Source organism: Actinoplanes lobatus, from assembly GCF_014205215.1.
Taxonomy (GTDB): Bacteria; Actinomycetota; Actinomycetes; order Mycobacteriales; family Micromonosporaceae; genus Actinoplanes; species Actinoplanes lobatus.
Window position 1 is genome coordinate 1,997,214 of sequence record NZ_JACHNC010000001.1, and the last position, 228,804, is coordinate 2,226,017.

General features: G+C 69.9%; 216 protein-coding genes, 3 tRNA genes and 2 pseudogenes (2 of these 221 running past the window's edge). 107 read left to right on the top strand and 114 right to left on the bottom strand.

Annotated elements, in window-relative coordinates:
• A protein-coding gene (locus tag BJ964_RS09105; protein ID WP_188120269.1) for a Gfo/Idh/MocA family protein crosses the window boundary here: on the bottom strand, positions 1–640 show its 5' portion. 503 nt of this gene lie to the left of the window's left edge; only the first 640 of its 1,143 coding nucleotides appear in the window; it begins with the start codon at positions 638–640; the stop codon falls past the left edge of the window.
• A 263-nt stretch (positions 641–903) separates the two neighbouring features.
• Between BJ964_RS09105 and BJ964_RS09110 the strand changes: the two genes are divergently transcribed.
• Positions 904–2,187, top strand: coding sequence for an Lcl domain-containing protein (locus BJ964_RS09110; RefSeq protein WP_188120270.1), 1,284 nt, complete (start codon positions 904–906; stop codon positions 2,185–2,187).
• Here BJ964_RS09110 and BJ964_RS09115 read toward each other — a convergent pair.
• Positions 2,166–3,278: a threonine aldolase family protein gene (locus BJ964_RS09115; RefSeq protein WP_188120271.1), complete on the bottom strand. Its 1,113-nt coding sequence runs from the start codon at positions 3,276–3,278 to the stop codon at positions 2,166–2,168. The two genes, BJ964_RS09110 and BJ964_RS09115, sit on opposite strands and share 22 nt — an antisense overlap.
• Positions 3,279–3,335: 57 nt before the next feature.
• Here BJ964_RS09115 and BJ964_RS09120 point away from each other — a divergent pair, with 57 nt between their 5' ends.
• A complete protein-coding gene (locus BJ964_RS09120) occupies positions 3,336–6,668 on the top strand; it encodes a DUF4132 domain-containing protein (RefSeq protein WP_188120272.1) in 3,333 nt (1,110 codons plus the stop codon).
• A gap of 103 nt (positions 6,669–6,771) precedes the next feature.
• On the opposite strand, the gene BJ964_RS09125 is transcribed toward BJ964_RS09120, so the two are convergent.
• From BJ964_RS09125 to BJ964_RS09135, 3 genes are all read right to left on the bottom strand, one after another.
• Complete coding sequence (locus tag BJ964_RS09125; RefSeq protein WP_188120273.1) at positions 6,772–7,518, bottom strand: biliverdin-producing heme oxygenase; 747 nt, start codon at positions 7,516–7,518, stop codon at positions 6,772–6,774.
• 88 nt (positions 7,519–7,606) lie between these two features.
• A complete protein-coding gene (locus BJ964_RS09130) occupies positions 7,607–8,662 on the bottom strand; it encodes a WxL protein peptidoglycan domain-containing protein (RefSeq protein ID WP_188120274.1) in 1,056 nt (351 codons plus the stop codon).
• 90 nt (positions 8,663–8,752) lie between these two features.
• Complete coding sequence (locus BJ964_RS09135) at positions 8,753–9,901, bottom strand: HtaA domain-containing protein (protein WP_188120275.1); 1,149 nt, start codon at positions 9,899–9,901, stop codon at positions 8,753–8,755.
• A 106-nt stretch (positions 9,902–10,007) separates the two neighbouring features.
• Between BJ964_RS09135 and BJ964_RS09140 the strand changes: the two genes are divergently transcribed.
• The 4 genes from BJ964_RS09140 to BJ964_RS09155 all read left to right on the top strand — a co-directional run bounded on the left by BJ964_RS09140 (position 10,008) and on the right by BJ964_RS09155 (position 13,675).
• Positions 10,008–10,769: a hypothetical protein gene (locus BJ964_RS09140; RefSeq protein WP_229806967.1), complete on the top strand. Its 762-nt coding sequence runs from the start codon at positions 10,008–10,010 to the stop codon at positions 10,767–10,769.
• Between the two features lie 85 nt (positions 10,770–10,854).
• Positions 10,855–11,865, top strand: a complete 1,011-nt coding sequence (locus BJ964_RS09145; protein ID WP_188120277.1) for a heme/hemin ABC transporter substrate-binding protein — start codon at positions 10,855–10,857, stop codon at positions 11,863–11,865.
• 50 nt (positions 11,866–11,915) lie between these two features.
• Entirely contained in the window at positions 11,916–12,923 is a 1,008-nt protein-coding gene (locus BJ964_RS09150) for a FecCD family ABC transporter permease (RefSeq protein ID WP_229806966.1), read from the top strand.
• Complete coding sequence (locus tag BJ964_RS09155; RefSeq protein ID WP_188120278.1) at positions 12,920–13,675, top strand: heme ABC transporter ATP-binding protein; 756 nt, start codon at positions 12,920–12,922, stop codon at positions 13,673–13,675. The genes BJ964_RS09150 and BJ964_RS09155 overlap by 4 nt, the downstream gene beginning before the upstream one ends.
• Here BJ964_RS09155 and BJ964_RS49065 read toward each other — a convergent pair.
• Both BJ964_RS49065 and BJ964_RS09165 read right to left on the bottom strand, forming a co-directional pair.
• Positions 13,596–15,881, bottom strand: a complete 2,286-nt coding sequence (locus tag BJ964_RS49065; protein WP_188120279.1) for a DEAD/DEAH box helicase family protein — start codon at positions 15,879–15,881, stop codon at positions 13,596–13,598. The genes BJ964_RS09155 and BJ964_RS49065 overlap by 80 nt on opposite strands.
• Positions 15,882–15,884: 3 nt before the next feature.
• Positions 15,885–17,750 (bottom strand): site-specific DNA-methyltransferase, encoded by a 1,866-nt coding sequence (locus tag BJ964_RS09165; protein WP_229806965.1) that lies wholly within the window; start codon positions 17,748–17,750, stop codon positions 15,885–15,887.
• A 166-nt stretch (positions 17,751–17,916) separates the two neighbouring features.
• Here BJ964_RS09165 and BJ964_RS09170 point away from each other — a divergent pair, with 166 nt between their 5' ends.
• Entirely contained in the window at positions 17,917–19,476 is a 1,560-nt protein-coding gene (locus BJ964_RS09170) for a hypothetical protein (RefSeq protein WP_188120280.1), read from the top strand.
• Between the two features lie 19 nt (positions 19,477–19,495).
• Here the strand turns inward: BJ964_RS09170 and BJ964_RS09175 are convergent, their stop codons facing one another.
• Together BJ964_RS09175 and BJ964_RS09180 are read right to left on the bottom strand one after the other, a co-directional pair.
• Positions 19,496–20,044: a hypothetical protein gene (locus tag BJ964_RS09175; protein WP_188120281.1), complete on the bottom strand. Its 549-nt coding sequence runs from the start codon at positions 20,042–20,044 to the stop codon at positions 19,496–19,498.
• A gap of 106 nt (positions 20,045–20,150) precedes the next feature.
• Positions 20,151–21,626 carry a calcium-binding protein gene (locus BJ964_RS09180; protein WP_188120282.1) on the bottom strand — a complete coding sequence of 492 codons (1,476 nt, stop codon included), beginning with the start codon at positions 21,624–21,626 and terminating at the stop codon, positions 20,151–20,153.
• Positions 21,627–21,808: 182 nt separating this feature from the next.
• Here BJ964_RS09180 and BJ964_RS09185 point away from each other — a divergent pair, with 182 nt between their 5' ends.
• The 6 genes from BJ964_RS09185 (at position 21,809) to BJ964_RS09210 (ending at position 25,631) form a co-directional block, all read left to right on the top strand.
• Positions 21,809–22,129: a hypothetical protein gene (locus BJ964_RS09185; protein ID WP_188120283.1), complete on the top strand. Its 321-nt coding sequence runs from the start codon at positions 21,809–21,811 to the stop codon at positions 22,127–22,129.
• A gap of 62 nt (positions 22,130–22,191) precedes the next feature.
• Entirely contained in the window at positions 22,192–22,443 is a 252-nt protein-coding gene (locus BJ964_RS09190) for a hypothetical protein (protein ID WP_183224106.1), read from the top strand.
• Positions 22,444–22,474: 31 nt separating this feature from the next.
• The gene (locus BJ964_RS09195) at positions 22,475–24,106 is read left to right on the top strand and encodes an AAA family ATPase (protein WP_229806983.1); all 1,632 of its coding nucleotides are present in this window, start codon (positions 22,475–22,477) and stop codon (positions 24,104–24,106) included.
• Positions 24,036–24,626 carry an AAA family ATPase gene (locus BJ964_RS09200; RefSeq protein ID WP_262479589.1) on the top strand — a complete coding sequence of 197 codons (591 nt, stop codon included), beginning with the start codon at positions 24,036–24,038 and terminating at the stop codon, positions 24,624–24,626. Before BJ964_RS09195 ends, BJ964_RS09200 begins: the two co-directional genes overlap by 71 nt.
• Entirely contained in the window at positions 24,619–25,287 is a 669-nt protein-coding gene (locus tag BJ964_RS09205; RefSeq protein ID WP_188120285.1) for a hypothetical protein, read from the top strand. Before BJ964_RS09200 ends, BJ964_RS09205 begins: the two co-directional genes overlap by 8 nt.
• The gene (locus tag BJ964_RS09210; RefSeq protein WP_183224100.1) at positions 25,284–25,631 is read left to right on the top strand and encodes a hypothetical protein; all 348 of its coding nucleotides are present in this window, start codon (positions 25,284–25,286) and stop codon (positions 25,629–25,631) included. Before BJ964_RS09205 ends, BJ964_RS09210 begins: the two co-directional genes overlap by 4 nt.
• Positions 25,632–25,693: 62 nt before the next feature.
• Here BJ964_RS09210 and BJ964_RS09215 read toward each other — a convergent pair whose 3' ends face one another.
• Positions 25,694–26,914 (bottom strand): calcium-binding protein, encoded by a 1,221-nt coding sequence (locus BJ964_RS09215; protein ID WP_188120286.1) that lies wholly within the window; start codon positions 26,912–26,914, stop codon positions 25,694–25,696.
• Between the two features lie 164 nt (positions 26,915–27,078).
• On the opposite strand from BJ964_RS09215, the gene BJ964_RS09220 reads away from it, so the two are divergent.
• Complete coding sequence (locus tag BJ964_RS09220; protein WP_188120287.1) at positions 27,079–28,704, top strand: Eco57I restriction-modification methylase domain-containing protein; 1,626 nt, start codon at positions 27,079–27,081, stop codon at positions 28,702–28,704.
• Positions 28,705–28,750: 46 nt separating this feature from the next.
• Here BJ964_RS09220 and BJ964_RS09225 read toward each other — a convergent pair whose 3' ends face one another.
• On the bottom strand, positions 28,751–29,998 hold the full coding sequence (locus BJ964_RS09225) for a glycoside hydrolase family 16 protein (protein ID WP_188120288.1): 1,248 nt from the start codon (positions 29,996–29,998) through the stop codon (positions 28,751–28,753).
• A gap of 279 nt (positions 29,999–30,277) precedes the next feature.
• On the opposite strand from BJ964_RS09225, the gene BJ964_RS09230 reads away from it, so the two are divergent.
• On the top strand, positions 30,278–31,354 hold the full coding sequence (locus BJ964_RS09230) for an LCP family protein (protein ID WP_188120289.1): 1,077 nt from the start codon (positions 30,278–30,280) through the stop codon (positions 31,352–31,354).
• A 71-nt stretch (positions 31,355–31,425) separates the two neighbouring features.
• Positions 31,426–32,496 (top strand): calcium-binding protein, encoded by a 1,071-nt coding sequence (locus BJ964_RS09235; protein WP_188120290.1) that lies wholly within the window; start codon positions 31,426–31,428, stop codon positions 32,494–32,496.
• Positions 32,497–32,541: 45 nt separating this feature from the next.
• Here the strand turns inward: BJ964_RS09235 and BJ964_RS09240 are convergent, their stop codons facing one another.
• Entirely contained in the window at positions 32,542–33,528 is a 987-nt protein-coding gene (locus tag BJ964_RS09240) for a hypothetical protein (RefSeq protein ID WP_188120291.1), read from the bottom strand.
• Positions 33,529–33,686: 158 nt separating this feature from the next.
• Between BJ964_RS09240 and BJ964_RS09245 the strand changes: the two genes are divergently transcribed.
• Together BJ964_RS09245 and BJ964_RS09250 are read left to right on the top strand one after the other, a co-directional pair.
• Positions 33,687–34,955: a chitinase gene (locus BJ964_RS09245; protein WP_188120292.1), complete on the top strand. Its 1,269-nt coding sequence runs from the start codon at positions 33,687–33,689 to the stop codon at positions 34,953–34,955.
• Between the two features lie 41 nt (positions 34,956–34,996).
• Positions 34,997–36,172: a carbohydrate-binding protein gene (locus tag BJ964_RS09250; RefSeq protein WP_229806964.1), complete on the top strand. Its 1,176-nt coding sequence runs from the start codon at positions 34,997–34,999 to the stop codon at positions 36,170–36,172.
• Positions 36,173–36,217: 45 nt separating this feature from the next.
• Here the strand turns inward: BJ964_RS09250 and BJ964_RS09255 are convergent, their stop codons facing one another.
• From BJ964_RS09255 to BJ964_RS09270, 4 genes are all read right to left on the bottom strand, one after another.
• Positions 36,218–40,120, bottom strand: coding sequence for a protein kinase domain-containing protein (locus BJ964_RS09255; protein ID WP_188120294.1), 3,903 nt, complete (start codon positions 40,118–40,120; stop codon positions 36,218–36,220).
• 126 nt (positions 40,121–40,246) lie between these two features.
• Entirely contained in the window at positions 40,247–41,692 is a 1,446-nt protein-coding gene (locus tag BJ964_RS09260) for a hypothetical protein (RefSeq protein WP_188120295.1), read from the bottom strand.
• Between the two features lie 73 nt (positions 41,693–41,765).
• Positions 41,766–42,515: a PP2C family serine/threonine-protein phosphatase gene (locus tag BJ964_RS09265; RefSeq protein ID WP_188120296.1), complete on the bottom strand. Its 750-nt coding sequence runs from the start codon at positions 42,513–42,515 to the stop codon at positions 41,766–41,768.
• Positions 42,515–43,213: a vWA domain-containing protein gene (locus tag BJ964_RS09270; RefSeq protein WP_188120297.1), complete on the bottom strand. Its 699-nt coding sequence runs from the start codon at positions 43,211–43,213 to the stop codon at positions 42,515–42,517. The genes BJ964_RS09265 and BJ964_RS09270 overlap by 1 nt, the downstream gene beginning before the upstream one ends.
• 129 nt (positions 43,214–43,342) lie before the next feature.
• On the opposite strand from BJ964_RS09270, the gene BJ964_RS09275 reads away from it, so the two are divergent.
• Positions 43,343–44,515: a type IV secretory system conjugative DNA transfer family protein gene (locus BJ964_RS09275; RefSeq protein WP_188120298.1), complete on the top strand. Its 1,173-nt coding sequence runs from the start codon at positions 43,343–43,345 to the stop codon at positions 44,513–44,515.
• Here the strand turns inward: BJ964_RS09275 and BJ964_RS09280 are convergent.
• Positions 44,512–45,534, bottom strand: coding sequence for a hypothetical protein (locus tag BJ964_RS09280; protein ID WP_188120299.1), 1,023 nt, complete (start codon positions 45,532–45,534; stop codon positions 44,512–44,514). The genes BJ964_RS09275 and BJ964_RS09280 overlap by 4 nt on opposite strands.
• A gap of 146 nt (positions 45,535–45,680) precedes the next feature.
• Here BJ964_RS09280 and BJ964_RS09285 point away from each other — a divergent pair, with 146 nt between their 5' ends.
• The gene (locus BJ964_RS09285) at positions 45,681–45,827 is read left to right on the top strand and encodes a hypothetical protein (RefSeq protein WP_188120300.1); all 147 of its coding nucleotides are present in this window, start codon (positions 45,681–45,683) and stop codon (positions 45,825–45,827) included.
• A gap of 6 nt (positions 45,828–45,833) precedes the next feature.
• Here the strand turns inward: BJ964_RS09285 and BJ964_RS09290 are convergent, their stop codons facing one another.
• Complete coding sequence (locus tag BJ964_RS09290) at positions 45,834–46,631, bottom strand: calcium-binding protein (protein ID WP_188120301.1); 798 nt, start codon at positions 46,629–46,631, stop codon at positions 45,834–45,836.
• Positions 46,632–46,788: 157 nt separating this feature from the next.
• On the opposite strand from BJ964_RS09290, the gene BJ964_RS09295 reads away from it, so the two are divergent.
• Both BJ964_RS09295 and BJ964_RS09300 read left to right on the top strand, forming a co-directional pair.
• A complete protein-coding gene (locus tag BJ964_RS09295; RefSeq protein ID WP_203832528.1) occupies positions 46,789–47,412 on the top strand; it encodes a calcium-binding protein in 624 nt (207 codons plus the stop codon).
• 63 nt (positions 47,413–47,475) lie between these two features.
• The gene (locus tag BJ964_RS09300; RefSeq protein WP_188120303.1) at positions 47,476–49,113 is read left to right on the top strand and encodes an aspartate:alanine exchanger family transporter; all 1,638 of its coding nucleotides are present in this window, start codon (positions 47,476–47,478) and stop codon (positions 49,111–49,113) included.
• Here BJ964_RS09300 and BJ964_RS09305 read toward each other — a convergent pair.
• On the bottom strand, positions 49,082–50,248 hold the full coding sequence (locus tag BJ964_RS09305; protein ID WP_229806963.1) for a WD40 repeat domain-containing protein: 1,167 nt from the start codon (positions 50,246–50,248) through the stop codon (positions 49,082–49,084). The two genes, BJ964_RS09300 and BJ964_RS09305, sit on opposite strands and share 32 nt — an antisense overlap.
• A gap of 158 nt (positions 50,249–50,406) precedes the next feature.
• Here BJ964_RS09305 and BJ964_RS09310 point away from each other — a divergent pair, with 158 nt between their 5' ends.
• Both BJ964_RS09310 and BJ964_RS09315 read left to right on the top strand, forming a co-directional pair.
• Positions 50,407–52,878, top strand: coding sequence for a hypothetical protein (locus BJ964_RS09310; protein WP_188120304.1), 2,472 nt, complete (start codon positions 50,407–50,409; stop codon positions 52,876–52,878).
• Positions 52,879–53,108: 230 nt separating this feature from the next.
• The gene (locus tag BJ964_RS09315; RefSeq protein ID WP_188120305.1) at positions 53,109–54,755 is read left to right on the top strand and encodes an SdrD B-like domain-containing protein; all 1,647 of its coding nucleotides are present in this window, start codon (positions 53,109–53,111) and stop codon (positions 54,753–54,755) included.
• Between the two features lie 54 nt (positions 54,756–54,809).
• Here BJ964_RS09315 and BJ964_RS09320 read toward each other — a convergent pair whose 3' ends face one another.
• Positions 54,810–55,091, bottom strand: coding sequence for a PLD nuclease N-terminal domain-containing protein (locus tag BJ964_RS09320; protein WP_188120306.1), 282 nt, complete (start codon positions 55,089–55,091; stop codon positions 54,810–54,812).
• 163 nt (positions 55,092–55,254) lie between these two features.
• Here BJ964_RS09320 and BJ964_RS09325 point away from each other — a divergent pair, with 163 nt between their 5' ends.
• From BJ964_RS09325 to BJ964_RS09335, 3 genes are all read left to right on the top strand, one after another.
• A complete protein-coding gene (locus tag BJ964_RS09325; protein WP_229806962.1) occupies positions 55,255–60,114 on the top strand; it encodes a GAF domain-containing sensor histidine kinase in 4,860 nt (1,619 codons plus the stop codon).
• A 172-nt stretch (positions 60,115–60,286) separates the two neighbouring features.
• On the top strand, positions 60,287–61,006 hold the full coding sequence (locus BJ964_RS09330; protein ID WP_188120308.1) for a GAF and ANTAR domain-containing protein: 720 nt from the start codon (positions 60,287–60,289) through the stop codon (positions 61,004–61,006).
• Between the two features lie 24 nt (positions 61,007–61,030).
• Positions 61,031–61,762: a GAF and ANTAR domain-containing protein gene (locus tag BJ964_RS09335; protein ID WP_188120309.1), complete on the top strand. Its 732-nt coding sequence runs from the start codon at positions 61,031–61,033 to the stop codon at positions 61,760–61,762.
• A 33-nt stretch (positions 61,763–61,795) separates the two neighbouring features.
• Here the strand turns inward: BJ964_RS09335 and BJ964_RS09340 are convergent, their stop codons facing one another.
• Entirely contained in the window at positions 61,796–62,239 is a 444-nt protein-coding gene (locus BJ964_RS09340) for a hemerythrin domain-containing protein (protein WP_188120310.1), read from the bottom strand.
• Positions 62,236–63,276 (bottom strand): fatty acid desaturase family protein, encoded by a 1,041-nt coding sequence (locus BJ964_RS09345; protein ID WP_203832527.1) that lies wholly within the window; start codon positions 63,274–63,276, stop codon positions 62,236–62,238. The genes BJ964_RS09340 and BJ964_RS09345 overlap by 4 nt, the downstream gene beginning before the upstream one ends.
• A 285-nt stretch (positions 63,277–63,561) precedes the next feature.
• On the opposite strand from BJ964_RS09345, the gene BJ964_RS09350 reads away from it, so the two are divergent.
• The 6 genes from BJ964_RS09350 (at position 63,562) to BJ964_RS49070 (ending at position 69,742) form a co-directional block, all read left to right on the top strand.
• Positions 63,562–63,921 (top strand): response regulator, encoded by a 360-nt coding sequence (locus tag BJ964_RS09350; protein ID WP_188120312.1) that lies wholly within the window; start codon positions 63,562–63,564, stop codon positions 63,919–63,921.
• Positions 63,918–65,366, top strand: coding sequence for an ATPase domain-containing protein (locus BJ964_RS09355; RefSeq protein WP_188120313.1), 1,449 nt, complete (start codon positions 63,918–63,920; stop codon positions 65,364–65,366). The genes BJ964_RS09350 and BJ964_RS09355 overlap by 4 nt, the downstream gene beginning before the upstream one ends.
• A 211-nt stretch (positions 65,367–65,577) precedes the next feature.
• Complete coding sequence (locus tag BJ964_RS09360) at positions 65,578–66,021, top strand: DUF5994 family protein (protein ID WP_262479325.1); 444 nt, start codon at positions 65,578–65,580, stop codon at positions 66,019–66,021.
• 145 nt (positions 66,022–66,166) lie between these two features.
• Positions 66,167–66,733, top strand: a complete 567-nt coding sequence (locus BJ964_RS09365; RefSeq protein ID WP_188120315.1) for a hemerythrin domain-containing protein — start codon at positions 66,167–66,169, stop codon at positions 66,731–66,733.
• Between the two features lie 173 nt (positions 66,734–66,906).
• On the top strand, positions 66,907–67,278 hold the full coding sequence (locus tag BJ964_RS09370; protein WP_188120316.1) for a hypothetical protein: 372 nt from the start codon (positions 66,907–66,909) through the stop codon (positions 67,276–67,278).
• A 259-nt stretch (positions 67,279–67,537) separates the two neighbouring features.
• Positions 67,538–69,742 (top strand): galactose oxidase-like domain-containing protein, encoded by a 2,205-nt coding sequence (locus tag BJ964_RS49070; RefSeq protein WP_188120317.1) that lies wholly within the window; start codon positions 67,538–67,540, stop codon positions 69,740–69,742.
• Positions 69,743–69,806: 64 nt separating this feature from the next.
• On the opposite strand, the gene BJ964_RS09380 is transcribed toward BJ964_RS49070, so the two are convergent.
• From BJ964_RS09380 to BJ964_RS09400, 5 genes are all read right to left on the bottom strand, one after another.
• A complete protein-coding gene (locus BJ964_RS09380) occupies positions 69,807–70,292 on the bottom strand; it encodes a hypothetical protein (protein WP_188120318.1) in 486 nt (161 codons plus the stop codon).
• Positions 70,293–70,354: 62 nt separating this feature from the next.
• Positions 70,355–70,765: an SSI family serine proteinase inhibitor gene (locus BJ964_RS09385; RefSeq protein ID WP_188120319.1), complete on the bottom strand. Its 411-nt coding sequence runs from the start codon at positions 70,763–70,765 to the stop codon at positions 70,355–70,357.
• Positions 70,766–70,979: 214 nt separating this feature from the next.
• Complete coding sequence (locus BJ964_RS09390) at positions 70,980–71,570, bottom strand: TetR/AcrR family transcriptional regulator (RefSeq protein WP_188120320.1); 591 nt, start codon at positions 71,568–71,570, stop codon at positions 70,980–70,982.
• A 10-nt stretch (positions 71,571–71,580) separates the two neighbouring features.
• Positions 71,581–73,722: a YhgE/Pip domain-containing protein gene (locus BJ964_RS09395; protein ID WP_188120321.1), complete on the bottom strand. Its 2,142-nt coding sequence runs from the start codon at positions 73,720–73,722 to the stop codon at positions 71,581–71,583.
• Complete coding sequence (locus BJ964_RS09400; RefSeq protein ID WP_203832526.1) at positions 73,722–74,504, bottom strand: ATP-binding cassette domain-containing protein; 783 nt, start codon at positions 74,502–74,504, stop codon at positions 73,722–73,724. Before BJ964_RS09400 ends, BJ964_RS09395 begins: the two co-directional genes overlap by 1 nt.
• A 211-nt stretch (positions 74,505–74,715) precedes the next feature.
• Between BJ964_RS09400 and BJ964_RS09405 the strand changes: the two genes are divergently transcribed.
• Entirely contained in the window at positions 74,716–75,219 is a 504-nt protein-coding gene (locus BJ964_RS09405) for a hypothetical protein (protein WP_188120322.1), read from the top strand.
• A 146-nt stretch (positions 75,220–75,365) separates the two neighbouring features.
• On the opposite strand, the gene BJ964_RS09410 is transcribed toward BJ964_RS09405, so the two are convergent.
• On the bottom strand, positions 75,366–75,911 hold the full coding sequence (locus BJ964_RS09410; protein ID WP_188120323.1) for a TetR/AcrR family transcriptional regulator: 546 nt from the start codon (positions 75,909–75,911) through the stop codon (positions 75,366–75,368).
• Entirely contained in the window at positions 75,911–76,753 is an 843-nt protein-coding gene (locus BJ964_RS09415; protein ID WP_188120324.1) for an alpha/beta fold hydrolase, read from the bottom strand. Before BJ964_RS09415 ends, BJ964_RS09410 begins: the two co-directional genes overlap by 1 nt.
• A gap of 267 nt (positions 76,754–77,020) precedes the next feature.
• Between BJ964_RS09415 and BJ964_RS09420 the strand changes: the two genes are divergently transcribed.
• From BJ964_RS09420 to ltrA, 5 genes and pseudogenes are all read left to right on the top strand, one after another.
• The gene (locus BJ964_RS09420) at positions 77,021–78,256 is read left to right on the top strand and encodes a TolB family protein (protein ID WP_188120325.1); all 1,236 of its coding nucleotides are present in this window, start codon (positions 77,021–77,023) and stop codon (positions 78,254–78,256) included.
• A gap of 36 nt (positions 78,257–78,292) precedes the next feature.
• A complete protein-coding gene (locus BJ964_RS09425) occupies positions 78,293–78,499 on the top strand; it encodes a hypothetical protein (protein ID WP_188120326.1) in 207 nt (68 codons plus the stop codon).
• A 143-nt stretch (positions 78,500–78,642) separates the two neighbouring features.
• On the top strand, positions 78,643–79,269 hold the full coding sequence (locus BJ964_RS09430) for a hypothetical protein (RefSeq protein ID WP_188120327.1): 627 nt from the start codon (positions 78,643–78,645) through the stop codon (positions 79,267–79,269).
• Between the two features lie 89 nt (positions 79,270–79,358).
• Positions 79,359–80,036: pseudogene (locus BJ964_RS09435) on the top strand (IS6 family transposase); the annotation flags it as partial.
• A 921-nt stretch (positions 80,037–80,957) separates the two neighbouring features.
• Positions 80,958–82,277 (top strand): group II intron reverse transcriptase/maturase, encoded by a 1,320-nt coding sequence (gene ltrA / locus BJ964_RS09440; RefSeq protein WP_229807486.1) that lies wholly within the window; start codon positions 80,958–80,960, stop codon positions 82,275–82,277.
• A gap of 1,098 nt (positions 82,278–83,375) precedes the next feature.
• Here the strand turns inward: ltrA and BJ964_RS09445 are convergent.
• The 4 genes from BJ964_RS09445 to BJ964_RS09460 are packed head-to-tail and all read right to left on the bottom strand — an operon-like array spanning position 83,376 to position 85,947.
• On the bottom strand, positions 83,376–84,161 hold the full coding sequence (locus tag BJ964_RS09445; protein WP_188120329.1) for a phosphotransferase: 786 nt from the start codon (positions 84,159–84,161) through the stop codon (positions 83,376–83,378).
• 16 nt (positions 84,162–84,177) lie between these two features.
• Positions 84,178–84,654 (bottom strand): glycine-rich domain-containing protein, encoded by a 477-nt coding sequence (locus BJ964_RS09450; protein WP_188120330.1) that lies wholly within the window; start codon positions 84,652–84,654, stop codon positions 84,178–84,180.
• Positions 84,655–84,712: 58 nt separating this feature from the next.
• Positions 84,713–85,663 carry a JmjC domain-containing protein gene (locus BJ964_RS09455; protein ID WP_188120331.1) on the bottom strand — a complete coding sequence of 317 codons (951 nt, stop codon included), beginning with the start codon at positions 85,661–85,663 and terminating at the stop codon, positions 84,713–84,715.
• A 26-nt stretch (positions 85,664–85,689) separates the two neighbouring features.
• Complete coding sequence (locus tag BJ964_RS09460) at positions 85,690–85,947, bottom strand: hypothetical protein (RefSeq protein WP_188120332.1); 258 nt, start codon at positions 85,945–85,947, stop codon at positions 85,690–85,692.
• Positions 85,948–86,773: 826 nt separating this feature from the next.
• Here BJ964_RS09460 and BJ964_RS49505 point away from each other — a divergent pair.
• Complete coding sequence (locus BJ964_RS49505) at positions 86,774–88,009, top strand: helix-turn-helix domain-containing protein (RefSeq protein ID WP_407650838.1); 1,236 nt, start codon at positions 86,774–86,776, stop codon at positions 88,007–88,009.
• Positions 88,006–88,563 (top strand): GNAT family N-acetyltransferase, encoded by a 558-nt coding sequence (locus BJ964_RS09470; protein WP_188120334.1) that lies wholly within the window; start codon positions 88,006–88,008, stop codon positions 88,561–88,563. The genes BJ964_RS49505 and BJ964_RS09470 overlap by 4 nt, the downstream gene beginning before the upstream one ends.
• Before the next feature lie 78 nt (positions 88,564–88,641).
• Here the strand turns inward: BJ964_RS09470 and BJ964_RS09475 are convergent, their stop codons facing one another.
• The 3 genes from BJ964_RS09475 to BJ964_RS09485 are packed head-to-tail and all read right to left on the bottom strand — an operon-like array spanning position 88,642 to position 89,452.
• On the bottom strand, positions 88,642–88,983 hold the full coding sequence (locus BJ964_RS09475) for a hypothetical protein (protein ID WP_188120335.1): 342 nt from the start codon (positions 88,981–88,983) through the stop codon (positions 88,642–88,644).
• Positions 88,947–89,204: a GAS domain-containing protein gene (locus tag BJ964_RS09480; RefSeq protein ID WP_188120336.1), complete on the bottom strand. Its 258-nt coding sequence runs from the start codon at positions 89,202–89,204 to the stop codon at positions 88,947–88,949. The genes BJ964_RS09475 and BJ964_RS09480 overlap by 37 nt, the downstream gene beginning before the upstream one ends.
• On the bottom strand, positions 89,201–89,452 hold the full coding sequence (locus BJ964_RS09485; RefSeq protein WP_188120337.1) for a hypothetical protein: 252 nt from the start codon (positions 89,450–89,452) through the stop codon (positions 89,201–89,203). Before BJ964_RS09485 ends, BJ964_RS09480 begins: the two co-directional genes overlap by 4 nt.
• A 121-nt stretch (positions 89,453–89,573) precedes the next feature.
• Here BJ964_RS09485 and BJ964_RS09490 point away from each other — a divergent pair, with 121 nt between their 5' ends.
• Positions 89,574–90,107, top strand: coding sequence for a hypothetical protein (locus BJ964_RS09490; protein WP_188120338.1), 534 nt, complete (start codon positions 89,574–89,576; stop codon positions 90,105–90,107).
• Positions 90,108–90,214: 107 nt separating this feature from the next.
• Here the strand turns inward: BJ964_RS09490 and BJ964_RS09495 are convergent, their stop codons facing one another.
• From BJ964_RS09495 to BJ964_RS09560, 14 genes are all read right to left on the bottom strand, one after another.
• Positions 90,215–90,556 carry a hypothetical protein gene (locus BJ964_RS09495; protein WP_188120339.1) on the bottom strand — a complete coding sequence of 114 codons (342 nt, stop codon included), beginning with the start codon at positions 90,554–90,556 and terminating at the stop codon, positions 90,215–90,217.
• 31 nt (positions 90,557–90,587) lie between these two features.
• Entirely contained in the window at positions 90,588–90,974 is a 387-nt protein-coding gene (locus tag BJ964_RS09500; protein WP_188120340.1) for a hypothetical protein, read from the bottom strand.
• On the bottom strand, positions 90,971–91,804 hold the full coding sequence (locus BJ964_RS09505) for a peptidoglycan recognition protein family protein (protein ID WP_188120341.1): 834 nt from the start codon (positions 91,802–91,804) through the stop codon (positions 90,971–90,973). Before BJ964_RS09505 ends, BJ964_RS09500 begins: the two co-directional genes overlap by 4 nt.
• 108 nt (positions 91,805–91,912) lie before the next feature.
• Positions 91,913–92,380, bottom strand: coding sequence for a hypothetical protein (locus BJ964_RS09510; protein WP_188120342.1), 468 nt, complete (start codon positions 92,378–92,380; stop codon positions 91,913–91,915).
• A 79-nt stretch (positions 92,381–92,459) separates the two neighbouring features.
• The gene (locus BJ964_RS09515; protein ID WP_188120343.1) at positions 92,460–95,702 is read right to left on the bottom strand and encodes a hypothetical protein; all 3,243 of its coding nucleotides are present in this window, start codon (positions 95,700–95,702) and stop codon (positions 92,460–92,462) included.
• Position 95,703: 1 nt separating this feature from the next.
• Complete coding sequence (locus BJ964_RS09520) at positions 95,704–98,355, bottom strand: hypothetical protein (RefSeq protein WP_188120344.1); 2,652 nt, start codon at positions 98,353–98,355, stop codon at positions 95,704–95,706.
• A gap of 141 nt (positions 98,356–98,496) precedes the next feature.
• Positions 98,497–99,024: a hypothetical protein gene (locus tag BJ964_RS09525; RefSeq protein ID WP_188120345.1), complete on the bottom strand. Its 528-nt coding sequence runs from the start codon at positions 99,022–99,024 to the stop codon at positions 98,497–98,499.
• A gap of 13 nt (positions 99,025–99,037) precedes the next feature.
• Positions 99,038–99,523, bottom strand: coding sequence for a hypothetical protein (locus tag BJ964_RS09530; RefSeq protein ID WP_188120346.1), 486 nt, complete (start codon positions 99,521–99,523; stop codon positions 99,038–99,040).
• 3 nt (positions 99,524–99,526) lie between these two features.
• Positions 99,527–99,784, bottom strand: a complete 258-nt coding sequence (locus BJ964_RS09535) for a hypothetical protein (RefSeq protein ID WP_188120347.1) — start codon at positions 99,782–99,784, stop codon at positions 99,527–99,529.
• Positions 99,784–100,206 carry a hypothetical protein gene (locus BJ964_RS09540; protein WP_188120348.1) on the bottom strand — a complete coding sequence of 141 codons (423 nt, stop codon included), beginning with the start codon at positions 100,204–100,206 and terminating at the stop codon, positions 99,784–99,786. The genes BJ964_RS09535 and BJ964_RS09540 overlap by 1 nt, the downstream gene beginning before the upstream one ends.
• Positions 100,207–100,218: 12 nt before the next feature.
• Positions 100,219–100,974, bottom strand: a complete 756-nt coding sequence (locus BJ964_RS09545) for a hypothetical protein (RefSeq protein ID WP_203832858.1) — start codon at positions 100,972–100,974, stop codon at positions 100,219–100,221.
• A complete protein-coding gene (locus BJ964_RS09550; RefSeq protein ID WP_188120349.1) occupies positions 100,974–101,426 on the bottom strand; it encodes a hypothetical protein in 453 nt (150 codons plus the stop codon). The genes BJ964_RS09545 and BJ964_RS09550 overlap by 1 nt, the downstream gene beginning before the upstream one ends.
• A 12-nt stretch (positions 101,427–101,438) precedes the next feature.
• Entirely contained in the window at positions 101,439–102,035 is a 597-nt protein-coding gene (locus tag BJ964_RS09555) for a phage gp6-like head-tail connector protein (protein ID WP_188120350.1), read from the bottom strand.
• Entirely contained in the window at positions 102,028–102,318 is a 291-nt protein-coding gene (locus tag BJ964_RS09560; RefSeq protein ID WP_188120351.1) for a hypothetical protein, read from the bottom strand. Before BJ964_RS09560 ends, BJ964_RS09555 begins: the two co-directional genes overlap by 8 nt.
• Before the next feature lie 414 nt (positions 102,319–102,732).
• On the opposite strand from BJ964_RS09560, the gene BJ964_RS09565 reads away from it, so the two are divergent.
• Together BJ964_RS09565 and BJ964_RS09570 are read left to right on the top strand one after the other, a co-directional pair.
• Positions 102,733–104,376: an Eco57I restriction-modification methylase domain-containing protein gene (locus BJ964_RS09565; RefSeq protein WP_188120352.1), complete on the top strand. Its 1,644-nt coding sequence runs from the start codon at positions 102,733–102,735 to the stop codon at positions 104,374–104,376.
• Positions 104,369–105,079, top strand: a complete 711-nt coding sequence (locus tag BJ964_RS09570) for a PaeR7I family type II restriction endonuclease (protein ID WP_188120353.1) — start codon at positions 104,369–104,371, stop codon at positions 105,077–105,079. The genes BJ964_RS09565 and BJ964_RS09570 overlap by 8 nt, the downstream gene beginning before the upstream one ends.
• Positions 105,080–105,183: 104 nt before the next feature.
• Here BJ964_RS09570 and BJ964_RS09575 read toward each other — a convergent pair whose 3' ends face one another.
• The 17 genes from BJ964_RS09575 to BJ964_RS09660 form a co-directional block, all read right to left on the bottom strand.
• Complete coding sequence (locus BJ964_RS09575; RefSeq protein WP_188120354.1) at positions 105,184–106,644, bottom strand: phage major capsid protein; 1,461 nt, start codon at positions 106,642–106,644, stop codon at positions 105,184–105,186.
• The gene (locus BJ964_RS09580) at positions 106,610–107,410 is read right to left on the bottom strand and encodes an HK97 family phage prohead protease (protein ID WP_188120355.1); all 801 of its coding nucleotides are present in this window, start codon (positions 107,408–107,410) and stop codon (positions 106,610–106,612) included. Before BJ964_RS09580 ends, BJ964_RS09575 begins: the two co-directional genes overlap by 35 nt.
• A complete protein-coding gene (locus tag BJ964_RS09585) occupies positions 107,410–109,107 on the bottom strand; it encodes a hypothetical protein (protein ID WP_188120356.1) in 1,698 nt (565 codons plus the stop codon). Before BJ964_RS09585 ends, BJ964_RS09580 begins: the two co-directional genes overlap by 1 nt.
• A 3-nt stretch (positions 109,108–109,110) precedes the next feature.
• On the bottom strand, positions 109,111–111,228 hold the full coding sequence (locus BJ964_RS09590; RefSeq protein ID WP_188120357.1) for a phage portal protein: 2,118 nt from the start codon (positions 111,226–111,228) through the stop codon (positions 109,111–109,113).
• Between the two features lie 19 nt (positions 111,229–111,247).
• Positions 111,248–112,930 carry a hypothetical protein gene (locus tag BJ964_RS09595; protein ID WP_188120358.1) on the bottom strand — a complete coding sequence of 561 codons (1,683 nt, stop codon included), beginning with the start codon at positions 112,928–112,930 and terminating at the stop codon, positions 111,248–111,250.
• Complete coding sequence (locus BJ964_RS09600) at positions 112,881–113,309, bottom strand: hypothetical protein (protein ID WP_188120359.1); 429 nt, start codon at positions 113,307–113,309, stop codon at positions 112,881–112,883. The genes BJ964_RS09595 and BJ964_RS09600 overlap by 50 nt, the downstream gene beginning before the upstream one ends.
• Before the next feature lie 55 nt (positions 113,310–113,364).
• Entirely contained in the window at positions 113,365–114,201 is an 837-nt protein-coding gene (locus tag BJ964_RS09605; RefSeq protein ID WP_229807421.1) for a phosphoadenosine phosphosulfate reductase, read from the bottom strand.
• Between the two features lie 17 nt (positions 114,202–114,218).
• On the bottom strand, positions 114,219–114,689 hold the full coding sequence (locus tag BJ964_RS09610) for an XF1762 family protein (RefSeq protein WP_203832857.1): 471 nt from the start codon (positions 114,687–114,689) through the stop codon (positions 114,219–114,221).
• A 498-nt stretch (positions 114,690–115,187) separates the two neighbouring features.
• A complete protein-coding gene (locus BJ964_RS09620; RefSeq protein WP_188120362.1) occupies positions 115,188–115,952 on the bottom strand; it encodes a DNA-methyltransferase in 765 nt (254 codons plus the stop codon).
• A gap of 272 nt (positions 115,953–116,224) precedes the next feature.
• Positions 116,225–116,389: a MerR family transcriptional regulator gene (locus tag BJ964_RS09625; RefSeq protein ID WP_188120363.1), complete on the bottom strand. Its 165-nt coding sequence runs from the start codon at positions 116,387–116,389 to the stop codon at positions 116,225–116,227.
• Complete coding sequence (locus BJ964_RS09630; protein WP_188120364.1) at positions 116,386–117,060, bottom strand: hypothetical protein; 675 nt, start codon at positions 117,058–117,060, stop codon at positions 116,386–116,388. The genes BJ964_RS09625 and BJ964_RS09630 overlap by 4 nt, the downstream gene beginning before the upstream one ends.
• Positions 117,061–117,116: 56 nt before the next feature.
• The gene (locus tag BJ964_RS09635) at positions 117,117–118,082 is read right to left on the bottom strand and encodes an HNH endonuclease (RefSeq protein ID WP_188120365.1); all 966 of its coding nucleotides are present in this window, start codon (positions 118,080–118,082) and stop codon (positions 117,117–117,119) included.
• A 373-nt stretch (positions 118,083–118,455) separates the two neighbouring features.
• The gene (locus BJ964_RS09640; RefSeq protein WP_188120366.1) at positions 118,456–118,677 is read right to left on the bottom strand and encodes a hypothetical protein; all 222 of its coding nucleotides are present in this window, start codon (positions 118,675–118,677) and stop codon (positions 118,456–118,458) included.
• A gap of 83 nt (positions 118,678–118,760) precedes the next feature.
• Positions 118,761–119,048: a hypothetical protein gene (locus BJ964_RS09645; RefSeq protein WP_188120367.1), complete on the bottom strand. Its 288-nt coding sequence runs from the start codon at positions 119,046–119,048 to the stop codon at positions 118,761–118,763.
• A gap of 177 nt (positions 119,049–119,225) precedes the next feature.
• Entirely contained in the window at positions 119,226–119,597 is a 372-nt protein-coding gene (locus BJ964_RS09650) for a LexA family protein (protein ID WP_188120368.1), read from the bottom strand.
• Positions 119,594–119,830, bottom strand: coding sequence for a helix-turn-helix domain-containing protein (locus BJ964_RS09655; RefSeq protein ID WP_203832855.1), 237 nt, complete (start codon positions 119,828–119,830; stop codon positions 119,594–119,596). The genes BJ964_RS09650 and BJ964_RS09655 overlap by 4 nt, the downstream gene beginning before the upstream one ends.
• Positions 119,817–120,086, bottom strand: coding sequence for a helix-turn-helix domain-containing protein (locus BJ964_RS09660; protein WP_188120369.1), 270 nt, complete (start codon positions 120,084–120,086; stop codon positions 119,817–119,819). Before BJ964_RS09660 ends, BJ964_RS09655 begins: the two co-directional genes overlap by 14 nt.
• Before the next feature lie 206 nt (positions 120,087–120,292).
• On the opposite strand from BJ964_RS09660, the gene BJ964_RS09665 reads away from it, so the two are divergent.
• Both BJ964_RS09665 and BJ964_RS09670 read left to right on the top strand, forming a co-directional pair.
• A complete protein-coding gene (locus BJ964_RS09665) occupies positions 120,293–120,751 on the top strand; it encodes a helix-turn-helix domain-containing protein (protein WP_188120370.1) in 459 nt (152 codons plus the stop codon).
• Between the two features lie 120 nt (positions 120,752–120,871).
• The gene (locus tag BJ964_RS09670) at positions 120,872–122,434 is read left to right on the top strand and encodes a tyrosine-type recombinase/integrase (protein WP_188120371.1); all 1,563 of its coding nucleotides are present in this window, start codon (positions 120,872–120,874) and stop codon (positions 122,432–122,434) included.
• 47 nt (positions 122,435–122,481) lie between these two features.
• Here BJ964_RS09670 and BJ964_RS09675 read toward each other — a convergent pair.
• The 3 genes from BJ964_RS09675 to BJ964_RS49510 form a co-directional block, all read right to left on the bottom strand.
• Positions 122,482–122,557 (bottom strand) — tRNA-Arg (locus tag BJ964_RS09675).
• A gap of 40 nt (positions 122,558–122,597) precedes the next feature.
• A tRNA-Ser gene (locus BJ964_RS09680) sits at positions 122,598–122,688 on the bottom strand.
• Between the two features lie 312 nt (positions 122,689–123,000).
• Entirely contained in the window at positions 123,001–123,912 is a 912-nt protein-coding gene (locus BJ964_RS49510; RefSeq protein WP_203832854.1) for a pentapeptide repeat-containing protein, read from the bottom strand.
• Positions 123,913–124,033: 121 nt separating this feature from the next.
• On the opposite strand from BJ964_RS49510, the gene BJ964_RS49515 reads away from it, so the two are divergent.
• Positions 124,034–124,363 carry a hypothetical protein gene (locus BJ964_RS49515; protein WP_188120372.1) on the top strand — a complete coding sequence of 110 codons (330 nt, stop codon included), beginning with the start codon at positions 124,034–124,036 and terminating at the stop codon, positions 124,361–124,363.
• Here the strand turns inward: BJ964_RS49515 and BJ964_RS09695 are convergent.
• Entirely contained in the window at positions 124,312–125,094 is a 783-nt protein-coding gene (locus BJ964_RS09695) for a CPBP family intramembrane glutamic endopeptidase (RefSeq protein ID WP_188120373.1), read from the bottom strand. The genes BJ964_RS49515 and BJ964_RS09695 overlap by 52 nt on opposite strands.
• Positions 125,095–125,212: 118 nt before the next feature.
• On the opposite strand from BJ964_RS09695, the gene BJ964_RS09700 reads away from it, so the two are divergent.
• Positions 125,213–126,322: a globin domain-containing protein gene (locus tag BJ964_RS09700; RefSeq protein ID WP_188120374.1), complete on the top strand. Its 1,110-nt coding sequence runs from the start codon at positions 125,213–125,215 to the stop codon at positions 126,320–126,322.
• Here BJ964_RS09700 and BJ964_RS09705 read toward each other — a convergent pair whose 3' ends face one another.
• Positions 126,323–127,852: a peptide deformylase gene (locus BJ964_RS09705; protein WP_188120375.1), complete on the bottom strand. Its 1,530-nt coding sequence runs from the start codon at positions 127,850–127,852 to the stop codon at positions 126,323–126,325.
• 386 nt (positions 127,853–128,238) lie between these two features.
• Here BJ964_RS09705 and BJ964_RS09710 point away from each other — a divergent pair, with 386 nt between their 5' ends.
• Entirely contained in the window at positions 128,239–128,961 is a 723-nt protein-coding gene (locus BJ964_RS09710; protein ID WP_188126871.1) for an IucA/IucC family C-terminal-domain containing protein, read from the top strand.
• A gap of 89 nt (positions 128,962–129,050) precedes the next feature.
• Here the strand turns inward: BJ964_RS09710 and BJ964_RS09715 are convergent, their stop codons facing one another.
• Together BJ964_RS09715 and BJ964_RS09720 are read right to left on the bottom strand one after the other, a co-directional pair.
• Positions 129,051–130,130: a calcium-binding protein gene (locus BJ964_RS09715; protein ID WP_188120376.1), complete on the bottom strand. Its 1,080-nt coding sequence runs from the start codon at positions 130,128–130,130 to the stop codon at positions 129,051–129,053.
• A gap of 69 nt (positions 130,131–130,199) precedes the next feature.
• A complete protein-coding gene (locus tag BJ964_RS09720; protein WP_229807420.1) occupies positions 130,200–132,110 on the bottom strand; it encodes a glycosyltransferase family protein in 1,911 nt (636 codons plus the stop codon).
• 332 nt (positions 132,111–132,442) lie between these two features.
• Here BJ964_RS09720 and BJ964_RS09725 point away from each other — a divergent pair, with 332 nt between their 5' ends.
• Positions 132,443–133,156, top strand: a complete 714-nt coding sequence (locus BJ964_RS09725) for a class I SAM-dependent methyltransferase (protein ID WP_188120378.1) — start codon at positions 132,443–132,445, stop codon at positions 133,154–133,156.
• Between the two features lie 55 nt (positions 133,157–133,211).
• Here BJ964_RS09725 and BJ964_RS09730 read toward each other — a convergent pair whose 3' ends face one another.
• The 4 genes from BJ964_RS09730 to BJ964_RS09745 all read right to left on the bottom strand — a co-directional run bounded on the left by BJ964_RS09730 (position 133,212) and on the right by BJ964_RS09745 (position 136,794).
• Positions 133,212–133,745: a YbhB/YbcL family Raf kinase inhibitor-like protein gene (locus BJ964_RS09730; protein ID WP_188120379.1), complete on the bottom strand. Its 534-nt coding sequence runs from the start codon at positions 133,743–133,745 to the stop codon at positions 133,212–133,214.
• A 313-nt stretch (positions 133,746–134,058) separates the two neighbouring features.
• On the bottom strand, positions 134,059–134,859 hold the full coding sequence (locus tag BJ964_RS47875; RefSeq protein ID WP_229807419.1) for a C40 family peptidase: 801 nt from the start codon (positions 134,857–134,859) through the stop codon (positions 134,059–134,061).
• 233 nt (positions 134,860–135,092) lie between these two features.
• Positions 135,093–135,680, bottom strand: coding sequence for a DUF4352 domain-containing protein (locus tag BJ964_RS09740; RefSeq protein WP_188120380.1), 588 nt, complete (start codon positions 135,678–135,680; stop codon positions 135,093–135,095).
• Positions 135,681–135,831: 151 nt separating this feature from the next.
• On the bottom strand, positions 135,832–136,794 hold the full coding sequence (locus tag BJ964_RS09745) for an NAD(P)H-quinone oxidoreductase (RefSeq protein WP_188120381.1): 963 nt from the start codon (positions 136,792–136,794) through the stop codon (positions 135,832–135,834).
• Positions 136,795–136,861: 67 nt separating this feature from the next.
• Here BJ964_RS09745 and BJ964_RS09750 point away from each other — a divergent pair.
• A tRNA-Ser gene (locus tag BJ964_RS09750) sits at positions 136,862–136,946 on the top strand.
• A gap of 182 nt (positions 136,947–137,128) precedes the next feature.
• Here the strand turns inward: BJ964_RS09750 and BJ964_RS09755 are convergent.
• The 4 genes from BJ964_RS09755 to soxR all read right to left on the bottom strand — a co-directional run bounded on the left by BJ964_RS09755 (position 137,129) and on the right by soxR (position 139,464).
• Positions 137,129–137,416: a hypothetical protein gene (locus BJ964_RS09755; RefSeq protein WP_188120382.1), complete on the bottom strand. Its 288-nt coding sequence runs from the start codon at positions 137,414–137,416 to the stop codon at positions 137,129–137,131.
• Positions 137,413–137,703 (bottom strand): hypothetical protein, encoded by a 291-nt coding sequence (locus tag BJ964_RS09760; RefSeq protein WP_188120383.1) that lies wholly within the window; start codon positions 137,701–137,703, stop codon positions 137,413–137,415. The genes BJ964_RS09755 and BJ964_RS09760 overlap by 4 nt, the downstream gene beginning before the upstream one ends.
• Positions 137,704–137,725: 22 nt before the next feature.
• Positions 137,726–138,817 (bottom strand): hypothetical protein, encoded by a 1,092-nt coding sequence (locus BJ964_RS09765; RefSeq protein WP_188120384.1) that lies wholly within the window; start codon positions 138,815–138,817, stop codon positions 137,726–137,728.
• Positions 138,818–139,020: 203 nt separating this feature from the next.
• Positions 139,021–139,464, bottom strand: a complete 444-nt coding sequence (gene soxR / locus BJ964_RS09770; RefSeq protein WP_183226451.1) for a redox-sensitive transcriptional activator SoxR — start codon at positions 139,462–139,464, stop codon at positions 139,021–139,023.
• Positions 139,465–139,505: 41 nt separating this feature from the next.
• Between soxR and BJ964_RS09775 the strand changes: the two genes are divergently transcribed.
• Both BJ964_RS09775 and BJ964_RS09780 read left to right on the top strand, forming a co-directional pair.
• Entirely contained in the window at positions 139,506–140,144 is a 639-nt protein-coding gene (locus tag BJ964_RS09775) for a thiamine pyrophosphate-dependent enzyme (protein ID WP_188120385.1), read from the top strand.
• The gene (locus BJ964_RS09780) at positions 140,141–141,010 is read left to right on the top strand and encodes a transketolase family protein (RefSeq protein ID WP_188120386.1); all 870 of its coding nucleotides are present in this window, start codon (positions 140,141–140,143) and stop codon (positions 141,008–141,010) included. Before BJ964_RS09775 ends, BJ964_RS09780 begins: the two co-directional genes overlap by 4 nt.
• Positions 141,011–141,046: 36 nt before the next feature.
• Here BJ964_RS09780 and BJ964_RS09785 read toward each other — a convergent pair whose 3' ends face one another.
• On the bottom strand, positions 141,047–142,375 hold the full coding sequence (locus BJ964_RS09785) for an IS4 family transposase (protein WP_239163895.1): 1,329 nt from the start codon (positions 142,373–142,375) through the stop codon (positions 141,047–141,049).
• Between the two features lie 149 nt (positions 142,376–142,524).
• Complete coding sequence (locus BJ964_RS09790; RefSeq protein ID WP_188120387.1) at positions 142,525–142,941, bottom strand: hypothetical protein; 417 nt, start codon at positions 142,939–142,941, stop codon at positions 142,525–142,527.
• 108 nt (positions 142,942–143,049) lie between these two features.
• Between BJ964_RS09790 and BJ964_RS09795 the strand changes: the two genes are divergently transcribed.
• Complete coding sequence (locus BJ964_RS09795) at positions 143,050–143,457, top strand: PH domain-containing protein (RefSeq protein ID WP_188120388.1); 408 nt, start codon at positions 143,050–143,052, stop codon at positions 143,455–143,457.
• Here BJ964_RS09795 and BJ964_RS09800 read toward each other — a convergent pair.
• A complete protein-coding gene (locus tag BJ964_RS09800) occupies positions 143,450–144,361 on the bottom strand; it encodes a rhomboid family intramembrane serine protease (protein ID WP_188120389.1) in 912 nt (303 codons plus the stop codon). The two genes, BJ964_RS09795 and BJ964_RS09800, sit on opposite strands and share 8 nt — an antisense overlap.
• Before the next feature lie 22 nt (positions 144,362–144,383).
• A complete protein-coding gene (locus tag BJ964_RS09805) occupies positions 144,384–144,908 on the bottom strand; it encodes a peptidylprolyl isomerase (protein ID WP_188120390.1) in 525 nt (174 codons plus the stop codon).
• A gap of 167 nt (positions 144,909–145,075) precedes the next feature.
• Between BJ964_RS09805 and BJ964_RS09810 the strand changes: the two genes are divergently transcribed.
• Complete coding sequence (locus tag BJ964_RS09810) at positions 145,076–145,588, top strand: ESPR-type extended signal peptide-containing protein (RefSeq protein ID WP_188120391.1); 513 nt, start codon at positions 145,076–145,078, stop codon at positions 145,586–145,588.
• 2 nt (positions 145,589–145,590) lie between these two features.
• Here the strand turns inward: BJ964_RS09810 and eccB are convergent, their stop codons facing one another.
• The 3 genes from eccB to BJ964_RS09825 form a co-directional block, all read right to left on the bottom strand.
• Complete coding sequence (gene eccB, locus BJ964_RS09815; protein WP_188120392.1) at positions 145,591–146,922, bottom strand: type VII secretion protein EccB; 1,332 nt, start codon at positions 146,920–146,922, stop codon at positions 145,591–145,593.
• Between the two features lie 48 nt (positions 146,923–146,970).
• Positions 146,971–148,086, bottom strand: a complete 1,116-nt coding sequence (locus BJ964_RS09820) for a magnesium and cobalt transport protein CorA (RefSeq protein WP_188120393.1) — start codon at positions 148,084–148,086, stop codon at positions 146,971–146,973.
• A 79-nt stretch (positions 148,087–148,165) separates the two neighbouring features.
• Positions 148,166–149,260, bottom strand: a complete 1,095-nt coding sequence (locus BJ964_RS09825) for an aminotransferase-like domain-containing protein (RefSeq protein WP_188120394.1) — start codon at positions 149,258–149,260, stop codon at positions 148,166–148,168.
• A 121-nt stretch (positions 149,261–149,381) separates the two neighbouring features.
• Here BJ964_RS09825 and BJ964_RS09830 point away from each other — a divergent pair, with 121 nt between their 5' ends.
• The 3 genes from BJ964_RS09830 to BJ964_RS09840 all read left to right on the top strand — a co-directional run bounded on the left by BJ964_RS09830 (position 149,382) and on the right by BJ964_RS09840 (position 152,102).
• Positions 149,382–150,113, top strand: a complete 732-nt coding sequence (locus BJ964_RS09830; protein WP_188120395.1) for a phosphocholine cytidylyltransferase family protein — start codon at positions 149,382–149,384, stop codon at positions 150,111–150,113.
• Entirely contained in the window at positions 150,101–151,162 is a 1,062-nt protein-coding gene (locus BJ964_RS09835) for an iron-containing alcohol dehydrogenase family protein (RefSeq protein ID WP_188120396.1), read from the top strand. Before BJ964_RS09830 ends, BJ964_RS09835 begins: the two co-directional genes overlap by 13 nt.
• Before the next feature lie 235 nt (positions 151,163–151,397).
• Complete coding sequence (locus BJ964_RS09840) at positions 151,398–152,102, top strand: CDP-alcohol phosphatidyltransferase family protein (protein ID WP_188126873.1); 705 nt, start codon at positions 151,398–151,400, stop codon at positions 152,100–152,102.
• 705 nt (positions 152,103–152,807) lie between these two features.
• On the opposite strand, the gene BJ964_RS09845 is transcribed toward BJ964_RS09840, so the two are convergent.
• Positions 152,808–153,983: a glycosyltransferase family 4 protein gene (locus BJ964_RS09845; RefSeq protein WP_188120397.1), complete on the bottom strand. Its 1,176-nt coding sequence runs from the start codon at positions 153,981–153,983 to the stop codon at positions 152,808–152,810.
• A gap of 24 nt (positions 153,984–154,007) precedes the next feature.
• Here BJ964_RS09845 and BJ964_RS09850 point away from each other — a divergent pair, with 24 nt between their 5' ends.
• From BJ964_RS09850 to BJ964_RS09895, 10 genes are all read left to right on the top strand, one after another.
• A complete protein-coding gene (locus BJ964_RS09850; RefSeq protein ID WP_188120398.1) occupies positions 154,008–154,868 on the top strand; it encodes an Fpg/Nei family DNA glycosylase in 861 nt (286 codons plus the stop codon).
• A 177-nt stretch (positions 154,869–155,045) separates the two neighbouring features.
• The gene (locus BJ964_RS09855) at positions 155,046–156,608 is read left to right on the top strand and encodes a sugar transferase (RefSeq protein ID WP_188120399.1); all 1,563 of its coding nucleotides are present in this window, start codon (positions 155,046–155,048) and stop codon (positions 156,606–156,608) included.
• 276 nt (positions 156,609–156,884) lie between these two features.
• Positions 156,885–158,084, top strand: a complete 1,200-nt coding sequence (locus BJ964_RS09860) for a sensor histidine kinase (RefSeq protein WP_188120400.1) — start codon at positions 156,885–156,887, stop codon at positions 158,082–158,084.
• Between the two features lie 73 nt (positions 158,085–158,157).
• Positions 158,158–158,889, top strand: a complete 732-nt coding sequence (locus tag BJ964_RS09865; RefSeq protein ID WP_188120401.1) for a LytR/AlgR family response regulator transcription factor — start codon at positions 158,158–158,160, stop codon at positions 158,887–158,889.
• 258 nt (positions 158,890–159,147) lie between these two features.
• The gene (locus BJ964_RS09870) at positions 159,148–159,840 is read left to right on the top strand and encodes a response regulator transcription factor (RefSeq protein ID WP_183226469.1); all 693 of its coding nucleotides are present in this window, start codon (positions 159,148–159,150) and stop codon (positions 159,838–159,840) included.
• Positions 159,841–159,851: 11 nt separating this feature from the next.
• The gene (locus BJ964_RS09875; RefSeq protein ID WP_188126874.1) at positions 159,852–160,898 is read left to right on the top strand and encodes a HAMP domain-containing sensor histidine kinase; all 1,047 of its coding nucleotides are present in this window, start codon (positions 159,852–159,854) and stop codon (positions 160,896–160,898) included.
• Positions 160,899–160,934: 36 nt separating this feature from the next.
• Positions 160,935–162,482 carry a DUF4153 domain-containing protein gene (locus tag BJ964_RS09880; RefSeq protein WP_229807306.1) on the top strand — a complete coding sequence of 516 codons (1,548 nt, stop codon included), beginning with the start codon at positions 160,935–160,937 and terminating at the stop codon, positions 162,480–162,482.
• Between the two features lie 31 nt (positions 162,483–162,513).
• A complete protein-coding gene (locus BJ964_RS09885; RefSeq protein WP_188120403.1) occupies positions 162,514–162,900 on the top strand; it encodes a DUF485 domain-containing protein in 387 nt (128 codons plus the stop codon).
• Positions 162,897–164,519: a sodium/solute symporter gene (locus tag BJ964_RS09890; protein WP_188120404.1), complete on the top strand. Its 1,623-nt coding sequence runs from the start codon at positions 162,897–162,899 to the stop codon at positions 164,517–164,519. Before BJ964_RS09885 ends, BJ964_RS09890 begins: the two co-directional genes overlap by 4 nt.
• A 61-nt stretch (positions 164,520–164,580) precedes the next feature.
• Positions 164,581–165,273 (top strand): RlpA-like double-psi beta-barrel domain-containing protein, encoded by a 693-nt coding sequence (locus BJ964_RS09895; protein ID WP_188120405.1) that lies wholly within the window; start codon positions 164,581–164,583, stop codon positions 165,271–165,273.
• A gap of 33 nt (positions 165,274–165,306) precedes the next feature.
• Here BJ964_RS09895 and BJ964_RS09900 read toward each other — a convergent pair whose 3' ends face one another.
• Positions 165,307–165,537, bottom strand: coding sequence for a hypothetical protein (locus BJ964_RS09900; RefSeq protein ID WP_188120406.1), 231 nt, complete (start codon positions 165,535–165,537; stop codon positions 165,307–165,309).
• A gap of 72 nt (positions 165,538–165,609) precedes the next feature.
• Here BJ964_RS09900 and BJ964_RS09905 point away from each other — a divergent pair, with 72 nt between their 5' ends.
• The 9 genes from BJ964_RS09905 (at position 165,610) to BJ964_RS09945 (ending at position 174,184) form a co-directional block, all read left to right on the top strand.
• Positions 165,610–166,134, top strand: coding sequence for a flavin reductase family protein (locus BJ964_RS09905; RefSeq protein ID WP_188120407.1), 525 nt, complete (start codon positions 165,610–165,612; stop codon positions 166,132–166,134).
• A gap of 118 nt (positions 166,135–166,252) precedes the next feature.
• Complete coding sequence (locus BJ964_RS09910; RefSeq protein ID WP_188120408.1) at positions 166,253–166,606, top strand: DUF485 domain-containing protein; 354 nt, start codon at positions 166,253–166,255, stop codon at positions 166,604–166,606.
• Positions 166,606–168,282: a solute symporter family protein gene (locus tag BJ964_RS09915; protein ID WP_188120409.1), complete on the top strand. Its 1,677-nt coding sequence runs from the start codon at positions 166,606–166,608 to the stop codon at positions 168,280–168,282. The genes BJ964_RS09910 and BJ964_RS09915 overlap by 1 nt, the downstream gene beginning before the upstream one ends.
• A 132-nt stretch (positions 168,283–168,414) precedes the next feature.
• A complete protein-coding gene (locus BJ964_RS09920; RefSeq protein ID WP_188120410.1) occupies positions 168,415–169,575 on the top strand; it encodes an LCP family protein in 1,161 nt (386 codons plus the stop codon).
• Positions 169,576–169,686: 111 nt separating this feature from the next.
• The gene (locus BJ964_RS09925; protein WP_188120411.1) at positions 169,687–170,835 is read left to right on the top strand and encodes an LCP family protein; all 1,149 of its coding nucleotides are present in this window, start codon (positions 169,687–169,689) and stop codon (positions 170,833–170,835) included.
• Between the two features lie 43 nt (positions 170,836–170,878).
• A complete protein-coding gene (locus BJ964_RS09930; protein WP_183226480.1) occupies positions 170,879–171,214 on the top strand; it encodes a rhodanese-like domain-containing protein in 336 nt (111 codons plus the stop codon).
• Positions 171,211–171,999, top strand: a complete 789-nt coding sequence (locus tag BJ964_RS09935; protein WP_188120412.1) for a glycerophosphodiester phosphodiesterase — start codon at positions 171,211–171,213, stop codon at positions 171,997–171,999. Before BJ964_RS09930 ends, BJ964_RS09935 begins: the two co-directional genes overlap by 4 nt.
• 84 nt (positions 172,000–172,083) lie before the next feature.
• A complete protein-coding gene (locus BJ964_RS09940) occupies positions 172,084–173,238 on the top strand; it encodes a sensor histidine kinase (protein WP_188120413.1) in 1,155 nt (384 codons plus the stop codon).
• Positions 173,239–173,308: 70 nt separating this feature from the next.
• On the top strand, positions 173,309–174,184 hold the full coding sequence (locus BJ964_RS09945) for a DUF5926 family protein (protein ID WP_188120414.1): 876 nt from the start codon (positions 173,309–173,311) through the stop codon (positions 174,182–174,184).
• A gap of 202 nt (positions 174,185–174,386) precedes the next feature.
• Here BJ964_RS09945 and BJ964_RS09950 read toward each other — a convergent pair whose 3' ends face one another.
• Positions 174,387–175,559 (bottom strand): arginine deiminase, encoded by a 1,173-nt coding sequence (locus tag BJ964_RS09950; protein ID WP_407650797.1) that lies wholly within the window; start codon positions 175,557–175,559, stop codon positions 174,387–174,389.
• Positions 175,560–175,821: 262 nt separating this feature from the next.
• Here BJ964_RS09950 and BJ964_RS09955 point away from each other — a divergent pair, with 262 nt between their 5' ends.
• The 5 genes from BJ964_RS09955 to pheA all read left to right on the top strand — a co-directional run bounded on the left by BJ964_RS09955 (position 175,822) and on the right by pheA (position 179,085).
• Positions 175,822–176,559 (top strand): hypothetical protein, encoded by a 738-nt coding sequence (locus BJ964_RS09955; RefSeq protein ID WP_188120416.1) that lies wholly within the window; start codon positions 175,822–175,824, stop codon positions 176,557–176,559.
• Between the two features lie 74 nt (positions 176,560–176,633).
• A complete protein-coding gene (locus tag BJ964_RS09960; RefSeq protein ID WP_188120417.1) occupies positions 176,634–177,095 on the top strand; it encodes a PAS domain-containing protein in 462 nt (153 codons plus the stop codon).
• Positions 177,096–177,178: 83 nt separating this feature from the next.
• Complete coding sequence (locus BJ964_RS09965) at positions 177,179–177,565, top strand: ACT domain-containing protein (RefSeq protein WP_188120418.1); 387 nt, start codon at positions 177,179–177,181, stop codon at positions 177,563–177,565.
• 24 nt (positions 177,566–177,589) lie between these two features.
• Entirely contained in the window at positions 177,590–178,141 is a 552-nt protein-coding gene (locus BJ964_RS09970) for a hypothetical protein (protein ID WP_188120419.1), read from the top strand.
• Between the two features lie 14 nt (positions 178,142–178,155).
• Positions 178,156–179,085, top strand: a complete 930-nt coding sequence (pheA, locus tag BJ964_RS09975; RefSeq protein ID WP_188120420.1) for a prephenate dehydratase — start codon at positions 178,156–178,158, stop codon at positions 179,083–179,085.
• 9 nt (positions 179,086–179,094) lie between these two features.
• On the opposite strand, the gene BJ964_RS09980 is transcribed toward pheA, so the two are convergent.
• Entirely contained in the window at positions 179,095–179,436 is a 342-nt protein-coding gene (locus tag BJ964_RS09980; protein WP_188126875.1) for a metallopeptidase family protein, read from the bottom strand.
• A gap of 76 nt (positions 179,437–179,512) precedes the next feature.
• Positions 179,513–179,941 carry an OsmC family protein gene (locus tag BJ964_RS09985; protein WP_188120421.1) on the bottom strand — a complete coding sequence of 143 codons (429 nt, stop codon included), beginning with the start codon at positions 179,939–179,941 and terminating at the stop codon, positions 179,513–179,515.
• 66 nt (positions 179,942–180,007) lie between these two features.
• On the opposite strand from BJ964_RS09985, the gene BJ964_RS09990 reads away from it, so the two are divergent.
• From BJ964_RS09990 to BJ964_RS10005, 4 genes are all read left to right on the top strand, one after another.
• The gene (locus BJ964_RS09990) at positions 180,008–180,673 is read left to right on the top strand and encodes a hypothetical protein (protein ID WP_188120422.1); all 666 of its coding nucleotides are present in this window, start codon (positions 180,008–180,010) and stop codon (positions 180,671–180,673) included.
• Positions 180,674–180,728: 55 nt separating this feature from the next.
• Positions 180,729–181,985: a serine--tRNA ligase gene (serS, locus tag BJ964_RS09995; protein WP_188120423.1), complete on the top strand. Its 1,257-nt coding sequence runs from the start codon at positions 180,729–180,731 to the stop codon at positions 181,983–181,985.
• Positions 181,986–182,093: 108 nt separating this feature from the next.
• Positions 182,094–182,903 (top strand): HAD family hydrolase, encoded by an 810-nt coding sequence (locus BJ964_RS10000; RefSeq protein ID WP_188120424.1) that lies wholly within the window; start codon positions 182,094–182,096, stop codon positions 182,901–182,903.
• Positions 182,903–183,700, top strand: a complete 798-nt coding sequence (locus tag BJ964_RS10005) for an HAD family hydrolase (protein WP_188120425.1) — start codon at positions 182,903–182,905, stop codon at positions 183,698–183,700. Before BJ964_RS10000 ends, BJ964_RS10005 begins: the two co-directional genes overlap by 1 nt.
• 400 nt (positions 183,701–184,100) lie before the next feature.
• Here the strand turns inward: BJ964_RS10005 and BJ964_RS10010 are convergent, their stop codons facing one another.
• Together BJ964_RS10010 and ddaH are read right to left on the bottom strand one after the other, a co-directional pair.
• Positions 184,101–184,673, bottom strand: coding sequence for a bacterial proteasome activator family protein (locus BJ964_RS10010; protein WP_188120426.1), 573 nt, complete (start codon positions 184,671–184,673; stop codon positions 184,101–184,103).
• 31 nt (positions 184,674–184,704) lie between these two features.
• The gene (gene ddaH, locus BJ964_RS10015; protein ID WP_188120427.1) at positions 184,705–185,535 is read right to left on the bottom strand and encodes a dimethylargininase; all 831 of its coding nucleotides are present in this window, start codon (positions 185,533–185,535) and stop codon (positions 184,705–184,707) included.
• A 68-nt stretch (positions 185,536–185,603) separates the two neighbouring features.
• Between ddaH and BJ964_RS10020 the strand changes: the two genes are divergently transcribed.
• The gene (locus tag BJ964_RS10020) at positions 185,604–186,056 is read left to right on the top strand and encodes an Lrp/AsnC family transcriptional regulator (RefSeq protein ID WP_183226550.1); all 453 of its coding nucleotides are present in this window, start codon (positions 185,604–185,606) and stop codon (positions 186,054–186,056) included.
• Here the strand turns inward: BJ964_RS10020 and BJ964_RS10025 are convergent.
• Genes BJ964_RS10025 through mobA form a run of 3 tightly spaced genes read right to left on the bottom strand, consistent with a single transcriptional unit; the run spans position 186,051 to position 188,018 of the window.
• Positions 186,051–187,124, bottom strand: a complete 1,074-nt coding sequence (locus BJ964_RS10025; protein ID WP_188120428.1) for a T3SS (YopN, CesT) and YbjN peptide-binding chaperone 1 — start codon at positions 187,122–187,124, stop codon at positions 186,051–186,053. The two genes, BJ964_RS10020 and BJ964_RS10025, sit on opposite strands and share 6 nt — an antisense overlap.
• A 58-nt stretch (positions 187,125–187,182) precedes the next feature.
• Positions 187,183–187,422, bottom strand: a complete 240-nt coding sequence (locus BJ964_RS10030) for a DUF6457 domain-containing protein (protein WP_188120429.1) — start codon at positions 187,420–187,422, stop codon at positions 187,183–187,185.
• Positions 187,419–188,018: a molybdenum cofactor guanylyltransferase gene (mobA, locus tag BJ964_RS10035; RefSeq protein WP_229794809.1), complete on the bottom strand. Its 600-nt coding sequence runs from the start codon at positions 188,016–188,018 to the stop codon at positions 187,419–187,421. Before mobA ends, BJ964_RS10030 begins: the two co-directional genes overlap by 4 nt.
• Before the next feature lie 82 nt (positions 188,019–188,100).
• Here mobA and fdhD point away from each other — a divergent pair, with 82 nt between their 5' ends.
• Both fdhD and BJ964_RS10045 read left to right on the top strand, forming a co-directional pair.
• Entirely contained in the window at positions 188,101–188,928 is an 828-nt protein-coding gene (gene fdhD / locus BJ964_RS10040) for a formate dehydrogenase accessory sulfurtransferase FdhD (RefSeq protein ID WP_188120430.1), read from the top strand.
• A gap of 59 nt (positions 188,929–188,987) precedes the next feature.
• Positions 188,988–190,625 (top strand): alkaline phosphatase D family protein, encoded by a 1,638-nt coding sequence (locus BJ964_RS10045; protein ID WP_188120431.1) that lies wholly within the window; start codon positions 188,988–188,990, stop codon positions 190,623–190,625.
• A 4-nt stretch (positions 190,626–190,629) separates the two neighbouring features.
• Here BJ964_RS10045 and BJ964_RS10050 read toward each other — a convergent pair whose 3' ends face one another.
• Together BJ964_RS10050 and BJ964_RS10055 are read right to left on the bottom strand one after the other, a co-directional pair.
• On the bottom strand, positions 190,630–191,589 hold the full coding sequence (locus BJ964_RS10050) for a DUF4192 domain-containing protein (RefSeq protein ID WP_188120432.1): 960 nt from the start codon (positions 191,587–191,589) through the stop codon (positions 190,630–190,632).
• A 90-nt stretch (positions 191,590–191,679) separates the two neighbouring features.
• Positions 191,680–192,183, bottom strand: a complete 504-nt coding sequence (locus tag BJ964_RS10055; RefSeq protein WP_188120433.1) for a GNAT family N-acetyltransferase — start codon at positions 192,181–192,183, stop codon at positions 191,680–191,682.
• A 56-nt stretch (positions 192,184–192,239) separates the two neighbouring features.
• On the opposite strand from BJ964_RS10055, the gene BJ964_RS10060 reads away from it, so the two are divergent.
• From BJ964_RS10060 to BJ964_RS10085, 6 genes and pseudogenes are all read left to right on the top strand, one after another.
• Positions 192,240–193,109 (top strand): fructosamine kinase family protein, encoded by an 870-nt coding sequence (locus tag BJ964_RS10060; protein WP_188120434.1) that lies wholly within the window; start codon positions 192,240–192,242, stop codon positions 193,107–193,109.
• Between the two features lie 145 nt (positions 193,110–193,254).
• Complete coding sequence (gene moaA / locus BJ964_RS10065) at positions 193,255–194,262, top strand: GTP 3',8-cyclase MoaA (RefSeq protein ID WP_407650798.1); 1,008 nt, start codon at positions 193,255–193,257, stop codon at positions 194,260–194,262.
• Positions 194,213–194,509, top strand: a complete 297-nt coding sequence (locus BJ964_RS10070; protein ID WP_407650839.1) for a MoaD/ThiS family protein — start codon at positions 194,213–194,215, stop codon at positions 194,507–194,509. Before moaA ends, BJ964_RS10070 begins: the two co-directional genes overlap by 50 nt.
• A 478-nt stretch (positions 194,510–194,987) precedes the next feature.
• Entirely contained in the window at positions 194,988–195,548 is a 561-nt protein-coding gene (locus BJ964_RS10075; RefSeq protein ID WP_188120437.1) for a DUF6939 family protein, read from the top strand.
• A gap of 1,030 nt (positions 195,549–196,578) precedes the next feature.
• Positions 196,579–197,466, top strand: a pseudogene (locus tag BJ964_RS10080) (metallophosphoesterase); the annotation flags it as partial.
• A gap of 65 nt (positions 197,467–197,531) precedes the next feature.
• Positions 197,532–200,654, top strand: coding sequence for a UvrD-helicase domain-containing protein (locus BJ964_RS10085; RefSeq protein ID WP_188120438.1), 3,123 nt, complete (start codon positions 197,532–197,534; stop codon positions 200,652–200,654).
• Here the strand turns inward: BJ964_RS10085 and BJ964_RS10090 are convergent.
• Positions 200,641–201,324 (bottom strand): prepilin peptidase, encoded by a 684-nt coding sequence (locus tag BJ964_RS10090; RefSeq protein ID WP_229807305.1) that lies wholly within the window; start codon positions 201,322–201,324, stop codon positions 200,641–200,643. The two genes, BJ964_RS10085 and BJ964_RS10090, sit on opposite strands and share 14 nt — an antisense overlap.
• A gap of 76 nt (positions 201,325–201,400) precedes the next feature.
• On the opposite strand from BJ964_RS10090, the gene BJ964_RS10095 reads away from it, so the two are divergent.
• The 4 genes from BJ964_RS10095 (at position 201,401) to BJ964_RS10110 (ending at position 205,365) form a co-directional block, all read left to right on the top strand.
• Positions 201,401–202,006, top strand: a complete 606-nt coding sequence (locus BJ964_RS10095) for an LppU/SCO3897 family protein (RefSeq protein ID WP_188120439.1) — start codon at positions 201,401–201,403, stop codon at positions 202,004–202,006.
• An 80-nt stretch (positions 202,007–202,086) separates the two neighbouring features.
• Positions 202,087–203,292, top strand: a complete 1,206-nt coding sequence (locus tag BJ964_RS10100) for an ATP-binding protein (RefSeq protein WP_188120440.1) — start codon at positions 202,087–202,089, stop codon at positions 203,290–203,292.
• Between the two features lie 27 nt (positions 203,293–203,319).
• Positions 203,320–203,829, top strand: coding sequence for a DoxX family protein (locus BJ964_RS10105; protein ID WP_188120441.1), 510 nt, complete (start codon positions 203,320–203,322; stop codon positions 203,827–203,829).
• Between the two features lie 219 nt (positions 203,830–204,048).
• Complete coding sequence (locus BJ964_RS10110) at positions 204,049–205,365, top strand: glycosyltransferase family 87 protein (RefSeq protein ID WP_229807304.1); 1,317 nt, start codon at positions 204,049–204,051, stop codon at positions 205,363–205,365.
• Positions 205,366–205,495: 130 nt separating this feature from the next.
• Here BJ964_RS10110 and BJ964_RS10115 read toward each other — a convergent pair whose 3' ends face one another.
• The 4 genes from BJ964_RS10115 to moaC form a co-directional block, all read right to left on the bottom strand.
• A complete protein-coding gene (locus tag BJ964_RS10115) occupies positions 205,496–205,906 on the bottom strand; it encodes a molybdenum cofactor biosynthesis protein MoaE (RefSeq protein ID WP_372450906.1) in 411 nt (136 codons plus the stop codon).
• A gap of 35 nt (positions 205,907–205,941) precedes the next feature.
• Positions 205,942–207,159: a molybdopterin molybdotransferase MoeA gene (locus tag BJ964_RS10120; RefSeq protein ID WP_188120444.1), complete on the bottom strand. Its 1,218-nt coding sequence runs from the start codon at positions 207,157–207,159 to the stop codon at positions 205,942–205,944.
• Between the two features lie 61 nt (positions 207,160–207,220).
• A complete protein-coding gene (locus BJ964_RS10125) occupies positions 207,221–207,718 on the bottom strand; it encodes a MogA/MoaB family molybdenum cofactor biosynthesis protein (protein ID WP_188120445.1) in 498 nt (165 codons plus the stop codon).
• On the bottom strand, positions 207,691–208,182 hold the full coding sequence (gene moaC / locus BJ964_RS10130) for a cyclic pyranopterin monophosphate synthase MoaC (RefSeq protein WP_188120446.1): 492 nt from the start codon (positions 208,180–208,182) through the stop codon (positions 207,691–207,693). Before moaC ends, BJ964_RS10125 begins: the two co-directional genes overlap by 28 nt.
• 373 nt (positions 208,183–208,555) lie before the next feature.
• Between moaC and BJ964_RS10135 the strand changes: the two genes are divergently transcribed.
• From BJ964_RS10135 to BJ964_RS10155, 5 genes are all read left to right on the top strand, one after another.
• Positions 208,556–211,051 (top strand): putative bifunctional diguanylate cyclase/phosphodiesterase, encoded by a 2,496-nt coding sequence (locus BJ964_RS10135; protein WP_188126877.1) that lies wholly within the window; start codon positions 208,556–208,558, stop codon positions 211,049–211,051.
• Positions 211,048–212,244 carry a glycosyltransferase 87 family protein gene (locus BJ964_RS10140; RefSeq protein WP_188120447.1) on the top strand — a complete coding sequence of 399 codons (1,197 nt, stop codon included), beginning with the start codon at positions 211,048–211,050 and terminating at the stop codon, positions 212,242–212,244. Before BJ964_RS10135 ends, BJ964_RS10140 begins: the two co-directional genes overlap by 4 nt.
• A 23-nt stretch (positions 212,245–212,267) precedes the next feature.
• A complete protein-coding gene (locus tag BJ964_RS10145) occupies positions 212,268–212,630 on the top strand; it encodes a TFIIB-type zinc ribbon-containing protein (RefSeq protein ID WP_188120448.1) in 363 nt (120 codons plus the stop codon).
• Positions 212,631–212,901: 271 nt separating this feature from the next.
• Positions 212,902–213,636, top strand: a complete 735-nt coding sequence (locus BJ964_RS10150) for a nucleotidyltransferase domain-containing protein (RefSeq protein WP_188120449.1) — start codon at positions 212,902–212,904, stop codon at positions 213,634–213,636.
• 259 nt (positions 213,637–213,895) lie between these two features.
• Positions 213,896–214,225 (top strand): YbaB/EbfC family nucleoid-associated protein, encoded by a 330-nt coding sequence (locus tag BJ964_RS10155; RefSeq protein ID WP_229807302.1) that lies wholly within the window; start codon positions 213,896–213,898, stop codon positions 214,223–214,225.
• A gap of 117 nt (positions 214,226–214,342) precedes the next feature.
• Here the strand turns inward: BJ964_RS10155 and dnaB are convergent, their stop codons facing one another.
• Positions 214,343–215,785: a replicative DNA helicase gene (gene dnaB, locus BJ964_RS10160; RefSeq protein WP_188120450.1), complete on the bottom strand. Its 1,443-nt coding sequence runs from the start codon at positions 215,783–215,785 to the stop codon at positions 214,343–214,345.
• A 525-nt stretch (positions 215,786–216,310) separates the two neighbouring features.
• On the opposite strand from dnaB, the gene BJ964_RS10165 reads away from it, so the two are divergent.
• Positions 216,311–219,850: a YML083C domain-containing protein gene (locus tag BJ964_RS10165; protein WP_188120451.1), complete on the top strand. Its 3,540-nt coding sequence runs from the start codon at positions 216,311–216,313 to the stop codon at positions 219,848–219,850.
• Positions 219,851–219,939: 89 nt separating this feature from the next.
• Here the strand turns inward: BJ964_RS10165 and rplI are convergent, their stop codons facing one another.
• From rplI to BJ964_RS10190, 5 genes are all read right to left on the bottom strand, one after another.
• Positions 219,940–220,389, bottom strand: a complete 450-nt coding sequence (rplI, locus tag BJ964_RS10170; RefSeq protein ID WP_188120452.1) for a 50S ribosomal protein L9 — start codon at positions 220,387–220,389, stop codon at positions 219,940–219,942.
• A gap of 14 nt (positions 220,390–220,403) precedes the next feature.
• Positions 220,404–220,643 carry a 30S ribosomal protein S18 gene (gene rpsR / locus BJ964_RS10175; RefSeq protein ID WP_007073789.1) on the bottom strand — a complete coding sequence of 80 codons (240 nt, stop codon included), beginning with the start codon at positions 220,641–220,643 and terminating at the stop codon, positions 220,404–220,406.
• Positions 220,644–220,683: 40 nt separating this feature from the next.
• Positions 220,684–221,244 (bottom strand): single-stranded DNA-binding protein, encoded by a 561-nt coding sequence (locus tag BJ964_RS10180; RefSeq protein WP_188120453.1) that lies wholly within the window; start codon positions 221,242–221,244, stop codon positions 220,684–220,686.
• Between the two features lie 64 nt (positions 221,245–221,308).
• Positions 221,309–221,599, bottom strand: a complete 291-nt coding sequence (rpsF, locus tag BJ964_RS10185; protein WP_183226522.1) for a 30S ribosomal protein S6 — start codon at positions 221,597–221,599, stop codon at positions 221,309–221,311.
• A gap of 293 nt (positions 221,600–221,892) precedes the next feature.
• On the bottom strand, positions 221,893–222,909 hold the full coding sequence (locus BJ964_RS10190) for a hypothetical protein (protein WP_188120454.1): 1,017 nt from the start codon (positions 222,907–222,909) through the stop codon (positions 221,893–221,895).
• A 128-nt stretch (positions 222,910–223,037) separates the two neighbouring features.
• On the opposite strand from BJ964_RS10190, the gene BJ964_RS10195 reads away from it, so the two are divergent.
• Together BJ964_RS10195 and BJ964_RS47880 are read left to right on the top strand one after the other, a co-directional pair.
• Entirely contained in the window at positions 223,038–223,814 is a 777-nt protein-coding gene (locus BJ964_RS10195) for a deoxyribonuclease IV (RefSeq protein ID WP_188120455.1), read from the top strand.
• A 21-nt stretch (positions 223,815–223,835) separates the two neighbouring features.
• Positions 223,836–226,271, top strand: a complete 2,436-nt coding sequence (locus tag BJ964_RS47880) for a hypothetical protein (protein WP_229807301.1) — start codon at positions 223,836–223,838, stop codon at positions 226,269–226,271.
• Here BJ964_RS47880 and BJ964_RS10205 read toward each other — a convergent pair.
• Together BJ964_RS10205 and BJ964_RS10210 are read right to left on the bottom strand one after the other, a co-directional pair.
• Positions 226,259–227,773, bottom strand: coding sequence for a glycosyltransferase family 87 protein (locus BJ964_RS10205; RefSeq protein WP_188120456.1), 1,515 nt, complete (start codon positions 227,771–227,773; stop codon positions 226,259–226,261). The genes BJ964_RS47880 and BJ964_RS10205 overlap by 13 nt on opposite strands.
• 131 nt (positions 227,774–227,904) lie before the next feature.
• A protein-coding gene (locus BJ964_RS10210) for a transglycosylase domain-containing protein (protein WP_229807300.1) crosses the window boundary here: on the bottom strand, positions 227,905–228,804 show its final stretch. Its footprint extends 1,548 nt past the window's final position; only the last 900 of its 2,448 coding nucleotides appear in the window; its start codon lies beyond the right edge, outside the window — the gene reads right to left on this strand; its stop codon occupies positions 227,905–227,907.

A 228,804-nucleotide genomic window follows, 5' to 3' on the forward strand; every position in this document is an offset into this window, starting at 1 on the left:
ACAGCTCCTCGAGGACGTAGTTCCAGTGCGGGAACATGTCCATCACGATGCCGCCGCCGTCGGCGAGCCGGTAGTTCCAGGACGGCCGCTGGGCCACCTGCCAGTCGCCCTCGAAGACCCAGTAGCCGAACTCGCCGCGCACCGACAGGATCTGGCCGAAGAAGCCGCCGTCGATCAGGCGCTTGAGCTTGCGCAGGCCGGGCAGGAACAGCTTGTCCTGCACGACGCCGTTCTTGATGCTCGCGGCGGCGGCCAGCTCGGCCAGCTCCAGCGACGCCGCGGAGCTCTCGGCCAGCGGCTTCTCGGTGTAGACGTGCTTGCCGGCGGCGATGGCCTGCCGGATCGCCTTCTCCCGCTGGGCGGTCACCTGGGCGTCGAAGTAGATCTCCACGTCCGGGCGGGCCAGGGCCGCGTCCAGGTCGGTGGTCCACTCGGTGAGGCCGTGCCGGGCGGCGATGGCGGCCAGTTTGTCGGGGTCGCGGCCGACCAGGATCGGCTCGGGCCAGATGTGCCCGCCACCGGCCAGCGGTACGCCACCCTGCTCGCGGATGGCGAGAAGCGAACGAACCAGGTGTTGCCGGTAGCCCATCCGCCCGGTGACCCCGTTGACGATGATGCCGATCGATCTGCGCGCTGCCATGTGGAACCCTCCGCCGGTGATGAGGAAAGCGCTTTCCTGCTGCTGGCAGCGTAGGCGGCGGAAGCCGTTCCGACAAGTCCGAATTGATCACCCGGAATGGTGGCAGGGACCCCTACCGGGCGGTTGCCGCACGAGAAACGGCAGGTGGATGACGGTTCGGCGAATTTCACTCGACGGGATTCACATGCTTTGACACCACACGTGGGGATACCTAATCTCGGCGCGGCATCACTCCGAACCCCCAAACCCGAGGGCGAAGCCGCATGAGTACGAGTGACGACTCCGGCAGCGCCGAGGAGCTACGGCAGGTCGAACGGGCGGTCCGCTGGCTCGACGAGGCGGACCGTGACGTCTTCGCGCTCTGGTGGGAGGAGGCGCGGGGACGGATCGGCCGCGGGCAGGTGGCGGACCGGCTGGAGACCAGCCGGGCGGACGCCGACGTGCGGATTCAGCGGATGCGTACGTCGCTGGAGTGGTGCCGGGTGCTCGTCGCCGCGCTGGAGGCGTCGCCGCAGTGCCGAGGGCTCGCGGTGCCGGTCAGCGCCTGGGACGGGACGCCGGATCTACAGTGGCGGGAGCGGTTCGGGGGGCATATCCGAGAATGCCGGACATGTCGGGGACGACTGCGGGGCGAGAAGTCGATCGAGCGGCTCCTCGCCGGCGCCGTCACGGAGCCCGCGGAGCCCACGGAACCCGTGAAGCCCACGAAGCCCGCGGAACCCGCGAAGCCCGCGGAACCCGACGAGACCCCGGCGCCCGCGGCGCGGAAACCGCGGCGGGGGCGGCGGACACTCGTCGCCGGGTTGGCGGCGATCGTGCTGGTGGGGGCGGGCGCCGCGGCGTACACCCTGCTCCCGAAACGGCCCGGACCGATCGCGGAGGCCGCCGATGTGGCAGCCGGCGCGAGCACCGCGCCGTCCGCGTCCACCGAGTCGACCTCGCTCCCGGTGATCGACGCGCCGGGCTCCTACACGTTCGCGGCGGCGAAGGCGTACTGCGCCACTCTCGGCCGGACCTTGCCGACCCGGATCGAATCGCTGTCGATCGCCGCCCCGGGCCCGTTCTTCTGGACGTCGACCCCGTACGCGACGACCGGGACGGCACGGAAGGCCTGGGCGGTCAGCGGATCGATCAGCCGGGGCGCGGCCCAGTCGGCCCGGCACCACGCCCGCTGCACCCGACCAGCGACACCCACGGTGACCGACCTCCGGATCGCGGCCGGGCAGGTCACCGACCCGGTGACCGGTCTGACCTGGCAGCGGGGCTTCGCACCGGCGGCCATGGCCGCTTCGGCGGCAACGAGCTACTGCGCGAAACTCACGCTGGGTGGCCGGTCCTGGCGCCTTCCGACGGTACGCGAGCTGGCCACCACGGTCGACGAGACCCGGACGGTTCCGGCTGTCGACACCACGACCTTCCCCGGTACGCCGAGGAGCGGCTGGTTCTGGGCCGCCCCCGAATCAGGTAAACGCTGGATGCTGACCTATCTGGACGGTTCCACCGATTCCGGCCGGGCGAGGACCGGTCACGTGCGCTGCGTCTCCTGATTCAAAAGATCAAGCAGGCGTACGCCGATCGCGCCGACATCCGCAGCCGTCCACTCCAGAGCGGGCCCGGCCGCCGTGACCTCGGTCATCGCGTAACCGGGCACGTCCGCGTCCGACCAGCCGCCGGCGAACCAGACGCCCTCCTTCTCGGCCATCGCCAGCACCGCCTCGTTGAGGACCGCCGCCGGGTAGGGCAGCCAGAACCGGAACTGGTGGGTGTGCGGCGGCTCCGGGAACACGCGGGCCCCGGGCAGCGCGGCCAGTGCCCCGGCGATCACCCGGGCGTGTGCCACGTACTCGGGGATCCGGGGCAGCTCACGGTCCAGGCCGGCGAGCGCGGACAGGGCGACCGGCCACTGCTGGAAGAGGTGGCCGCCGTAGCGGTGCCGCCAGGTGCGGGCGTACTCGGTCAGGTCGGCGGTCCCGGCCAGGACGGCGCCGCTGATCCCGCCGAGCGTCTTGTAGAACGACACGTAGACGCTGTCCGCCAGGGCCGCGATCTCCCGGATCGACCGGCCCAGGTAGGGGGCCGACTCCCAGATCCGGGCGCCGTCGAAGTGCACCCGGGCGCCGATGCCGCGGGCCGCCTTCGCCGCCTCCACCAGCTCCGGCCAGGTGGGCAGCACGAAGCCGGCGTCGCGCAGCGGCAGCTCGATGACGACCGTACTGACCGGCTCGGCCAGGCTGATGATCTCGGCGGCGGTCGGGTTTCGCGGCGCGCCGGTCGAGTGGATCCCGCGCAGGCCGGTGAGCTCGGCGTACGCGTGCCGCTCGTGCACCTCCTGGTGGCCGAGCGGATGCAGGGCGGCGGCCAGGACGCCGATCCGTTCGGCGCCGTAGCGCAGCGCCACCTGCTGGGCCATCGTCCCGGTCGGGAAGAGCACGGCGTCCTGCGTGCCGAGCAGCGCGGCCACCCGCTTCTCCAGCACGGTCACCGGGCCGCCGCCGTAGAAGTCGGGCAGGCCGTCCAGGTCGGCGGCGGTCTCCAGGGCGGCGACATGCTCGCGCATGGTCAGCGGTCTGACCCCGGAGAGGATGCGGTCGCAGGCCCGCATGGCGGTCTGGCGCCGCTGGATCAAGGAGTCCGGCATCAGCGGATGATCGCATGCCGCGCGTTTTTGTCGGACCCGGTCGCTACTGTTCGCGCCATGCGGAGCACCTTCGTCTTCCCGTCAGGTTGGTATCGATACCGGTCCGCGCGCCGGGGCAGCGCCGGAGTGGCCGCCTTCGTGCCATCCGCGAAGGCGCGTGCCGCGGTGGACGCCGACACCGCCCACCATCAGGTTCGGCTCCGGCAGTGGCTCGGCGCGCCGACGACGCCGGAGCCGATCCGGGCCGACGCCCTCGCGTGGCTGGCCGGTTCGCCGGAGGCCAGCCCGCTCGGTGCCGCGGCGGTCCCGGCGATCGCCCAGATCAACCGGTGGGACAGCACCGACTGGGCGCATCTCTACGCCGACGTGTGGATCAGCGAGCGTGGGCTGCGTTTCGCCGCCGAGGCCGCGGTCGGCCTGCTGGGCCTGACGGTCAAGGACGCCTTCGTCCCCCGTGGCGCCGCGAACGGCGACAAGACGGGCGTGTGCCCGAAGGCGCCCGGCGACGTGAACCGGACCGGGGTGGCGGACCCGTCGATGCTGATCCTGCTGCGGGTCCGGCAGGCGCTGGCGGCCACCTCCGAAAAGGAGTACGGCGAGGTGAAAGCCGCTCTCGAGCCGTTCCGGCAGGGGCATGTCTATGAGCGGGCGGCGGTCTCCGTCCTCTTCCCCGAGGAGCGCGCCTGGCTCGAGGAGGATGTGGCCGCGGCGGCCGGCGCCCACGACGAATACCTGGCGTCCCTGCTCTTCACCGCGGTGGGCACCCCGGCGGACGTGGCGGCGCTGCTGCCGGTGGCGAGCGACTACACCATGTCGAGCTCGCTGCACATGCTGTCCACACTGGTGGAGGGCGTCGGCCCGGCCGCCGTCCCGGCCCTGTTCCACTGGTTCGACACCGGCTACCACGACGCCGAGACACTTCGGCGGCTCCTGTCGGTGCTCACCGTGCTCCCCGGCGACGAGGTGGCCCGCGGGCTGATCGAGCGCATCGACCGGAAATACGTCTCCCCGGCCCTGCTGGAGCACGCCGACCGTTACCCGGAGCCCGCCCTGCGCCTGCTCGCCGAGGCCGCCGGCAAACGCGAGATCGCCGAGCTGCTCCGCGCCCACCTGCTGAAACACCGGGATCTGGCCGCCGGGGTCACCGCCGGACTGAGCCCCGAGGCGGCCGGCCGGGTCGAGCGGATCCTCGCCGAGGAGGCGGTCGCCGCCCCGCCCGCGCCGCTGTCCGCGGTGCCGCCGGTGCTCGCCGACCCGCCGTGGAAACGCGCCACCAAACCCGTCAAGCCGGTCGTCATCACCGGCCTGACCTGCGATGACCCGACCTCCCTCGACTGGCCGGAGGGGGAACGGGAGCGATGGTCCAAGACCAGGATCCATCGGTACGGCGGAGATCGCGAGTGGGAGAGCTACGCGAGCCAGATCAACACCGCGCGCCTGGGCGCGCGTGAGGCGGCCGTGCTGTTCCTCGACGCGCCGGAGGAGACCGCCCGGCGAGCGATGGCCGACTGGGATCCGAGCAACACCTGGTCCGCCGGGACATACATGCGGCCGGTGGTCGCCCGCCACGGGATCGACGCACTTCCCCTGCTGCTGAGGCTGGCCCGGCTGACGCCGAGCGAGATGGCGTCGATGATGCCGCCGTTCGCCGCGCCGGAGATCGCCGTTCTGGCGGCGAACTGGCTGGCCCGGCTCAAGAGCGTCCGGCCGGATGCGCTGGCGTGGCTGCTGCGGCACCCGTCCACGGCCGCCCGCGCACTCGTCCCGCCAGCCCTCGGCAAGCCCGGCAAGGCCCGGCAGAATGCGGAGAACGCGCTGGTCACCCTGCACACCAACGGTCACTCCGAGGCGGTCCGCGCAGCCGCACGGGGGTACGGTCCGGAGGCCGCGGACGCGATCGAGACCCTGCTCGATTCCGATCCGCTCACCCTCGTCCCCACCAAGGTCCCACCGGCTCCGGCCTGGGCCGATCCCAGCCTGCTCAAGCCGGTGCTGCTGCGCGACGGCTCCGGGGCGCTTCCCGCCGAGCCGGTGACGAACCTGGTCACCGTGCTGGCGATGTCCCGGCTCGGTGAGCCGTACCCGGCTCTGGACCGGATCGTCGAGACGTGCGATCCGGCGAGCCTGGCCACGTTCGCCTGGAGCCTCTTCGAGCGGTGGCAGGCGTCCGGAGGCGTCTCGAAGGAGAACTGGGCACTCGACGCGCTCGGCCTGCTCGGTGACGACGAGACGGTCCGGCGGCTCACCCCGCTGATCCTGGCCTGGCCCGGCGAGGGCGGGCACACCAAGGCGGTCACCGGGTTGCGGGTGCTCGCCACCATCGGCAGCGACGTGGCCCTCATGCACCTGCACCACATCGCCCAGCGCGCCAGGTTCACCGGGCTCAAGACCGCCGCCCGGCAGAAGATGGACGAGGTGGCGGCCGATCTGGGGCTGACCGCCGAGCAACTGGCCGACCGGCTCGTCCCCGACCTGGGTCTGGAGACGGACGGCAGCCTGCGCCTCGACTACGGTCCCCGGCAGTTCGTGGTGGGCTTCGACGAGCAATTGCGGCCGTTCGTGACGGACGCCGACGGCAAGCGGCTCAAGGCTCTGCCCAAGCCCGGGGTGCGCGACGACGCGGAGCTGGCGCCGGCGGCGTACCAACGGTTCTCCGCGCTGAAGAAGGACGTCCGGACGATCGCGGCCGACCAGGTCCGCCGGCTGGAACGAGCCATGGTCACGAACCGGCGGTGGAGCGGGGCCGACTTCCGGCGACTCTTCGCCGAGCACCCGCTCGTCTGGCACATCGTGCGCCGCCTGGTCTGGGTCACGTTCGACGCCGACGGTGTGCCGGCCGGATCGTTCCGGGTCGCCGAAGACCGCTCGTTCACCACGGTGGACGACGAGGAGACCACGCTGGCCGACGACGCCGTGGTCGGGCTGGCGCACCCGCTGCACCTCGGCGACGATGTGGCGGCCTGGGGCGAGGTGTTCGCCGACTACGAGATCCTGCAACCGTTCCCGCAGCTCGGACGGCCGGTCTACGCCCTCGGTGAGGGCGAGCGCACGGGCGCACGGCTGGCCCGGTTCGAGGGCGTCAAGGTGCCGACCACCAGGGTGCTCGGGCTGGAGCGGCGCGGCTGGCGCCGGGAGGCGCCACAGGACGCGGGCATTCAGGGCCACATCGAGTTCGTCATCGCCCCCGGCCTGGAGATGGTCGTCGAACTGGAACCGGGCATCGCGATCGGGGCCCTCGACCTCCTTCCGGACCAGCAGTTGGAGCGGGTTTACCTGCACAACGGCACCGGCAACCGGTGGCGCTCGGAGGGCCACCTCACCCTCGATCGGCTCGATCCGGTGACCGTCTCCGAACTTCTCCACGACCTGGGGGAGCTGACCAAGCCATAGGGCCCCTTTTCATCACGCGCCCGGCCGCGCGGCCGGGCGCGGCTCGGGGCGGCGGGGCGGGGCGGGTGCTTGGCGCCCGCGCGGGCGCCAAGCGTGGGTGGGGTCAGGCGGCGGGGGCCAGGTCTTCCGGATTCTCCGGGTAGTGGGCGCCGAGTTCGACGAAGATGTCGGCGTTGCAGCGGAAGGCGAGCTGGGCCTCGGCCACCATGGCCTCGGCCTGGTCCTCGGTCAGGTCGAGGGCGTCGAGTCGCGCCCGGTAGGCGATCTTGTAGGCGCGCGGGTCGGGGATCTGTTCGAAGCGGTAGAACGAGGTGCCCGCCTCGCCCAGGCCGTAGAGGTTGGCCAGGGTGCGGCCGATCATCTGGCCGCCGCTGAGGTCGCCCAGGTAGCGGACGTAGTGGTGGGCGATGAAGTGGGTGGGTGAGGTGGCCGCCCGCGCACGGAGGCGCTCGGCGTAGCGGCGGGTGGAGTCGAGAACGGTGATGGCCGACTCCCAGTCCGGGCCGTAGAGGTGGGCCAGGTCGGCCTCCAGGGACGGCACCCGGGTCAGCGCCGGATCGGCGAAGCCCGCGACCAGCTCGGCGACCGAACCCGCGGCCGCACGGTCGGAAGCCGGGCCGGATGGCGAAGCGGCGGTCGCGCGGTCGGCGGGGGACGACGGCGCGGCGGTGCGCATGTGGGAGGCGGCGGACTCCAGCTCGCGGTAGATGGTCAGGTACTGCGCGGTCAGGGCGGCGTAACCGGCCATCGGCACCGAACCGGCCATCAGGCGGGAGATGAAGCTGCGGGTCTCGGCCTCACGGTGTTCAACCATGGTGGCGCGGCGGATGCGGGTGGAGAAGTCGGTCATCTCGGCTCGTCCTTCCTGATCATCGAGTTGGTGGCGCGGCCGAGGGGCACGGGGATGCGACACGACGTCGATGTCATCTCGATCATCCTCATTGAGCGGCCGCCGGGTCCAGACCCGTTGGGCGGTTCTTCAGCCGCCTGCGGGACAGCCCGCGGCGGACAAGTCGGAAGGCGAGGTACAAGATACCCACCGCCAGCAGGGCAATCAGGGCCCATGGCCAAGCCCAGACGGACGTGCCCCGGGTGACTTCGGGGAGCTTTCGGTCGAAGCTCGCGGGTTCCAGGGCCACCTCGGCGGTGAGCCGGACCGTGGGCTGGACGCCCAGGATCCGCTCGGTGACGGCTACCGAGCCACCGGGCAGCAGCTCGGGGATCTCCATCGCCTCGGTGCCGGCCAGCCGCCAGCCGAACGGGCCGTTCACCCGCACCGAGCCGGTGCCGCCGAGACGGACGTTGCCGGTGTTGCGGACCAGGTAGCGGACGGTCATCACACCGCCGTCGGCCGGGTTCGTGGAGGCCGTGTACTCGAGCCGTACCGTATCGATCTTCAAGGTCGGCGCGGTGGCGCCCGCGACCGTGAGATAGACGCGGGCCGCGACCCGGCGGTCCACCAGGACCTTTCGGCCCTGGGCGTTGGTGGTCTCCTCGGCGATCGAGGCGATCACCCCGCCGGCGTGGTCGCCGGGGGTGGCGTCGGCCGGGACGGCGATCGCGAACGGCACGTCCAGCCGGGTGTTCGCCGGCACCGTGTACTCGGTAGCGCCCAGGGCGATCCACGAGCCCACGTCGGTGGCCTTCTGTGCGGCCGGGAGCAGCGCGAACGACCCGTCCTCGGTGTTGTAGGCGTCGGTGCCGTAGACCGTGAAGGTCATCGGCCGGGCGGTCAGGTTGGTGATGCCGACGTAGTCGGTGAGGCGCTCGCCGGGCGCCGCGCGCCGGATGATGAAGTCGCGGCCGTCCGGGCCTTTCGCGCTCGACGGCTGCACGGACCACCGCACATCCGAGCCACTCGGCGCGGCCTGGGCCAGGGCCGGCGCGGCGAGAGCCGGGATCGGCGCGGCGAGAGCCGGGATCGGCGCGGCCAGAGCCGGGATCGGCGGCGCTGTCAGAAGAAGAACCGCGGCCAGGACGCCTCGGAGGACCATGCTGCTCCTTACGATGGGGCGGGCCGGCCGGGGATTGTTGCGGAATCCCCGGCCGGTTCCCTCACCCACGAATGCCGGGCGACGCCCGGATCAGGCGAGCGTCAGGGTGAGCACCGCGCTGTACTCACCCGCTGCGCTGGACTCGGGGATACCGAGGTTGAGGGCGGCGCCGCAGGTGGCGCTGCCGAGGCTGCTTCCGGTCTCGGCGGTGCACAGGGTGCGGCTGGCGCCGAGGCCGGCGCCGGGGGCCACCGGGGCGCCGGCGGTCACCGCGTTCTTGGCGCCGTTCGCCGCGACCAGACCGCTGGTGGCGACCTGGGCGCTCGGGGTCCAGCCGAGGTTGGCCGCCGGGATGACGGCCCCGCCGGCCGCGGTGAACTCGGTGACCTGACCGACCAGGTCCCATCCGGCGCTGGTGCCGCGCAGGTCGCTGACGGTGACCGCGTTGAGGTTGCCGGTCGCGGTCTGGCCCGGCGTCGCCGCCGAGAGCGCCACGGCCGAACCCGCCGAGGTCAGGGTCAGGGCGCCGCCGGAGACGGCCGCCGTGACGGTCTGCGCCGCGGAGCCGCCGCCACTGCCCGGGTCGGTGGGATCGGTCGGGTCGGTCGGATCCGTCGGGTCCTCGTCAGAGGCCGACGCCGACCCGGTCACCGGGTCGAGCGCGGTGCCGGCCGGGTAGAACCCGGCGAACGCCGACGCGCCGGACGCGGTCAGCGTGGCGGCGAGCGCGTTGAACGAGACGTCGCCGTCGGTGACCGTGGGGGCCGTGGTCACCAGGGTGGCGATCTCGGCCTGGTCCAGGTGCTGGTCGGTGGCGCCGTTGTCGGCGACCAGGTCGACGTCGGCCTTGAGCGAGCCGGTGCCGTCCCCGTCCACGACCAGGGTCGGGTTGGAGACGGTGATCTCGAACAGATGCGCGGGGTACGAGAAGACGACCGTTCCGCCGTAGCTGACAGTTGCGGTGCCAGCTGCGGCGTCGTAGGTGCCCCCGGTGGCCGGGAAGTCGAACGTGCCGTCCGTGTTCCGGGTCGCCCCGTTGCTCGTGGCGATCGGCGGGGTGCCGTTGCCGGTCGAGACGTACGCCCGGAACGAGGCCTTGAAGCCCCAGTCCAGGCTGCCGCCGGCAACGTCGACCGGGGCGGCGAAGGCCGGCGTGACAGCGGTCAGCGCCGACGCGGCACCCAGGGCGATCGCGCCGGCGAGGAGTGCGGCCCGATGCGGGCCGTTACGTGTGCCCATGTTTTGCCTCCGATGAGCTTCGATTCAGGTTCGGTTAGGGTAGCCTCACCTAACTCACATGATCAATCAAGGGCATGCGAGATCCGAATCCGGGATGGAGGACGCGGTGCGCATCGGGTCGCGGGCGGCGGTCGCCGCCATGGCACTGCTCGTGGTCGCCACGACCAGCTCACCCGCGCTGGCGGCGCGACGGCTCTCGGTCTCCAAGACCAGGGGCCTGGACCGGGCCGGCGAGACGGTCACCGTCACCGGTCGCGGGTACGACGTCACGAAGGGCATCTACGTCGCGTTCTGCCTGGACAACGGCCCCGGGGTGCTGCCGTCGCCGTGCGGGGGCGGGGCCGACACGTCGGGCGGTTCGGGCGCCTCGGTGTGGGTCTCGTCGAATCCACCCTCCTATGCGGAGGGACTGACCATCCCGTACGGCAAGGGCGGCTCGTTCACGGTGTCGCTACGGGTCACCCGGATGATCGGCGACATCGACTGCGCGGTTCGGGGCTGCGCCGTCGTGACCCGAAACGATCACACCCGGACCGCCGACCGGTCGCAGGACGTGCGCATCCCGATCCGGTTCGCGGCGGCGGCCGGTGGAACCACGACGACTCCAGCGCCCACCGGGACCGTGCGGACCACCGCGAAACCGGGCACCAGGCAGTCCGCCCCGGTCGGGCCGCCGACCGGCCGGCTCGCGACCGCCGCACCACCGGCGGCCACGACGGCCGTCGCGTTGCAGGCCGGCGAACCCGCGCTGAACCGTACGAGCAACGCCACACCGCTCGGTCACTGGTGGGCGATCGGTAGCGCGTTCCTGGCCGGCGCCCTGGCGGCCGGCGTGATCGGCCGCATCCGCCGACGCGGGCGGCAGTGACCGTGCCGCCGCGCAGCGCCGACCGGCCGTGCCACAGCGCCGCCTCGATCCAGGTGGGCCCGCGAGAGGAAGGGCAGAACCAGCCATGATCCGTCGTATCGCCGTCGTCGTGGTGAGCGCGACCGTCCTGCTGACCGGTGGCTGCACCACGGTCAGCGAGGTGGGCCCGGAAACCGCGAGCACCTGTGGCATCGCCACCGCGCGACTGGCCGACGAGGACGTCAGCCCGCTCGACCCGCGCCCCACCCCGCAACTGCCGGTCACGGTGAAATCGGCGGACGGGCGCGACGTCACCATCCGGTCGGCCGACCGGATCCTGGCCGTCAACCTGTACGGCTCACTCGCCGAGATCGTCTTCAGCCTGGGCCTCGGTGACCGGGTGATCGGCCGGGACACCTCGACGGCCTTCCCGTCGGCGGCAAAACTTCCGCTGGTCACACCGCAGGGGCACGACCTGTCGGCGGAGGCGGTCCTGGCGCTGGACCCGACCGTGCTGATCGCCGACGACAGCATCGGCCCGGCCACCGTGCTGAAGCAGATCCGGGACGCCGGCATCCCGGTGGTCATCGTCGACGACGAGCAGACCCTGGAGCGGATCCCGGACCACATCCGGGCGGTGGCCGGGGCGCTGGGCGTCGCCGAGGCCGGGGAACGCCTGGTCACCCGGGTACAAGGGGAGATCGACACGGCCCGGGCGTCGGCGCCGAGGAACGGAACGCCGCCGCGGATCGCGTTCCTCTACGTCCGGGGCACGGCCGGGGTCTTCATGATCGGCGGGGACGGGGCCGGTTCGGACGCGATGATCGAGGCGATCGGCGCGGTGGACGCGGGCACCGCCGCGGGGCTGGCGAAGTTCCGGCCGCTGACCAGCGAAGGGCTGATCAACGCGGCGCCGGACGTGATCCTCGTGATGACCGAGGGCCTCAAGTCGGTCGGCGGGGTGGACGGGCTGCTCGAACTGCCGGGGGTGGCGCAGACCCCGGCCGGGATCAACCGCCGGATCATCGACATGGAGGACGGCATCCTGCTGAACTTCGGTGCGCGTACCGGCAAGGCGGTCGAGGCGCTGGCCAAGGCGGTCTACGGCCCGTGCTGAGGAAGGTCGAAAGGCGCGCGCTCAGCCCGTACAAGAGCATGGTTCTGATCGTGGGGTTGGGTTTGGGGCTGGTGACGGTCGGCCTGATCGCGGCGGGGCGCGGGCAGGTGCCGATCTCGCCGGCCGAGGTGGCCGGATCCGTGCTGCACCGGCTCGGTGTGGATCTCGGTCCACTGCCGTCGGCCGTGCAGGGTGAGAACGCGTTGTGGCTGGTCCGCTTTCCGCGGGTGGTGCTCGCCGTGGTGGTCGGCGCGGCTCTCGGGTGCGCCGGCGCGCTCATGCAGGGCGTCTTCGGCAACCCGCTCGCCGAGCCGGGGGTGATCGGCGTCTCGTCCGGCGCGGCCGTCGGCGCGGCCGCGGCCATCGTCAGCGGGATCACGGTGGCCGGTGTCTGGACCACCGCGGCCGCGGCCTTCGCCGGCGGCGTTCTGACCACCTTCATCGTGTACGCGATGTCGCGCGCGAGTGGCCGGACCGAGGTGGTGACGCTGGTTCTGACCGGTGTGGCGGTCAACGCGACGGCCGGCGCCCTGCTCGGTCTGCTGATGTTCGTGACCGACGACGACGGCGTACGGGCGATCGCGTTCTGGCAGCTGGGAAGCCTGGCGCAGGCCACCTGGGGTGCGGTCGCGGTGGCCGCGCCGTGTGCCGCGGCCGGTCTCGCGGTGGCCTGGAGTCAGGCCCGCAAGCTGGACCTGCTGGCCCTCGGCGAACGCCCGGCCCGGCATCTGGGCGTCGGCACCGAACGGTTGCGGATCACCGCGATCGTGGCGACGGCGCTGCTCACCGCGTCGGCGGTGGCGTTCACCGGGATCATCGCGTTCGTCGGGCTGGTGGTGCCGCACCTGATCCGGATGATCGCCGGGCCGGGGCACCGGGTGCTGATCCCGGCGAGCGCGCTGGCCGGCGCGATCGTGGTGGTGACCGGTGATCTGGTCGCCCGGACCGCGATCGACTACCAGGAGTTGCCGCTGGGGGTGCTGACCGCGGTGGTCGGCGGGCCGGCGTTCTTCTGGCTGCTGCGCCGGACCCGGGCCCGGGCCGGAGGCTGGGGATGAGAGCCGTCGCGGTGGAGGTCCGCCTGGGCGACCGGGCCGTCGTGAACGGTGTCGATCTCCACGTCTCGCCCGGGGAGGTCGTCGCGCTGGTCGGGCCGAACGGCGCCGGGAAGTCCACCCTGCTCGCCGCGCTGGCCGGCGACCTTCCGGCGGCCGGGCGTATCGAGATCGCCGGCCGGGAGGTACGCGCCTGGAAACCGGTCGAGCTGGCCCGGCGGCGGGCCGTGCTGCCGCAGAAGGCGACGCTGTCGTTCCCGTTCACGGTCGGTGAGGTGGTGGCGATGGGACGGGCGCCGTGGGCCGGCCGCCCGGAGAGCGCCGACGACCGGGACGCGGTGGACGAGGCGATGCGGCTGACCGGGACGACCGGGTTCGCCGGGCGGCCGTTCCCGGAGCTGTCCGGCGGGGAGCAGGCGCGGGTGGCGCTGGCCCGGGTGCTGGCCCAGCGGGCGCCGGTGCTGCTGTTGGACGAGCCGACCGCGGCGCTCGACATGCGGCATCAGGAGCTGGTGCTGCGTACCGTCCGGGACCGGGCCGCCGGTGGGGCGGCGGTCGTCGTGGTTCTGCACGATCTGGGGCTGGCGGCGGCGTACGCGGATCGGGCCTATGTCCTGGCCGCGGGACGGGTCCGCGGTGCGGGGCCGCCCCGGGAGGTGTTCACCGAGGAGCTGCTCAGCGACGTGTACCAGCACGGGGTCGAGGTGTTCGGTCATCCGCGGACCGGGACGCCGCTCGTGGTGCCGCGACGCTGAACGGGACGCCCAGGGCGGCGAAGAACCGCTTGGCGCACTCGATCCGCGCCGGGTCGGTGTTCCGGTCGTCCGCGATCACCGTGCAGCCGTCGTCGAGGGCCACCAGCCAGCCGGGGTGGTAGTCGCCCAGTGGGGTGGGGATGGCGTAGTCGCCGGGCAGCCGGGCGTAGACGACCACGTCCTCGCGGGTCTCCAGCTCGTGGACCAGGGTGAGGTCGGTGGTGGCGTGGTCGTAGATGTTCTTGAAAAGTCGTGGGCCGGCGTGGGTGAGATCGATCCTGGGCCGGACGTCGGTGAAGATCTCCCGGTGGGCGGGGAGGATGTCGTAGCTGAGCCCTCGCACGGCCAATTCGGCCTTTTCTCTATTTATCAGGGTTTCAGCTTCCTCTGCGAATCGGGCGGGATCGTTGCGGTACAGGCCAAAGGTCTGCGGGTCGACTCCAGCGAGGATGGCTCCGATCGTTCGCCGCGTCAGCGCGGTTCGCCCCGCAAGATCACCTAGCAGGTCCCGTGGCTCTCCCGGAATCGGATATATCCGTATTTGCTGACCGTCTTGCACCTCGATCCGCAGTGGAGAGACACGCAGCGAAGCGTCGAGAGCGGCGACACAACAAGCGATCAGCTCGGCGGAGTCGAAATCGACCCGGTAGACGGCCCGACGACTGATCCGCTCCACCGCCGTCTGGAACTCCGGCCGGCGGAAGTTGGCGTTGCGCGCGAGCCGGGTGAGACGACGGCCGTCGGTCACCGCCCCGAGACCGGACTCCTTCTGCAGTCCGGCCACGAAGGACGCGTAGGACTCGTCGGTCACCACGGTCAGCTCGTTGATCTCGTGCACGACGGCCGGATCGTCCATCCGCTCGCCGTTGCGGTCCACCGCGAGCCGCAGCCCCCGGCCCACCTCCTGCCGCCGGGACACGGTGTTGTCGCTGCTCTTGAGCATGCCCATGACGAAAACGTTGGGGTTGTCCCACCCCTCGCGCAGAGCGGAGTGGGAGAAGATGAACCGGACCGGCTCCTCCGGCGACAGCAGCCGCTCTCGATCCCGCAGAATCAGACTGTATGCATCTATATCGGTAGATGATGGGTCGACCCATCGCCGGGTCCGCCGGTCGATCGCGAAGTAGCCCTGATGGGTCCGCTCCACCGGGATCGACGCCAGGTGGCGCCGGTAGTCGCCGTCCGGCTCGGCCGCGACCAGACCCCGGTACTCCTCGACGAAGATCCGGGCGTACTCCCCCAGCTCGTCGTCGGCCGAGTAGTCCCGGTACCGGCTGACCCGGTCGATGAAGAGCAGGGACAGCACCTTGATCCCGCGCGCCCAGAGCTCCCGCTCCTTGTCCAGGTGGGCCCGGATCACCTCACGGATCTGCACCCGCCGGATCGCGGTGACCGGCGCCGACGACGGCGACTCCAGGCCGATCACGGTGATCCTTTTTACAAGCCTTTCCCGGTACGCCTCCCGCGCGTCCAGCCGGTGCACCAGATCGTGGGTGACCCGGTGGGTGGCCGAGTACCGCAGCACCATCAGCGGGTCGAACCGGCTCAGTGAGGCGAGCGACCGGGCCGAACCGATCCGCTGCGGCTCGTCGATGATCACGACCGGTCGCGCCGCGCTGATCACGTCGATCGGCCGCCGCGACCGGAAGGCGTCCAGCTCCTCGTAGATGCGCCGGTTGTCACGGGCCGCCGAGTTGAACGCCTGGACGTTGATGATCATCACCTGTACGCCGGAGCCGTCCCGGAACCGCTCCAGTTCGTGCAGCTCCGAGGAGTCGTACACGAAATGGCGGGGCCGCGTTCCGTACGCCTGCCGGAAGTGCTCGCCGGTGACCTCGAACGACCGGCGCACCCCCTCGCGGATCGCCACCCCGGGCACCACCACGATGAACTTCGCCCAGCCGTACCGCCGGTTCAGTTCCATGATCGTTTTTATGTAGACGTACGTCTTGCCGGTGCCGGTCTCCATCTCGACATCCAGGTTCGGGGTGCCGTCCGGGGCCGCGTCACTGCGGGCCGCCACCGTGGAGAGGGGCAGCCCGGCCCGCTTCTGCACGGCCCGGATGTTCTCCAGCAGCCGCTCCGGGTCCAGTCGCAGCGGCGCGTTGCGGTTGCCCGGATCCCGTCGCGGCTGCCCGGCGAAGCAGTCCACCACGGCGGCCACCGCCTCGGTCTGGTACGCCTGCACCTTGAACTGGAGCCGCACCGCTCACAGGACCTTCACGTCGGTGGCCGGCGACACCTCGGCGAACACCTGGCCGGCGTTGATCCGGTCGGCGTCCCCGGCGAACGCCGAGTCCCGGAAGACCGCCCACCGCGGCCGCCGCCCGGCGACCGCCCGGACCACCGCCGGGCTGACCGTGGCGGCGAAACAGGCGACCAGCTCACCGGCGGTGAGGATCTCCCGCCCGTCGACCGTCGCCACCGTGATCGGCGTGGCCGGGTCCAGACCCCAGTCCAGTTGCACCTGGAGCAGCAGGTCCTCCCCGGTGCGCCCGGGCCGGATCCGGTCCGTGTGCGCGGCCAGGCCGGCCTGGTCGAGCGTGTCCGGCGGCACCCGCGCGTCGGTGAGACCCGAGGTGTCCCAGCGCAGCACCCGGAACCCTAGGTCCAGCGCCGTCCCGGGGTGCCGGGCGCGGATCTCGGCGGCCACGTTGCGGACCCGGGTCAGGCCGATCTCGAAGATGGACGCCAGCCCGGCCTCGGTGACCGGCAGCGGCTCCGGGATCTGCACGCTGATGAAGCGCCGGTTGCCGCCGTCCGCCAGGTTCTGTTCCAGGACGGCGTGCGCGGTGGTGCCGCTGCCACTGAAGAAGTCGAGCACGATGTCGCCGTCGCCCGGGTCGCCGGCCAACTGGAGGATGCGGCGGACCAGCTCGACCGGCTTGACCGAGTTGAGGACGTTCGCCGTGTTCTCGAACGGGACGTAACGCAGCAGTGCCCGTTTGGCGTCCTGGGTGTGCCCGACCTCGTCGTACGGCCACAGCGTCTGCGGGGTGCGCCCGGCCGCCACCTCGGAGAGGAACCGCTTGACCGCGGGCACGTTGTCGCCGTCCGCGCCCCACCAGATCCGCCCGTCCGCGTCCAGTTCGTCGAACCGCTGCCGGGAGATGCGCCAGTAGCTGCCCCGGGGCGGCCCGTCGATGACCCGACCGGACGGGGTGGTGATCGGGTAGACGCCGGCGTCGTACCGGTTGCGGGCCGACATGTTCTCGGCCTTCCACGGGCCGCGCGGGTCGTCGTCGGGGTTGCGGTAACGCGCCTCCATGGCCTCGGTCCGGGCCAGCGGCCGGGGCTGCCAGCGCTCCCGGTTCCGCGCGAAGACCAGGATGTAGTCGTGGTCCTCGGAGAACCAGCGGGCCGAGTTCTTCGGGGCGTACACCTTCTGCCAGATGATCTGCGCGACGAAGTTCTGTTCGCCGAAGATCTCCGTACCGATCTTCTTGAGGTTGTCGATCTCGTGGTCGTCGATCGAGATGAAGATGACCCCGTCGTCGGCCAGCAGGTTCCGGGCCAGGGCCAGCCGTGGGTACATCATGGTCAGCCAGTTCGAGTGGAACCGCCCGCCCCACTCGGGATTGGCGACCAGCGGCACGCCACCCGCGCCGACCTGACCGGATCCGGTCAGGTAGCCGGCCCGGGTCTGTGAGAAGTCGTCGTCGTAGATGAAGTCGTTGCCGGTGTTGTAGGGCGGATCGATGTAGATCAGCTTGATCCGCCCGAGGTACGGCTCCTGCAACAACCGCAGCACGTCGAGGTTGTCGCCCTCGATGAACAGATTGCCGGTGGTGTCGAAATCCACCGACTCGGAGCGGACGGGACGCAATGTCCCCGATGCCGGTTCACGCGCCTCGCGCTGCGCCCGCTGTTTGCCCGGCCAGTCCAGCCGGTAACGCTCCCGCTCGCCCTCGACCACGTGGTTCCCGAGTCGCCGCCGCAGCTGGTCGAAGTCGATGGCCCGGGCGGCCCGGCCGTCCGCGCCCATCACCTCGGTGACGACCATGGGAAACAGCTCGGCGAGCCGGTCGGCGTCGCGCGCCGCCGGGTCCACGCTGTCCCGCCTCAGGCTGTCCACAGGACCCGGAGCCTACTCGCCCAAGCGGTAAAAACCGGACCTTACACTGCCATTTTTGGGTACGTGGGGGACAAAGCCCATCAGGAGGGCGTTTCCCCGGGACATCGATACGGTTCCGTTCTATGCGATGATCTCTGAACTCTCCTTCCATTCACGGGGTTGATGGATGTTCACTCTCCTTTCTCGATCTCTGATCACGACGGCCGTCTCGGCGGCCGTTCTCGTCAGCACGACAGGTTCCGCGATCGCGGCCACGAACACGCTGACCGTCACCGCCGTCAACCGCTCCGGCGCCAAGGTGAGCATCGCGGCCAACGTGATCAACGTCAGCACTAACGTGTCGTACACGATCCGCACCGGCAAGGCGAGGAAGCTGCCGAAGGGCAGCTACGCCGTGCTGGCCGCGATCCCGACCGGCTACACCACCACCCTCGGGGGCAAGCCGGTGAAGGTGTCCGGCTCGACCAAGCTGACCCTCGACGCCCGCTACGGCAAGCCGGTCAACCTCGGGATCAGCCCCGCGGTCACGGGCCTGGAGAAGCGGACGCAGGCCCGGCTCTGCGTCGACTCCTTCATCAGCACGTCGGTCGAGGGGTACGGCTCCGACGACAGCCCGGTGTACGTCATCCCCACCGCCTCGAAGAAGATCCAGTTCGCCGCCATGGGGACCTGGACCAACGCGCTGGGCAGCGGGGACAGTTACGCGGTCGTGCACCGCAGCAACGGTGTCCCGAGCACCCCGTCCCGCGCCTTCAAGCGGGCATCGCTCGGCACGGTCACGGTCGACTCCCGGCGCGGCACCGGCATCGCCAACTACAACGGCTTCGCCGTGCAGCCGCAGGACGGTTGCGCCACCGACCTGTACTCGAACCTGTTCACCACCGAGGACCCGACCTACTCGAAGGTCCACCTGACCCCGGGCAACTGGCATCTGCGCAGCGACAGCCAGGCGACCACCAGCACCGGCGAGGGCTGGAACGTCGACAGCCTGTTCGCGTCGCGCAAGGTGGCCGCCGGCAAGCCGGCGTTCGTCCGCTTCAACGGGGCGGCCACGGGTCCGGGCTACGAGCTGCCGACGGTGATCCGGGGCCGGATGAACTACTCGCTCGACGACATGTTCACGGATCCGGGCTTCCGCTGGTCCGGCGACCCGGCCAAGGTCGTCGCCACCCTCAAGACCGGCGGCAAGACGGTGAAGACCCGGAAGGTGGGCACCTACGGCGTCTACGGGCCGCAGCTCGAGTACTGGGTCAAGAAGGCGGGCTGGTACACCCTCAGCGTCAACGCCACCCGGTACTACCCGGGCATCACCCTGCCGAGCGGGATGCTCTCCACCGCCTCGGGCGTCGTCTTCCGGTTCCCGGCGAAGCCGGACACCAGCGTGCTGCCCCCGCTCTTCACCGTGCAGCACGTCCCGGCCGGCCTGAACAACTGGAACCGCGCCAAGGCCGGCAGCACCACGAACGTCGCGATCAGGCTCAACCGGGCCGGCCACGACACCGACGCCAAGCGGGGCGCGAACCCGAAGCTCAAGTCGCTGAGCACGAAGATCTCCACCGACGGCGGGCGGACCTGGCGTTCCGTTCCGGTTCGGAAGATCAACGGCGTCTGGCACGCGATCGTCCCGAACCCGGCGTCCGGCGCGGTCTCGCTGCGCACCCGGGCCACCTACACCAACGGTGGTTACACCGAGGCGACCGTCTTCCGGGCGTACGCGATCGGTTGATGGTTTCGGCGGCCCGGTCTCACCGGCCGGGCCGCCGCACCACGATCCGGATCAGCGCTCCGATGGCATAGCCGAGGAGCAGCACCCCGATGCCGGAGGCGGTCACCCGCGCCGGCGTCACATCCGACGCCAGCCCGGCGATCAGGCCGGCCAGCGCGGCCAGGCAGACCGCGACACCGAGCACCCGCAGCGCGGGATCCCGCAGCACCGGCGCGAGCGGCAGGAAGTGCAGCCCGACGACCGCACCGATCAGGACCGGGATGTACTCGGACTGATGGATGACGGCGAGCAGCACGGCGCCGAAACCGGCCGCCGCCAGCTCGCCCGCGAAGATCACCAGATACCGGCGGTCGGTGGTCGCATTCCGTTCCACCGGGCCCTGCCGGTGGGCCCGCAGCACCACCAGCGCGCCGATGCCCGCCACCAGGATCGAGGTCAGGCTGCCCACCACGAGGTAGGTGCCCAGGGGCGGCCGGCTGTCCGGCACGCTGAACCAGATCATCCCGAAAACGCCCAGGTAGAGCGCGGTCAGTCCGGCCTGTCGCCGCTCGGCCAGCGATGCCGTCACAGTGGTTTCCCTCCACGAACGGGACAGCCACCGGTCGGCGGCCCATGGCATCTTACGAACGGGAACGTGATCCGGTTCGCGCGTGCGTCGATATGGCGGACGGCGGTCAGAACTCGCAGCTGACCAGGGTGTCGCCGGGGGACTCCCGGCAGCCGTCGCCGCGGGTGCCGTGCGGGCCGCCGTCGAGCAGGTCCACCGTGCCGGTGGTGTCGCCCTGTTCGTGCAGGTCGTCGTCGCCGTCACCGCCGTAGAGGCGATCGAGGCCCGCCTCGCCCTGGAGGAAGTCGTTCCCGGCATAGCCGGTGACGATGTCGTTGCCCGCGCCGCCGGTGATGTAGTTGTCCGCGGCATTGCCGGTGAGCCGGTCGTTGCCCGCGCCGCCGTAGATGTTCTCCACATCGGCGCCCACGCTGTCGTGCTCGCCGGCCAGACCGTCATCGCCGGTCGCGCCGTCGAGGTCGACGCTCACGGCTGCGGTGTAGCTGTGGTAGCTGACAGTGTCGATACCGTCACCGCCGGCCAGGAAGTCGGAAGCTGCCGTGGCGGAATCGATGTCGCCATACATGTCGTCGTTGCCTGCACCACCGTAAAGCCGGTCTCGACCCTGGTCACCACCCATCTGATCATCGCCACCGAGCCCGATCAGCACGTCGTCGCCGGCCAGACCGCCCAGGAGGTTGCGGCTTCCGTTGCCGGTCAGGCGGTCGGATGCCTTGCCGCCGACCAGAGACTCGACGTCGGCGCCGATGGAGTCGCGCTCACCGGCCTGACCGTCGTCACCCGTAGCGCCGTCGAGGTCGGCGGTCACCGGCTTGACCCGTTCGGTGTAGGCGACGTGATCCAGACCGGATCCACCGGACAACAGGTCGCTGTCCGTGGTGTAACCCCAGTTCTGGTCCAGGACATCGTCACCGCCCTCGCCGTAGGACCGGTCGTTGCCCGGCCCATCGAAGAGATAGTCGCTGTCAGCCCCGCCATACAGCACATCGTTGCCGGAATATCCACGAATATCGTCGTGCCCGTCGCCGCCGTAGAGACGGTCCGCGCCGTCGTGCCCGACCACGACGTCGTCCCCGGGACCGCCGCTGACGACGTCGTTGCCGACGTTGCCATTCATCGTGTCGGCACCACCCTGACCCCAGATGCGGTCGGCTCCGCTTCCGCCGAAAAGACGGTCGCCCCGTGGTCCGCCGGTAAGACGGTCGGCACCGCTGCCCCCGTCAGCGCTCAGGCCGACATCGCTGCGGTTGTCCACCGAGTCGTTGCGGTCGTAGGTGTAGACCTGCACTCGCGCCGGACCCTGCGCGATGGTGCACCGCACCCGCGTCCTGTCGCCTTGGACCGCTTTACAGCCCTTGCCGACAGCAAGGGTCACGACATCGTCGATCATCACGGTGTTGCCGCTGCGGCTGATCACGACCCGGTTCTGGTCACCGCCGGCCGCCTTGTACTGAACCTTGGTGGTCTCGACGACCTGGACGATGCCTGTGGACGCAGCCTGGGCCGGCGATGCGAGCATCCCGGCGGCGACGGTCAGCATGGCAGACAGGCCGGCACGAACCGACCATGAGGATTCCAGCACGTCGCCTCCCGTATGAACACGCGCGGCCCGTGATCGTAGGACGGATAGGTCCCGTCCTCAATCCGTGACCTTGAAGCCGGCCTCATCCGAACGTCGATGATTCGCCACCCGTCCGGGTACGAATTCATGGTGATCTCAATGTGCGACGTGAATAGCCGGGAACCTGTCCGCCAGACAGGGGCATGGCCCAGTACTTCGATTTAGTCATCCGTTGCCCGGCGTGCATCGCCGACGGGCGGGACGGCGGATTGCCCGGTTACTGGTATCACCATCAGTGCGGCGGTGGACTCCAGATCGGCGACGACGCCAACTATCAATGCAAGAGCTGCTTTCAGCGCCACCATGTGCGCAATTGGCGGTATGCCTGCGAGCAGCACGAATCGGATTTCCGGGCGACCACCTCGGCCCATCTGGCCAACGCCGTGTCGACGGCCGGCCAGCTCACCAGCGTCGCCGGCCGCCGCTGGCTGATGACCTTCCTGGAAAACCTCGGCGACTGGTGATCACTTATCACCGCCTCTACTTCCGGTGCCCGGCATGCGTCGGCAGCGGTATGCGAAGCACCGTGGCCAGTTACTGGTACCACGACTGCGGCGGGCCGTTGGAGCTCGGCAGCAATGCGGCGATCCGCTGTACGAGCTGCTGGGAGGAGAGCCATGTATCGAATTGGCGCTATTCGTGCAGCAACCACAGCGGTGACTACCGCGCCACCAATTCCGCGCTGTTCGCCAGCTCGATGAGCATGTCCGCCGCCCTCGTACAGGCCGGTGGCCGCCGCTGGCTGATGAGCGTGCTGACCAACCTCGCGGACTGGTGAGGGCGATACAGAAAGGGGCAGTGCATTGCGAGTGGCCGAACCCGGCGTCGTCCTGACCGCCGTGCCGGAGGAGCCGCGGCATCGCGGCATGCATCTGGCCGTCGTGGCGGCCGACGTCGCCCCGCGACTCGGCGTCTCCGGCGGGCACGACGACCGCGCACCCCGGTACGTCCGGCTGGTGAACCCGGCCACCGGAGCGGCCGGATACGCCCGCCTGCACACCGGCGAGCACCTCGCGCCGGGCATCGTGGCGGTGCAGGGATACATCCTGGACAACGCCGGAATCACCGCCGGCGAGAACGTCCGGGTGGAGCGGTGGGATCCGGAGCGGGACGCCCGGCCCGCGACCGAGGTGACGCTGACCCGGGTGGCCGGTCTCCCGGCCGGCCGGGTGCAGGCCGGCGGGGTACGGGTACGCCTCACCGACTCCGGGCTCACCTTCGTGCCCGGCCACCGGTTCTCGCTGCCGGCCGGCGGGGCGGACCTGACCTTCGAGGTGGTCGCCGCCGACCCGCCGGACGTACCGGTCCGGTGCACCCCGGAGACCGTGCTGACCCTCCAGGACGCCACCGGCCCGGACACCGCCGACCGCACCACCGGCCGCCCGGAGGCCGCGGAGGACGTCTTCGCGGACATCGGTGGCCTGGACGCGGCGATCCGGCGGATCACCGAGCTGGTCATCTGGCCGGCCGAGCAGCCGGAGCTGTTCACCCGGCTCGGTATCGGCGCGGCCCGCGGCATCATCCTGCACGGCCCGCCGGGCACCGGTAAGACCCTGCTCGCCCGGGCCGTGGCCAAGCGGATGGGTGCGCACTTCTTCCTGATCAACGGCCCGGAGGTGATGTCCAAGTTCTACGGTGAGGCCGAACGCCGGCTGCGCGAGGTGTTCGCCGAGGCGGCCGAGAAACAGCCGAGCGTGGTCTTCATCGACGAGCTGGACTCGATCGCGCCGTCTCGGGACCGGGTCTCCGGCGACCTGGAGGTACGCCTGGTCAGCCAGCTGCTCACGCTGCTGGACGGGTTGCACGGCCGCGGCCAGGTGGTGGTCATCGGCGCCACCAACCGGCCGGCGGCGATCGATCCGGCACTGCGCCGGCCGGGCCGCTTCGACCACGAGGTGGAGATCGCCGCACCGGATCAGGCCGGGCGCCGCGACATCCTGCGGGTGCACAGCCGTGGCACCCCGCTGGCCGCCGGTGTGAACCTCGACGACCTGGCCGAACGGACCGTCGGGTTCGTCGGCGCCGACCTGGCCAGCCTGGTGCAGGAGGCGGCGTTCGCGGCGGCCCGGCGCCTGATGGGTGGCGGTCTGGATCCGGCGTCGCTGAGCCGCGCCGAGGTGGGCCCGGACGACTTCGCCGAAGGGCTGCGGACCGTGGCAGCCGTCGGCGTTCCGGCAACTGCGCCCGGCGCTCAGCGGACCCGACTGGGACGATCTGACCGGCCTGGAGGCCGCGAAACAGGCCCTGCTCCAGCTCGTCGACTGGCCGCTCACCCGGCGGGAACGGCTGGCCGGGCTCGGCGTGGCCCGGCCCGGCGCGCTGCTGCTCACCGGACCGCCGCTCGGCGGCAAGACCGGCCTGGTCGGGGCGCTGGCCCGGCGGATGTCGGCGACGCTCCTGCGCCTGCCGGCGATCGAGCTGCTCAGCCCGTGGGCGGGTGAGGCCGAGCGGATGATCCGCGACATCTTCGTGAAGGCCCGGCAGACGTCGCCGAGCATCGTGCTCATCGACGATCTCGACCGGCTCACCGCCGGCGATCCCGACCTGGTCCGTCGCCTGCTCGCGCAGGTGGACAACGAGATGACCCAACTGACGTACGCCACCGCGGCCTCGGTGATCGTGACCGCCCGTACCGGGGGCCTGCCTCCGGCGGTCCGGCACGACCCGCTCTTCTCCGACGTCGTCGAGCTGGGCCTGCCGTCGTCCACGGAGATCCGTACGGTCGTGCAGCGCCGCCTCGCCCCGTACCTGGACGGGGAGGTGACCGCCGACGAGCTGGCCGCCGAACTCCGCGACCGTTCGATCGGCGAGGCGCTGCGGGTCTGCGACGACGCGCTGACCGGCGCGCTGTGGGACGAGCCGGATCACCCGGTCGTCCGGAAACAACACCTCATCACGGCTCTCGACCGTGCCACACACACCCGTACCACCAGTCCGGAGGAGGACGAGCTCAGTGTCTGACATCCCCAACGGAGGTCGCCGTCAGGTCGCGCCACGGCAGACCATGGAATCGCCGAAGCAGGTGACCCTCCAGTTCCTCGACGACACCTGGGAGCGGCTGCTCAACTCGCTGGAGCGGCTCGAGCAGGTGAGCGAGGGCTACCGCAATCTGACCGCCACCCGGCTCGACCAGCACCCGGACCGGGACCGGATCACCGAGTCGGAGCTGGACGTCCGCTGGGAGGTCCACCTCCAGATCAAGAGCCTCGAACGGATCATCAAGCCGGTCATCGAGGACGCGGAGTGGATGATCGCCGACTTCCTGCGCTGGTTCGGCGGCCGGGCCCGGCGGCCACTCGCGGTCACCGACGAGTACGCGGTACCGGTCCTGCACTGCGTCATGGACCACCCGTACGAGCTGCCGGATCTCGACGAGGTGGTGCCCACCGAGAGGGACATCCTGGACGCCGCCGAGGCGCTCGGCCGTGGCCTGCACGAGTCCGACAAGATCGAGGAACGGTTCCTCGCCGACTCCGGGCTGGAGGCCACCCGGCACCTCCACACCCGCGCCCACAGCCGCAGCAGCGGCCTGGTCCGGCTCAGCGAACTCAACCGGAAGCTGGCCGTGCACCTGGCCTATCTGATCGACCACCCCCAGCCCGCGAAGGAGGAACCCAGATGAGCCAGTACGACACCCAGGTTCCGGAAGCCGAGTGGTTCAGCCTGGTGATGCGCTGCCCGGCCTGCCTGTCCGAGCAGAAGGAACCCGGCCCGGCGGCGCAGTGGTTCCACGCCTCCGACGACGGGTTCGTGCAGGTGGGCAGCAGCGCCCAGTACCGCTGCACGAGCTGCCGGTGCGTCGAGCACGTGAAGAGCTGGCGGTACGCGTGCGAGGCGCACCAGACCGACTTCCGCCCCACCTCGTCGGCGCACCTGGCGAACGCGCTGTCCACCGCCGGGCAGATCACCAGCGTGGCCGGCCGGCAGTGGATGCAACGGTTCCTGGAGAACCTGGGCGAGTGGTGAGAACGGCGAAGGAGCCGGGGCGGGCCCGCCACCGGCTCCTTCGTGTTCGTCCAGGGTGCGATTTAGGCCGGCGGGGCGGCGAGCAGGGTCTCGCAGCCGACCTGGACGTTGTCGGTGACGTTGGGGATGTAGCAGGTGTCGCCGGGCGTCTCGGTCACGTTCTCGCCGGCGAGGATGACCTCGCGCCCGGTGCTGGACCCGGCGGGCTCGGCGTAGAGCCGGTCGTCGCCGCCCTCGCCGCTGAGGTAGTCGCCGCCCAGCCCGCCGTAGACGGTGTCGTCGCCGTCCCCGGCGTAGACGGAGTCGGCGCCCGAGCCGGTGTGGATGACGTTCGCCTTGGCGTCGCCGTAGATGAAGTCGGCGCCCGAGTGACCGACCAGGTTCTCGATCCCGAAGAGCATCTCGTACTCGGTCTGGCCGCCGATCGAGTTGTGTACGCGGCCGTTGCCCCGGTTCGGGGTGTACGCCATGTTGATGCTCAGTTCCATGCTCGCGCTCAGGTACGCGTAGCTCGCAACGTCGGTGCCCACACCGCCGTCGACCACGTCGTCGCCGGTACCTCCCTGGAGGTTGTCGGCACCGCCCTCGCCGTTCACCGTGTCCTTGTCGGAACCGCCGTTGAGCACGTCGTCGCCGTCTCCGCCGAACAGCTTGTCGTCGCCCGCGCCGCCGCTCAGGCTGTCGTTGCCGGCCTCACCCCGCAGGGTGTCGGTGCCGTGGTCGTCGATCAGCGTGTCGTTCCCCGCGCCGCCGGCCTGCGTGTCGTCACCCCGGCCGCCGACCAGGATGTCGTTGCCGTTCTGCCCGGCGATCGAGTCACGGCTTTCCAGGCCGTAGATGCGGTCGTTGCCATCGCCACCGAAGAGGGTGTCCGCCCCGGTGCCGCCGGTGATCGTGTCGTCGCCCGCGCCACCGTTGACGGTCACCGGGACGCCGCCACCGACCCGGGTGACGAAGGTGTCGTTCCCGTTCTGCAGGTAGACCTTGAGCGACTTGACGTTCTTCGTGGCGGTGCACTTGACCTTGGTCTTGTCACCCTTGACCGCTTTACATCCGGCGCCCGCCTTGACGGCGACCCGGTCGTCGATCGTGATCGTCCGACCCGAGCCGCTGACCACCACGGCATTGGTGGCGCTGGTCGCGGCGACGAAGGTGACCGTGGTGCCGGACACCTTCGCCACGCCCGTGGCGGCGGCGAAGGCGGACTGGCCGGTGAAGGCGACCGCCGAAGCGGAGGCGACCAGCACCGCAGCCGCCCGGGGCAGCCAGATCTTGCGTCTCATGTCGAACTCCCCGTGGAAATGGCGACGTCGCGTCGGGACGATACCGTTTCGTCAATTGGTATGCCATCCCCTTGATCGCCGGATGCCCGCCTCCATCGAGGCCGCTCCGGTCACGCCTAGACTGGGCCGGCGCCCGAAGACCGATCGGCCAGGGGAGATCCACGGTGAAGCTGGCCAGTGAGGTCTCCGCCGACAAGCTGCGGGGCGGCTTCTACTCGCCGGCCGGGCTGGTCCGGGTGTGCCTGGAGCGGGTCTCCACACTGGCGACCGGCACCGGTTCCCTTCGGGTGCTGGAGCCCAGCGCCGGCGACGGGGCGTTCCTGCGCGGCATCGTGGCGCATCCGCTTCGCGAGCGGGTCGGCGACGTGGTGGCCGTGGAGATCCTGGAGCCCGAGGCGGCCGCCTGCCGGGACGGCGGCGCGGCTCTCGGCGAGAGCCTGCACGTGCATCACGGCAGCTTTCTGGACGACCACGTCCAGCCGGCGCCGTCCTTCGATGTGGTGGTGGGCAATCCGCCGTTCGTCCGCTTCCAGTTCGTCGACGCCGACGAGCGGCGCAAGGCGGAGGCGATCGCCACGCGGCTCGGCGTGGCCCTCAAGGGCGTCTCCAACCTGTGGATCCCGATCCTGCTGAAGGCCGTGTCCTGCCTGCGTACGGGCGGGGTGTTCGCCTTCATCCTGCCCGCCGAGTTCCTCACCGGGATCTCCGCCTCGACGGTCCGGGACTGGCTGCTGGCCCACACCACCGAGCTGCGGATCGACCTGTTCCCGCCGAACTCATTTCCGGCGGTGCTCCAGGAGGTCGTGGTGCTCAGCGGACGGCGGCTCGACGTCTCCGCCGGGACGGCGAACCTCACCGTCTTCGACCACAGCGGGGATCGGCCGGCCTGGAGCCATCAGGTCCGTCCGGGCACACCCACGTGGACGAACTTCCTGCTGACCCCGGCCCAGGCGGACGCGTACACCGGCGCCTCCCGGTTGGCGGGCTGCATCGGCCTCGGTGGCGCGGTGCGGTTCAGGGTGGCCACGGTGACCGGCGCGAACGACTTCTTCTCGGTGGACGAGGCGACCGTGGAGCGGTACGAGCTGGAACCCTGGGCCCGGCCGCTGCTGCCCCGCATCCGTAACGCGCCCGGCCTGGTCTTCACCCAGAGAGATCACGACCGGATCCTCAGCGAGGGCGGCAAGGGCCGGCTCCTGGACTTCGCCGCCACCGCACCGGACCCGTCGGAGGTGTCCGGCCCCACCGGCTACCTCGGCCTGGGTGAGCGGGATCTGCTGCACGAGCGGTACAAATGCCGGATCCGTACCCCGTGGTACCGGGTTCCCGTGGTCGCGCCCGGGGAGCTGCTGCTCTCCAAGCGGTCGCACCTGTTCCCGCGGGTCGTCCTCAACACCGTGTCAGCGGTCACCACCGACACGATCTATCAGGGCCGGCTCACCGCGGCGTACGCGCGGCGGGGCCGGGCCGTGGCGGCGTCGTTCCACAACTCGCTGACCATCCTGAGCGCCGAGATCGAGGGCCGTAGCTTCGGCGGCGGGGTGCTGGAGCTGGTGCCCAGCGAGGTGGCCCGGCTGCGGATCTTCGTGGCCGACGAGCTCGCCGAGGACCTGGGCCGGCTGGACGCCATCTCCCGGTCCACCGATCCGGACAAGGACAGCCTGCTGGTCGAGGAGACGGACCGGCGGCTGGCGAAGGCGGTGGACGGCCTGGACGACTCGGTTCTCGCCACCCTCGCGGACGCCCGTCGCACGCTTCTCCAGCGCCGTCTGGACCGGAACCGGTCCTGATCCTTCCGGTGGGAGACCGGGTCACCGATCTCCCACCGGGGACGGATCAGGCCCTGGCCCACTTCTGGTTGGCGGTGCCGCCGCAGTCCCAGAGCTGGAGCGGGGCGCCGTTGGCGTTGTTCCATCCGGTGATGTCGACGCACCGGTTCGCCGAGATGTTCACCAGGTCACCGGCGGCCGACAGGGTGAACCGCTGGACCGGGTTCCCGTTGCAGGTGACCAGCTGGATCGGGGTGCCGTTGGCCAGCGCGCCGCCGGCCGGGTCCATGCACTTGCCCATGGCGCGCAGGGTGCCGTCGCTCGCGAAGGTCCACTGCTGGGCGGCGGAGCCGTTGCAGTCGTACATCTGGAGCCGAGCGCCGTCGACCGCGTTGGCGCCGGGGATGTCGATGCAGCGGCCGTTGAAGTTGCTCTTCAGCGCGTTGCCGGTGGCCGGCGGCGGCGTGGTCGACTCGTTCCAGGCCGAGACGCGCACGTAGTCGACCAGCATGGTCTGCGGGAACGAGGTGCTCGCGTCCGGGCTGCCCGGCCAGTTACCGCCGACCGCGACGTTCAGGATCATGAAGAACGGGTGGTCGAAGACCCACTGGTTGCCGCCGAGCGAGGCCGGGGTGACGCGGAAGTACTCGGCGCCGTCCAGGTACCAGACGATCAGGTTCGGAGACCATTCGACCGCGTACGAGTGGAAGGCGTCGCCGAGCGGGGCGCCCAGGGTGCGGCTGCCCCCGATGGAGGCGCCGCCGGAGTAGCCGGGCCCGTGGACGGTGCCGTAGAGCTTGTTCGGCTCCTTGCCGACGTTCTCCATGATGTCGATCTCGCCGGACTGCGGCCAGCCGACGCTGCCCAGGTTGTCGCCGAGCATCCAGAACGCGGGCCAGATGCCCTGGCCCTTCGGGACCTTGATGCTGGCCTCGAACCGGCCGTACTTCTGCGTGAATTTTCCGGACGTGAGGATCCGGCCCGACGTGTACTGACAGGTGCCGTACCAGCACTGGTAGTTGGCGGGGTTCTCCTTACGCGCAGTGATCGCCAGGTGACCCTGGCCGTCCTGGCGGACGTTGCCGGTGGAGTTGGTGTAGTACTGCAGCTCGCTGTTGCCGAAGCCGCCACCGCCGACGTCGAAGTTCCACTTCGATCCGTCGATCGCCGCGCCGGACGCGCCGTTGAACTCGTCTGACCAGGTCACCGGGCCGATGGCGGCGTCCGCCGTGTCTCCGCGGGACGTGATGGTCAGGGTTCCGGCGAGGGTGAGCGCGACGGTCGCCGCGCTGAGGAGGGCTCGTAACTTCCGCATGGGGATCCTCCGGGGGAGAGGGAACCTGAACTTTATTTGTAACAATCTTTAAAGTTCGATCGCTGTCAGTCAATGCCGACGGGTTCCGGAACCACCGGATAACAGGAAACGCACAGCGACCTTCGGTGAACCATCGACAGGCCCGTGCCGTGGAATCTCTCAGATAAGGTGTCACCCGCCGCATCGCCCACATCGAGGTTGGAGACAGGGTTGCCAAAGTCCGCGAAGCGCCGCACACCCCTGTGGGCGCGGCTGTGTGCCAGTGCCGGCTGCGCACTCATGGTCGTCAGCGGAGGGACCATGGTCACCGGCCAGGCCCTGGTCTCCAAGTACACCGGCGGGATCACCAACAACGACCTGCTCGACAACGGTGCGGCGCAGGCGGCGCCGGCCAACAAGGAGATCAAGGGCCCGCTGACGATCCTGCTGGTCGGCATCGACCCGCGGAAGCCCTCGACGCCGCCGCTGTCCGACTCGATCCTGATCGCGCACATCCCCGCGGACATGAGCACGGCCTACCTGTTCTCCATGCCCCGCGACCTGTACGTGGACATCCCTGCCGACTCGAAGTCCGGCGTCCGCGCGCACAGCGGGAAGATCAACTCGGCGATGGCGCTGGGCAGCCAGGTGAACGGCAAGATCGACGTCGTCAACGGCTTCCAGCTGCTCTCCAAGACGGTCCGCAACTACACCGGCATCGACAAGTTCGACGCCGCGGCGATCATCAACTTCGGCGGCTTCAAGAAGATGATCGAGGCGCTCGGCGGCGTCTCCATGGTCATCGACATGGACGTGAAGTCGGAGCACCTGACGCCCGAGGGCAAGCAGCGGCCGCGTAAGTCGAGCTGCCCGGTCACCAGCGACTGCCCGCACCCGTACACGGGCCCGCAGGCGTCCTACAAGAAGAGCACCAAGCCGGTCCGGCTCCAGCCGTGGCAGGCGCTCGACTACGTGCGGCAGCGCTACCCCAACGCCGGCGTCCCGATGAGCGACTACGACCGGCAGCGCCACCAGCAGCAGTTCATCAAGGCCATGGCCAAGGAGGCGATGAGCAAGGACGTCATCACCGACGTCGGCAAGCTCACCAAGATCCTGGACGCGGCCGGTGAGTCGCTCACCTTCGCCGGCGGCGGCAGCGACCCGCTCGAGTGGGCGATCGCGCTCAAGGGCCTCAACGTCGACGACATGGCCACCGTCAAGCTCCCCGGTGGCGGCAAGTTCGAGTCCGACGGCGACTACCTGGGTGAGGAGTTCCGGCCGGCGACCACGGCCGACGACTTCTTCAAGGCCGTCCGGGAGGACCGGGTCGCCTCGTTCCTGCTGGACCACCCCGGCCTGGTGAACAAGGACAGCTGACCCGCGGCGGCCCGTTGCATCGATGTGTTTCCCTGTGTGATCCCGGTCTCGCTATCACGAGGTGAACTCACATGCGACGATCCACCAGATTTGGAGCCGTCCTCTTCACATCCCTGCTCGGCGGCCTGATCGTGGCCGTGCCCGCGGAGGCCGCCGCCGCCGGTAACGCCCGGGTCTCCGGGACCCGGGTGTTCTACACCGCCGCGAAAGGCGCGCAGAACCGGGTCGTGGTGACCCGGTCCGGCAACCGGATCACGATCGACGACCGGGTGGCGGTCAAGGCCGGCCCAGGCTGCAAGGCCGTCAAGGGTGACCGGACCAGGGTCGTCTGCCGCATCAGGACCGCATCGACCCGGATCCGGATCTCCACCGGCGATCGGGCCGACACGATCGTCAACCGGACCGGTCTCGGCATGACCGCCGACGGCGGGACCGGCGGCGACACGATCAGCGGCGGGCCGGGCGAGGACATCCTCCGCGGCGGTTCCGGCAGCGACCGGCTGTACGGGTACGGCGCCAGCGACGTCCTCTACGGCGGCACCGGCGCCGACCGGCTGAACGGCGGCGCCGGCCAGGACTTCCTCCGCGGCCAGTCCGGCGACGACGTCCTCCTCGGGTCGAGCGGCGACGACTTCCTCACCGGCGAGCTCGGCGCCGACCGCCTCGACGGCGGCAGCGGCAACGACTCGCTCCTCGGCGACGAACCGGGTCTGGGCCGGGTGTCCGCCGATGTGCTGCGCGGCGGGCCGGGCCGCGACTCGGTCGTCTACGCGAACTACCGCAACGGCGTCACCGTCGACCTCGACGGCTCGGCCCGCGACGACGGCCAGGCCGGCGAGCACGACACGGTCGGCGCCGACGTGGAGGACATCTACAGCGGCGACGGCAACGACCGGCTGACCGGCAACGCCTCCGCCAACCGCTTCGACGGCGGCTTCGGCGACGACGTGCTCCGCGGCGGCGCGGGCGACGACGTGCTGATCGGCCTGGACGGCCGGGACAGCATCTACGGCGAGGCCGGCGACGACGAGATCGGCGACTTCGACATGGACGGCGACCTGCTGGACGGCGGCACCAACGCCACCCTCGGCGACCGGTGCGTGGTCTCCGGCCCGGACACCACGGTCGACTGCGAGCGCTGACGACCCGGGGAGGCGGCTACGGCCGCTTCCCCGGTCCAGCGTCGGTCAGCGCTCGCAGTTGACCGAGGTGTCGTCGTCGCCGGGCGCCACGCAGGTGTCGCCGGCCGCGCCGTTGTCGCCGCCGTCCAGGAGGTCCACGTCGTCGTCGTGTCCGGCGTCCAGGTGGTCGTCGCCGCCGAGGCCGTGGATCTGGTCGGCGCCGCCGAAGCCGATCAGCGTGTCGGCGGCGCCGGTGCCGTAGAGGCGGTCGTCGCCGTCGCCGCCGTACAGCGTTTCGGCGCTGAGGATGGTGTCGCCCTCACCGTTGCGGCCGTCGTCCCCGCGTACGCCGTCGGAGTCGGCGCTGATCCCCTTGGTTCGGTAGGTGTAGTAGACCGAGTCGGTGCCGTTGCCGGCGGAGAGCCAGTCCGCGTCCGAGGCGGTGGTGTCGCGGCCCTGGATGTGCAGGTCGTTGCCGTCGCCGCCGTACTCCCGGTCGTTGCCGGTGCCGCCGTCCAGCCCGTCGTCGCCGGCGCCGGCCACGAGCAGGTCGTGGCCGCTGCCGCCGTAGAGCTGGTCGGCACCGCCCTGGCCGTAGAGGCGGTCGGCGCCGGTTCCGCCCTGGAGCAGGTCCGTCCCGGAGCCGCCGATCAGCGTGTCCGTCCCGGAGCCGCCGAGGGCGAACAGCGGCACGTTGCCGCGGTTGGTGACCCGGTCGTCGCCGGAGCCGAGGAACACGGTCACGCCTTGGGTCTCCTTCGGCGTACACCGGACCTTGGTCTTGTCGCCCTTGACCGCCTTGCAGCCCTTGCCGGCCCGGACGGTGACCCGGTCGTCGATGGTGACCGTGCGGCCGGATCGGGTGACCACGACGGCGTTCCGCCGGCCCGGTCCGGCTTCGAAAACGATCTGCCCGGGGTCGCCCGGCTCGGCGTACTGCACGTACACCCTGCCGGTGGTCGCGGCCTGCGCCGGCGCGGCGAACACGCCGACCGCCGCCGTGGTGCCCATCAGAGCCGCTCCGAGCCTGCTCAGCCATATCGTCCCGGGCATCCGCGCTCCCTCTTCAAGATCGGTGCACGGATGGTAGATCACCGTCGCAACCTTCGACGGATCGAGATTTAAGGATGTTTAAGGTCGACACACTCTTTACTTTTACTGTTAACAGTCCTAAAGATTGGAGAATCCCCAGATCACTCGAAAGGACGCCGATGAAGCGCTCCCGATCGGTAATCCTCGCAACGGTCACGGCGCTGGTCGCCGGCGGCGCGGCGACCTGGTTCTCGGGCGAGGCCTCGGCCGCCGCCGCCTGCGCGCCCACGTGGAGTCCGACCGCCGTGTACGTCAACGGCAACGTGGTCTCGCAGAACAGCCACAACTACACGGCCAAGTGGTGGACGCAGAACGAGTCGCCGGCCGTCCGCAGTGGTCAGTGGGACGTCTGGGCGGACAACGGCGTCTGTGGAGGCGGCACCACGCCGCCCACGACGACGCCGCCGACCACCACCCCGCCCACCACGACGCCGCCCACCACCACCCCGCCGACGACCACTCCCCCCACCACGACCCCGCCCAACGGCTCGCTGCCGAAGCACTTCCTCACCGGCTACTGGCAGAACTTCGACAACGGCGCCGCGCCGCTCAAGCTCGCCGACGTCCCGGCCACGTACGACCTGATCGCGGTCGCCTTCGCGGACGCCACCGCCACCCAGGGCGCGGTCACCTTCAACCTCGACCCGGGCCTGGCCGGCGCGGTCGGCGGCTACACCACCGCCCAGTTCAAGGCGGACATCGCCACCCTGCACTCGCGGGGCAAGAAGGTGGTCATCTCGGTCGGCGGCGAGAAGGGCACGGTCGCCGTCAACAGCACGGCCGCGGCCACCGCGTTCGCCGACTCGGTCTACTCGCTGATCCAGACGTACGGGTTCGACGGCGTCGACATCGACCTGGAGAACGGGCTCGACCCGACCTACATGGCGAGCGCGCTGCGCAGCCTGCGGGCCAAGGCCGGCGCGAACCTGATCATCACGATGGCGCCGCAGACCATCGACATGCAGAACCCGCAGTCGTCGTACTTCAAGCTGGCGCTCGACATCAAGGACATCCTGACCGTCGTCTTCACCCAGTACTACAACTCCGGTGCGATGCTCGGCTGCGACAACAACGCCGCGTACGGCCAGGGCACGGTCAACTTCCTGACCGCGCTGGCCTGCATCCCGCTGCAGAACGGGCTGCGCCCGGACCAGATCGCCCTCGGCCTGCCGGCCAGCACCCGGGCCGCCGGTGGCGGCTACGTCGCCCCGTCGGTCGTCACCAACGCCCTGGACTGCCTGGCCAAGGCCACCAACTGCGGCACCTTCCGGCCGCCGGCCACCTACCCGGGCATCCGCGGTGCGATGACCTGGTCGATCAACTGGGACGTCACCAACGGCAACGCCTGGGCCAACACCATCGACCCGCACCTCGCCACTCTCCCCTGAAACTGGACTCCCCCATGAAACTCAGCAGGAAAATCGCCCTCGTGACATCGGTCGGGGCGGTCGGCGCGGCCGCCGCGATCCTCCCGATGGCCACCTCGAACGCGGCCGTCGCCTGCGCCTCGGCGTGGAGCGCCTCCACGGTCTACGTGAAGGACAACGTGGCCTCGCAGAACGGCCACAACTACACCGCCAAGTGGTGGACCCAGAACGAGTCGCCGGCCACCAACAGCAGCGAGTGGGCGGTCTGGATCGACAACGGCGTCTGCGGGGGCACCACCAACCCGACCACGCCGCCGACGACCAACCCCACCACCAACCCCACGACACCCCCGGCGACCGGTACGAAGATGGCCGCCGCCCCGTACATCTACCCGGGCTGGGGTAACCCGCCGGCCCCGTCCACGGTCGTCAACGCCACCGGGATCAAGGCGTTCACCATGGCGTTCGTCCTGGCCAGCAACGGCTGCAACCCGGCGTGGGACGGCTCGAGCGGACTCACCGGCGGCGCGCACGCCAGCACCATCGCGGCGATCCGGGCGGCCGGCGCCGACGTGGTCCCGTCGATCGGCGGCTGGAGCGGCAACAAGCTCGGCCCGAACTGCTCCACCCCGGAGGCGCTGGCCGGCGCGTACCAGAAGGTGATCGACGCCTTCCAGCTCAAGGCGATCGACGTCGACATCGAGAACACCGACGAGTTCGAGAACTACGTGGTGGCCGACCGGATCGTGGACGCGCTGAGGATCGTCAAGCAGAAGAACCCGGGCGTGAAGACGATCCTCACCTTCGGCACCTCGACGACCGGCCCGAACGCGCACGGCGTACGGCTGATCCAGCAGGCCAAGGCGAAGGGCGCGAACATCGACGTCTTCACCCAGATGCCGTTCGACTTCAGCGGGCACTCCGACATGTACGCCGCGACCGTCGGCGCCACCGAGGGCCTGAAGAACGTGCTCAAGTCGACGTTCGGGTACACCGACGCGCAGGCCTACTCGCACATGGGCATCTCCGGCATGAACGGTCTCTCCGACCAGCAGGAGGTCACCACGGTGGAGACCTGGACCCGGATCCGTGACTACGCCACGAGCAAGGGCCTGGCCCGCTTCGCGTTCTGGGCGGTCAACCGGGACCGCGGCTGCGCCGGCGGCGGCGTGGTCAGCGACTGCTCCGGCATCGCCCAGGCGGACTGGGCGTTCACCAGGGTGAGCGCCGGATTCTGAGGTAGCGACGGCTGAGGGCCGGCATCCGTCACCGGGTGCCGGCCCTCAGTCCTTGGCGAGCCGCTCGCGCAGCAACTCGTGGCGGAACTGGTAGGCCGACCCGGCCGCCCGCAGCACCTGCCGACCGGCGTGGGCGTCGTCGAGGAAGCGCATGAGCCGCCACGGCAGCTGGTCGCCGGCGGCCAGCCAGGCGCTCTTCACCGCGAACACGCCGAACCGGGTGGACGACGCGGCCACCACCAGGCCGGCCGTGAGCCCGTAGGTGGCCAGCGTGCTGAATCCGCCGGCCAGCGCCACCGGGAGCGACTGCCCGCCCGCGATGGTCCGGAACCCGACCGTCATGCCGATCGCCACCGCGATCACCGCGGTCATCCGCAGGAAGACGCCGCGGTCCTGCCGGAACAGCCGGTTCGGCGACGCCGCCAGACGGTTGTTCGGGTCGTCGCCGCGGATACCGAACGCGTACGCCCCCGCGACGCCCCCGGTGAGACCGATGACGATCAGCCAGATCGCCGGGAAGCCGTTCTCCGCGGCGGCGAACGCGCCCATCACGCCGACCAGGGCGCCACCGGCGATCCGGCGCAGCGGGGCGTTCATCCGCAGCGACGGCAGCCGGCGCTGGGAGATGTCGGTAGCGACGCGCGAACCCAGCCCGGTCACCAGGGCCGGCAGCAGGGCGTAGGCGAAACCCGCCAGCAGGCCCACGATCGTCAGCCCGGCGATTCCGGCCTCGAGCGGGTCGATCCGGCCGGGCCCCGAGCGGACATCGTCCCGGAGCAGGAAGAACAGCACGGTCAGGGTCATCGCCACACCGGCGGCGACACCCTGCACGGGACCGGCAGAGACCACGTGGAGACCGCCGGTGATCACTCCGGCCAGCCCGGCGGCGAGCGCCGGCGGAACGATCCGCCGCAGTCTCGAGACGCGCCGGTCCGGGCGGGCGGGCCGGTCACGCAGGGCCAGCCAGATCAGTACGGCTACCGCCGCCCCTTCACCGATCGACCGTACGACCGGCGCCGCGATGTCGGAGCGCTGGGTGTAGCCGAGGATGTTCAACCCCGCGGTCAGGACGCCCAGCAGCGTGGCGGCGGCGATCCGGGGCACCGGGCCGTACCGGCGGGGCACGGTGTTGCGCCGCACCCAGTGGGCCACCCACCAGACGGCCAGGCCGGCGGCGAGCCCGTCCGACGGGGCGATCAGCCACGGCTGGTCCACGCCGGGCCGGGCGCCGTCCGCCCACGCGGTGACCGCGGTGACGGCCAGCGCGGTGATCAGGCCGTACCGCACCGGTCGCGCGGCCGTCCCGGCTCGCGTGATCTTGAGGCCCAGCCACGTGATCAGGCCCGCGGTGAGACCGGTGGCCAGCCACCCGTTGACGTCCTCGTCCCAGCGCGTGGCGAAGCCGTCGACCGTGCCGGCCGCGAAGCCCACCACCAGGGAGTCGGTGAGAGTGACGAACTCGCCCAGCCCCCGGATGGCCGCCGTGGCCGCCGCCGTGGCCACGCCGACCAGCACCGCCGGCATCAGGTCACCGCCACGGCCGGGCGCCCGTAGCGGCAGCGGCCGCCAGGAGAAGCCGGCCGCCAGCCCGGTCATGATCGCGAGGTCGTAGGAGCCGCTCAGGGTGCCGGTGATGTACCCGCCCAGCGCCGCCAGCACCGCGGCCCCGTAACTGCCGGTGATCAGGAACAGCGCGCCGTAGCAGACCAGCGCGGCCGCCGTGATCCGGATCGCTTCGGTGAGCCCGGGGACCGTGCTGCCGAAGACCCAGGTGTGCATCAGTCCGGCGGAGAGCGCGGTCCAGAGCACCACCGCCACGAGGGTGACCGAGTGGAGCAGTGCCCGGGACGTGGGCGCCGACATCACCCGCAGGTCCCACCAGCGCAGCTCGCCCGTGTCGGCGACCATCCGGGCCAGGTAGCCGAGCCAGCGGCCCGCCTCCGGTGCGGGGTATGCGGACCGTTCCTCGGCGTACCGGGCCGGGACGAACCCGCGGAGCAGATGGTCGGTGATCTCCTCGGCGCCGTGCAGGCCGAGCAGGCCGGCCGGGTCGGGCCGGGGTTCGCCGGTGTCCCCGGCGTTGTAGATCGAGTCGACGAGCATGACCATCAGCGGGGTACGCAGCACCGCGCCGAGGTCCGGCCGCTCCGGCAGGGCGGCGACGACCGGCGCCCACCGTCGCTCGTCCGGTTCGTCCCGTCCGAGGTAGTCGCACACGTCGCGGAGGTCCTGCGAGCCGAGCGTGATCGTGGTGCCGTCCGGGAACAGCTCGTCCACCACCCGGTTCCCGTCCCGGCAGCCGACCAGGACCCGGGCCGGGCCGTCGAGGCTGTTGAGCTGCTCGACGACCGTGCCCGGCGGCGCCTTCTCCAGCACCTCGTCCAGGCCGTCCAGGATGAGGGCGAGATGCTGGTCGTCGAGCAGTTTCTCGGCCCGCGACTTGGGCACCGGGCCCTTCGCGGGACGGTCCAGGAAACGGTGGTTGACGTGCAGCCAGTCGATCAGCCACGTACGCAGGCCGGTCAGGGCCGGATCCCAGGACGCCAGCGGAACCAGCAGGGGCAGCGGCTCGCCCCTGGTCCAGCCGGTCAGCAGGTTACGGAACACGCCCACCAGCAGCTCGGACTTCCCGGAACCGGCGGCGCCGAGCACCACCGTCCGGGCACCGTCGGCGCCCTTCTGCCAGAGCCGGGTCAGCCGTGCCGCGGCGTCCGTCTCGCCGGGCGCGCCGTCGTCCGCCGCGGCGCCGCCGACCCGCCACTCGATCGGCAGCCGGCGGCCGGAGCCGACCCGGTTCCACACCGGATCGGTACGCCACCGCTCGCGCAGCGCCTCGTGCAGGATCGCGACCGCCTCGCCCGCGTCGCCCTCCCGGACGGCGGCCCGGGGCCGGGTCCGTGGCACCACCGGTCGCACCGGCGCGCTGCCGCGTCCCGCGCTCTCGTCGTCGAGCACCCGGAGCAGGTCGGCGGCGCTCGGCCGGTCGGCCGGGTCCGGGGCGAGCGCGGCCAGCACGAGCGCCGCCCAGCCGCCGGCGTCGGCGAGCGGGCCGGCCAGCTCGTAGGCGGCCTCACCGCGGCTCATCCGGTCGCGTTCGAACTTCTCCAGCCCCAGGTGGCCCAGGCTCTTCGACCACGGGTGACGCCGCCCGGCCGCGGTCGCGACGAACAGACCCCAACTGAAGACGTCGTACGCGGGCTGACGGTCGGGTCGCTCGGTCAGCGGCGCGTCGAGCACCTCGGGCGCGTGCCAGTCCTCGGTACGCCCGGCGGCGTGCCGGGTGAGACCGGTGCTCATCGTCTGCTCGATGCCCTGATCCACCCAGCGCGGCGCCCAGGACACCCCGAAGTCGGTGATCACCGGCCCGTTCCCGGTCAGCAGCACGTTGCCCGGCGACAGGTCCCGGTGGACGATCCCGGCCCGGTGCAGATGTACGAGGCCGGCCGCGTACCCCCGGGCCAGGCTCAGCCACGCGTCGTGGGTGAGCGCACCGGCGGCGATCAGGTCACCGAGCCGGTGGTGCGGGGTCAGTGGCAGGGCCATCCACGGGTCGCGGGCCTCGTACGGGTCGCCGGGGCGGGGCCGCAGGTCGTACGACTCCGGTCGCACCAGATGGTGCGGGCCGCTGTCGAGCAGCGGCATCACGTTGGGGTGGGCCGGGATCGACTGCATGATCCGCGCTTCCCGGGTCAGCCGGCGGGCGGCGACCTGGCCGCGCCCGAGCGTGCCGTCCGGCCGGGACGTCTTGATCGCCACGGGTACGCCGGTGACCGCGTCCGGCGCGTACCAGATGTAGGCCTGACCACCGTCGCCGAACGTGCCGCGCAGCGTGTAGCGGCCGTCCTCACCGAGGTGCCGCAGCCGGGTCCGGCCGTCGGCGGCCAGCGGCCACATCCAGTCCTCGGCCGGTGGATCAGGCTCGGAGATGGGCTCCGGCTCCCCGAGCATCCGCTCCCCTTTCCGGCTCGGTCACGTCCTGAGCTTGCCTTCCGCTCGCTGTCGCGTCATCCGGTTCGCGGAGGATTGTGCCCCCGGATGGACGCCGCTAACGTGACCGGTCATCACGGCGGTGGGTCAACCCGAGGTGCTGACGAGCATTTTCAGGACGGCGACGGCGATCCCGCCCATCCAGGCGATCCGTCCGAGGATCGGCGACTGGCCGGCCGACTTGGCCCGGCTCGCCGCGATCAGGCCGAGGATCAGCGCCAGCGGCGTGCAGAACGTGATCGAGATGATGCCGCCGATCCCGAGCGCCAAGACCGACTTTTCGGCGTACGAGGTCCGCTGCCACACCGGCCGGGACGGAGCCGGAGGACGGAACGGCGGTGGAGCCGGAGGAGAGAACGGCGGCGGAGTGACGGGCCGGTAGCGGGTGACCCCGGGCCGGGCGCCGGAGCTGTGGCTCGGGCGCGCCGGATCCATCGGTTTCTGCGTGCTGGTGGACCGGGTGGCAGCGGCCCGGCTCGCCTTGACCCGGTCCAGCTCGCACCACGGGCAGGTCAGCAACTCCTTCGGATGGGCGTGCCCGGGGTCGGCGGCACAGTCCCGGAGGCCGCCGTTCAGCCGGTCGAGCGCGACCTGCCACTCCTCCGCGGTCGGCCGCCGTGCCGGGTCGCGGGCGCCCTCGATGAACGCCCGCCGGAACAGCGCCCGGATGTCGGCCGGGAGCAGCTTCTCCGGCGGCGTCCCGACCGGCGGCGTGAGCTGCGGATCACCGGCCAGGAAGTAGAGCCCGCGCTTGGCCAGGCCCCGGCGGGACGGCTTGTCCCCGGCGCCCGCCCACCGGCCGGAGAACGGATGGCGGCCTTCCATCAAGAGCATGAAGACGTGTACGGCCAGAGCGAACGTGTCACTGTGGACGGTCCGCGGGCGGCTGTAGTCACCGTCCTCCGGCGGCGTGTAGTCCTCCTTGCCGACCCGGCACAGGTAGGGCGTACCGGTGCCGGAGGGGACCTGCATCGAGTCGCAGTCGATCAGCGTGACCAGCGCACGGTCACTGACCAGGATGTTGCTCTCGTTGAAGTCACCGATCACGTACCCGGCCGTGTGCAGGGCGTGCGTGGCGCCGGCCAGGTTGGCCGCCACCCGGGTCAGCCGCCGCCAGTTGCCGAACGCGGGCACCCACGCCGGGGTGTCCGGGAGCGGGTCGCTGCGGTCGCCGGGGTTGACGACCTGGTGCAGTGGAACGCTGTGCGCCAGGTCGAGCAGCGGCATCACGAAGCCCTGGAAGGCGCCGGATCCGGTGGACACCACGGCGGTCGGCCACGCCAGGGTGGTGTGCCCGGTGCCGGCCGTGGGGTCGACCGGCGGCCGGGCGACCATCCGGGCCAGCTTGTTCGACAGTTCCGGGCCGCGCTTGGCCAGCACGTCGTCCTTGTAGATCTTCAACGCCGACCGGGCCGGGCTGTGCAGTGCGTAGACCCAGCCCTCGCCACCCTCGTCGAGGTGCTTGGCCACACGCGGCGAGCCACCGGTGCTCAGGCGGTACCGCCCGAGCACCTCGACCATAGGCATGCTCATCGTTCCACCTCCGCTTCGCTCCGGTGGCACGACGAGAACTCCACTGAGCCTGATGATTCGCTCGCAAGCTCGCTCATTGCCGTACCCCGATGATCAGGCTCTTGTCGTCTCCGGTCTTGTCGTCGGCGCGTTCGAGGAACGCGGTGAGGTCGGCGTCGCCGGCGCCGTCGCGGACCGCCTGGAAGACGTCGTCGAAGAACGGCTGGTACGGGTCTCCGGTGGCGCCGCGCTCGGTGATCAGCAGCCGCAGCCCGTCGCTGGAGAGTGCGAAAGCGTCGACGTCGGCCACCGGCATGGTCCGCACCGGCGGCCGGGCGATCGTCGAGCCGGTGGTCAGGAAGGTCGCCTCGTTCGCGAACTCACCGCGCATCGGTGGCGCGGCGATGCTCAGTTCCTTGTCGGCGTCGCGGACCACGGCGACGCCGTCGCCGATCTGGGCCGCCTGCATCAGGTCGCCGTGGACCACGACGAGCGCGAGGGTGCAGGCCAGGTCACGGGGCTCCAGCCGGTTCCCGGCGGCGACCGCCCGCATCCGGTACCGGGTGGCCCGGAAGATCGTCGGCAGCAGCCGTTCCGGCGGCACCGGCCGGGCGCTATGGCAGAGCCGTTCCGCCACCTCGACGGCGGTCCGGACCGCGGTCTCCGCGCCCAGGTCGGAGGCCGCCGCACTGCCCGCGCCGTCGGCCAGCGCGGCGACCAGCCAGCCGTCGCCGCCGGCCCACCGGATCCGGTCCTGGCAGGGCAGGTCGTTGGCGAGGTGCGCGGTTCCGGTGGCCAGTCCACCGGCCAGCGCCCAGCCCGGGGTGTCTGTGTGCGACTCCATCAGACCGTCGCCCAACCGGACGGTGAGGGCAACGCGACCTGCGCCGACGACGTGGCCAGGCTCTGGTCGCCGGCCACCTGCGTGTCGCTCATCGACACCTGCGACATGCTGGCCGACAGCCACTTGAAGAAGTCGCTGAACGACGTGACGCTCCGCAACGAGACCGCCGGGCGCTCGGTGCTGAGCGAGGACAGGAAGTTCAGGTCGGCATCGCCGCCGACGCCGATCGGGAAGACCGTGACGGCACGCCGCTGCTGCTCGCTGCGCAGTTCGTCGACGGCCGCCTGCAACTCCGCGGGGTAGTCGGTCGGCGCCCCGTCGGACATGACGATCATCCAGGGCCGGTAGTACTCGACGCCGGCGTTCTTGTACGCCTGCTTCTGCTGGTTGATCTCGGAGAGCCCGAGCTGGATCGCCGACGCGACCGGGGTGCCGCCGGACGCCGTGAGATGCGGCGCCACGAAGTGCTGGGCCTCCTCGAACGGGGCGGCGACCTGCGACGTGCCGCCGAACGTGACCACCAGGATCTCGGTCCGCTTGCGGGCGAGCCGGTCCTCCTTGATGTCGGTGGCGAAGAGCCGCAGGCCCTCGTTCAGCTCGTTGATCCGGTCACCGCTCATCGACGCGGACACGTCGAGCAGCAGCACGCAGGCCACGCGCGGTTCCGGGTTCTCCTCGTTGATGCGGGGTTCGAACATGACCTACCTCCAGGAAGAGTTCAGAGACCGAGGTCCATCGAGATTCACGCCGAGGAGCTTTCACCGGTACGGCGAAGGCCGCGCGCAAGCTTGCGCGCGGGTGCCGGCGGCCCCGCCCAGAATCTGATCATGTCGATAGCCAGTCCGCTCCCGTTCGCCGTCGGGCGCGGCCCCCGGGTCCCGTCCGCCGGCCTGGAGCTGGGTCTGTCCCTACAGGGGCAGGCGATCCACGCTCCGCCGATGCTGCCCGTGACGGTGATCGGCCCGACCGGGTCGGGGAAGACCACCCGCGTCGCCGCGCCGATCCTCGCGGACTGGCCGGGTCCGGCCGTCGTGCTCAGCGTCAAGGCCGATCTGATCGGCGCCGCCTATCCGGCGCGCCGCCGCCGCGGCCCGGTGTGGCTGCTCGATCCCGAGGACGCGCTGCGGGCCGGCGACGAGGCGGCCCGCTTCGACCTGACCGCTTGGATCGCCTCGCTCGCCGATGCGCAGGACGTGGCGGCCGTGCTGCTCGCCAGCGGAGGCGCCGACGACGTACGCGAGGGGCGGTTCTGGTCCGAACTCGCGCAGAACTGGACCGCGCCGATCCTGTTCGCGGGCGCCCGGTCCGGTCTCGACATCGGGCAGATCGCCGACCTCGCGATGCGGGACCGGTCCGCGCACGCCGAGCGTCTGGTCGCCGAGTCCGGTGATCCGATCGCGATAAGGATGCTGCGCAGCGTCCTGGACCTGGAAATACGGGCCCGCACCAGCGTGATGGCCACGGTGTGCCAGGCGCTGCGGGTGTTCAACCGGCCCGGGGTGGTACGCGCGGCGACCGGCTCCGACTTCACCCTCGACCAGGTGCTGGACGGGACGGCGACCCTGGCGATGACCCTTCCGGCCTTCCGGATGCGGCAGGTCGCGCCACTGTTCGCCGCGGTGCTCACCATGCTCTGGTCCCGGTTGCAGACCCGGGCCGTGAACGAGCCCCTGCTTCTGCTCATCGACGAGGCCGCAAACGTTCCGGGGGTCGCCGATCAGATGCTGGAGTGGGTCACCACCGGCCGTGGCCTGGGCGTACAGGTGGTGACGCTGTGGCACGACCTGGCCCAGCTGACCGCCCGGTACGGCGTGGAGCGCTCGACCGTGGTGAACAACAGCGGCTCGCTGCTGTTCCTGGGCGCCGGCCGCGACCCGGACGGCCGTGAGTTCCTCGACCGCTTCGCCGGGGCGGCGCTGCACGACCGGCTGGCGACGACCGGCAACGTGGTGTTCCGCGAGGGCCGCTGTGAGCCGCTGCGCCTGCGCGCCCCGGTCTAGCCCAGGTCCCGGCCGATGCCGAGCCCGCGTTCCCGGGTGAGGTACTCCTCGAGCTGGTAGCGCCGGAATCCCCACAGGCCCTTGACCATGGGGATCAGCTCGGTCAGCCCGCCGGTGGAGCCGCCCGGCCGGGAGTTGGCGGAACGGTCCGGGTCGAGGTGGTTGGCGACCAGGTTCGTGTACCACTTCGGCGCGAACTCCGGCGACGTGCCGACCGCCTCGAGGATCAGCCGGTGGATCTCGTGGGTCGGCCGGCGTTCCGCGACGTTCGTCAGTTCCCGTTCGATGTACGCCTGCACGCCGATCCCGCTCTTGGCGAGGAAGGCCTGCAGGCTCTCGCTGGAGCGCAGCCGGTCCCGTACGTCCTCGCGGTCCAGAAAGGACTTGAGCAGCGGGAGGTTCTCCCGCGCGGCCAGCTGGACGCGCAGCGCCGCGTCGTCGAGCTCCCGCTGTTCACGCTCGTTGAGCGGGGCCCGCGGGTTGGACGTGAAGCCCGGGTCGTTGGCGGGCGCGGTGCGGATCGGCGCCTCGATCCAGACGACGAAGTCGGTGCTCTTGTTGAGGATGGTCAGCATGGTGCTCGCCGCCTGGATCGCGACCATCGGGGTGGCGAGGATCTCGGCGGGGAAGCCGCCGGGATCGGCCGGCACCGCGGGGTAGAGGCTGACCGGCTGCGGCAGCCGGGGCGAGCGCAGCTCCAGGATGTTGTTGCCGGACAGGTTCTCGACCAGCACCCGCGCGCCGTCGGCCGGTGCGGTGAACCAGATCCGGCCGACCACCTTGCTGACCGCGGAGGGCAGGTCCGGCGTCGCCCGGCCGACCTGGAGCCAGTCGCGGCCGTCTTCGGGCCGCTGCGCGCCGAACCAGAGCTGTCCGCCCGGCCGGAGCTGGGCGACCCGGCACCGGTTCCGGTGCCGCTTGTCGACCGCGAGCCGGTTGACGTGGTTCGGGTTCCGGCACACCTCCGGCAGCGGTGAGTCACCGGCATCGCACGGGGTGTGAATCTCTGCGATTGACATCGAGCCCATGGTCGGCGATCGCCGGACCGCGCGACAACACCGCTCACGGTCTCCGCGGCGCACCTTTCGGACCGAATTCGCGTCGTCTGACCGGCCAGCGCCCTGATCGAGGATCAGAACCGGAGCCGGCGTACGGCCGTGCCGAGGTGTCGTGGGTCCACCGCTCCCCACCCCCACCTCGGCCGGCCACCGTGAACAGCGGCGTCCGCAGCGCCGTCGCGGCCGCCGCTTTCGCCCTGATGCTGCTCGTCTTCGCGCTCTGCTTCGCGGGCGTGAAGGCTATCGCCGGCTGACGCCGGTCACTTCTCGCAGTTGACCCGGCTGTCCAGGCGGGTGCCGCGGCAGGTGTCCCCGTTGGAGCCGTTGACGCCGCCGTCGAGCGTGTCGGCGACCTGCTTGCGGCTGTCCTTGCCGTACAGCCTGTCGTCGCCGGCTCCGCCGGACAGCGCGTCCTTGCCGTTGCCGCCGATCAGCCGGTCGTTGCCGTCCCCGCCGCTCAGGTAGTCGACACCGTTCTCACCGCGGAGGATGTCGTTGCCCTCGCTGCCGTAGAGGCTGTCGCGGCCGGAGCCGCCGAACAGCCGGTCGTCGCCGGAGCGGCCGGCGAGGGTGTCGTTGCCGGCCCCTCCCCAGATGCTGTCGTTGCCGCCCCCGCCGTCGATGTTGTCGTTGCCGGACTGTCCGAAGAACCGGTCCCGGTTCGTGCCGCCGATGATGCGGTCGTTACCGGCTCCGGCGTAGACGGTCGTCGCCACGTCCGAGTCGTTGACGATCTCGTCGTTCAGGTCGTAGGCCCAGACGGTGACCCGCTTCGGCGTCTCCGCCGTCGTGCAGTACACGATCCTCTTGTCACTTGCGTCCGCCTCGCAGCCCTTGCCGGCCTTGATCGGGGCGAATTCGTCCCAGATTTCGATCTGGTTCCCGGTGCGGAGCACCACCACCCGGCTCTGGTGGCCGGACGCCGCCTTGAACTGAACCTGGGACGCGGACGTCACCGAGGCCACACCGACGGAGGCGGCCTGCGCGGGCGCGGCGAAAGCGGTGGCCGAGAGGGCGGCGATCAGGCCGGCCGTCGCGATGCGCGGAATAGAAGTCATGGCTACCTTTCCAAGATCAATCAATGTCTCGGAACGGTACGGTAGCGACCACTCGCAACCACCGTTATCGATCCGTGATCAAAGTCCGCGAACCACCCCGGCCGGCCCCGCATCGCACCAGATGACCGAGCGACAGCGAGCACAACGGGGGAATCCGATGAACATCTTCAACCGCAAGGCCCTGGCCCTCATCGGCGCGACGGCGACGGCCGTGGCCACCAGCGCCCTCTTCGCCTCCGCGGCGCAGGCCGCCACCGTCGGCAAGGCCGAGGTGGTGGGCGTGCACAAGAGCATCGTCAGGTTCACCGCCGCCGCCGGCCAGGCGAACTCGCTGACCATCACCATCTCCGGCCGGACCGTCACCCTCGACGACAAGGTCGCGATCAAGGCCGGCAAGGGCTGCAAGGCGGTCAAGGGCGACAAGACCAAGGTCAAGTGCACCACTTCCCGTACGCCCACCGAGCTCAGCATCCTGCTCGGCGACAGGAGCGACCGGGTCCACAACCGCACCGGCGTGTTCATGGCGGCCGACGGCGGCACCGGCAACGACGTCCTGAGCGGCGGCTCGGACAGCGACCGGCTGATCGGCGGTGCCGGCAACGACAAGCTGAGCGGCAACGGCGGCAACGACGCGATCGACGGCGAGGCGGGCAACGACCACCTCTTCGGCGGCGCCGGCAAGGACTGGATCTACGGCGGCGCGGGCGACGACACCCTCACCGGTGGCGCCGGCCGGGACGAGCTCGTCGGTGGCCCCGGGGTCGACCGGGTCACCCAGTAAGGCCGTTCGCCGTACCCCGTGATCTGGATTTTGTAGTGTGATCACGGGGTATGGAGGGTGATCTTGTCCCCGATCGAGATTCTGGCGGCCAACGAGGTCCTGCTCTGCGCGATCGTCCTCGGCCTCGGACATCTCGTCGGCAATCTCCGGATCCGCGGTGTCGCCCTCGGCGTCGCCGCGGTCTTCTTCGTCGGCCTCGGCATCGGCGCGCTGGACGAGCGGCTGCGCCTGCCGGACTTCGCCGACGAGTTCGGCCTGGCCCTGTTCGTCTACCTGATCGGGCTCGCCGGCGGCCCGACCTTCTTCGCGGCGCTGCGCCGGCGCGGTCTGCGCGACAACGCCTTCGTCGCCGCGGTCCTCACCGTCGCGGCGCTGACCGCGGTCGGCGCCGCGGCCGCCTTCCACCTGAGTCCCGCCACCGCGGCCGGCGTCTTCGCGGGCGCGCTGGTCAACGTGCCGGCGCTGGGCAGCGCGCAGGAGGCGCTACGCGCCATCGACCCGGCCGAGGGGGGACGGCTCGCCAACGACGCGGCGGTCGGCATGAGCCTCACCTACGGGTACGGCGTGATCGCCATGATCGGCGCCCTGATCACCTACATGATCTTCGTCCGGGTCGACTTCGGGCGTGAGGCCGCCGAGAACACCCGCCTCGCGCCCGCCCCGAAGAAGCTGGTCGAACGCACCCTGCTCGTCACCCGGGGCGCCGGCACCGGCATCCGCGACCTCACCGACCGGCTCGCCGAGGACGGTGAGGCCCTACTGGTACGGCTGCGGCGCGGCGACCGGATGCACCTGGCCGCGACCGTACCCGCCCTGTGTGAGGGCGACCTGCTGTCGGTCGTCGGCACGCGCGACGCCACCCGGGACCTCGTCGCCCGGCTCGGCGAGAACGTCAAACCGGCGCTGTCGCTGGATCGCGGCACCCTCGACTTCCGCCGGATCACCGTCTCCGACCCGGACCTGGCCGGCATGACCGTCGCCGAACTCGACCTGCCGCGCCGCCACCACGCGATGATCACCCGGGTACGGCGGGGCGACCACGACCTCATCGCGACGCCCACCACCCGGCTGCAACTCGGCGACCGGGTCCGGGTGGTCGCCGACCGGGACCGCATGCCGGAGGTGACGGCGCTGCTGGGCGACTCCGACCAGTCGCTGACCAGGGTCGACTTCACCGGCCTCACCCTCGGCCTCGCGCTGGGCCTGCTGCTGGGCACCATCGCGGTACCGCTCACCGGCAACGCCACCCTGCGCCTGGGCCTGGCCGGCGGCCCGCTCATCGCCGGCCTGGTCCTGGGCCGTGCCGGGCGGACCGGCCCGATCACCTGGCACCAGCCCCGCTCCACGATCCTGGTGCTGCGCCAGTTGGGCGTGGCGCTGTTCTTCGCGGGAGTCGGCCTGAAATCCGGCGGCGTGCTCGTGCGCGGCTTCTCCGACGGCGATGCCTGGAAGATCATCGCCGCCGGAGCCCTGGTCGCGGCCGGCACCGCCGTCGTCTGCATCGTCGGCGGCCGGCTGCTGCGCATGCCTCTCTCCTGGCTGATGGGCGTCATGGCCGGCATCGACACCAACCCCGCCGTGCTCACCTTCGCCGAGGACCGGACGAGGAACGAACTGCCGGCCCTCGCCTACGCCATGGTGTTCCCGATCGCGATGGTCCTGAAGGTTCTCATCGCTCAGCTGATGATCGTGCTGCTCTGAGCGGCGACCCGCTCATGGGGACCCGCCAGAGCCGAACCTTGTCGTCCGCGCCGGCACTGATCAGACGTCTGCCGTTCGGGGTGATCCGCACCGACCAGACCGCCCCTTTGTGCCCGGCCAGCGGCACGCCCACGGGCTTCCCGGTGCGGGACTCCCACACCCGTACGGTCCCGTCGTCGCCCCCGGTGGCCAGCAACCTGCCGTTCGGGCCGAACCGCATGGCCCGCACCGGCCCGGTGTGGCCGGCGAGCGGCGCGGTGGCCGGCCGGTGGGTGACCGTGTTCCACAGCTGCACGGTGTTGTCGCCGCCGGAGGAGGTGGCCAGGAGCTTCCGTACGCGGCTGAACGTGAGCGCGTAGACGGGCCCGGTCGCGCTGACGATCGGCTTGCCCGCCGGCTCGCCGGTGGCCGGGTTCCACAGCCGCACGACGTTGCCGCCACCGGAGGCGGCGAAGAGCCGGCCGTCGGGGCTGAAGCTCATCGCGTACAGCGGGCCCGGCTTGATGGTCAGCACCTCGCTGACGGGCTTGCCGGTGCCGGTCTCCCACAGCCGCACGACATCGCCGGCACCGGAGGTCGCGAGCCGGTCGCCGTCCTCGCTGAACACGACCGAACGCACACCGCCGGCGTGGGCGTCGATGGTCCGTACCGTCTCCCCGGCCGGATTCCACAGCCGCACCGTGCCGTCGTCACCGGCGGTGGCCATCAGCCGGGCGGGCTTGCTGAACGCCACCGAGCGCACCGGCCCGACGTGGCCGGTCAGCGGCGGCCCGGCCGGCTGCCCGGTGGCGGCGTCCCACAGCGAGACGCCGTCGTCACCGGCGATCGCCAGCCGCTTGCCCTCGAAGCTGTACGCCAGGGAGTGGATCGGTCCGGTATGGCCGGTGATCGGCGCGCTGACCGGGCGCCCGGTCAGCGCGCTCCACTGCCGCACCGTCCCGTGACTCACGGTCGCGAACGCCCGCCCGCCGGGGCGCATGGCGATCTCCCCGTCCTCACCGGGCACGACGACGCGCGCTTTGCTGGACGCGACGGGCTCGGCCTCCACCGCGTGCGCGGGCCGCGGGCCGGCCGCCACGGCGGTGAGCGCGAGCAGCCCGGCCAGAGCCACCGCCAAATTACTCTTGGTAGTCACATCTGCACGATAACGACATGCCTTGTGACTGATCATCCGTTTTACCCGATTCATCCACCCGAGTGCGATCGCGCTTGTGCACCGATCGACGGATCGATACCGTAACGGCGCGTCGGCCTTGATCGTTTCCGGCGCCTCTCACGGGGAGGACCTCAACCATGGCTCGACGGCCCCGTTCCGGGCTGCGTTCGTTCGGCGTCGGCACCGCGGTACTGCTCGGCGGCTCGCTGCTCGTCGCGCCCGTCGCCGCGCACGCGGACACTCCCCGGACCGCCACACCCGCGGCCGCCACCGACGAGATCACCCTGGTCCCGGAGACCGGCGGCCGTACGGCGATCCAGGTCACACCGGCCTCCGGTGAGCCGACGGCGCCGGTCGGATTCGTGTCGACCGGCGGAACCGTGCGGGCCGAGCGGCTCGACGGAAGCTCCGGCCCCGAAGTCACGGCGAAGACCGGCGCGCCGGCCGCCAGGACGTCGGTCGCGGCCGGCACGACGTACCGCACCACCATCCGGATCGACTCGCAGAGCAACGCCGCCCCGTCCAAGTCGATCCACCTGTGGAACATCGACACCTGGACGTACGCCGCCGTCGACAACCCCAACGGCACCCTGTACGCCACCGCGGACCTGCCGCCCGGCAACTACCTGGTCGCCGCGATGTACGGCTGGTCCGGCTCGAACACCTACCTGCTCTCCAGGTCGTTCACGGTGAAGGACAGGACGCAGACCGTCGCCCTGGCCGAGTCGGCGACCCGGGAGGTGGCCCTCAAAGCCGACGACCCGACCGCACAGAACAGCGCGAACGCGGTCTGGCTGTCGATGCCCAACGGGGACCTGGTCGGTTTCTCCGGCGGGTACGCCGCGCGGACGTTCGTGAGCACGGCCGCCGTCACCGGCGTCGTCCTGCGAGCGCACCAGCTCCTCACGAAGAGCGGGTCCACCACACTCCGGCCCAGCCCGTACCGGTACGACCTGACGCAGAGCTGGGCACACCCGTTCCCGGCGTCCCTGGTCAGCACGGTGAAGACCGCGTCGCTGGCGAAGACCACGACCACCCTCCGGGCGCAGGGCGTCAACACGACGGGCTGGTACGCGACGGTGCCGAATGTCGGCGAGTGGACTGGCGCCTACCTGTCGACCCCGGTGCGGCTGCCGGCCACCTTCACCGAGTACGTGACTCCCGGAATCGAAGTCGACGGGATCGCCAGATACGGCACCGGCTACATCCTGAGCCTCGGCAGCCGCACCCTCCCGGCCGGCGCCTCCGCCGACACCACGGTCGGCTCCGCACCGGTCGCGCCCGCACGCCGGCCATGGAGGGACGACTCCCGGCGCACCCCGGATCAGATCCATGTCAACGAGAACATGATCCACACGGACACCGACGGGAACACCGGCCTCGATCAGGCCGCGAAGGTCTCGACCACGCTCCGCGCCGGTGACCGGGTGCTGGCGACGGCGGACACCCCCGGCATGGTGGTGGACGTCCCGGCGGGGGAGCAGGCGTACCACCTGGAGCAGACCGCCACCCGCCGGGTGGGCTGGTCCCAGCTCTCGACCAGCATCCACAGCGACTGGACCTTCGCTTCCGCGGGCACCTCCACCGGCCTGCTGCCGCTCATCGATCTCGCGTTCTCGGCATCCGGCCTCGACCAGCGCAACCGGGCCGGCACGGCGCCGGTGAACCTGACCGTGGTCCCGTCGACCCGGCGGACCGCGGCGGCGACCACGATCGAGACGATCGAGTGGTCGGCCGATGACGGCGCTACCTGGGCTGACCTGCCGTTCACCGCATCCGGGGCGGGCGTCACGGCGTCTCTCGCGGTGCCGTCCACGGCCGCGTTCGTGTCGCTGCGGGTGACCGCCCGCAACGCCGACGGCGGCGCGCTGACCCGGACCGTGCTGCGCTCCTTCGCCGGCCCGGCCACCGCGGGCGACCAGGCCACCGGCGACGTGACCATCTCCAACGTCAAGGTCAACGGCGGCCGGCCCCTGAACCTCGGCACCTCCGGCACCGCGTGGGTCACCACGACGTTCACCGCCTCCGCGCCGTCCGGCATCGACCGCGCCGGGCTGGCCCTCTGGCACGGCGCCTACAACGCGCCGGACGGCCGGGAGACCGCCACCGCCACCTGTACACCGGTGAGCGCCACCACCGCGAACTGCAGCGCCTCGGTCTACCTCTGGGACGTGCGTTACCTGATCTCCGGCAACGCGCTGGCCGGCGCCTGGCAGGCCGCGGTGTGGGCGACCGCGAAGGACGGTTCCGGGTACGCCGAACGACAGCGCGCCGGGAGCCTGGTGATGAAGCGGGTCACCCGGCTCACCACGAACGCCACTCCGGAGCCGGTGAAGAAGGGCAAGAAGATCACGGTCAGCGGCGTGCTCACCCGCGCCGACTGGAGCACCGGCGCCTACGGACCGTACGCGTACCGCACCGTCCTGCTGCAGCGCTTCAAGCGCGGCGGTACGGCGTGGACGAACGTCAAGTACGTCCGGACCGACGCCTACGGCCGGCTCAGTACGACCGTGAAGGCGACGGCGGACTCCTCCTACCGGTACGTCTACTTCACCGACGCCACCTCGACGGCGGTCGTCAGCGTCTCCGACTACGTCGACGTGCGCTGACCGGAAGCGGGCAAACAGAATGGCCGTGACCCGCATATTCGCGGGTCACGGCCATTTCCGGCTGGGCTATCGGGTCACCGGGTCAGCTTCTGCTTCGTTATGCGCCGGGTCGCTCCCGGATCGTCGTAACGATTAAGTGTCGCCATGCATTAAGATCCGGAACAGATCGGGAGCCGCCGATGAATGGCGGCTCCGGCGAAACGGGGGAAGACGTGTCATTCCTGCGACCCTTGACCGTTCCCACCGCGCTGCTGGCCGGCGTGGCGGGCGCGTTCATGGCCACCGGCCCCGCATCGGCGGACGCCGACGCCGCCAACGTGGTCCTCGAGGTTCTCGCGAAACGCAACATCCTGCCCACGAACGGCTGGTCCAGCGTGGACGTCCAGATCCGCAACGACGGGACGCTCCCCGCCGCCGGCGTGACCGTGGCCCTCACGCTGCCGACCGGCCTGCGCCCGGGCGGAGCGGAGAGCACCAGCGACTGGGAGTGCGACTGGGCCACCCCGGTCATGACGTGCACCCACATCGGCGACCTCGAACCCGGCGAGTCGAAGCGGGTGATGGCCCGCAGCGTCGGCGTCGAAGGCGTCCAGGCCGGGACCGCGCTCCCGGTCAGCGCCACCGCGACGACGACCACGGCGGAGAGCTCGACCGCCGACAACACGGCGACCAGGATCATTCGCATCGTCGCCACCGGAGTGGTCCGCGGCCGGGTCTTCAACGACCTCAACGCCGACGGCGTCCGGCAGGAGAGCGAGCCGACCGTGACCGACGTGGGCCTGTCGATCCGCTCACAGGACGACGAGGACAGCTACGGGTTCTCGAACTCCTTCAACGGGATCTACCAGTACGACGTACCGACCAAGCGCTACCGGATCGACACCACCCTGATCCGGAACAACTGGCGGTTCACCACGCCGAACGTCGGCAGCGACGCCACCGACTCCGACCTGCGGATGACCTCCGAGGGGCAGTACTCCCAGACCGGCGAGAGCCCGGTGTTCACGGTGACCGCCGCGACCCCGACCGTCGTCGACCTGGGCGTGATCGCGGCCTACCGCCCGACCGGGGTCACCCCCGCATCCGCCCTCCAGGGCACGGCACCCGTGGTGCGGCTGACCGGCGACGCGTTCAGCGAGAGCCTGACGGTCAAGCTCACCCGCGCCGGCTCCGACCCGATCACCGGCACCGTCTCGAACGTCGCCGCCGACCGTAGGTCGATGGACGTGACGTTCCCGCTGGGCCAGGCCGCGACCGGGGCGTGGACGCTCACCATCGACCGGCAGTACGGCCCGCACGCCGAACTCGCGAACGCCTTCCGCATCACCCTGCCGCCATTGCGGGCCACCACGGCACCGTCGATCACCGGGACGGTCGCGGTGGGCTCGACGGTGAAGGCCACGACCGGCGCCTGGAGCCCCGCCGCCACGTCCTACACCTATCAGTGGTCGGCGAACGGCGCCGCGATCAAGGGCGCGACCGGCGCGTCGCTGACGATTCCGGCGTCCGTGGCCGGCAAGCGGCTGACCGTCAAGGTCACCGCGATCCGGGCCGGCAACGACAACGGGACCGCGGTCTCGGCGGCGACGGCGGCGGTCGCGAAGGGCAAGGCCGCCAAGGCGACCAGGAAGCCCAAGATCTCCGGTACGGCGAAAGTCGGCCGGAAGCTGACCGCCGGTGTCGGCTCGTGGTCGCCGAAGGTGGACTCGTACCGATACGAGTGGCGGGTGAACGGCAAGCTGATCAAGGGCGCTTCCGCCCGTACGCTGAGGTTGAAGTCCGCCTGGTGCAACAAGAAGATCACCGTGACGGTGATCGCGGTGAAGGCGGGCTACGCCGACGGCCGTGCCACCAGCACCGCGGTGAGGGTCCGATAGCAACTCGGCCGGTGATCAACGATCACCGGCCGGCCCGTCTTCAAAGGTGTTTCCTCAGCGCCGGCGCAACTGCTCGGTGAGCTGGCGGAGGAACGCGGGGTCGTCGTCCGGGCCGATCGGGCGGCGAGCGGTCGCGGCGCGGGCCGGTGCCGCCGCGGCCCGACCGCCGAGGAACCACACGACCGCGCCGCTGACCGGGATGAGCACGATGATCGCGGCCCACGCGGCACGCGGGAACGACCGGACCCGCGACCGGTCGGTGAGCAGGCAGTCGATCAGGGCCAGCACGCTGAGCGCGACGACGGCGAGCAGAAGGAACGTGAGCAGTCGGGTCATGCCCATTACGGTGGCGGCCGTAGGCGGCAGCGCCGGTCCCACCACGGTGCCGATCGGTTGCCGCGCATCCGAGGTGCCCATGGCCGTCCGATGATTACCATCGGAACACGGGGGTCCACGAGATCGGCTGGCTATGGAAGCGGAAAAAGATCACGTTGACGGTGTGATTATCCGTTACCAGGGTGAGGAACTGCTCTACCTGAGTGACCGGACGCAGGTCACCCGCCGTATTCCACCCGACGGGCCCGGCGTGATCTACAAACACGCCGCCGGTGCAGGGGCGGCCCACCGGATCGAGCACGAACGCGCCGTCCTGGAGAAGCTCGCCGGCCTGCCCGGTGTCCCCCGCCTGGCCGCACACCAGCCGCGCCGGACCCTGGTCATGCAGGACGACGGCGGCGGCCCGCCACCGGCCGGGCCGATGCCGCTGCCCGACCTGGTCCGCACCGCACACGCCCTCGCCACCACGCTCACCGCGGTCCACCGCGCCGGCGTCCTGCACCGCGACATCACCCCGGCCAACGTGGTGCTGCGGTCCCACGCGCCGCCGCTGCTGATCGACTTCGATCTCGCGATCACCGGCACATCGGAGGCGGGCGAGGGCCCGGTCGGCACCCTGGGTTTCCTGCCACCGGAGCAGACCGGCCGCAGCGGTCTGGGCATCGACCGCCGCGCCGACCTCTACGGCCTCGGCGCCACCCTCTACGCCCTGGCCACCGGCGTTGCCCCGGTCACCGGCCGCGATCCGCTGGAGTTGATGCACGCCACCCTGGTCGGGACGCCGGCCGTGCCGGGCCTGCCGCCGCGGCTGGGCGACATCATCATGCGGCTGCTGGAGAAGGACCCGGACCGGCGCTACCAGAGCGCCGAGGGCCTCGCCCACGATCTGACCCGCTGGACGGCCGACCCGGACGGCAACTGGGAGCTGGGCGAACGCGACTTCCCGCCGTTCCTGCCGGCGCCGCCCACCCTGGTCGGCCGGGACCAGCAGGTCGGCACGCTCGCCACGGCCCTGGACCGGGCGCTGGCCGGCGACGGCCGGGCCGTGCTGGTCAGCGGCCCGCCCGGGATCAGCAAGAGCGCCCTGATCCGGACGCTGCGCCCGCTGGTCGCCGCGCACGACGGCTGGTTCCTCGCCGGCAAGTACGAGCAGTTCGGCGCCGTTGTCGGCAACAGCGGTCTGAGCCAGCTGGTCGGCGGCCTGGCCCGGCTCCTGCTCGCCCTGCCGGAGGCGGAGCTGGAGGGCCATCGGGAGCGGCTGGTCGCCGCGTTGGGTGAGGCCGGCCAGGTGCTGTCCGACGCCGCGCCCGAGGTGGACGTCCTGCTCGGCGGGCGGGTGGCGGCCGAGCCGGCGGAACTGGTGACTCCGCCGGCCTGGGCCAGCGACAGCCTGATCACGCTGCTGCGCACGGTCGCGGTCCATCGCCCGCTGGTCGTGGTCGTCGACGATCTGCAGTGGGCCGGGCGGGCGGCGCTACGGGTGCTGGACGGGCTGGTGGCCGTCGGTCCGATCCCCGGAGTGCTGGTCGTGTGCGCCTACCGGGACGAGGAGGTCGCCGCCGGCCATCCGCTCACCGGCCTTCTCACGCGCTGGGAGCGTGACGATCTCGTCGCGCCGCCGCTGCGGCTGGCCGGGCTGGACCGGGCCGGGCTGGCCGAGCTCACCGGGGCGGTGTTGCGGGTGGATCCCGCGGCCACGGCGGCGCTCGCCGGTCTGATCGGCACGGCGAGCGCCGGAAACCCGTACGCCACCGTTGAACTGATCAACGGGCTCCGCACGGAGGGCCTGCTGAGGCCGGCGGGGTCCGGCTGGGACTGGGACCCGGATCCGGTACGCGACTTCGTCACCCGCCACCACCTGCCACAACTGCTCACCACCCGGCTGGGGCAGCAGTCACCGGCGACCCGGCGCGTGCTGGTCGCGCTGACCTGTCTCGGCTCCGACGTATCCCCGGAGTTGCTCGCCACCGCCACCGCGACTCCGCCGGACACGCTGCCGGCCCATCTGGCTCCCGCCGTCACCGACGGCTTGATCAGCGTGGGCAGCACCGTCAGGTTCTGCCACGACCTGGTCCTGCGGGCGGCCCGCGATCTGCTCCCGGCCGCCGAGCTGGATCGGGAGCGGCTGGCGATGGCCCGTCGCCTGGCCGCCCACGACGGGTACGAGCAGCAGGCCGCCGAGCAGTACCTCGCGGTTCCCGGCCTGATCGGCGACGACGGTGAGCGCCGGACCGCGGCCGCCCTGCTGCACCGGGCCGGCCGCCGGGCCGCGCGTACCACCAACTACCCGGCCGCCGACGAGCTGCTGGCCGCGGCCGACCGGGTGCTGGCCGACGTCGACGCCGCCGCCGCCGACCGGGACGCGATCGCGGTGGACCGGCATGCCGCCCTCTACTGCCTGGGCCGGCGCGCCGACGCCGACCGGATCTACCACGATCTCGCCGCCCGTTCCTCGAACCCGCTCACCCTGGCCGCGGCCACCGCCGTACAGATCAACAGCCTGACCGTGCGTGGCGAATGCCGCGCGGCGATCGCTCTCGGGCTCGACGCCCTGCGGCGGCTCGGCATCACCCCGCCGGCCGACCTGGTCGCCGACAACCAGCGCACGCTGCTCGAACTCCGGGACTGGGTCGCCGCCCATGGGCCGGCCTACCCGGCCCGGGAGTCCGCCGATCCGTGGATCATCGCGGTGGCCCGGATCCTGCGGCGGATGACCGGGCCCGCCTACCTGATCGACCGGGACTGGCACGCCTGGCTGGTGCTGCAGATACACACGCTGTGGCAGCGCAACGGGGTGTGCGAGCCACTGGCCGCCACTCTGGGCCTGGTGATCCGGGTGACGGCCTGGATGCTCGACGACTACCGCACCGGATACCTGCTGACCGGGTACGCGTTGCGGGCTGCCCGCGAGCACGGTTACCGCACGGCGGCCGCGGGGGCCGCCTACATGCATCTGCTACTGGCCGCGCCCTGGTTCGAGCCGCTGGAGGAGGTCGTCGAGGGCTGCTGGCAGGTCCGTGACGATCTCCTCGCGATCGGCGACGTACAGCTCGCCGGGCTGCACTGGGCGCTGTCGCTGATCCTGCAACTGGAGACCGAGGACTCCCTGGAGACCTGCGCCGAGGACACCGAGGCGGCGCTGGCCTTCGCGGAGCGGACCGGCAACCGGCACACCCGGCTGTTCGCACGTGGGCACCGGCAGCTGATCCGGACGCTGCGCGGGCAGGGCTCCTTCGCCGCCGACGACTTCGACGAGGCGGCCCACCTCGACGACATCGACGAGAACCTCCCGGCTCTGGCCGGCTATCACCTGAATCGGGCGCTGGCGGCGCTGCTCGGCGACGACGCCGTGGCCCTGGAGAAGCACTCGGCCGAGGCGATGAGGCACTGCGACGCGTTTCGCGGGTTCTACGGCAGCGCCCTCGCCCGGGTGATCCGCTGCCTCAGCGATCCCTCGCCCGCGACGACGGACGCCCGGAACTGGCTGGCCCGCCGGGCCGCCGACGCGCCCCGCAACTTCCGGCCGCTGCTGCTGCTCGTGGACGCCGAGATCGCCCGGGCCGCGGGGGACGCCGCCGCGGCCCTCCGGCTGTTCGACACGGGTCTGCACGAGGTGACCGGCCGCCCGTGGCATCACGCCCTGCTCGCCGAACGGGCCGCCCGCCTGCACCTGGAACAGGGTCTGACACACACCGGACGCCGTCTGCTGGCCGAGGCGCGCGACGCGTACCGGGCGTGGGGCGCGGCGGCGCCGGTCGCACGGCTGGAGACCGCACACCCGTTCCTGCGGAACACCGCGAGCGGCGGTTCGGACAGCGTGGCCGCCGACCATCTGGACCTGATGGCGATCCTGCGCGCATCGCGGGCGCTCAGCTCGCAGACCACCCTCGCCGGACTGACCGAGCAGGTCACCGATGTGCTGTGCGCCATGACCGGGGCCACCGACGTGTGCCTGTCGCTGCGGAGCCGCATCGTCTCCGCCGGCTGCCACACGGATCTGCCGTCGGCCGCCGTCCGCTACGTCCAGCGCACCCGCCAGCCGCTGCTGGTCGCCGACGCGACCCACGACGACCGGTTCTCCCACGACCCCTACCTGGCCGGCCTGGAGGCATGCAGCCTGCTCGTCATCCCGGTGCCCTGCCACAGCGCCGAGGACGCCGTCCTGGTCCTGGTCAACCGCAGGCAACGCGGCGTCTTCTCCACCAGCCGCCTGCAGACCGTCGAACTGATCGCCGGGCAACTGGCCGTCTCCCTCGACAACGCCCTGCTCTACGACTCCCTGGAGAACGAGGTCCGGGCCCGTACCGCGGAACTCGCCGACCGCAACCGCGACCTGGAAGCCGCCGGCCAGCTCAAATCCGACCTGATCGGCATGCTCGGCCACGAGATCAACAACCCGCTCGGCACGATCTTCGGCTACCTGGACCTCATCCTGACCGACGACCCCCTACCGCCGTCAGCCGAGGAACTGGTCGTCAAGGTCCAGCGCACCACCCGGCGGCTGGCCGGCATCGTCGACGAAGTACTGGCCCTGGTCAGCATCGACGCCGGCCGGCTCATCGCGACCCCACGCCCGGTCCGGGTCGCCGACCACATCGAGGCCGCACTCGCCACCACCGCCGCGGTCACCGTCTCCTGCCCACCCGACCTGACCGCCGCCGTACAACCCGGCCACCTCGACCAGATCCTCACCAACCTGATCAGCAACGCCGCCAAGTACGGCGGCGGCGTCGAGACGATCGACGCACGCGCCTCCGACGGCGGTTCCGTCACCATCGACGTCACCGACCGCGGCCCCGGCGTGCCACCGGAATTCCGCGACCACCTCTTCAACCGTTTCGCCCGCGCCGAATCCACCGCCGGCAAGGCCCCCGGCACCGGCCTGGGCCTCTACATCGTCCGCGAACTCGCCCGCGCCAACGGCGGAGACGTACGCTACCGCCCCGCGCCCGAAGGAGGATCGATCTTCGTGGTCTCACTTCCCCAGGCGGCTCACCGAACCGGCGTCACGGCACGAGGCTGAGGCGTCCGGCCCCCGGAGTTGTTGGGGCCGGCCGGCCGGCAGTGCGCGAGTAGGGTGGAGCCACATCGGCGGCTCCTGCCGCTCTTGCCCTTGGTGCGCATGCCGGGAAGGGGACGGTTGTGCCGGCCTTGCCGCATGAATCGGACCGGTCTTCTCCTGAGTGCCCGTCGCCATGACCCCGTCTCAGGACGAGGATGACGGCCGTGCGCTGGTCCGGCGGTTCATCGACCGGCAGCCGGCGGACCTGGATCTGCTGCGGCGGATCTGCCGGGCCGTCGTCGAGGCATTGCCGGCCAGCGGGTCGGGGATCAGCGTGATGACCGCCGACGGGACTCTCGGGGTGTGCGCGGCGTCGGATCCGGCGAGCGAGCGCGTCGAGGAGTTGCAGTTCGTCCTCGGTGAGGGGCCGTGCGTCGATGCGTTCGGAGCTCGCCGGCCGGTGCTCATGGCGGACCTGTCCGATGTCCCGGCCCGCCGGTGGCCGCTCTACGTTCCCGCCGTCCGGGACGAGGGTGTGCGCGCCGTTTTCGCGTTTCCTCTCCAGGTCGGTGCGGCACGTCTGGGTGTCCTGGATGTCTACCGCGACCGGGTGGGACCGTTGAGCGGTACGGAACTCCAGATGTCCTTCACCTTCGCGGCAGTGGTCGTGGAGGCGTTGCTGAACGTGCAACAGGACGGGGTCTTGCGGGACGACGGCGGCGCAGGCCTGGAGGTGGGGCATCGCGCCGAACTGTTCCAGGCGCAAGGGATGGTCATGATGCAGCTGGGTGTGTCCATCGGTGAGGCTCTGGTGCGGATGCGGGCGTACGCCTATGCCGAGAACCGCCGGCTGGAGGATGTCGCCCGCGATGTCGTGGAACGTCGGCTGCGATGGGACGAGGACAAGCAATGAGCGCCGGCTATCGGGAGGCAGAACATGAGCACCGTCTCGGCTGAGCGACTGGCCACCATCTTCGTGGAGGCCGCCGACACCCTGGTCGACGAGTTCGACCTGCTCGACTTCATGCACATGCTCGTCGACCGGGCCAGGGTCCTGGTCGACGCCGCCGCGGCCGGCCTGATGCTGGCCGACGAGCGGGGACGGCTGGAGTTCATGGCCGGCTCCGACGAGAACGTACGCCTGGTCGAGCTCTTTCAGTTGCAGAACGATCAGGGGCCGTGCCTGGAGGCGTTCCGGACCGGCCGGTCGGTGATCAACGTCGATCTCGCCTCCGCGGTGGATCGCTGGCCCCGATTCGCGCCCCGGGCGGCGGAGGCCGGTTTCCGGTCCGTGCACGCGTTTCCTCTCCGCTTGCGCACGCAGGTGATCGGCGCCTTGAACATCTTCGGCAGTTCGGCCGGCGGGGATTTCGATCCCACCGATGTCCCGGTCATGCAGGCCCTGGCCGACGTGGCGACGATCGGCCTGATGCAGGAGCGTGCGATCCGCCGTAGTGAGGCGCTGACCGAGCAGTTGCAGGGGGCGTTGAACAGCCGGATCATCATCGAGCAGGCCAAGGGCGCCCTCGCCCAGATTCTCGGTGTCAGCGTCGACGAGGCGTTCCGCCGGATCCGGGCCTATGCCCGCAACCACAATCGGCGGCTCACCGAGGTGTGCGAACTGATCGTCACCGACCTGGCCCGGTTGCCCGGCCTGACGCAGCCCTGATCTCGTCCTCGAAACGGGGCCGCTTCCCGGCTGTCAGGCCGCGGCCATGGCCTGAACGTCGTTGAGTTCGCCGGTCATCCCGTACAGCCGCTGGACCGGCACATAGCACCGCAGGATCGGGAACTCGTCCAGTTCCTCGCGAGTGAGGTGATCCAGGATGACCCGGTGCAGGGCGGCGAATCCCCGGTCGAATCCGGGGTCGTCGGCACCGAGATCGTCGAGCGTGTCCAGCGACAGCAGGAGGGCGGTCTCCTCCGTCATGCGCATCGTGCCGATCCTGTCGGCGGCGCCGCTCACGTTCCGAACCGCTGGATGAACGACCTTCCGTTCGCCGAGTTCGTGCAGGTGCACGGCATGGGAGAGCGCGGCGAACCGGCAACCTCTTTCCCGGTCACCGCTGCGCTCGACCGCGGCGCACAGCCGGCGGATTTCGTCGTGCTCCCCCAGCAGGGCGTCAATTACATCGAAGAATGTCATCGCGGGCTCCGCTCTGATCGCGCCGCGCGCAGTGGCCCACCCACGGCGTGCAGGTACCGCAGCGCCTGGCGGTACGACTGGAACAGGCCGGTCTCCTCATAGGGGATCCCGATCTGGGCGCAGTACGCCTTGACGAGCGGCTGGGCCCGGCGCAGGTTGGGTGTCGGCATGGCCGGGAACAGGTGGTGCTCGATCTGGTAGTTCAGGCCGCCCAGCGCCGCGTCGGTCAGCCGGCCACCGTTGACGTTGCGCGAGGTCAACACCTGCCTGCGCAGGAAGTCCTCGTCACCGGTCGGGTGCGGCATCCCCTTGTGGTTCGGCGCGAACGTCATGCCCAGGTACACCCCGAACACCGCGTGATGCACGGCGAAGAACGCGAGGGCCTGCAGCGGGGACAGCACCAGCAGCAGGGCGGTGACATAGACGATCCCGTGTACGGCCAGCAGGCCGGCCTCCAGACCGCGGCGCCGCATGCCGGGGCGCCGCAGCGCCTTGATGCTGGAGATCCGCAGATCGAGGCTGAGCAGCGTGAGCAGCGGGAAGAACAGACCGGCCTGGTGACGGGCGATGAACCCCTTGAGCCCACGGCGGCCCCAGGCCGACTCGGTCGCCCAGATCAGGACCTCCGGCTGCACGTCGGGATCGAGCTCGTCGTGGTTCGGATTGTTGTGGTGACGGGTGTGCTTCTCGGTCCACCAGCCGTAACTCATTCCGACGACCAGGTTGCCGGCGATCCGGCCGACGACGTCGCTGGGCCTGCGGGTACGGAACACCTGCCTGTGTGCCACGTCGTGAGCCAGCAGTCCCGCCTGGGCGAACACGACACCGAGCAGCGCCGCGACCAGCAGCGTCCACCACGACGAGCCGACCAGGAGGAAGGCGGCACCGGCGCCACCGAGCATGACGGTCACGACGATCATCCGTACGGCGTAGTAGGCGGGACGCCGTACGAGCAGCCCGGCATCGGTGATCTGGCGGTTCAATGCGGCGAAGTCGCTGCCGGCCGATCTGGGGCGCTGGGTGACGGATGCGATCATGTGCGACGACTCCTTAGTGGCACCGCCCGCCATGCGAACACGTGAGGGCGTGGACCGTTGAAGAGGCCGCGGAGTCTGGACGGCCGCTCGCCACCGATGGAACGGTGACGGCAATCTTCCACTACCCCGGCGGTGGGCCCGATAAACCGGCCGCCAAAGGATTTCCGGCGACGAGAACGCCCTCGCGATAACCGGCGCGATATCCGTTTGGGGCGCGTATGAACCGGTTACGCTGACTGAGGTCGAGGCCGGAGGCTCTGCCTCGGAGGTGAACGGGTGGCTTCGGTGGGCAGGATCCTGGTGGTCGATGACGAACCCGATCTACGGTTCATACTTCATCGCATCCTCGCCCGGGCGGGTCACGAGATCGCTGAGGCCGGAGACGGCGCCGCTGCCCTCACCTCGGTGCACGAGTCGCCGCCGGATCTGGTGGTGACCGACATGATGATGCCGGTAATGGGCGGTGTCGAATTCATCCGCCGGCTGCGCGCCGACCCGGCGACCGCGACGATCCCGGTCCTGGCCGTCAGCGGCGACTGGCAGCTGGCCGTCGACGCCGACGCCGTACTGGCCAAGCCGTACGAACGCACCGAACTGCTCACCGTGGCCGAGAATCTGCTCCGGAAAGGACGTGACCGGCGGTGACACGGCTGTCGACCGGACTTGCGGACCTCGACCTGATCATGGGCGGCGGCCTGGAGCAGGGGTCGGCGACGGTGATCGCCGGGCCGCCCGGGTCGGGCAAGACGATCCTGGCGCAACAGATCTGCTTCGCCAACGCCACCACCGAGCACAAGGCCGTCTATTACACGACCCTGTCCGAGCCGCACTCCAAACTCGTCGAGCACCTGCGCGTCTTCCCGTTCTTCCGCCCGAAGGCGCTGGGCTCCCGGGTCGAGTACGTGCACCTAGGGGACATGCTGCGCAGCACCGCCGCCGACGACCTCGAACCGCTGATCGACGAGGTGGTCCGCAGAGCCCTCGACGACGAGCCGGCACTGGTCGTGATCGACAGCACCAAGGTGCTCCGGGACTTCGTCAGCGACCACGCCCTCCGGACCGCGCTGTACGACCTCACCAGCCGGGTCGCCCACAGCAGGACCGTGCTCCTGCTGCTGGGGGAATACACCCCCGAGGAGATGTGCACCGGGCCCGAGTTCACCCTCTGCGACGCGATCGTGCACCTGTCTTACCAGGCGCGGGAACCGATCGACCGGCGTGCCCTGCGGGTGGTCAAGATGCGCGCCACCAACCACCTCGGCGGCGCCCACACCGTACAGATCACCCCTGCCGGTTTCCGGGTCTATCCCCGGATCGAGGCGTTGCTGCCCGGCGACGTGCCGTCCAAGGACGTCCGGATCCCGTCCGGGATCGACGGGCTGGACGCGTTGATGGGCAGCGGAATACCGCAGGCCGACGCGACTCTCGTGCTCGGGCCCTCCGGCGTGGGCAAGACCATCGGCTGTCTCAACTTCCTCGCCGAAGGCCTGGCCCGCGGCGAACGGTGCGCCTACATCACCTTCCAGGACACCGTCGACCAACTGGTCGACATGGCCGGCACGTTCGGCCGGGACTTCGAGACGCCCCGCATCGACGGCAGATTGGTGATCTCCCACGTGCCGGTGGGGGATCTCGACCTGGACGTCCTGGCGTCGGTGGTCCGGCACCGCCTCACCGACGGCGCCACGACCCGAATCGTGATCGACAGCCTGTCCGAGATGGCCGTCGCGGCACGCGAAGCCGTACGCTTCCCCGCCTATCTGCGCAGCCTGCTCGGCATCGTCCGCACCGCCGGCGCGTCCCTCTGGGTGACCAGTGAGACCCGCACGTTCGGGCCCATGGAAGAGCCGTTCGCCGGGCTGATGTTCCTGTTCCAGAACGTGATCCAGATCCGCTACATCGAGCACCGTGCCGCGATCGGCCGGGTCCTCAACGTCCTGAAGATGCGCAACAGTCACCACGACAACAGGTTGCACGCCTGCGACATCACCGAGCGCGGCGTCGCCGTCGGTGACGCCGTCGACCACGTCACCGGAATACTCGGCTGGAGCCCGCTCCGCCACAGTCCCGGCAGCGATCCGGCTCGATAGGCCGCGCGCCGACCGACGGTGAGCTCCCAGCCAGCGCGCGTACAGTGAGAAGTGACCGATGGCCTCGCTGTCGGGCGCCGGCCCCGGTCGGCGTGCGTGGCCCCGGCAACAGCCGGATGCCGCGCCATTCACCGGCCTCGGTGGACCTCGTCTCGCCCGCGTCGTCGGGCCGGACCCGCGCCTGCGTTGGTCCCGGACGACGGGAACACCCATGAGAACCTCGGTTCGACCGCCTGGATCACCGGCCCCTGCGGAAGCACCCCACGCTCGGCTCACCCCGCGGCCCCCGGTTCCGCTGATCGACGGAATGTGGTGGCCGAGTTCGCCCGACCTCGCCACCGAGCTACGGCTTCTGCTACCGGCCCTCGACCACGTCCGTGGCCCGGTGACACGGCTGCTGCTGGCCGTCGGCGACTGGACGACCACACCGCACCGGATCGTCATGGGCGACCGTACGGTCACCGTCGGCTACACGACCTGCCGACCCACGACGGTGATCACGGTGATCTGCGCCGACGGCGGCTCCTTCACCGCGTGCATGGCACCGCAGGGTCCGGCACCCCGATCTCCGAGCCCTCCGGAAACCGGATGGGACGAGGCGGTCTGGGAGACCGAGGACGGCCCCGGCCCGCACGGCTACGCGATCGCGGGGTGAGCGCTGGGCCACCCAGAACCTCCGAAAGGTGACGTTCGGATCGGTTCCGGTCAACCGGCGGACCGCTGTCCCCTACCCGCAGGGATACGCGAGCCCACGCTGGGTACCCGGCATGGATCTCGTCAACGAAACGTGGAGGTTCGCCATGACGGCGACGCAGCAGGACCAGGACGTGATCGACCTGCTCCTCACCCAGCACAACGAGATCAGGGCCTTGTTCGCCGAGGTGAAGAGCACGACCGGTGAGCCCCGTAAGAGTGCCTTCCATCAACTCGTACGCCTGCTCGCCGTGCACGAGAGCGCGGAGGAACTGGTGGTGCACCCGGCTTCCCGGCACGACATCAGCAAGGCCACGATCGACGGCTTCCTCCGGGAGGAGGGCGACATGAAGCGGGAGCTGAACAACCTGTACGCGATCGGCACCGACGGTCCCGGCTTCGACGAGATGTTCGCCGCGTTCGAGCAGGCCGTGATCGCCCACAATACGCACGAGGAGCAGCGGGAGTTCCCGATGCTGCGGCGCAAGGCGGACCCGGCGAAGCTGCGCCGCATGGCGGGTGCCGTGCGCGCCGCCGAGGCCGTCTCGCCCACCCGCCCACACGCCGGCGTAGGCGAGAGCGGCACGACGATGATGCTGGCCGGGCCGCCGATGGCGCTCTTCGACCGGATGCGCGACGCCGTCCGGGACTGGCACCGGGCGAACGAGGCGTGAGAACACCGTCTGATTGTTGACTTGTGCAGTTGCAAAACTCTTCAAGTCGATCTGAGCACAAACCAAATATCGCCGGACGGTGCCAGTCGGTGCCGGACAGCATGTGCGTTCTGTTTCCGCTTGTCGCGCCCATCCTCGACGCATCACCACACACGAACTCCGAGGAGTCGGACATGGCGGAAATGGACGTGGCGCTCAAGGACACGATGCAGATCGACGGAGCTCTGGGAGCAGCCCTCGTCGATCACACCAGCGGCATGGCGCTGGGCACCGTCGGCGGCGGTAGGGATCTCGACCTGACGGTCGCCGCTGCCGGCAACACCGACGTGGTGCGCGCGAAGCTACGCGCGATGGAGATGCTCAACCTCACGGAGACGGTCGAGGACATCCTCATCACGCTGGACACGCAGTATCACCTGATCCGGCCCCTGACCAGCCGATCCGGCAAGGGCCTGTTCCTCTACCTGGTCCTGCACAAGGACCGTGCGAACCTGGCCATGGCCCGCCACCAACTGCGCCGGATCGAACGCGCCCTCGACCTCTGATCAGAAGAAGATCATCAAGGCTTCCACGCCATGCTGATCGACCGACGCGAGTCATGCCCGCCGTCGACCGCACCTGCACCAAGTGACACCGGGGCCCGGTGGGCGAGAGCCCACCGGGCCCCCTCCTGTTGCCTCGCACATCGATGATCGTACGATCGACCGGCATCGTATCGACGTCCGATGCAGGGAACTCGCGACGGGAGCGGGAATGGTTCGTGGAGTGTCGGGTCTCGGTCGACGGCTGATGGCGGGAGCCACGGTGACGGCCGCGGTCGCCGGAGGAATGGCGCTGTCGGCGGGCACCGCGCAGTCGGTCGAGCAGGACCACACGGCTCACCAGGCGCTCGCCGCCATGGCCGGGGCAACCCAGGTGACCGTCGGATCCGGCCGGATCGCCCTGAACCAGCCCGCCGACCCCTACCTCGGCAAGATCCTCCCGGGGTCGAACGCCCACGTCACCGGCATGTACTCGTCGCAGGTCGCCTGGCCGCTGGTCGGCATCCACATGGCGCTGCTGCCCAACGGTCACGTGGTCGGCTACGGGACCCCGCCGGGCGAGGCGAGGCAGGGCGGCTTCTCCTACGACGACTGGAACCCGGCCACCGGGGTCGGCGCCGACGCGCACCGGCAGACAGCGTCCATGCATTCGTACGACGCCTTCTGCAACTCGCTGGAGCGGCTGCCCGACGGCCGGCTGCTGATGGTGGGCGGCAACTCCACGACCGCGACCATGATCTACAACCCGGCCACCGGCGGGCAGACGATGGGCGCCCAGCTCAACCGCCAGCGGTGGTACGCCACGGTGCTGCGCCTGCCCGACGACCGGATGCTGACCCTCGGCGGCGGCAACTCCTACAACGTCGACGCCTTCCAGAAACCGAACGACAACACGACCGTCGCCACCACCCCCGAGATCAGCAACGGGACCGGGGCGTGGACCAGGCTGACCGGCGCGGACAACACGGTGGCGTTCGGCGCGCGGGACAACCGCTGGTGGTACCCGCGAGCGTACGTCGCGCCGGACGGCAAGGTCTTCGGCGTCTCGTACAACCAGATGTGGAAACTCGACCCGTCCGGTACGGGCAAGGTCACCTCGCTGGGCACGCTGCCCGTGGCGATCGGCGTCTCCGGCTCCTCGGTGATGTACGCGCCCGGCAAGCTGCTGTTCGCCGGCGGCGGCCAGTACAACAACGGCAGCAACCAGGTCGCCACCAACCGGGCCACCGTCGTCGACATCAACGGCGCGACCCCGAGGACCGCCGAGACCAGCGCGATGCGGCTCGCCCGTAACTGGCTCAACCTGACGGTCCTGCCCAACGGCGAGGTGCTCTCCAACGGTGGCACCCGGGTCGGCACACAGTCAGGCGCGGCGAACTCCACCTACGACTCGGAGATCTGGAACCCGGTCACCGGTAGGTGGCGGGACGCCGCCAAGGCGCAGCGGATCCGCAGCTACCACTCCACCGCGGTGCTGATGCCGAGCGGTTCGGTGCTGACCGCGGGTGGCGGGGTGCCCGGCCCGGAGGACAACTTCAACGCCGAGATCTACTACCCGCCGTACCTGTTCACCAAGGGCACCGACGGACGGGTGCGCTGGGCGAACCGGCCGCAGATCACCGGCATCAGCGGCTCGCTGGCCTACGGCGGCAAGGTGTCGCTCGGCCTCTCCGACAGCCGCAAGCTGTCGTCGCTGTCGCTGATCCGGGCCACCAGCGTCACCCACTCCTACAACACCGACCAGCGTCGCGTGCCCCTGTCGTTCCGTCAGCTCGGCAACACCGTGACCGCGACGATGCCGGCCAACGCGAACCTGCTGCCGCCCGGCGCGTACCTGCTGTCCGGTGTGGACAGCAACGGTGTGCCGACTCCGGCGCAGTTGGTCACGGTCAAGAGGTCCGGCGCGGGCACGGTCACCGTCTACGAGAAGGACCGCACTGCCGCCGACTCCGCCGGCCCGAGCGTGAAGGTGCGCTTCCCGGTCACCGATGGTTACATCAAGGCGGGCCAGAGTCTCCGTGTCGACGCCAGTGACGCCAACCGGATCACCAGCACCGAGCTGCTGATCAACGGCAAGCGCCAGCCCTCGCTGCGCTGGGACCCGACGGCCGGGAACGGTACGGCGACGATGACCGTCCGTGTCTACGACTCCCTGAACAACGTCACGGTCGTCTCCAGGAAAGTGGTCGTCGACAACACCGGACCGACGCTGCGGATCACCAGCGCGCCGTCGAACAACAGCAAGCTGCGCGCCGAGGTGACCATCACGGCCACCGCCGCGGACAAGTCCGGCATCAACCGGGTCGAGCTGCTGATCGACGGCAAGGTGGTCGCCATCGACAAGAAGGCCGCTTACCGGCTGGTCCTGGACCCGAAGAAGTACGGCAAGACGTTCATCATGCGTCTCCGGGCGTACGACCGCGCCGGAAACGTGATCTACAGCGCGAAGCGCACCTACCGCCGCTGACCGATAGATCTTCGGACGGCCCGGACCCGCCAACATGCGGGACCGGGCCGTTTCATCGTTCAGATCAGCGGTACGCCCGGGGCTGGTCCACGGACGTCTTCCATGGCGCCTGTTCGTCGCCCTGTCCGCCCGCGAGCAGGGTTGACTGGATGACGTCGAGGAGGACCTGCGGGGTGCCGACGGTGTTCTCGACCGTCGTCACCGTCTTGACCGTGTTGTCGCTGTAGCGCACCACGACCGTGTAGGTGAACCGGTCACAGCAGGGGTCGGCCGGCAGGTACGCCGACCGAAGGACGCGGAACCGGCGGCTCGCCGTCGTGGTCAGCACCTCGGCCGCGTAGCGATTCGTGGTGGCGCGGTCGACGGTGAAGTATTCGACCCGGCCCGTCAGGCCGCCCGAGCGTCTCATCAGAACCGACTCCGTCCGCGGCTCGTCGGAGGCGGCGACCGCCGGTGACGGCACGGTGGTGTCGGCTACGGTCAACAGCGCCACCAGGACGAGGACGGCTGGAATGCGGCGCCGGAGCAGGCGAGCGATCAAATAGTTCATCTGGTTCTCCATCTTTTCATGTCATCGTCACAAGAATACGAATAATGACTCGACGGAGTCGTTCAGATGTCGAATACGCTGCCGGTGGCGCGCAACAGAAGGCAATTGTTACTGAAGACCTCGCGGTACGACGTCATTCTTCCGGCCCAGAGCCCGACAGCGGTGGCAACCACCGGACGATATTCCCGCGTGCAGATTCCGTCGGCGTCCGGCAGAGCGTGAAAATCGCCGTCGACGGCGCGCAGTTCCTGGCACGCCGCCGCGGCCGACCGGTGGCTTCCGCCATCGACGTCGCAGTACAGCAGTGCGGTCCGGCTGAGCTGTTCGGGCTCGTCAACGAACTGGACGCTGACCAGGAGGGCGGTGCTCGGCCGGTTGTCGTGCGCTGTCGCCGGCGCCGGCACCGCGACAGCCGCAGCGGTCACCGCACACAATGACGCGATCGTGACGCCGAATCGACGCAACAATTTCATTTTTCCTCCTCGTGGAAGGGGTCGACGCGATCTCAATGCGTTCTCGTGGAACCGCACTCTCGGATCGCTTGCAGTGGTCACCGCAAAGCTAATTGCGGCACCCGGGCGAGTCAACCACCGAGGAATTGATCCAAGACTATTTTCCTCCTCCCCGGAGGGGTGCTGCGGCGCACCGGACTACCAAATGGTGCGCCGCCACCACCGAAATCTACGCCTACGCCACCCGGCGCACGATCGCCAGCAGCGATTCCTCGACATCTTCGATCGCCCGGTCGGGCTGGAACATCAGCCAGTCGACGGCCACCACGAGCCCCACCCCGAAGAGGGCCGCCGACGCCACCCGCACGTCCAGCTCGGCCGGGAGATCACCGGAGTCGACGCCCTCCTGCACGGTCCGCGCGATCACCCCGATCGCCTGCTCGCGCAGGAGGATCAGGGTCTGCTGCCACTCCCGGTTGGTACGCCACATCTCGGAGAGCAGCAGCTGAGCGAACGCCTGATACCGCCGGATGTACTCCAGCTGGGCCCGGATCAGCGCACGCAGCGCCTCCCTCGGCGGCAACCCCTCCACCGCCAGCCGGAACTGCTCGGTGAGCAGGCCCACCCCGTGCCGCAGCAGCTCCTCGAAGAGATCCGTCTTCGACTTGAAGTTGTAGTAGACGGTCCCCTTCGCCACCTTCGCCCGTAGCGCGATGTCGTCCACGGTGGTAGCCGAAAAGCCCTGCTCGGCGATGAGTTCGACAGCGGCCTCGTACAGCCGCTGCCGGGTGTCCTCGCGTCGCCGGGTCCGCCCGTCCGTCTCCACGAGTAGAACCCTAGAGGACCAGTTCCTGGTGCAGGTCCGCAGTGCGCATCCGGCGTTTGCGGGCGGCCAGCAGCACGGTCAGCAGCAGCGCGGCGACACCGAAGGCGGCCAGGACCAGCGCGTCGTGTGTCACGATCGTGGCAGTGCCTCCGTCGATGGCATGCCGGATCGCCTCGACCACGTACGTCATCGGCAGCAGCGGATGGACGGCCTGGAAGAAGCCCGGTGACGTCTGTACCGGATAGGTCCCCCCGGACGAGGTGAGCTGCAACATCAGCAGCGCCAGCGCCATGACCCGGCCGGCCGGTCCCAGTGCCGCGCCGATCAGCTGCATGATCCCGGCGAAGACCGCGGCCGTGCCGAACATCAGTGCCAGGGTCGCTCCGGCGTGCACCGGCGTGAGCCCGAGCACGAGGTGCACCACGGCGTAGAGCAGGCCGGCCTGGACGGCGCCCATCACCACGCCGGGGAGCAGTCCCGCGAGGGCCACCCGCAGCGGTGGTGCGCCGGACATCAGGTAGCGCCGGTTCAGCGGCCGCAACAGCATGTAGTTGATCATTGCTCCGACCCAGAGTGCCAGGGCCAGGAAGTACGGCGCGAATCCGACCCCGTAGGTGCCGGCCGGATGCCGCACGTCACGGTCCAGCGAGACCGGGTCGGCGAGCACGTCGGCCCGGTGGGCGGTGTCGTCGTAGCCGGGAATCTCGGCGGCGCCGTCGGCCAGCCCGTCAGCCAGCCGACCCGCCCCGCTGCGCAGATCACCGAGACCGGTGGCCAGTTCGTGACCGCCCTTGGACAGTTTCGTCAGGCCACCGTCCAACTGCCGGGCCCCGCTCGCCAGCCGGAAGATGCCGCCGCGCAGCTCGGTCGCACCCTTCGCGGCCTCGGCGTTGCCGGCGCTGACCTTCCCCGCACCGGCCGCCAGTTCGTCCATGCCGTCGGCGAGCCGGTTCACCTGGGCCCGGGCCTTCGTGATGTCGGCCGCCAGATGCGGAGCGTTCTTCGCCAGGTCGCGCGCCATGTCGGCCACCTCCCGGAGGCGGCGCCGCAACTCGCCCGAACCCACCGCGTCGATCTTGCGTTGCACCTGCTCGGCGTCGCTCACCAACCGGTCGGCGAGGGCTTGCGCGTCGGCCAGCCCGGGTGTCTCACTCGGCAAACCGTCGAGGTAATCACGCAGCTCGCGGGCTCGGGTGACGGCCCGGTCCGAGGCTTCCTCGATGTCCCCGACGTGGTTCGCGAGCTTGTCGGCGCCCTGGGCCACCAGCTTCGCCCCGGCTTCGATCTCCTTCGCGTTCTCCTTCAGGAACGGGCCGTACCTGTCGGCCGCCGAGTCGACCTTGTCGGCCAGATCCCGGGTGCCGCGCGCCGCCTCGGCGGTGCCGGACGCCACCTGTGCCGAGCCGGTCTTCAACTGTTGCAGACCGTCGGCCAGACCGTCCACGCCGGAGCCGGCCTCGCGCAGCCCGGAAGCCAGCCGCCCCGCGCCGTCGTCCGCCGAGTCCAGGCGGTTCGCCAGCTCTCCCGCACCGGATGTGGCCTTCCGGGCGCCGTCACGCAGATCGGCGGCGCCGTTCGCGGCCTTGCCGGTCTCCTCCTTCAGATCGGTGAATCCGATCAGCATCCGGTCGAAGTACCCGGCCGACGCGCTCGCCGACGCGGCCGCCCGGACCTCGTCGAAAGCGGTGCGGGCGAAGACCCCGGAGAGGTAGTTGGTGGCGTCGTCGCTGACCGCTCTCAGCTGGGCGTTCCGCGGTTCTCTGTCCGACTCCGGTGCGGCCGCCAGAGAGGCGGAGAAGTCCGCGGGTATGCGGAGTCCGATCTGGTATCTGCCGTCTCGCAGGCCCTCCTCGGCGTCCTGCGCGTTCACCACGTGCCAGTCGAAGATCTGCCGTTCCACCAGCTCGTCGGCGAGATCCTTCCCGGCGTGCACGGTTTCCCCCTCGGAGGTGCGCGCCGGCTGATCCTCCACCACCAGCGCCGCCGGAATGTGGTTCAGCCGACCGTAGGGGTCCCAGAACGCGAACAGGTACAACGCCCCGTACAGCAACGGAACCACCGCGAGAACCGCCAGCGCCGCGGCCGTCAGCCGTCCGCGCAGAAATCTCCGCAGCTCCATCGCGGCCAGCGACAGCGTCGGAAAACCCCGCATCACACCTCTTCCTCGACATCCTCGGACGCGGTCCCGGCGGACGGTCGCCGCACATCCTCCGGGCGCTCCGGTGGTTCCTCTTCCAAATCCCTCCGGGGTACGGGTGACCCGGCCCCCGCGGCCCCCACGGACTCCGCCTCCACCAGCCGCACCTCGGCGAAGGCCCCGGCGGTCGAGGTGACCAGCGGGCGGCCCGGGGTGCCGGTGCGGGGATCGTCGAGGAGCACCACATGGTTCACGAGGGCCGCGTCGATCTCCCGGGCCGTGACCAGCACCGCGGCCCCGCCGGCGGCGATCTCGGCGAGCAGCCTCCAGAGAGCGTCCTGCTCCGCGCGGTCGAGCCCGGCGTCGACGCCGTCGAGTGCGATCATCGCCGGGTCGGTCAGCATGGCCAGGGCCAGCCCGAGAAGGTGCCGCTGGTAGGGCGACAGATCCCGCCCCCGCAGGCCCGGATCGAGGCCGTACAGCGGGACCGTGGCGGCCGCGCGTCGAGGGCGGCCGAGCAGTGCCAGTCGCTCTTTGACATGGTCCCGGACCGTGAAGACGGGTTCGGGCTCCTCCACGCCGGGCACGTGAGCGAGCGCCGCCGTACCCCCGATCTCGATTCTTCCGGTGGTGAGCCGGAGCCGTCGCGCCAGTGCGAGCAGGGTGCTGGTTCGGCCGCTGCCCGGTGGACCGATCACCGCGACGGTCTCGCCGGCGTCGACCCGCAGGTCGAGATCGCGGACGAGCCAGCGGCGATGGTGCCGCACCCCCGCCCTGCTCGCGGTGAGCACCGACATGGCGACTCCTTTTTTAGACTGACCAGTCAGTCTAAAAACATACTTACCGCAGGCCCTCCGGGAGCACCGACGTGGTCGATGTCACGGATGGGACGGACAGGCTCGAATCGCAGCGCTCGAAACGCGCGCCGATTCATCGCGCCGCAACGGTATCGTTCTATGCTGTCGTGTCCGTGCGGCATCGAGACCGCCGGATCCCTGGGGAGGGTCCATGGCACGTCCCAACCGGCTCACGACCATCGGGCTGGCGCTGCTCACCACCTCGGTCGCCGTCGGCCTGACCGCCGCGCCGGCCCAGGCCGCCACCACGGGCGTCGTCTCCGTGTACAAGACCACGAAGGTGCGATACAAGGCCGCGACCGGCAAGCAGAACAAGATCGTGATCACCCGCGCGGGGAACACCATCACCGTCGACGACGTGGTCACCCTCAAGCCCGGCGCCGGCTGCAAGAAGGTCGAAGGCGACACCACACGGGTACGTTGCACCACCGCAGCGGCGCCCACCCGGATCACGGTGTACAGCTACGACCGCAACGACTCGATCGTGAACGACACCGACGTACCGATGTCGGCGGACAGCGGCACCGGCAGCGACCGTCTCTACGGCGGCTCCCGCGGCGACCACCTGTACAGCGCCGACGGCGCGGACCGGCTGGAACGGTCGCCAACATCCGATCACCCACGGATCGCCCGCGATCGCCATCACCCTGCGTAAAGTCATCGCCAATGACGCCCGTCAGAGCGAAGTACACAGGCCGGACGGCCGGGACGCCCCGCGAGCGATTCGGCCGGATCCGACACAGGATCACCGTCGAATCACTACGGCCGTCATTACCCAGCACGGGTCGAAGCATCTGACCCTTAGAGGCGGTCGAGAAACTCGGCCACCGCCCGGCGTACCCGGGGGTCCGCGACCCCGGCGGGTAGCTCCAGCAGCGCCGCCTCGGCCACTAGGGCGATGAAAAGACGAGCACAGGTACGCGGCTCGCGCCAGCCCATTGCCACGAAATGTGGTTCGGTCAGCCCCGCGACCAACTCGTTGCGCGCCCCGATCTCCGCCTGGATCAGCGGTTCGATCCGTGCCTCCAGCAGCAGCGCCTTGACCGCGCGCTCGGTCAGGCAGCCGTCGAGGTAGGCGAGCGCGCCCGACAACAGTGCGGCGCGACCTGGAGGCTGGTCCCCGACAGCGTCCCGCATGCCGCCGAGGCTGCGCTCGTGAAACAGTTGGTGCAGGGCCAGCAGGTATTCGGCCCGCCCGGCAAAGTGCACATAGAACGTACCTTTGGCGACGCCGGCTTCGGCGGTGATGGCGTTGATACTCCATCCCTGCAGGCCCTTTCCGGCCAAGCGCAGCCCGGCCGCCAGCAGCGCCGCCCGTTTGCCCCCGGGATCGCGTACCCGGGCCATCAGAGTCCCCACCCGCCGCCGGGCGCCTGCTCCGTTGACTTGGCTCGGCGCGGGGGACGATCCGCCGGGACGACCGCGCCGTGTTCGGCGCGGTCGAGGAACGGCTGCACCTCGGCGAGAAACGTCGCCGGATCCTCGGCGAACGGCACATGCCCGGTGTCGAACGTGACAGTACGGGCCTGCGGCAGACTACGGGCGACCTCGGCTCGGGCCCGGGCGCCGAAGATCGGGTCGTACCGTCCCCACGCGACCAGCGTGGGCGCGGTGATCTGGTTGGCCACCGCCCGGAGGTCGAAGTCGGGATCGCGGAAGTTGCGCCAGATCGCCGCGTCGACCACCGCGCGCACGTCGCCACGGCGATAGGTCGCCCGCTCGATGATCTGTCGGGTCAGCGGTGTACGCCGGTGCAGGTAAGCGGACGCGAAGTGGCGGTTGATCAGCCGGGTCACACCGGGCCGTCCCCGGAGCCCGATGAACAGCCGGTCGGCCACACCGAAGACGGGGAATCCGCCGGGGCTGACGAGCACGAGCGACCGGACCCGGTGCGGTGCGTCGATGGCCAGGCGGGCCGCCGCGTAGCCGCCGATCGAGTTGCCGATGAGGTGCGCCGCGGGCAGGTTCAGCCGCTCCACGAGGGCGGCCAGCTCGGCCGCGAACCCGCTCGCGCTGGCGCTGCTCGGCGGCTCCGGCGCGGGTGTGCGCCCGGAACCAGGCCAGTCCACCGCGATCACCCGGTGGCGGCCGCTCAATGCCGGGATGACGTCGGCGTAGTCGCGACTGTCGTGCCCGTTGGCGGACAGCAGCACGACCGGGGTGCCGGAGCCTTGATCACTGAAGTGCATCTATGCAATAGTGACTGACCGGTCGGTCATTAGCAAGGACACGGGCCGTCCCGCAGCGGTGTTGAGGTCCTCGGCGTCGCACAGACATTGACCGATCATCGCGTGCAGCCTGGTGATACCCGCGACACCCTCGAGTGCTCGTCTGCCGGCGGCTACCCACCCACCGGGAGTTTGCCGGATGGCCCACTCCCAGAACCCATTAGGATCAATGTGCGCAATTCGCTCGCCACACATAGGCGCCTGCTCGCCTTAGGCCTCGGTAGCGTCATGGCCGCTACGGTGACCTCCGCGGCCCACGCCGCCGAGCCGTCGCCGGACACTTCACCGAGTGCCGTTTCGATAACGTCCGATGGGCATACCGGAAACAAGGGTTCAGGCCACGCGTCGGCCAGCGACGACGGCCGATATGTCGCGTTCAACTCCCCGTCGACTGATCTCGTGCCCGGTGACGTGAACGACAATACGGATATCTTCCTGCGCGACCGCCAGACCGGCACGACCACCCTGGTGTCGGTCGCGGCGGATGGCACCCAGGGAAATGCCGGCTCCTACGGTCCCACCATCAGCGGTGACGGCCGGTATGTCGCCTACTACACCGAATCGTCGAACCTCGTCCCCGGCGACGACAACGGCAGCGCCTCCGACGTCCTCGTGTACGACAGGCAGACCGGCACCACCACGCTGGTTTCGGCGGGCCCGGACCACACCAGCGGCAACAGCTCCTCCGACCAGCCGGTGATCAGCGCGGACGGCCGCCACATCGCGTTCTTCTCCACCGCGTCCGACCTCGGTCCCCAGGTCGGCAACCGCCCGAGCATCCAGGTTTACCTGTACGACCTGGAGGATCAGCACATTTCCCTGGTCTCACAGGACGCTGCCGGAAACGTGGCCAACAGGCCGACCACGGACCTGGACATCAGCTCGGACGGCCGGTACGTCACCTACACCTCCTGGGCAACGAACCTGGCGGGCGGCCGCCCCGACGATTTCGGCCGGGACCTCTACCTGTACGACCGGGATTCCGCCAGCAGCAACCGTCTGGTCACCTCTGCCTACAGCTCGTCAATCAGCGCTGAAGGCCGCTACATCGCATTCGAGTCCGTCGGCACCGGCATCCTCCCGGCGCCCCTCAATAACCTTGGTGTCTTCCTGCTCGACCGGACGACCGGGACCAGGACGCTCGTCTCGGCTGCCCACGACGGCACCGAGCCGAACAAGCCTGCATTGGGTGCGGTGATCAGCGCCGACGGCCGGTATGTCAGCTACTACACGTCGGCCAAAAACATGGTCGCCGACGGTAGCGGATGGCTGACCGGCGTCTACCTGTACGACGGGCAGAACCGAACCACCACGCGAATCTCGGGCGGCACCGACACCAGCCAGGCCCTCTGGCCTACCTTCAGCCGGGACGGAAGCCACCTCGCCTTTGCCTCCAGCGACCCGAATCTCGTTCCCAACGACGCCAACAACACACTGGATATTTTCATCAGCCGTCTCGGCTGAACGTCGAACGCCGGACCGGCAACGGAGTCGCTGTGGGTGAGCAGGTCGTCGACGACGGAGCTCACCGTCAAGGCTGCGTTCGGTGGCGACTGGGACGGAATCGGAGTGAAAGCCTCGGCCGAGGCCCAGCAGAAGAACAACAGCACGCACAAGAAGACCTACATCCCGAGCGCGACTGGCGCGAAGATCTGCGGGCAGAACGGCAACCCGACTGCGACCGAAAAGGTACTCGAGGTCTCGTAGCCTGGTCGGACGTCCACGGCGCCGTTGGTTGCAGGAGATCATCCTTGCAGCCAACGGCGCTGTTGCGGGCGCAGGGAAGTTGACTTCACGGGAATCGCGGCGACCCTACCGCATCGGCTCAGAGATACACGCGGGAACGAAAGTTGGCATTGAAAATCAAACGCGCGCTGGCGGTGGCCCTCCTTGCGGCCGTCGCCGTTGCGGTTGCCATTGTGGTGGGGAACCGTCAGAAGCCTCATCCCGTCAAGGTCGCATACGCCACGCCCGGTAACGAATTGGACACGGCAAAAATGCTGCCGTACGGGTGGTCGGGATCAAAATCGGTAGGAACGCGATTCACCGACGGGCTCAACTATCTGCAGATCTCGCCGGATATCGAGGGCCCTATCGAGATCGTCTCCGTTACGCCACTACTGGACAACGAAGCAACCATACGTGTCGTCGGAGTGCTGGCCCGGGTCGTGCCGGACATGCTCCCCGCGGGTCACCAGTCAGGCTGGTTCCAGCAGGACCAGGGGTTCCCGCCGGCGAGCCCTGACAACTCCGGCGGCCGGGACCCCCGTGGCCTGGTGGTTCAGAACCCCGGACATCGTGACGATCTGACCGTTGAATTCCAGATCGGGTTCGAGGTCGTCGGCGATGGAAAGTCCAGCAAAAACGGTGTCGAAGTCGTCTACCGGCACGAGGGGGAGACGAAGCGTTTCGTCATTCCAAGCTACTTGTCGATTTGCGCGCCCATCTCGGTGAAGTGCTCACCGGAGGACAAATAGTCCGGCACCGGTATTACAGCGGCTCTGTTGCGTTGAGCGATCGGGTGTCCGTGGTGGGGCCTCGCCAAGCATTCAGGCACAGTTGATCGGTGAGGCCGTCAGCCCGGTCGCGTTCGTGGTCTGCGCCGTCGTCGGCGTTCTCCGGATTCCGGTTTCCGCCGGAGGTGATCGTGGTGGCGGTGCGCTGGTACCTGCGCTACAACCTGTCCTACCGCGACGTCGAGGAACTGCTCGCCGAGCGCGGTGTCGAGGTCGATCACGTCACGATGTATCGATGGGTGCAGCGGTTCACGCCGTTGCTGGCTGACGCGGCCCGGTTCACCCGCCGCGCTCCGGGCGACCGCTGGTTCGTGGATGAAACATATGTCAAGGCCAACGGTGTCTGGCGGTACGTGTACCGGGCTGTCGACCAGCATGGCCAGGTCATCGACGTGCTGGTGTCAGCCCGCCGGGACGCTGCCGCGGCTCGCCGGTTCTTCACTCGCGCCCTGAAGGCGTTGAAGGTGGTGCCGGTCGAGGTGGTGACCGACGCCGCCGCCGTCTACCCGGCCGTGCTCGCCGACCTGGTCCCAGCAGCGTGGCATCACGTCGAGCAGTATGCGAACAACCCGGTCGAAGCCGATCACAGCCAGCTCAAACACCGGCTCCGGCCGATGCGCGGCTTACGGACCGACCGGACCGCCCAGACCGTGATCGCCGGACATGCCTTCGTGCAGAACCTGCGCCGCGGACACTACGAGATCGCCACCGAAACCTCACCCCGGCTACACCAATCCACTATGGATCGACAGCGGTCCGACACGCGATCGCCATGCGATCACCACGGTCCCACCAGGTGGGATTCTGGGCGGCGAAAACGGGAAGAAGAAACGCCGTGGCCTGCGTTTCCGCAGGTCACGGCGTTGTTCGCCTGGTGCGCCCGAAGGGACTCGAACCCCTAACCTTCTGATCCGGTGCGCCGTGAGGCGCTGTTGTTCGAGTGGAGGTGAAAGGCCGCCACCGTCTTCCTGTCGCAGCAGGTGGGCGTAGCTGAGGGCAGCCTGGTCCGGGTGGTGCCGGATCGGGTGGAAGCGGCCCTGACAAAGCCGGGGCGTGCCAGCACTGCCAGATGGTGCGGGTCCGGCGAGCGAGACGAAGAGGAGTACGCGAGGAACCGGCGATATTACGTCCCTTAATGGGTTACCGGCTCAAAACCTGGTGGATCAGGGCCGGATGACGGTGGTTCTCCGAGCGCGTCATGCGGGCTGGGGAGCTTCCGGGCTGGATTGGATTGCTGGTCCGGGAGGCGGTGGGGAAGGTCTGCGGCGTACCCATCGCGAGGGCCGTCAGGGGCAAAGTCGGGCTCCTCCTTCGACGAACGAGCAGCAGTGAACATGGGAACCACCCGGCCGCGATTCCCGAGCCGTCCGCGTCCAGCGGGCCGGTCCGGGATAGGCGCACCGACCGTCGAACGGGTCGGGTGGGGCGGAGCCGCCGTAGTACTCCGAGCTGGGGAAAGCCCGGCGCATGGGGAAGGGCGGCAGCGGTTACGCGAAGGGATGGATGCTGTAATGCCGCAAGACGCGCCGCCGAACGGCGACGCCCGACCGGACGTGAGTCCGGTTGATCGGGTAGCGGAGATACAGGCCAAACTTCATCGTTGGGCGGCGGCCGATACCGGCCGCCGGTTTGATGACCTGTTCAACCTCGTGCACGACCCGGCGACGCTGATCATGGCGTTCCACCGGGTCGCTGGTAACCGGGGAGCCCGCACTCCCGGCGTCGACGGCCTGACCGTCGACCACGTCGAGCAGTACGTGGGCGTCCCCGGGTTCCTGACCGACCTGCGTGCCCAGTTGAAGGCGGGCACCTTCCGGCCGCTGCCGGTTCGGGAACGCAAGATCCCGAAGCCTGGCGGGTCGGGCAAGGTCCGCAAGCTCGGTATTCCGACCGTGGCGGACCGGGTCGTGCAGGCGGCGTTGAAGCTGGTGCTGGAACCGATCTTCGAGGCCGGTTTCGAGCCGGTCTCCTACGGGTTCCGGCCCAAGCGGCGAGCCCAGGACGCGATCGCCGACATCCACCAATTCGGCACCAACGGGTACCGGTGGGTGCTCGACGCGGACATCGAAGCGTGCTTCGACTCCATCGACCACACCGCGTTGATGGACCGCGTCCGAGCCAGGGTGAAAGACAAACGCGTGCTGACGCTGGTGAAGGCGTTCCTCAAAGCCGGGATCCTCACCGAACTCGGTGACCGGCGGAACACCCACACCGGCACGCCGCAGGGCGGCATCCTGTCTCCGCTGCTGGCCAACATCGCTTTGTCCGTGCTCGACGAGCATTTGACGGCGCCGTGGAAGCCGGGCGGGACAATGTCGACCAGCGGACGCCGTAACTACCGGCGCAGCCGGGGGTTACCGACGTGGCGGCTGGTCCGTTACGCCGACGACTTCGTGGTCCTGGTCCACGGAACCCAGGACCACACGGCCGCGTTGCGCGAGGACGTCGCCGCAGTGCTCGCTCCGATGGGTCTGCGCCTGTCGCCGGCCAAGACGCGGATCGTGCACCTGAGCGACGGGTTCGACTTCCTCGGCTTTCACATCCAGTGGCAGCGCAAGCGAGGCTCGAACCGCTGGCATGTGTATACGTTCATCGCCGCCCGGCCGATCCGGTCGCTGAAGGCGAAGATCCGAGCACTGACCCGCAGGACATCACAACAGGACCTGAGATCCGTGCTGACCAGGCTCAACCAGGTCACGCACGGCTGGGCCAACTACTTCCGGCACGCCGTCGCCAAGCACACCTTCCACACCCTGGACCGGTTCGCCTGGCAACGGCTGATCACGATGCTCATGCACCGACACCGCTGGAACTGGAAGGCCGTCCGCAAGCAGTTCACCACGCCGACCGGCAGGTGGCTGCCCATCACCGCGGACGGGACCGCGCACCAGCCGATCGCGGCCACCCCGGTGACCCGCTACCGGCAACGCACGATCCCCAACCCTTGGCCCACACCCGACAACGCCTGACGACAGCAACCGTGGAGAGCCCGTTGCGCGGAGACGCGCACGGCGGGTTCGGCGAGCGGCCTGGAGAAACGGACCAGCGGCAACGCGGCACCGCGCTCCAGGCCGACTCAACTAGGTGATCTTCGATATAGATACCCAAGGCCACCGAAGATCTCCGATGCCCCCTGACCTGCGGATGTGCCCCCACAGACCCCTCCGTGACCTTGGGTATCCCTACCGGTTTCAGCTACCGTTTCCGCTACCACGCACAGGCCCAGCGGCGGCCAAATTCTCGGCCCTACCGCCCCCCATCCTCACGCAGCCTTGCCCCGCTGTCCGTCCATGTAGCCACGGAGATAGACAACGGCCTCATTGCCGGCGAGGTGAAAGAGCGGTGGCACGCCGTCCGTGTCACACGTTGCAGCGTCACGCATGCCGGCTGCCTTGCTCGCAGCACCTCGCTCAGCGCGAGCCTTATGCGCCGACCACAGCAACGCCAGCCCGGCAGCCGCCCCAGCGGCGACAGCCGCGCTGAGGATTATGCGAGACACCAAGATTTCGCTACGCGCGCTCACGAACTTCCTCCCCGTGCGACCGACGCACCACGTCACATGTTGATCATGATACGTGACCGCGTGCTGATCTTGCTGCACTTTAAGCTCGATATTAGAACACATGTTCGAGCAAGAAGCTCGCTAGGTCATCGGAGATTCACGGAGAGTCACAGTTCAATGAACGTTCGAGAGACCCGGCTCGGCAGGAACCACGGGGGGCCAAATCCCCGCCGAGCCGGGTGGTCAGGCAACGTCGGCACCTAGTTCCTCAGCCGCTTAGCGGCAACAGGCGACTCCAAGACCGGACGTCTCAGTCATAGTCGCTCCGTGACAACTCGGGCCTTCCACTCGCCCCGGCGGTGTCGCTCCAGTTGCAGCAGGAACCCAACCGCCTGTGCCTCGTTCTGGTGTGTCCCGATCGTGCGCTCAGGTGGCGCGTCGGGTAGCCATGACTGCCACCATCCGTTCTGATGGCCGGGGATCCGGGCGACGTAACCGATGAACGACTCGCGCTCGCCCGGGACGGGTGTCCGGTGCATCATCGTTGCCCTTCGCGATGCCATCGTTAGGCGTTCTCTGACGTACGGCGGCAGGTCGACCACTGGCCGGTCCAGTCCGCTAGGTCGCGCATCCACCCTGCGGCGCTCTGTCGCGACTTGAGCGCCCACTTTTCGGCATTCTTCGTCGCGAAGTCGTCAAGGACCGAGGGGTTTACCGTGCCCCATGCCGACTGCCGGGCCAGCCACTTCTCAGCCTGTTCCGCCGTGTGGCCACTACCGATCAGCCACGGGACGAGCATGGCCAGTTCGACCCACGGCGCGGCCTTGGTCGCCATCGCCCAGTCGACGATCCGCAGGCCGCGCGGCGTGACGATAAGGTTGGCCGGGCCAAGATCGGTGTGAATGAGAGTGTCGCCGTCCATCGCCGGGTGCTCGAACCCGAGCCGCCCTTTCGGACCGAACAGCCCCACATCCGGCGCACGCGTGTTGCCCAGCGTCGCAAGCGCTTCGTCGAGAAGATCCAGGTCGGGACTTTCCGGAGACAGGTCAGCGTGTGGGCCACTGCAATGCTCGAACCCTACGACCAGCCAGCCGGCCTCCTCGAAGTGCCACTTGACCGCGGGCGAGTGAGACCCGCTGACGGCCTCACTCACCCGCAGCTCGAAGCGCAGTGACCGGACGCCGAAGTCGATGTGGGCAGCCTTGACGAACACCTGCCCGTTCGCCCCGGTGACGGTGACGGCTATTTCCGCGTGATCACCGGTCACGGCCGGGACGGCGTGGGATCCGCCGACCCGGTCGGCTACCTCCTTCGTTACAGCTTCGGGCAACGCGGTCCAGTCAATGCGCATCGATCAGTTAGCCCTTTCAGATGCCCGGATTCGGCGGGCAGCAGGACTTCGCCTCGCCGTCCCAGAACTCGGGGTCGATGTAGTAGCCGGTCGCCTGGAGAGCCCGGCGGGTGTACTCCATGGAGGAGCCGTCCGCCATGCCTTCGGTCAGGATCGGCACGTGGTGCACGAAGCCTCCCGCGATCTGCTCGCAGGCGGCGGCGTACGGCTCGGTGTGTTGCAGCGACGCATGCCAGGCCGCGTCAACCGGCTCGGTCGGGACGACGCGGTAGGACCGGCCGCCGGGCAGCAGCCGGCCGAAGTCGGGGTCGTGCTGCGAGTCGGCGTGCGCCTTGAGCATGAGCAGCATCTGTCCGACGGCCCGCCGGGCGTAGGTCTTGGTGACCTCCTGCACGGCGGCGAAGTGTAGGGCGAGCTTGTCGAAGGTCACCGGGTCGACGAGGGCTTGCGGGTCCTTGTCGGCCTGGACCGGCAGTTCGGTCGTGAGGGTCACGACTCCTCCTTGGGGGTGTATGGATCGCCGACGCCTAATGCGCCGGTGAAATCCCGGATCAACGGGTCGATTGGTGCTGGTTGATCTGACTCGGCGCGTGGGAGATGTAGTCCACGTTCGGTTCGGTGCGTGCGGCCTGGAGCAGCTCGACGGCAAGGGCGCTGACGTCGGCGCCGGCCAGCCAGTCTGTGAGCAGGTCTCGCGCCTCGGCGATTTGTTCGGCGAAGGCGACGGGGTCGACGACGCTGCTGGGCGGGATCACACGCCGTAGCGGGGTCGAGGTGAGCGCGGCCTGGGCCAGCTTTCCGGCGATCCAGTAGCCGGTGCGCTCGCGGGCCACGAAGGTCACGTGGACGCTTTCCTCGGTCTGGTTACGCGCGTGCGGGTTGTGCATCCAGCCGCGCGGGAGCACCAAAATCTGACCAGGACCGAGCTCGAACTCGAAATCGGGTCGCATCGACTTCATGCGATCGAGGACGTCGCTGCCCGGCGAGGTGTTGGACGCGAAGTGCTCGCGGTGCGGTTCCTCGACCCCGGGCTCCCAGATCTGCCAGGTCTTGTACCCGGTGAGTTGGTAGACGGAACCCATGTTCTGGTCCCAGTGGTGATGCAGACCTTGCCCGCCCGCCGGGGTGACGAAGCCGGTGGCGTACGTGCCGTATCCGGTCTCGTTCTGGATCGCCGCGCAGATTGCGTGCACCTCGGGACACCAGCGGTGGAGGTTGCGCAGTTGGATGGTGTAGCCCCGGCCGCGCCACTTCGCGACCTTGCCGGGGTCGAGGTAGCCGTCCGTCGTGTAGGCCCGGGAATGCAGCGCTGTCCCGTCCTTGATCACGATGAGCTGCTCAGCGGGTGCGGTACCGGTGTCGAGATAACTGTTGATGAGTTCCGCGTTGACGATGCTGGGAAGGCGGCTGCCGTCGGGCGGTGTGTGAAGCGCCGGCTTCGCCGGCCAGGCGGCCATCATGTCGCTGACCGTGGCCTCGTCGAACAGCATCGATAGGGACATTCCATCCTCCGGGGGTGTGGGAGTCGTTAGTTCCGGGGCGGGATGCTCTGCTTCCGATTGGCAGTCCTGGCATTCGCCGCTGTGACGCTGTCGAGCACGAGATCTTCGACCGCGACCTCCATGTCGTCAGGATCTAGCTCCAGGACAGCGCGGCCCTCGTGCAGGTTGATCCAGCCGATCTTGACCAATGTGCTGCCGACTCTGACCACGACCGGTACGTCGAAGGCGTCGAGCAGCAGGCCGAGCAGCCCGAGCCCGCTCTTCGACGGCGATTCCTTGGTCATGCCGCAAGCCCCGGCGCGTCAATCCAACCGAGGAACCGCTCGTAGAGGTCGGGCGGCGTTCTGCGTCCCGCGGCCCAGTCGTCGACCGCCTCGATCATGTAGGACCCGAGCAAGACCACCAGTCCGCGAGGGAACCTCTGATACTGCTCGGCGAGCTCAACCTTCGCGACTGCGCAGGGCCACGGCCAGCCGCAAACCTTGCAGTTCCAAGTAGGGCGCTCGCCCTGATGATCCGTACGCGGAACGAGCATCACGCGCCTCCTCGCGCACGTCGCTCTTGCGCCGGAGTGAGCGAGCCAGCCCGGCCGACCTGGTACAGCGGTCTGGTGTTCCCATTCCAAGCCGGAGTAGCCAACGGAGGTTCGCTAGCCGATGTCTGAACTCGGTGCTCCTCGCGCTGCCGGGCCGCAGCCATCCATTCCTCGATGCACGGCCACGGCAGGCCACATACGCAGCGCTGCCGACGCAAGGGCCACCACCACCTGCGCTTCCTCTTGCGATGCTGCATTGCGCCTCCTACGGTTGCCAGCCGGTAGGGTCGCGCCGGGGAGTTGAGCGCAGCGGCGAGAGTGTGACCGACGGCGTTGCGGACAGTTTCAACGTGGCGTGCGGTGGTGAGGCATCGCTTGATGCCTCACCTGTCACGCCTTGGCGACGGCAGTACGACGGGCGACGATCTTGTGACGCCCTGTTGTCAGTCTTGAGGGGACTCGGCTGGCGTTCCAGGTGTTGCCAGTTGGCAACTCTTGCCTTGACAACACCTGGCGTGTGATCCGGATGATGGGCTGTGGCCGAAAGCGAATCGTTCAAGGACGCGTTGCGCCGAATGCGAGGGGCGCGTGGCCTCTCGCTTCGAGAGTTGTCTCGCATCGCACCGCTTGACCCGGGCCACTTGAGCAAGATCGAGAATGGGCATCGCACTCCGACTGCCGACGTCGCCAAGGCCCTCGATCGAGCCCTCCAGGCCAGGGGCGAACTGGTAACACTTGCTCACCTCGAAAGGTCAGCACGTGCACGGCAAGCGGTACCGTTTGATCCCATGAGACGCCGAAGTCTTCTCGCGTTGGGGGTAACGGCAACCGCCATCGCTAGCGCTGGGCCTGCAAACAAACCTCACGGGCCAAAGATCGGTATCGCGGACGCCAGGGAGCTCCAAGACACCGCCGCATGGCTATATGGCCTTGACTATCAGCATGGCGGAGCGACCCTTTGGCGCGCAGCTAAGGCCGCAGCACAAGACGGCCATGACATGCTGGAAAATGGCATATATGGCGAGGTTGTTGAACGGCAGATCATTAAGGGAACAAGCCGGCTTCAAATGTGTGCGGGATGGCTAGCGTTCGACGCTGGGAGGCACGATTTAGCTCGATCATGCTACACGGAGGCACTTGCCCTAGCTCGCCAAGTCGGCGACGCAGAGGTTGAGATTCACGCTCTTTCAAATCTAGCCTTTCAGGCCAACGTACTTGGCCGCCCACGCGAGGCAATGCGTTTCGTTGAGGGCGCGATACGCGCCGAGTCGGCGCCACATGACCAAGCTCGCCTTCCGGCAATTCCCCACCTCCGGCGCTCGGTTGCTTTGTCCCTTAGCAATGACAGAACCGGGCACGAAAAGGCAATGGGGGCAGCAAGAAAGATCCTTGATAGGGACCACGACAAGCCTGCCGAGGAGTGGTGTTCCTTTCTCAGCCCGGCGGAGCTTGACGGCGTCGAAGGGACCTGTCTAGTTGAGCTGGGACAACCGAAGCGAGCCGGAATTCTACTAGAATGTGCCATTCGAGCGCTGGATCAGAACTATGCCCGCAATAGGGCCTTGTATCGCGCGAGATTGGCACGCGCGCGTCTTGACTCCAAACTTGTTGACGGGGCAGTAGAGGCGGCGGACGCCGCCCTAGACGATCTCGATAACCAGGTTGCAAGCTGGCGGGTTGAAAGCGAGCTAGCTGCCGTTGCGACGCGGTTGGCAAGGTTTCCGCACGATGGCCCAGCCAAAGATTTCTTGGATCGATACCACTCCAGGAGTCAAGAGTTCGATCCAGTTCGACGAGAAAGGCGGCCATGAGCTCATCCGCAGAAATAGCCATATCAACCCTGCAATCTCCGGATTTGGAGAAGCATCGGGACCCCTTAATCGACGTCTACGAAGAGGTCTATCGCGAGAAACTTGAAGACCCGTTCTTTTCTACATCGAGGTACTGGGAGAGACTTCAAGGCTACGCATCCCGACAGGGTTTCGCCGTCTCAATTGGCGAGGTTGACAACGCCCCCATCGGCTATGCACTCGGTTACACGCTCCCCGCCGGAAGCGGATGGTGGCGAGGGCTCAAATCTGACGTCAGCGAAGACGACCTTCGTGAGGACGGACACCGAACGTTTGCGTTGACAGAAATAATGGTACGAGAGTCTTGGCGACGTCGCGGCTTCGCGCGTCGACTACACGACGACCTGTTAACGAGCCGACAAGAGGAGCGGGCAACCCTTTTGGTCCTCCCGGACAACACCCCCGCAACAACGGCATATGCGTCCTGGGGATGGCATAAGCTAAGCGAGCTGAAGCCTTTTGACGACTCGCCAACCTACGACGCGATGATCATTTCACTGCCGATCGCGCGCTAAGCATCGACGACCGCGGCGGGATAAATGCAAAAAGGCGGCCGGCCCTGTAGAGGGCCGGCCGCCTTTGCGTAGTTGTGGTTACAGCTTATAAACGGGCTGCCCGGTGGGCACCCCGAGCGAGAGCAGGAATCGGCCGACCGCCCGAGCGAACCGGGCGGGGCCGCCGTCGCCGGTGACCTGTTCGAGTGCGCGGCCGGTCTCGTACACGAGGTAGCCGAGCGTGAGGCCGAGCGCGAGGGTGATTTCGGTGGCGGTGGGTCGATAGCTGGTCGCCGATTCGACGGCGTTGAGGACCGGCGCGCCGTGGATGAGGGCGAGCGCGGCGAGGTGGCCGACGGCCATGGGCCAGAGGGTACGCAGTCGGGCGGCGAGCCGGTCGGTGATCACGCCGGACGGCTGCGGGAAGGCGGGTAGGGACACGGGCGGTTCTCCTCGTTGTGTGGGGCTGGCCGGTCAGTCCGGTGGGCGGTGAGTTGCTGGCCGGCTTGGGTGAGTTGGTTGGTGCGTTCGTCGAGCTGGGCGCGGACGCGAGCGAGTTCGGTGAGCGCGGTGTCTCGTTCGGCGATGACTCGGGCGAGTTCGGCGGTGCGGTTGCGTAGTGCTTCGTCGAGCGCCGCGACCTTGGTTTCGAGTGCGCTCACTTGGCCGTCAGCCGGGACACTTCGGCTTCCAGCCGTTCGACGATGCGTGAGTAGATCCGTTCGGTGATTTCGTCGGCTTGGGCCTCGTTGAGCTCCGCCCCGGCCTTACGTTGGCGGCGCCCGACCAGCACGCCGGCGAGCGCGAGCGCGGCCGGCCGACGGTGCTGATCAGGTCGCCGCTCCGACCTGTACGGGTTGACGGTGAGGGCGATGTTTCGCGGCGGCGAGTGCGCCGTCGTCGACGCCACCGATCCATCCGCTGTCAGTCCACGCCTGCCGTGTGTTCATGCCGTTCGACGTCCCACCTAATGGGGCGCCCGAAGCTGCAGAAATGCAGTACGACTTGACGCGCTAATGAAGGGCCTGGCTATGTCTTACGCTCCACCGCAAGACCCCACCCACCAATACCCTGCACCCCCGCCGCAACCTTACGGATACGTTCCTGCGAAAGCCCCATCAGCGGTTCTCGTCTTCGTTATCACATTCTTTTTCGGCATCTTTGGCCTGATTCCGGCAATCCTGAGGCACAACCGTGCCCGGCAAATTGGTGCGCCGGTAACCAGCTACTGGCTTGCGTTCGGCATTACATTCGGCTGCCAAATATTGTTGGTGATGATGATGAGCGTGGCCGGCGCGTCCTCGCAGGGTGGGGGAGGTGGATCTTCCGCATCCGTCGCCCCCGAAAAGATCACTCTGAGCGAGTTCGAAAGCATTTCCCCTGGGATGACCGAAGACGAGGTTGAGCAGATCGTCGGGTCGCCGGGCGCGCTGCGGAGCAATTCAGAGGGCTTCCTTGGAAGTGATTACGTGACCCGCACTTACGATGGTGGATTCATGGCAAGCGCTACCGTTGAATTCAAGAACGGAGAGGTAGTACGGACCCATCAACTGGGATTGCAGTAGAAGCATCTTGCCTAAAGTTCCGACGTTGCTTGCTGGGTCTCATTTCGCCTCGCAAGCACAGAGAAGCGGCCGACACCTTCCGGGGTCGGCCGCTTTCGGGATTGGGTTCAGCGCTGGTATGCGGGCCGTCCGGTAGGTACGCCGAGCGAGAGCAGAAATCGGCCGGCTACCCGAGCGAACCGGGCGGGGCCGCCGTCGCCGGTGACCTGTTCGAGCGCGCGGCCGGTCTCGTACACGAGGTAGCCGAGCGTCAGGCCGAGCGCGAGGGTGATCTCGGTGGCGGTGGGTCGGTAGCCGGTCGCCGATTCGACGGCGTTGAGGACCGGCGCGCCGTGGATGAGGGCGAGCGCGGCGAGGTGGCCGACGACCATGGGCCAGAGGGTACGCAGTCGGGCGGCGAGCCGGTCGGTGATCACGCCGGACGGCTGCGGGAAGGCGGGTAGGGACACGGGTGGTTCTCCTTGTCAGGGGGTTGGCCGGTCATGTCCGGCTCGCGGCGAGTTGCTGGCGGGCTTGGGTGAGTTGGTCGGTGCGCTCGTCGAGCTGGGCGCGTACGCGGGCGAGCTCGGCGACTGCGGCGTCGCGTTCGCCGCGGACTGCCAGCAGTTCGGCGGTGCGGTTGCGTAGCGCCTCATCGAGCGCGGCGACCTTGGTTTCGAGGCTGCCGACCTGGGCAGTCAGCCGGGCGACTTCCGCCTCAAGCCGCTCGACGATGCGGCCGTAGATGCGTTCGGTGATCTCGTCGGCCTGCGCTTCGCTGAGTTCCGCGCCGGCGCGGCGTTGTCGACGCCCGACCAGCACGCCGGCCAGTGCGCCGGCGAGCGCGAGCGCGGCCGGTCCGACGGTGCTGATCAGGTCGCCGCTCATTTGACGTCGAGCAGCACGGACCAGGTGACGGGGCCGATGACCCGGTCGACGGTGATTCGTGCCTTGCGCTGGGCGGTGGCGACGGCGGCCGCGGTGTTGTCGCCGTAGTCGCCGTCTTCGGTGAGCTTGTAGCCCATGACGTTAAGCAGGGCCTGAGCGCGTTTGACGTCGGCACCGGCGGATCCATGGCGGAGGGTGGGCAGAGCGTTCACGATCTTCTCCGTGGTGGTGGGTGCCGGCTTTGTCGGCGTGGTGGGGGTGGTCGGGTGGCCGAGCTTGGCAAGTGCGTCGTTGACGGCCTTGAACAGGCGGTCCCACGGGAAGTGAGGGCCGGGGTCGGTGTGCGTGGTGTGGCCCCATGCCCGGCGTGCGTCGTCGTGGGCGTAGAACGCTTTGACCGTGGGGTTGCGGCGCATCTCGGCGACGCTGGCCCGCCTCACCTGGAAGCTGGAAAGGTCCGGGTCGTTGCGGATGATCCACGCCAGCGCCGCGCCGAGCCGATCCCATGCGACGTTGGCGAGCCACCAGGAGCGCGGCTTGCCGTTGGCGCCGACGATCTCGACCGCGTAGGCGTTCTCGTTGCCTTCACGTGATCCGACGTGGCCCGCCTTAGCGGTGAGTTCGAGTGACTGGGTGACGCTGTCGGCATCGGCGTACAGGTGGGCGCTGACGCCGTCGGTGCGTCGGTGGGCGTAGTTCGCTTCGGCGGTGTCGGAGGCGTTGTTGCTGGTGTTGTGGATGCAGATGGCGTACTTGCGGCCGTCGGAGTCGTGGTAGTCGTTGCGGCCTTCGATGAACGGCACGCCGGGGATGCGTTTCGGGTTGGCCATGGGTGCGGTACTTCCATCCTCAAGGAATTCCTACCGAAAGATAGGAATAGATGGGCGTAAGGAACCTCCCCACCCGGGCGTCCGGGTGGGGTGGCGGTGGAGCGAGGGTTAGGCGAGCCGGTATGCCTTGATCAGTGAGCCGGCGCTGACGTACGTGACGTTGGCGGTGTCCGCGGCGGCCTGTCCCCAGACGAGCGCAATGTTGCCGGCGGTCGCGCCGATCGTGATCTGGGCGGTCTCGATGATCTGCTGTAGCAGGGTGTTGTTGTTGCGGGGCAGGCCGTACGTGATGGCGGTGCCCAAGGCATGCACACCGAATCGGGACGTTGATATGTCGGCGTCGGTCTGCGCTGCGGTGGTGCTGCCCGGGCCGAGACACCGACGGAGACCGGTGGCACCGGTCGGGGCTCCCCAACTAGTGCGGACTTTGGCGGTGTTGGTGCCGGCCACCAAGAGGTGCATCTCGATCCACCACTTGCTGTTGGCCGGTACCGGGAGCACGAGATCGGGGTCGGCGCTCATGGTGGTGGTGCCGCGGCCGGCCGCGTCGGTCTTCTCGATGAACACCGGGAGCATGGCTTGCAACATGGCCTCGGTGACTTCCTCGCCGGCCGGGGTCGGCGGGTACGCGTAGGTGGTCAGTGCGGCCTCTCTTTCACAGCGCCACGCGGGCCGCGCGCCACAGCCGGACCGGGCTGCCGGCCGGCAACGGTCTCGTCACGTCGTTGAGGCCACGCGCGCCGGTCATGCGGTACGGCGAGGTGGTCGCGATGGCGGCCGGATCGAACAGCATGGGGTGACTGACGTAGATCTTGTTGCTCGCCGGTGGGGTGCCGCCGAGCCGGACTTGCAGCCGGGCTCGGGTGGTGGTGGCCGGGGTCGCGCTGAACGTCTTTTGCACGTAGGTCCAGGTGGCGGCGGGCAGGGTGAACGGGTCGCCGTCGTAGCCGTGGCCGGTGACGTAGGTTGCGCCGGCGAAGTATTCGACGATGAGCCGCAGGTCGGTCACGTCTTCGGTGGCGTAGACCCACATACCAGCGGCGTACGTCGTGCCCACGGTGGTCGCGTCGGCCACCGTCGGCCCGTACGCCCGGGCGTAGGCCACCCCGCCGGCCGGTGTGATCATCAGCGATGCCGGGCCGCGTTTGGCGACGACCGTGGACCGTGCCGCCGCGCCGCCGCCGGGCTCGACGGTCCAGTCTTCGGCGTCGGTGGTGAACTGGTGGGCGATGCGGACGTTGCCGGGGCCGAGCGCCCGTACCCGCTCGCCGGCGATCACCAGGTCGAACGGGTACGACGCCGGCCGGGTGGTCCACTGCCCGGGGGTGGCGAGCCGCAGGTCGGTGCCGGCCGCGTCGAGCGCGGTGGCGAGCGTGGTGGTGGTCGAGTCGACGCGGCCAGCGCCGATGGTGCCGACCTGCCACGGTCCGGCCGGCGAACAGGTCAGGGTTGCCGTGAACGCGAATGGCCCGATGTCGAAGGTGTACCCGTCGACGATCAGGTCGACTGCCGGGCCGATCACCTCCATGGGTGGGTTGTCCAGCGTGATCCGCGTGCCGGGCCGTAGGCACAGCACCGGAAAGATCAGCTCTGGCCGGGCCGCGAGGTTGATGACGATGCGGGGCCAGCGGAGTTCATCGGTGGTCAGTAGCCGCAACCGCCAGTTGGCGTGTGCCGTGAGCCGGTTGTCCGTGGGCAGGCTGACCGTGAATGCCTCGTCGTAGCGGCCTTCCGCGGCAATATGGTCCAGGTCGACGGCACGGGCGCTTGATCCGCCGACGCGGTTGACCGTGATGTCGTTGCGGACCTGTTGGTCGTCGTCGGTGGGTTCGGGTTCCTCGCCGACGTCGCCGTCGCCGTCGAACATGCGGAAGTCGAGTTCCATGCCGGGGGCTGCGTTGTATCGCGCGCCGCGGGTGACGTACGCGAGGCCGGCGCCGAGTTCGTAGAGCCGTCCGAGATCCGTGCGTTCGGCCTCTTGCAGCAGCTCGACGAACGTGGCCTCTTTCTGCTGGCCGAGCGCTTCACTATCCCCGGGAACGATCGTGACCGGCATGCCCTCTTCGCTGCACAGCCGCCGGATCCGGGCGCCGGCAAGTTCGCCAAGGTAGCCCCACGCCGAGCGGAGGAAGTCGTACGCGACGAACTCGACGTCGCGGGTGACGGAGTAGAACAGGTGGCCGATGTTGCCGTTGAGCCATCCGGTCGCCCCGGTCACTCGGATCGTCGACACGGTGCCCGGGGTGCCGGTGTACGGGTCGGAGCCCTCGACCAGACCGGCGCCGTAGAACGTGGTCACGTTCGGGCTGACCAGCGGATACGCGTAGATGTCGACGTTGACGGTGGTGCCGGTCGGCCGGGTGAGCTTGATCTGTAGGGCGTTCCAGCGTCGGGGGTCGACGCCGGTGGCGTTGAATGTGATGCCGCCCTTGTAGATGATCGCGCCGTCGTCGTCGAGCCCGCGGATCGAGATGCCGCCGCCGGTCTCCATGACCACGGTCCAGACTTTCGCCGTGCCACCAGCCACGAGCAGGCGCAGCAACTCGAACTCTGACGGTGGCAGTGCGGCGAGGCGGAAGAAGCACACGAACGTCCAGCCGTCTGGCGCGTTGTGCGGCGGGATCTTGGTGGTGATCAGTGAGCCGGTCGCCATGGTGGCGACGGTGGTGGCGCCGGGCAGGGTGTCGTCTTGGCCCATGGTGACGCCGTAGAGGGTGGCCGGTTCGGCGCCGGAGACTTCCGACGCCGCGAGGGTGGTGGCGTCGTCGCCGTCCTGCAACGGGATGTACTGGGTGGGCGCATTGGCCAGCATTTGCCGCACCAGCGGGGACCTGAGCGGCGCCTTGCCCTGGGCGATGCGGCGTAGTACGCCGGCCGCGGTGATCGGCACGGTGGCGTTGCGGCCGGAGCGGTCCCAGCGCGGCGGCCACGCGGGGACCGTGCCGACGAACAGGTTGGACTCGACGGCGAGGTTGCGCACGTAGAACACCCGGTCGGGGTTGGTGTTGCCCGGGTTGATGGACGCGCGGAAGCCGACCTCACCGGGGATCAGCGTGGCGGTGCCGTCGGCGTGGTGGTAGAGCACGTGCCACGTGGCCGGTTCGGGGTCGCCGACCTTCCACACCTTGCCGTAGATCCGATCGCCCTCGATCAGGGCACGGATGCGGTAGTAGGCGGCCGGGTCGTGTGGGATGCCGGCGAACGTGGTGGGGAGCAGGTTGACGCCGTTGTTGCGGGCGAAGTAGATGACGAGCGAGACGGTGCCGGCTGTGGTGAAGTCCGCAGCGACCAGGTACCACGTCGTGCCGCCTTTGGGGTGCGGGCCGAATCGCAGCAGCGGGCCAGCGTACGCGTTCGCGCCGACGGCGAGCGCCGGATACCGCACGTCAACGGTGACGTCGGCATCGAGCAGCTTGGCGCCGCCCATGCTTACCCGCCGGTTGTAGACGGCGCCGGTGGGGACTTCGATGCGGCCACCCGCGGCCGGGGTGACCGACAGACCGGTCACCCCGTTGTGGATGTCGCCACCGACCGCGGTGTATCCAACCCATGCCGGCCCGTCGCTGGCGGTGCCCCACCCTGCCGCGACGGTCCGGTTGAACGTGTCGGCCAGCGGCGCGAGCGCTATCCGGATCGGGGTGTTGCGGCGCAGCTTGGGGTAATGCCGGCCGAGCGGGTTGCGGGTGGTGTAGTGCCCGCCGGTGTTGTCGATCGTGACACTGGCTTTGCCGGGATCGGCCGCAGCCGCCTCGTCGTCGGCGCCCATCTCGACCGTGATCCCGGAGGACACCCGCACGTCGCCGGTGATCGGTTGCCACACCCAGCCGGCCGGCACGGCGGGGTCGCCGCCAGGCGCGAGGTAGACGCGCACGGGGAGTTGCTGCGCGGGGAAGTCCACGTCACCCCCTCGCGTTGGCGATTAACTGGTCGACGCGGACCCACGAGCGGATGAGCCGGCGGAACTCGCGTTCGCCGCCGCGGATGTCGACGATCACGCGCACGGTCTGTCCGCCTCCGCCGCCGTGGCCGGATCCGCGGAGCGGTTCGACCGTGGCGCCGGCGGGCAGCCACACGGTTTCGGGGCCGCGTTCACCGACGTGGGCCAGCCCGGCGCCGACCGCGCGGCCGCCGGTGGCCAGGTACGGGATGTTGGGGGTGTTGAGGGTGACGGATGGGATGTTCATGCCGAGCACGGAGCCGCCGCCGAGCGTGAGCGAGAAGTTGTTCCAGAGCCCGATCACGTAGTTGAGCGCGTTGCGGAAACCGGAGCGCAGCGCGCCCCACATGCCCGACAAGCTGCTCGACACCCGGCCCGGCAGGTTACGCACGAACCCGACGAAGGAATCCCAGCGGCCGCGCGCCCACGTGATCCCGCGCCCGATCGGGTCGGCGATCATGTGGTAGAACCGCGGGAAGTTGACGCGTACCCAGCTCCAGCCGGCCCGCGCGGCGGACCACACGGCGTTGAACGCGCCGGTGACGATCCGCCGGAACGTGGTCGATCGGGTCCACAGCAGATAGAGGCCGGCCGCTACCGCAACGATCGCGATGACGATCAGCCCGAGGGGGTTGGCGGACATCGCGATGTTGAGCAGCCACTGACCGGCCGTCGCCGCGCGGGTGGCGATCGTGGTGGCCACCAGCGCGGCGCGCTGGGCGACCAGCGCGGCCGTCCCGCGAATGCGGGCCACCACGCCGATGTTGCCGGCCGCCGTGTTGGCACCGGTCGCCGCGGTGTTCGCCCCGGTCGATGCGGTGGCCGACGTCATCGCCGCTGTGTTGGCCCGGAGCGCACTGGACAGCCGCCAATGCACCGCAACCTCAGCGATCCTGAGCGGGATGCCGACCGCCGCGGCCGTGTTCGCGGCGACCTGACTTGCCTTGTAGACCAGGAAGCCGCCGGCGACGTACGGCAGCAGCTCGGCGAGCGCGCCGGTGTGGCCGGCCAGAAACCCCAACGCGACCCGGGTGACGTTCAGGGTGTCGGCGAGGGATCCGCCGGCGCCGTCGGCCGTGGTCGCGGAGGTGGCGAAGTTGCTGACGCCGGACGCGAGGATCGGGAACAGGCTGACGACGCTCGACAGGATCACGCGGAGCCCGGCGAAGAACGCGGAGATCTTCGCCTGTCCCTGGGTGGAGTTGAGGAACGCCCGGAGCCTGCCGGTCATCGCCGTGAGGGTGGCCAGCAGCGTCCGGCCGGAGTCGGCTCCGCCGCCGCGCAGCAGCGCGGCAACGATGCCGATCGTGTTCCCGGCGATCGTGCCGAGCTGTCGGATAGCGGTGGTGCCGTTGCGGAACCATCCGGCCATGCGCTCGGAGTCGCGGGCCGCGGTGCTCCAGCGGTTGAACCGGTTCGCCAGCTGTAGCACCCATCCGGCGATCTCGGGCAGGTAGGCCGAGCCGACTACGCCCCAGGTGCGGAACGCGGAGATGATTGGCGCGACCGCCCGGGCCAGGATGCCGGCCGCCCGGTTGGTATTGCCGAGCGTCGCATTGACGTCGGCAACGAACCGGCGGGAGCCGACTAGCTTCGCGGACTCCCGGCCGGCCAGATTGAAGCTGCCGGCAAGCTCGACTAGGCGGGTGCGGGCGACCGGCAGATAGGCCCCGGACAGCATGCGCAGATCCGCGGCGGCACCCTGCCAAAACCGGTTCTGCACGGAGCGGGTTACGCCGTCCCACGCCGGTTTGAGCTGCAAGAGCGTCAGCACGACCGCGCGCGCCGCGGGGGCGAGCTTGGCCAGGGCCGCGGCTTGGGCGTTGACGCCGCCGCCTCCGCCGCCGGCGCCCTGGCGTGCCCGGTTGAGCGCTTCCTGAGCTGCTTTGACCTGTTCGAGGGCGGCGCGTTCGCGGTCCTTGGCCTGCTTGACCTCGTCGCTTCCCTCGACTCCGTCGCGGGTGGCCTTGGCCTGCTCGTTCTTGAGTTCCTGGGTTCGCTTCTTGGCCTGATCGAGCGCGAACTCTTGTTGCCGGACGGCGAGTTCGGCATCGCGGTACGCGTCGGCCGCGTCCGGGCCGGTCATCATCGACGCCTCTTCGAGCCGCTTACGGGCATCGGCGAGCGCGTTGGTGGCCGATTCCTCGTCGAGTTGGGCGCCCTCGACCTGGTCGCGGTAGGACGCGATGCGGTCGGCCGCTTCCTTGCGCGCGGTGTTGAGTGCTTCCTGGGCGGTCTTGGCGTCGCGCTGGGCCTGGGCGAGGCGGCGCTCGGCGCCGGCGACGTCGCCGAGTACTCGGCCGGCGCCGCCGCCGGCCGCGCCGGTGCTCTTGAGCGCGGCAGCCATGCCGGAAAAGCCCATGCCGAGCGTGAGCACGCTGGCGACGCCGGCCGCGCCGATCGACGGCAGCAGACCGAGCAGGCTGATCGCTGGCGCCACCGCGGACGCCAGTCCGACGGCGTGCGCGGCCGCAGATGCGAACGCGGCGCCTAGCGCCAGTTGGGCGGCCGCGGCGAGTAGCGACGCCGCGCGCACGCGGCGGCTGACGTTCTCGACGACGCCGGACGCCCGGTCCTTGCCGATGATGTTGAACAGCAGGGAGGTATCCGCCACGATCACCCCCGCGTGTTCAGTTGTCGGCCGCCGCTTGCTGGTCGGCTTTGGCGCGTAGGTCGTCGATGTAGGCGACGGCCTGCAACACCTGCTCGTAGGTCAGCTCGGAAAGCCGGTACGGCGGGATATGCAGGGTTTCGGCTATCGCGATCCAGTACCGGGCGACCAGGTCAGCGAAGGGGCTTTTCCCGGGCCGGCCGCGCCGGCGACCGGCTGCTCGTCGCCCCCGGTGATCTCGTCGTCGTCGCGCACCGGGCCGACGTCAACGACGTCGTCGGGGTGCTCGGCGCGCCACTCGGCGACCTGCATGTCGATCGCGGCGAGCGCCAGGTCGACGTCGTCAGGGTCGACGGCACCGGCCTGCGCGAGCTTGAGCACCTGGGCGCGCTGCTCGGCGAGCTCGCCGAGATCCATGGACAGGATGAGCTCCCCGTCGGCGACCTCGACCTCGTCGAACTTCAAGTACGGGTGCCGGCGCCGCAGGAACGTCCACAGCAGCGCCCGGCGGGCGAGCATGTTGCCCTTGAGTAGCCGTTCCCGGTAGTCGGTGCCGTAGTCCATGCCGGTACGCCGCTCGATGGCCTCGATCTCCGGCGACCGCAGCGTCTGCAACCGGAACTCGAAGACCTCCGGCGTCTCCTGCCCGGCGGGGTGGTAAGTGAGCAGCAACGCGGGACCTCTTTCAGTGGATGCGGGAAGCGATGCGGTCGGCCATGTCATCCATGGCCTCGTGACAGGCTGCGGCGTAGCGCGGCCGGCCGGCCTGGAGGGTGTTCTCGAAGTACGGCTGTCCGCGCTGGGTGACCTCCCCGCGGCCGTACACCGGGCGGCGAAAGGTGCGCTGATTGAAGCGTTTCGCCGCGTTGTGGAAGCCGCGCGGCATGGTGTTCTTGCCGATGGCGATCCGTACACCGGTGGTCTTGCCGGCGAGCAGCACGTCGACGCGTACGGCCTGGGCGATGGCGCGGCGGATGCTGCCGCCACGGCGGGGGCCGCCGCGCGAGGGGATGGCCATCACCCGGGCACGGACCGCGGCCGCGCCGGGGTCGGCCGCCTGTTTGAGGTTGCGGGCCAACTGCCGGCGAAACCGCGCGGATCCTTCGGTTTCTAGCGCCCGGGCGAGCCGGGCGAGCGCGTCGGGCAGGTCGGTCGTGTAGCCGGCCGGCATCGGCTACCCGCCGGGGGCCGCGGGTGGGGTCCAGCCGAGCGACGTGAGAACCGCGGCCGTGGCCGCGTCGACAACAACCTCGGCGTCGCCGAGCTCCAGGTTGGCGCGCCGGGTGACCACGAACCGCAGCTCCAGCCGCGGGGGCCGGCCCGGCGCAGCGCGCAGGTCGACGCCGGACAGGATGCCGGCCGGCACCGGGACGCCATCGAGCGACACGGCGGCATCGGATCCGGTGCCGACGATCGCGACCTCAGCGCGCATCAGGACGTCGCCCGAGCGATCGCGCCGGACGTGGCCCACGAGATATCGAACTTGTTGACGCCACCGACGTCCGCGGCGATCGCGGAGTAGCCCTTCGGAAAGACGAAGCCTGTCCATCGCGGGTTGGATGGCCCGACGGCGCCGGCGTCGGGCTGCACGGCGAACGGGATCGGGACGCGCCCGATAACCCAATTCCACATCTTTTCGTCCAGGTCACCGCCGGTGTAGTCGTTGAAAAATCCGGCGTTGACCTTGCCGTCGAGTAAACCGCCCGTGCGCCGCTTCCACACTCCGCCGAATACGGTGACGTCGAGTTCGTCGGACTCGATCGGCATTTCGAGCTTGGATGCCTTGGACGCGAGCCCGGTAGTTCCGCCGAGCTCGATCAAGCAGTTGGTCAGGACCAGGATGCCGGTAGGCACGCGGGGGCCTCCTTACGCGGGCGCGACGCCAAGCGCGCCGCAAAAAAGGAATGAGGGGGAAGTGCCGGCGACCGTCCAGCGCACGCGAAAATGCGTGTCGGTGAACGGGCCGGCGACGCGCGCCACCTGGGCGCCGATGCCCGTGGCCGGCGCGAACGCGAGGCGCTGCACGGGCGCGGTGAAACCGGCGACGCTGTCGGACTCGACGACAACCGACAGGGTTGGCGTCGCGGTGCCGGCCACGCTGACCACTTGCAGCGCGGCATACAGGTATTGGCCGGCCGGGACGGCGCCGGTGAACGGCACGTCGACGCCGGCGCCGTTGGCGCTGCGCGCGGTGGTGTGTGGATGGGCGACGGTGCCGCGGATCAGCGGCCACGATCCGGAGATCGCGCCGTCGAACGGGGCTGGTTTGCCGTAGTCGCCGAACACCTGATATTTCGCGGTGAGCGCTTGGGTGAACCAGCAGATATCGCCGGGGGCACCCTTGCCGCGCACGAACGACCAGGCGTTGACGGTGCCGAGCTGCGACCACAGCGCGTTGTCGACCTTGCTGGGGTCGCCCGCGGTCCAAAATCCCGAGAACGCGGCCTTGGAGTCGAGCACCGTGCCGCGCCGGGCGCGCCACCCGGCATCGGCAGGGTTGTCCGGCTCGAACACGGTGGCGTCGAACTCTTCGGCCTCAATGGACAGCTCGACCTTGTTGGACCGGCCGGAGAAGTTGACGCCGTTGCCGAATATCCTGGCGTCGATGAGCACGTCGGGCATCAGCCGCTCCGCCCCCAAACGCGCACCTCGAACCGGGCGCCGTAGTAGGTGACGCCGGCGACGTCGTACATGCCGTAACCGGTACGGCGCTCGACGACCAGCGCGTCAACGACACCGCCGAGCGTCCGGTCGGCTTCCAACGCGGCCTTGATCGAACTCGGGCCGTGCGAACGCAGCAACAGCCGCAACAGTTCGTGTGCGGCTTCCGCGGCACCGGAGCGGGCGACGTAGACACGGCAGGTGATCAGACCGGTCTCGATCGCACTGCCGGTGTCGTCGCTGAAACTCTGGTCGCCGTCGATGGCGATCTCGCCGACCTCAAAGCTCGGCGGGTCGACATGTTCCGGCGCCCATCCGTGCGCTAGCAGGTGCCGCGGTGTGCCGTCCGGGCCGGGGTAGGTGCAGCCGGCCGCGGCCGCGGCCAGACCGGCAGCGATAGCGGAGTAGTCCACGCGCGCCCCCTTTCAGCCGGCCGATTCGAGGCGGAACGGCTCAAGCAGGGCGCGCACGTCGGGATCGCTCGCGGCGACCCGAACCGGTCCCCACTCGCCCACACCCGCGGTCCCGTCCGGGCTGTCTTTGCGTAGGTAGAGCCGGGTCGCGAGGAGCTTGGTTGCCTCGCGGATGTCAGCCGGCACGGCCGGCCATCCCCACTCGGCGGTAATCCGCACGCGGTCAAAACCCCATGCCGCGGGGCCGGCCAGCAGTAACCGGGCCGGCCGGTCGAAGATCAGCGCGTCGCCCGGTTCGACGTCGTACGCGGTGACCGGTTTCCACTCGCCGCCGCGGCCGGTACGGATCTCCACCAGGGTCGGCGGGGCCGCCAGGTCCGGCACGAGCAGTTCGTCGCCGTCGTCGCACTCGACCACCCGGCCACGCACCCGCAACGACAACGCGGTCAGCGCGCTCCGGTAGAAGATCCGGTTACCACAATAGGTCTCCACCGCACGGGAAGCGGATTCGAGCGCGTTGACGAGCAACGCTTCACGGCCGGTGTCCGGGCCGGCGGACATACCGAGCTTGAGCAGTTGAAGCGGGTAATACAGCACCGGGTCAGCCATCGGCCTGCCCCGCCGTCCGGGCGCGGCGGCGCTGCCGCATCGGTTCCGCCGGTACTTCGCCGGCCGGTGCTTCGTCGGCCGGCGGGTCGTCGGCCGGCGGGTCGTCGCCGACGGGTTCGACCGGTACGGCGGCCGGCCGTGTGGTGAACAGATCCGGCCAGCCGGACACGATCGGGTCGTCGGCCGGGTACTCGGCGCCACGCTCGACGCGCGATTCCCGGCCATCGGGCAAACCGACGAACGCGGTCACGTGGGCACGGACAGTGGGCACGGAATCGGGCATGCGTGGTCCTTCCGATCGGGCGCAGGAGGGGTGACCCCCGTCGGTGGGTCGCACATCGCTATGGCCGCATTGCGGCCTATGACCTGGCACCGTGGCGCAGGAGTCGGGAACGTGCGATGGGCGGCTAGGCCCCGCCGTGTCTTCGGCAATGAAGGCATCGACCAGCGCGACGAGCTAACCCACGAGCGTGACGGCGTCATGTGCCGGCACGCGTGGATGGGAGCAGAAATGGGCGTCTGGTCATGGGCCGACATCTGCGGCCCTCGGGGTTGACCGGTCCTGTCTTGTAGCGCTAGATCTGGGCGGTTCTGGACTCAGCTCGATGTCCGGGTGACATGGACGGGTGGCGCTTTGGACCGAATTTTGGGCTGCGTCACCGTTGGGAGACCAGGAGCAGTCATCTAAGGTCGGTCCGTGACTCTTGCAGCTCCCCACATCCGAAACTACGGCGAAGTCTTCACACGCCGGTGGGTGGTCGAAGCTCTACTTGATCTTACCGGGTTCACTACAGATCATGATCTCGGTTCTATGCGTCTGGTAGAGCCGTCGTGTGGCTCCGGCGCGTTCCTCGGCCCCGCCATTGAGCGCCTCATCGTGAGCGCCAAGGTAAATGGACGCGATCTCACGGACCTTGGTGGGGCCATCCGTGCTTATGATCTCCAACTTGAGCACGTGGACGCCAGCCGAGCGCTTTGCCGAAGTTTGCTGCTGACAGCCGGTACCTCCCCGTCTGCGGCGGAGGCGTTGGCTCGGGAGTGGGTAACGCATGACGACTTCCTGCTTGCCGACATCAGCGGAAATGATGCTGACGTTGTCATCGGAAATCCGCCGTATATTCGCTACGATGATCTCTCGGACGATCTTGCCGCTCTGTATCGCAGCAGATGGCCCACAATGCGTGGTCGAGGCGACATCTATGTGGGGTTCATCGAGCGGTCACTACGGCTACTAAAGCCTGGAGGCACGGTCGGCTTCATCTGTGCCGATCGCTGGATGCGCAACCAGTACGGTGCCGGCTTGCGAGAGTTCGTGGCGAGCCACTACGCAGTCGAGAACGTCTGGACGATGCATGACGTTGACGCGTTCGAGGCCCAGGTGTCGGCATACCCGGCAATCACGGTGCTTGGCAACCATGCGCAGTCATCCGTCTTCGTCGCTGACACGACTGCCGATTTCGGGGCCGCCACCGCATCTGCTCTTGTGAAAGCCGCCCGGGATGAGGCGGTTAAGGAGTTCTCCGATTTCGGAGTGAAAGCCCATCGGCTCCCGCACTGGTTCGATGGCGGCGAGCTGTGGCCCACCGGCTCCCCTGCCCGTCTGGCGCTTATTGAGCACCTCAACGACACTTTCGGCCCGCTTCATGATCCGACCGCAGGAACCAAGGTCTCCATCGGTGTCGCGACAGGCGCGGACAAGGTGTTCATCACTCGGGATCCCTCGGTTGTTGAACCAGAGCGCGTTCTCCCTTTAGCGATGCGCCGTGATCTTATGTCTGGCACGTTCGATTGGCAGGGCAACTATCTAATTAATCCGTGGGCGGAGGATGGATCCCTTGTGCCCCTTGCCGACTACCCTCGGATGGCAGCCCACTTTTCCAGTCACCCTAGCCTGCGTGAGAGATTTGTAGCGAAGAAGGATCGATTGTCCTGGTACCGCACAATCGACAAAGTGCAAGCAGGCCTCACCGGCAGACCCAAACTTCTTCTCCAGGACATGAAGACAACGATCCATCCAGTACTCGAACAGGGTGGCCACTACCCACACCACAACTTGTACTACGTTGTCTCTGATGCCTGGGACTTGGAAGTCCTCGGCGGCATTCTCTTGTCTCGAATCTCTCAAGCTTTCATCGAGGCCTACTGCGTGAAAATGCGCGGCGGCACTCTCCGCTTTCAAGCCCAGTACCTCAAGCGTATTAGAGTGCCTCACCCGGACAGCATCGACGTTGACACCGCAGATTCTCTACGTGCCGCGTTCCGGGACCGGGACGTCGACGCGGCGACCCATGCGGCAGCAGCCGCGTACGCCATCGATCTCAAGGAGTACGATCTTGCCTGACCGCGCGCCCGAAGATCCGACAGAGGCCGCCGTATCCCTATTTTGGACCAAACGTGCAAACCAGATTGCCAACCTGGCAGATGGTGGAGTGGCAGGTGGTGCGGCCCGCGCCGGTGGGCACATGGACAGTATTCGCGTCCTTGTAGCGGACATCTTCGTCGAGCACGGAATGTCAGAGCGGTCTATCCACTTCGAGCCCTACCTACCGGGCTACTACCGGGCGCGCAAGCGGTGGGACATGGCTGTTTACTACAAGGATTCTCTTGTTGCGGCGCTCGAATTCAAGAGCCAGGTCGGAAGTGTCGGCAAGAACATCAATAACCGGTTCGAGGAAGCCCTCGGTACCGGCACTGACACGTGGGCGGCACAGAAGAACTTTGCGGCTTATGGTGATGTGCCACCGTGGCTGGGTTACGTGTTCGTGCTCCGCGAGGACGCGGAGACCGAGCGCCCCAATCGTCCGATTGACGCACTCTTTCCCGCAGACCAAGCCTTCAGAGGGATGTCGTATAACCAGCGGTATCAAGAGATGCTGAAACGCTTCATTGGAGACAATATCTACCAGGCTGGCTGGTTCATCACCACGAGCGTCGATGACGCGGGCCGGGTATCGTACGCAGAACCGCTGGCCACTGCCTCGGGTAAAGCGTTCCGTGCGGCTGTTAAAGGCCGAGTCGAATACATCCGTAGCGTTTTGGACTGACGCTTGACAGGCTGGCCCATGAAGCGTATTTAACCTGGTCCGCACCAGTAAGCTGTCCGGCGAACGGCCCGCCGTACGCGGACCGTTTGCCGTCGACGGCCCGGTTAGCCGAGCGCCGCCACCGCGGGCGCCGTCGCGAGCTGCAACAGGCGGAACGCGTCCGGGTCGACGACGTCGGCGCCGACGCGCCAGAACGCCGCCCATCCGGCCTTGCCGTTGGCGCGGCCGTTGGCGCCCTTGAGCATCGGGTCGTACTGCACGCTCATGCCGATGCGGTCGACGATGTAGAACATCTCGAAGTTGCCGGCGAGCAGCACGTTTGCGCCGGCGGCGATGGTGCCGGTCATGCTGGACGCCTCGTAGTTGTCGGCGCCGAGCAACTGGCTCGGCCGGCCGACGCCCATGTTGGCCCAGAACGCCGAACCGCCAGACGTGTCGAGCTGCTTGATCTTGTTGTAGATCCGCTTGTTGGCGAGCCACACGGCCTTGTCGGCGTCGCGGGGCCGTAGCGCGTCGCTGACGGCGTACACGTCGGCCTGAGCGAGCGCGCCGTTGGCCGCGGCCGGGACGAGGCATCCGGCGACGCTGGCCACCTTGGCGACCACACCGCGCGGCCGGGTCGCGCCGACGTTGCCGGTGGCGAACGCCTGCCCCTCGTGGATCTGCTTGGCGTCGGCCAGCAGCCGGCCGAGCTCGGAGGCGAAACCCGTGTCGGCGAGCATTTCGTAGGTGCCTTCAACCCACGCGTCGGCCCGCTTCGGGGTGATCGTCGGCTGACCGAAGGTCGGTGACCCGTCGGTCATCTCCTGCCCCTCGGCGGTCCACGCGGTGCTCACGCCGGCGGAGGTGACGCCGTTCCAATCGTCGGTGGCGATGGTCTTGACGGTGGAGATCCGGCGCAGCGGATCGACGATGCCCGCGTTGCTGAGCACGATGCTCGGATCGAGGGTGAAGGGCACGAGGTAGCCGCCGGACGCCGGGGCGAGCGTCATGGTGGCGCGCAGCACCTCGTCGGGGAAACCGGTCTCCATGTAGGCGCGGAACGCTTCGGCGTAGTCATCGCCGCCGGTGCACAGGATGTGCCGGGCGATCAGCGCAGCCTGCCGGCTACGGTCGCCCGGGTCGACGGTGACGAGGCGTTCGGCCTTCTCGCGGCCCTCGGTGGACAGGTGCCGCGGCGCCCGGTCGATGACGTATTGCGCGCGCTCGATGACGTCGCCGTCGTCGAACCGGCCGGACCGGACCAGGTCGAGCCCGGCGAAGATGGATTCGGTGGACCGGCGGATGTGCGGGGCGCCGCGCCGGCGGGTGTCCGGGCGCCGGGCGCCGTCGCCGTCCTCCCGGTTGCTGATTTCTGCGGCGCGGCTGATGATGCGCTCGCGGTCGACTGCGGCCTTCTCGCTCGCGGCGAGCTCGGCCTCGAGGCGGTCGAACTCTTCGGGGATGCCGGTGGTGGCACGGGTGACGTCGTCGTCGGTGGGCTCGGCGAGCTCGCCGAGCGCGGTCAGTTCCTCGCCGAGTGCCTTGATGTCAGTACGGATGAGCTCCGGCTTGCGGTGCTTCACGTGCGGGTGCTCCCGTTCGGGCGGCCAGGGCGATACGTGCCCGGCGGATGGCGTACCGACCAGCGCGCCCATCGGGCGAGGCTTCGGCGCCGAGTCCCGGGGTGGGAGTGGCGGTGTCCACGGCCGGGGCCAGCTCGGGCGTGGCCGTGGAGAGCGCGCGGATCAGCTCCGCGCGGGCGTCGGGGTCCAGGGCGGCGAGCTCGTCGGCGAGCTCGGTAACCGAGCGGACGGCGATGATGCCGGCGCCCTCATAGACCGGGCGCGGCGTTGGCCCGTACTCGGAGAGCCCGAGTTCGTGGCGCACGACGGTGGGCAGTGGTTCGCCCGGCGTGGGCCGGGGGATCCGGCCGTTGGGGTTCGACCGGAACACGCGGCCACGGAACGACTGTCCGCGGATCTCTTCGTTCTTGATCGATTCGAGTACCTGATCGGCGACCGGACCGCGGTTGTACCGGCTGACGGTGCGCAGCCCGCGGCCGTCGACGCGGACGTCGACGGCCCGGGCGATCGGCACGCTCAGCAGCGCGTCGGCCCGGCCGGTGGTCGGGTTGACGCCGTGGTTGTAGATCACGCTGATGCGATCGAGTCCATGGGAGAGCGTGCGGTTGAACGCCGTCCGGTCGATCTGCTCGAAGTAGTGGCCGTGTTGGTCGCGGACTTCGGTCGGGACGTCGAAAACGGCGGCGTACGCCTCCACCGTGCGCCCGTCGCCGCCGCGCTGGATCTCGATGCCTTCCAGGGCGAACGTGCGGTCATAGGTCTGCATCACACCTCCTCGAACCAGCGGTCGCGGGCGTCGGCGAGGTTCCGCTCGTGGTGGGTGATGCTGGCGAGGTTGTTGCCGATGAGGGCCTCGAAGCGCAGCGCCATCCGGATCAATGCCGCGCGTACGCCCGGGCGGAGTCCGCCGCGGGCGAGGCGCTGCCGGATCTGCTCAAGTTGGGCGCGGTTGTTGGCCAATGCGGTGCGCAACTGGGCCACCTCTTCGGCCTCCCGAATCACGCTCTGCCCGGCATAGGCACGTAGTCGGGCCTGGTGGTCGCTGCCGCGTTCGGCCTTCTTGAGCGCGGTCGCCGATGGGATGCCGAGTTCCTTGCGCATCGCCTTGCCCGCGTCCCTGGCAGTGACGTCGCCGTCGGGCAGGGCGCCGAGCCGGTCGCGGATCTCGGCGACCACCTGCTCGCCTTCCTCTTGATCGGCGCGCTGTTCGGCCTCCCGGGCGGCAGTTTCAGCGTTGGCCGCGCTGGTGGTGGCCATGCCGGCGGCGCGTACCCGCTCCCGGGCCTGGTCACGCTGCTCGTACAAGCGCAGCGTTTCCAGGCGCAGCGCTTCGCGTTGGGCGGGGGTTGCCTCGTCCAGGTCGCGGGAGCCGAATCGGTAGTCGATCCGGTCGCCAAGCCACCGGTCGAGGGCTTCGGCTACCTCCTGCTCGATCCGGGCGGTGCGGTGCGCCTCAGCGGCGGCCCGGACCGCCGGCGGCGTGTCGCGCGGGATCGGCTCGGTGAGCCGATCGAACACCGTCCGCACGCTGCTTTCATCCGGGACCGCCGGTAGGGCGTTGACGAACCGGTCGTCGCCGACGTCGTCCTCGAGGACACGCCGTCGCCAGTGGGAGTCGTCGTTGCGGGCCTGCTCGACCGCCGCACCGAGCCCCGCCTCAGCCGTCTTCGCGTCGGCTTCGGCCGCTTCGTGTTTCTGCCGGTGCCGGATGCCGTCTTCCTGGGTGGCCGGCAGGGTGCGCGGGGCGGATGACAGCCAACTTCGCCGTTCGGCGTCCTGCCATGCGACCAGCGCCCCGAACACGGCCGGGTCGGACGCGGCGAGCTTCGGCATCCGGGTGTGGCGCGCGTTGTGGGGTGCGGTTGCCTTGCGTTCGGCGTTGTCGGCGACTGCGGCCGCGTGTTCGTCGAGATACCGCGCCAGGGCGCCCGGGGCGTCCGGGTCGAACCGGAACTCCGCCGCAGCCTGCCGGAGCTGCCTGTCGTCGTGGTGGTGCCCGGAGTACAGGTTGCGGCCTTTGATCACCTCGTCGGCGGGTATGCCGGCGAACTGGGCTAGGTCGTGCCCCGACGGTTCGGCGCGTACCTGGGTACGGCGCCGGCCGGCATGCTCGGCGGCATGTGTCGCGTGTTCGACCACCCGGCGAAACCCTGAACTCTTGTCGCCCGGGGTGTTGTACCGGTTGCCGTGGGTCTTCTGGTTGTGCCGGCCCGGCAGGTGTCGGCCGATCGTTGCGGCCTGCTCGCCGGGCTCGTCGACCGGGTGCTCGTCGGCGCCGTCGTAGTCGACGACGCCGGCCGCTGGCGGCCGCGCGTGCAAGTAGGCGCGCACCCATGCCCGGGCGCACGCCCGTTCACGGGGAGTGTTCTGTGCGGCGTATGGGCACGCGGTCGCCGTTTCGCCGGCGGCACCGGCCGCCCGGCCAGCTTCGGCCGCGGCCTCGATGTCGGTCGTCAACGCCACCGGTCACACTCCGAAATCTCGGCCGTTGCCGGACAGCCGTGCCGATTCGGCCGCGCGCTTGCTGCCGATGCCGTAGGTGGTGAACGCGAATTCGGTGAAGGTCACGCGGCCGTTGTCGGCCCACCAGCGCATCAGTTCCTCGCTGGCCCACTTGCGGGCGCGCTGAGGTGGGCCGGAAAACAGGCTGATCGGATCGATGCCGGCGACGAATCCGGCTTTGGTGACCATGATTCCGCGGGTTTCTGCTTCGGCCTTGAGGTAGCGCAGATAGATCCACTCGTCATAGAGCCGGCGCACGGCTTGGCGTCGGGTCTCGCCGGCGAAACGCTCGGCGTCGAGCAGGCTCATGCGCTCTTTGTGGCGCAGCTTCTCGGCGTCCAGGCCGTACTCACGTGCGTACGCGTCGAGGTAGTCGTCGCCGGCGTCGACGGCGGCGCTGATCCGGTCGTTGCGGGCGTTCTCTTCGGCCTCACGGCGCTCGTATTCGTCGACGATGGGTTGCCAGGCTCGATCGTCGGGGTTTTCCTCGCGGCCAAAGTCGTCGACCAGTTGGTCGAGCCGGCGGGTGCTCGGCTTGGTCAGCGGGAACAGGTTTTCGCCGACGTCGGAGCTCATGACCTTGCGGAACCGGCCGCGGTGATCGCGCGGGTGCAAGTTCGGTTCCCAGCCGCGCAGCAGTTCGATGAATTCGAGCTCGAAATCGAGTTCGTCGACCGGCCACGCCCGGCGCATGTCGCCGGCCGGGTCGTCGTCGGCGTCCTGCTCGTCGGTGTCGGCCGGGCCGGGCGCATCGGCGGGGGCCGCCGGCCGTTCGGCATCATCGGGTGCCGGGGCGGATCCGGCCGGGGCCGGTTCCTGTTCGCCGGGTGGGCGCAGTTGTACGGAGTACAGCCCGGAGTGATCCAGCAGGGACAGGTCACCGCTGGCGACGTACGCCACCGCGGACTCTGCGGTGAAACCAGCGGTCAGCAGCGTCGACAGGGTTGCGGCGTTGGTCTGCGCGGTCTGCGCGGCCTCCTGCTCCGACTCCTGCAACGCAGCGATGTCGGAGACGTCGAACCACAGTTCGGCGCCGTCCGGCACGTCAACGAGCACCGCCAGGGCGGCGAACGCGCTACGCCACAACGGGCGCATGGTTTGATCCGCGAACCGCCGGAGCGCCTGCCGGTACATCGACCAGGCGGCCGAGTCCAAGCCCTCTTTGAGCCCGGCCACAATTGCGGGGACCTGACCGGCCACGGCGACCCTGTTCTCGCCGGCCGATTGCAGTTCATCGAACTGCACGTCTCTGAGCTGCGCGCCGACCACTTGCAGGTCGGCTCCCTCGTCGAGAATCAGCGTCCGGCCGGCCTTGCCAGGACCGGCGTGCCGGGCCGCGATACGGTCACCGATCCGCTCGGCCTGCTCGCGGGTGAGCTTGCCGGTGTACTTGATGACCATGTTCGGGGTCGCAGCGTTCTTGAAGAACGTCTCGCGGTGCGCGGTCATTGCCTTGTCAGCGTTGATCTCCCCGACCACGGGGGTGAGCCACGACATGCCCCGCCAGAATGCGAGCGGGTCGGGGATCGGCGCCCAGTGCGCGACCTCGTCAACGGCGTAGAAGTCGATGTCCCTATCGGGATCGCCGACCGGGTCGTAAACGAAGCCAAGCACCCGCCGGATTTGGTGGCCGTCGTCGGTCTCGTCGACCTCGGACACGATGGTCACCCAGTCCGGGCGCAGCCGTTCGAGCTGGTCGCCGGCATCGCGTATGTAGGCGTTGCCGGCGAGGGTGGCGTCTTGCTCCATCCGGCCCAACAGATCAGCGAGAGTGCCGTTGGGCCACGGCTTTTCGAGGCGTTCCAGCGCCGGCGTGCGCGAGAGTTTGCGGTCGGCGCGGGACCGGAACGCGACGCGAGCCTCAGTGAACAGCGACATCCTCGCCAGAGCCACGCCGAACACCACGGCGTTGCCCGCGTACGCCTTCTCCGCGAGATCGACGTAACTGGACACGATCCGCTCGGCGTTCGGTTCGCCGTAGGTCTGGAACATGCCGGCCCATGCCTGCCGGCCAGCGCGCCGATCGGCGCCGGCGGTGCGGCGCGCGGCGTACGCCTTGCGGAGCCGATCGAGCAACGCCACCGATTCGCCTCCCGTCGGATCACACGAGGTAGACCTCGGGGTCGTAGTCCGTGGCGAGCTGGTCGATCACCGCGTAGTAGGCGCCGCGGGCGTTGGTGCCGGCCACAAGCGGACTGATGTCGGAGGTGGCGAGCTTGCGGCCCCACGCGACCGCATCACCCAGCGGCCGGAACTTCGCGCCGTTGACCGCGTCGTTGAGCGGCGGGTCGTTGCGGTGCCGCAGCCGCAGCGCCCGGGCGTCGTCGACGAGTTGCCCGCACCACTGCCCGACTTCGCGGGCCGTGGGCACGTAGATGTCGCCGCGGGTGTGCGGCACCTCGGCCCGATGAGCGAAACCATCGGCGAGGCGCTGCCGTTCCCGCTCGGCGGCGGTGATGATGCCGACCTCTTTGAGCCGGTCGAGCAACGCGCCGGCGGCGCCGGCCGCATCGAGCCCGATGGCGACCGGGTCGAGCTGGGCCTTGAGCTCGACCAAACGGGCAACAACCCAATCGACGCCGGCCGCATACGAGATCACTTGCAGGTGGCCGAGTCCGTCGTCGCGCACGCCATAGAGCAGGATCGCGGCGCGGTCGCGCATCGGCGTCACGTCCAGGCCGAGCGCTACGGCGCTGCCCGGCTTGCGGCGGCTGGTCGGGTCGCACATGGCCACCCAGATCCGCGGCTCGATCGGCGGCGGGTCCTTCTTCGCGATCTTCGCGGGCCAGATGCCGAGTCGTTCGCGGGCGAATCCGACGTCGGTCATGGCTCGGCGTTCGCGCTGCGTGAACCGGGTCGAGATCCGGTATCCGTACGCCGGATTCGCGGCCCGCCAGTTCGTTTCGTCGTCGAGATCGACCTCGGGGCGGGTGCAGTCGACCGGGCACCCGTCGGCGTGCGCGAGATGGTCGAGATCGCCAGCGAGCCCGAAATCGACGTAAAGCAGTTCAGCGCCCGGCGCCGGCAGCGGCGCGTCCGGGGTGTCCGGGTCGGGCTCAGGCTCGCCTCGTTCGCGCAGCCCGAACATCACCGTGCCGCTTTCGTAGCTCAGCGGTGGCGAGCTCGCGTAAAGGATCTGCGGGTTCTCGCGGGCCGACATCGTCGGCATCAGCGCTTCGATCATCTCCGGCGTGAGGGCGAACGCCTCATCCAAGATGATCAGGTCACCGGAGAAACCGCGGCCGGAGCCTTTCGACCGGGCGATGAAGCGGAGTCGCTGGCCGGTGTCGAGCCGTTCGAGCCCTTCCTCACCGTTGGTGTTGTTGACCTTGACGCGGATGACGGTCGGGTTGCCCTGGTCGTCGGGCGGGCCGTCGACCTCGTAGAGCGTTTCGGAGATCTTGCGGCCGAGCTTGCCCAGACAGGCCACGATGCGCCGGAACGCTTCCATGGCGGTCTTGTATTCGTGGGCGCTGTGCAGGATCAGCTTCTCGCTGAGCAGGAACAGCCCGGCCAGCTCGCGCGCCTCGATGATGGCACCCTTGCCGTTCTGCCTTGAGATCCAGACCGCGACCTCGAAAGCTGCCCAGCGGCCGGCGGCATCGGTGCCGAGCATGTCGCGCACGATGTCGGCCTGCCAGGGATCCAGGGGGATCCCGGCGGCCGCAGCCAGATCGATCGCGTCCTGACCATGCCGGCTCGCGACGTACGGCGGAACCAGCAGGACGCGCGGCTTAGCCGGCGGCGGTGCGGCCGCGGGCGCGGCCAAGGATGCTCGCGACACCGGTAGGCACCTCCGCCGGGCCGGGCGCCGGCGGCGCGGGTCTGCCGACACCCGCCGCGGATCCGGCGGTGCGTAGCCGCAACTCGGCGGCGATGCTGGTCAGCCGGCCGGCCTGCTGGCGGGCCTCGCCGAGCGCCTGGTCGACCACGATGGCCACCTCGCCGCGGCCCTCGATCTCCTCCGCGAGGCGCACCCATTCGGTCCCGGTACCGGCGAGGAACTGGTCGAGCCGTTCGAGCCGGTCAACGATGCGACACGCTTCGGTCAACAGCGCCAGCTCGATCGGGCCGAGCCGGCCCGGGCCGGCCGTGACTTCCAGCCACAGCGACAGGCCACGGAACTCAAGCCGGTCCGGCGGCCGGGGAACAGGTGCCGTCACGAAGCATCACCACCCATCGACATAGACCGGGGAAAGCACGGGATGGCGTCGGGATTCACGTGAAACATGCGCCGTTGTCGCAGACCGCATCGTCCAGTTCGGACACGTCGAAGATCGGCAGCATGGCTTGGGCCGCGGGGATCGCGTCGGCCAACGGCCGCGCGTACCGGGTCAGATACACGTGATCACGGCCGAGCATGTCGCGCCGCTCGTTGAGCAGCGTTTCCAGGTCGCACGCCCGGGCGAACAGTTCGGGGCGATCGCGTCGCATCTCCGCCCACGTTGACGGCCGATGAAACGGGCAGAACCAACACGCACTTTTGGCAGGTATAGGCAGGCCGGCCGCGGTGATGATCCGCTCGCAGTCCTGCCGGCGCAGCAGCAGCCCGGTTTCCTCGCCCACGCCGATCAGCGGATAGACCGGCGTCTCGTACGGTGCGGCCCGGCGCTTGTTGACGCGCTCGATCTCGTCCAGGGAGATCCCGATCCCGACCACCGCGCGGCGGTCCGGGCGGGCGCCGTGCGCTTTGAGCCACCGACCCACAAGCTTGATCTTGAAATCGGCGGTGCACGACCTGGTGCCCGGCTTGCCGTTGGCCATCCGTACCGGGATCGGCAGGCTGCGCGAGCCTTCCCGGGTGAGCCGGCCGTACAGGGTTTCAACGGTGCCGTCGCGCCGGTCGCGTCGGACCTCGACCAGGTCGATCCCGTGCGCGGCGGCGAACGGCTTGGCGTAGCGGGCGACGTAGTCGAGCGTGAGCGGATCTTCGGAATCGTCGCCGACGTTCGCGAAGATGAACGCTGGGAAGTCGATGCGGCCGCGGGCGGAGAGCACCAGGGCGGCCGTCGACTGGACACCCCCGCCGTACGAGAACGCGCGCAACGGTGGCACGGTGCACCCCCGCAACGTCAGGGGTGCACCGTCACGGGTACACCGATCCGCCACCGCACGCGGGCTATCCCGTCGGTGTCTCGGGTTGGGCGGCGCCGGCCGGGAGCGTCCCAACCGGGTCGCGCAGGTAGTTCGGCGTCGATGCGCCAGCCGGCCGCGCGCAGGCTCGCGCCGCTCTCGCCAAGCTGGGTGTAGGTGACGCCGGCGAGGTAGCCGAGCGCGCGAGCTGCGCGCCAGCACGCGCCGTAGAGCATCGAGCAGGCGTGCTGGGTGCCGTCGGTGGCGACGCGGATGACCTCGATCGTCTTGCCGTCATCGAGGATCCGCGACACCGGCCGGCCGGCCATCGCTACGCCGGCCAGGCGTTCGCCGGCGAGCACGCCGACGGCGAACCGGTAGCCCTGGGGCCGGGTGTGGTGCCTGTGGTGCTGGTCGACGTACTCGCATGCCACCTTGAAGGTCACCGGAACCAGGCGCAACGCGGCCACGGGGCGCACCTCCCCGGGGCAGTGTCGCGGTGCCGGCGGCGCGTTTTCCCAGGTCACGCGGGGGGATAAACGGGAGACCCTTGGGCATGGGGTCATCCGGCCGCATGGCCGAATTCCCGACCCCCACCCCTGGTCACAGCGTTGATACATCGACGTGCAGCTCGATCACGTGTGGTTTGAGGGCAGCGTGATCACGGGCCTGGGCATGCCGGACGCGGGCGCCCTTGCTGCCGTTGCAGCGCCGGTGCGCGAGCCGCGCGTTGGCTCGATCTAGGAGGTCTCCGCCGAGCTGCCTCTCGCGGACGTGGTCGACCGTGCGGCTCATCGGATGTCGCCGGTCAAGACTCTGATCGACCCACCCGCCGCACAGGTAGCAGTGCGATTCTTCGGCGTACACCCGCGCGCAGAGGCGTCGGTATGGGCGCCCCTTGAGGCCGGTAGGCATCGGTCTCCCGATGTGGAAGGCATCCCTGCCGTTGGCGTTGCCGCAGACGAAAGCTAGGCGGCGGGCTGCTCGTGCTCGGCGGCGGCGAGTTGGTCGGCGGTGATGGCGGCGAAGTAGGGGTCGATTTCGATGCCCACGAACCGGCGACCTTCGGCGAGCGCGGCGACGCCGGTGGAGCCGGAGCCGGCGAACGGGTCGAGCACGGTCCCGCCGGGCGGGGCGATCCGGACGAGGTCTCGTAGCAGCTCGATCGGCTTCTGCGTGATGTGGACCCGGGAGCGGGGAGTGTTGATCACGTAGTGCCCGTTCAGGGTGTACGGCAGTGCGTTCAGCGGGCGGGGTCCGTGGGTGCCCCAGACGAGGTACTCGTTGTTGTTGGCGAAGCGGCCTTGGACGCGGCGGCCGTTGGGTTTGCACCAGGCGACGACGCCGCGCCACACCAGGCCGGCGGCTTGCACGGCGTCGGTGACGGTGGGCAGTTGCCGCCAGTCGGTGAACACGGCGACGACGCCGCCAGGCTGGGTGATCCGCATGGCCTGGGTGAGCCACAGGGTTGACCAGTAGGCGTAGCCGCGCTGGTCGCGGGTGTCGCCGACGAACGCGGGCAGCGCGGTGCCGGTGATGCTGTCGCTTTGGACGTATTTGGTGTGCACGCTGGCGGTGCGGTCGCCGCGGACCATGCCCCCGGAGGAGTAGGGCGGATCGGCGATAACGGCGTCGACGCTGCCGGTTTCCATCTCGCAGAGCACGCCGAGCGCGTCGCCGCAGTAGAGCCGGGCGTGTTCGCTGGAGTAGTGGGGCGTGACGTTCACACCCATGAGGCCGCACCTCCGATCTGAGTAAGGGCGCGGGCCGCACGTCGTCCACGAGGTCGCCACTGTCGGCGCTCTGTGATGTGTGTGGTGCCCGGTGCGACCGGGACGACGGCGACCACGCGCTCGGCGTGCCGCAGCCCGGAAGAGCCGTAGACACGGAAGAACCCCGCGGCCGGGATCAACGATGGCGGTCGTTGAAAGGGGCTCTCGCGGGGTTCTGCACGGGGAGGTGAATAGATTTCACCAACTTGACGTTTACGATCTCCCCAAGGCCCCTACCTGGTCAAGATCCTCGCCGTGTGCTCTACGTCACTCGGGTTGTAGTACCGGCGTCCGTTGTAGACGAAGCGCCGCCACGCGTGCTTGTGGGCGAGCCGGTAGACGGCCGGCACGTCCCGGCGCAGCATCGCGGCGGCCTCGTCGGCAGCGAGCCACCTCACGCCGCACCCTGCACAGGCGTCGTCTCGGCGCGGCGCATCTCCCGGCGTAGGCGTGGCCACTCCGTCATCGGCCATTCGTGGCCGGTGTCGGTGTCGCACAGCGCCGACGAGGGCAGCACGGCGGAGCGGTCGCGCACGATCGCGGCCACCGTGCCGGTGCACCCGGCGAACGGGCACGCGCCGACCTCGACGCGCCGCACCGGGTTCGGGTAGGCGCCGCGGAACGCGATCCGGCGGACGTCGGCGATCTCGTCGGCGGCGTCGCCGGCGGCCGGGTACGCGGCGAGCCAGTCGACGTGTCGGCGCAGCCACCGGGACAGCACGGCCGGGTCGTCGGCGCGCCGGGGCGGGCGCACGCCGCGGACCTCGATCACCAGGGCTATCCATGCGACCAGGACGGGCCGGATCTCGGCGCGGGCGTACGCGGCCGTGTTGTTGATCGGCATGGGGCGTTCTCGGCTGCCGGACACGACCGGCCCGCCGGCGCCGCTGCCGGGCATGAGCGCGGTTTCGAGGTCGGTGCAGATGTCCGGTAGCCGGTCGAGGTCGGCGGCGAGCCGGTCGCGGCAGGGCCAGCACAGCAGCAGACCGGGCGCGGCCGGGCGGGGTTGCAGGGCGTTGGTATCGGGATCGCGCCAGCAGAGCGGAGACTCGCACAGCAGGATGGACACGCGGGAACCTCCTCGGTGAGCAGCGTGTCGAGCTGGGTGGATGGCCGGCGGATTGGTCATCGGGTACGTCCTCGGCGGGATCGCTTGGTTCGCCCGGGTGCGGTAGTAGGTGGTGAAGGCATGGGCGCCCGTCCCGCCCCGTCCCGTCCCGGCGATCCGGATTCCGGAGATCGGTGATTCGCCGGATTGGCCAATCCTTGTTGATCTTGATGTTGTTGCTGGTGGGGCGTGGTTCCGCCGGCCGCGGAGTCGCGCGAGTTGGTGCGTTCGATGGTGCTGGTTTGCGCCGTGCGGGCATCGCGTGGTTCCGCTGGGTGCGAAGTCGCGGCGGGCGTGGTCCGGCCGGGTGCCGGGTCGCTCGCGGTGGTGGTGGCGGTGTCCCGTTGGGTGCGGGGTCGCCGGGTGGTGCTGGTGTCGTTGTCCGGCTGGGTGCCGGGTCGGGTGCGACTACGGCGCACCTTGTGACCGTGATCGCGCAGGAACGCGGCCGTTTTGGTGCCGTAGTACGGCGTTGCGGGACTCGGCCGCGGCGGGCACCAGGTGTCCGCGTCGGCATGATTCGACCGGCGGGCGTTGCAGGAGTGGCAGCAGACCCTTAGATCGTCGGGGCCGCCGGCGGCTTGCCCCGGGTTGCGGTGGTCGTAGGTGGCGCCGCGGCCGCCTTTCTGGTCACCCCACACGACGATCACGCCGCAGTACCGGCACTCGTCGCCGTCACGCAGGCGCACGGCGACAGTGAGGTTGGCGTTGCCATTGTCTCGCTTACGCTGCCGCTCCCACTCCAATTCGTCTTTGAGGCGGATGTGCACGAGGTTCGTCGGGTCGTCGACCAGGCGCCACGCCTCGCCCCCGCCGTCGAGCTCGACCGGGGTGAGGTAGCCGGCACGCTGCATGAGCACCACCCAATGCCGCCAGTTGTCGCCGGCGGTGGACGCAAGCACGCCCGGGGTGATCACATAGTCGGTGAGGTAGCCGGCCGACTGCACGGCGCACCGTTGGAAGATCCCGGCGAGCAGATTCACCACGTCAGCTTGTGTCCACTGTGGCGGTTGCCAGCCCTCGAAAGCCATCGGCGCCAGCACGGCGGGGTGGTGCGCGCTGGTGTCGGAGAAACGAGCCCACGGCATCAGCGGCCACCGACCAACGACAGGTGACCACGGCGCACGCCGGCGCGGCGGCCGGCCGCGGGTGCGGCGATTTCGCGAGTAGCTTCCCGCTCGGCACACACCTTGTGACACAGCGTGCCGGCGCAGTCGACCAGGGTGGTTGGCCGTCCGCACACGCGGCACGGTCCCGGCCGGGGTGCCGATCGGTGGGTCGACCAGTCCATGACCACCTCGCCGCGGTAAATCGCCGGCGGCGCGTGATCGCACGAGGTACGGACACGGCGGCGGCTCATCGGCGACCCCCGCGCAACGGCGCGAATCGTTCCCGTACCAGGTCGTCAAGGCCGGGCCGGTCGGCGTCGGGCACGCTGGCGGCGAGCAGCATGACGAGGTGCACGAGTTCGGCGCGGTCCAGGCGCGCGAGGTCGTCGAGCACGGTGTCGGGGTTGCCCTGGTGGATAGCGCTGACAAGTCGGTGACCATAGGCGGCCAGCCGGTCAGCCGTGATCATGGTGAATGCCCCCGTCCGGCAATCGATGGAGCCGCAGCCCGCCGCCGGCCGTCGAGCACAGGCCCGACGACCGACGGCGATCACTACAGCCGTGCGCGCGAGCGGTCAGCCGGCGGCAACGCGCGGTCGAGCAGCACGAGGGCGGCGAGCTGCGACACCACGGCCGCGCCGGTGATCGCCGCGCGCAGGTGCTCGGACGGCACCCCGCGCAGCGCTTCACGGGCGCAATCGACGTGCCCTTGCGTCGCCTCGGTCAGGGCAAACTCGATGGCGGCATGAGGTGCGGCGTCAGGGCCGATGATCGTAGCCAGCACCGCGGCCAGCCCGCGCACCGTCTGGTCGTTGCCCGCTCGGTCGGTGGTGTGGGACATGAGCGCTCCTGTCATTGAGGCCGTCGGGACGGTTGCCGGGCGTCGTTGCCGCGGCCGGGTGGGAGGGGTCGACGTGGGCGAGTAGGTCGTTGATGCGGTCGTCGGCTTCCGCCAGTGAGATAGCGGCGCCGATCAGGCTGAGCGCGGCGAGCACCGCGGTGGCGATGAGTAGGTCGCTCATGTCGCCCCCGCGACGACAGGCGCCGGAACGAGCGTGCGGACCAAACCAGGACGGCGGATAAGTCGGCCGGCGGCGACCAGGCCGTCAACGTGGTAGGCCACCGTGGACACCGCCAAGGCGGTCGCCGCAGCGAGCTCACGCACGGTCGGCGGATAGCCATGGCGGTCGTGATGGCCGACGACAGCCGTAAACACACGCTCGCGGCTCGGCGCCGGTGCCGGCGGCGAGGCATCGGGGGCCGCCCGCACGCCGTTGGGCGGGTAACCGTATGCCCGGCGCCCGGCGGGCCGGTCGCTGCAACGTGCCATAAGCAGCGGCGCCGGCTGCCGTCGGACAGTCGAAGCCGCGTCGGTGGCGTCGACACTCATGCCGTCTCCACCGGGCCGGGCGCGTCCCCGGCACGGTTCGGCTCGATGTCGCTGGTCAGCCCATCGACGTACGCACCGAGGTCGGTCAGCCGCACGCGGCGGCAGCGACCGACTTTCACGCTTGGCAGGACGCCAGCGGCGATCAGCTTCTTCGTGTAACTCCGGCTGAGCTTCAACTGAGCTGCGGTCTCCGCCACCGTCAGCATCAAATCGGGCAACTCACGGACGCTCATCGGGCACCTCACGAACGAGCTGGCTGAGTTCGACGTCGAGGCGTCGCGCCACGCTGCGCAACGCATCGAGCGACGGGGTGACGGTGCCGGTGCGCCACCGGTAGAGGCTCGCCCGTGAGATGCCGGCGACGGCGCAGCGCTCCTGGTCGGTGCGAGCGCCGAGCGCCCGCGTCCGGGAACGGAAGAGATCTTCGTTGAGGACAACATGGGACGTCTCGTATCCGGCACTCCTGAGAACCGCTCGCGTTGCAGCCATGCCGCCTACCGTAAAGTCTCGTAGATGCAACATCAAGTGAGCTTCTCGGCTGTTGTTAGCGCGAACTAGCCGCTACTGTCTCATGTATGAGACTCCTGCTACGCGCAGCACTCAATCCAGAGACCGAGGAGAGCCCCTTGATCGAGCGCGCAAAGGTTTCACAGGTGAGACACACGGCCTCCGTGAGCAGCGGCTATGGTGTCGCCATGCGCGACGATGTGACCCCCGAAGGCGCTGCCTTCGCCGAGCTGCTCCGTAGTGCGCGCAAAGACGCCGGACTTCTTCAGGACGATGTGATCCAGCGCTCAGGTGTCAGCCGATCCACCTACCTGCGCTGGGAAGCCGGCGACGGCGTACGCCCGGACCTGAGGTATGTGCGCAAGGTGTGCCAGGTGCTCGGCATCAACCCGCGCCGCGCTGCTATCGCGCTCGGCCTCGTCACGCCCGCAGACCTGGACCTCGCGCCCGACGAGTCCGAGTACGACCCGATGGTGGTCGAGATCAACCGGGTACTCGCCGACGCATCCGTCCCCGATGCCGCACGCGCCGCGCTACGGCACACGCTCGATGCCGCTATGAACCTCTGGCGCACAGCAGTCGCCATGCCCGAACCCCACGAGCCACGCGGCGCCGATCTCGCCCGCCGACGCACCCCCCGGGCGTAATCCTCCCGGCCTCACGGCCGTCACATTCTTCCGGCGCGACGAGATAACGCGCCGCCCCTCCACCATGCTTGGAGTTTCGACGTGGGTCGTCCACGCAAGCTAAGCGCAATTGATCCCGCTATGACCGTGTTCTGTAACGCCGAAGGATGGCAAGGAACCGTCGTCGTCGGCACCCGACCCGACGGCACGCCAGACCGCCGAAAGCGGCGAGGCAAGGACGAGAACGAGGTTCGCCAGAAGCTCAAGAAGCTTCTTGAGGAGATGGCCGCGGGCGAAGTCGTCAAGGCCGGGGAGCCGCCAAAGCTCGCGGCGTTGATGGCCGATTGGCTCAACAACCCCGCCGCTGAATGGCGCTACAACACCAAGACCGGATCGTATGCGTGGGCGGTCAACAACTGGCTGACGCCGGGGCTCGGCGCGTGGCGATGCGACTTGCTGACTGCCGAAGCCATCGAATCGTTCCTACGCTCGATCTACCGCGACCCTGACGACACTGCAAGCGAAGGACTCGCACCGGCGAGCGTCCATACCGTCTTCCGGGTCCTGCGGGCCATCCTCAACGACGCCGTCCGGCGCAAGATCATTCCCCGCAACCCGATGGACTTCATGACCTGGCGGCCGAAACTCATCGAGGAGGAGGTGACGCCCCTGTTCGTGGAGGAGGTTCGGGCCATCCTCCGCGCGTGCGAGTACCGGCGTAACGGGACTCGATGGTCGATCGGGCTGCCGCTCGGCCTACGGCAGGGCGAAGCGCTCGGCTTGCCGTGGTGGCAGGCACCCAAGTCCACCCGAGACAAGCCGATGGGGCTGGACCTCGATGGCGGGTGGCTCGTCGTGCGCCGGCAGTCCGAGCGCCGCAAGTGGGAGCACGGTTGCGTCGATCCGATCGACTGCGCCCGACCGCATTGCCGCACGGTCCCGTGCCCGCCACGCTGGCAGCACGGATGCGGCAAGGATCCGAACGACTGCACCAAGCAGCGCGTAGACCGGTGCCCGAAGCGCGCGCCCCGCCCCGGCTGTGCCACCCACCGCGACCCCAAGACTTGTACCAAGCTGTGCCCGAAGGATTGCACCAATCACGCTTCGGTCTGCCCGAAGCGCAAGAATGGCGGCATCGTCTTCACGGACACCAAGAGCGAGGCGGGCCGCCGTCGAATGGCACTGGCGACACCAATGATCAAACTCGGAGTACAGCACCAGCGTCACCAGACTCAGGAGCGCACAGCGGCCGGCGAGATGTGGACCGACCACAACTTGGTGTGGTGCCAGCCCAACGGGCGCCCGATCGACGCGCGGGCCGACTGGGAGGACTGGAAAGACGTGCTGCGTGAGGCCGGCGTCCGTGACGCTCGCGTCCATGACGGGCGCCACACCGCGGCGACGATGCTGCTCTTGCAAGGAGTCGACGAACAGACCGTGATGGCCGTCATGGGCTGGTCTGACCGGCGGATGCTGCGCCGCTATCAGCACGTCATCGACGAGCTTCGCCAGGAGGCATCGAAGCGGGTCGGCGCCCTGCTGTGGGGTGCCGAGGAGAAGCCGAAGAAGGCCAAGAAGAAGGGGAAGAAGAAGCCTCAGCAGGAAACATCGCCCAGTGTCGATGCAGCCAAAAAGGTTTCAGCTACCGTTTCGACTACCGGCGAGGGCCTAGCCAAGATCATCCAGTTCCCGCGATCCGCGTAGCCGAAAGCAAAACGGCCTCCCACCTGCGGTGGGAGGCCGTTTTTCGTTGGTGCGCCCGAAGGGACTCGAACCCCTAACCTTCTGATCCGTAGTCAGATGCTCTATCCATTGAGCTACGGGCGCTCTCTCAGTGCTCAGTCAGCCTACAACACCGACTTTTGCGCGGAGACTCCGGGATTCGAACCCGGGAGGGGCTTTAAAACCCCAACCGCATTAGCAGTGCGGCGCCATAGACCAGACTAGGCGAAGTCTCCCCGGTGACCCGGGGGCCACCGAGGCTTGACAATACCGGACCCGCTCAGCGCCGCACAAAGAGGTTGCCATCTGGCACGCCAAGGATCTTCGCGAGCGGCTACGAACAGGCGAAACGTCGCGGATGAGGCTAGGCTTCGTGCGATGGAGGAGAACACGCGCCGGGAGGCTCCGCGGGCTCGGGGTCCGCGAAGCCCGTTCAGCACGCCCGAGCAGAGTCCCTCCGGCGAGGAGCCGACCGCGGGCCCCAGTCGCCGTGGAGCGCCGCCGGCGGTCACCTTCCAGCCCCCACCATCCGGCTCAGGTGCCGAAGGTCACTCTTCCGAGGGCGGGGCCCCCCGTAAGACGACCCCCACTGCGGTGCCTCCCCAGCCGGACCGCGCCACCGATTCGTCCGCGGCAGCCGAGCCCACACCAGAGACCTCGCAGCCTGCGGCTCCCGGTCCGGCCACAGCCCGCACACCCGCGAAACGAGCTCCGGTGAAGAAGGCAGCACCGCCGCGAAAGGCCGCTCCCATCGAAGAGCCCGCGGAGGCTGAGAAGCCGAGGAAGGCGGAAAAGGCAGCCCCGGCGCGAAGGGTGAGCCCAGCGGCGAAGAGCACCGCGCCCGCATCTGAGCAGGTCCCGCCCCACGGGGACAGCCCGGCCGGGAAGGACGCGCCTCTGGCGCAGGCGGTCGCGCCCGCAAGGAAGACGCCGGTCAAGGAAGCGCCGGTCAAGGAAGCGCCGGTCAAGGAAGCGCCGGTCAAGGAGACACCCGCAAGGAAGGCGCCGGTCAAGAAGGCGGCCGCCAAGCGAGCCGCGGCCAAGGCGGTCCCGCCCGTCGAGTTGACCGTTCGGACGCCGGCCAAGCGCCCGGCGTCCCGGCCGGCACAGCCCACCCTGCCGCCTCGAGAGGCGGAAACCGCAGCGCAGGATGCGGTCCCCGCCACAGAGTCGCCCGACCTGCTCGTCACCGAAACGGCGCCGGCCGAGCCGACCGCGGCCGAAGCGACGCCACCCGTGCGCGGAGCAGACGGATCGGCTTCTCCTGAGCCGGAAGCCGGCAGGCCGATCGCCAACGAACCGGCCGCGGTCAAGCCCGCCGGAAGGGAACAGGACAAGCCGACATCAGCCGGGGTAGGTGGGAGCACCGCTGAGGCGGGGCTGGGATCGCTCACCGAGGAGTTGCTGGCCGACCCGGCCCGCAGCCCGGAGATTCTCGCCCACACGGCGGTCCAGCACATCGGGCCCCGGGCCCGGGCGTGGGCGGCACAGACGCGCGCGTCCTATCCGACGGCCACGACGGAGGCGATCGCCCGCCTGGCCGTTCAGCGGTTCACCCGCTCGGCGGGGATTCGGGGCGGCTTGGGTGCCCTGGCCGGCCCGTACGCCCCGGTTGCTCTTGTCGCGACGACCGTGATCACGCACGCGGAGCTGGTGTTGCACCTGGCCGCGGTCTACGGCCTGGATCCGGCGGATCCGCGCCGCGCCGGCGATCTGCTGGCGCTGGCGGCCCCGGGGAAGGGCCCGATCGTGCTCTGGGCCGCGCTGAAGTTGGTCCGCCTGCCGGGTGTGAGCCTGCTCACCGCCGTGCTGGGCGCCCGCGCCACGACGGAGATGGTGGCGGTGCGGGCGCGCCGGTTCTATGCGGAGTACTCGAGCCAGGACAGCCAGGAGTCGGGCAGCAGTTCGTAGCCGACGAACGCGGTGATGTCGAGGAGGCTGTGCGCCACGATGAGCGGCATCACGCGTTTGGTCCGCAGGTAGAACAGCGCGAAGATCACGCCCATCACGGCGTTGCCGAGGAAGGCGCCGAAGCCCTGGTAGAGGTGGTAGGAGCCGCGCAGTACGGCGGACGCGGCGATGATCCAGGCCGGTGACAGGGAGAGCGCCCGGAGCCGGGTGATCAGGTATCCGACGACGATGACCTCTTCGAGGACGGCGTTCTGCATGGCGGCGAGGACCAGTACGGGCACCGACCACCAGTACGGCTGGAGCCCGGACGGCACGATCTGCGCGTTGATGCCGAGTTGCAGGGCCCCGTACACGAGGAGGAGGCCGGGCAGCCCGATGCCGGCGGCGAGTCCGGCGCCCCAGCCGAGGTCGTAGGCGGGCCGCCGGTAGTCGATGCCGAGTTCCCGGGCCGCCGCGCCGAAGGAGCGGGCGAGCAGGAACAGCGCCAGGGCGACCGGCACCAGCGCGAAGAAGATGCCGAGCAGCTGGTAAGTCAGGTCCAGGTAGGGCCGCGGCGACACCGAGGCGTTGAGTGTGGCGGTCTGCTGGGCGAGCGGCCGGTCGGCGGTGAGTTTCGCGGTCAGTGACACCACGGAGTAGACGGCCGACTGCCCGAGCGACAGCAGCAACACGATGGCGATCTCGGTCCCGTAGCGCGGACGGGTGGTCAGCTGCTGTTCTTCCACGGTCACCCGCCAACTCTAGGCCAGGCACAAATTGGCCCAATTCGGCAAGCGACGCGCCGTGGAGGGTGGTGAGTCGCACTTCTCGTGCGTCGTGTTCCCGACTGCGCTGACCACCCTGAATGGCATGGGAGACCTCGCAAGCTTGCTCAAGGAGAGCTGGAGCCTGGTCGAGGAACATCAGGACAAGGTCGCCGGCTATTTCTACGCGCGCATCTTCCTGAAGTACCCGGACCTGCGCGATCTGTTCCCGGTGCAGATGGATGTGCAGCGGTCCCGTCTGCTCGGGGCGATCGTGACCGCCGTCCAGACGCTGGAGGATCCGGAGCGGTTCGACGAGTACCTGCGGGCGCTGGGCCGGGACCACCGCAAGTTCCACGTGGAACCGGAGCACTACGAGGTGGTGGGCGGCGCCTTGATCGAGTCGATGCGGGCGTTCGCCGGCGAGGAGTGGAGCATCGAGTACGACCAGGCCTGGGCCGACGCGTACGCGGTGATCGCCTCGAAGATGCTGGCCGGCGCCGATGCCGACCCGAACCCGCCGTACTGGTACGGCGAGGTGGTGGCGCACGAGCGCCGGTCCCGCGACATCGCGGTGTTCACGGTGCTGCCGTTGCAGACGCTGGAGTACCGGGCCGGCCAGTACCTGAGCCTCGAGTGCCCGCGCTACCAGCCGCGGCTGTGGCGCGTCTACTCACCCGCGAACGCCCCGCGCCGGGACAACACCCTGGATTTCCACGTCCGCGCGGTGGGCGCCGGCTGGGTGTCAAGCGCGCTGGTCCGGCGGATGCAGGTGGGCGACATGGTGAAGCTGGCCGCGCCGATGGGCTCGATGACCCTGGACCGCAGGTCGACCCGGGACGCCGTCTTCGTGGCCGGCGGCACCGGGCTCGCCCCGATCAAGTCGCTGCTCGAGGAGCTCACCCGGTACAACCGGACCCGCTGGGTGCACGTCTTCTTCGGCGCGCAGACCCGGGAGGACCTGTACGACCTGGCCGACCTGAACCGGCTGGCCGCCCGCTACCCGTGGCTGTCGGTGGTGACCGCGTGCAGCGACGACCCGACCTTCCCCGGCGAGCAGGGCTACATCTCGGACGTGGTGGCGAAGTACGGCCCGTGGAAGGAGCACGACTTCTTCGTCTCCGGGTCAGGGCGGATGGTGAAGGCCACCTTGAAGCGCCTCGCCGAGCTCCAGGTGCCCTCTGTCCGGATAAAGTACGACAGTTTTACCGACTGACTAGTAATCCCAGGGCCGGCCGGTCTGCTGGTACTGGGCGACCGGCACGAGCTTGGCATCGGCCTTCATCCGGTCCACGTAGAGCCGGCCCTCCAGGTGGTCGATCTCGTGGCTGATCAGCCGGGCCAGGGCCCGCTCGAACGTGGTGACCACCCGGGTCCCGTCGAACCGGGCGTGCTCCACGTCGATCCGCAGCGGGCGCGGCACCAGGCCCCGGTAGTCGAAGAACGACAGGCAGCCTTCGTACTGCTCGTCGGTCTCGCCGGACTCGCCGACGACCCGGGGGTTGAGCAGGACGACCGGTTCGGTGTCGCGCTCCGGCGGCCGGACGACGGCGGCCGCCACCGGAACCCCGATCTGGGGCGCGGCGAGACCCACGCCCTTGCTGAACTCGTGCAGATCCTCAAGCCGCCCGAGCGAGGTCAGCAGCCGGGTGACCGCGGTCCGGGCGGCCGCCCCCTCACGGGGCAGCTGGAAGTGGCGGGCCCGCTGCCGGAGCAGGTCGGATCCGCGCTGGATGATGCCGATGCCACGCATCCGGTGCGAGGCCCGGGGCAGGGTCGGCTCGGGCGGGCCGGTCTCCTCGTAGAGCGGTGCGTCGGCGCCACGGAACCGCCATTCCAGTCGGTACCGGGCGTTGAGCAGGGGCGCGTCGGTTGACCACTCGAAAATGGCGCGACCTCCCTCGGTGCGGCGTTCCAACGGGGTGCGGACGGGCACCTCGGCGGCGAGGGACGCCTCCACACCCCAGACCTGGGGTTCGAAGCTCTCCGGGAAGTTCAGCCGGACGGTCAGAAACCGGGTCGGCAGGCGGACGGCGCGCTGGAACCACTGGCCCCACTTCTCCTCGCCGACCGTGTACGCGTACTCGATGGTGGTCCGTTCGCCGGGATAGAGCGGGAACTGGCCGCGCGAGTTCGCGAACATGAGCCAGATCTCCTTGGACGCGTCCCGGTCCAGCTTGACCCGCCACAGCATGGGCTCGGCGGCCTCACCCTCACCGGCGAACGCCCGCACGTCCATCTCGTCGAAGGTGAGCGGGTTCTCCCGGTGGTGGCGGTTGGAGCCGGCCGGGTCGTGCGGGTAGCGGTCCACGGAAATCTTCGCGAGGTACCGGGTGACCGGTTCGACGCCGGCGTTGTAGAGGGAGCGCCGCACCCGGCAGCGGTAGGCGCCGTCGGTGTAGACCAGGTCGGCGATCTCGCGTTCGACGATCAGCCCGGTGCCCGGTGGCAGCCACTGGACCGGCACGGGCGGGTCGCGGTGCAGGCCGGCGTTGCGGGCGTTGCGCAGTTCGTCGTACTCCTGGAAACGCTGCCAGATGACGCCGCCGGCGCCGAGGACGGCCTCGGCCCGGCGGGCGAAGTCCTCGGTGGGCTTGTGGCGGCGGCCCTCGACGTGGCTGACGTAGGAGGGATCGAAGCCCATGCGCGCGGCCAGCTGCTTCTTGGTCATCCCGCGCTCGACCCGCCACTGCGCAAGGGCTGAGACGAACTTGTCTGCGGCCCTTTCGATGGGCGAGGTGGTCATCACGGATGTCCCCTTCGCGACGGCACGTTCAGTGTCGCCGGGACCGCGTGTCTGCAAGGAGCTAGTAGCGTTTTGCCGACAGATACCTTGACGAATCCGGCAACGCCGCCACGCTACGTAAAGTAATCATGGCGGAGGGTATTCGTCCGAATGATCCCTTGGGTCAGTGTGGTTAGGCTACCCTTAACCAGGTACCGTGGGTCCTTCGCGAGCCCCGCCGCTCCACAAGAGCCCGGCTCGCCCTTCTGCAAGATCATCCGCGAGGAGAGTGCGGTGCCTCAGCGACGAGTGCCGCGGGCCGGCGGCCGCCCGTGACCAGCCCCACGCTGGAACTCCGGCAGATCCGGCCACCACTGCTGGCACCGGTCAACGCGACGCTGCGCGCCATGTTCGGCACCAGCACCGAGGTCCCCGGCCTGGCGCCCGACCTGGTGGTCCGCGACCTGGCCGGCTGGACGCCGACCGCGCGCCTGGCCGACGTACACCTGGACACCCTGCTCGACGCGGCCCGCCGTCGCTGGAACGCGCAGGCCCACGCCGCCGCCGCGCTCGCCTGGAAGGCCTACACCTACTGGCTCGCCCTCCCGGCCGTCCTCGGCTGGGCCTCGGCGCGGCGGGTGCCGCTGCTCACCTCCACCGACGCGGTCATGCACTTCGACGACCCACGCCCGCTGGTCACGCTCGGCATGCGACCGGACATCCCGGTCGCGGTCCTGCCGCACGACCCGCTGGCCCTCTCCGGCCTGCCGCAGGTCAAGGTCGTCGCCGACGAGGACGCACTGCTCGCCGAATTCCGCCGCGCCCTCTTCGAACAGCACCTGGAACCGCTGCTCGACGCCATCCACGGCCGGGTCCGCCTGGGCCGGCGCCCGCTGCTCGGCTCGCTCGCCTCCGGCATCGCCTACGGCGTCCTGCGTTCCGCCGACGCCGTCCCCGGCTCCTCCGCCGCGACCATCGACCGGTTGCTCGGCGCGCTCGGCATCCGCGACCTGATCGACCTCGAACCCGACCCGAACGGCCGGCTCGACGTCCGCCGCAAGACCTGCTGCCTGGCCTTCACCCTGCCTCAGCCCAAGGTCTGCCCGGGCTGCTGCATCAAAACCCCTTAGCGGTACGGGCTACGCGCACCCGCCGCGGGAAGACGGCGACCACCGTCGGACACCGGCCTTTGCCGCCCGCGCCGGGCGCAGATCGGTGGTCACCCTTCGCAGGCGACCTTGACGTCCTTGCCATCGGCCAGGCACTCATCGCCGTCCGCGCCACCGTCCAGCCGGTCCGCCGCCGCCATCCCGTGCTCGTAGCCGTCAAGGTGGTCGCTCCCGGCGCCGCCGTAAAGGTTGTCCCGTCCGGCGTTACCGACCAGGAAGTCCGCACCACCGTTGCCGACGATGACGTCGTCGCCCTCCGCGCCGTAGAGAGTGTCGGACCGCTCGGTGCCGTAGAGACGGTCGTCGCCGTAACCGCCGTAGATTTCCTCGATGTCGGCGCCGATCGTGTCGTGTTCGCCGCGCACTCCGTCATCGCCTCGGACACCATCGGCGTCGGCCGTCACCGGGCGGTCATGCGCGCCGAAGGTGACCGCGTCGCGGCCGCTACCGCCGAGATAGGTGTCCGCGTCGGCTGCTCCCGCCACCAGCGGCGGGCCGGCTTCGAACAGATCGTTCCCGGGCCCGCCGTACTCCCGGTCGTTCCCGTCACCGCTGATGAAGGAATCGCGACCGTCCCCGCCGGAGATCACGTCGTCACCGTAGGACCCGATGAGCGTGTCACCGCCGTCCCCGCCCCAGATCCGGTCGTCACCCACATAGCCGTCGAGCTTGTCGTCGCCACCGTTCCCGGAGATCCGGTCCGCACCGGTGTCGCCGTTGATGATGTCCCGGCGCGGTCCCCCGATCAGGGTGTCCCGGCCACTGCCACCGTTGATGCTCGTCGGCAGCCCGGACCGGATCTCCACCGAGTCGTTCCGGTCGTAGGCCATGATCCACACCCGTGCCTCGGACGACGCCCGGCAGCGGACCTTGGTCTTGTCGCCCCCGACCCGTTCACAGCCCTTTCCCGGCGTGATCGCCACCCGGTCGTCGATCGTGACCGTGGCGCCCGACCCGGTCACGACGACCTCGTTCTCCTGACCCCACCGGGCGTGATAGGTGACCCGGTAGCCATGCGTGACCTTGACGGTTCCATGGGCGGCCGCCTGCGCGGGTGTGGCGATCAGACCGGCCGGGACGGCGGTCAGAAACGCGAGGCCGAAGCCGGCCAGCCGGGTATGACGAGGCACGCGGTCCCTCCAGGGCCTTCGACGATGCCAAGATCATAGAACGGCATCGTATCGACGCGAGCCTCCGCGTCAGAAGGGCTCGCCGCCGGTAAGGACGGTGTCCGGGTCGTCGACCAGCTCGCGGACGTCCCAGACCCAGGCGCCGCCGATCCAGGTGGGACGGAAGCCCAGCAGGTCGGACATGGTGCGCAGGAGTTCGATGTCGCGGCTCTGCGGGGTCAGCACGACCACGCCGGCCCTCCAGAACCGGAGGTCGGCGAGGGTCATCTCGCGCCGCTCGTCGGTGATCTCCGGGATCGGGTTGCCCTGCTTGATCGAGGCGACCAGGCCGCTGGTCGGGCGCCACGGCGGCGAGAACATCGCGGTCCGGTCGCTCGGGTCCTGCGGGTTCTGGTTCGGCAGCAGCGCGTACGCTCCGGCGATCCGCAGGTCCTGGCCGGTGGTGGCGGTCCAGCGCAGCGGGTCCGGGTAACTGCTGTCCGGCAGCGGCAGGGTGACCATGGTGTGCCGGTCATCGACGTAGTCGCGCCAGGCGCCGGTGGTGACGAACCCGGGCACCGGGTCCATCTGAACCGTGGCCATCGGCCGGGGGATCAGCGGCACCAGCGCCATCGCCACCGCGGTGATCATCGCGACCCGGATCGGCCCGCGTGAGGCCGGCTGGCTGCGCATCATGTCGGCGGCCCGCTGGACGCCGAGGGCCAGCACGATGCCGACGATCGGCGCGATCGCCATCGCCCAGCGGGTCGGCACCGCGGAGTCCAGCACCGGGATGCGGTGCAGTAGCGCCCAGATGCCGGGGATGCCGGTGTCCACCCCGTTGAGCACGATGCGCGGGCCGAGCGACATGGCCGCGAAGAGGATCGCGAGCCCGCCGAGGGTGAGCACCGCCCGGGAGCGGCGCATCCAGACGAGCAGGCCGAGGAAGAGGACGATCAGGCCCCAGCCGAAGAAGGCGTTCTCCTCCGCGGCGTTCTGCGTCAGGCGCGACGCGATGGCCGTTTCGCCGGCCATCGAGTGCCGGGAGTAGGCGGCGAACGAGGCCAGGTCGGCCCCGAAGTTCCGGACGAACTCGGCCAGGCCCTGGTAGCTCTGCGGGCCGAAGAACTGGACGCTGAGCGGGTAGGCGAGCACCGCGAGGGTGACCGCGGCGGTGACCCCGAGCGCCCGCACGAACGGCAGGAACTCGCCGCGGTGGCGCCGCCGCCGGACCACCGCCATGACCGCGCAGAACAGGCCGAGGCCGACCGCGGTCATGAAGAGGACCTCGAGGTTGATGAACGCCTGCCAGATCAGCAGGCCGGCCAGGATCAGCCCGTTGCGCAGCGAGCGGCCGCGAACCCGGAGCTCCAGCGTCCGCCAGATGATCAGTGGGACGAGGAACTGGGAGACGATGTTCGGGTGGCCGCCGGCGTGCGACACCATGCTCGGCGCGAAGGTGCAGAAGAGCGCGCCCACCCAGGCGGCCAGCCGGGAGGTGACGAACCGGCGGGAGAGCACGAGATACCACGACGCGCCGGTAAATGCCAATGCGCCGGTGAGAAATACGTTGAACGCCACATGCGGACCGAACAGAAGAGTGATCGGCGTCAGTGGCAACGAAACGGCCAACACCGAGGTGTTGGCCATCATGTTCACCCCGTCGGGGTAATTCATGCGGTCGGAGAAGAACGGATAGACGCCATCCGTGAGCACCCGGGCACCGTGCGCCAGCATCCACTCGAAGAAAGCTTGATCCTGCGGATCATCACGCAGTTCATGATCAAGATTGAGCCACAACGGCAGGGTCAGCATGACCGCGAAGACCACGAAAGTGCCGACGGCCACGACGTCACGCCACGTGAGCAGGCGACGCCACCGCAGGCGTATGACCTGCTCATCCACGGCTTCCCGGGCGGCGGGCAGGGTCGCGGGAGCGACCACCGTGCCACTTGAACCGAGGGCTATCAGCTCCGCGTCCAGGTCGTCGTCGGCGGCCACTCGGCCTCGCGACAGAACGTTCTCGGCGGTCGACTGGCCTGTCGAGTCAAAACCCGTAATCGTCATAGCATCGGCGAGCCTAACCGAGGTTTCCAAGAAGCCAGCGGTGTGCGCCCCAGGCGTGATAGAGCCGATATGTACGCGTGTTTTCCGCGTGTCCTTCCTGTGGACTTCCGGTGGGGTAACCCATCCGAGTACCCAGCTCGCCTATGTCTCAATCAGGCCAAAAAATCAGTGGTGACCAGCACTCAACTTTCGGTTAGGCGCTTCAGATGGTTAACTTCGCTGGTCCCGCTGTCAGCTCAGATCGGCAAGATGAGGGAACCTCACCTATGGCAGACATCACTGGAGACCAGCGGATCCAGTCCGAAGTGCTCGAAGGCCTCGCCATGGCCGTGAACCACCGCCGGTGGTTCGTCGAGCTCGCGCTCCCGCACCTGGGGAACAACCCCATCGAGATCGGCAGCGGCCTCGGTGACTACGCGATCGAGTGGGCGGAACACCTGCCGAAGTTCACCGCGACCGAGGCAGACCCCGACCGGCTCGTCCTGCTCAAAGAGCGGATGGCGGAGTACCCCAACATCGACGTGAAGCAGATGCTGCTTCCGGCACAGGACGCCGCCGCCGAGTACAGCGCGGCCGTCTCGTACAACGTGCTGGAGCACATCGAGGATCACGTCGGCGCGCTGAGCAGCATGAAGGACCTGGTCCGCCCCGGCGGCCACGTGATCATCATCGTGCCGGCCTTCATGTTCGCGATGAGCCAGGTGGACATCGCCACCGGGCACATCCGCCGCTACACCAAGAAGACGCTGGGCGCCGCCTTCGTCGAGGCCGGTCTGGAGATCGAGAAGATCCACTACGCGAATGCGCTGGGTCTGCTCGGCTACTACACCGCGACCAGCATCTTCAAGCTGGCCCCCAAGGAGGGGCCGATGGTCAAGATCTACGACAGCCTGGTGCTGCCGGTGACCAAGGCTGCCGAGAAGGTCGTCCGCCCGCCGTTCGGGCAGTCGGTCTTCTGCGTGGGTCGCGTCCCCCGCTGACCGGGCAGACAACTGAGGCCGCCGGCGCTGTCGGCGGCCTCATCCGTACGGTGGCTCAGCCGCGCACCTGATAGTTGGGGCGGACCGTGGCCCGGGCCAGGGTGTGGAAGGCCAGGTTGAAGCCGACGTAGGCCGGGGACGCGTCCGGCGTCACCTCGAGCCGGTCGACGTCGATCGCGTGCACCGCGAACACGTACCGGTGCGGGCGGTCGCCTGGCGGCGGCGCCGAGCCGCCGTAGTCGCGGGAGCCGTAGTCGTTGCGCACGCAGAAGGCGCCGTCCGGCAGCGGGTCCACGCCGCGGTCCAGGGACGTGACCGTGACCGGCAGGTTTACCAGCACCCAGTGCCAGAACCCGCTCCCGGTCGGCGCGTCCGGGTCGAAGCAGGTGACCACGAAGCCACGTGTCTCCTCCGGGAAACCGGACCAGGCCAGCTGGGGCGACAGGTTCTTCCCGCCCACGCTGGTGTGCACGTAGAGCTCGTCGAGGGGCTGCCCGTCCGTCATGTCCGTGCTGGTCACCGTGAAGGACGGGACCGATGGCAGGAGATCGTACGGGTCGGGCGCCAGGGCGCGGTCGTCAAGACTCATTGGTTGGCCTCCGGCGGCGTGGTGAGTAACTGATCAGGTTTTCCCACGATGGGCAGAGACTAACCGTTCGACGTGTCGGGCGCCTTTCGTCCGCATTGCCGCACGCCGTCACACGAACGGGTAAACGCACAGGTGGTGCGCATGCCTTGAGCCCTCGCAGGTCATGCTTCTGTCAGACATCCGACCGGGTGTGTGCGGCCGAGATCCCCGCGCCCGGTTGCGATCGGCTGCCGTGAGGCATCGGTGGCCACAGCGAGTCGGCACCCGTCAGACCGGCGGGTGCTGACTGCTGTACGGGCACGAACCGCCGCAGTCAGCCCAGTCGCGCGACACTGAGCCCCCGGTAGAGCTTGCGGTACACCACCCCGGTACGGCGGTTCCCCGCGTCGATCATCATCCCGTCGCCCATGTAGATACCCACGTGTCCATGGCCGACCACCAGGTCGCCGGGGCGGGCCACCGAGCGGGAGACGGACCGGGCACGGCGCGCCTGGGCGCCGGACGAGTGCGGCAGACGGTAACCGGCCCGGGCGTACGCGCGTTTGGTGAACCCGGAGCAGTCGAAGCCGCCCGGCCCTTCACCGCCGCGGACGTAGCGCTTGCCGACCTGGGACTTGGCGTACGCGACCACCGCCCGCAGGCTCCCCCGGTTCTCGGCTGTCTGCGGCCGCCGCTCGGTGGCGACGCGGACGGCCTTGGGGACCGACCGCGGCGTCCGGGCCCGGACGCCGCGCGCTTCCCGGGCCACCGGGCGCTCGACCGTGCGGGCCACCAGCCGGATCACGGTGGGCGGGCGGCGCGCCCCCGGTGCGGGGCCCACGGCCCGCCGCGGAGCCGTTCGCGAGGCGCGCTGGGCGTTCGCCCGGCGGTGCAGGAGGCCGGCATGCACGGGCCCGGGTACGGTGCTCGCGTCCAACCGGATCTCGCGTGGAGCGACGGCCACGAACTGCTCGATGCCGGACTGTCGGGCGTGGAGTTCGTCGCGCAGTGGGCGGTCCGCGAGTTCCGGTGTGGCCGGCGAGCCGCTGGGTGCGGTGACCGTCTCCGGGCCGGGGTCGACGGAGTCTAGGGCCGGTGCGATGACGGCCAGCGCGAGCGCGCCGACTGTCAGCACCCGGCGGGTGGACGTACCGTGCAGTGTTGCCTCCGAAATCGGCCCAGGGCACTCACGCGAATCCCATCCGCACGTGACCGATGCCGCTGGTCACGTTTGTGCCGCCGTCGAAGGTGGGCAATGGGAACCCGGACAACCATGCGTATTCCGTGGACCATGCCAACACAACATCGAATCGCCCGGGGCGTGATTCACATAATTGATCCTCCATCACGAACCGGTGGGCGCTGTGGTCAGCTCGGATCCGGCAGTGCCACCCGTACGCCCGGAGTGGACCGCCCGCCGCCGAGGATCGCCGCACTGAGCCGGGCGTCCGCCGGCACGTCGAAGGGCAGGACACCGGCCACGGTCTGGCCCGGACCGATCCGGTCGAGCAGTGCCGGACTGCGATCGTTGAGAAACACCGCGGCCTGTTCCGCGACGGCGTAGGCTTCGCCGTTGGCGTCCTGAACGCGCTGCGCGCCACTGTCGAACAGCTCCGGTTCCCGGCCGTTGTTCGTCACGATGACGTCGAGCAGGCAGAACTGACCGGTGGCCCGCTGTTCCAGGTCGCTCGGGCCGACCGAGGGCACGCCGCACCGCAGTCCGGTGGGCGCGACCGTGAACTGAGCGGTCGGGGGTTCACCCGCGAGGACGCCGGTGACCGTCGCCGCCGGGCTGGTCGCCACCGCCCACGCCCCGAAGGCGACCAGCACGGCCGAGACGCCGATGCCGCCGGTGACCCAGGCGCGGCTACCCCACCGGTGGGGGCCGGCGTCCCAGTCGTCCTCGATCGACGGCAGATCCCGGGCCGGAGCGGAACGATGCGGTGCGTACGTCACGTGTCCCCCAGTGGTTCGGATACGGGCGCGGCCGGGGACCGGCCGCGCTGTCCGTCCATGCTGGGATCGCCGGAGCGCGACACGCTGGCGACTCGCCGCATATCCTGTCTAATCGGTCATACAGCTCCGCGATCGGTCACTCGTACGGGTGTCATCGCTGCAACAGAATCTTCCCGAAGTGGTCGCCGGACTCCATCAGCTCATGCGCCCGCGCTGCCTCGGCCAGCGGAAACGTGCTGTTGATGATCGGCTTCACCAGCCCGGCGGCGACCAGCGGCCACACCTGGTCCCGGACACCGGCCACGATCCTCGCCTTGTCCGCCGCCGGACGTGCCCGCAACGACGTCGACGACACCCGGCCCCGCTTCGCCATCAACTGCCCGAGATCGAGCTCGGCACTCCGGCCGCCCTGCATCCCGATAACCGTGATCCGGCCCTCCGGCGCGAGCACCTCCACGTTGCGGGCCAGGTACTTCGCGCCGATGATGTCCAGCACCACGTCCGCGCCCCGGCCACCGGTGTGGTCCAGCACCGCCCGTACAAAATCCTGGTTCTGATAGTCGACGGTCAGCGCCGCACCCAGCGCACGCAACCGCTCATGCTTCTCCGCCCGGGCCGTCACCAGCACCGACGCGCCCAGCGCCACACCCAACTGCACCGCGAAGGTGCCGATCCCGCTGCCACCGCCGTGCACCAGCAGCGTCTCACCGGGGCGGAGCCTGTCCCGATCCACCACGTTGGACCAGACCGTGCAGGCCACCTCGGGCAGCGCCGCCGCCTCGACCAGCGACAACCCGGCCGGAACCGGCAGCAGCTGCCCCACCGGGACGGCCACCCGCTCGGCGTAGCCACCACCGGCCAGCAGCGCGCACACCCGCTCGCCCACGTGGTGCCCGGTCACGCCCGGCCCGAGCGCACTGATCACCCCCGAACACTCCAGCCCCGGAAACTCCGGCGCGCCCGGTGGCGGCGGATAGAACCCCTGCCGTTGCAGCACATCGGCCCGGTTCACCGCGGACGCCGTCACATCGACGACGACCTCCCCCGCACCGGCCTCCGGATCCGGCACCTCAGCCCAGCTCAGACCCTTGTCCTCGATCACGATCGCGTGCATGGGGCCGACTCTGCCCCACCGGTACGACAAGAACCAGAGGCGGGTGGCAGACTGGAGCGGCATTACGGGAGGGCTCGCCTAGTGGCCGATGGCGCCGGTCTTGAAAACCGGTAAGGGGTAACTCTTCGTGGGTTCGAATCCCACGCCCTCCGCTCCGTCACCGATCTCAGTCGTCGCGACAGATCCGCGACAACGAGCCGGTGTCCGCTCATCCATGCCCCCTGGCCGCAAAGTGTGACCCCGCGCACACCGGCACGGCGGGAGCATCGGCCTCACCGACCCCACGCAGCCAGGCTCGCTGTACTGGATCTCGCGTTAAGCCGGCTGATACGGCCTACGCAACGGCAGAACGTGCCCACCCGACCCCGAAGCCCAGGACGAGGAAGAGCAGCAGCGTGAGCGCGCGACGCCATGGGAAGCCGTCATCCCAGTTCGTGGCACCGATGGAGATGCCGAGTCCGACGCAGCTGGCGAACAGGAGACACATGAAGGCTGTGATCGTGCGAACGAGCGGGCTGTCACCGGACCAGTAGGCCAATGCACCCAGCACGGTCAACCCCAAGGCGAGACCGGAGAACACGATGAAGACGGAGGCAATCTGCCAGCGGACGAATCGACTCACTCGTTGTCTCCCTCGGCTGCATCACGCGCCTCACTCAGACGAGTCGCCGCATCCTCCAACGCCTTGAGTTGTTCGGGCGCCATACGACTCAACTCCGCCTGCCCAGCCTCTGCCGCGGCAGCCAACCCCTCGCCATACCAGGGGTTCCTAAGTAGATCGCGGAGCGGAACGCCACTCTCCAGAAGTTCACGGGCCAGCTCACCCACAGGGTCGTCCCTTCCGCGCTCCGTGGCAAGGTGCTTCAGCAGGGCCTTCGCGATGGGATCGTCCGTGAACTCGTTGCTCATTTGAACCTCTCCCGCTTCCGATCTAGTTACCGGGGTGCCGGTAAGGTTCGAGTTTTGCCATGTTCGTTATGTGGGCGGATGCCTCCACAGCGTCGATCGCGGCAGCGATTGCCTTGATGATCGCTTCACCGTCACCGTAGACTTTCGCGATCTTGTCGTAGACCTGCCAGGCATAAACGGCATAACTCAGCGCCACCGAGAACCCGACCACAGCTCCGGCAAACGTGTAGAAGGTGGCAGTTCCGGCAGCAAGCCCGACACTGATCATCAGGAGAATGTCCAGAAGTTTCATCATGAGACCCGCAACCACGTCGTATATGTTTTTGACGGCGTCAGCAGCTTGGTTGTACAGGTCACCCAGTCTGTTGCCTGTCTCCTGAAGAGATCGCGCTCCAGTTGCCAACCGGAGTTCGTAGTCCTGGAATCCCTCAGCCGCATTCCCTCGCCAGACCGACGGCACGGCAACCGCTCCAGCAGCGAGGTTGTCACCGATGGCGCCAGCGGCCTCGCCGGCCTTACGCATGGCCACGCCCGCCTCGATGTAGCTCGGCCAATCTCCACTGAACTTCTCTGTCCAGTACTCGAACGGATCATGGTTGAACACCCAGATCGCCGCTTGCCGAAGCCAGGCGAACGGGCTGATCAGGTCGGCAAGTGGATTGATGGACCAGAATTCGGCATTGGCGTCTTTCGGAGCCACCAGGTGATCCGCGGGGTTGCCGACGTCGGAAAAAGATTCGTGACTCGCGGGTAACTGCAAGCGCTCTTGAGTGATGGAGTTCGCCAGCACGTTGGGATCAGCGGCACCAGGGTATGAGCCGTCAAGAGCGGCAGCGGCTTCCAGGTCCGTCTGCGAATACTCAACCTGAGCCATATTCACTTGAGTGGCAGCACTTCTGGACAGCTCTTGAATTCGAGAAAGGGCCGTCGTCATCTGTTCGTAGGCTTTCTCATGCGGCCTGGCGAACAACATCAACCAGCCTTGCGCGTTGATTCCGAAGTCGCAATGCTGCTTAACGTACGACAAGGCATCATCGGCACTGTCCCCGGCCCGCTGAAGCTGGTTGTAGATCGAGTTCACGCCCGCCACGTCGACGAAGAGTTCGCCCGCCATCTCGCCCCCCGACACCTCACCGCAAGGCCACTCACCATAGACATGCCTCAACATCGAGTACAGGCACCAGGACCTCTGGGTTCAGACTCGTCATCGGATTTCGGTGTCACCCACTGGACGTGCTCACATCTGCCATGGATCTGGTAGCCGTACGATCACGGGGTTTCCGGCGGACGGCCTCGAGTCGCGGCTGAAGGCCGGGGTCACTCGGTCGGCGGATTGAGGATCATCTGGGGGCCGGCTCCGCTGACCGCGAGACGGTCGCTCGGGTTGACCAGCTTGCAGCGTTGCAGCGACAGGCAGCCGCAGCCGATGCAGCCGCTGAGCTGGTCGCGGAGGCGTTCCAGTACGCCGATCCGCTCCTGGAGGCGGTAACGCCAGCGGGCCGAGAGCCGGGACCAGTCGGCCTTCGTGGGGGTGCGGTTCTCCGGCAGGGAGGCGAGCGCCTCGCGGATCTCGTCGAGCGAGACCCCGACCTGCTGGGCGATCTTGATGAAGGCGACCCGGCGCAGTTCGGCCCGGTCGTACCGTCGCTGGTTGCCGCTGGTGCGGGAGGCGTGGATCAGGCCCTCCCGTTCGTAGAAGCGCAACGCGGAGGGCGCCACACCGCTGCGGGCGGAGAGTTCCCCGATGGTGAGGTGCTCCATCCCCACTCCCTTGAGTTGAAGTGAACTTCAAGTTGCAGTCTATGCACATGAAGCTGCTCAGCCGAGTGACCGCCGACGTCAAACACACTCCCAGCGCGCACTCCACGCTGGACGTCCTGTGGGTTCTCTACGATCGTGTGTTACGCATCACCCCGGAAACGGTCGACGCACCGGACCGGGCCCGCTTCCTGCTCTCCAAGGGGCACGGGCCGGCCGCCTACTACGCGGTGCTGGCCGCCAAGGGGTTCATCCCCGAGGAGTGGCTCGACGACATGGGCGGGTGGGACAGCCCGCTCGGTCACCACCCGGACCGGATGCTGATCCCGGGCGTCGAGATCGGCACCGGCTCGCTGGGCCACGGGCTCGGCCTCGCCGTCGGCACCGCGCTCGGGCTGCGGGCGCAGGGATTCCTGGACACCCGGACGTTCGTGCTGCTCGGCGACGCGGAACTGGACGAGGGATCGAATCACGAGGCGATCGCGTACGCGGCCGCGATCCGCCTGCCGATCACCGCGATCGTCATCGACAACCGGTCCGCGACCCACGGGTGGCCGGGTGGGATCCCGGTCCGGTTCCCGAACTGGGGCGTGTCCGTGGTGAACGGGCGGGATCACGACGAGATCGAGCGGGCCCTGCGGGTCGTCTCCGACCGGCCGCACCTGGTGGTGGCCTCGGTATGAGGGAGACGTTCATCGACACGACCACCGCGATCCTGGACGAGGACCCGCGTACCGCCCTGGTGGTCGCGGACATCTCGGCGGCGTCGTTCACCACGGCGCTGCGCCGGCACCCGGACCGGGTCTTCAACGTCGGCATCCGGGAGCAGCTGATGGCCGGGGTGGGCGGCGGGCTCGCGCTCACCGGGATGCGACCCTACCTGCACTCGTACGCGCCGTTCCTGATCGACCGGGCGTACGAGCAGATCAAGCTCGACCTAGGGCACCAGGAGACGGGTGCGGTACTGGTCAGCATCGGCGCCTCGTACGACGCCGCGGCCGAGGGCTATACCCACCAGTCGCCGGGTGACGTGGCGCTGCTGGACACCCTCGACGGCTGGACCGTGCACGTGCCTGGGCACCGCGACGAGGTGGCCGCGCTGCTGCGGGCGGCGGCCCGGCACGACGACCGCGTCTACGTGCGCCTCTCCACGCAGGAGAACGGCCGCGCCTACCCGGACGCCGGCGGCCTGCGGGTGCTGCGCCGGGGCGGGCCGCTGGTGGTGGCGGTCGGGCCGATGCTGGACCCGGTGCTGGAGGCGACCCTCGGGATGGACGTGACGGTGGCGTACACGAACACGCCCCGGCCGCTGGACACCGACGGGCTGCGGACGCTCGTCGAGGGTGAGGTCGTGGTGGTCGAGCCGTACCTGGCCGGCACCTCGGCACACCTGGTCGGCCAGGCGCTGAACGGGCTGCCGCACCGGGCGCTGCACCTGGGCGTGGGCCGGGCCGAGATCCGCCGTTACGGCGGCCGGCAGGACCACGCCCGCGCGCACGGCCTGGATCCGGCCGGGCTGCGCCGCTCGATCAGCGCGTTCCTGCTCTAGACCCAACGCCGTTCAGTTAGGCCAGCGTCGGGTTCGTCAAGGTCCGTCGGTGATGATGTTGATGGCGATGGTGGCTTGGTAGGTGCGCCGGTCGATGTTCGGGCCGCGGGCCTGGTATTTGGAGTTCGATCGTTTGATCATGCGGGCTTTCACCCGGATCCGGCGGTCGGGCAGTAGGTGGTCCAGGACTGCCTGGCCGATCGCGCCGACGAGGTCGACGACGGTGTCGGTGATGATGCCCGCGGCTTGGATGACCTGGTTGCGGGCGGTGATCAAAGCGGTGGTGAAGCTGGCCCGGTCCGGGTCGAGGCCGGGCCGGGTGTCAGTGGCATCGACCATGGCGGTGCGTAGGAGCTGGTAGACGATCAGCAGCGCGTGGATCTCCTGGTCGATGCCGTCCGGGGTACGGGCGCGTAGGACCCGGCCACCGAGAATGCTGGACTTCAGCTCCAGGTAGGCGGTCTCGATCTCCCACCGCTGGTGATACAGCGTGATCAGTTCCCCGGCTGGGTGTCGGCGGGCGTCCAGCAGGGTGGTGATCAGCCGGTAGTCACCGGTGCTCGTGCCGGTGCTGGTCTTGACCGCGATCCGGGCGTCGATGACCCGCACCCGCACGGTGCCGATCGTGGACAGCCAGGAGCCGTCCCGGTGCCGGGTGATGACCGGCAGGCGGCGGCCACTCTTGCAGCGGATCAGCAACTCGGCCTTCGTGGCGGCGAGGGTCTTGACCAGATCGGCGGCAGCGTAGTTGCGGTCGGCCAGCAGCAGCATCCCCGCTTTCAGGCTGCGGGCCAGTACGCGGGCCTGATCGAGTTCGCTGGTGCCGAGCGGGTCGAAAACGGCGTCGATCACCGAGCGGGTGCCGCAGGCCAGCAGAGCGCTCAGCCGTAGCGTCGGGTAGCCGGCCCCGCCGTGGTTACCGCGCTGTTTGCGGTAGCGGACGCCGACCGCGGCGGCATCGGCGACCGACAGCGTCGTCCCGTCGACCGCGGTCAGCAGCAGGCCTTGCCAGCGGACCGCTGGGGTGGCCGACGTCGCGGCCGGGCCGCGCAGCAGATCGAACAATGCTCGCAACGGCGCGGATCCGAGACGCTGCCGGGCCTGCCGCAAAGCACTGGAAGAAGGCTCGGCCAGGCTCAACCCGGCCAGCCCCGCGGTCAACTGTTGCCACACCTGCAGGTAGCCGTATTCGGCGAACAGCACCCCGGCCAGCAGCAGATACACCACCACCCGGCCCGGCAGCAGCCGTACCCGCTGCTGCACCCGCCCGGTGGCGGCAAGAACGTCATCGACCATCTCGAACGGAATCAGCCGGGTCAGCTCGCCCAGATGCCCCGGCGCGAACACCCCTGCAGCTACCGTCACGGTGCGGGTTATGGCAATCTGATCGAGCAAGCGGAGTCCTGGGGTGGGTTGTCTTGGAGTGACAAACCTCTATACCGGAACTCCGCTTCCTACTTTCTGATCAACACCCTTGACGCCAGCCCGGACCGCCTAACTGAACGGCGTTGGCTCTAGACCAGGGCGGGCTTGTTGACGAACGTGTCGCGGAGCAGCTGCTCGACGCGCCACACCGTGCCGGAGTCGCCCAGCCGCATCCGGAGCCGCTCCCGGACCCCGTCCATCGCGGTGAAGGCCAGCTCGATGCCCGGCTTGGACAGGTCGAGCCGCCAGGTCACGTTGCTCACCTGGCGCAGGTGGGCGTTCAGGTGCAGGCGGGTCCGGTGCAGCGGCCGGGTGTCCTGGGTGACGACCATCCGGCGCCGGGTCAGCAGCAGGAACCAGTCGCCGGAGAGCGGCGCTCCGGGGCGGACGCACCGGGCCACCAGGATGGCGGGGTCGTCCGGGTCCACACAGTTCCGGAAGATCGGCAGGTGGTGGTGGGCGCCCGGAAGGGCCGCGGCGTGAAACGTACTGGCGAACACGTCCATGCAGTTGTTAACGGAGGATGAATGAACGAGGAGTCGGCCGGTGCCACTGAATATCGAATTACAGCGGTAGCTCCGATTTAATGCTGATCATTCTGGGATAGTGGTGCGATGCAATGGCGCGTCAAACCGGCCCTCCCGGCCGCAAAATTGATCACCGCGGTCGCCGTGCTCGCGCTCGCCGCCGGATTCGCCGAAGGTGACCCGGCGCGCTGGGCGGTCGCCGCGGTCACCGCCGCGATCCTGGTCCTCTGGGCGGTCCGCGACCTGGTGGTTCGGGTCCGCCTCGCGGCGGACGACGAGGGCATCACGGTGGTCACCGGAGTCGCCCGCCGCCGGCGAGTGCCCTGGGCCAAGATCGAGAGGGTACGGGTGGATCGCGCCCACCGCCGCATGCTCCGCGGCGTCCTCCTGGAGATCGACGCCGGCGACGCCATCTACATGCTCGGTGCGAACGAGCTGGGCGCCGATCCGGACGACGTGGCCGCCCAGCTGGCCGACCTGCGCCCGGTCAGCTGAGCAGCGACGCGGTCCGGGCGACCGCGGCGGCCACGATCAGCGCGAGGATGACCGCGCAGCCGGCGGCCTGCTTGATGGACCGGTGCGGTTGGTGGGAGTAGGCCAGCACGAAGGCCGTCGCGCCGCCCGCCACCAGGCCGCCGAGGTGCCCGGCGATCGAGATGTTCGGGATGAAGAAGGTGTAGATCAGATTCATGACCAGCAGCGACGTGAACGCGCTGTTGTCCTTCACCAGCCGGCGATTGATCACGATGGCACCGATGACCAGGCCGAACGTGGCCGTGGAGGCGCCGGCGGACGCCTGGTTGGCGGGCTGGAAGACGTAGGCCGCCACGTTGCCGCCGAACCCGGCCAGCAGGTAGAGCGCGGCGAACCGCATCGGGCCGAGCTGGGCCTCCAGATAGCGGCCGACCTGGGCCACCAGCATCATGTTGAGCAGCAGGTGCACCACGCCGTAGTGCAGGAACATGGCGGTGACCAGGCGGTACCACTCGCCCTCGGCGACACCGTGGATCTCGCCGCCGTAGATGGCGTGGCCGAGCACCGCACCGAAGTCGGTGAGCCGGGTGCTGCTGCCGAGCAGGCTGCCGAAGCCGCCGCCACCGCCACCGAGGATGGCCTTTGGGCCACCGACGACCGCCGAGGCGATCATGACGAGCGAGTTGACCGCGATGATGGCGGTCGTGACATAGCCGAGCTGGCCGGCGCGACTGCCCCCGAAGGCGGTACGCGCCGGCCGCTGGCTGCGGCGACCCTCCTTGACGCACTCGGGGCAATGATGGCCCACGACCGCGTCGTTCATGCAACTGGTGCAGATCGGACGGTCACAACGACTGCAACTGAGCAGGGTCTCCCGGGACGGATGGCGATAGCACACCGGTGCCGTCGACGGAGCCTCACTCATGTGCCAAAGGTACCTTGAGCGCTCAGTCGCGCGTGATCTCCACCCGCTGGATGACGACGTCCTCACGGGGACGGTCGCCGGGGCCGGTCGGAGTGTTCGCGATCGAATCGACGACCTTGGCCGACTGCTCGTCGGCCACCTGGCCGAAGATCGTGTGCCGGCGGTTCAGGTGCGGCGTCGGCGCGACCGTGATGAAGAACTGCGACCCGTTGGTGCCCGGTCCCGCGTTCGCCATGGCGAGCAGGTACGGCCGGTCGAAGAAGAGCTCCGGGTGGAACTCGTCGCCGAACTGGAAGCCGGGGCCGCCACGGCCGGTGCCGGTCGGGTCACCCATCTGGACCATGAACCCGGCGATGACCCGGTGCGAGATGGTGCCGTCGTAGTACGGCCCACTGCCCGGCTGATTGGTGCGCGGGTCCTTGTATTCCTTGGTGCCCTCGGCCAGCTCCACGAAGTTGCGGACGGTCGCCGGGGCGTGATCCGGGAAGAGCTGAACCCGGATCGCGCCGTGATTGGTGTGAAGGGTGGCGTAAAGGTTCTCGGCCACGGGTACTCCCGTCTGCGGTGATGGGCTTATCTCGTGCAATTCGGATCCTCCCCCATGTCGTGGATCCGGTCGCGCGGGGGTACCCGAGAAGGCAACATGGCTGGAGAGACCACAGGAGGTGGGCACTGGTGTTCGCAACGATTCGCCGTCGGAGCCGGAGGGCTCGGATGCGCAACGAGCTCGGGCAGAGTGTGGATCACTTCAAGCGCGCGGCCACGATCGCGGCACACGAGACCAGCGCGACCGTCGCACCCACGATCAATGCCGCTCGGGAGCGGGTCCAGCCGGCTGCCACAGCCGCGCGGGACGCCGCCGCACAGAGCTGGGACAGCGCGCTCGCCGCGCTGGTCGCCGCGTCGGAGAACGTCCGGCACGCCGGCAAGACCGTCAGCCGCAAGGAGAAGAAGAAGGCCCGCAAACTACAGAGAAAGGCCGACAAGGCGTTCGGGCACAAGCCGAGCCGGGCCGGCCAGCTCGCCGGGTACGCGTTGCTCGGCACCGCGATCGGGATCAGCGCCGCGTACCTCGTCCGCCGTCGCCGTGAGGCTCAGTGGGCCGAGTACGAGCCCGGCCCGCATTCCGGTGGGGCCGACGACGCCGCTTTCGAGCCGATGGAGCCGACCGTCTACACGACGTCCAACGGCACCGTGTCGGATCAGACCAAGCAGACCCCTCGGTAACGCTACGACTTGGCGGCCCGGACCGGATCCAACGCCGGTCCGGCCGGCAGGTAGGCGATGAACTGGGCCGGAACGCGTACCGGGCTCGCGCTCGAGTATCCGAGCCGGCCCAGCAGCTCGCGGCTCGCCAGCGGATAGAACCGGCCCGCGTCGGTGACCAGGCTGACCGTGCCGCTGCCGGCCGGGGCGTCCGGTGATCCGGCCGCCTCGACCAGCGCCCCTTTGCCTCGGGCGATGTGCACGAGGTCGACCCGGGCGCCGGTGCCGGGCGCGCTGCCGGCCGGGTAGGTGCTGTTCACCCGCAGGGTGTCACCGGTGGCGGCGATGCACGCGCTCTTCGGGGCCTCGGCCAGCGTCGGCACTCCTGCCGGCAGGCCGTCGGCGAACCGGCTCGTCCCGGTAGGCGAATCGGGCAGCTCCAGGAACTCGGCGCCCACCGTGACCGGCGCCGACAGGTTGTAGACGGCGGCCAGCAGCCGCGCCTGCATCACGGTCAGCGGCGCGATGCCGTCCGACAGCACCAGCGCGAAGGTCTTGCCGTCCGCGGTGAGCACCTGTCCCACCTTGCGGCCTTCGATCGCCACCGAGTTCCGCCTGAAGTTCGGGATGACCGGGGCGTCCAGGTCGGGACCGGCCGGGACGGCGTCGACCCAGGCCGCGGAGACCTGCCAGGGGCGGGTGCCGTACCACCCGAGGGCCCGTTGGACCGCGTCCACCCGGGCGGCCGGGATCAGGAACCGCTTACCGCCGTGCACCAGATGCGTACGCCCGGCGGTGTCCCGGACCAGCAGCCCGGCCGTCGGAGCGGTGCCACCCGCCGGGGCCGTGCCGATCAGCAGGGTGCTGCGCGGCCGCCCGCCGGACGTGTCGGTGCAGACCGACCAGGTGCCGGTGAGCAGGTCCTCCGAGGCGGGCAGGGCGTCCGGCGCGTTCGGGATGCCGAGCGGCGCGCCGAGCGGCACCTTCGCCAGCTCGTCCGCCGGGACGGTCTTCAGCTGCGGCGGGTTGCCGGTTGCCAGCAGCAGGCCGGAGGTGTAGTTGAGCACCGGGTGCAACCTGCCGTCGGCGGGCAGGTAGACGTACCTCGCTCCGGTCTTCTTCTCGACCAGCACCGAGGTGGCGTCGGTGGCCTTCGCCATGGTGTGGCCGTTGAACAGCCCGTACGCCGCGAAACCGCCCACCGCGAGCGCCGCGGCCAGCAACCCGATCAGGGCCGTGACACCGGCCCTGCGCAGCGGCGAACGATGCGGGTCCGGGTCATGCGACACCAGCGCCGCCACCACACGCTGCACCGAGTACTGATACGAGTGCAGCTCATCCTGACGCGACGGCACCCCGACACTCTAGGGGTTCCGGTCGATTCTCGTGGGGCCCGCGTGGGATCAGAGCCAACCGTTGCGCCGCAGCGCCCGGTAGAGCAGCACGGTGACACCGGACAGCAGGGCGATCAGGGCCGGGTAGCCGTACCGCCAGTCGGTCTCCGGCATGTAGTCGAAGTTCATGCCGTAGACCCCGGCGAACGCGGTCCAGACCGTGGCGATCGCGGCCCACGAGGCGATCTTGCGCATGTCGTTGTTCTGGTCGACGGTCACCTGGGCGAGCCGGGCCTGGAGGATCGAGTTGAGCAGGTCGTCGTAGGAGGAGACCTGCTCGACCGTACGGGTCAGGTGGTCCTGGACGTCCCGGAAGTAGCGCCGGATCTCCTTGGGGACCACGCCCTGGCTCGACGTGATCGAGGCGAGCGGCCGTTGCAGCGGCACCACCGCCCGGCGGAACTCCACGAGCTCCCGCTTCAGCTGGTAGACCTGCTGGATCGGGGCGCTGCGCTCGCGGGAGAAGACACCCTCCTCGATGATGTCCAGGTCGGCCTCGACCTCGTCGGCCACCTCGAGGTAGTGGTCGACGACCCGGTCGGTCACCGCGTAGGCCACCGCCCACGGGCCCTGCTCCAGCAGCACCGCCCGCTGGCTCTCCAGGTCGGCCCGGACCGGCGCCATCTCGGACGCGTCCCCGTGCCGGACCGTGATCACGAACTGCTCGCCGATGAAGATCATCATCTGGCCGGTCTCGACCACCTGGGAGCTTTCGGTCAGCTCGGTGTGCGGCACGTACCGGGCGGTGCGCAGCACCAGGAAGTGCACGTCACCGAACTGCTCCAGCTTGGGCCGCTGCTCCGCCTTGACCGCGTCCTCCACGGCCAGCTCGTGCAGGCCGTAGGTGTGAGCGATGGCGGCCATCTCCGCCTCGGACGGCTCGTGCAGGCCCAGCCAGACGAAGGCGCCCTCCCGCCGGCGGGCCTCGGCCAGCGCCTGAACGGGCGTGAACTCACCGGGCATCCGGCGGCCGTCCACGTACACCCCGCAGTCCACCACCGAGGTCGGCTCGCCGGTGTCCACGTCGCCGGGCTCGGTGTGCTCACCGTTGTTCAGCAGCCCGCGCATCCGGGCTGCCCAGGCCGCGCCCAGAGGCCGGCCGCGGGTCCGACTGCGTTCCGTCATGCCAACCTCCCCCGGGACGACAAACCAACCGAGGGTACCCACGCCGGGTGGACGGCAGCCCACCCGGCGTGCGGGTCCGTCAGCCGCGTACCTCTTCGATCGCCTCCGCGATCCGGCGCACACCCTCGTCGATCTGGTCGACGGTGACCGCGGAGTACGCCAGCCGCAGCGAGCTCTTACCGCCCTCGAGCAGGAAGTCGCTGCCCTTCACGACCGCGACGCCCTTCTTCATGGCGGCCGGGAACAGCTTGTCCACGTCGACGTCCGACGGCAGATCGACCCAGAGGAAGTAACCACCGTCCGGCTCGGTGAAGGTGGCGCCGGGGATGTGCTTGCGGATCGACTCGGCCAGCACCCGGGCCCGTTCGCCCAGCGCCGCGCTGACCGTCCGGACCGACTTCTCGATGTCGCCGGAGACACAGAACTGGTGCACGATCGCCTCGGACACCATGCCCGGGGAGATGTAGAGGTTGGTGGCCTTCTTCGCGATCGCGTCGATCAGTGCGGCCGGGCCGACCAGGTAGCCGACGCGGACGCCGGGGCAGACCGTCTTGGTGAAGCTGGAGGCGTGTACGACCAGGCTGTTCGAGTCCAGCGACAGCATCGAGGGCAGCGGCTCGCCACGGAACCGGATGTCCACGTACGGGTCGTCCTCGAAGATGATGAACTCGTACTGCTCGGCCAGGGCGAGCAGACCGCGCCGCTTCTCGTCGGAGAGCGTGACACCGGCCGGGTTCTGGTAGTTCGGGATGATGTGCGCCAGCTTCGGCCGCACCCCGGACTCGAGCAGCGCGCGCAGCTCCTCGACGTCGATGCCGTCCGGCTGGACCGTCACCTGGTGCACCTTGGCGCCCAGGTTCTGGAGGTTGAGCAGCGTCCGGTCGTACGTCGGCTTCTCCACCACGACGTCGTCGCCCGGCTTCACCAGATGGCCGAAGAGGAACGCGTCCGCCTGGAGCGAGCCGTTCGTGACGATGACCTGGTCCGGCGAGACGTTGTGCTTGTCGGCGATCCACTTCCGCAGCGGGAGGTAGCCGACGGAGGTGCCGTACGCGGTCACACCGGCCGGGTCGGCGTCGAAGGCGCGCGCGGCCGCGGCCTTCAGGCCCTCCACGTCGACGATGTCCAGCGACGGGGCGCCACGGGCGAAGGAGATCAGCTGCTCAGCGGTCATGCCCATCAGCTTAGAAGCCGGGTCTATACCATTTCCCCAGCGCCCCTTGCGAGTCCTACGGATGGGACACCTGCCGCTATCCTCGCTGGGCACCCCTCACATCGCTGGAAGGAACCACCCCATGATCGGTCTGGTACTCGCCGCCGGGGCCGGGCGCAGACTTCGCCCGTACACCGACACCCTCCCGAAGGCGCTGGTCCCCGTCGACGGGGAGACCACGATCATGGACATCTCGCTGCGGAACCTCGCGGCCGCCGGCCTCAAGGACGTGACCATCGTCGTCGGCTACTGCGCCGGCGCGGTGGAGGAGCGCGTCGAGGGCTTCGAGCAGAAGTACGGCGTGAAGATCTCCCTGGTGCACAACGACAAGGCCGAGGAGTGGAACAACGCCTACTCCCTGTGGCTCGCCCGGGACCACTTCGCCCAGGGCGCGCTCATGGTGAACGGCGACACCGTCCACCCGGTCAGCGTGGAGCACACCCTGCTGGCCGCGCGCGGCTCGAGCATCCTCCTCGCCGTTGACACTGTGAAGAAGCTGGCTGACGAGGAGATGAAGACCGTCTTCAATGAAGATGGCCAGCTGACCAAAATCACGAAGCTGATGGACCCGGCCGAGGCGTACGGGGAGTACATCGGCGCCAACATCATCGAGCCGGCCGCGGCCGGCAAGCTGGCCGACGCGCTGAAGGCGACCTTCGAGCGCGACCCCAACCAGTTCTACGAGGACGGCTTCCAGCTGTACGCCGACCGCGGCGGCGAGGTCCGGGCCGCGCAGATCGGCGACGTGCCCTGGGTCGAGGTGGACAACCACGAGGACCTGGCGAAGGCCCGGGACATCGCATGCCGCTACTAGCCCGTAGCGTCCAGACCCCGCTGCACATCGAGGTGCGGCGGGGCGCGGTCGCCGACCTCGGCAAGATCCTCGCCGACGGCCGGATCTCCTCCGGTGGCGAGGTCGCCGTGGTGGTCGGGCCGGGACTGGGCGAGAAGGTCGTCGACCTGCTCCGCCCGTCGCTCACCTCGGCCGAGATCTTCGTGACCGGCGGCGGCACCCTCGACGCGGCACTGGAACTCTCCGGCAAGCTGCGCTCCGGCCACTTCGACGCGGTCGTCGGCATCGGCGGCGGCAAGACCGTCGACACCGCCAAGTACGCGGCGAGCCGCTGGGGCCTGCCGATGGTCTCGGTCGCGACCAGCCTCGCCAACGACGGCATCGCCTCGCCGGTGGCCAGCCTGATCAACGACGGCATCAAGGGGTCGTACGGGGTGCACATCCCGTTCGGCGTCATCGTCGACCTCGACTTCGTCGAGAACGGGCCGGAACTGGTCAACCGGGCCGGCATCGGCGACGTGATCAGCAACATCAGCGCGCTCGCCGACTGGGAGCTCGCCCGCCAGGTCCGCGGCGAACCCGTCGACGGCCTGGCCGCCTCCCTCGCCCGGATGGGCGCCGAGGCGGTGCTGACCATGCCCGGCGACATGTCCGACGACGCGTTCGTCACGGTCCTGGCCGAAGCGCTGATCTCCAGCGGCCTGGCGATGGCGGTGTGCGGCAGCAGCCGGCCGTCCAGCGGCGGCTGCCACGAGATCATGCACGCCATCGACTCGCTCTTCCCGTCCACCGCCTCGCACGGTGAACTCGCCGGGCTCGGTGCGCTGTTCTGCACCTTCCTGCGCGGCGACGAGCGGCGGTTCAAGCAGATGTCCGACTGCCTGCTGCGGCACCAGCTTCCGCGTACGCCGTCCGACGTCGGGCTCGACGCCGAACAGTTCGTCCAGGCCATCGACTTCGCACCGCGAACCCGGCCGGACCGCTACACCATCCTGGAACACCTCGCCATGACGCCGGAGCAGACCCGGCAGAAGCTGGCCGAATACAACGATGCCCTCGCGACCCTCTGAATCCGGCCACGGCGCCGGTCACCCTCCCGTCGGGGGTGGCCGGCCGCCGACGGCCCGTTCCGCTCCGGTCAATCCCACCCGGATCGACAACCCGGCGCCGTCGCCCGCCGCCGGCTCTCCCGGCCCTTCCGGCAAACCCTTCACCGGTACGCCGAACGCCGGGCCTTCCGGACCCTCGGGCAAACCCTTCACCGGTACGCCGAACGCGGGCTCTCCCGGGCCTTCGGGCAAACCCATCACCGGTACGCCCACCGCCGCCGACTACTACGCGGTCAACCGTGGCGGTGGCCTCTTCAGCGAGGCGATCAGCCAGCGGATCGGCGCGCGAATGGCGGTCAGCGCACACAAACGCCGCCTCACGCCGACCGTGCTGACCATCTTCAACCTGGGAATCGGCTGCCTGACGTCGTTCATCGTCATCGCGGCCGCCGGCCCGGTCGCCGACGGCCGCGTCTGGGCCGCGCCGATCGGCCTGCTCGCGCTGATCGGCTGGCAGATGGCGTACGCGTTCGACTGCTCCGACGGCCAACTGGCCCGGGTCACCGGCCAGAGCAGCCCCGCCGGTGGCCGGCTGGACGTGCTCTGCGACGTGGCCGTCCAGGCGTCGCTGGTGGCTGCGCTGTCCGCCACTGCCGCCGCCCAGGAACCGGACACCCCGGCGTGGCTGCTCGCCGCCTTCGCCGCCACCTGGATGGTCAACCTGGTCACCTCGGTCATGCAGACCGGCAGCCAGGCCGCCAGCATGGTGACAAGCAGATCCCTGCCGGTCCGCGTGGCCAAGCTGGTCCGCGACTACGGCGCCGTGATCGCCCTGGCCGGCGTGGTACTCACCGTGGCCCCTCAGTTCGCGGTGTGGTTCGTGGCCCTCTTCACCCTGATCAACGCCGGCTTCCTGGCCGCAAGCATCGCCTTCGCCGGCCGAGAGTCCCTAAAAGCCTGACCCACCCCACTCCCACCCCGCCGCCCGCCGCCGCACTCACACGCCCACCACCCCCGCCGCCCGCCGCCCGCACGCCCGCCCCCCGCCCGGATCTTGGACGATTTCCCACCGAGCTGGGTGGCCGAACGTCCAAGATCGCGCGGCGCAGACCAGCAAGCACGGCGCAGGCATCCAGCCGACGGGGCACCAGGCGGGATCTTGGACGATTTCCCACCGAGCTGGGTGAGCGAGCGTCCAAGATCGCGCGGCGCGGACCAGCAAGCACGGCGCAGGCACCCGCAGACGCGGCACTAGCCTGGATCTTGGACGATTTCCCACCGAGCTGGGTGGCCGAACGTCCAAGATCGCGCGGCGCGGGCCGGCACGCACGGGGCGAAGGCATCCAGCCAGCGGGGCACAGGCGGAATCTTGGACGATTTCCCACCGGATCGGGTGAGCGAACGTCCAAGATCGCGCGGCGCGGGCCACCGAGCACGACGCGGGCCAGCGAGCACGGCGCGGGTCAGCGAGCACGACGCGGGCCAGCGAGCACGACGCGGGCGCCCGCAGACGCGGCACAAGCCGGGATCTTGGACGATTTCCCACCGGGCTGGGTGGGTGATCGTCCAAGGTCGCTTGGGTGCGTTAGTGGGCAGCTGGACTGCTTGGGTCGGCGGGACGGGGTGGAGTCGGCCGGGCGCGGCGGGTGGCGTACCGGGGATGGGGCTATTTGTGGGCGTGGCGGGACATGTCCTCGTAGATGGAGATCAGGCGGGGTGTGAGGACGTCGGGGTGGAAGTGCTGCTGGTAGCGGGCACGGGCGGCGACCGCCGCGGCAGGCGCACCGGCACGGGCCAGCGGGAGGGCGGCGGCCAGGGCGGCGGGGTCGGGCTCGGCCAGCCAGCCGGCGGCGTCGGGGCCGGTACCGACCATGTAGGGGATGCCGCCCACCGCCGTGCCGAGGACCGCGCGGCCGGTGGACATCGCCTCCAGGATCACGGTGGGCAGGACGTCTTCCCAGGTGGGGACGGCGATCACCACGGCTGAGTCGCGGCGGGCCGCGGTCATCCCGGCCCGGTCCAGCGGACCCAGGTAGGTGACGTCGGACCGATCCCGATCGGCCTGCTCGGCGAGCGGCCGGAGTTCGCCGTCGCCGGCGATGCGCAGGGTGCCGAGGCTGCCGTCGGGGTGCCGGCGCCAGGCGTCGAGGAGCAGGCCGAGGCCCTTTTCGGGGGAGAGCCGGGCGCCGTAGAGGAACCCTTCGCCCAACGGTGCGGGGGCGCCGGGGTCGGGCAGGCCGTTCGGCTTGATCACGATGCGGTCGTCCGGGATGCCGTAGTCGGCCAGGTGCGCGGCGATCTTGTCGGTGAGGGCGATGTAGCGGTCCACCGAGCGCCAGGTCGGCCGGTGCACGGCCAGCGTGGTCGCCATGATCGCGCTTTGCGCCGCCGAGCCCCGGTAGCAGCGGTTCTTGATCGCCGGCCAGCCGAGCATCTTGCCGCGGCAGTCCTGGCAGTTGTGCCCGTCCCGGAAGTACAGCCCGGACGAGCAGACCTGCCGGTAGTTGTGCACGGTCTGGACCACCGGGACGCCGTGCGCGTGGGCGGTCCGGATCACCCACGGCGAGAGCAGCGGGTACGGGTTGTGCAGGTGCAGCGCGTCCGGCTTCTCCGCGGCCAGCAGAGCGGCCAGGTCGTGCTGGGCCTCGGCTCCGTAGACCGGCGAGATCGGGAGCAACGCCTTCCCCGCCAATGACAGCGAGCCGATCGAGTCGGAACTGCGCTGGAACGGCACCACGTCGACCCCGGCCTCCCGGAGCTGGCCGATCTCCGTGTCGACGATGACGTTCTCGCCGGAGGGGATCGCCTCGCGGTACCGGTTGTGCGCTACCACCACCTTCATGCCGGCAAACGCTACCGTGAGGGAATGCCCGAACTCCCCGAGGTCGAGGCGCTCGCGGCATATCTGCGCGAGCGGGCGGTCGGCCGCGCCGTGCAGCGCTTCGAGGTGGCCTCGTTCAGCGCCCTGAAGACCTACGATCCGGCGCCCACCGCACTCGCCGGCATGCCGCTGGCCACGGCCGGCCGGCACGGCAAGTTCCTCGACGTGGGCCTCGGTGACGACCTGCACCTGATCGTCCATCTGGCCCGGGCCGGCTGGCTGCACTACCGGGACTCGTTCAAGTCGCCGGCCCCGCTCAAGCCGGGCAGCGGGCCGATCGCGGTCCGGGTGCGGCTGGACGACGGCTCCGGGTTCGACCTGACCGAGGCCGGCACCCAGAAGTCGCTGGCCGTCTACCTGGTGCGGGACCCTGCCGAGGTGCCCGGTGTGGCCCGGCTCGGCCCGGACGCGCTGGCCGTCTCCCGGGACGAGTTCGCCGAGCGGATCCGCGGCCGCAACGGGCAGGTCAAGGGTGTCCTGGTCGATCAGGAGGTGCTCGCCGGGATCGGGAACGCCTACTCCGACGAGATCCTGCACGCGGCCAAGTTGTCCCCTTTCGCGCTTACCGGAAAGCTGACCGACGAGCAGATCGACGCGCTCTACGCGGCGATGCGGGAGATCGAGACCGACGCCGTCGAGCGGTCGGTGGGGCAGAAGGCCGCCGAGCTCAAGGGCGAGAAGCGGGCCGGGATGCGGGTCCACGCGCGGACCGGCCTGCCCTGCCCGGTCTGCGGGGACACGGTGCGGGAGGTGTCCTTCGCCGACAAGAGCCTGCAATACTGCGCGACCTGCCAGACCGGCGGAAAACCGCTGGCCGATCGACGGCTCTCCAAACTGGTGCGGTGATCCTGCCACGAAATCATCACTGTGCGTACATGTAAGGATTGCGGCCGCAACGTCACCTTCTCTCCGGCCGATCCATCGGTATAGTGGCCCGGTCCATGGCAACCGTTGTGACGCGAACGGGTAGCGGCGGACCCGCCGACGATCCCAAGGTCGTGGCGGTGCGTAATCTTTTTCCGGATGCGGGAGGACGTAGGCGAAGTGACTACTAGCCTGCATCGCCCATCTACCGACAACAGCAGCCGGAGCAAACCCGTGCGGTACGAAAGCTTCGAGTGGCAGGAACAGCCACCGAGCAACGGGGTGCCCCGCAACGTATGGAGCCGCACGAGCCGCCGACTGTCCCGTTGGCACCGGCCCTACACGCTGGTTCTGATCGTGCTCGACCTGCTCTCGGTCGTCGGCGCCAGCTACATCGCCAGCTTCCTCGAGAAGTCGCGGGCCGGCTTCTCGACCTCCGAGTCGTTCATCCTCTACGCCTACATCGTGCTGCCGCTCGGCTGGCTGCTGGTGCTCTGGACCAACGGCACCTACGACCGCCGTTACCTGGGCCTGGGCAGCGAGGAGTTCAAGCGCGTCGTCCGCGCGTCGGTCACTGTCGTGGCCTGCGTGTCGCTGCTGGCGTTCGCCACCAAGGCCGACCTGTCCCGCGGGACCGTCGCCACCGTGTCGCTGAGCGCCCTGCTTCTGATCCTCTTCTGCCGGGTGACGGCCCGGCAGTTCCTGCACTTCGCCCGGCGCAGCACCGGGCACGGCGCGCACCGGATGGTGCTGGTCGGCACGCTGCCCGAGGCGCTCGAGGTCTACACCGCGGTGACCCGCAGCCCGGCCGCCGGCCTCATCCCGGTCGCCATCCACCTCACCGACGGCTTCGCGGCCGCCCGCGGCATCGAGACGCCGGTCCCGGTCTACGCCGGACGGGACGTGCTGTCCCTGGTCCGCGAGGTCGGCGCCGACACGATCGCGGTCTGCGGTTCGGCCAGCGCCGAGCCCGGCGAGCTGCGCCGCCTGGCCTGGCAGCTGGAGGGCACCGGCGTCGACCTGGTGGTCGCGCCGCAGCTCACCGACATCGCCGGGCCGCGTGTGCACATCCGCCCGATCGAGGGCCTGCCGCTGCTGCACGTCGAGGAGCCGACACTCTCCGGCCCCGGCTGGCTGGTCAAGAACCTGATGGACCGGGTCGCGGCGGGTCTCGGCCTGCTGGCGATCAGCCCGATCCTGGGCTTCATCGCGCTCGGCATCCGCCTCTCCGACCCCGGGCCGGTCTTCTTCAGGCAGACCCGGGTCGGCCACGACGGCCGCACCTTCCGGGTGTGGAAGTTCCGGACCATGTACGTGGACGCCGAAGAGCGCAAGGCCACGCTGGACGAACTCAACGAGTCCGACGGCATGCTCTTCAAGATGAAGCAGGACCCCCGTATCTTCGCCTTCGGTGCGAAGCTGCGGGCCACCTCGATGGACGAGCTGCCCCAGCTGATCAACGTGCTCAAGGGTGAGATGTCCCTGGTCGGGCCGCGCCCGCTGCCCGCGGACGACGGCGACTACCTCGGCGACGTCCGCCGGCGCCTGCTGGTCCGCCCCGGCATGACCGGCCTGTGGCAGGTGAGCGGCCGCTCCGACCTGTCCTGGGACGAGGCGGTCCGGCTGGACCTCTACTACGTGGACAACTGGTCCCTCACCTACGACCTGAGCATCCTGTGGCGCACCATCTGGGTGGTCCTGAAGCGCAAGGGCGCCTATTAGTCCGGGCGCTTCGTCCTGGTCACGGTCGTTCGCCCACCCGGGGTCAGCGGGACCAGTGGGCCGTGCGGCGTCAAGCCGCCCGGCCCGGGTCGTGCGGCGTCAAGCCGCCCGACCAGGCTGGCCGCTGACGCGTCCATGACGCGAGCCGCGCCGTGCGGCGTGCGTGAGTGGTGGCGCTCCAAAACCCCGTGTCCGTCATGGAGGCCATGGTGCCACCGGGGTACGACACTTTTTCGGGGATGGCGCGGCGGGCGTCCAAGCGTCAGGATCTGTCCCGTGGCGGGTCAGATCGGAAGCGCGGTGGCGGTCGTCGCCGTGCTGGCCGCGCTCGCCGCCGCGGTGGTCGCCGTCCTGCGCCTGCGGGCCCGGCGGGGTATCGCCACCGCCATGCAGCGGGCCACCTACGACGTGCTGCACACCGCCTCTCTCGCCGCCGAACCACTGCGTGCCGGGCTTTCGACAGCATCCGCGGGGAAGGCGATCCGGCATCTGCGGGTGCTGGTCGGGGCGGTCGGGCTGGCGATCATCGACGGGGCGGACTGCCTGGCCTTCGACGGGCGGGGTGGACACCACACCGAACAGTTCACGGCGGCGGCCCGGCGGGCCACGAGATCGCAGCGCTCCGTCGTACTCAATGGGTCTGATCTGGTTTGTGACCGGGTGGATTGTGTGGTTCGCGGTGCTGTGGTGGCGCCTCTGACCGGGCCCTCCGGTCAGGCGGACGCCGCGCTGGTCGCGGTGGCCGACGAGCCGCCGGCGCCGGGTCTGGTGCAGGCGACGCTGGAGACCGCCAGGTGGGCCGGGTCGCAGGTCGCGCTGGCCGAGCTCGACTCGTCGCGGGAGCGGCTGGCGAGAGCCGAGGTGCGTGCGCTGCGCGCCCAGATCAGCCCGCATTTCATCTACAACGCGCTGACCGCGATCGCCTCGTTCGTGCGCACCGACCCGGAGCGGGCCCGGGAGCTGATCCTGGAGTTCGCCGAGTTCACGCGCTACTCGTTCCGGGCGCACGGTGAGTTCACGACGCTCGCCGAGGAGCTGCGCAGCATCGACCGCTATCTGACCATCGAGCGGGCCCGGTTCGGTGACCGGCTCCAGGTGCGGTTGCAGATCGCGCCCGAGGTGCTGCCGGTCGGTCTGCCGTTCCTGTGCCTGCAACCGCTGGTGGAGAACGCGGTCCGGCACGGTCTGTCCCGAAAGCCCGGCGTCGGTATGGTGAGCATCGAGGCGCGCGACGCGGGCGCCGAGTGCCACATCACGGTCGAGGACGACGGGGTCGGCATGGATCCGGCGGTCTTCGGGCGGGACGGTTCGGAGAGCGAGGACGGGCAGCACGTCGGCCTGGTCAATGTGGACGAGCGGCTGCGTTCGGTGTTCGGTGACCACAACGGCCTGATCGTGGAGACGGCCCCCGGAGCGGGTACGAAGGTGAGCATGCGGGTGCCGAAGTTCCATCCACAGGTCCGGACATCGACATGAGCGAGCTTGCGAGCGAATCATCAGGCTCAGTCTTGAACTCATGGCGGCGCCGGAGCGCAGCGGAGGTGACGGCATGAGCCTTGTGGTGCTGGCCGTCGACGACGAGCCCCCGGCGCTGGACGAGCTGGCGTACCTGCTGAACGCGGACGGCCGGGTGGCTCACGTGCACCGGGCCGGCGACGCCACCGAGGCGCTGCGGGTGCTGCGCGACACCGAGGTGGACGCGGTCTTCCTGGACATCCGGATGCCCGGCCTGGACGGCATGGAGCTGGCCCGGATCCTGCGGCGGTTCGCCCAGCCCCCGGCCATCGTGTTCGTGACGGCGTACGACGACGGCGCGGTGGACGCCTTCGACCTGGGTGTCACCGACTACGTGCGCAAACCGGTCCGGGCCGAGCGGCTCGGCGAGTCGCTGCGCCGGGTGGCCGGCCTGCGATCGGTGCCGCCGCCTCCACCGGACGAGCCGGCCATCCCGGTCGAGCTGGCCGGCACCACCCGGATGCTGCCGCGCTCGTCGGTGCGCTGGGTGGAGGCGCAGGGCGACTATGCCCGCCTGCACACCGGGGACGCCTCGCATCTGGTCCGGGTTTCGCTCGCCACTCTGGCCGAGCGCTGGGCGAACGCCGGTTTCGTCCGTATCCACCGCTCCTATCTGGTGCAGCTGCGCCTGGTCACCGAGCTGCGGTTGACCGGTTCCGGCTATGTGGTGGCGGTGAACGGGGTGGAGTTGCCGGTCAGCCGACGGCACACCCGGGAGCTGAAGGACCGGTTGATCCGCGCTGCGAAGCACGACTGGACCCGTTAATCCACACGGTTATCCACAGCCCCACAGCTTTCTCCACAGAGTTATCCACAGGCACCCGCGGTATCTCACCAATTCCTGCCAATCACTGTCCGGCCCTGGCCGCACCGGTGTTCCCGGCACAAAGATCCATCTCCACAGGTTGTTCACAACTCCACCGCCTGGTCTGCCCAGGTGGTCAATAAGCTGCTGGTCACCGGCCGGTGGGCCACGGGGGCGCACCGACCGGGACCAGGGCTATTGGGATGGGGTGGTGGCGGCGTGGAGACGGTCGAGCGACGGGTTCTCGTCGTGGAGGACGAGCGGGCGATCGCCGATGCCGTGGCCGCACGGCTGCGTGCCGAGGGCTTCCTGGTGCAGGTCGTGGGCGACGGGCCGAGTGCGGTCGCGGCGGCCCGGCAGACCCCGCCGGACGTGATCGTCCTGGACGTCATGCTGCCCGGCTTCGACGGCCTGGAGGTGTGCCGCCGGATCCAGGCGGAACGCCCGGTCCCGGTGCTGATGCTGACCGCCCGCGGCGACGAGACGGATCTGCTCGTCGGGCTCGCGGTCGGCGCCGACGACTACATGGCCAAGCCGTTCTCGATGCGTGAGCTGGCGGCCCGGGTGCACGCCCTGCTGCGGCGGGCCGAGAAGGCACAGGTCGCCGCTCGTCCACAGCCCCCGACACTGCGGTTCGGCGACGTGGAGATCAACCAGGCGGAACGGCGGGTGCTGCGGGGCGGGGCCGAGGTGCATCTGACCCCGACCGAATTCGATCTGCTGGTGCATCTGGCCGGGCGGCCCCGTACGGTCCTGCCCCGGGAACGGCTCCTTGCCGAGGTGTGGGGCTGGGCGGACACTTCGGGTACGCGTACGGTCGACAGCCACATCAAGGGCCTCCGCCGGAAACTGGGCGCCGATCTGATCCGCACCGTGCACGGGGTGGGGTACGCCCTGGAGGTGGACAAGTGATCACCCGCCTGATGGTGTTCGTCCACAACCTGGTGGCACCGGTCTTCGCGTACCTTCCCCGGCCGCTCGACCCGGTCCGGTCGATCAAGGCGAAGCTCTCCCTGGCCCTGGGGTTCGCCGGCGGCATCGGCCTGCTGGTGTTCCTGTGGAGCATCGACTTCTACCGGGTCGACGTGCTGTGGATCGCCATCGCGGCGGCGCTCGGCCTGGTCACCCTCCAGGTGATGGCGCACGGCGCGACGGTGCCGCTGCGCGAGATGACGGTGGCGGCCCGGGAGATGGCGCGCGGCGACTACACGCACCGGATCGAGACCCGGTCTCAGGACGAGGTGGGCGAACTGGCCACCGCGTTCAACCAGATGGCCGCCGACCTGGCCGCCGCGGACCGGCAGCGGCGTGAGCTGATCGCGAACGTCTCGCACGAGTTGCGTACGCCGATAACCGCGCTGCGGGGCCTGCTGGAGAACATCGTCGACGGGGTGGCCGAGGCCGAGCCGGAGACGATGAAGACCGCCCTGGCCCAGACCGAGCGGCTCAGTCGCCTGGTCGCCGATCTGCTGGACCTGTCCAGGCTGGACGCCGGGGTGGTGCCGATGGACCGCGATCTGATCGACGTGCCGGCCTTCCTCGGGGAGGTGGTCCGGGAGGCGACGGTGAACGCCGAGGGCACCGGCCACGACGTGCGCTTCGAGGTGTCCGCGCCCCGCCTGCTGATGCACGGCGACCGGGAGCGGCTGCACCAGGTCTTCGCGAACCTGCTGGACAACGCGGCCCGGCACAGCCCGCGCGGTGGGCTCGTGACGGTCCGCGCCGAGCGCCACGGCGATCACGTGGTGCTCGCCGTCACCGATCAGGGTGACGGCATCCCGCCCGCGGAGCGTGAGCGGGTCTTCGAACGCTTCACCCGGGGCGAGCGGGCCACCGGCGGCGGCACCGGGCTCGGCCTGGCGATCGCCCGCTGGGTGGTGCAGCTGCACCGCGGCACGATCGCCGTCGTCGAGCCCGACGACCGGCACGGCTGCCACATCCAGATACGACTTCCGCTGCAAGCGCTCTGAGGGGTGGAACACATGTCCACGGCCACGAACCAACCAATGACCGGACAATTGGGGCAACTCAACGGCCCGTGGCCGTCCTACACCCTGTTCGGCCGGCGCTGGGCCGGCCCCGGGCGCCCGGCCTCGACCGCCACCGTCGTGGCGATCCTCGCCGCCTCCGCCGTGGCCGCGCTCAGCGTCCCGCTGGACCGGGCCGGCCTCGGCTGGTTCATCGCCGCCCTGGCCGGCACCGCGGCCCTGGTCGTGGCCCGGATCATCCGGGTTCCCGAGGCGATCCCGGCCGCGGTCCGGCGCGACATCGGCCACGGCTCGTGGGACCGCTGGTTCTGGGGTACGGCCACCGTGGCCCTGCTGGCGACCGGCACCTTCCGGGCGGCCGGCTGGCTGTTCACGCTCTGCCTGCTGACGGCGACGCTGACCGGCGCACTGGCGATCACCCACGGGCGGTCGCTGCGGTCGGTGGCGATGACCTACCTGCTGGCGCCGGTGGCCGCCACCCGCGGCGGCCTGTGGCTCCTGCGCGGTGCGACCCGGATGCGCGGCCAGGGCTCGGCGGGCGTCCCGATCCGCGTGCTGGCCACCACCGCGGTCTCGATCGCCCTGCTCGCCGTCTTCGGCGGGCTCTTCATCTCGGCCGACGCCGCGTTCGCCAGGGTCTTCGAGGCGGCGATCCCGGAGATCCGCCCGATCACGATCTTCCGGTGGGCGTTCGTGGGCGGCGTCACGGCGGTCCTGCTGACCGCCGCCGCCTTCCTGCGCGCCGCCCCGCCGGCGACCGGCGACCTGGACCGCACCGAGGGCCGCAAAGTGAACCGTCTGGAGTGGGCGGTGCCGCTCAGCCTCCTGGTACTGCTGTTCGCGGCGTTCGTGACGATCCAGCTGACCGTGCTGTTCGGCGGCAACCAGCACGTGGTGGAGACCGACGGCCTCACCTACGCCGAGTACGCCCGCAGCGGCTTCTGGCAGCTCTGCGTGGTGACCGCCCTGACCCTCGTGGTGTTGGCCGGGGCGGCCCGATGGGCGCCGCGCACCGAGCGGACCGACCGGATCCTGCTGCGTGCGGTGCTCGGCGCCCTGGCCGCGCTCACCCTGGTCATCGTGGCCTCGGCGCTGCACCGGATGAACGTCTACACCGACACGTACGGGCTGACCCGGCTGCGCCTGCTGGTGGCCTGCTGCGAGGCGTGGTTCGGACTGGTCCTGGTGATGGTGCTGGTGGCCGGGATCCGGATCCGGGCGCCGTGGCTGCCCCGGGTCGCGATCGCCGCCGGTGTGCTCGCCCTGCTCGGCCTGTCGGTGGCCAACCCGGACGGCCTGATCGCCGAGAACCACGTGCAACGGTACGAGGAGACGCAGCGGATCGACCTGCCCTACCTGTCCGACCTGTCCCCGGACGCGGTACCGGCCCTCGCCGGGCTGGACAGCGAGGCGTACCGGTCCTGCCTGCTGATGGTGATCGGCGAGCGCACCCCCGAGGACGACTGGCGCGGCTGGAACCTGGCCCGGGAGACGGCCCGCGAGGTGATCGCCGAACACCCCGAGGACAGCCCCGCCTGGTGCTGGGACCAGGTGAACCGGTATTGACAATCAGCGCGGGACGGACAGACTGCCGAACATGGCCGTCGATCCGCCCCCGCACCCCCGTACCCGGGTGGTGCTGGCTGACGCCGCGCTCCGGCGCGGCGCGGCCGACCGGGCCGGCACCGACCTGACCGAGCAGACCCCGATCGGGGAGGCACTGGTCAAGGGCCTGATGCGGGCCCAGTTGGCGCTCGCGCTGCGGCTCGCCCTAGTGGTCGCGGCCGGCCTCGGGACACTGCCGCTGCTGTTCGCCGTGGCCCCGGCGGTGGGCGGTTTCAAGGTCTTCGGCGTACACCTGCCGTGGGTTCTGCTCGGGCTGCTGTCGTTCCCGTTCCTGGTCGGGGTGGGCGCCGCCTACGTCCGCTGGGCGGAGCGCAACGAGCAGGACTTCGCGGCGCTGATCCGCAGGCCGGAGCGGTGAACCCGTACCTGGCGCCCGGCCTGGTCCTGGTCCTGCTGCTGACCGTGGCGATCGGCGCGTACGGCCTGCGCTTCGCCCGGACCACCTCGGACTTCCTGGTCGCGTCCCGGTCGGTGAGCCCGTCCTGGAACGCGGCCGCGATCAGCGGTGAGTACCTGTCCGCCGCGTCCTTCCTCGGTGTCGCCGGCCTGGTCCTGCGCTACGGCGTCGACGTCCTCTGGTACCCGGTCGGGTTCGCCGCCGGCTACCTGGCCCTGCTGCTGTTCGTGGCGGCGCCGCTGCGCCGCTCCGGTGCGTTCACCCTGCCCGACTTCTGCCAGGTCCGGCTCCGGTCGCGGCCGTTGCGGCGGCTGGCGACCGCCTTCGTGCTGTTCATCGGCTGCCTCTACCTGCTGCCGCAGTTGCAGGGAGCGGGGTTGACGTTCAGCACGCTGACCGGCGGCTCCTACGCCTGGGGCGCGCTGGTGGTCAGCGTGGTGGTGACCGCGAACGTGGCGTTCGGCGGGATGCGCGCGATCACCTTCGTGCAGGCGTTCCAGTACTGGCTGAAGTTGACCGCGCTGGCCGTACCGATGATCTTCTTGATCCTGCAGTGGCAGTCGGACGGCCGCCCGCAGGTGACCCCGCCGGCCGGCGCCGTCTTCCCGGTCGCCACCACCGTCGTGGTGGAGCAGGACGCGGTCCTGAACGGTGTCCGCCCGGTCGAGGCGGGCGAGACGCTGCACTTCGCGGCGGGTGACCCGGTGCCGACGGTGAGCACTGTGGACGCCGAGTTCGGGGATCAGTGGCTCCTGCCCGGCAAGACCGGCCTCTTCGCGACCTATTCCCTGATCCTGGCCACCTTCCTCGGCACCATGGGCCTACCGCATGTGCTGGTGCGGTTCTACACGAATCCGGACGGCGCCTCGGCCCGCCGCACCACGCTCGTGGTGCTCGCCATGGTCGGCCTGTTCTACCTGCTCCCCACCCTGTACGGGGTGCTCGGCCGGATCTACACCCCGCACCTGCTGATGACCGGCAACACCGACGCCGTGGTGCTGCTGCTGCCCGAGGCGGCGCTCGGCGGCGGCCACCTGGGCCGGCTGCTCGGCGCGCTGGTCACCGCGGGCGCGCTGGCCGCCTTCCTGTCCACCTCGTCCGGGCTGCTCACCAGCGTCGCCGGGGTGATCTTCACGGACGTGCTCAGGTCCGGCCGCAGCGGCTCGATCCGCGACTTCCGGCTGGCCACCGTGCTGGCCGCGCTGGTCCCCACCACCCTGGCCCTGTACGTGTCCGACATGGACGTCTCCCGCGTCGTCGGCCTGGCCTTCGCGGTGGCCGCCTCCAGCTTCTGCCCGCTGCTGGTGCTCGGCATCTGGTGGCGGGGGCTGACCGACGCCGGTGCGATCGCCGGCCTGGTCACCGGCGGCGGCGCGGCCATGGCGGCGGTGCTGGTGACGGTGCTCGGCCCGCCGCTGCCGAGTTCCTTCGCCGAGTTCGTGGGCCAGCCCGCGGCCTGGACCGTGCCGCTGGCGTTCCTGGTCATGGTCGGGGTGTCGCTGCTGACCGGCCGCCGCGTGCCGCCGGACGTGGGCGCCACGATGCTGCGGCTGCACGCCCCCGAGTCGCTGCGAACTTGATTTAAGGATCTTTAAGGTAGAACGCCCGGCCCGACGGTGAACCACGTTCGTAGATCCGGTCATGAGACGTACCTACCGGCGGCCCGGTCAAGACAAGCGCAAGCGCAACATCGTGATCGGCGCGGCGGTGGCCGTCCTGGTCGGCGGCGGCCTGGCGGTCGGCACCGGGCTGAGCAGCGCCTCTACCTTCTGCGACGGCCTGGACGAGCGGATCCGGGAGACTCAGCAGTTCATGGCTCAGCAGCGGGCCAACCCGAACTCGCAGACCGAGGCGATCCTGGCGAACCGGCAGGCGGTCATCGACCTGATCAACGTGCAGAAGGCACAGGGCGGCTGCGGCGGCGCCCAGGCTCAGGCCCCGGCCGCGAAGCCGACCACCACCGCTCCGGCCGCGAAGCCGACGACCGCCGCCCCCGCCGCGAAGCCGACGACCGCCGCCCCGGCCGCGAAGCCGACCACGGCCGCGCCGGCTGCGAAGCCGACCACCGCTGCCCCGGCCGGGAACGGCCAGGTCGTCTGCCCCGGCTCGACCGTGACCCTCTCCGGCGAGGGCGGCGCGGCCGCCGCGTCCAGCGGCACCCACCCGGTCGGCACCGTCCTGCGGGTCCGGAACCTGGACAACAACAAGAGCATCACGGTGACCGTGACGAGCGTTTCCGGCAGCTGCGTGCTGCTCAACAACGCCGCCTTCGAAGAGGTCCGGGAGCCCGGAAAGTTCCTGATCAGGCGGGCCGTCATCGAGCGGGTGGGCTGACCCGCCCGGCCGTCCCCGGCACCGGCCGGAACGCTACGCGCGTTCCGGCCGCAGGCCGTCCCGGCGGACGAAGATCCGGCGGCGCTGCAACGCGTTGCCGGCCGGGCCGAGCACGTAGCCGTCTATCCACATCCACCCGTCGTAGGTGACCTTCGGGTCGACCCGGATGATCCGAAGGTTCAGTGCCCGGTCTCCGGAGAACTGCACGCTCGCCTCGGGACCGACGTGGACGATGTCACCCGGGCGCAGCACCACCTGAGTCATAGCTAGAAAATAGTTGTTGATCAATAAATGCGGTTAGCGGCGTGCGCAATCTGTAAACGGGAGAATGATCGGATGAATCCCGACGCGCCGGGTGGCCGCATCCACTCCACCGATCCGTTCGCCGTGCCGGAGGCGGACAAGTCGCGGGTACGGCGACTGCGAGGCCGGTTCGCGTCGACCGTGACGCTGTGGACGGCACCCGGACCGGCCGGGCTGACCGTCTCGTCCGCGGTGGTCGCCGACGGGGATCCCGGCCGGATGCTCGGGCTGATCGACGAGGAGAGCGAGTTCTGGGCGGCGGCCTCCGCGGCCGGCCGGTTCGCGGTGACGCCGCTCGAGCCGGGCGACCGGCAGCTGGCCGACCGGTTCGCCGGCCTCTTCCCCGCTCCGGGCGGCCCGTTCGCGACCGGGGAGTGGCGGCAGACCGAGTTCGGGCCGGTCCCCGCACACGCCGCCACGTGGGCCGGCTGCCGCCTCACGGAGAGCCGTCCGTGCGGGTGGGCGCTGCTACTCGACGGGGTGATCGAACGCGTCGAGACCGGAAGCGCGGGATCACCTCTGATCCACTATCGGGGCAGGTACACCGAACTGGCCTGATTGCCGCTCAGCGCAGTCAGGCCGCCACTCAGCGCAGACCTCGACCGGCGACCGGTGACACGGCTCACTCCTTCGTACGGTGCCGGAAAGTCCGCCCCCACGAAGGTGGTGAAAACCCGTGCCGGCATCCGCCGAGAGATATCTCGAAGTGCAGAACTCCGAGGAGTTCGCTCAACTGCGTCACCGCTTGCGCAGCTTCATCTTCCCGACGACGGTCGCGTTCATCGTCTGGTACGCGCTGTATGTACTGCTCTCCGCGTACGCGCGGGACTTCATGGCCATCAAGCTGGTCGGCAACATCAACGTCGCGCTGGTCTTCGGTGTCCTCCAGTTCGTCTCCACGTTCGTGATCGCCTGGTACTACTCGCGGTACGCGGCGCAGAAGCTGGACCCGCTGGCCGACAAGATCCTGCACGACATCGACGAGAAGCCCACGGCCGCCGCCACCGCCGCCGAGGGGAGCCAGGACTGATGGACGCTCCACAGCTCCTGGCCGCCGAGGCCGCGTCCAGCTCCCGGTCACTGACCATCACGCTGTTCCTGATCTTCGTGGCGATCACCCTGGGGATCACCGTCTGGGCCAGCCGGCAGACCAAGACCGCCACCGACTTCTACGCCGGTGGCCGTCAGTTCTCCGGGTTCCAGAACGGCATGGCCATCGGTGGCGACTACATGTCGGCGGCGTCCTTCCTCGGCATCGCCGGCATCATCGCCCTGTACGGCTACGACGGCTTCCTCTACTCGATCGGCTTCCTGGTCGCGTGGCTGGTGGCGCTGCTGCTGGTCGCCGAGTTCCTGCGCAACTCGGGCCGCTACACGATGGCCGATGTGCTGGCCTTCCGGATGCGCCAGCGCCCGGTCCGTACCGCGGCCAGCGTCTCCACCATCGTGGTGTCGGTCTTCTACCTGATCGCCCAGATGGTCGGCGCCGGCGCGCTGGTCTCGCTGCTGCTCGGCATCAAGCCGGGCGCCACCTTCCTGGGCATGGACGCCGACACCGCCAAGGTCGCCACGATCATCCTGGTCGGCGCCCTAATGATCATCTACGTGACGGTCGGCGGCATGAAGGGCACCACCTACGTCCAGATCGTCAAGGCGTTCATGCTGATGAGCGGCGCCCTGGTCATGGTGATCATGGTGCTGGCGCACTACAAGTTCAACCTGTCGGCGCTGCTCGGCGACGCGGCCGCGCAATCCGGCAAGGGTGACGCCTTCCTCGAACCCGGACTCCGGTACGGCGTGGAGACGGCCGGCGACGCGGCGAAGACCTTCTACAGCAAGATGGACCTGCTGTCGCTGGGCCTCGCGCTGGTGCTCGGCACGGCCGGTCTGCCGCACATCCTGACCCGCTTCTACACCGTTCCGACCAGCCGGATCGCGCGCAAGAGCGTGCTCTGGGCGATCGGCATCATCGGCACGTTCTACCTGTTCACCCTGGCCCTCGGGTTCGGCGCGGCGGCCCTGGTGGGTGGCAAGAACATCACCGCCCAGGACAAGGCGGGCAACACCGCCGCCCCGCAGCTCGCCCAGCAACTCGGCATCGACTATCTGGGCGGCAACACCGGCGGCGCGATCATGCTGGCCGTCATCGCGGCCGTCGCCTTCGCCACCATCCTGGCCGTGGTCGCCGGCCTCACCCTGGCCTCGTCGTCGAGCCTTGCGCACGACTTCTACGCCAGCGTGATCAAGCGGGGCACCGCGTCGGAGCGGCAGGAGGTCAGCGTCGCCCGGATCGCCGCCCTGATCATCGGCGCCGTCGCGATCGCCCTGTCGATCTTCGCGCAGAGCCTGAACGTGGCGTTCCTCGTGGCGCTGGCGTTCGCGGTGGCGGCGTCGGCGAACCTGCCGGCGATCCTCTACAGCCTGTTCTGGCGGAAGTTCAACACGGCGGGCGCGCTCTGGTCCATCTACGGTGGCCTCACCACCGCGGTGCTCCTGGTGTTCTTCTCGCCGGTCGTCTCCGGCTCGCCCACCGCGATGTTCCCGGAACACGACTGGCACTGGTTCCCGCTGTCCAACCCCGGCATCATCTCCATCCCGCTCGGCTTCTTCTTCGGCTGGCTCGGCACGGTCATCAGCAAGGAGACCGACCCGGAGAAGTACGCGGAGCTGGAGGTCCGGTCCCTGACCGGGCACGGCGCGCACTGATCTTCATTCCAGTGCACGGGCCGGCGTAGTCGCCAACGCCGGCCCGTGACCGTGTCGTCACTCTCCTCCCACCTTCGTGCCGAAGCGTCTCGGAGTCACAGATCACCGGCTCTTACTCCGTAACCTGGAGTCATGTCAGCCACCACCTCCCCCAGCGGCAACTCTTCCGGACGCGCGTCCGTGCCCGGCCGGCCCGACTCCCGGGACTGGCCTCCGCGAGGTGGATCCGGACCCGCCGCACCGGGTGGCCCGCGCGGCCCGGGCGGTCCCGGCCGGGGCCGCTCCTACCGCGGCCGCCGCCCGCGGCCCCGCTGGGGCCGGATCGCTCTGGTGGTGGGCGCGGTGATCGCGGTGTTCGCCCTGATCGCCGGCGTCACGGCGTGGGGCTACGTCTCCGGCCTGGACGACGACCTGAAGCGGACCAACGCCTTCTCCGACATCACCACGGACCGGCCGTCCAAGACGGTCGAGGGCGCCTTCAACATCCTGCTGGTCGGCAGCGACTCCCGGGACCCGGACGCCAAGCAGGACCAGGCGAACCAGTGGCGCGCCGACACGCTGATCCTCATGCACGTGCCGGCCGACCACAAATCCGCGCAGCTCATCTCGATCCCGCGGGACCTGTGGGTGGTCATCCCGAGCGGCAACAACGCGCCGTGCAGTTCCGGCAGCCGGGCCAAGATCAACGCAGCGTTCGCGTTCGGTGGCCTGCCCCGCGCGGTCCGCACGGTCGAGTGCATGACCGACGTGCGCATCGACCACGTGATGGCGATCGACTTCGGCGGCTTCAAGGAGGTCACCGACGCGCTCGGCGGCGTCGACCTGTACGTGGAGCAGGACACCAAGTCGATCCACAAGCCGTTCCGCCAGTTCAAGAAGGGCATGATGCACATGAACGGTGCGCAGGCCCTGGACTGGATCCGGCAGCGCAAGCAGTTCGCCCGCGGCGACTTCGCCCGCATGCAGCACCAGCAGGAGTTCCTGAAGGCGATCATGGACAAGGCGGCGAGCAGCGGCACGCTGAGCAACCCGGCGAAGCTGAACGCGTTCCTGAACTCGGCGACGGCCGCCGTCACGGTCGACGAGAACTTCTCGCTCAAGGACATGGTGCTCCAGTTCCGCAGCCTGCGCGGGGAGAACCTGACGTTCCTGACCAGCCCGAACAATGGCGGTCAGACGATCAACGGCCAGTCCGTGGTGGTCTCCGACCGGGAGAAGGCGCTCGCCCTTTACCAGGCGGTCGTCGACGACAAGATGGACGAGTGGCTCGCGGCCAACCCGGTGAAGAAGTAAGCGCGAACTGTCAGACGGCTATGACTTCATTCTGAAACCGGAAGGACCTTCAACCGACGCCGATTCTGTCCGTAAGGTAATGCAGCCCCCGATCTCCCCCAGGAGTGCTGCATGACCGTCGCCGCAGACCGGCCCACCGAGGTTCCGGCGGCGCCGCCCGCGGCCCGCCGGAAACGCCGTTCGCCGCTCTGGGCGCGGCTCACCACGACGTTCGGCGTGGTGCTGCTGGTGGCGAGCGGCGGCGGTCTGGTCGGCGGCAGGATGGTGGTCAAGCAGACCACCTCGACGATCGTGGTCGACGACCTCACCGGTGACGCGGCGAAGACCACCGAGGAGGGCGGCGGGTCGACCATCGAGGGCCCGATCGACATGCTCCTGATGGGCGTCGACGCCCGGGAGCGGTGGGCCGCCGATGCCCTGCACTCCGACACGATCATCATTCTGCACATCCCGGCCACCCACGATCAGGCTTACCTCATCTCGGTCCCCCGGGACACCGAGGTCGAGGTCCCCGCGTTCGCGAAGAGCAAGTACGAGGGCGGGACGGTCAAGGCCACCGAGGCGTTCTACTGGGGCGCGCAGAACGGCGCCGGGATGGCCGGCGGCTCACAGCTGCTGGCCAAGACGCTGAAGAACATGACCGGGATCAGCTTCGACGGCGCCTCGATCATCAACTTCGGCGGTTTCAAGAGCGTGATCGACGAGCTCGGCGGCGTGGAGATGTGCGTCGACCAGCAGGTCTCCTCGAAACACATGGTCCTCGTCGACGGCAAGCCGATGTATCTGGCCGAGGCCAGGGAGGCCGGTAAGTCCGGCAAGCCGGTCGTGCACAAGGTGGGCTGCCGGGAGATGGAGGGCTGGGAGGCGCTCGACTACGCCCGCCAGCGGTACGGGCTGAAGAACGGCGACTACGACCGGCAGCGGCACCAGCAGCAGCTGATCAAGGCGATCGCCAAGAAGGCCTCGGAGGGCGGGGTCCTGAGCAACCCGCTGAAGATCAATTCGCTGGTCAAGGCGGCCGGCAAGGCGTTCACCCTGGACACCGGCCAGATCGAGCTCACCGAATTCGTCCTCGGGCTGAAGAACGTCGCGGCCAACGACCTCGTGCTGCTACGCACCAACAACGGCACGTTCTCCGGCAACAACAGCGGGCGTGAGGTCTTCAACGAGACCAGCCTGAAGATGTTCCAGGCCGTCAAGAACGACACCCTCGCCGAGTTCGTGCTCGACCACCCCGACGTCATCGCCAACGAGAAGTAGCCCCTCAAGCGGACTGATGGCTGCCCCAACTAGGCTGTCACCCGTGTTCGGACCTCAGGTTCCCAGCGTCACCGCTGATCAAGTCGCTCCCGGCGCCTACCTGCTCGATGTTCGCGAGCCGGACGAGTGGACGGCCGGCCACGCGCCCGGCGCACACCACCTGCCGATGATGGAGGTGCCCGCCCGGATGGCCGAGGTGCCGTCCGACGGCGAGGTCGTCGTGGTCTGCCGGGCCGGTGGACGCTCCGGGCAGGTCGTGGCCTACCTGATGAACAACGGCTGGGACAACGTGCGAAACCTCGACGGCGGCATGCAGGCGTGGGCCGCCGTCGGCAAAGACGTGGTGAGCGAGGACGGGCAACCGGCCCGCGTGCTGTGACCGGGTACCGTCCCCTCGTCTTCGCGCATCGAGGGGGCGCCGACGCACTGCCGGAGCACACGCTCGGGGCCTACCTGCGCGCCCTGGACGAGGGCGCCGACGGCCTGGAGTGCGACGTCCGCCTCACCCGGGACGGTCACCTGGTCTGCGTGCACGACAGCCGGCTGGACCGGACCAGCAACGGCCGGGGCCGGGTCAGCTCGAAGACCCTGGCCGAGCTGGACGCGCTGAACTTCGGCTCCTGGCATCCCGGCTACCCGGCCGACGCCGAGCTGCCCGACCTGTCCCGGCTGCTGACCCTCGAGCGGTTGCTCGACGCGGTCCACTCCAGCGGGCGGCGGGTCCGGCTTCTGATCGAGACCAAACACCCTTCCCGGTACGGCGCGGAGGTCGAACGCCGACTGGTGCGGATGCTGCGGCACCACGGTCTGGCCGAGCCGAAGCCGGACGCCGACGTACAGGTGACGGTGATGTCGTTCGCGGCGCTCGCGTTGCGCCGCATCCGCGCCCAGGCGCCCACCCTGCCCACCGTCTATCTGCTGGAACTGGTGCCGCCGGGGGTCGGGCGCGGCCGTCTGCCGTTCGGCGCGCAGACCGCCGGGCCCGGTGTCGACCTGGTCCGGGCGCGGCCCACCCTGCTGCCGGCGATCAAGGCGGCGGGACATCAGGCGTACGTCTGGACGGTCAACGAGCCGGCCGATCTCGAACTGGTCCTGGAGCACCGCGTGGATGGCGTGATCACCGACCGTCCCCGGTTCGTGCTGGAACACCTCGCCGGGATGTGACGTGCGCCACCAGATGCCACTCAACCGCAGGGTTCGCTTAGGTTCATCTGCCCAAAAGCCGCCGAGCGAGGCAAACTCGCAGGCATGCCGGACCGTCCCGACTACACGGCGCTGACCCGGGGTCAGCTCGCGGCCCTCGCCCGCGTCGAGTCCGGCGACGCCGGGCTGTCCGTGTTGCAGCAGCTGGTCCGGCTCGCCGGGGAGACGCTGGGCGCCCGCGGCACCGCCTTCGCCGAGTCCGCCGACGACCACGGCCGGATCATCGCGGCCACCGGGGCGTGGGCCGCCGTCGTGGGCCGCCGGGTGACGCATCCGGGCGAGCCGGGGCTCGACAACGAGCTCCTGCACCTGATCGAGGGCGGCGACCCGCGGTCGATGCTCGGCGCCCGCTGCCCGGGCCGGGAGATCCCGGTCGGCTCCCTGCACGTCTACGTCGACGGCGAGCCCGGCCCCGAACACCGGGACGTGCTGGAGCTGCTGGCCAGCCTGATCGGCCGCCTCTACCGGAAGGGCTCCGGCCTGCCGGCGCACGGCCCGCCGGCCCCCGAGGAGGTGCGCCGGGACGCGGACCGCGACCTCTGGGTCGCGGTCACCAGCCACGAGCTGCGCACCCCGGTCACCGTGATCAAGGGGTACGCGGACACGCTCACCAACCACTGGGAGACCCTTGGCGAACCGGGGCAGCGTGAGGCGGTCCGGGTGATCGGGGCGCGCGCCGGCGAGCTGGCCCGGCTCGTGGACCGGCTGCTCTCCGCCGCCAGTGAGGAGGACGGATCGGTGGGCGCCTCCCCGGCCGGCCCGTTCGACCTGGTGGAGGCGCTACGTGAGGCGGCCGGCGAGTTGCCCGCCGACCTGCGGCAGCGGCTGTTGCTGGGGCATCTGCCGACGAATCTGCCGAAGGCGTACGGGAACCGCGACTCGATCGCGACCATCCTCACCGAGCTGGCCACCAACGCCGAGAAGTACTCGGATCCGGACGCCACGGTCGAGGTGTGCGCCGGAGCCGACGACGACACGCTGCGGTTCCGGGTCGCCGACCAGGGCGCCGGGATAGCGCCGGAGCACGTGGAGCACGCCTTCGACCGGTACTGGCAGGCCGACCCGGGGCCGCACCGCCCGGGCGCGGGGCTCGGCCTCTACCTGGTCCGGCGGCTGGTGGAGCGGCAGAACGGCTGGGTCTCGCTGCGCCCGAGGGAGGGCGGCGGCACCGTGGCCGAGGTACGCCTGCCCCGGGCGTGACACTTTTCAGCGACACACCGGGGTGGCCCACGTCACCGGTTCGCGGGAGGGGCGCTTACGCTGGTTCCCCGTGAGCAAGCGTCGCAAGTCCAGCGAAACCGCACCGAAAACGAAGGTGCGCGACATCTTCGTCGCCCGGCCCTTCGAGGGCCTGGCCGACGAGCCGGAATGGGTCGCCCTGCGTGAGCTGGTCCCGGCCGCCTCCGCACCGCTGACCCTCAAACCGGAGATCGTCAAGGAGTACGGCGACCGCTCGGTGATCCTCTCCACCGTGCTGCCGATGGCGTGGCCGGCCATGTCCCGCCGGGACGGCAAGGTCCTGATCGGTCTGCAGCGGCACGTCCAGTCCGGAGACGTCTCCCGCGACCTGGCGGTCGCCATCCTGAACGCGCTGGCCACCGAGCCGGGCAACACGGTCTCCGTGCCGGCCCTGCCCGGTGAGGGCCTGCGCCTGCAGGATCTGCTCGTCGACGGGTCGCTCGAGATCACCATGCAGGACGGTTTCGAGTACTGGCTGGACGTCGACCAGATGCAGGACGCCACCGTGAAGGCGTCGCTGGAGCGGGCCAACGCCTCGATCTACCCGACCGTGCGGATGACCGCGGCCAAGGCCGCCTACTGGTGCCGGGTGGCGCCGGACAAGAGCCACATCCGCTGGGTGCTGAGCGAGCCGGAGGACCGGGCGCTGGACACGCTGTCCCGGCTGTCCGCCGCCGGGGAGCTGCTGCTCGGCGAGGACACCAAGTTCGCCGGCATGTTCCGGGCGCACGGCCTGCTGGTTCCGGTCTGGGACATCCCGGGCGAGCCGGAGGGCACCGACTTCGAGGCGGCGCTGGCCGACTTCGCCAAGCGGTACGCCGACACCCTCGCCGTCGACGGCCCGCTGGACGCCGCCGCCCGCCGCGCCAAGCAAGGCCTGATCGGCCGCCAGCTGACCCTCCGCTGAGAGATGGGCGCGCCCATCCACGGGTTTGGGGGCGCAACCACTTACGCACGTCGCCCGGTGTGGCTCGCGTCATGGACGCGTCAGCGGCCAGTGAGCCGCGCCGGGCCCTCGGCGGGAGCGACGGTCTGTACCCACCGCCCCGCTGCGACGCCGGGACCTTGATCTTGAATTTGATCTTGAAGAATTCGGCTGATTTTGATCTTTAGAGCGGATCCCTTTCGATGGGGCAGCTCATGCATCGGGGGCCGCCTCGGCCGGAGCCGAGTTCGCTGCCGCTGATCCGGACCACCTCGATGCCGGCGCGTTCGAGCTGGGCGTTGGTTTCGACGTTGCGTTCGTAGGCGACGCAGAGCCGCGGCGCGATGGCCAGGGTGTTGTTGCCGTCGTCCCACTGTTCGCGTTCGGCGGTGACCGGGTCGAGGCCGGTATCGATCACCCGCAGGCGGTCGATGCCCATCGCCTCGGCGGCGGCCTCCAGGAACGGTCGGGGCCCACTGACCTTCAGCTCGGTGACGGTCCAGGCTTCCAGGGTGTACGCGATGTTGGGGTACATCACGACGGCGTCGACGTCCACCATGGTGCAGACGGTGTCCAGATGCATGGTGGCGCGTTCCTGGGCGATCGGGACGGCCAGCACGGTGTGCGCGAGGCCGGCCGCGATGACCCGCTGGGCGAGGCGTTCGGCGCCGGCCGGGGTGGTCCGCTCGCCGACGCCGATGGCCAGCACCTGCGGGGCCAGCACCAGCACGTCGCCGCCCTCCACGTGCTCCAGCGAGGGGTCGAAGAGCAGCTCCGTCCCGGCGAACCGCGGATGGTGCCGGTAGATGGCGTGGGTGAGGGTGGTCTCGCGGCGGCGGGCCGGCATGGCCAGGCTGGTGACCGCCACCCGGTCACGCACCCAGACCGAGGAGTCACGGGTGAACAGCAGGTTGGGCAGCGGATCGATGACGAAGTCGAGCCGGTCCATCATCTCGTAGACCAGACCGCCCCCACCGGACTTGATCTCCTCGTGCGCGAGCCCGGCGATCAGCACCTCGGCCAGCCGGGCGGGTTCCAGATCGGCTAGGTAGTCGGCCACCGTGGCGCGCAGCGCGTCGCCGAGGCGGCGGTCGGAGAGCACGCCGGCGGTCAGTTCGGCGCGGGCCTCCGGCAGGGTCAGCGTCTCGGCGATCAGGTCACCCAGATGGAGGACCTCGACGCCGCGGCTTCGAAGTGCCTCCGCGAAGGCGTCGTGCTCCTCCTGGGCACGGCTCACCCATGGGATCCCGTCGAAGAGCAACGAGTCGTTGTTGCGCGGGGTCAGTCTCGCCAGTTCCGATCCCGGCCGGTGCAGCAGTACGGTACGGAGGCGACTGACTTCACTGTCGACGTACACATGGCCGACGTTAGCCCGTACCGAGCGCGATCGGGCCGTGACGTTCTGACTAGATCTTGGGACAGTCATGCATCGAGCCGGGCGGAGCGATAGCTTGAGAAGGTGCGACGATGCACCATGCGAAAGAAGACGTTGTCGTGAATATGTCATTCATCCACACTCATTCTCTTTCTTTCCCGCCCTGTGACCCTGTTCTGTAGGGGAACGAGCACGTACGGTAGTTGGAAAAGAGAGCCCAACTGACCTTTTGCCGGAGGTCGCAGTGACTGTCTTCCCCGCCCGCCCCGCGCTGCCCATGTCGTCCCAAACCCTCGCCACCGTCGACCGGACCCATCCGTCCCTGCTTGAGGACACGCAGCGGATGACCACGCCGGCCGAGTGGGCCCGCCGTCGCCGCGCCGAACGTGGCGCCCGCCGCATCGAGGCCGCCGGAGCACGCGCTCTCACCCGCCTCGACCGCCTCGGGCCGAACTGGCACATCGTCGACTGGCCGCGGACCGACCTGACCAACGCGTACTACGAACCGAACCCGGCCGACGAGCGTGCCGGATTCCTCGCCATCGGACCCGGCGGTGTCTACGCCGTCACGGTGGCCGACCACGGCCGCTCCCGCGTGCTGATCGCCGGTGACGTGGTCCAGATCAACGGAAAGCGCCCGGAGTACGTGGCCGAGGCCCGTCGTGACGGGCGCCGCGCCGCCAAGGCGATCTCCGCCGTCGTGGGTCTCAACGTCCCGGTGACGCCCGTGCTGACGTTCGTCGGCTCCGGGGTGATCAGCGTCCACGGTCTGCCGAAGGACTGTCTGGTCTCCACCGACAAGGAGCTCGACCGCCTCCTGATCGCCGGAGGCGGAAAGATCTCCCCGGCCACCGCGGCCAAGCTGACCGCCGTCGCCCAGCACCCGGGCACCTGGTCGAACGCGCCGTGGCGCCCGAACCATGACTACTCTTCGTACGGCAGCGGCCAGACGACCGCTGACAAGCGGCTGAGCCGCCGGTAACGTTCCCTGCGACGCCGTCGCTGACCGACGTTTCCGCGCCGGTCAGCGACGTCCACAGGAACGAGGAGGAGCCGGTGGCGCATGTTGAGCTCTCCCTCTCGGGAGCGTTCGTACCCCAGGCCCGCACACCGTCCGAGGCCGAGTTCGTCACCAGCGTCGAGCGCTGGTCGATGACGGTCGCGGTGGCCGCCGAGCCCTGCCTGGTGATCGACGTCAACGGCTCGATACTCGCGGTGTCGCCGTCCTGCAGCGAGCTGCTCGGCCTGGGCAAGCCAGCCGACGCGATCGGTCAGCGCCTCAACGCCGCGCTGCACCTCATCGACTTCACGGCCGGCGGTGGCCGCCTGGAGGAGCCCGAGACGGAGAACATCCCGCCGCTGCTGGCGCTGCGCAGTGAGCGGCTGGCCCGGGGCCTCATGCGGGTGGTGCCGGCCGACGGCGTGCCCGCGCTGACCGTCGACGCCGTCTCCACGCCGCTCCAGGCGGGCGACCGGATCGGTGGGACACTGACCTTCCTGTCCCCGGTACGGTACTGACGTCCCTTTTGTCCGCGCCGGTGTGGTGTTCAACGCAGTTGGCGGGCATTGGACGTTACAGATCCGCAACGTAGTCTGCGAACATGCTCGATCTAGACCTGTTACCGGGTGAATACGCGGTGTGTCGGCTTCCGGCCGGCTCGACCCTGCCCGCCTCGCTGACCGCAGGTCCGGACGACAAGAGCGTCATCTCGGTGACCTGGGGCGTCGACGAACTCTCGGTGATCTGCCCCAACGACCGGGTGCCCGCGAACGCGGTCGCCGACACGGCCTGGCGGTGCCTGCGCGTCGCCGACCTCAACCTGGCCATGACCGGGGTGCTCGCGTCGCTGGTCGGGCCGCTGGCCGAGGCCCGGGTCAACATCGTGACCTTCTCGACGTACGACACGGACTATCTGCTGGTCCCGACCGTACGGCTGACCGAAGCGATCAACACGCTCGCCGCGGCGGGCCATCGGATCGCCAGCTGACCTCTCGGCTCATACCATGAGCGCGTGTCCCCCCGCACAGGTCACCTTCCCCTGGTGGTGGGAGCGCTGCTGCTGAGCGCCTCCTGTGGTGCTCCGCCCGAGGCGCTGCCCACCAGCCCTCCCCTGCCCCGGTCCAGCGCCGGCATGCCCGCCGGCGGGGCGGTGCCGTCCGTCCCGCTCACCCTGCCGCCGATGACCACGCCGCCGACCCCGGGCTACACCACGATGCCGCCGCGGACGGTGCCGACGACCGTCACGCCCAGCCCGAGCCCGACGCCGTCGCACGCGCCCCGGTGCACCGGCGAACCGACCGCCGCCCAGATCGTCACGCTGCTCAAGGACAATCCGGCGGTGCCCGACCGGGAGCTGACCGTCGTCGAGGGGCCGTACTGCGCCGGAAAGTGGAGCTTCACCACGGTGAGCCTGGGCGGCGCCGAGTCCGCTGAGCCGCTGTCGGTCGTCACCACCGGCAAGGGGGCGGCACTCACGTTCGTCACCGCGGGCACCGACGTGTGCAATCCACGGGTCAAGGCGGAGGCCCCGGCCGGGATCCGGGTGCTCGCCTGTGGTGAGTGATTAGACTTCCGGGAATGCCTGTCCGTTTCGCATACCTCGGCCCGGAGGGCACCTTCACCGAGGCCGCGCTGCGCACCATCCCCGCCGCCGAGCAGGGGGAGCGCACCCCGGCCCGCAGTGTTCCCGAGGCGCTCGAGGCGGTGCGCAGCGGCACGGCGGACGCGGCACTCGTCCCGCTGGAGAATTCGGTCGGCGGGGCGGTCCCGGTCACCCTGGACGAGCTGATCACCGGCAGCCCGCTGATGATCACGCGGGAGGTGCTGCTGCCGGTCGAGTTCGTGCTCGGAGCGCGGACGGCGGCGCCGCTCGCCGCGATCCGGTCGATCGCCGCGCACCCGCAGGCGTCCGCCCAGTGCCGGCGCTGGCTCCAGGCGAACGTGCCGGACGCGGTCGTCGTCGACGTGCTGTCCAACGCGGCGGCCGCGATCAGCGCGGCCACCGGGGAGTACGACGCGGCCATCTGCGCCCCGATCGGGGTGGGCCGCAACGGGCTCACGGTGCTGGCCGAGAAGATCGCCGACCGGGCCGAGGCGGTCACCCGGTTCGCGCTGCTCACCCGGCCCGGCCCGCCGGCCGCCCCGACCGGGGACGACGTCACCTCGCTGGCCGTGTCGATCCGCCACGATCAGGTGGGGGCGTTGCTCGCGGTGCTGACCGAGCTGGCGGTGCGGGGCATCAACCTGTCCCGGATCGAGTCGCGGCCGACCGGGGAGCAGCTCGGGACGTACGTGTTCTTCCTCGACTGCACCGGGCACGTGGCCGAGCCGCGTCTCGGCGAGGCGCTCCAGGGGCTGCGCCGGATCTGCGCCGAGGTCCGTTTTCTCGGCAGTTACCCGAAGCACCGCCTCCAGCCCGAGGCGCCGGTGGCGGCGCCGCCCGGCCTCTCCGATGACGACTTCGCCGACTCGGCGGCCTGGCTGGAACGGCTGCGCTCCGGAGGCTGACCCGGCCGGTCAGGCCCACCCGAGCTCGTGAAGCCGCTGGTCGTCGATGCCGAAGTGGTGGGCGATCTCGTGCACCACGGTGATCGCGACCTCGTCCACCACGTCCTCCTCGGTGTCGCACACCTTGAGGGTGGGCAGCCGGAAGATGGTGATCCGGTCGGGCAGCGCACCGGCGTAGTCCCAGCCGCGTTCGGTGAGGGCGATCCCCTCGTACACCCCGAGCAGATCGTCACCGCCGCCCGGCGGAAGGTCCTCCACCAGGAAGACCACGTTGTTCATCAACGACATCAACTCGACGGGGACCTCATCGAGGGCCTCGCCCACCAGCTCCTCGAAGCGTTCTGGACTCATGTCGACCGGCACGAGCCCATTGTGCCCGGGTTTCCGGATTTCCGGCGCGACCGGTGCCCGGCCGCGCCGGAGTGCCTCAGGACAGCTTCGCGACCAGGCTGATCTCCGCGCCCGGGCTGAGCAGGCGCGAGATCGGGCAGTTCTCCTTGGCGCCCGCTGCCAGCTCCTGGAACTTGGCGTCGTCGATCCCGGGGACGTCGCCGACGGTCTCCAGGTCGATGCGGGAGACGCCGAACCCGGCGTCGGTCTTGTCCAGGTGGACCTTCGCGACGGTCTCCACCGAGGTGGGCGTGAAGCCCGCGTCGGCGAGGCCCTTCGAGAAGGCCATCGAGAAGCAGCCGGCGTGCGCGGCCGCGATCAACTCCTCGGGGTTGGTCCCCTCACCCTCCTCGAAGCGCGACTTGAAGGAGTAGGCGCCCTGGAGGCCGCCCTTGCCGGTCTTGACAGTGCCGGAACCCTCGGTGAGGTTCCCTTCCCAGCGGGCAGAAGCAGAACGAATAGGCATGTCCCCGACGCTATCCGATATCCCGCTCGTTGGTTCGCAGACCGGGCTGGGGTCATGATGGATCCCATGTCGCAGGATTCTCCGCCAGAATCGGTCATCTCGTTCGGCGCCTCCGAGCGGCGAAGCTTCCTTCGTGACCTCGGTAGGGACCATCGGCTGCCGGTCCTGACCGCGGCGCTCGCCGCGGCGGCGGCGTTCGGGTCGCTGATCTCCGAGTGGCAGACCACAGACCTGGAAGGGCTGGCGTACGGCGACGGGTCCCTGCCCGGTCAGCGTGCCGTGCAGACCGAACTGGTCGACATGGGCGCGGCCGGCGGCGGCTACCTGATCGGGCTGTTCCTGCTGGCGATCACGGTCGTACTGGTCCTTTTCGGTCCGGGCGAGGGTCGCCGCTACGCCCGGCTCGCCGGCCTGACCACCGGGGGCCTGCTGCTCGCCCTGCTGGTGACGCTGGTTCCGGTGATCGCGGACACCAGCCTCGTCATCCCGAAGTACTTCCTCGTCGACCTGGCCGACGAGAACCTGACGATCGCGCCCGGCCGCGGCCTGTGGTGCGCGTTCGCCGCCGTGATCCTGGCGATGGTCGCCCTGCGCCTGCCCGAGCCCCGCCGGCGCGAGACCGCCGAACCGGCCCCGGTGGAGACCTATCAGGACGACCTCGACCTGAGCATCGCCCCGACCGCACCGTTCGCGTCGATGCCCGGTGAGCTGGATCAGCCACACCGATCGTGACATCCGGGGATATCCGGGTGATGATCGGACCCGGACGCCGGTACGCTCGACAACCGTGATTGACCTGCGTCTGCTTCGTGACGACCCCGAACTGATCCGCGCCAGCCAGCGGCTGCGCGGTGAGTCCACCGAGCTCGTGGACGACCTGCTGCGTGCCGACGAGGAGCGCCGGGCCGCCACCCAGCGGTTCGAGACGGTCCGGGCGGAGCAGAAGTCCATCGGCAAAGAGGTCGCCAAGGCTTCCGGGGACGAGCGGGCCGCGCTGCTCGCGCGTACCAAGGATTTGGCCGTTGAGGTGAAGGCGGCGGAGGCCGCCGCCGGCGAGGCCGACCAGGCGCTGCGCCGGGCCCACCTCGCGGTGCCGAACGTGACCGTGGGCGCCCCGCCCGGCGGCGAGGACGACTTCGTCGTGCTGCGCGAGGTCGGCGACAAGCCGCAGATCGCCGAGCCGCGGGACCACCTGGAGATCGGGGAGGCGCTGCGGGCCATCGACACCGAGCGCGGCGCCAAGGTGTCCGGGTCGCGGTTCTACTTCCTCACCGGGGTGGGCGCCCTGCTCCAGCTCGGGATGCTCCAGCTGGCCATCCAGCAGGCGGTCGAGCACGGTTTCACGCCGTCGATCACGCCCACCCTGGTGCGGCCGGAGTCGATGGAGGGCACCGGCTTCCTGGGCGCGCACGCCAGCGAGATCTACCGGCTCGAGGCCGACGACCTCTACCTGGTCGGCACCTCGGAGGTGGCGCTCGCGGCCTACCACTCGAACGAGATCATCGACCTGAACAGCGGGCCGTCGCGGTTCGCCGGCTGGTCGACGTGCTACCGGCGGGAGGCCGGCTCGCACGGCAAGGACGTGCGCGGCATCCTGCGGGTCCACCAGTTCGACAAGGTGGAGATGTTCTCCTTCTGCCGTCCCGAGGAGGCGGAGGCCGAGCACCTGCGGCTGCTCGCCATGGAGGAGGAGATGCTGGCCAAGGTCGAGATCCCGTACCGGGTGATCGACGTGGCCGCCGGTGACCTCGGGTCGAGCGCGGTCCGCAAGTTCGACTGCGAGGCGTGGGTGCCGTCGCAGGGGCGGTACCGCGAGGTCACCTCGACGTCGAACTGCACCACCTTCCAGGCGCGGCGGCTCAACGTGCGCTACCGGGACGCGGACGGCAAGCCGCAGATCGCCGCCACGCTGAACGGGACACTCGCCACCACCCGCTGGCTCATCCCGATCCTGGAGAACCACCAGCAGCCGGACGGTTCGGTACGGGTCCCGAAGGCGTTGCAGCCCTTCCTCGGCCGTGAGGTCCTGGAACCTGCCAGGTAACAGTCTTGTCACCGGTCGGCTACCAGATGTCATAGCAGCTGGTAGCCGATCAGGTGTACCGTTCTCCTTCCGCCCTCCGCGGGGGTCAGCCGACCCTCGGAGGTTTCGATGAAGCCTGGGCTCCCCAAGCTGATCGCCACGGATCTGGACGGCACCCTGGTCCGCAGTGACAACACCGTCTCGGCGTACACGCACGAGGTCCTCGACCGGGTCCGCGCCGCCGGCATCCGGATCGTCGCCGCCACCGGCCGCGGCCCCCGCCTCACCTCGCTCACCCGCAACGACATCCGGGTCGCCGACTTCCTGGTGCTCGCCCAGGGCGGCTGGGTGCTCGACCTGGAGGACTCCCGCTACCTGCGGCAGGCCCGCCTACCCGGCCCGGCGCTCGGCCGGGTGCTCGGCGCGCTGGAGTCGGTGGCCGGGCCGCTGTCGGTGATGTTCGAGGCACTGGAGCACGACGAGTCCCCGCTCTGGGGCGACTACGACCCGACCTGGCGCTTCCCGGTGACCGTGGAGGACCGGCCACGCGCCGAGTGCCTCGACGCCGAGGTGATCAAGGCATTCGCCCGGTCGTTCGAGCTGGGCGTCGACGAGTTGCTCGCGATGGCCCACCGGGTGGTGCCGCCGGCCCTGGCGACGGTCACCCAGGCCGGCCTCGACTACGTGGAGATCTGCCCGCCCTCGGTGGACAAGGGCACCGGCCTGTCGGTGGTCGCCGAGTCGATCGGCGTCGACCCGTCGGACGTGCTGGTCTTCGGCGACATGCCCAACGACCTGCCGATGTTCGCCTGGGCCGGCTGGGGACGGGTGGCGGTCGCCAATGCACACCCGTCGTTGCTCGCGGTGGCCGACGATGTGACCCTCACCAATGACGAGGACGGCGTGGCGCACTATCTGGACCGGCTATTGTCCAGGTGATGGCAGACTTCCGGCTCGTCGCCACCGACATCGACGGCACCCTGATCACCAGCGACCGCAGCCTGTCCCCCGGCACCCGGGAGGTGCTGGAGCGCATCCCGGTCCCGGTGGTCCTGGTCACCGGCCGCCCGTTGCGCTGGCTCAACCAGCTCAACGACCAGTTGTCGGCACCGCTGCCCGCGGTCTGCGCGAACGGCGCGGTCATCTACGACCCGGACACCGACGAGGTGCTGCGTGCCGATCCGCTGCCCGGCGACCTGCTGATCGACGTCGTGAAGCGCCTGCGCGACACGGTTCCGGACGTGTCCCTGGCCGTCGAGATCGAGGACGGCCGCGCCTTCCTGCACGAGGACACGTGGACCATCCGCTGGGAGCACGACGACCGGGTCCGGGTGATCGCCTCCCCGGAGGAGCTGACCGCGGCCCCCGCCGTGAAGCTGCTGGCCCGCTCCGCCACCGCCGACCCCGACGACTTCCTGGAGCTGGTCAGCCGCACCCTGGGCGACCGGGCCGAGGCGACCCGGTCGTCGTCGTCGGCGCTCGTCGAGATCTCCGCGGCCGGCGTCACCAAGGCCGCCGGGCTGGCCTGGCTCTGTGAGAGGCACGGCGTCACCGCTGACCAGGTCGTCGCCTTCGGCGACATGCCCAACGACATTCCGCTGCTGAGCTGGGCGGGCCGGGGCGTCGCGGTGGGCAACGCGCATCCCGCGCTGCGCGCGATCGCCGACGACGTCACCGGCACCAACGACGAGGACGGCGTCGCGCGCTACCTGCAAAAACTCTTCAAGCTTTGCTAGCTTGGCTCCGCTTCGCTCCGCGGCAAAACGCTGGGCTAGCTTTGCTCCGCTTCGCTCCGCGGCAAAACGCCTTGTAACCGGTGTCGAGGCAGGTGATCTCCCGCCGCCAGCAAACCCCGCTGGCGTCGGGAGATCACTTGCCTCGACACCGGCGGCGTTTTGCGGGAGTGGTGAGTGCACCGCCGTCCTGCTCAGCGTGATTGCTCTGTGGCTGGCGCGTTCTGCCGCTCCCGCGGGCGGGAGCCGCGCGGCGAGGGTGCGTGGGCAGTGGCTTGCGAGAGGAACCCAGCGCTCACGCCCGGAACGCGCGGCATGGTCTGGAGTCGCACGGGGGCCGCGTCGAACCGGCGGGACGATCCGAATTCGGCGGAACGGGCGGCCCCGTACGATAAAAGGGGTTTTAGAGGTATTGGCCGGTGCGGCCGTGCACGTTCTCCCCCTGGCCGGGAGCGCCGGCGCCCGGGATGAGGTTGCCCATCGGCAGGGCCGGGCGGCCCGGGACGCCACCGCGCATCTGCTCGAGTTGCAGGCGGGCGGCCATCTGCTGGGCGACGAGAGCCGCCTGGATGCCGTGGAAGAGGCCCTCCAGCCAGCCGACCAGCTGGGCCTGGGCAATGCGCAGCTCGGCCTCGCTGGGCGGGGTCTCGCCCTCGAACGGCAGGGACAGACGCTCCAGCTCCTCGCGCAGCTCGGGGGCGAGACCGTCCTCGAGCTCGGTGATCGACCGCTGGTGGATCTCCCGCAGCCGGCCGCGACTCGCCTCGTCGAGCGGAGCCGCCCGCACCTCCTCGAGCAGCTGCTTGATCATGCTGCCGATTCGCATGACCTTGGCGGGCTGCTCGATGAGGTTGCCGGGCTCCTCGGGCGTGAGCGAGCCGTCGGGCTCGACCGTACCCATCGGGCGGCCGTCCGGGCCCACGACGATGACGGAGCCGTCTTCCTTGTGCTCGGTGGTACGGGTGTCGTCGGTCATGCGCCCATCTTCGCTCACCGGTTCGAGATCGTCAGGGGCGCAGTTCGGCTACCGCGCACTTGATGCTGCCGCCGCCCCGTTTGAGCTCGGAGAGATCCACGTGAACGGGGAGGTAACCGGCCTCGCGGACCTTGTGGCCCATCGCGACGGCCTCGGTGTTGAGGATCACGTGCCGGCCGTCGCTGACCAGGTTGAGGCCGAACGCCTCGGCGTCGGCGCGGTCGGCGATGACGGCGTCCGGGAAGAGCTGGCGCAGCACTTGCTGGGACGCCTCGGAGAAGGCGCCGGGGTAGTAGGTGACGTGCCGGTCGTCGAGGGCGGCGAGCGCGGTGTCCAGGTGGTAGAAGGCCGGGTCGACCAGCTTGAGCGAGATCACCGGGCGGCCCAGGACCTCCTGCGCCTCGGCGTGCGCGGCCGGGTCGGTGCGGAAGCCGTAGCCGGCCAGGACGATGCCGCCGTAGGCCGCGGGCAGGTACGCGAAGTCGCCCTCGCCCTCGTTGACGTGCTCCGGGGCGATGAAGTTCCAGCCCTCGTTAGCCAGGTAGAACGCCTGGTGGGCGGCGGCCTCGGCGGAGCGCTGCGGGTGCAGGAAGCGGGCGCCGTAGACGGTCCCGTCGACGGAGAAGGCGCCGTTGGCGGAGTAGACCATGTCCGGCAGGCCGGGCTCCGGGTCGAGCACGTGCACGACGTGGCCCAGGCCGGAGAGGGTGGTACGGAGCTGGTCCCACTGCTTGACGGCAAGACGGGCGTCGACCGTGACGGTGGTGTCCATCCAGGGGTTGATGGCGTACTCGACCGTGAAATGCTCGGGGGGACACATGAGGTATGTCCTGTTTCGCGGCAAGCGCTCCGTGTAGCTCATGAGGTTAAAGGGTAGGTAGGCTAAGTTGCAGCAAACAGCCATGAATCTTGCTTCTCGGAGGCGAATCGTTGCAGATGGACGCCGTCGACCAGCGAATCATTGCGCTCCTCGTCGCGGACGCCCGCTCTTCGTACGCTGAGATCGGTGCAAGGGTGTCATTGTCGGCACCCGCGGTGAAAAGACGCGTCGATCGACTGCGCGCTGACGGGGTCATCAAGGGATTCACGGCCGTCATCGAACCCGCCGCCGTGGGCTGGACCACCGAGGCGTTCGTCGAGCTGTTCTGCACCGGGCGCACCACACCGGCGCAGATCACCGTGGCCACCCGCAGGCATCCCGAGGTGGTCGGCGCCTACACCGTCTCCGGACAGGCGGACGCGCTGGTGCACCTGCGGGCCGCCGACATCGGGCACCTCGAACAGGCGCTGGAGCGACTCCGGGCCGAGCCGTTCGTGACCTCGACCCGGAGCATGGTGGTGCTGTCGCGGCTGGTGGAGACGCCGACCGCGGTGCCGCTATAGGTACATGCCGGGGCGGTGCTCGTCGTCGGACTTGCCCGCCGACGGCTTGTCACCCTCGCCGAAGAACCGCTTGCCACCGAACTCGCCGTGCAGCCGGTCGTCCAGCTCGTCGGCCAGACCGGTCATCACCTGCACCGCCAGCATGAGGTGGACCGCCTGGAAGTTGCGGCCGAACACCGGGATCGACGCCCACACGGTGTCCTGCGCGCAGTAGAGACGGCCGATCGGCATGCGGTTGGTGAGCTCGGACAGCTTCACGTAGAGCTGCTCGGTCGGCTCGACCTCGGTGAGGATCGGGGAGAAGACGTCGACCAGGGGCGGATTGTCGCGAACCCGGACGAATACCATCGCCGAGCCGGCCCGGATGCCGATGTCGCCGTCGGCGTCGACCTGGAGCTGGTCGACGGTGGTCTTGGACATGGTGGCCACGACCGTACGGACCCGCTCCTCCAGCGGCACCACGTCGTCGGTCACCCCGGCCAGGGCGGCGTCGAGAGCCTCGTCGTCGTCCAGGCTCAGCCCGGCCTCGATGCTGGGCTCGTGACGGGCGGTGCCGAGCGGGCTGGACTCGATCGGCTCGTCGTCCTCGTCGTGCACCAGGTAGACCAGGAAGGCCGGGTGCGGGGCGCCGTGCACGTCCCGCAGGGTGCGGGTGACGATGGTGGCGACCTGGGCGGCCCTGTCCTGCGACGAGCGCAGCCCGAACGAGTCGCCCGAGCCCGGCAGCACGCCCGGCGGCGACCAGCCGAGCGCGACCAGGTCGGCGACGGCGGCGCGATCCATCCGGAACTCCTGCGGCAGCGCCGCGTTGCCGACCGCGAGCGCCTCGACGACGCCCTCCGGCAGCACCCGGATGCTGACCGAGTAGACGGCCGTGCCGGTGCCCGAGGCGGTGGGGTCGAGCGTCAGGTCGATGTGCGCGCCCGGCTCCAGGGTCGGCAGCAGTCCGGCCAGCGCGGCGGCGAACTCCCGCCACGCCTGGGTGACCTTCGCCTTCAGGTCGGCCGTGGTCGGCTCGTCGAGTAAACCGCCTTCGTACGCCTCGCTCGCGGCGCCTTCTGCCGTCATGATCGCACCTCCGTTCCCGTCACCCTATCGAGCGATGCGGGTCCAGGGTGGACCGCCTCTAGTTGCCGGGAACGGCCCGGCGCAGCGCCAGCGCGCTGATCCGCTGAGCGGCGTCGGCCGGGTCGGCGCCCGCGGCCACGGCGAGCCCGAGAAGGTACGCGGAGACCGGCGCCCCGGGCCGCAGGACGTTGTGCGCGACATCGCGGGCCACGTCGAGGACCGCCTTGGTCGGCACGTCCACGTCACCGAGCCCCAACTCGGCGGCGACCTCGGCCACCCACTCGTCAAGCTCGCTCATTGCGCCCATTCCTCCGCGGTGCGTAGATCGTCGTCGGTGTCGCAATCGAACCACGGGGGCGGGCCGGGCCGGCGCCAGGACACCTCGGCGACCCGGGAGTGATCGAGCAGCGCCCGGACCGGGGCGCCGTGCAGACCGCCGCGGGCCTCGGCCACCCGGTCGAGGGCGGCACGCAACCCGGCAGTACGCCAGACCCCGCACAGCAGTTGCAGGTGCCCGTCGGTGTCCCGGTAGACCGCGCCCTCCATCGGCGCCGACTCCAGGGTCAGCCGCAGCACGTCGACCGCCTCACCGGTCAGCAGGGGCAGGTCGGCGGCGAGCAGGGCGGTGTAGGTGACCTGCGACGGCACCAGGGCGAGCCCCGCCGCGGCCGCCGCGACCGGCCCACCACCGGGCGGTTCCTCCCGGGTGACGTGCACCGGAACCGGGAAGTCCGGCGCTATCCGGCCGACCACGACACGCGGGTCGGCGTCGTGCACCGCCGCCAGCACCCGGGTGAGCATCGACTGGCCGGCGACCGCGAGGGCCGGTTTGTCGGCACCGCCCATCCGCCGTGCCGCACCACCGGCCAAGACCACTGCCGCGAATCCCCCCACGTGAGTACCGTATCCCGACCACGTGCCGGACGTGACCACGCGCTCGGTTCGACGCCTTCCGGGGACCCCGTAAGCTCCCGCTATGGCCAGGAGCACGACCCGCCGCACGGTGGTCACCATCGATGTCAGCGTGTCGCCGGCCGCCCGCAGCCGCCAGGATCACCTGACGGCCGAGGAGCCGCTGGAGATCCGGGTTGGCAAGAAGCCGCTCGCGGTGACCATGCGCACCCCCGGCCACGACATCGACCTGGCGATGGGCTTCCTGCTCAGCGAGGGTGTGATCAGCCGGGCCGGGGATGTGACGACGGCCCAGCTGTGCGCCGGCACGGACACGCCGAACACCTACAACGTGGTGGACGTCGTGCTCGATCCGAGCGTGCCGCCGCCGGTCACCGACCCGAGCCGCAACTTCTACACGACCAGTTCCTGCGGGGTCTGCGGCAAGGCCAGCATCGACGCGGTACGCGTACGGTCGCACTTCGACGTGGCCGCCGACCCGATGCGGGTTCCGGCCGGGCTGCTCGCCGGCCTGCCGGAGAAGCTGCGCGCCGCCCAGCGCACCTTCGACCGCACCGGCGGTCTGCACGCCGCCGGCCTCTTCACCGCGGAGGGGGAGTTGGTGGTGCTGCGTGAGGACGTGGGACGGCACAACGCGGTGGACAAGGTGCTCGGGTGGGCGCTGCGGGAGGGCCGGCTGCCGTTGACCGGGCATGTGCTGCTGGTGTCCGGGCGGGCCAGTTTCGAGCTCACCCAGAAGGCGTGGATGGCCGGGCTGCCGATGCTGGCCGCGGTGTCGGCGCCGAGCACCCTCGCCGCGGAACTGGCCGAGGAAGCCGGAATGACACTTGTCGGTTTCCTTCGCGAACCGCGGATGAACGTCTACTCGGGCGCACATCGCGTCACCTCCTGACCATTCCCCGGCAACGCCGCTCTGCATAGAGATTCATCTATGAGACCGACGCTGCGGGCATGCCGATCTCGCGCCGTACCCTGCTGACCTCGGCGGCCGGTGCCGCCACCGTGATTCCGCTGTCCGCCGCGACCACCCCCGGCCGCGGCCCGCTGCCGGCCGACCCGTTCACCCTCGGCGTCGCCTCCGGTGACCCGTCCCCGGACGGCTTCGTGCTCTGGACCCGGCTCGCCGTCACCCCACTCGCCGCGGACGGCCTCGGCGGCATGCCCTCCCGTGCCGTGCCGGTGACCTGGGAACTCGCCGCCGACGAGCGCTTCCGCCGGGTGATCCGCCGGGGCGTGACCGCCGCCCGCCCGGACCGGGCGCACAGCGTGCACGTCGAACTGGACGGGCTGGCGCCGGGCCGCGAGTTCTTCTACCGCTTCCATGCCGAGCGTTACACCTCGCCGACCGGGCGGACCCGGACCGCACCCGCCCGCTGGTCCCGGCCCAGCGCCCTGGCCATGGCGTTCGCCTCCTGCTCCCAGTACGAGCACGGCTACTTCACCGCCTACCGCCGGCTGGCCGAGGACGAGCCGGAACTGATCCTGCACCTCGGCGACTACCAGTACGAGTACGCGCCGGACACCTACAACATCCCCGGCGGCAACCCGCGCGACCACGAGGGCCCGGAGACCGTCACGCTGGCCAACTACCGGCAGCGGCACGCCCAGTACAAGACCGACCCGGACCTCCAGGCAGCGCACGCCGTCGCCCCGTGGGCGGTGGTCTGGGACGACCACGAGACCGAGAACAACTGGGCCGACGAGGTGCCCGAGCAGCCCGACCCGAACTTCCTGGCCCGGCGGGCCGCGGCGTTCCAGGCCTACTGGGAGAACATGCCGCTGCGGCGGTCGTCGATCCCGAACGGCATCGATATGCTGCTCCACCGACGGCTGCACTGGGGCCGGCTCGCCACCTTCCACATGCTCGACACCCGGCAGTACCGCGACGACCAGGGGTGCGGCGACGGCTACAAGGACTGCGCGGCCGCCGCCGACCCGGCCCGCTCGATCACCGGCGCCGAACAGGAGGCCTGGCTGCTCGACGGCTTCCGCCGGTCCACCGCCCGCTGGGACGTCCTCGGCCAGCAGGTCTTCTTCGGACAGCGGGACAACAACTCCGGCCCCCAGAAGGTGCTGAGCATGGACTCCTGGGACGGCTACCAGGGCTCGCGGGACCGGATCACCCGCGGCTGGGTGGACGCCAGGGTCCGCAACCCGGTGGTGCTCACCGGTGACGTGCACGCGCACTGGGCCGACGAGCTCAAGCTGGACTGGAACGACCCCACCTCGAAGACCGTCGGCACCGAGCTGGTCTGCTCGTCGATCACCTCCGGCGGGAACGGGGCCGACGTGGCGAGCGGCAACCACACCTGGGCCGCCTGGAACCCGCACCTGCGCTTCTACAACAACCAGCGCGGTTACGTCCGGGCGCGGATCACCGGGGAGACGCTGATCGCCGACTTCGTGGTCCTGCCCTACGTCACCGAGGCGGGCGCGCCGGCGCACACCCGGGCCTCCTTCGTCATCGAGGACCGGGTGCCCGGCCTGCACAAGGTCGCCGACAACCCGACCCCGTCGCCCGGCCTGCGCACGACGGCGCCGGAGGACCAGGGCGCGGAGACCGTCCGCCAGGAGACCGAACGGCCCTGACCGGTCAGCCCGCACGACGGTTCACCAGGGCCGGGGGCACTCCGCAGATCAGCACCTCGAACAGCATCCGGGCGAGCTGGTGACCGGGCTCCGCGCTGAGGGCCCGGTCCACCGCCACCCGGGCCAGCGCGCCCCGGCCCAGCCGCCAGGCGGCGAACCCGAGCAGGCAGGCCGGAGCCGCCACGAACGCCTTCTCGACCCGCCGCACCACGTCGGTCCAGAGCCGGACCCGCCACTCCTCCGGACCGGTCCGGTCGAGCGCATAGTCCTCCACACCCCGGTCCACCAGCAACGACCCGAGCCAGGCGACCTCGTCGTCGGTCAGGGCGGCACCGGACCGGTACCGCTTCTCGGCCTCCCGGATCGCCAGGCGGCCGGCCCGCCGGATCCGCCGGACGTCGTCGAGCAACTCGGGAAAGCGGCTCCGGGCCCGTTCGGTGGCCGCCGCCATGGCCCTGCGGGCCGGGCCGCGCACCGCCGCGACCTGGGCCACCAGGTGCTCCCGGCTGGGCAGGGCGACCCGGCCGAGGTAGGTGGCCGAGGCCGCGATCACGCTGTCCGGCGGCGGGCAGGGCAGACCCTGCGGCGGGCAGCAGCCCGGGTCCTCGCACAGATACGACCACCAGCGGCCGTCGTCGACCCGGAGCACGTCGTCGATCCGCACACCGGCGGCCCGCAGCGCCTCGGCGACGGACAGGACGACCGGGGTGACCCGCCGGGGCGGCCCGTAGCCGACGATCACCATCGCGTCGGGACGCTGCCGGGCCACCGCTCCGGCCACCTCCCGGGCGGTCTCCGCGCACCGGTCCGGCGGCGGCAGGTCGAGACACGCGCCGAAATCGAGCTCACGGCCGCGCAGGCCGACCAGGGCGAGGTCGTCGCGCGGGTGGTAGCCGAGCAGGAACGGCAGTGCCGCGAGGAGATCGGAGGGGGTACGGAGGACGAGGGAGCAGTCGCCTGTCATGCCCGGCAGCGTGCTCGCATTCGGCGGCCGGTGGGATGCCCTGTGGACGACACGCCGGCCCGTCCACAGGCGGCGATCGCAAAGGCGCAGCTAGGAGCGGAACGGCAACTCGTGCAGTTGCAGACCCTCCTGGTGCCAGGAGTGGGTGTGCCGGTCCAGGTCCATGGTCAGCTCGATCGACGAGACCACGTCGTAGCCGGCCGCGTGCAGACTGCGGATCGCCTCCACGTTGCGGGACTCCGGCGAGATGGTCAGCGCGGTCATCTCGCGGCGCTTGGCCTCGCTCGCGACGTGTTGCAGCAGGCGGCGGCCCACGCCCTTGTGCCGGTGGGTGATCGTCACGACGACCGGGTCGACCTCACCGGCCCGGCCCCGCATGATCAGCCCGACCATGCCGATCACCCCGTCGTCGGCGTGGTCGGCCACCCACAGCCCGGAGAGGTCGAGCCTGGTCAGGTACTCCTCGAAACCGGCGCCGCCGTCGTCCTGGTGTTCCCCGTACATCTCGTTGTGCTGTCTGGTGAGCTCGGTCCACAGGCGCCTGCCAGTGGAGTGGTCACTCGGGCGGTACGAGCGCACGACGACAGGGGTCATGACGTCATCTTGCCTCCGAATGGAGACTTACGTCACCAGAAGCGCAAGATAGCCGAGTGGACCTGGCGTATCTGCGCGCGCACCCTGAGCACCTCCCGACATTTCTGACCCACCAGCGAATCCGTGAGACACCGGTGGCCCGAGGCGTCTCCCGGCTCACCCTCGACGACGGAACATCCCTGTTCGCGAAGTCGTGGCCGTCCGGTCCGGCGCCCGACGGCATGTTCGCGGCGGAGGCGGCCGGACTGGCCTGGCTGCGCTCCTCGGAGACGGTTCCGGTACCGGAGGTCCTGGTCGCCCTACCGGATCTGCTCGCCACCGAATGGGTCCAGCCCGGCGAGCCCACCCGGCAGGCGGCGGAGACGTTCGGCCGCTCACTCGCCCACCTGCATCGCAGCGGCGCCGACACCTTCGGCGCTGCCTGGCCGGGCTGGATCGGCCCGCTACCGCTGGACAACACTCCCGGCACCGGCACGTGGGCCTCCTGGTTCGCCACCCGGCGCCTGCTTCCCTACCTCAAGATCTCGGCCGATCGCGGCGCAATCTCCGAGACCGACGTCACCCTCATCGAGCAGATCATCAAAACCCTCGAGGGGTACGCGGTGAGCGAACCGCCCGCACGAATCCACGGCGACCTGTGGCCGGGCAACCTGCTGTGGGCCGCCGACGGCCGTGCCTGGCTCGTCGACCCGGCGGCGCACGGCGGCCACCGGGAGACCGATCTGGCGACACTCTCCCTGTTCGGCGGGGTGCCGTACCTGGACGTCATCCTGGCCGCCTACCGGGAGCAGTGGCCACTGGCGGAGGGCTGGCAGGCCCGGGTACCGCTGCATCAACTGCACCTGCTGCTGGTGCACACCGCGGCGTTCGGCGGTGGGTACCGGGACGCGGTGCGGGCCGCCGCCACGGCCGTCCTGTCCTTTTGATCGTTGATCTATGGGGCGAAAGGCCCGGAACGGAGAGACGGGTTGCCCATAGGGCGATATGGCTAGCGGCGGGATGCGTGATGAGCGGCTAAATTCGACACGTGCGCATCTCCAGGAGATCAGCCGAGCCGGCCCGGTGGCGACCGTGACCGGGCTCGTCGACCGGTTCGGCCGCATCGCGACCGATCTGCGCGTCTCGCTGACCGACCGGTGCAACCTGCGCTGCACGTATTGCATGCCGGCGGAGGGCCTCGCCTGGATGCCGCAGCAGCAGCAACTCTCCGACGACGAGGTGAAGCGGCTCGTCCGGATCGCGGTCGAGCGGCTCGGCGTCACCGAGGTGCGGTTCACCGGCGGCGAGCCGCTGATCCGGCGCGGCCTGGTGGACATCGTGGCGGAGACGGCGCGGCTCGATCCGCGCCCCAAACTGTCGGTCACGACGAACGGGATCGGCCTGGACCGGATCGCCGTCGGGCTGCGTGATGCCGGCCTCGATCGGGTGAACGTCTCGCTGGACACCCTCGACCCGGTCCGGTTCAACACGCTCACCCTGCGCGACCGGCACGCCGACGTGCTGGCGGGCCTGCGGGCGGCGGCCGATGCCGGGCTCACCCCCGTGAAGATCAATACCGTGCTGATGCGCGGGGTCAACGAGGACGAGGCGCCGGCGCTGCTGCGGTTCGCCCTCAGCCACGGCTATCAGTTGCGCTTCATCGAGCAGATGCCGCTCGACGCCCAGCATCAGTGGGACCGGCACGAGATGGTCACCGCCGAGGAGATCCTCGCCGCGCTCGAGCCCTTCGATCTCCAGCCTGACAATGTTTCACGTGGAACGGCGCCGGCCGAGACCTGGCTGGTCCCCGGCTATGTCGACGCCGCCGGGGAACCGGCCCGGGTCGGCGTGATCGCCAGCGTGACCCGCCCGTTCTGTGGCGACTGCGACCGTACCCGCCTCACCGCCGACGGCCAGGTCCGCAACTGCCTCTTCGCCACCGAGGAGAGCGATCTGCGCGGCCTTCTGCGGGGCGGGGCCTCCGACGAGGAGATCGGTACGGCCTGGCAGACCGCCATGTGGGGCAAACGCGCCGGACACGGCATCGACGATCCGTCCTTCCTCCAGCCCGCCCGTCCCATGTCCGCAATCGGAGGCTGAACCGGTGCTCACGGTCCGCTACTTCGCCGGGGCACGCGCGGCCGCCGGCGGCACCTCCAGTGAGACGGTTGAGGCCGCGGACCTGGACGAACTGATCCAGGTCCTGGTCGAGCAGCATGGTGAGCGGTTGGCTCTGGTACTGAAGGCGGCCAGCTTCCTGGTGGATGGGCTCACCTGCCACGATCGGGCGGCGGCGCTGCCGGAGAGCGTTACGGTCGACATCCTGCCGCCTTTCGCGGGCGGCTGACACGCCCTCTGGCCACCACTCGCGGACAGGTGACACGCTCCCCGCCACCACTCACGGACGGCTGACGCACCTTCCGCCACCACTCGCGGATAAGTGACACGCTCCCCGCCACCACTCACGGGCGGCTGACGCACCTTCCGCCACCACTCACGGGCGGCTGACGCACCTTCCGCCACCACTCGCGGGCAGCTGACGCGGCTTCTCGCCGCGCTCTCGCGCTCCCGGTTAGCCCGAGGGGCGATCTTGGACGCTTTGCCACCGCCTTCGGTGGCCAGTCGTCCAAGATCGCCGCGCCACTGGGGTTCAAGTAGCTGTGCACCTCCGGCTGGCTCTGCGGTGCCGAGACAGCACCGACGACCAGCCGAACAAGATCAGCCGCTATCCGGACAGTCCCGCGTCACTCTCCTGCTGCGCTGGTCGGCGGGTTTTGTCGTACCCCTGGGGCAGCATGTGCGGTGGGACCGACGGGGAGGCTGGGATGCGGGTTGATGTCGCGAGCAGACGACGGAAGCCGGAATCGGTGCGGGCTGCATTTCCCGGGGCGACCGTCATCGACGTGACCTCGCGGGGGCCGGAGCCGTGGGTGCGGCTGAGCCCGTTCTACCCACACGGCGGCATTCCGATTCCACTCACGCCAGGGGCGGTCGGCGCCTCGGTCGAGGGGATCTGGCAGGCGCTGAAGGTGTTCGAGAGCGCCGATGTCGATCCGGGGAAGCTGGCCGTCACCTCGATGACCAGGATCAAACGGACCGTGCGCCGCTACGGGCCGGTTCGTGGTCATCGTGCCGGGCTGACCGGTCAGGAGTTGCTGGACTATCCGACCGCCCGTCAGCGGATCTACCTGCCGGCCTATCGGTGGGTGCTCGAGCACCGGGTCCCGGATCTCGTCGACCGGCTGCGCGGTCTGGCAGCGGGCGGCATCGTCCTGCTCGACTACACGACCAACGGCGACCCGGCCGACACCAGCAGCCCGCTGTCGCATGCCGCCCTGCTGGCCCGCTATCTGACCGGCCGATGGCCGGGCCCGGAGCCGGCATGAGGGTGATGCGCTTGTATCGGCCAGCCACCTCCCGCGCCGTCGCGCTGTTTGACGGGTGGGACGGTCCGGCCCGGCATGCGGCTGCTGAGACGCCGCTGAGAACGTCGATCGTTCACGGCTCCAGGGGCTCGGGCTGGTCGGGGAAACTGGGTCGGGCAAGCTGGAGGGCACGGCCGCGGGTGGGGCCGGCTGGGGAGGGTTCGAGTTGGTGCTGTTCATCGCGATGGTCCTGGTGATCGTCGGTCTGATCCACTTCTACCTGTGGAAGAGGCTGGTCCGTGATCCACTGCGGCCCGGTCCGGCCCGCCGCGCCGGGACGGCTCTGGCGGTCCTGCTCTTCGTGCTGTTCCCGGTGACGATGGGCGGGGTGCGGGCCGGCCACCTCACGTGGCTGGCCTGGCCCGGCTATCTGTGGATCGCCGTGATGTTCTACCTGCTGATCACGCTGCTCGTGCTGGAGATCCCCCGGCTGCTGGCGCTGCGGTTGTGGGCGCGTACCCCCGGAGAAGGCAGCGACCGTGCGTCGCACGCTCCCGGGACCGCCGCCGCTCCGGGCAGCCCGGCAGCCGAACCCCTTCCCACCGCCGAGCCGGCACTGAACGGCTCGGCAAACGGGCACGCCAGCGCGCCGACAGCGAGCGAGCGCCGCGGTGAGCCGGCGCTGAGCAGCGCGGCGAGCGGGCACGGCAGCGAGTCGCTCGGTGGCGGTGAGGCGGCACTGAGCGGCAGTGGGGCGGTGACGCTGGCCGCGGGTGGAGCCGCGGCCGTCGACACGGTCGACGAGGCCGGCGCCGCCGGTGAGAGCGGCGGCGCAAGCCGGCAGACAGCAGACGACGACGCGGCGGGACACGGGGACGCGGGCCGGGAGCCGGCAGACGGCGACGCGGCGGGACACGGGGACGCGGGCCGGGAGCCGACAGACGACGACGCGGCGGGACACGGGGGCGCAAGCCGGCAGACAGCAGACGGCGGTCCGGCGGGACACGGGGGCGCAAGCCGGCAGACAGCAGACGGCGGTCCGGCAGGGCACGGGGGCGCGGGCCGGGAGCCGGCAGACGGCGACGCGGCGGGACACGGAGGTGGGGGTCAGGGGCCGGGAATGGACCGGCGGCTGCTCCTGGCCCGGGGGACGGCGATCTTCGCCGGGCTCACCGCGGCGAGCATCACCGGCTACGGCGTGAAGACCGCGACCGGGGCGCCGCAGATCGACCGCGTCCAGCTGCGGATCGCCAAGCTGCCACGGTCGATGGACGGAACACGGCTGGCCGTGGTCTCCGACATCCACATCGGGCCGCTCACGGGGGTGGAGCACGCACGGCGCATCACCCGGGTGATCAACTCGGTGAACGCGGACCTGGTGTGCGTGGTCGGCGACCTGGTCGACGGCAGTGTGGCCGAGCTGGGCCGGTTCGCGGCGCCGCTGGGTGGGATCGAGTCGCGGCACGGGGCGTTCTTCGTGACCGGGAACCACGAGTACTACTCGGGTGCCGAGGAGTGGGTCGAGGAGGTGGCCCGGCTCGGGATCCGGCCGCTGCGCAACGAGCGGGTCGAGATCAACGGACTGGATCTGGCCGGTGTGAACGATCTCACCGGTGAGGAGCAGGGCGACGGCCCGGACTTCGCCCGCGCGCTGGGCGACCGGGACACCACCCGGCCGGTGGTGCTGATGGCCCACCAGCCGGTGGCCGCCAAGGAGGCGGCGCCCTACGGGGTGGATCTCCAGGTCTCCGGGCACACGCACGGCGGCCAGATGGCCCCGTTCAACATGCTCGTGAAATTGCAGCAGCCGGTAGTCTCCGGCTTCGGGAAGGTGGACGGCGTGCCGGTGTATGTGACCAACGGCGCGGGTTTCTGGGGTCCTCCGGTGCGGGTGGGCGCGCCCCCGCAGGTCACGGTCATCGAATTGCGTGTGGCGTAACCCATCAAGATCGGTAAGTGTGTTTGAGCGTGGCGAAGCTTGGCGGAACCGACGGCCGTGACAGGATGCGGAACGTGGCGGTCAGCACGGATACATATGTCGCGGACCTGCACATTCACTCCCGCTATTCGCGGGCGTGCAGCCGTGATCTGACCCTGCCCAACCTGGCCTGGTGGGCCCGGCGCAAGGGCATCACCCTGCTCGGCACCGGCGACTTCACCCACCCGGCCTGGTTCGAGCACCTGCGGGAGAGCCTCGAACCGGCCGAGCCGGGCCTGTTCCGGCTGGCCGATGAGAAGCCGGTGACGAAGCGGCTGCCGGGTTCGCTGCGCGGCACCGACCCGGCCCGGTTCATGCTGAGCGTCGAGATCTCCACGATCTACAAGCAGGACGACAAGACCCGCAAGGTCCACCACCTGCTCTACGCTCCCGACTTCGAGTCGGTCGCGAAGATCAACACGGCGCTGGCCCGGATCGGCAACCTGACCGCGGACGGCCGCCCGATCCTGGGCCTGGACTCGCGGAATCTTCTGGAGATCACCCTGGAGGCCGGCGGCTATCTGGTTCCGGCGCACATCTGGACACCGTGGTTCTCCGCCCTGGGGTCGAAGTCGGGTTTCGACGCGATCGCCGACTGCTACGCCGACCTGGCCGACCACGTCACCGCGGTGGAGACCGGCCTCTCCTCGGACCCGGAGATGAACTGGCGGGTCTCCAGCCTGGACCGCTACCGCCTGGTCTCGAACTCGGACGCGCACTCGCCGGCCGCCCTGGCCCGTGAGGCGACCCTGTTCACCGGCACCCCCGACTACTTCGCGGTGCGGGACGGCGTCGGCCAGGCCGGGACGCTCGAGTTCTTCCCGGAGGAGGGGAAGTACCACGCCGACGGCCACCGGGCCTGCGGGGTGAACTGGGAGCCGGAGCGGACCCGGCAGGCCGGCGGCCGCTGCCCGGAGTGCGGGCGCCAGCTGACCGTCGGCGTGCTGAGCCGGATCGAGGACCTGGCCGACCGTCCGCTGGGCTTCCAGAAGGACGACCACGTCGAGCACCTGATCCAGCTGCACGAGATCCTCGGCGAGATCCACGGTGTCGGCCCGAAGTCGAAGACGGTGGAGTCCCAGCTCAACCATCTGGTCGCCACACTCGGCGCGGAGCTGGACATCCTGCGAAAGGTACCGGTGGACGAGATCGGCAAGGCGGGCGGCGACGAGCTGCGCGAGGCGATCACCCGGCTCCGGAGCGGCGATGTGCGGCGGGTGCCCGGCTATGACGGCGAGTACGGCGTGATCACCCTCTTCGACTCCGGTGAGCTGCGTAACCGCAACAGCGCCCCGCAGGTGGAGACACTGTTCGACTTCCCGGTGGAGACGCCGAAGCCGAAGCCGGAGCCGATGGCGGCGAAGCCGAAGGCCAAGCCGCTCAAGGAGAAGCCGGCCCCGCCACCGCTGGCCCCGCCGCCCAGCCCGCACGAGCCGTTCGAGCCGATGCTGGCCGGGATGGAGGAGGTCGGCACCGGTCTGCTGGACCGGCTGGACGCGATGCAGCGGGTGGCCGCGTCGGCGCCGGGCGGTCCGCTGCTGATCGTGGCCGGCCCGGGCACCGGCAAGACCCGGACACTGACGCACCGCATCGCGTACCTCTGTGCCGAACTGGGTGTCTTCCCGGAACGCTGCCTGGCCATCACGTTCACCCGGCGGGCCGCGGCGGAGCTGAGGGAGCGTCTCGAGGCGCTGCTCGGCGACGTGGCCGAGGACATCACGGTGGGCACTTTCCACTCGCTGGGCCTGACGGTGCTGAAGGAGAACGCGAAGGCGGCCGGGCTGGGCTCGGGCTGGCGCATCGCCGACGACCAGGAGCAGGCGCGGGCCCGGGAGCAGGCCGGCGAGGACGACGCGGCGTACCGGAAGCTGCTGCGCCAGCAGGACCTGGTCGACCTGGACGATCTGATCAGCGTGCCGGTGGCGCTGCTGCGGGAGGACCAGGCGCTGGTCGAGAAGTACCGCAGGCGCTGGCAGTGGATCTTCGTGGACGAGTACCAGGACGTCGACGAGCTCCAGTACGAGCTGCTGCGCCTGCTCAGCCCGCCGAACGGCAACCTGTGCGCGATCGGCGACCCGGACCAGGCGATCTACTCGTTCCGGGGTGCCGACGTGCAGTACTTCCTGCGGTTCAACTCCGACTTCGTGGACGCCCGCCTGGTCCGGTTGACCCGCAACTACCGGTCGTCGGCGCCGATTCTGGCCGCCGCGGTGCAGGCCATCGCCCCGACGACTCTGGTTCGTGGCCGCCGGCTGGACCCGGCGCGGCTCGACCCGGAGGCCGCGCTGGTGGGCCGCTATGCCGCCCGCAGTGTCGCGGACGAGGCCGACTTCGTCGTCCGTACGATCGATGAGCTTGTCGGTGGTCTCTCGCACCGCTCGCTGGACTCGGGCCGGGTGGACTCCCGTGCCGCCACAGCCGGGAATCTGTCGTTCTCCGACATGGCGGTGCTGTACCGCACCGACGCCCAGTCCGGCCCGATCATGGAGGCCCTGTCCCGGGCCGGCATCCCGGTGCAGAAGCGGTCGCACAACCGGCTGCGGGACCGGGCCGGGGTCGCCGAGATCTCCCGGGAGCTGCGGCACGCCGGTAGTGGGGGCGGTTCGCTCGCGACCCGGGTGAGGCTGGCCGGTCAGGTGCTGGCGCAGCGGTTCGCCGCCCCGACGCTGGACGGTGGACAGCTGGCGCCGGAGGACATCTGGACCGCCACCGAGCTGCTGATGCCGCTGGCCCACCGGGTGGGTGAGGATCTGCCGCTGTTCCTGCAGCAGCTGGCGACGGGCGCCGAGGTGGACGCGCTGGATCCGCGGGCGGAGGCGGTGAACCTGCTGACTCTGCACGCCGCGAAGGGCCTTGAGTTCCCGGTGGTCTTCCTGGTCGGTTGTGAGGACGGTCTGTTGCCGCTGCGCTGGCCCGGTTCTGCCCCGTCGGAGGAGGAGACGGCCGAGGAGCGCCGACTGTTCTTCGTGGGCCTGACCCGCGCCCAGGACCGGCTGTATGTGAGCCATTCGGCGAAACGGTCGCGGCACGGCAGCGAGCGGGAGCAGAGCCCCACTCCGTTCCTCGATGTGATCGATTCCGGGCTTTTCGAGAAGCTGGGTGAGGCAACCCCGGCTCGCCCGAAGGATCGTCAGCTCAGACTGCTGTAAGCCCGGCGAGCGCTCCGGCGAGCAGGGCCGGCCCGAACGGGATCGGCCGTGCTCGCCGCCGCACCAGCAACCAGGTGGCGACCGCGCCGTTGAGCAGGTGGGCGGTGCCGAGACCGACGGCCACCGCCGGCCAGCCCGCGAACCCGAGCAGGAACGCCAGTGCCGCGCCCAGTTTCACGTCGCCGAGGCCGAGTCCGCGCCCGGGCAGCATCGCGATCGCCAGGTACCCGGCGCCGGCCAGCGCGCCGGCGGCCAGGGCCGGGCCGATCCGGCCGGGCGCCAGCAGGGCGAGCGGTGTCCCCGCGCCGAGGGCGAGTGTGCCGACCAGTTTGTCGGGCAGGCGCAGGCAGCCCAGGTCGATCGCCGCGAGAAGCACTCCGGGGATCGCGGCGAGCAGGTGGACCGGCAGTTGGGGTACCGGTCCGAGCAGGACCGCCAGCAGGCCGCCGACCAGTGACAGCGTCCCGGCCGGGACGATTCCGCCGCGGCAGCAGGCCGGTCCGGCGTGGATCCAGCCGGCCGCTCCTGGTGGGAACGGCCGGTCACAGCGGGCACACGCCGGCCGTGCCGGTTCTCCGAAGGGGACGGTCAGCCGGTACGCGACACGGGGCAGGAACGCCCCCGCCGCCGCCCCGAACAGCATCGACAAGATCACCAAGTGTGATGACACGAACGTGAAAGGTAGCCGATTGTCCGCCGCACGCTACGGTGGCAGGCAGCGTAGACCGCTTCTGGAGGGACCCCCGATGTCGCAGAACGGGCCGTACCCTGGTCAGCCATGGCTGGGTGGGAGCCCCGAGGAGCCGTACTCGGAACCCGCCGACCCGTGGGGCGCGAACGAGCAGCCGTGGAGCCAGCCGCCGATTCCACAACAGCAGCCGCCGCAGCCGGGCTGGAAACCGCCGGCCGAGTGGAAGCCGCCACCGGCGCGGCGCGGTTTCGCGATGGGCGCGCTGGTCGCCGTGCTCACTGTCCTCATCGGTGGCGGGGTGGCCACCGGCGCCTGGTTCTGGCTGGGCCGCGACAAGGAGACGAAGACGCCGGTGGCGGCGACCACGACGGCGCCGGCCGGGCACGGGGCACGACCGCAGACCAGTGAGGACGCCCGGTTCGTGGCGAAGGGTCAGTGCGTCCGCAACGAGGGCACCGACAACGAGCCTGAGCTGCGTGTGGTGGTCTGCACGGCGAACACCTACCTGGTGCTGAAGCGGATCGACGGCAAGACCACCGGTGAGAAGGACGCGGTCGGCAAATGCTCCAAGGTGACCGGTTACACGAAGTGGTACTACTACGACACCGAATACGACGACGTGGACTTCGTGCTCTGCCTCAAGGAGTATTCCACGGTCTAGGGAATCCGCTAGAAAACCCTAGATGGTGATATCGAGGCGACTCTAGCGTTCGCGCTAGACGGCCCGATACGGTGCTACGCGTGGATCCGGTGCGAAATCCGTACGCTCCCGGCGCCGGTCAGCGCCCACCCGAGCTGGCGGGCCGCGGTCGCGAGCTGGACGCCTTCGACGTCGTTCTGGAGCGGGTGGCCCGCGGCCGTCCCGAGCGCAGCCTGGTCCTGACCGGCCTGCGCGGCGTGGGCAAGACGGTGCTGCTCAACACGCTGCGTTCGGCCGCGATCGGCCGCCTCTGGGGCACCGGCAAGATCGAGGCCCGGCCGGACCAGTCGTTGCGCCGCCCGGTCTCCGGCGCGCTGCACATGGCGATCCGCGAGCTGGCCCCGCACCACCGCGACCCGGACCGGGTGGACGAGGTGCTCGGCGTACTCAAGGCGTTCGCGCTGCGGGCCAACGAGACCAACGCGAAGATCCGGGACCGCTGGGCGCCCGGCATCGACGTGCCGCCGGCGCGCGGCCGCGCCGACTCCGGCGACATCGAGATCGACCTGGTCGAGCTGTTCACCGACGCCGCCTCGCTGGCCACCGACGTCGGCACCGGGATCGCCCTGTTCATCGACGAGATGCAGGACCTCAGCGCCACCGATGTGTCGGCGCTCTGCGCGGCCTGCCACGAGTTGTCCCAGCTGGGCGCGCCGCTGATCGTGGTGGGCGCCGGGCTGCCGCACCTGCCGGCCGTGCTGTCCGCCGCCAAGTCGTACTCCGAGCGGCTGTTCCGGTATGCACGGATCGACCGGCTGGACCGGGACGCCGCCGATCTGGCGCTCGGCGTGCCGGCCGAGCGGGAGGGCGTGGACTACGACCAGGAGGCGCTGGACCTGCTCTACGAGAAGTCCGGCGGGTATCCGTACTTCGTCCAGGCGTACGGGAAGGCCACCTGGGATCACGCGCCGCAGTCGCCGATCACCGCCGACGACGTCCGGGTGGCCGCGCCCGAGGCCGAGGGCGAGCTGGCGGTCGGCTTCTTCGGCTCCCGGTTCGAGCGGGCCACCCCGGCCGAGCGGGAGTACATGCGGGCCATGGCGGCGCTCTCCGACGACCCCGGCAACGACATGGACGCCGCGGTGCCGACGTCGGACATCGCCACCTCGCTGGGCCGTAAGCCGGCCAGCCTCTCGCCGGCCCGCGACGCACTGATCAAAAAAGGACTCATCTACTCCGGCGAGCGCGGGACGGTGGCGTTCACCGTCCCGCACTTCGGCCGCTACCTCAGAACACAGCCGGTGTAGTCGGCCGGTTACGGGTATAACCGGGGCATGAGGCCCGTACGCACCGCAGCCCGAGCCATGCTGGCATCGATCTTCGTGTTCGACGGCATCCGTGCCCTGGCCCGCCCCGAGGAGCGGGCTGAAGCGGTCCGCCCGTTCACCGACCGGGTGACGCCGCTGCTGGAGCGCACGGACCCGCGCCTGCCCACCGATCCGGTCACCCTGGTGCGGGCCAAGGCGGCCGCCGACGTGCTGGCCGGTCTCGCCCTGGCCACCGGGCGGTTCACCCGGCTCTCCGCCGCCGTGCTGGCGGTCGGCCTGATCCCGCACACCGCGACCGACAAGGGTGACCGCGATCACCTGCTGCGCAATCTCGGTCTGCTCGGCGGGCTGCTGCTCGCCGCCGCCGACACCGAGGGCCGGCCGAGTCTGCGCTACCGCACCACGCACGCGGTGGATCGCAGCCAGCGGTCGGTGCGCCGAGCCGTGCGCACCGCGAAACGGGAGGCGAGGATCGCCGCGACGGCCGCCGCCACGGCGCGCAGATTGCCCGGATAACAACCTTATCGCGGCGTTTGCGTTAAAGCGGACAAGGGACCGCGCGGTCGGTCTGCGCCTTCTAAGCTCGCTTCCGCTCGGCTACGACGTGCCGCCGATCCCGACCGCTTCGCCCTTCGTGCGAGCGGCGGGTCGACCGGCAGGCCATGCCGTGCCCGGTAACGAGACGGGGGTCGCGCCATGCCGGCGAAGCGAAGAGGGGCGCACAACGCTGCGCGCATGCGGTTCGGGCTGGTCGTTCTCGGCGGCCTGCTCACCCTGGCGGTCATCACTCTCTACCTTCAGCGGTACGCGCTGAGCACCCTCGCCGTGGAACACACCGCCATCCGGGGGTGGCTCGACGGCGCGGACCTGTACGCCTACCGCGCCCCCGGCAACCAGGCCGGCGCCGCGCTGCCACCCGCACTGGCCATGCTGCTCGCACCCCTGACCCTGCTGCCGCTGCGTGCCGCCGGCTGGCTGCTGGCCGTGGCCGGGGTGGCGGCTCTCCTGCTGACCACGCTGGTCGTCGCCGGCCCGGTGGCCCGTCGCCACGGTCGCCGCCGCACCCCGTTCGTCCTGGCCGCGGCCGCGTGCGCGCTGCTCTCCGAACCGGTCCGGGCCACCATCGGCCTGGGCCGCCCGGAGTTGCTGATCCTCGCCCTGCTGGCCGCCGACCTGATCGCCCTGCGCCGTGCCGAGCGTGCCCGGCACCGCATCCTGGCCGACCTGCCGGGCCCGCGCCGCCGCACCGCCCTGGACCGCGGACCGCACTGGTTCCCGGACAGGTTCCGTCGTCGTCTGCGCCGGATCTGGATCACCGGCTCGTGGGCGGGCGTGGGCAGCGGTCTGGCCGCCGCGCTCTGCGCCGTACCGTTGCTCTTCATCGTCTTCCTGCTGCTCACCAAGCAGCGCCGGGCCGCCGTGACGGCCCTGTTCACGGCCGCGGTGGTCACCCTGGCCACGCTGGCGGTGGCTCCCGACGAGACCCTTTCCTGGTACGGGACGGTCATGTGGGAACTGGACCGCCCCGCCCCGGTCAGCGCCCCGGACAATCAGTCACTGGCCGGTGTGATGGCCCGTCTCTACGGTTTCCCGGCGCCACCGGTGCTGGTCTGGTTCGCCTTCGGGATGCTGCTGCTCGCCGTGGGCCTCATCCGGGCCCGCTCGGCCCACACCGACGGCGACGAGGTGGCGGCCTTCACCCTGGTCGGCCTGACCGGCGCCATCACCGGCCCGGTGTCCACCTCGGCCGAGACGCTCTGGCTGCTCCCGGCCGTTCTGGTGCTCGCCGACACCGGCATGCGCCGCCGCCTGGGTGGCCGGCTGCCCCGTTCCACCCGTCTCACCGGCGGCGCGTTCCTGGCCGGGGCCCTGCTCGTCTACCTGGCCCTGCTGGCGCCACCGTCCTGGTCGCTGCCCTGGAACATCCCGGCCTTCGCCCTGATCCTGCTGGTCAACACCCTCCCGTGGCGGCATGGCACCCCGTCCCTGCCCACCCCGCGCCCGGGCCGCGCCTCCCGCCCCGCGGCGATCCCTCTCCCACGCGGCGGCTGATCCACGGAGCCTGGCCCGCGATCTCAGCCCGGCGGGCGCGGCACGGGCTTGAATGGCACCCGGCTCGCGGTGCGCTACGGGACTGCCATTGTTCGTCGAGGGCTGGCACTCTCGTACGAAATCGTGGGTTTTAAGGGCAGTTGACCCATTCTTCGGTGCCGTCGTGGAAGACCTGGCGTTTCCAGATCGGCAGGCGGGCCTTGGCCTCGTCGACCAGGCGGGCGCACGCGGCGAAAGCGGCCGCGCGATGCGCGGTGCTGACCGAGGCGACCAGGGCGACGTCGCCGATCTGGAGGGTTCCGATGCGGTGTGAGACGGCCACCGCGTAGACCGCCGGGTCAGCGGCGATCTCTGACGCCACCTCGCGGAGGATGGCGGCGGCGGTGGGGTGACCCTCGTACTCCAGGAGGGTGACGCCGCGACCGTGGTCATGATCGCGGACCACGCCCTGGAACGAGACCACCGCACCGGCCCGGGGGTCGGCGACGTCGGCCTCGTGAGCGGCCAGATCGAGCGGTGCGTCGATCACCTCGGCCCGGATGACGCCGGCGCCGGTCTCGGTGGGGTTCTCGGTGGTCACGGGCGCTCCCCGGGCGTCAGCGGAAGGGGCAGGAATCCGATGGTGTCGCCGGCGGCGGCCTGGGTGCCGGGGCGGACGACGGCGAAGCCGTGGGAGTTGGCGAGGCCGCGCAGCATGGCCGAGCCGACGTGGCCGACCGGGGTGGCGGTCCGGCCGGTGGTGTCGAGCGCGGCGAGGGCCAGGTGGGTGAAGTCGCCGCGGCCGGCGATCCTCGTGCCCGCGGTGACCTGCGGCAGTGGGGGCAGATCGCGGCCGCGCAGGCCGGCCAGCAGCGGCGCGACCAGGGTGACCAGGGCGATGATCGCGGATTGCGGGTTTCCGGGGAGGCCGGCGAGGAAGCGCGGGCGTCCGTCCGGGCCGGGCACCCGGGCCAGGAGCATCGGGAAGCCGGGGCGCACCGCGACGGTGTTGACGATGTACTCGGCGCCCAGCTCGGCGAGGGCGGGGTGCAGGTGGTCGACCGGGCCGTGCATGGTGCCGCCGGTGGTGCAGACCAGGTCGGCGGTGTCGAGGGCGGACCGGATGGCGTCGAGGTGTGCGTCGAGCGTGTCCTTGACCGGGCCGGTGACCGTGCCCACTCCTGCGCCGTAACGGCGCAGCCAGGACGGCACCTGCGGGCCGAGCGAGTCGCGGACCCGGCCGTTGCCGGGCGGGCCCGCGGTGAGCAGTTCGTCGCCGAAGACCAGGAGTGCGGCGCGCGGGACCGGGCGGACCTGGAGGGTCTCGTAGCCGCAGGTGGCGGCGACACCGATGACCGCCGGGTCGATCGCCGTGCCGGCGGGTAGCAACTCCTCGCCGCGGTGCGCCTCCTCGCCGGGCAGGCGCCAGTCGGGGACGGCCCTCGGTTCGCCGGTGACCCGGCCGTCCGGGCCGGTTGCCGAGTCCTCGATCCGGACCAGGGCGGTGGCGCCCTCCGGCACCATGGCGCCGGTGGCGATCTCGACGCAGTCGCCGTCCGTGGTGAGCGGGGGCGGGGTGCCGCCGGCCAGGACCCGGCCGACCGGGCGCCAGGGCGCCGGACCGCGGACCGCCCAACCGTCGATGCTCGAGGTGGGGAAGGCCGGCAGGTCGGTGAGGGCGCGCAGCGGCTCGGCCAGGGTCCGGCCGTCGGCCTCGCCCAGCGGAATCTCCTCGGCGCCGCCCGCCGCGGCCTGCCCCGCCGCGAAGGCGAGGGCTCGGGCCAGTTCCCAGTCCACAGGGGTCGACTCGGTCACCGGCGAAGCCTATCGCTCAGTGGTCGCCGCCCCGGAGTTGGTCCGGATCTGGTTCGAAGCGTCAGTGGTCGCCGCCCCGGATCTGGTCCACGGTGTGCGCGAGCAGCGGCCCGAGCACGGCCAGCCCGTCCTTGGCGCCGCCGGTCGAGCCGGGGAGATTCACGATCAGGGTGCGGCCGGCCACCCCGGCGAGCCCGCGGGAGAGAGCGGCGGCGGGGACCCGGTCGCGGCTGTGGGCGCGGATCGCCTCGGCGATGCCGGGGATCTCGAAGTCGAGCAGCCCGCGGGTGGCCTCCGGCGTGCGGTCGGTTGGTGTTACGCCGGTTCCGCCGCTGGTCAGGACCACGTCGACGCCGTCGGCGACGGCGGTGCGAAGCGCTTCGGCGACCGGGTCACCGTCCGGTACGACAACCGGCTCGCCCACCTCGCAGCCGAGCTCGCGCAGCCCGGTGACGAGCCGGGGGCCGCTGGTGTCGGCGTAGACCCCGGCCGCGGCCCGGTTGGAGGCGACGATCACGCGGGCCCGGATGGTCACGGCCGGTCCTCCGGGCGGATCCACTCGCCGGTCTTGCCGCCCTCTTTGCGCAGCACCCGGACCGATTCGATGCTGGCCGCCGGGTCCACCGCCTTGATCATGTCGATGAGCGCGAGGCCGGCCGTGGCGACGGCGGTGAGCGCTTCCATCTCGACGCCGGTCCGGTCGGCGGTCTTGGTGATCGCGGTGATCTCGACCGTGGTGGCGGTGGGCTCCAGTTCGACCTTCACGCCGTGCAACCCGATCGGGTGGCAGAGCGGAATCAGGTCGGGTGTCCGCTTCGCGCCCATGATCCCGGCCAGCCGGGCCACCGCGAGCGCGTCGCCCTTGGGCAGGCCGTCACGGCGCAGCAGGTCGATGACCTCAGCGGTGGTACGGACCCGGCCGGCCGCGACGGCACGGCGGTCGCTCACGGTTTTGCCGGAAACGTCGACCATCCGGGCGGCGCCGGTCTCGTCAACGTGGGTGAGTTGGCTTTCCTGGGGCATACCGGAAGCCTAGTTCGTTTGCCCTTCACATCTTGTCCACACTGCTCAGGGGGCATCTAGGTGGTAACGAAATAGAATTCGTCACGGCTGGACGATGCGATTCTCATCGCAATGAGTTTCCATTCAGAAACTGTCCGTGATGGCGTGGCAGGCTATTGCCGCATACTGCGCATACCGACACGATCTGCTGGAAATCAGCGTTACACGCGCCTAACTTATCCCCTGTCAGGACGACAGCGGACAAAGTGGAGGAAACGCCATGTACGGCGAAAAAGAGTGGGGCTGAAAATCGCGTAATGCGCGGACAGACGCTTATCAATTAGGTTGAGCCTTGAGCGACGATCCGGTCGCGCTCGGCTACGACAAGGAATCGATGACTCGCACACGAGGCGACGAAAACGTGACCGATCAGCGGCTTCGGCTGCTCATCGGTCTCGTCGTCGTTCTGGGGGTCTGCGCCACCGCGGGCTTCCTGGCGTACGCGCTGAGCCTCCCCGGCCCACCCCCGCACCCACTGGTCCTGGCCGTCTTCGGCGCCGGCCTGATCATCGCCAACCGGGTCCGGGTGCACGTCCGCGTCAAGTCCAACGTCGACAGCAACACCTGGGGCGAGGTCCCGGTCCTGATCGGACTGACGCTGATCCCGGCGCCCTGGGTGGTGTTCTGCACGATTGCCGCGATCACCGTGATCCGCTGCCTGAGCTGGCTCGGGCCGCAGAAGACCGCGTTCGGCATCGCCAAGGGCGCGCTCACCACCGGTGCGGCGGCGGCCGTCTTCCTGTTCTTCGACGTCCAGCCGGATCTGGTCCGGCCACCCTTCCCGATGCTCCCGATCGTGGCGGCGCTGATCGCCTTCATCGTGGTCGACCACCTCGCCTTCGTACCGGTGCTGTCGGTCGCGACCGGCGGCAGCCTGTGGCAGGTCGCGCTGCACGACTGGACCACCAAGCTCATCCTGCATCTCGGTGAGCTGGCGGCCACCCTGATCGTCGTCGGCGTGCTGGCCACCGGCACGAACCCGCTGCTCCTGCTGGTCGTCCCACTCGTTGTGGTGTGCATGCACCTGTGGCAGTCCCGCAGCGTCCGGACCCGGGAGGAACGGGAGTCGTGGCAGCGTCTGGCCAAGGCGACCGACGAGCTCAACGCGGTGGACCTCACCCAGGTGCTGCACTCGGCGACGACGCGGGCCGCGCAGATCTTCTCGGCGGTGGAGGCGGCCATCGACCTGGCCGCCCGGACCGTACGCGCCACCGAGACACACGTCCTCGCCGACGGCCCGCTGCTGGTCACCACACCTTCGCCGCCCGACGAGACCACCGTCGACCTGGTGGCGCACGACGGCAGCGTCCGGGTCGGGGTGCTGCGCCTGCGGTTCGGCGGGACGGTCCGGCTCACCGAGGTCGAGCAGTACAAGCTGCGTACCTTCGCGTCGGCGGTGTGCACCGCCATCCGGAACGCCCAGGCGTACGCCGAACTGGCCCGCATCGCCGCGGAGAACGCGCATGCCGCCGCACACGACCCGCTCACCGGCCTGGCCAACCGCCGCCGGCTGTACGAACACGCCGACCGTCTCTTCCGGTCCACCGCCCACACCGGCCTCTTCGCCCTGCTGCTGATCGACCTGAACCACTTCAAGGAGGTCAACGACACGCTCGGGCACGCCGCCGGCGACGAGGTGCTGCGCCAGGTGGCCGGCCGGCTGCGGGACGCGGCCGCCCCCGGTGACCTGGTCGCCCGGCTCGGCGGTGACGAGTTCGCGGTGCTGCTCACCGCTCTGCCGACGCCCGCGCTGGCCGGGCACCGGGCCACCGGCATGCTCGCCGCCCTGGACGCCGGCATCGAGGTCGAGGGCATGCAGCTGACCGTCGAGGCGGCCGGCGGCATCGCCCTGGCCGCCGGCACCGGCAGCGTCGAGGAGCTGATGCGCCGCGCCGACATCGCCATGTACCAGGCGAAACGCGCCGGCGAACCGACCTTCGTCTACGCCCACTCCCGGGACACCGCCGACCTGGACCGGCTGGTGCTCACCGGCGAGTTGCGGCGCGCGGTGGCCGAGCACGAGTTCACCGTCGACTTCCAGCCGATCGTCGACCTGGGCAGCGGCGAGGTGGTCGCGGCCGAGGCGCTGGCCCGGTGGCGGCACCCCCAGCAGGGCAATCTCACTCCGGTGCAGTTCCTCGAGACGGTCGAACGGTCCGGGCAGCTGCCGGCGTTCGCCGACGCGGTGCTGGAGCAGTCGCTGCTCGCCCTCCAGACCTGGCGGGAGGCGGGCTTCGACCTGCCGGTCGCCGTGAACGTGTCGCCGCGCAGCCTGCTCGACCCGAAATTCCCGGCGGCCGTGCTGACCCGGCTGTCCCGGCACGACGTCCCGGCGAACCGGCTGGTCCTCGAACTCACCGAGACCCTCACCGTGAGTCAGCTCGACGTGGTCGAACGAACCCTCGCCGAGCTGCGCAACGCCGGTGTCAAGCTGGCCATCGACGACTTCGGCACCGGTGTCTCGTCGCTCTCCGTGCTCTCCCGGATCCCGGTGCACCAACTCAAGATCGACCGGGAGTTCGTGGCCGGGGTGGAGACCTCGGCGGAGGCGGCCGCCGTCATCCGCACCACCGTCGACCTGGCCCGCAACCTGCACCTCACGGTCGTCGCCGAAGGCGTCGAGAGCGAACCGCAACGGCACGCCCTCTGGCAGCTCGGCTGCACGGCCGGGCAGGGACACCTGTTCGCCCGGCCGTACTCGGCGGTCCGATTCCTCAGCGTCCTGCGGCGCGGCTCGGGCGGACGGCCGGGCGTGCTGGCGGTGGCACTGCACGACGGGGGTTCGGTGGTCCGGCTGCCTGTGCGCCGTCTGCCAAACTTGCCCGCGTGACCAAGCCGTCCGATCGGGCCGTCGATCTGCTCCTCTACACGATCTCCGCGGTCTTCGCGCTGGTCACCGCCCTCACGTCGACGCTGCTGCCACACCGGGCGTGGGGCGCGATCGCCGCCTGCGGCTATCTGGCCGCGGCACTGCTCGTGTACGTGGTGGGCCGTCGCGACATCCTGACCTGGGCCACCTGGGGAGCGGTGGCGATGCTTCCGCTCGTCGTGCAGGCGGCGCAGCGGGCCGGTGGGCGTACCGACCGGGCCCAGGAGGAGGTGGTCGTCGTCGAGCACATGGGTGAATCGCTGCTGCACACCGGCACGCCCTACCTGAGCCGCGCCGAGATCGCCGCCATCCCGCTCGACGAACGCCTGCTCGGCTACCGCCCCTACCAACCCGGCATGTCCCTCTTCGGGCTGCCCCGGGCCATCGCGGGTGATCACTGGTGGACCGACGCCCGCATCTGGTTCGCGATCGTCACGGTGGCCGCGCTGGTTGCCGCCGTCACCCTTCTGCGTCCGTCAAACCCCTCGATCGTACGGGCGATGCAGGCGGCCACCGTCCTGCCCGTGACGGCGCTGACCCTCGCCACCGGTGGGGACGACATCCCCGTACTGGCGCTGTGCCTGCTGGCCCTGGCCCTGTTCGCGAGCGGCCGCCCCGGATGGGCCGGAGTCGCCGTCGGCGCGGCCGCCGGGCTCAAACTCTTCGCGCTCCCCGTGGTGGCCGTCCTCGCGGCGCTGTCCATCGCCACCGGCACCTGGCGGCGCCTGCTGCCCGGCGCCCTCGGCATCCCGGTGCTCGCCGTGCTCCCGCCCCTGCTGGTGAACCCCGACGCCCTCATCGAGAACGTCTTCCGCTTCACCCTCGGACACGGCCTCGTGACGAGCCCCGCACAGTCCCCGTTCCCCGGGTACCTGATCTCCCAGGCGGTTCCCGGCGGCCGCTACATCGCCGCCGGGCTGCTCGTGGCCGCGGCCGCCGTCATCGGGGTGCTCCTGGTGCGCCGCCCACCGCGTACCGCTGCCACCGCCGCCCTCTTCTGCGGATACGGGCTTCTCGCCGCGATCCTGTTGATGCCCACGACACGGTTCGGCTACCTGCTCTACCCGGTCGCCCTACTGCTCTGGGCGCCCGCCCTGCGGATGTTCTCCGGTCGCACTCAGCAAGCACACAGCTTCTTCCGCCCCACGGCATGACACAGCCTTGTACCGTCATTGAAATGCATATGACCTGTCCCAAGTGTCACGGCGAGATGCGGGTCTACGAGCGCAGCGGCGTCACGATCGACCAGTGCACCGAGTGCCGCGGAATCTTCCTGGACCGTGGCGAGCTCGAGAAGCTCTTCGCGGCCGAAGCCACCTACAACAACCGGCCCGGCACCGGAGCGCCGGTTCCCCCGCCGCCCCCGCCGCCGGCCCACCACCAGCCGGGTTACGCGCCGCCTCCGCCGCAGCCCGCCTACGGCGCGCCGGCCGCCCACTACCCGCCCGCCGCGCCGATGTACGGGCACCGGGGCCACTACCGGCGCGCCCACCACGGCCACTACCGCCGGCGCGGCTTCTTGCACGACCTCTTCGACTGAGCTGGGCTAGCTTTGCTGCGCTTCGCTCCGCGGCAAAACGCTGGGCTAGCTTTGCTGCGCTTCGCTCCGCGGCAAAACGCCTTGTAACCGGTGTCGAGGCAGGCGATTTCCCGCCGCAGCACACCCCGCTGCGTCGGCAAATCGCTTGCCTCGACACCGGCGGCGTTTTGCGGGGACGTTGAGTGCACCGCCGTCCAGCTTGGGGTGACCGCTCCGCGGCTGGACGGGTATTGGCGTGCCTCGCTGTGCGGGTTGTGCCACGGTGAGGGTTATGTCTGGTGATCGGCCCGTGGATGTGGCGGCGCGGCTTGTGCGGGAGCGGTTTTCGGGGGCGCTTGCGGCCTTTCTCGGGGGGAGCGCGCCTACCGGGCGACGGACGCCGTGGTCGGATCTGGACATCGTCGTGGTTCTGGACGGGCCGCCCGCCCCGTTTCGGGAGACGCTGCGGTTCGAGGGCTGGATCGTCGAGCTGTTCGTGCAGACGGAGACCTCGATCGAGTACTACTGGGGTGTCGATGCCGAGCGGCGGCGTACTCCACTGCTGCGGATGGTGGCCGACGGCGTGATCCTGGCCGGTGGTGACGGCGCGGCGCCGGCCTTCCAGGAGCGGGCCGTCGCACTGCTGGCGGCCGGTCCTGCGGCGCCGGACGCCGAGACGGTCGACTATCAGCGGTACCTGTTGACCGATCTGGTGGACGATCTGCGCGGCTGTACCGACCCGGTGGAACTCGCCTATCTGGCGGCGACCCTGATGCTGGCGGCCTCCGACTTCCTTCTCCTGGCCGGGAATCGGTGGTCAGCGCGGGGCAAGTGGCTGCCCCGGCGCATCGGCGAGGTGGACCCGGACCTTCCCGGACGACTCGTGGCCGGCCAGCGGGCGGTGGTCGTAGACGGCGACCGGGAGCCGCTCATCGCCGCCGTGCTGGCTGTCCTCGACTCCGCGGGCGGACCTCTTCAAGAAGGTTTCATGCTGTCCGGCAAAGATCCCGGCCGAAACTCAGAGTGACTGCTCGGAAGCGCCGCGGCTCCATATTGCGCGTTTTGCCCCGCAAGAACTCATCGATTTTTGCTCGCTGAATTGCCAGCACGGTGGCGTTCATCACTCATAGTAATTACAAGACGGAGTCATTTCGCTACTTAAGAGTGAACTATTTCGATAGGCTTCTCTTTTCGTGTGCGTTACGAAGTTACTGGAATACGCAACGTCGCGGATCTTGGGTATTGTCTCCTCGCCCCCCACTGTCGCGGCGAACGGAGGAAGAACCGTGACTGGAATCACCGATCACTCCCTGCGGAACGACCTGGAAGACGTCTACGGCCGGTATGAGGAGATGCGTTCCGGAGTGGACGAGCTCCAGCGCAGCCTGGCCACCATGCAGGTGAGCGCCGAATCCGAGGACGGCGTCGTCCACGCCACCGTCGATGCGGACGGCCGGCTCGTCGACCTCCGCCTCGACCAGCAGGCCTGCCGGGATTGGAACGTGGAAACCCTGGCTCGCGTCATCGTGGAAACAGTCCAGCACGCCTCTGCTGGCACATCACGCGAGATCGAAAGTCTGGTGACCAATCACCGCAGCCCGGACAGCGAGGACTAATAGCACCCCCGGCCCCCAGAAGCGCGGCGCACGTCTCCACCCCGGACGAATTACGCGCCGCGCCCGGCCACTTTCTTCTTCGGGCGGCACTACGCCGTACCGAGGAAAATGTCGTTTTTAGATCGCCATGTCGATGAAGCGCGACAGGTGCAGCTGAGCGGCCACCGTCACGGTGTCGGTGGGGCCGTTACGGTGCTTGGCCACGATGAAGTCGGCCTCGCCCGCGCGTGGCGACTCCTTGTCGTAGTAGTCGTCACGGTGCAGCAGGATGACCACGTCGGCGTCCTGCTCGATCGAGCCGGACTCACGCAGGTCGGACAGCTGGGGCCGCTTGTCGGTGCGCTGCTCGGGGCCACGGTTCAGCTGGCTGACCGCGATCACCGGACACTCGATCTCCTTGGCCAGCAGCTTCAGGCCACGGGAGAGCTCCGAGACCTCCTGCTGACGGCTCTCGGTCTTCTTCGGCGAGGACATCAGCTGGAGATAGTCGATCACCAGGAGGCGCAGGTTGTGGCGCTGCTTGAGGCGGCGCGCCTTGGCCCGGATCTCCATGAGGTTCATGTTCGGCGTGTCGTCCACGAAGATCGGCGCCTGACTGATCTCGCCCATCCGGCGGGCCAGCTTGGTCCAGTCGTCGTCGGAGAGCTGGCCGGAACGCAGCGTGTGCAGCGGCACCCGCGCCTCGGCGGAGAGCAGGCGCATCACCATCTCGATCTTGCTCATTTCGAGCGAGAAGATGGCGCTGGCGTGACCGTGCTGGATCGCGGCGTTGCGGGCGAAGTCCATGCTCGCGGTCGACTTACCGAGACCGGGACGACCGGCCACGATGATCAGCTGGCCGGCGTGCAGGCCGTTGAGGAGGCGGTCGAGGTCCTGGAAGCCGGTGGGCACACCGGTCATCACGCCACCGGAGGCGCCGACCGCCTCGATCTCGTCGAGGGTGGGCTGGAGCATGTCGCCGAGGGCCGCGAAATCCTCGCTGACCCGCTTTTCGGTCACGTCGTAGATGGCCTGCTGGGCCAGGTCGACGATGTCGTCCACGTCGCGGCCGCCGTGGCCGTTCGCGCCGTAGCCCAGCTGGACGATCTTGGTGCCGGCCTCGACGAGGCGGCGGAGGATGGCCCGCTCGGAGACGATCCGGGCGTAGTAGGCCGCGTTTGCCGCGGTGGGGACGCTCTCGATCAGGGTGTGCAGGTACGGCACACCGCCGATGCGCTGGAGGTCACCGGAGTCGGCGAGGGCCGCCGCGACGGTCAGGGCGTCGGCCGGCTCGCCCCGCCCGTACAGATCGAGGATGACGTCGTAGATCGTCGCGTGGACCGGGCGGTAGAAGTCGGTGACCTTGAGGATCTCCACGACGTCCGCGATCGCGTCCTTGGAGAGCAGCATGCCGCCCAGGACACCCTGCTCGGCCGCCACGTCCTGGGGTGGGGCCTTGTCGTAGCCGCCACCACCGTCCTGTGGCCCCTTGCCGTTCCCGCCGCCGCCCCCGTTGAAGGAGCCGCCACCGCCCTGGGACGGCGGCCGCGACTCCGGCCTCGCGTCGTCGGTGATCGACACCCCGGACTCCCCCTCCACTCGGCCATGGCCGCTCTCACGATCGAACCGCCTCGGTACATCCCTTTCGACTGATCCGGCACCGGATTCAGTGGTTCGCTCCGATCAAAGTCAGCACGTGAGGCTGGACCACTGTACGAATCACCGACCCGCCCGCCCAACTGCTCCGGTGGACGAGTCTCTGGACAACCTGTGGACAGCCCCGGCGACTCCTGTGGGTAGCCCTGTGCACACCATGTGGATAACTCTCGGGTGCGACGAACCCGAGCAGGGGATTTGCTGTTCTGACCTGTGGAGGGCAGAAAAGGTTCTGGATCTGCGGAAATACCGGCTCGGGTGAGCAAGCCGTCGCACTGAGGCGTTGCGGTTCCGTCTCAGGCACGTCACCCTTTCCAGGTGGACCAACGGGAGTGGGACTACGGCACCCGCATGTCGCGCAGTCGGCGCGCTGCGGGGTCTTGGCCCACCCGGGAACCGGAGATCGCGGAGCCGGAGCCCCGTTGGGCCTCTCTGACCGACACCGGCAGCATGGCTCCCAGCGACGAGGCACTGACCTGGCAGCAGCGCGCCGACGACTGGGCGCAGCAGGCCGAGATCGAGCCCTACCAGGGTGGCGGCGGCCAGGCCGTGGAGCCGGCCAACCGCTGGTCCTCCGAGGTGACCTCCACCGGGCGGCCGACCTTCCCGGCCGACGGCGTCGGCTGGCGCACCGAGACCGCCGAGTGGCGGGCCACCGGGGCGCGCTGGCGGCAGACCACCGAGTGGCGGTCGTCCACCGGGTCGCACGTGTGGCGTTCCACCACCGAGAGCTGGCAGGACGAGGAGGAGCAGCGGGCCGCCGCGGAGCGGGAGAAACCCTCCATACCCGGCACGGCGTGGCCCACCCCCGAGTTGGAGGCCGAGACGCCGTCCTGGCGCCGGAGCGACCCCGACACGTCCTCGTCCTGGCGGCGGAGCGATCCGGACACGTCGTCGTCCTGGCGGCGCACCGACGGCCCCGCCGTGACCAGCCCGGTCGAGCAGACCTGGTCGAAGAGCAACCCGTCGTGGCAGCAGCCGTCGGCACAGCAGCCGTCGACTCAGACGCCGAGCTGGCAGCAGCCGCAACAGCCGCAGACGCCGAGCTGGCAGCAGCCCTCCGCCGCGGCACCGTCGTGGCAGCAGCCGCAGCAGCCGCAGCAGACGCAGCAGACGCCGTCCTGGCAGCAGCCGTCCACGCAGACCCCGTCCTGGAAGGAACCCCAGCAGACCCCGTCCTGGCAGCAGCCCTCCGCCCAGCTGCCGTCCCGCCGACGGGAGACGGAGACCGGGGCCCCGTCCTGGAACCGTTCCGACAACCCGCCGCCGGGGGAGAACACCACCGGCATACCCCGCTGGGAGCGGACCGAGGCGCCCGGCTGGCAGCGTTCGGCCGCCGAGGACGCGCGTCACCTGGTCCGTGAGGACGACCGGGCGGCGTGGCGCCGCGAGGCGGACTACACCGAGCGGCCCACCCGGGTCGGCCGCCGCCGTGCCGCCGAGAGCGGCGGCGCCCCGGCCGGTGGCACCGGCTGGACGAGCGGTGCCGACACCGACAACTGGGCCGGCCACACCGACACCGGCAGCATCCCCGTCGTCTCCGACCAGGCGCTCTCCCCGGACGCGACCACCTGGGGCGCCCGGTCCGCCCCGCCGTCGCGCCGTGAACGCGGGCGGTATGCCGAACCCCCGCCGCCACCGCCGGAGCAGCCGCCGGCCCAGCGTGGCCAGCCGGAGCCCCGGCCGGGCAAGCCGCGCTACAACGCCAACCCGACGAACTGGCGCGAGGACACCGCCTCCTGGGACGCGGAGCAGGACACCAGCAACTGGACCCGGGATCCGGACACCGGCCAGTGGAGCCGTGCGGAGGACGACCCACGGGTCCTCGCCTGGCGGGCCGAGGCGGCTCGTCGCGAGTCGACGAAGCCGGACGAGCCGGGCGGTGACGGCGGGCGTCGCCCGCGGCGTGCGGAACCGGTCGGTGGGGTGCCCGGCGGGCCGCTGCCGAGCAGCTCCGTCCCCGGCCCCTCGGAGACCGGTGCGACCTGGCCGACGAGCGCCATGCCCGGCAGCCGTCCACGGAGCGCCCTGCCCGGGCCGATAAGCCCGGTCGACGACACTCAGGCGGGCCGGCGGCGGCGCGCCGAGGAGCAGACGTACCCCACCGGCAGTGCGGGCCGCCGGCGGGCGCCCGAGCCGCCCATGGCCGAGCCGATCGGTCCGGCGGCGCGGCGGGCCCCGCAGGAGCCCCGGCGTGAACCCGACGACTATCCACCGCCCGGTGGCCGGCCGGGTCCGCGGCCGCCGCAGTGGTCGGATCCCGGTGGACAGGCGCCGCGCCGGTCCGCGTACCGGGACGAGCCCTACGGGGGCGGCCGGCGTGAACTCCCGGCCGGCAGCTCGGGGCCGTCCTACCCACAGCCGGGGCCGGGTTATCCACAGCGCTCGGAGCCGTCGTACCCGCAGCAGTCCGGGCCGTCCTGGTCCGAGCCGTCGCGCCCGGAGCCCTCACGCCCGGAGCAGCCGTCCTGGTCCGAGCCGTCGCGCCCGGAGCCCTCGCGCCCGGACCAGCCGTCCTGGTCCGACCCGTCGTGGTCGGTGCAGGAGCAGCCGCAGCGCGGCCTTCCGCCGCGCGGCTCAGCGCCGCAGCAACGGCCCTACGGCACCCCGGCGGGCGCGCTTCCGGCCGGGCCGTCCGCCCCGGAGCAGCCCACCTACGGGGGTACGCCACGCGAGCTGCCGCCCGGCCGTTCCGGGTACGGCAGCCCGGCCGCCGAGTCGACGTCGAGCGGGCTGTCCTGGCTCGAGCAGGAACGTCAGCGGCTCCAGGAACCCCAGGGCCCGGCGTACGGCGGTGCCGGCGGCCCGTCCTGGCTGGACCAGGAACGGCAGCAGCGGTCACCCAGCGCCCCGACCTCCAGCGGCCCGTCCTGGCTGGACCAGGAACGCCAGCAGCGATCAGCCAGCGCCCCGACCTCCAGCGGCCCCGCCTGGCTGGACCAGGAACGCCAGCAGCGGTCACCCAGCGCCCCGACCTCCAGCGGCCCCGCCTGGCTGGAGCAGGAACGGCAGCGGCCGGCCCAGCAGGGACCGACCTACGGCAGCGCCCGCGCCCTGCCGGCCGGCAGTGACGCCGGGTCACGCTGGACCGATCCCGCCGGGACCGGCGGCCCCCGGGCGCTGCCCACCGGAGGCGGCGCCTCGTCCTGGTCGGAGCAGCAGAAGCCGGCGTACGGCGACGGCGACCTGTCCGGTCGCTGGCCGGACCCGCTGGCGGACCAGTCCGGCCGGGGTGGCTACGGCGACCAGGGCGCCGGTGGTGGTTTCGGTGAGCGCCCGCCCATGGCGGACTGGCTCGCCGCCGAACGCGCCAACCGGCGCGGGGCCGACTATCGAGGGAGCGCCGGGCAGGACGGTGAGACCGACTGGCGCCAGGAGCTGTCCCGCCAAAATGAACTCGCCGAGGGCGAGTCCCGCCGTTACGACACGTCGGACTTTCCCCCCTTTCGGCCAAGTGGCTCGGCCGCGGTCGCCGGAGCGTCGAATCTGGCCCTGAGCGCCACGTCAGTGATCTCGACAGCCCCGGGGGGTGACTCCCCTACCGGGGACGACACTTCGTGGCCGCCACGGCGTTCCACGGGCGCTTTCCAGGGCACCGGATCGTACGAGCGGCGGCCGATGAGCGGCGATCTCCTCGCCGGTCGCTCGCCCGACCTGCTGGACCCGGTCGACGACGAGGAAGAGCCGGAGGTCAGCAGCCCGCTGGCCGCGGTTGGCTACACCGTCGTGTGGTACGGCGTACCGGTCGTGCTCTTCGTCCTGGCGATGTTCCTGCTGAACAGCGGGCAACGTTCGACCGCGCTGGACACGCTGGCCGGTGCCGCACCCGAGTTCGGCATCGCACTCGTGCTGAGCATGCTGGTGGCCTTCGGCCTTCGGTCGGCGACGACGGCCTGGAAGTCGCCGAGCATCGGCCTGGCGGCGGCGGTGGTCGGTGGCGGCCTGGCCACCGTGTTGAGTTCCGCCATCACCGGCAACAGCCTGAGCTAGCCGGCTGCGGCCGGAAACAGCCGGCTGCGGGCCAGGAACACGAAAGGCGCCCCGGGCGAGCCCGGAGCGCCTTCGGCGTAGTGCGGAGACTACTTGGCGGCCACCACGTTCACCGGGAACGTCGCGGTCACCTCGGGGTGAAGCTTGACCTGCACGTTGTACGAGCCGGTGGTCTTGATGTGACCCGGGAGCTCGAGACGACGCCGGTCGAGAGCCGGACCGCCGGCGGCCTTGACCGCGTCGACGATCTCGGCCGGGGTGATCGAGCCGAAGAGGCGGCCACCGTTGCCGGAGCGCGCCTTCAGCGTGACCTTGAGGCCGGCCAGCTGGCCCTTGACCTCGTTGGCCTGGCCCAGGTCACGGATCTCACGAGCCTCGCGGGCCCGCTTGATCACGACGACCTGCTTCTCGGCGCCCTTGGTCCACTGGATCGCGAACCCCTGCGGGAGCAGGTAGTTGCGGCCGTAGCCGTTCTTCACCTCGACGATGTCGCCGGGGGTGCCGAGGCCGGACACTTCATGAGTGAGGATGATCTTCATCTCGGTGCCCCCTCTCAGCGCGCCGTGGCCGTGTACGGCAGGAGCGCCATCTCACGGGCGTTCTTGACCGCGCGGGCGATCTGCCGCTGCTGCTGGGAGGTCACACCGGTGACGCGGCGGGCACGAATCTTGCCGCGGTCGGAGATGAACTTCCGCAGGAGCGCGGTGTCCTTGTAGTCGATGTAGGTGATCCCGTCCTTGTCGAGCGGGTTCACCTTCTTCTTCGGCTTGCGAAGCGCCGCAGCCTTAGCCATTGCTCAAACTCCTGTTAGTGATCCTGGAAAGCCCGGAGGCTCAGAAGGGAGGCTCGTCGTCGAACGAGGAGTTGCCGCCGCCACCGCCGGAACGGTTGCCGCCGGCCGGAGCAGCCGTGGCCCAGGGGTCGTCGAAGTCGTTGCTGTTGCCACGACCGCCGCCGCTGTTGCCGCCGGACTGCCGGTTGCCACCACCGCCGGAGGAGCCGAAACCGCCCCCTCCGCCGCCGCCGGACCTGCTCGCCTTCTGCACCTTCGCCGTGGCGTAGCGCAGGGACGGGCCGATCTCGTCGACCTCGAGCTCATAGACGGTGCGCTTCTCGCCCTCTTTGGTCTCGTAGGACCGCTGGCGCAGCCGACCCTGCACGATCACCCGAGCGCCACGTGTCAGCGACTCGGCGACGTGCTCGGCGGCGTCGCGCCAGATGTTGCACGCGAGGAAGAGTGGCTCGCCGTCTTTCCATTCGCCCGTTTGCCGATCCAAGGTCCGCGGCGTCGAAGCGATGCGGAACTTGGCGACCGCCGCACCCGAAGGGGTGAAACGGAGCTCCGGGTCGTCGGTCAGGTTGCCGACGACCGTGATGGTGGTTTCTCCTGCCATGAACTTCTCCTCGCCGCTTCAGTCGTTGCCGCAAAGGGTCTCAGGACCCTCTGACAAAAACGCCTCAGCGGGTCTCGGGACGGATGACCTTGGTACGCAGGATGGACTCGTTCAGCCGCAGCTGACGGTCCAGCTCGGCCACGGCCTCGGGCGTCGCCTGCAGGTCGACGACCGCGTAGATGCCTTCAGCCTTCTTGTTGATCTCGAACGAGAGCCGGCGACGGCCCCAGATGTCGAGCTTCTCCACCGAGCCACCCGCGGTCCTGATCACGTTCAGGTACTGGTCGAGCGACGGGGCGACGGTGCGCTCCTCGAGCGAAGGGTCGAGGATCACCATGAGTTCGTAATGACGCAAGACTTTCTCACCTCCTGTGGGCTATGCGGCCACGGTATTTCCGTGGCAGGAGGTCTTGTGTCGAACGCAGAAGGAAAGCCGTGGGAGTCAAGCGCCCACGGCGGACACACTGCGAACCGAGCCAGCATACCCACGCGGGCCGCCACGCCAAAACGACGGCCCCGTCCGGGTGGACGGGGCCGTCGACGGGAGCCGCGGGGCGCCCGTCCCGATTCGTTGGGTGGGACCTGGGGAGGAACGACCACACCGATGAGGTTGGGCGCGCACGCCCCGCGGAGCTTGCTAGGACGAGCTTAGACCATATTTGTACGAGATGCACGTTGTGACGCGATTGCCCGAATCGCAGCGGTCGCCACGCCCAGGACGCAGACCAGGGCGGTCAGGCCCAGCAGGCCGAGCGGGTGCCCCTCGTCGATCCGGCCCACCGCGGCGACCGGCTCGGCGGCCGCGATACTGCCCGTCGCGGTCGTCTCCGCGGCCGGCCCCGCCCCGGCCGTCGTGGGCGGGGCGACGTCCTCCCGGGCCGGGGGCTGCGGCGCGGTTACGGCGTCGGGCAGGATCGTCCTCCGGTCTCCGGGCGGCATGCCGGCGAACGCGGGCGTGCCGATCCCCGTACCCCTGATGATCTTGTCTTTGATCCGCGGCGCGACGCCGCCCTGCGGCAAGGCCTGTGCCGCGATGTTCACGTTCCGCATCGCGGTGGCCGGCCTCGGGTCGGAGGGGTGGCGGACCCCCGAGCGCCCGGACTTCGGCTGGCCCCGGTCGGGACGCGAATGCGGCGCCAGACCATCGGGCAGATCCGAACCGAAGGTACGGGAGTGCGCCGGCGATCCCGGTCCGGCCGGTTTGGCCACCGTCACCGCGGCGCCGTTCCCGCCGGAGGGGACCGGAACCGGGTCGGACTGGGCCGTGGAGTCCGTCGGCGTGGCCGTGACCAGCATCGGAACCGGATTCTCATCGAGGGGGCAGTCCGGTGTGAGCAGCACCTCGGTGGTGCCGCGCCGGAACATGACCTCGGCCGTACCGTTCGCGGGAATGGTGCCCTTCGGTGCTCCGGCGAGCTTGAGCTGGGCGTCGTGCCCGGTCTGGTTGACCACCCGGACGACGCTGCTGGCCGGCACCCTCATCGACTCGACGTTCGGCTTCGACCCGCAGGACAGGCCGAGCATCCCACCGCCGCCGAAACTGACCTGGCGATCGTTCCCCTCGAGCTGTTCGGCACTCGCCGTCCCGTTCGTGAGCAGCGGCACGCCGAAGATCAACGCACTCAACCCCAGCGCCGCCATCCGGTATCGGAACTGCCGCGACATGCACCATCCCCTAGTCCACCGCCGGGCGCGCCCGGCAATTCGTCAAGCGTGATCAATGAGCTAACGAGGAGCGGCGGAGGCCGGTGACGCGACGGGAGAGCGTCGTACCCGCGTCGTAGGCTCGTCCCATGCGCATCGGAGCCCATGTCGATTCCGCCGACCCGCTGGCCGAGGCCGCCGCCCGCGGGGCCGACGCCGTGCAGTTCTTCCTGACCGACCCGCAGAAATACAACTCGCCCAAACCACGCGAGGACGCGGAGCGGATCCGGGCTTCCGAGGTGGAGGTGTTCGTGCATGCGCCGTACATCGTGAATGTCGCCTCGCTGAACAACCGGATCCGCATCCCCAGCCGCAAACTGCTGATGGCGCACGCCCGCGCCGCCGCCGAGCTGGGCGCGAAGGGCCTGATCGTGCACGGCGGGCACGTCGGCGCGGGCGCCGATCTCACCGCCGGCTTCACGAACTGGCGAAAGGCCTTCGAGTATGCGGAGAGCGAAGGCGGCCTCCCGCTTCCGGTGCTGATCGAGAACACCGCGGGTGGGGACAACGCGTGCGCCCGCCGCTTCGACGATCTGGCCCGCCTGTGGGACGAGGTCGGCCGCTTCGGGGCCGGGTTCTGCCTGGACACCTGCCATGCGTTCGCGGGCGGGGAGGATCTGACCGGCATCGTCGACCGGATCAAGTCGATCACCGGACGGATCGACCTGATCCACGCCAACGATTCGAAGGGTGGATTCGACTCCGGCCAGGACCGCCACGACAACATCGGCAATGGGAAGATCGATCCCGAGTTGGTGGTGGCCGCGATCCGGGCTTCCGGTGCTCCCGCCATTGTGGAGACGCCGGGCGGGGTGAAGGGGCAGAGCGCCGACATCGCCCTTCTGCGGGAGCGGGCGGGCAGCTGACGTAGGGCCACCGGGAGGGTCATGACCGAGCAGCCGCAACCGAAGTCGTCCGTGGCCGCCGCGGAGACTTCCGCGCGCCGTGGGCCGCGGCGGTTGCTCGGGCTCCTGCCGCCGCGGCGTGCGACCACACCGGTGAGCAAGAAGGACGAACCCGGCGACGGTACGGCGGAGTCGCCCAGCGGCAAGGCCGGCCGCTCGGAGAAGACCGCGCCCGAAGCAAGGACCGGGACTTCGGAGAAGACCGCGCCGAAGGCAAGGGCCGGAACGCCGGAGAAGGCCGCACCCGACGCGAAGAGCGGGACGCTGGAGAAGAAGGCGGGCACTCCGGCGACGGAGAAGTCGCCGACGGCGAAGGACGCCCGCCCGCCCGGCGCGCCACCGGATCCGTGGAGTGCCTTCGCCGCGATCCCGGAGCAGCCACCCAGCCTCTTCCGGCGGGCGCTGCGGGCGCTGAGCCGGTCGGTCATCCATGAGTACGCGCTCGTCGTCTACGCCGGCTGCCTGCTCGCCGTGATGATGACCTGGCCCACCCTGCGCTATCCGATGCACACGCTGCCGCAGGACCTCGGCGACCCGACCCGCCAGGCGTGGCGCGTCGCCTGGGCCGGGCATGCGGTGATCGACGACCCGGCCCGGCTGTGGCAGTCGAACGCCTACTACCCGCAGAAGGACAGTTTCGCCTTCGGCGACAGCCTGTTCGGGTACGCATTCGCCGGGATGCTCGGCGACGGCCCGAGTGCCGCGATCCTGCGGTACAACATCCTGTTCGTGCTGGCCCACGCGCTACTGCTGATCGGTGCCTACGCCCTGGTCCGCCAACTCGGCGCCCGGCCCACCGGTGCGGCGGTGGCGGCGGTCGCGTTCGCCTACGCGCCGTGGCGGCTGGCGCAGGAGGGGCATCTCAACATCATCTCGGCGGGCGCCATCCCGCTGGCACTGGCCATGCTCGCGCGCGGGCACGGCTGTTCGCTGCGGTACGGCTTCCGGCCCGGGCGCCGGCGCGCCGCCTGGGCCGCCGCCGGGTGGCTGATGGCGATCTGGCAACTCACGCTCGGCTTCTCCCTGGGCATTCCGTTCGCGTACCTGCTGGCCCTGATCCTGATCACGCTGGTCGTCACCGGGTCGATCAGCGGTTTCCGCCAGTCCCGGCGAGCGAAGCGCGCCGCGGCTGTGCCCGGACGGCGCTGGAGCCTGCGGCGTGGCAAGCGCGCGGCGCCGGCGGAGCCGGAGGTGCGGCCGGTGGCGGCACCGCTGAAGCCCGGTGTGACCGGGCCGGAGACGCCGCCGGCGACCGATCCGCAGGCGGCCGGCCGGCCGAGGTCCGAGGTTCAGGTGGCCGCTTCGATGGAGGTGGGCAAGGCCACGCCAAAGCCGGGACCGCGTACCGATGTGCTGGAGAGCCCACCCCGGCGACGGTGGATCAGCCTGGGCCGTTACCTGGCGGGCCCGTCCAGGCCGGAGCGGAAACCGGTCATCGGCTGGCTGCTCACCAACATCAACATCCTGGGCGCGACGATCTTCCTGTCCGTCGGCATTCTGATGGCCGTGCCGTACATCCGGCTCAAGGACACCGGATCACGGATCGAGGAGATCACCTTTTTCTCGCCACCGCTGCGGAGTCTGTTGATCGGCCCGGCCGAGTCCCGCGTCTGGGGCGCCGCACACGCCACCCCACGGGCCTCGCTCGGCTGGGCCGCAGAGATGTCCCTGCTTCCCGGCTTCGCGCTGTACGCCCTGGCCCTGGCCGGCCTGTTCCTCTCGGTGTGGCGGCTGCGGCACCGCGCGCTGCTGATCACCGGTCTCGTGGTCACGGTGATCCTCACCCTGGGGACCAACTTCTTCGGCGGCCACTGGACGTACCTGCCGCTGTTCAGCCATTTCCCGGCCTCGTTCGATCTGCGCATCCCGGGCCGCCTGATGCTCTGGGTGACCCTGCTGCTGGCGATCCTGGCGGCGGGCGCGGTGGACGACTTCGTCCGCCGGATCGAGCACTGGGCCGCCCAGCGGATCCCACCGTGGCCCGGGCCGTGGCTGCGCCTGGCGACGTTGATCCCGCTGATCCTGGTGGCCCTGGAGGGCTGGAACACCACGGCACACCCGCAGGTGGCCGCGCAACCGGCTGCTCTGCGTACCGTCCCCGGACCGATGCTGGTCCTGCCCACCGCGGACCTGACCGATCAGACCGTGCAGCTGTGGACCACCTCGCGGTTCCAGCAGATCGCCAACGGTGGAGGCGGTTTCAACACGGCCCAGCAGAACGAGTTGCGTGCCAAGGCGGCCGGCTTCCCGGACGCGACAAGCATCGAGTACCTGGAGTCGATCGGCGTCCGGAAGGTTCTGCTGCTGCGTGACCAGGTGGCCGGCACCTCCTGGGAGGACGCCGCCGACCTGCCGGTGGACGCGTTGCAGATCCGCCGGGAGGATCTCCCGGACGCCGTCGTCTTCTACCTCAACTGAACGACCGGGCCGGGCTCGTCCGGGAGAACCGGCGCCTCCTGGGACGGGCCCACCCGGAAGTAGCCGCGGAACGCGGTGAGCCAGGAGGCCTCCGGACCGTCGAGCGGGCCGGCGTCCGGGTCCGCGCCGCCGTAGGAGCGCCGGACATCGTCCAGTTCCGGCCGCCAGACCTCGCGGGCCACCAGGAAGAACAACACCGCCACGGTGACCAGGCGCAGGGTGGAGGCCAGAACGAAGGTGCCCTCCGGGATGACGGTCTTGCCGCCGGCACCGATCAGCTCGGCGTAGAAGGCGGCCAGGTAGCCGATCTCGGCGATGGTCCACGCGATGACGGCACCCCACTTGGGACGGGCCAGTGCGATCAGCGGAAGCAGCCAGAGCACGTACTGCTGGGACCACACCTTGCTGAAGATCAGGAAGGCGGCGACCACGAGGAAGGCGAGCTGGCTGATCCGCGGACGACGCGGAGCGAGCAGGCCCAACAGCAGGATGCCCACACAGGAGAGACCGAAAAGCGCGTACGAAAGGTAGTTGAGGGTCGGGGTGTGGTCGCTGAGCCACTGGAACGGGCCCTGGTCGCCCACCGTGCCCGCGTTCCACTTCCCGTCCAGGTAACGCCCGATGTACCAGAACGTGCCCCAGTCGACCGGCCGCTCCGAGTTGAGCCGGAAGAACCGCAGCCAGCTCTCGTGCCAGAAGACCATGACCGGCAGGTTGACCAGCAGCCAGGTCGCACCCGTGGCGAGGAACGAGCTGATGAACGGCCGCAACCGCCCGGTGCGCAGCGCCACGATGAGGATCGGCCCGAGGATGAACAGCGGCCACAGTTTGGCCGCCGCGCCCAGCCCGAAGAGCACCCCGGCCGCGACCGGACGCCGTCGCGCCCAGAGGAACAGGCCGAGGGCGAACAGTCCGATGGCCAGGAAGTCCCAGTTGATCGTGGCGGTGACCAGCACGATCGGGGAGGCCGCGAGGATCGCCGCGTCCCATGGCCGGCGGCGCCGCAACGCCAGGACCACAGCGACGCTGAGGACCGCGAACAGGCAGAGCACCAGCGCGTTGACGTTGTAGAACCAGCTGCCCTGGTTGATGTTCGGGTGGCTCTCGCCGTACGCGTGCACCGGCAGCCCCAGCATGCCCATGAAGTAGCCGGTGACCACCGGGTACTCGACCGGGTGGTCGACGTAGGGCACCTTGCCCTCGTTCAGGCCCTCGGCGTAGTAGAGCGCCAGCACGTCGGTGTAGCAGTACCGGGTGTACTGGACGTTGTTCTGCCAGTTGCCGTCCATGCAGGGCGATTTCTGCACCCAGGAGAGCGCCAGGACCAGGCAGGCCAGCGCCATCACGATGCGCGGCGCGGTCCAGAACCGGCCGGGCCGGGAGCCGGGTGGCACGGCGTGTGCGCCGAGTGGGCCGCCGATGGCTTGGGAGAGTCCCCGCACGAAACCGTCCGAGGTGGCATTCGCGACGTCAGGCCGATCGGTGGGCGGTTGGGCGCTCATGCCTTGGCATCATGCCGCATCAACGGCCGCGAGGGGTGACAGGCCACGGTGGCGTCCCGATCTTCACAGGTGTCCCATACGAAACGGCGCCCACCTCGTCGAGGTGGGCGCCGTTGTCAACGATCGGGGCGTCAATCGCCGTCTTCGTCGTTTCCGTTTCCGGTGTTGTTGCCGCCGTTCGGGCCACCGTTGTTCCCACCCGGGCCGGCGGGGCCGCCGGTGATCTGGCACAGCGGGTTGTCCGGGAAGGTCTGGCAGAACTGGCTGTTCTGGTCGGTGGTGGGCACCTCGACCGGGGCGACACCGTTGGCGTACTCGCTGTTCTCGTTACCGGTCGGGATGCGCTCGGGGAAGTCTTTCTCCTCCCACTTCATCGCCTCGGCCGTGGTCTCGATGAACTCTTCCCAGATGGCGGCCGGAGTGCCGGAGCCGAACATCGGGCCGCCGTCGGCCTCTTTCAGGGAGACACGGTTACCGGAGCCACCCACCCAGACGGTCGCGGCCAGCTGCGGGATGCCACCGACGAACCAGGTGTCACCGTTCAGGTTCTGGCCGTTGACCTTGACTTCCCAGGTACCACTCTTGGCGACCGACTCACGGCCGCTGATCGTGTTGCCGGCGTGCTCGGGGATCTTGGACATGACGCCGAGCAGGTCGGACATCTTGTCGGCGGCGAAGACCCGGTTTCCGCTCTTGTCCGCGCTGTGGATGACCTTCTCGGCGCCGGTCTTGCCGTCACGCTGCTTGATCGTCTTGATGAAGTGCGCGTTGTGGTGCACACCCTCGTTCACGATGGTGGCGACACCCTCGGCGTGCTCCAGCGGAAGCACCCGGTACTGGCCGAACGCGACCTCGTTGTCGAAGTTGTTCTTCCACGTGGCGGCCTTGGTCTTGTCCAGGTCGATCTTGTCGCCGTCGTCGTTCCACATGGTGCTGACACCGGCGGCGTTCGCGGCCGCGATCACCTTGTCCTGGCCGATGCCTTCCGCGATCCAGTAGAACGGGAAGTTGTACGACTTGACGGTCGCGGT

Excerpts from the sequence above, each read along its gene's own strand:
- BJ964_RS09110 (WP_188120270.1), top strand. The coding sequence starts at position 904 with ATGAGTACGAGTGACGACTCCGGCAGCGCCGAGGAGCTACGGCAGGTC.
- BJ964_RS09115 (WP_188120271.1), bottom strand. The coding sequence starts at position 3,278 with ATGCCGGACTCCTTGATCCAGCGGCGCCAGACCGCCATGCGGGCCTGC.
- BJ964_RS09120 (WP_188120272.1), top strand. The coding sequence starts at position 3,336 with ATGCGGAGCACCTTCGTCTTCCCGTCAGGTTGGTATCGATACCGGTCC.
- BJ964_RS09125 (WP_188120273.1), bottom strand. The coding sequence starts at position 7,518 with ATGACCGACTTCTCCACCCGCATCCGCCGCGCCACCATGGTTGAACAC.
- BJ964_RS09130 (WP_188120274.1), bottom strand. The coding sequence starts at position 8,662 with ATGGTCCTCCGAGGCGTCCTGGCCGCGGTTCTTCTTCTGACAGCGCCG.
- BJ964_RS09135 (WP_188120275.1), bottom strand. The coding sequence starts at position 9,901 with ATGGGCACACGTAACGGCCCGCATCGGGCCGCACTCCTCGCCGGCGCG.
- BJ964_RS09145 (WP_188120277.1), top strand. The coding sequence starts at position 10,855 with ATGATCCGTCGTATCGCCGTCGTCGTGGTGAGCGCGACCGTCCTGCTG.
- BJ964_RS09155 (WP_188120278.1), top strand. The coding sequence starts at position 12,920 with ATGAGAGCCGTCGCGGTGGAGGTCCGCCTGGGCGACCGGGCCGTCGTG.
- BJ964_RS09170 (WP_188120280.1), top strand. The coding sequence starts at position 17,917 with ATGTTCACTCTCCTTTCTCGATCTCTGATCACGACGGCCGTCTCGGCG.
- BJ964_RS09185 (WP_188120283.1), top strand. The coding sequence starts at position 21,809 with ATGGCCCAGTACTTCGATTTAGTCATCCGTTGCCCGGCGTGCATCGCC.
- BJ964_RS09210 (WP_183224100.1), top strand. The coding sequence starts at position 25,284 with ATGAGCCAGTACGACACCCAGGTTCCGGAAGCCGAGTGGTTCAGCCTG.
- BJ964_RS09215 (WP_188120286.1), bottom strand. The coding sequence starts at position 26,914 with ATGAGACGCAAGATCTGGCTGCCCCGGGCGGCTGCGGTGCTGGTCGCC.
- BJ964_RS09225 (WP_188120288.1), bottom strand. The coding sequence starts at position 29,998 with ATGCGGAAGTTACGAGCCCTCCTCAGCGCGGCGACCGTCGCGCTCACC.
- BJ964_RS09230 (WP_188120289.1), top strand. The coding sequence starts at position 30,278 with ATGGTCGTCAGCGGAGGGACCATGGTCACCGGCCAGGCCCTGGTCTCC.
- BJ964_RS09235 (WP_188120290.1), top strand. The coding sequence starts at position 31,426 with ATGCGACGATCCACCAGATTTGGAGCCGTCCTCTTCACATCCCTGCTC.
- BJ964_RS09240 (WP_188120291.1), bottom strand. The coding sequence starts at position 33,528 with ATGCCCGGGACGATATGGCTGAGCAGGCTCGGAGCGGCTCTGATGGGC.
- BJ964_RS09245 (WP_188120292.1), top strand. The coding sequence starts at position 33,687 with ATGAAGCGCTCCCGATCGGTAATCCTCGCAACGGTCACGGCGCTGGTC.
- BJ964_RS09255 (WP_188120294.1), bottom strand. The coding sequence starts at position 40,120 with ATGCTCGGGGAGCCGGAGCCCATCTCCGAGCCTGATCCACCGGCCGAG.
- BJ964_RS09260 (WP_188120295.1), bottom strand. The coding sequence starts at position 41,692 with ATGAGCATGCCTATGGTCGAGGTGCTCGGGCGGTACCGCCTGAGCACC.
- BJ964_RS09265 (WP_188120296.1), bottom strand. The coding sequence starts at position 42,515 with ATGGAGTCGCACACAGACACCCCGGGCTGGGCGCTGGCCGGTGGACTG.
- BJ964_RS09270 (WP_188120297.1), bottom strand. The coding sequence starts at position 43,213 with ATGTTCGAACCCCGCATCAACGAGGAGAACCCGGAACCGCGCGTGGCC.
- BJ964_RS09275 (WP_188120298.1), top strand. The coding sequence starts at position 43,343 with ATGTCGATAGCCAGTCCGCTCCCGTTCGCCGTCGGGCGCGGCCCCCGG.
- BJ964_RS09280 (WP_188120299.1), bottom strand. The coding sequence starts at position 45,534 with ATGTCAATCGCAGAGATTCACACCCCGTGCGATGCCGGTGACTCACCG.
- BJ964_RS09290 (WP_188120301.1), bottom strand. The coding sequence starts at position 46,631 with ATGACTTCTATTCCGCGCATCGCGACGGCCGGCCTGATCGCCGCCCTC.
- BJ964_RS09295 (WP_203832528.1), top strand. The coding sequence starts at position 46,789 with ATGAACATCTTCAACCGCAAGGCCCTGGCCCTCATCGGCGCGACGGCG.
- BJ964_RS09310 (WP_188120304.1), top strand. The coding sequence starts at position 50,407 with ATGGCTCGACGGCCCCGTTCCGGGCTGCGTTCGTTCGGCGTCGGCACC.
- BJ964_RS09320 (WP_188120306.1), bottom strand. The coding sequence starts at position 55,091 with ATGACCCGACTGCTCACGTTCCTTCTGCTCGCCGTCGTCGCGCTCAGC.
- BJ964_RS09330 (WP_188120308.1), top strand. The coding sequence starts at position 60,287 with ATGACCCCGTCTCAGGACGAGGATGACGGCCGTGCGCTGGTCCGGCGG.
- BJ964_RS09335 (WP_188120309.1), top strand. The coding sequence starts at position 61,031 with ATGAGCACCGTCTCGGCTGAGCGACTGGCCACCATCTTCGTGGAGGCC.
- BJ964_RS09340 (WP_188120310.1), bottom strand. The coding sequence starts at position 62,239 with ATGACATTCTTCGATGTAATTGACGCCCTGCTGGGGGAGCACGACGAA.
- BJ964_RS09345 (WP_203832527.1), bottom strand. The coding sequence starts at position 63,276 with ATGATCGCATCCGTCACCCAGCGCCCCAGATCGGCCGGCAGCGACTTC.
- BJ964_RS09360 (WP_262479325.1), top strand. The coding sequence starts at position 65,578 with ATGAGAACCTCGGTTCGACCGCCTGGATCACCGGCCCCTGCGGAAGCA.
- BJ964_RS09365 (WP_188120315.1), top strand. The coding sequence starts at position 66,167 with ATGACGGCGACGCAGCAGGACCAGGACGTGATCGACCTGCTCCTCACC.
- BJ964_RS09370 (WP_188120316.1), top strand. The coding sequence starts at position 66,907 with ATGGCGGAAATGGACGTGGCGCTCAAGGACACGATGCAGATCGACGGA.
- BJ964_RS09380 (WP_188120318.1), bottom strand. The coding sequence starts at position 70,292 with ATGAACTATTTGATCGCTCGCCTGCTCCGGCGCCGCATTCCAGCCGTC.
- BJ964_RS09385 (WP_188120319.1), bottom strand. The coding sequence starts at position 70,765 with ATGAAATTGTTGCGTCGATTCGGCGTCACGATCGCGTCATTGTGTGCG.
- BJ964_RS09395 (WP_188120321.1), bottom strand. The coding sequence starts at position 73,722 with ATGCGGGGTTTTCCGACGCTGTCGCTGGCCGCGATGGAGCTGCGGAGA.
- BJ964_RS09400 (WP_203832526.1), bottom strand. The coding sequence starts at position 74,504 with ATGTCGGTGCTCACCGCGAGCAGGGCGGGGGTGCGGCACCATCGCCGC.
- BJ964_RS09405 (WP_188120322.1), top strand. The coding sequence starts at position 74,716 with ATGGCACGTCCCAACCGGCTCACGACCATCGGGCTGGCGCTGCTCACC.
- BJ964_RS09410 (WP_188120323.1), bottom strand. The coding sequence starts at position 75,911 with ATGGCCCGGGTACGCGATCCCGGGGGCAAACGGGCGGCGCTGCTGGCG.
- BJ964_RS09415 (WP_188120324.1), bottom strand. The coding sequence starts at position 76,753 with ATGCACTTCAGTGATCAAGGCTCCGGCACCCCGGTCGTGCTGCTGTCC.
- BJ964_RS09420 (WP_188120325.1), top strand. The coding sequence starts at position 77,021 with ATGGCCGCTACGGTGACCTCCGCGGCCCACGCCGCCGAGCCGTCGCCG.
- BJ964_RS09445 (WP_188120329.1), bottom strand. The coding sequence starts at position 84,161 with ATGCGCATTGACTGGACCGCGTTGCCCGAAGCTGTAACGAAGGAGGTA.
- BJ964_RS09455 (WP_188120331.1), bottom strand. The coding sequence starts at position 85,663 with ATGTCCCTATCGATGCTGTTCGACGAGGCCACGGTCAGCGACATGATG.
- BJ964_RS09460 (WP_188120332.1), bottom strand. The coding sequence starts at position 85,947 with ATGACCAAGGAATCGCCGTCGAAGAGCGGGCTCGGGCTGCTCGGCCTG.
- BJ964_RS49505 (WP_407650838.1), top strand. The coding sequence starts at position 86,774 with ATGCGAGGGGCGCGTGGCCTCTCGCTTCGAGAGTTGTCTCGCATCGCA.
- BJ964_RS09470 (WP_188120334.1), top strand. The coding sequence starts at position 88,006 with ATGAGCTCATCCGCAGAAATAGCCATATCAACCCTGCAATCTCCGGAT.
- BJ964_RS09490 (WP_188120338.1), top strand. The coding sequence starts at position 89,574 with ATGTCTTACGCTCCACCGCAAGACCCCACCCACCAATACCCTGCACCC.
- BJ964_RS09500 (WP_188120340.1), bottom strand. The coding sequence starts at position 90,974 with ATGAGCGGCGACCTGATCAGCACCGTCGGACCGGCCGCGCTCGCGCTC.
- BJ964_RS09505 (WP_188120341.1), bottom strand. The coding sequence starts at position 91,804 with ATGGCCAACCCGAAACGCATCCCCGGCGTGCCGTTCATCGAAGGCCGC.
- BJ964_RS09510 (WP_188120342.1), bottom strand. The coding sequence starts at position 92,380 with ATGCTCCCGGTGTTCATCGAGAAGACCGACGCGGCCGGCCGCGGCACC.
- BJ964_RS09530 (WP_188120346.1), bottom strand. The coding sequence starts at position 99,523 with ATGCCGGCCGGCTACACGACCGACCTGCCCGACGCGCTCGCCCGGCTC.
- BJ964_RS09535 (WP_188120347.1), bottom strand. The coding sequence starts at position 99,784 with ATGCGCGCTGAGGTCGCGATCGTCGGCACCGGATCCGATGCCGCCGTG.
- BJ964_RS09545 (WP_203832858.1), bottom strand. The coding sequence starts at position 100,974 with ATGCCCGACGTGCTCATCGACGCCAGGATATTCGGCAACGGCGTCAAC.
- BJ964_RS09555 (WP_188120350.1), bottom strand. The coding sequence starts at position 102,035 with ATGGCTGACCCGGTGCTGTATTACCCGCTTCAACTGCTCAAGCTCGGT.
- BJ964_RS09560 (WP_188120351.1), bottom strand. The coding sequence starts at position 102,318 with ATGCCCGATTCCGTGCCCACTGTCCGTGCCCACGTGACCGCGTTCGTC.
- BJ964_RS09580 (WP_188120355.1), bottom strand. The coding sequence starts at position 107,410 with ATGCAGACCTATGACCGCACGTTCGCCCTGGAAGGCATCGAGATCCAG.
- BJ964_RS09620 (WP_188120362.1), bottom strand. The coding sequence starts at position 115,952 with ATGGGTGTGAACGTCACGCCCCACTACTCCAGCGAACACGCCCGGCTC.
- BJ964_RS09640 (WP_188120366.1), bottom strand. The coding sequence starts at position 118,677 with ATGATCACGGCTGACCGGCTGGCCGCCTATGGTCACCGACTTGTCAGC.
- BJ964_RS09645 (WP_188120367.1), bottom strand. The coding sequence starts at position 119,048 with ATGTCCCACACCACCGACCGAGCGGGCAACGACCAGACGGTGCGCGGG.
- BJ964_RS09650 (WP_188120368.1), bottom strand. The coding sequence starts at position 119,597 with ATGAGTGTCGACGCCACCGACGCGGCTTCGACTGTCCGACGGCAGCCG.
- BJ964_RS09655 (WP_203832855.1), bottom strand. The coding sequence starts at position 119,830 with ATGAGCGTCCGTGAGTTGCCCGATTTGATGCTGACGGTGGCGGAGACC.
- BJ964_RS09660 (WP_188120369.1), bottom strand. The coding sequence starts at position 120,086 with ATGGCTGCAACGCGAGCGGTTCTCAGGAGTGCCGGATACGAGACGTCC.
- BJ964_RS09665 (WP_188120370.1), top strand. The coding sequence starts at position 120,293 with ATGCGCGACGATGTGACCCCCGAAGGCGCTGCCTTCGCCGAGCTGCTC.
- BJ964_RS09670 (WP_188120371.1), top strand. The coding sequence starts at position 120,872 with ATGACCGTGTTCTGTAACGCCGAAGGATGGCAAGGAACCGTCGTCGTC.
- BJ964_RS49510 (WP_203832854.1), bottom strand. The coding sequence starts at position 123,912 with ATGTGCTGGACCGCCGTGTGGGCGAGAATCTCCGGGCTGCGGGCCGGG.
- BJ964_RS09700 (WP_188120374.1), top strand. The coding sequence starts at position 125,213 with ATGGGAGACCTCGCAAGCTTGCTCAAGGAGAGCTGGAGCCTGGTCGAG.
- BJ964_RS09705 (WP_188120375.1), bottom strand. The coding sequence starts at position 127,852 with ATGACCACCTCGCCCATCGAAAGGGCCGCAGACAAGTTCGTCTCAGCC.
- BJ964_RS09710 (WP_188126871.1), top strand. The coding sequence starts at position 128,239 with ATGTTCGGCACCAGCACCGAGGTCCCCGGCCTGGCGCCCGACCTGGTG.
- BJ964_RS09725 (WP_188120378.1), top strand. The coding sequence starts at position 132,443 with ATGGCAGACATCACTGGAGACCAGCGGATCCAGTCCGAAGTGCTCGAA.
- BJ964_RS09730 (WP_188120379.1), bottom strand. The coding sequence starts at position 133,745 with ATGAGTCTTGACGACCGCGCCCTGGCGCCCGACCCGTACGATCTCCTG.
- BJ964_RS09745 (WP_188120381.1), bottom strand. The coding sequence starts at position 136,794 with ATGCACGCGATCGTGATCGAGGACAAGGGTCTGAGCTGGGCTGAGGTG.
- BJ964_RS09760 (WP_188120383.1), bottom strand. The coding sequence starts at position 137,703 with ATGAGCAACGAGTTCACGGACGATCCCATCGCGAAGGCCCTGCTGAAG.
- BJ964_RS09765 (WP_188120384.1), bottom strand. The coding sequence starts at position 138,817 with ATGGCGGGCGAACTCTTCGTCGACGTGGCGGGCGTGAACTCGATCTAC.
- soxR (WP_183226451.1), bottom strand. The coding sequence starts at position 139,464 with ATGGAGCACCTCACCATCGGGGAACTCTCCGCCCGCAGCGGTGTGGCG.
- BJ964_RS09775 (WP_188120385.1), top strand. The coding sequence starts at position 139,506 with ATGCACATGAAGCTGCTCAGCCGAGTGACCGCCGACGTCAAACACACT.
- BJ964_RS09780 (WP_188120386.1), top strand. The coding sequence starts at position 140,141 with ATGAGGGAGACGTTCATCGACACGACCACCGCGATCCTGGACGAGGAC.
- BJ964_RS09790 (WP_188120387.1), bottom strand. The coding sequence starts at position 142,941 with ATGGACGTGTTCGCCAGTACGTTTCACGCCGCGGCCCTTCCGGGCGCC.
- BJ964_RS09795 (WP_188120388.1), top strand. The coding sequence starts at position 143,050 with ATGCAATGGCGCGTCAAACCGGCCCTCCCGGCCGCAAAATTGATCACC.
- BJ964_RS09800 (WP_188120389.1), bottom strand. The coding sequence starts at position 144,361 with ATGAGTGAGGCTCCGTCGACGGCACCGGTGTGCTATCGCCATCCGTCC.
- BJ964_RS09810 (WP_188120391.1), top strand. The coding sequence starts at position 145,076 with ATGCGCAACGAGCTCGGGCAGAGTGTGGATCACTTCAAGCGCGCGGCC.
- BJ964_RS09820 (WP_188120393.1), bottom strand. The coding sequence starts at position 148,086 with ATGACGGAACGCAGTCGGACCCGCGGCCGGCCTCTGGGCGCGGCCTGG.
- BJ964_RS09825 (WP_188120394.1), bottom strand. The coding sequence starts at position 149,260 with ATGACCGCTGAGCAGCTGATCTCCTTCGCCCGTGGCGCCCCGTCGCTG.
- BJ964_RS09830 (WP_188120395.1), top strand. The coding sequence starts at position 149,382 with ATGATCGGTCTGGTACTCGCCGCCGGGGCCGGGCGCAGACTTCGCCCG.
- BJ964_RS09835 (WP_188120396.1), top strand. The coding sequence starts at position 150,101 with ATGCCGCTACTAGCCCGTAGCGTCCAGACCCCGCTGCACATCGAGGTG.
- BJ964_RS09845 (WP_188120397.1), bottom strand. The coding sequence starts at position 153,983 with ATGAAGGTGGTGGTAGCGCACAACCGGTACCGCGAGGCGATCCCCTCC.
- BJ964_RS09850 (WP_188120398.1), top strand. The coding sequence starts at position 154,008 with ATGCCCGAACTCCCCGAGGTCGAGGCGCTCGCGGCATATCTGCGCGAG.
- BJ964_RS09855 (WP_188120399.1), top strand. The coding sequence starts at position 155,046 with ATGCGGGAGGACGTAGGCGAAGTGACTACTAGCCTGCATCGCCCATCT.
- BJ964_RS09865 (WP_188120401.1), top strand. The coding sequence starts at position 158,158 with ATGAGCCTTGTGGTGCTGGCCGTCGACGACGAGCCCCCGGCGCTGGAC.
- BJ964_RS09875 (WP_188126874.1), top strand. The coding sequence starts at position 159,852 with ATGGTGTTCGTCCACAACCTGGTGGCACCGGTCTTCGCGTACCTTCCC.
- BJ964_RS09880 (WP_229807306.1), top strand. The coding sequence starts at position 160,935 with ATGACCGGACAATTGGGGCAACTCAACGGCCCGTGGCCGTCCTACACC.
- BJ964_RS09885 (WP_188120403.1), top strand. The coding sequence starts at position 162,514 with ATGGCCGTCGATCCGCCCCCGCACCCCCGTACCCGGGTGGTGCTGGCT.
- BJ964_RS09895 (WP_188120405.1), top strand. The coding sequence starts at position 164,581 with ATGAGACGTACCTACCGGCGGCCCGGTCAAGACAAGCGCAAGCGCAAC.
- BJ964_RS09900 (WP_188120406.1), bottom strand. The coding sequence starts at position 165,537 with ATGACTCAGGTGGTGCTGCGCCCGGGTGACATCGTCCACGTCGGTCCC.
- BJ964_RS09905 (WP_188120407.1), top strand. The coding sequence starts at position 165,610 with ATGAATCCCGACGCGCCGGGTGGCCGCATCCACTCCACCGATCCGTTC.
- BJ964_RS09915 (WP_188120409.1), top strand. The coding sequence starts at position 166,606 with ATGGACGCTCCACAGCTCCTGGCCGCCGAGGCCGCGTCCAGCTCCCGG.
- BJ964_RS09920 (WP_188120410.1), top strand. The coding sequence starts at position 168,415 with ATGTCAGCCACCACCTCCCCCAGCGGCAACTCTTCCGGACGCGCGTCC.
- BJ964_RS09925 (WP_188120411.1), top strand. The coding sequence starts at position 169,687 with ATGACCGTCGCCGCAGACCGGCCCACCGAGGTTCCGGCGGCGCCGCCC.
- BJ964_RS09940 (WP_188120413.1), top strand. The coding sequence starts at position 172,084 with ATGCCGGACCGTCCCGACTACACGGCGCTGACCCGGGGTCAGCTCGCG.
- BJ964_RS09965 (WP_188120418.1), top strand. The coding sequence starts at position 177,179 with ATGCTCGATCTAGACCTGTTACCGGGTGAATACGCGGTGTGTCGGCTT.
- pheA (WP_188120420.1), top strand. The coding sequence starts at position 178,156 with ATGCCTGTCCGTTTCGCATACCTCGGCCCGGAGGGCACCTTCACCGAG.
- BJ964_RS09980 (WP_188126875.1), bottom strand. The coding sequence starts at position 179,436 with ATGAGTCCAGAACGCTTCGAGGAGCTGGTGGGCGAGGCCCTCGATGAG.
- BJ964_RS09985 (WP_188120421.1), bottom strand. The coding sequence starts at position 179,941 with ATGCCTATTCGTTCTGCTTCTGCCCGCTGGGAAGGGAACCTCACCGAG.
- BJ964_RS09990 (WP_188120422.1), top strand. The coding sequence starts at position 180,008 with ATGTCGCAGGATTCTCCGCCAGAATCGGTCATCTCGTTCGGCGCCTCC.
- BJ964_RS10000 (WP_188120424.1), top strand. The coding sequence starts at position 182,094 with ATGAAGCCTGGGCTCCCCAAGCTGATCGCCACGGATCTGGACGGCACC.
- BJ964_RS10005 (WP_188120425.1), top strand. The coding sequence starts at position 182,903 with ATGGCAGACTTCCGGCTCGTCGCCACCGACATCGACGGCACCCTGATC.
- BJ964_RS10010 (WP_188120426.1), bottom strand. The coding sequence starts at position 184,673 with ATGACCGACGACACCCGTACCACCGAGCACAAGGAAGACGGCTCCGTC.
- ddaH (WP_188120427.1), bottom strand. The coding sequence starts at position 185,535 with ATGAGCTACACGGAGCGCTTGCCGCGAAACAGGACATACCTCATGTGT.
- BJ964_RS10025 (WP_188120428.1), bottom strand. The coding sequence starts at position 187,124 with ATGACGGCAGAAGGCGCCGCGAGCGAGGCGTACGAAGGCGGTTTACTC.
- BJ964_RS10030 (WP_188120429.1), bottom strand. The coding sequence starts at position 187,422 with ATGAGCGAGCTTGACGAGTGGGTGGCCGAGGTCGCCGCCGAGTTGGGG.
- fdhD (WP_188120430.1), top strand. The coding sequence starts at position 188,101 with ATGGCCAGGAGCACGACCCGCCGCACGGTGGTCACCATCGATGTCAGC.
- BJ964_RS10045 (WP_188120431.1), top strand. The coding sequence starts at position 188,988 with ATGCCGATCTCGCGCCGTACCCTGCTGACCTCGGCGGCCGGTGCCGCC.
- BJ964_RS10050 (WP_188120432.1), bottom strand. The coding sequence starts at position 191,589 with ATGACAGGCGACTGCTCCCTCGTCCTCCGTACCCCCTCCGATCTCCTC.
- BJ964_RS10055 (WP_188120433.1), bottom strand. The coding sequence starts at position 192,183 with ATGACCCCTGTCGTCGTGCGCTCGTACCGCCCGAGTGACCACTCCACT.
- BJ964_RS10075 (WP_188120437.1), top strand. The coding sequence starts at position 194,988 with ATGCGGGTTGATGTCGCGAGCAGACGACGGAAGCCGGAATCGGTGCGG.
- BJ964_RS10085 (WP_188120438.1), top strand. The coding sequence starts at position 197,532 with ATGCGGAACGTGGCGGTCAGCACGGATACATATGTCGCGGACCTGCAC.
- BJ964_RS10095 (WP_188120439.1), top strand. The coding sequence starts at position 201,401 with ATGTCGCAGAACGGGCCGTACCCTGGTCAGCCATGGCTGGGTGGGAGC.
- BJ964_RS10105 (WP_188120441.1), top strand. The coding sequence starts at position 203,320 with ATGAGGCCCGTACGCACCGCAGCCCGAGCCATGCTGGCATCGATCTTC.
- BJ964_RS10110 (WP_229807304.1), top strand. The coding sequence starts at position 204,049 with ATGCGGTTCGGGCTGGTCGTTCTCGGCGGCCTGCTCACCCTGGCGGTC.
- moaC (WP_188120446.1), bottom strand. The coding sequence starts at position 208,182 with ATGCCCCAGGAAAGCCAACTCACCCACGTTGACGAGACCGGCGCCGCC.
- BJ964_RS10135 (WP_188126877.1), top strand. The coding sequence starts at position 208,556 with ATGACTCGCACACGAGGCGACGAAAACGTGACCGATCAGCGGCTTCGG.
- BJ964_RS10145 (WP_188120448.1), top strand. The coding sequence starts at position 212,268 with ATGCATATGACCTGTCCCAAGTGTCACGGCGAGATGCGGGTCTACGAG.
- BJ964_RS10150 (WP_188120449.1), top strand. The coding sequence starts at position 212,902 with ATGTCTGGTGATCGGCCCGTGGATGTGGCGGCGCGGCTTGTGCGGGAG.
- BJ964_RS10165 (WP_188120451.1), top strand. The coding sequence starts at position 216,311 with ATGGCTCCCAGCGACGAGGCACTGACCTGGCAGCAGCGCGCCGACGAC.
- rplI (WP_188120452.1), bottom strand. The coding sequence starts at position 220,389 with ATGAAGATCATCCTCACTCATGAAGTGTCCGGCCTCGGCACCCCCGGC.
- rpsR (WP_007073789.1), bottom strand. The coding sequence starts at position 220,643 with ATGGCTAAGGCTGCGGCGCTTCGCAAGCCGAAGAAGAAGGTGAACCCG.
- BJ964_RS10180 (WP_188120453.1), bottom strand. The coding sequence starts at position 221,244 with ATGGCAGGAGAAACCACCATCACGGTCGTCGGCAACCTGACCGACGAC.
- BJ964_RS10190 (WP_188120454.1), bottom strand. The coding sequence starts at position 222,909 with ATGTCGCGGCAGTTCCGATACCGGATGGCGGCGCTGGGGTTGAGTGCG.
- BJ964_RS10195 (WP_188120455.1), top strand. The coding sequence starts at position 223,038 with ATGCGCATCGGAGCCCATGTCGATTCCGCCGACCCGCTGGCCGAGGCC.
- BJ964_RS47880 (WP_229807301.1), top strand. The coding sequence starts at position 223,836 with ATGACCGAGCAGCCGCAACCGAAGTCGTCCGTGGCCGCCGCGGAGACT.
- BJ964_RS10205 (WP_188120456.1), bottom strand. The coding sequence starts at position 227,773 with ATGAGCGCCCAACCGCCCACCGATCGGCCTGACGTCGCGAATGCCACC.